This window comes from Lentzea fradiae, from assembly GCF_900100955.1.
In the GTDB taxonomy this organism is placed as follows: Bacteria; Actinomycetota; Actinomycetes; order Mycobacteriales; family Pseudonocardiaceae; genus Lentzea; species Lentzea fradiae.
On record NZ_FNCC01000001.1, the window covers coordinates 621,277 to 851,962 of the forward strand.

Annotated in this window: 181 protein-coding genes and 2 pseudogenes (2 of these 183 running past the window's edge); 100 read left to right on the plus strand and 83 right to left on the minus strand. The window is 71.2% G+C overall.

Features of this window, described 5'->3' with window-relative positions; all coding sequences use genetic code 11:
- Positions 1 to 959, minus strand: partial view of an ATP-binding protein gene (locus BLT23_RS39820; RefSeq protein ID WP_143035792.1) — the 5' end (the start) only. The gene continues 973 nt to the left of window position 1, outside the view; the window shows 959 of its 1,932 coding nt (coding positions 1–959); the start codon lies at positions 957 to 959; the stop codon falls past the left edge of the window.
- Positions 960 to 1,060: 101 nt separating this feature from the next.
- Here BLT23_RS39820 and BLT23_RS02895 point away from each other — a divergent pair, with 101 nt between their 5' ends.
- From BLT23_RS02895 to BLT23_RS40500, 4 genes are all read left to right on the plus strand, one after another.
- The gene (locus BLT23_RS02895; protein ID WP_176946561.1) at positions 1,061 to 3,829 is read left to right on the plus strand and encodes a helix-turn-helix transcriptional regulator; all 2,769 of its coding nucleotides are present in this window, start codon (positions 1,061 to 1,063) and stop codon (positions 3,827 to 3,829) included.
- A gap of 49 nt (positions 3,830 to 3,878) precedes the next feature.
- Entirely contained in the window at positions 3,879 to 4,178 is a 300-nt protein-coding gene (locus BLT23_RS02900; RefSeq protein ID WP_090045228.1) for a hypothetical protein, read from the plus strand.
- Positions 4,179 to 4,195: 17 nt separating this feature from the next.
- Positions 4,196 to 5,572, plus strand: coding sequence for an aminotransferase-like domain-containing protein (locus tag BLT23_RS02905; protein ID WP_218133607.1), 1,377 nt, complete (start codon positions 4,196 to 4,198; stop codon positions 5,570 to 5,572).
- A 73-nt stretch (positions 5,573 to 5,645) separates the two neighbouring features.
- Positions 5,646 to 5,813 carry a hypothetical protein gene (locus BLT23_RS40500; protein ID WP_176946562.1) on the plus strand — a complete coding sequence of 56 codons (168 nt, stop codon included), beginning with the start codon at positions 5,646 to 5,648 and terminating at the stop codon, positions 5,811 to 5,813.
- 161 nt (positions 5,814 to 5,974) lie between these two features.
- Here the strand turns inward: BLT23_RS40500 and BLT23_RS02910 are convergent, their stop codons facing one another.
- Genes BLT23_RS02910 through BLT23_RS02920 form a run of 3 tightly spaced genes read right to left on the minus strand, consistent with a single transcriptional unit; the run spans position 5,975 to position 13,387 of the window.
- Positions 5,975 to 6,118, minus strand: coding sequence for a twin-arginine translocase TatA/TatE family subunit (locus BLT23_RS02910; protein ID WP_090045233.1), 144 nt, complete (start codon positions 6,116 to 6,118; stop codon positions 5,975 to 5,977).
- A gap of 10 nt (positions 6,119 to 6,128) precedes the next feature.
- Entirely contained in the window at positions 6,129 to 10,193 is a 4,065-nt protein-coding gene (locus BLT23_RS02915) for a hypothetical protein (protein ID WP_090045235.1), read from the minus strand.
- A 2-nt stretch (positions 10,194 to 10,195) separates the two neighbouring features.
- Positions 10,196 to 13,387, minus strand: coding sequence for a hypothetical protein (locus BLT23_RS02920; RefSeq protein WP_090045238.1), 3,192 nt, complete (start codon positions 13,385 to 13,387; stop codon positions 10,196 to 10,198).
- Positions 13,388 to 13,613: 226 nt separating this feature from the next.
- On the opposite strand from BLT23_RS02920, the gene BLT23_RS02925 reads away from it, so the two are divergent.
- The 7 genes from BLT23_RS02925 to BLT23_RS02955 all read left to right on the plus strand — a co-directional run bounded on the left by BLT23_RS02925 (position 13,614) and on the right by BLT23_RS02955 (position 20,179).
- Positions 13,614 to 13,976, plus strand: a complete 363-nt coding sequence (locus BLT23_RS02925; protein ID WP_143035793.1) for a hypothetical protein — start codon at positions 13,614 to 13,616, stop codon at positions 13,974 to 13,976.
- Positions 13,977 to 14,280: 304 nt separating this feature from the next.
- Positions 14,281 to 14,898 carry a DJ-1/PfpI family protein gene (locus tag BLT23_RS02930; RefSeq protein ID WP_090045244.1) on the plus strand — a complete coding sequence of 206 codons (618 nt, stop codon included), beginning with the start codon at positions 14,281 to 14,283 and terminating at the stop codon, positions 14,896 to 14,898.
- A complete protein-coding gene (locus tag BLT23_RS02935) occupies positions 14,895 to 15,875 on the plus strand; it encodes an ABC transporter substrate-binding protein (protein ID WP_090045250.1) in 981 nt (326 codons plus the stop codon). Before BLT23_RS02930 ends, BLT23_RS02935 begins: the two co-directional genes overlap by 4 nt.
- Position 15,876: 1 nt before the next feature.
- Complete coding sequence (locus BLT23_RS02940) at positions 15,877 to 16,962, plus strand: FecCD family ABC transporter permease (RefSeq protein ID WP_090045253.1); 1,086 nt, start codon at positions 15,877 to 15,879, stop codon at positions 16,960 to 16,962.
- On the plus strand, positions 16,959 to 17,789 hold the full coding sequence (locus tag BLT23_RS02945) for an ABC transporter ATP-binding protein (protein WP_090045255.1): 831 nt from the start codon (positions 16,959 to 16,961) through the stop codon (positions 17,787 to 17,789). Before BLT23_RS02940 ends, BLT23_RS02945 begins: the two co-directional genes overlap by 4 nt.
- The gene (locus BLT23_RS02950; RefSeq protein WP_090045258.1) at positions 17,779 to 18,747 is read left to right on the plus strand and encodes a GlxA family transcriptional regulator; all 969 of its coding nucleotides are present in this window, start codon (positions 17,779 to 17,781) and stop codon (positions 18,745 to 18,747) included. The genes BLT23_RS02945 and BLT23_RS02950 overlap by 11 nt, the downstream gene beginning before the upstream one ends.
- A 160-nt stretch (positions 18,748 to 18,907) precedes the next feature.
- Positions 18,908 to 20,179, plus strand: a complete 1,272-nt coding sequence (locus BLT23_RS02955) for a hypothetical protein (protein ID WP_090045261.1) — start codon at positions 18,908 to 18,910, stop codon at positions 20,177 to 20,179.
- Here the strand turns inward: BLT23_RS02955 and BLT23_RS02960 are convergent.
- Positions 20,142 to 21,353 (minus strand): fumarylacetoacetate hydrolase family protein, encoded by a 1,212-nt coding sequence (locus BLT23_RS02960; protein WP_090045264.1) that lies wholly within the window; start codon positions 21,351 to 21,353, stop codon positions 20,142 to 20,144. The genes BLT23_RS02955 and BLT23_RS02960 overlap by 38 nt on opposite strands.
- A gap of 169 nt (positions 21,354 to 21,522) precedes the next feature.
- Between BLT23_RS02960 and BLT23_RS02965 the strand changes: the two genes are divergently transcribed.
- On the plus strand, positions 21,523 to 22,116 hold the full coding sequence (locus BLT23_RS02965; RefSeq protein WP_143035794.1) for a hypothetical protein: 594 nt from the start codon (positions 21,523 to 21,525) through the stop codon (positions 22,114 to 22,116).
- A gap of 101 nt (positions 22,117 to 22,217) precedes the next feature.
- Here the strand turns inward: BLT23_RS02965 and BLT23_RS02970 are convergent, their stop codons facing one another.
- Positions 22,218 to 22,742: an EF-hand domain-containing protein gene (locus tag BLT23_RS02970; protein WP_176946590.1), complete on the minus strand. Its 525-nt coding sequence runs from the start codon at positions 22,740 to 22,742 to the stop codon at positions 22,218 to 22,220.
- Positions 22,743 to 23,194: 452 nt separating this feature from the next.
- Here BLT23_RS02970 and BLT23_RS02975 point away from each other — a divergent pair, with 452 nt between their 5' ends.
- Genes BLT23_RS02975 through BLT23_RS03000 form a run of 6 tightly spaced genes read left to right on the plus strand, consistent with a single transcriptional unit; the run spans position 23,195 to position 41,948 of the window.
- A complete protein-coding gene (locus tag BLT23_RS02975; RefSeq protein WP_090045274.1) occupies positions 23,195 to 31,393 on the plus strand; it encodes a non-ribosomal peptide synthetase in 8,199 nt (2,732 codons plus the stop codon).
- Complete coding sequence (locus tag BLT23_RS02980) at positions 31,390 to 36,840, plus strand: non-ribosomal peptide synthetase (RefSeq protein ID WP_090045276.1); 5,451 nt, start codon at positions 31,390 to 31,392, stop codon at positions 36,838 to 36,840. The genes BLT23_RS02975 and BLT23_RS02980 overlap by 4 nt, the downstream gene beginning before the upstream one ends.
- Positions 36,837 to 37,943 (plus strand): saccharopine dehydrogenase NADP-binding domain-containing protein, encoded by a 1,107-nt coding sequence (locus BLT23_RS02985; protein WP_143035795.1) that lies wholly within the window; start codon positions 36,837 to 36,839, stop codon positions 37,941 to 37,943. Before BLT23_RS02980 ends, BLT23_RS02985 begins: the two co-directional genes overlap by 4 nt.
- On the plus strand, positions 37,940 to 39,079 hold the full coding sequence (locus tag BLT23_RS02990) for a Gfo/Idh/MocA family oxidoreductase (RefSeq protein ID WP_090045282.1): 1,140 nt from the start codon (positions 37,940 to 37,942) through the stop codon (positions 39,077 to 39,079). The genes BLT23_RS02985 and BLT23_RS02990 overlap by 4 nt, the downstream gene beginning before the upstream one ends.
- Positions 39,076 to 40,353 carry a cytochrome P450 gene (locus BLT23_RS02995; RefSeq protein ID WP_090045284.1) on the plus strand — a complete coding sequence of 426 codons (1,278 nt, stop codon included), beginning with the start codon at positions 39,076 to 39,078 and terminating at the stop codon, positions 40,351 to 40,353. Before BLT23_RS02990 ends, BLT23_RS02995 begins: the two co-directional genes overlap by 4 nt.
- On the plus strand, positions 40,350 to 41,948 hold the full coding sequence (locus BLT23_RS03000; RefSeq protein WP_090045287.1) for a (2,3-dihydroxybenzoyl)adenylate synthase: 1,599 nt from the start codon (positions 40,350 to 40,352) through the stop codon (positions 41,946 to 41,948). The genes BLT23_RS02995 and BLT23_RS03000 overlap by 4 nt, the downstream gene beginning before the upstream one ends.
- A gap of 2 nt (positions 41,949 to 41,950) precedes the next feature.
- On the opposite strand, the gene BLT23_RS03005 is transcribed toward BLT23_RS03000, so the two are convergent.
- From BLT23_RS03005 to BLT23_RS03015, 3 genes are all read right to left on the minus strand, one after another.
- Positions 41,951 to 43,267: a salicylate synthase gene (locus BLT23_RS03005; RefSeq protein ID WP_090045290.1), complete on the minus strand. Its 1,317-nt coding sequence runs from the start codon at positions 43,265 to 43,267 to the stop codon at positions 41,951 to 41,953.
- A 36-nt stretch (positions 43,268 to 43,303) separates the two neighbouring features.
- On the minus strand, positions 43,304 to 44,092 hold the full coding sequence (locus BLT23_RS03010; protein WP_090045292.1) for a class I SAM-dependent DNA methyltransferase: 789 nt from the start codon (positions 44,090 to 44,092) through the stop codon (positions 43,304 to 43,306).
- A 647-nt stretch (positions 44,093 to 44,739) separates the two neighbouring features.
- Positions 44,740 to 45,510, minus strand: a complete 771-nt coding sequence (locus BLT23_RS03015) for an SDR family oxidoreductase (RefSeq protein ID WP_090045294.1) — start codon at positions 45,508 to 45,510, stop codon at positions 44,740 to 44,742.
- A 77-nt stretch (positions 45,511 to 45,587) separates the two neighbouring features.
- On the opposite strand from BLT23_RS03015, the gene BLT23_RS03020 reads away from it, so the two are divergent.
- Positions 45,588 to 46,175, plus strand: coding sequence for a TetR/AcrR family transcriptional regulator (locus tag BLT23_RS03020; protein WP_090045296.1), 588 nt, complete (start codon positions 45,588 to 45,590; stop codon positions 46,173 to 46,175).
- A gap of 47 nt (positions 46,176 to 46,222) precedes the next feature.
- Here the strand turns inward: BLT23_RS03020 and BLT23_RS03025 are convergent, their stop codons facing one another.
- Genes BLT23_RS03025 through BLT23_RS03035 form a run of 3 tightly spaced genes read right to left on the minus strand, consistent with a single transcriptional unit; the run spans position 46,223 to position 49,875 of the window.
- Positions 46,223 to 48,337, minus strand: a complete 2,115-nt coding sequence (locus BLT23_RS03025; protein WP_090045298.1) for a xanthine dehydrogenase family protein molybdopterin-binding subunit — start codon at positions 48,335 to 48,337, stop codon at positions 46,223 to 46,225.
- 15 nt (positions 48,338 to 48,352) lie between these two features.
- On the minus strand, positions 48,353 to 49,333 hold the full coding sequence (locus tag BLT23_RS03030) for an FAD binding domain-containing protein (protein ID WP_090045300.1): 981 nt from the start codon (positions 49,331 to 49,333) through the stop codon (positions 48,353 to 48,355).
- Complete coding sequence (locus BLT23_RS03035; RefSeq protein ID WP_090045303.1) at positions 49,330 to 49,875, minus strand: (2Fe-2S)-binding protein; 546 nt, start codon at positions 49,873 to 49,875, stop codon at positions 49,330 to 49,332. Before BLT23_RS03035 ends, BLT23_RS03030 begins: the two co-directional genes overlap by 4 nt.
- Before the next feature lie 309 nt (positions 49,876 to 50,184).
- Here BLT23_RS03035 and BLT23_RS03040 point away from each other — a divergent pair, with 309 nt between their 5' ends.
- Positions 50,185 to 51,327 (plus strand): cellulose-binding domain-containing protein, encoded by a 1,143-nt coding sequence (locus BLT23_RS03040; protein WP_245743499.1) that lies wholly within the window; start codon positions 50,185 to 50,187, stop codon positions 51,325 to 51,327.
- Between the two features lie 650 nt (positions 51,328 to 51,977).
- Here BLT23_RS03040 and BLT23_RS03045 read toward each other — a convergent pair.
- From BLT23_RS03045 to BLT23_RS03065, 5 genes are all read right to left on the minus strand, one after another.
- Positions 51,978 to 53,675, minus strand: coding sequence for an aminotransferase class V-fold PLP-dependent enzyme (locus BLT23_RS03045; RefSeq protein ID WP_090045309.1), 1,698 nt, complete (start codon positions 53,673 to 53,675; stop codon positions 51,978 to 51,980).
- Positions 53,676 to 53,873: 198 nt separating this feature from the next.
- The gene (locus BLT23_RS03050) at positions 53,874 to 55,124 is read right to left on the minus strand and encodes a multidrug effflux MFS transporter (protein ID WP_090045311.1); all 1,251 of its coding nucleotides are present in this window, start codon (positions 55,122 to 55,124) and stop codon (positions 53,874 to 53,876) included.
- Positions 55,125 to 55,242: 118 nt separating this feature from the next.
- The gene (locus BLT23_RS03055; RefSeq protein WP_218133608.1) at positions 55,243 to 56,763 is read right to left on the minus strand and encodes an aldehyde dehydrogenase family protein; all 1,521 of its coding nucleotides are present in this window, start codon (positions 56,761 to 56,763) and stop codon (positions 55,243 to 55,245) included.
- A 115-nt stretch (positions 56,764 to 56,878) separates the two neighbouring features.
- A complete protein-coding gene (locus BLT23_RS03060; RefSeq protein WP_090045314.1) occupies positions 56,879 to 57,433 on the minus strand; it encodes a TetR/AcrR family transcriptional regulator in 555 nt (184 codons plus the stop codon).
- A gap of 117 nt (positions 57,434 to 57,550) precedes the next feature.
- Positions 57,551 to 58,129, minus strand: a complete 579-nt coding sequence (locus tag BLT23_RS03065) for a TetR/AcrR family transcriptional regulator (RefSeq protein ID WP_090045317.1) — start codon at positions 58,127 to 58,129, stop codon at positions 57,551 to 57,553.
- 72 nt (positions 58,130 to 58,201) lie between these two features.
- Between BLT23_RS03065 and BLT23_RS03070 the strand changes: the two genes are divergently transcribed.
- From BLT23_RS03070 to BLT23_RS03120, 11 genes are all read left to right on the plus strand, one after another.
- Positions 58,202 to 59,233: a zinc-dependent alcohol dehydrogenase gene (locus BLT23_RS03070; RefSeq protein WP_143035796.1), complete on the plus strand. Its 1,032-nt coding sequence runs from the start codon at positions 58,202 to 58,204 to the stop codon at positions 59,231 to 59,233.
- A 92-nt stretch (positions 59,234 to 59,325) separates the two neighbouring features.
- Positions 59,326 to 61,539 carry a glycoside hydrolase domain-containing protein gene (locus tag BLT23_RS03075; RefSeq protein ID WP_281248816.1) on the plus strand — a complete coding sequence of 738 codons (2,214 nt, stop codon included), beginning with the start codon at positions 59,326 to 59,328 and terminating at the stop codon, positions 61,537 to 61,539.
- Positions 61,536 to 62,813, plus strand: coding sequence for a glycosyltransferase (locus BLT23_RS03080; protein WP_090045325.1), 1,278 nt, complete (start codon positions 61,536 to 61,538; stop codon positions 62,811 to 62,813). The genes BLT23_RS03075 and BLT23_RS03080 overlap by 4 nt, the downstream gene beginning before the upstream one ends.
- 117 nt (positions 62,814 to 62,930) lie before the next feature.
- Positions 62,931 to 63,452, plus strand: coding sequence for a YbaB/EbfC family nucleoid-associated protein (locus BLT23_RS03085; protein WP_090045328.1), 522 nt, complete (start codon positions 62,931 to 62,933; stop codon positions 63,450 to 63,452).
- An 18-nt stretch (positions 63,453 to 63,470) separates the two neighbouring features.
- Positions 63,471 to 63,782, plus strand: coding sequence for a type VII secretion target (locus BLT23_RS03090; RefSeq protein WP_090045332.1), 312 nt, complete (start codon positions 63,471 to 63,473; stop codon positions 63,780 to 63,782).
- Complete coding sequence (locus tag BLT23_RS03095) at positions 63,782 to 68,368, plus strand: RHS repeat-associated core domain-containing protein (RefSeq protein WP_090045334.1); 4,587 nt, start codon at positions 63,782 to 63,784, stop codon at positions 68,366 to 68,368. The genes BLT23_RS03090 and BLT23_RS03095 overlap by 1 nt, the downstream gene beginning before the upstream one ends.
- Positions 68,365 to 68,763, plus strand: a complete 399-nt coding sequence (locus tag BLT23_RS03100) for a hypothetical protein (protein WP_090045336.1) — start codon at positions 68,365 to 68,367, stop codon at positions 68,761 to 68,763. Before BLT23_RS03095 ends, BLT23_RS03100 begins: the two co-directional genes overlap by 4 nt.
- Positions 68,764 to 68,808: 45 nt before the next feature.
- A complete protein-coding gene (locus BLT23_RS03105; protein ID WP_090045342.1) occupies positions 68,809 to 69,303 on the plus strand; it encodes a MarR family winged helix-turn-helix transcriptional regulator in 495 nt (164 codons plus the stop codon).
- A gap of 55 nt (positions 69,304 to 69,358) precedes the next feature.
- Positions 69,359 to 70,690: a serine hydrolase domain-containing protein gene (locus BLT23_RS03110; protein WP_090045345.1), complete on the plus strand. Its 1,332-nt coding sequence runs from the start codon at positions 69,359 to 69,361 to the stop codon at positions 70,688 to 70,690.
- Positions 70,687 to 71,604: a sensor histidine kinase gene (locus BLT23_RS03115; RefSeq protein WP_090045348.1), complete on the plus strand. Its 918-nt coding sequence runs from the start codon at positions 70,687 to 70,689 to the stop codon at positions 71,602 to 71,604. The genes BLT23_RS03110 and BLT23_RS03115 overlap by 4 nt, the downstream gene beginning before the upstream one ends.
- Complete coding sequence (locus BLT23_RS03120; protein ID WP_090045351.1) at positions 71,601 to 72,239, plus strand: response regulator; 639 nt, start codon at positions 71,601 to 71,603, stop codon at positions 72,237 to 72,239. The genes BLT23_RS03115 and BLT23_RS03120 overlap by 4 nt, the downstream gene beginning before the upstream one ends.
- A gap of 10 nt (positions 72,240 to 72,249) precedes the next feature.
- Here BLT23_RS03120 and BLT23_RS03125 read toward each other — a convergent pair whose 3' ends face one another.
- The gene (locus BLT23_RS03125; protein WP_090045354.1) at positions 72,250 to 72,735 is read right to left on the minus strand and encodes a hypothetical protein; all 486 of its coding nucleotides are present in this window, start codon (positions 72,733 to 72,735) and stop codon (positions 72,250 to 72,252) included.
- A 200-nt stretch (positions 72,736 to 72,935) separates the two neighbouring features.
- Between BLT23_RS03125 and BLT23_RS03130 the strand changes: the two genes are divergently transcribed.
- A complete protein-coding gene (locus tag BLT23_RS03130) occupies positions 72,936 to 73,712 on the plus strand; it encodes a maleylpyruvate isomerase family mycothiol-dependent enzyme (protein WP_090045357.1) in 777 nt (258 codons plus the stop codon).
- Positions 73,713 to 74,094: 382 nt separating this feature from the next.
- Here the strand turns inward: BLT23_RS03130 and BLT23_RS03135 are convergent, their stop codons facing one another.
- The 7 genes from BLT23_RS03135 to BLT23_RS03165 all read right to left on the minus strand — a co-directional run bounded on the left by BLT23_RS03135 (position 74,095) and on the right by BLT23_RS03165 (position 88,150).
- Positions 74,095 to 74,481 (minus strand): Rossmann-fold NAD(P)-binding domain-containing protein, encoded by a 387-nt coding sequence (locus BLT23_RS03135; protein WP_143035797.1) that lies wholly within the window; start codon positions 74,479 to 74,481, stop codon positions 74,095 to 74,097.
- Positions 74,482 to 74,727: 246 nt separating this feature from the next.
- Positions 74,728 to 76,596 carry a DNA cytosine methyltransferase gene (locus tag BLT23_RS03140; protein WP_218133609.1) on the minus strand — a complete coding sequence of 623 codons (1,869 nt, stop codon included), beginning with the start codon at positions 76,594 to 76,596 and terminating at the stop codon, positions 74,728 to 74,730.
- A gap of 149 nt (positions 76,597 to 76,745) precedes the next feature.
- Positions 76,746 to 78,491 (minus strand): AIPR family protein, encoded by a 1,746-nt coding sequence (locus BLT23_RS03145; protein WP_218133610.1) that lies wholly within the window; start codon positions 78,489 to 78,491, stop codon positions 76,746 to 76,748.
- Positions 78,488 to 81,643, minus strand: coding sequence for a sigma-70 family RNA polymerase sigma factor (locus BLT23_RS03150; protein ID WP_090045363.1), 3,156 nt, complete (start codon positions 81,641 to 81,643; stop codon positions 78,488 to 78,490). The genes BLT23_RS03145 and BLT23_RS03150 overlap by 4 nt, the downstream gene beginning before the upstream one ends.
- Positions 81,640 to 83,427 (minus strand): DUF1998 domain-containing protein, encoded by a 1,788-nt coding sequence (drmB, locus tag BLT23_RS03155; RefSeq protein WP_090045365.1) that lies wholly within the window; start codon positions 83,425 to 83,427, stop codon positions 81,640 to 81,642. The genes BLT23_RS03150 and drmB overlap by 4 nt, the downstream gene beginning before the upstream one ends.
- Complete coding sequence (locus BLT23_RS03160) at positions 83,424 to 86,585, minus strand: helicase-related protein (protein WP_090045367.1); 3,162 nt, start codon at positions 86,583 to 86,585, stop codon at positions 83,424 to 83,426. Before BLT23_RS03160 ends, drmB begins: the two co-directional genes overlap by 4 nt.
- Positions 86,582 to 88,150 carry a nuclease-related domain-containing DEAD/DEAH box helicase gene (locus BLT23_RS03165; protein ID WP_090045370.1) on the minus strand — a complete coding sequence of 523 codons (1,569 nt, stop codon included), beginning with the start codon at positions 88,148 to 88,150 and terminating at the stop codon, positions 86,582 to 86,584. Before BLT23_RS03165 ends, BLT23_RS03160 begins: the two co-directional genes overlap by 4 nt.
- A gap of 1,578 nt (positions 88,151 to 89,728) precedes the next feature.
- On the opposite strand from BLT23_RS03165, the gene BLT23_RS03175 reads away from it, so the two are divergent.
- A complete protein-coding gene (locus tag BLT23_RS03175) occupies positions 89,729 to 90,085 on the plus strand; it encodes a hypothetical protein (protein ID WP_143035798.1) in 357 nt (118 codons plus the stop codon).
- A 277-nt stretch (positions 90,086 to 90,362) separates the two neighbouring features.
- Here the strand turns inward: BLT23_RS03175 and BLT23_RS03180 are convergent, their stop codons facing one another.
- The 6 genes from BLT23_RS03180 to BLT23_RS03205 all read right to left on the minus strand — a co-directional run bounded on the left by BLT23_RS03180 (position 90,363) and on the right by BLT23_RS03205 (position 97,261).
- Positions 90,363 to 91,343, minus strand: coding sequence for an NADPH:quinone reductase (locus BLT23_RS03180; RefSeq protein WP_090045375.1), 981 nt, complete (start codon positions 91,341 to 91,343; stop codon positions 90,363 to 90,365).
- A gap of 30 nt (positions 91,344 to 91,373) precedes the next feature.
- Complete coding sequence (locus tag BLT23_RS03185) at positions 91,374 to 92,210, minus strand: enoyl-CoA hydratase/isomerase family protein (RefSeq protein ID WP_143035799.1); 837 nt, start codon at positions 92,208 to 92,210, stop codon at positions 91,374 to 91,376.
- Between the two features lie 148 nt (positions 92,211 to 92,358).
- Positions 92,359 to 93,090, minus strand: a complete 732-nt coding sequence (locus BLT23_RS03190) for an SDR family NAD(P)-dependent oxidoreductase (protein WP_090045378.1) — start codon at positions 93,088 to 93,090, stop codon at positions 92,359 to 92,361.
- An 11-nt stretch (positions 93,091 to 93,101) separates the two neighbouring features.
- Positions 93,102 to 94,025 carry an LLM class flavin-dependent oxidoreductase gene (locus BLT23_RS03195; protein ID WP_090045380.1) on the minus strand — a complete coding sequence of 308 codons (924 nt, stop codon included), beginning with the start codon at positions 94,023 to 94,025 and terminating at the stop codon, positions 93,102 to 93,104.
- Positions 94,026 to 94,247: 222 nt separating this feature from the next.
- Positions 94,248 to 95,744: an alpha/beta hydrolase gene (locus BLT23_RS03200; RefSeq protein ID WP_090045382.1), complete on the minus strand. Its 1,497-nt coding sequence runs from the start codon at positions 95,742 to 95,744 to the stop codon at positions 94,248 to 94,250.
- Between the two features lie 35 nt (positions 95,745 to 95,779).
- Complete coding sequence (locus tag BLT23_RS03205) at positions 95,780 to 97,261, minus strand: alpha/beta hydrolase (RefSeq protein WP_090045384.1); 1,482 nt, start codon at positions 97,259 to 97,261, stop codon at positions 95,780 to 95,782.
- Positions 97,262 to 97,344: 83 nt separating this feature from the next.
- Here BLT23_RS03205 and BLT23_RS03210 point away from each other — a divergent pair, with 83 nt between their 5' ends.
- Both BLT23_RS03210 and BLT23_RS03215 read left to right on the plus strand, forming a co-directional pair.
- Positions 97,345 to 98,412, plus strand: a complete 1,068-nt coding sequence (locus BLT23_RS03210) for a sensor histidine kinase (protein WP_245743501.1) — start codon at positions 97,345 to 97,347, stop codon at positions 98,410 to 98,412.
- Positions 98,409 to 99,077, plus strand: a complete 669-nt coding sequence (locus tag BLT23_RS03215; protein WP_090045386.1) for a response regulator — start codon at positions 98,409 to 98,411, stop codon at positions 99,075 to 99,077. The genes BLT23_RS03210 and BLT23_RS03215 overlap by 4 nt, the downstream gene beginning before the upstream one ends.
- Here the strand turns inward: BLT23_RS03215 and BLT23_RS03220 are convergent.
- The gene (locus BLT23_RS03220; protein ID WP_090045388.1) at positions 99,044 to 99,907 is read right to left on the minus strand and encodes a CPBP family intramembrane glutamic endopeptidase; all 864 of its coding nucleotides are present in this window, start codon (positions 99,905 to 99,907) and stop codon (positions 99,044 to 99,046) included. The two genes, BLT23_RS03215 and BLT23_RS03220, sit on opposite strands and share 34 nt — an antisense overlap.
- 159 nt (positions 99,908 to 100,066) lie before the next feature.
- Entirely contained in the window at positions 100,067 to 100,918 is an 852-nt protein-coding gene (pdxY, locus tag BLT23_RS03225) for a pyridoxal kinase PdxY (protein WP_090045390.1), read from the minus strand.
- 121 nt (positions 100,919 to 101,039) lie between these two features.
- Between pdxY and BLT23_RS03230 the strand changes: the two genes are divergently transcribed.
- Together BLT23_RS03230 and BLT23_RS03235 are read left to right on the plus strand one after the other, a co-directional pair.
- Positions 101,040 to 101,891, plus strand: a complete 852-nt coding sequence (locus BLT23_RS03230; RefSeq protein ID WP_245743511.1) for a spermidine synthase — start codon at positions 101,040 to 101,042, stop codon at positions 101,889 to 101,891.
- 37 nt (positions 101,892 to 101,928) lie between these two features.
- Entirely contained in the window at positions 101,929 to 102,150 is a 222-nt protein-coding gene (locus tag BLT23_RS03235) for a hypothetical protein (RefSeq protein ID WP_090045392.1), read from the plus strand.
- Between the two features lie 21 nt (positions 102,151 to 102,171).
- On the opposite strand, the gene BLT23_RS03240 is transcribed toward BLT23_RS03235, so the two are convergent.
- The 4 genes from BLT23_RS03240 to BLT23_RS03255 form a co-directional block, all read right to left on the minus strand.
- Complete coding sequence (locus tag BLT23_RS03240; RefSeq protein WP_176946563.1) at positions 102,172 to 102,732, minus strand: EF-hand domain-containing protein; 561 nt, start codon at positions 102,730 to 102,732, stop codon at positions 102,172 to 102,174.
- A 118-nt stretch (positions 102,733 to 102,850) separates the two neighbouring features.
- Positions 102,851 to 103,009: a hypothetical protein gene (locus BLT23_RS03245; protein WP_176946564.1), complete on the minus strand. Its 159-nt coding sequence runs from the start codon at positions 103,007 to 103,009 to the stop codon at positions 102,851 to 102,853.
- 77 nt (positions 103,010 to 103,086) lie between these two features.
- Positions 103,087 to 103,941, minus strand: a complete 855-nt coding sequence (locus tag BLT23_RS03250) for an NmrA family NAD(P)-binding protein (RefSeq protein WP_090045394.1) — start codon at positions 103,939 to 103,941, stop codon at positions 103,087 to 103,089.
- Positions 103,938 to 104,120, minus strand: a complete 183-nt coding sequence (locus tag BLT23_RS03255; protein ID WP_090045396.1) for a hypothetical protein — start codon at positions 104,118 to 104,120, stop codon at positions 103,938 to 103,940. Before BLT23_RS03255 ends, BLT23_RS03250 begins: the two co-directional genes overlap by 4 nt.
- 219 nt (positions 104,121 to 104,339) lie before the next feature.
- Between BLT23_RS03255 and BLT23_RS03260 the strand changes: the two genes are divergently transcribed.
- Complete coding sequence (locus BLT23_RS03260) at positions 104,340 to 104,936, plus strand: TetR/AcrR family transcriptional regulator (protein WP_090045398.1); 597 nt, start codon at positions 104,340 to 104,342, stop codon at positions 104,934 to 104,936.
- Here BLT23_RS03260 and car read toward each other — a convergent pair.
- Positions 104,923 to 108,414, minus strand: coding sequence for a carboxylic acid reductase (gene car, locus BLT23_RS03265; RefSeq protein WP_245743512.1), 3,492 nt, complete (start codon positions 108,412 to 108,414; stop codon positions 104,923 to 104,925). The two genes, BLT23_RS03260 and car, sit on opposite strands and share 14 nt — an antisense overlap.
- 164 nt (positions 108,415 to 108,578) lie before the next feature.
- Positions 108,579 to 109,391, minus strand: a complete 813-nt coding sequence (locus BLT23_RS03270) for a hypothetical protein (RefSeq protein WP_090045400.1) — start codon at positions 109,389 to 109,391, stop codon at positions 108,579 to 108,581.
- Positions 109,392 to 110,219: 828 nt separating this feature from the next.
- On the opposite strand from BLT23_RS03270, the gene BLT23_RS03275 reads away from it, so the two are divergent.
- The 5 genes from BLT23_RS03275 (at position 110,220) to BLT23_RS03295 (ending at position 117,233) form a co-directional block, all read left to right on the plus strand.
- Positions 110,220 to 112,943 carry a helix-turn-helix transcriptional regulator gene (locus BLT23_RS03275; RefSeq protein WP_090045746.1) on the plus strand — a complete coding sequence of 908 codons (2,724 nt, stop codon included), beginning with the start codon at positions 110,220 to 110,222 and terminating at the stop codon, positions 112,941 to 112,943.
- Positions 112,944 to 112,976: 33 nt separating this feature from the next.
- The gene (locus BLT23_RS03280; RefSeq protein ID WP_090045402.1) at positions 112,977 to 114,203 is read left to right on the plus strand and encodes a class I SAM-dependent methyltransferase; all 1,227 of its coding nucleotides are present in this window, start codon (positions 112,977 to 112,979) and stop codon (positions 114,201 to 114,203) included.
- A 2-nt stretch (positions 114,204 to 114,205) separates the two neighbouring features.
- Positions 114,206 to 115,177 carry an NAD-dependent epimerase/dehydratase family protein gene (locus BLT23_RS03285; protein ID WP_245743513.1) on the plus strand — a complete coding sequence of 324 codons (972 nt, stop codon included), beginning with the start codon at positions 114,206 to 114,208 and terminating at the stop codon, positions 115,175 to 115,177.
- Positions 115,178 to 115,252: 75 nt separating this feature from the next.
- Entirely contained in the window at positions 115,253 to 115,819 is a 567-nt protein-coding gene (locus BLT23_RS03290) for a dTDP-4-dehydrorhamnose 3,5-epimerase family protein (protein ID WP_090045406.1), read from the plus strand.
- A gap of 19 nt (positions 115,820 to 115,838) precedes the next feature.
- Positions 115,839 to 117,233, plus strand: a complete 1,395-nt coding sequence (locus BLT23_RS03295; protein WP_342713633.1) for an NDP-hexose 2,3-dehydratase family protein — start codon at positions 115,839 to 115,841, stop codon at positions 117,231 to 117,233.
- A 37-nt stretch (positions 117,234 to 117,270) separates the two neighbouring features.
- Here the strand turns inward: BLT23_RS03295 and BLT23_RS03300 are convergent, their stop codons facing one another.
- Positions 117,271 to 118,380: a DegT/DnrJ/EryC1/StrS family aminotransferase gene (locus tag BLT23_RS03300; RefSeq protein ID WP_090045409.1), complete on the minus strand. Its 1,110-nt coding sequence runs from the start codon at positions 118,378 to 118,380 to the stop codon at positions 117,271 to 117,273.
- 246 nt (positions 118,381 to 118,626) lie between these two features.
- Here BLT23_RS03300 and BLT23_RS03305 point away from each other — a divergent pair, with 246 nt between their 5' ends.
- On the plus strand, positions 118,627 to 119,847 hold the full coding sequence (locus tag BLT23_RS03305; protein ID WP_090045411.1) for a macrolide family glycosyltransferase: 1,221 nt from the start codon (positions 118,627 to 118,629) through the stop codon (positions 119,845 to 119,847).
- 23 nt (positions 119,848 to 119,870) lie between these two features.
- Positions 119,871 to 121,319 (plus strand): AfsR/SARP family transcriptional regulator, encoded by a 1,449-nt coding sequence (locus BLT23_RS03310; protein ID WP_245743514.1) that lies wholly within the window; start codon positions 119,871 to 119,873, stop codon positions 121,317 to 121,319.
- Positions 121,320 to 121,367: 48 nt separating this feature from the next.
- Here BLT23_RS03310 and BLT23_RS03315 read toward each other — a convergent pair whose 3' ends face one another.
- The gene (locus BLT23_RS03315) at positions 121,368 to 122,978 is read right to left on the minus strand and encodes an FAD-dependent monooxygenase (protein WP_090045415.1); all 1,611 of its coding nucleotides are present in this window, start codon (positions 122,976 to 122,978) and stop codon (positions 121,368 to 121,370) included.
- Positions 122,979 to 123,121: 143 nt separating this feature from the next.
- Between BLT23_RS03315 and fabG the strand changes: the two genes are divergently transcribed.
- From fabG to BLT23_RS03420, 23 genes are all read left to right on the plus strand, one after another.
- The gene (gene fabG, locus BLT23_RS03320) at positions 123,122 to 123,868 is read left to right on the plus strand and encodes a 3-oxoacyl-ACP reductase FabG (protein ID WP_090045416.1); all 747 of its coding nucleotides are present in this window, start codon (positions 123,122 to 123,124) and stop codon (positions 123,866 to 123,868) included.
- Between the two features lie 46 nt (positions 123,869 to 123,914).
- Positions 123,915 to 124,220: an acyl carrier protein gene (locus BLT23_RS03325; RefSeq protein WP_090045418.1), complete on the plus strand. Its 306-nt coding sequence runs from the start codon at positions 123,915 to 123,917 to the stop codon at positions 124,218 to 124,220.
- Entirely contained in the window at positions 124,217 to 124,696 is a 480-nt protein-coding gene (fabZ, locus tag BLT23_RS03330; protein WP_090045420.1) for a 3-hydroxyacyl-ACP dehydratase FabZ, read from the plus strand. The genes BLT23_RS03325 and fabZ overlap by 4 nt, the downstream gene beginning before the upstream one ends.
- A gap of 7 nt (positions 124,697 to 124,703) precedes the next feature.
- Positions 124,704 to 125,777 (plus strand): aminomethyl transferase family protein, encoded by a 1,074-nt coding sequence (locus tag BLT23_RS03335; protein WP_090045422.1) that lies wholly within the window; start codon positions 124,704 to 124,706, stop codon positions 125,775 to 125,777.
- Positions 125,778 to 125,823: 46 nt separating this feature from the next.
- A complete protein-coding gene (locus BLT23_RS03340) occupies positions 125,824 to 128,082 on the plus strand; it encodes a beta-ketoacyl-[acyl-carrier-protein] synthase family protein (RefSeq protein ID WP_090045424.1) in 2,259 nt (752 codons plus the stop codon).
- Entirely contained in the window at positions 128,079 to 128,807 is a 729-nt protein-coding gene (locus tag BLT23_RS03345; RefSeq protein ID WP_090045426.1) for a nitroreductase family protein, read from the plus strand. Before BLT23_RS03340 ends, BLT23_RS03345 begins: the two co-directional genes overlap by 4 nt.
- The gene (locus tag BLT23_RS03350) at positions 128,804 to 130,054 is read left to right on the plus strand and encodes an FAD-dependent oxidoreductase (RefSeq protein ID WP_090045428.1); all 1,251 of its coding nucleotides are present in this window, start codon (positions 128,804 to 128,806) and stop codon (positions 130,052 to 130,054) included. Before BLT23_RS03345 ends, BLT23_RS03350 begins: the two co-directional genes overlap by 4 nt.
- Positions 130,051 to 130,932 (plus strand): alpha/beta fold hydrolase, encoded by an 882-nt coding sequence (locus tag BLT23_RS03355; protein WP_090045430.1) that lies wholly within the window; start codon positions 130,051 to 130,053, stop codon positions 130,930 to 130,932. The genes BLT23_RS03350 and BLT23_RS03355 overlap by 4 nt, the downstream gene beginning before the upstream one ends.
- 20 nt (positions 130,933 to 130,952) lie before the next feature.
- Positions 130,953 to 131,867, plus strand: coding sequence for an ACP S-malonyltransferase (locus BLT23_RS03360; RefSeq protein ID WP_090045432.1), 915 nt, complete (start codon positions 130,953 to 130,955; stop codon positions 131,865 to 131,867).
- Positions 131,864 to 132,307 carry a holo-ACP synthase gene (locus BLT23_RS03365; protein WP_090045434.1) on the plus strand — a complete coding sequence of 148 codons (444 nt, stop codon included), beginning with the start codon at positions 131,864 to 131,866 and terminating at the stop codon, positions 132,305 to 132,307. The genes BLT23_RS03360 and BLT23_RS03365 overlap by 4 nt, the downstream gene beginning before the upstream one ends.
- The gene (locus BLT23_RS41995) at positions 132,298 to 133,146 is read left to right on the plus strand and encodes an ester cyclase (protein WP_090045436.1); all 849 of its coding nucleotides are present in this window, start codon (positions 132,298 to 132,300) and stop codon (positions 133,144 to 133,146) included. Before BLT23_RS03365 ends, BLT23_RS41995 begins: the two co-directional genes overlap by 10 nt.
- A 33-nt stretch (positions 133,147 to 133,179) precedes the next feature.
- The gene (locus BLT23_RS03375) at positions 133,180 to 133,953 is read left to right on the plus strand and encodes an alpha/beta fold hydrolase (RefSeq protein ID WP_090045439.1); all 774 of its coding nucleotides are present in this window, start codon (positions 133,180 to 133,182) and stop codon (positions 133,951 to 133,953) included.
- Positions 133,950 to 134,465, plus strand: coding sequence for a holo-ACP synthase (locus BLT23_RS03380; RefSeq protein ID WP_245743516.1), 516 nt, complete (start codon positions 133,950 to 133,952; stop codon positions 134,463 to 134,465). Before BLT23_RS03375 ends, BLT23_RS03380 begins: the two co-directional genes overlap by 4 nt.
- Positions 134,456 to 135,484, plus strand: a complete 1,029-nt coding sequence (locus BLT23_RS03385) for a right-handed parallel beta-helix repeat-containing protein (protein ID WP_090045442.1) — start codon at positions 134,456 to 134,458, stop codon at positions 135,482 to 135,484. Before BLT23_RS03380 ends, BLT23_RS03385 begins: the two co-directional genes overlap by 10 nt.
- A 13-nt stretch (positions 135,485 to 135,497) precedes the next feature.
- Positions 135,498 to 136,436 (plus strand): ABC transporter ATP-binding protein, encoded by a 939-nt coding sequence (locus tag BLT23_RS03390; RefSeq protein WP_090045444.1) that lies wholly within the window; start codon positions 135,498 to 135,500, stop codon positions 136,434 to 136,436.
- Between the two features lie 11 nt (positions 136,437 to 136,447).
- On the plus strand, positions 136,448 to 137,653 hold the full coding sequence (locus BLT23_RS03395; protein WP_090045447.1) for an ABC transporter permease: 1,206 nt from the start codon (positions 136,448 to 136,450) through the stop codon (positions 137,651 to 137,653).
- Positions 137,650 to 138,798, plus strand: coding sequence for an ABC transporter permease (locus BLT23_RS03400; RefSeq protein WP_090045449.1), 1,149 nt, complete (start codon positions 137,650 to 137,652; stop codon positions 138,796 to 138,798). The genes BLT23_RS03395 and BLT23_RS03400 overlap by 4 nt, the downstream gene beginning before the upstream one ends.
- Positions 138,799 to 139,368: 570 nt before the next feature.
- Complete coding sequence (locus tag BLT23_RS03405) at positions 139,369 to 139,836, plus strand: DUF6292 family protein (protein ID WP_090045451.1); 468 nt, start codon at positions 139,369 to 139,371, stop codon at positions 139,834 to 139,836.
- A gap of 186 nt (positions 139,837 to 140,022) precedes the next feature.
- The gene (locus BLT23_RS03410) at positions 140,023 to 140,559 is read left to right on the plus strand and encodes a DUF5994 family protein (RefSeq protein WP_176946565.1); all 537 of its coding nucleotides are present in this window, start codon (positions 140,023 to 140,025) and stop codon (positions 140,557 to 140,559) included.
- Positions 140,556 to 140,711 (plus strand): DUF6307 family protein, encoded by a 156-nt coding sequence (locus BLT23_RS40510; RefSeq protein WP_176946566.1) that lies wholly within the window; start codon positions 140,556 to 140,558, stop codon positions 140,709 to 140,711. The genes BLT23_RS03410 and BLT23_RS40510 overlap by 4 nt, the downstream gene beginning before the upstream one ends.
- 227 nt (positions 140,712 to 140,938) lie before the next feature.
- Positions 140,939 to 141,577 carry a transglutaminase-like domain-containing protein gene (locus BLT23_RS03415; protein ID WP_218133611.1) on the plus strand — a complete coding sequence of 213 codons (639 nt, stop codon included), beginning with the start codon at positions 140,939 to 140,941 and terminating at the stop codon, positions 141,575 to 141,577.
- Between the two features lie 362 nt (positions 141,578 to 141,939).
- Positions 141,940 to 142,086 (plus strand): RGCVC family protein, encoded by a 147-nt coding sequence (locus tag BLT23_RS42225; RefSeq protein WP_218133612.1) that lies wholly within the window; start codon positions 141,940 to 141,942, stop codon positions 142,084 to 142,086.
- On the plus strand, positions 142,083 to 142,661 hold the full coding sequence (locus BLT23_RS03420) for a GNAT family N-acetyltransferase (protein WP_090045454.1): 579 nt from the start codon (positions 142,083 to 142,085) through the stop codon (positions 142,659 to 142,661). The genes BLT23_RS42225 and BLT23_RS03420 overlap by 4 nt, the downstream gene beginning before the upstream one ends.
- Before the next feature lie 198 nt (positions 142,662 to 142,859).
- On the opposite strand, the pseudogene BLT23_RS03425 reads toward BLT23_RS03420, so the two are convergent.
- The 5 genes and pseudogenes from BLT23_RS03425 to BLT23_RS03445 all read right to left on the minus strand — a co-directional run bounded on the left by BLT23_RS03425 (position 142,860) and on the right by BLT23_RS03445 (position 150,752).
- Positions 142,860 to 144,031: pseudogene (locus BLT23_RS03425) on the minus strand (AI-2E family transporter).
- A gap of 244 nt (positions 144,032 to 144,275) precedes the next feature.
- Positions 144,276 to 145,316: a fatty acid desaturase family protein gene (locus tag BLT23_RS03430; RefSeq protein WP_090045456.1), complete on the minus strand. Its 1,041-nt coding sequence runs from the start codon at positions 145,314 to 145,316 to the stop codon at positions 144,276 to 144,278.
- A gap of 803 nt (positions 145,317 to 146,119) precedes the next feature.
- Positions 146,120 to 147,481, minus strand: a complete 1,362-nt coding sequence (locus BLT23_RS03435) for a glycoside hydrolase family 43 protein (RefSeq protein WP_090045458.1) — start codon at positions 147,479 to 147,481, stop codon at positions 146,120 to 146,122.
- A gap of 74 nt (positions 147,482 to 147,555) precedes the next feature.
- Positions 147,556 to 148,896 carry a glycoside hydrolase family 10 protein gene (locus tag BLT23_RS03440; protein WP_090045460.1) on the minus strand — a complete coding sequence of 447 codons (1,341 nt, stop codon included), beginning with the start codon at positions 148,894 to 148,896 and terminating at the stop codon, positions 147,556 to 147,558.
- A gap of 389 nt (positions 148,897 to 149,285) precedes the next feature.
- Positions 149,286 to 150,752 carry an NAD(P)/FAD-dependent oxidoreductase gene (locus BLT23_RS03445; RefSeq protein ID WP_090045462.1) on the minus strand — a complete coding sequence of 489 codons (1,467 nt, stop codon included), beginning with the start codon at positions 150,750 to 150,752 and terminating at the stop codon, positions 149,286 to 149,288.
- A gap of 407 nt (positions 150,753 to 151,159) precedes the next feature.
- Between BLT23_RS03445 and BLT23_RS41520 the strand changes: the two genes are divergently transcribed.
- Positions 151,160 to 152,317: a lytic transglycosylase domain-containing protein gene (locus tag BLT23_RS41520; protein WP_245743519.1), complete on the plus strand. Its 1,158-nt coding sequence runs from the start codon at positions 151,160 to 151,162 to the stop codon at positions 152,315 to 152,317.
- A 66-nt stretch (positions 152,318 to 152,383) separates the two neighbouring features.
- Here the strand turns inward: BLT23_RS41520 and BLT23_RS41525 are convergent.
- From BLT23_RS41525 to BLT23_RS03465, 3 genes and pseudogenes are all read right to left on the minus strand, one after another.
- Positions 152,384 to 153,910, minus strand: a pseudogene (locus BLT23_RS41525) (PucR family transcriptional regulator); the annotation flags it as partial.
- 124 nt (positions 153,911 to 154,034) lie between these two features.
- The gene (locus tag BLT23_RS03460) at positions 154,035 to 154,658 is read right to left on the minus strand and encodes a response regulator transcription factor (protein WP_090045467.1); all 624 of its coding nucleotides are present in this window, start codon (positions 154,656 to 154,658) and stop codon (positions 154,035 to 154,037) included.
- 92 nt (positions 154,659 to 154,750) lie between these two features.
- Positions 154,751 to 156,001, minus strand: a complete 1,251-nt coding sequence (locus BLT23_RS03465) for a COG1470 family protein (RefSeq protein ID WP_090045469.1) — start codon at positions 155,999 to 156,001, stop codon at positions 154,751 to 154,753.
- A gap of 191 nt (positions 156,002 to 156,192) precedes the next feature.
- Between BLT23_RS03465 and BLT23_RS03470 the strand changes: the two genes are divergently transcribed.
- Positions 156,193 to 158,904: an AfsR/SARP family transcriptional regulator gene (locus tag BLT23_RS03470; RefSeq protein WP_143035800.1), complete on the plus strand. Its 2,712-nt coding sequence runs from the start codon at positions 156,193 to 156,195 to the stop codon at positions 158,902 to 158,904.
- Between the two features lie 10 nt (positions 158,905 to 158,914).
- Here BLT23_RS03470 and BLT23_RS40515 read toward each other — a convergent pair whose 3' ends face one another.
- From BLT23_RS40515 to BLT23_RS03535, 13 genes are read right to left on the minus strand one after another with little or no spacing between them, the layout of a single operon-like run.
- Positions 158,915 to 160,570, minus strand: a complete 1,656-nt coding sequence (locus BLT23_RS40515; protein WP_176946567.1) for an NADase-type glycan-binding domain-containing protein — start codon at positions 160,568 to 160,570, stop codon at positions 158,915 to 158,917.
- Positions 160,567 to 161,106 (minus strand): phage tail protein, encoded by a 540-nt coding sequence (locus BLT23_RS03480; RefSeq protein ID WP_090045473.1) that lies wholly within the window; start codon positions 161,104 to 161,106, stop codon positions 160,567 to 160,569. Before BLT23_RS03480 ends, BLT23_RS40515 begins: the two co-directional genes overlap by 4 nt.
- Positions 161,103 to 163,058, minus strand: coding sequence for a putative baseplate assembly protein (locus BLT23_RS03485; protein WP_090045475.1), 1,956 nt, complete (start codon positions 163,056 to 163,058; stop codon positions 161,103 to 161,105). The genes BLT23_RS03480 and BLT23_RS03485 overlap by 4 nt, the downstream gene beginning before the upstream one ends.
- Positions 163,058 to 163,465 carry a GPW/gp25 family protein gene (locus BLT23_RS03490; RefSeq protein ID WP_245743521.1) on the minus strand — a complete coding sequence of 136 codons (408 nt, stop codon included), beginning with the start codon at positions 163,463 to 163,465 and terminating at the stop codon, positions 163,058 to 163,060. The genes BLT23_RS03485 and BLT23_RS03490 overlap by 1 nt, the downstream gene beginning before the upstream one ends.
- Positions 163,466 to 163,476: 11 nt before the next feature.
- Positions 163,477 to 165,861 (minus strand): phage baseplate assembly protein V, encoded by a 2,385-nt coding sequence (locus tag BLT23_RS03495; RefSeq protein WP_090045477.1) that lies wholly within the window; start codon positions 165,859 to 165,861, stop codon positions 163,477 to 163,479.
- Positions 165,858 to 166,733 carry a LysM peptidoglycan-binding domain-containing protein gene (locus BLT23_RS03500; protein ID WP_090045479.1) on the minus strand — a complete coding sequence of 292 codons (876 nt, stop codon included), beginning with the start codon at positions 166,731 to 166,733 and terminating at the stop codon, positions 165,858 to 165,860. The genes BLT23_RS03495 and BLT23_RS03500 overlap by 4 nt, the downstream gene beginning before the upstream one ends.
- On the minus strand, positions 166,730 to 167,200 hold the full coding sequence (locus BLT23_RS03505; RefSeq protein WP_090045481.1) for a phage tail protein: 471 nt from the start codon (positions 167,198 to 167,200) through the stop codon (positions 166,730 to 166,732). Before BLT23_RS03505 ends, BLT23_RS03500 begins: the two co-directional genes overlap by 4 nt.
- A 16-nt stretch (positions 167,201 to 167,216) precedes the next feature.
- A complete protein-coding gene (locus BLT23_RS03510; protein ID WP_143035801.1) occupies positions 167,217 to 167,672 on the minus strand; it encodes a phage tail protein in 456 nt (151 codons plus the stop codon).
- Between the two features lie 15 nt (positions 167,673 to 167,687).
- Positions 167,688 to 171,419 (minus strand): eCIS core domain-containing protein, encoded by a 3,732-nt coding sequence (locus tag BLT23_RS03515; RefSeq protein WP_090045485.1) that lies wholly within the window; start codon positions 171,417 to 171,419, stop codon positions 167,688 to 167,690.
- Between the two features lie 22 nt (positions 171,420 to 171,441).
- The gene (locus BLT23_RS03520) at positions 171,442 to 171,621 is read right to left on the minus strand and encodes a DUF6760 family protein (RefSeq protein ID WP_143035802.1); all 180 of its coding nucleotides are present in this window, start codon (positions 171,619 to 171,621) and stop codon (positions 171,442 to 171,444) included.
- Entirely contained in the window at positions 171,618 to 172,007 is a 390-nt protein-coding gene (locus tag BLT23_RS03525; RefSeq protein ID WP_090045487.1) for a hypothetical protein, read from the minus strand. The genes BLT23_RS03520 and BLT23_RS03525 overlap by 4 nt, the downstream gene beginning before the upstream one ends.
- Positions 172,004 to 172,468 carry a phage tail protein gene (locus tag BLT23_RS03530; RefSeq protein ID WP_090045489.1) on the minus strand — a complete coding sequence of 155 codons (465 nt, stop codon included), beginning with the start codon at positions 172,466 to 172,468 and terminating at the stop codon, positions 172,004 to 172,006. Before BLT23_RS03530 ends, BLT23_RS03525 begins: the two co-directional genes overlap by 4 nt.
- A 34-nt stretch (positions 172,469 to 172,502) precedes the next feature.
- Positions 172,503 to 174,038, minus strand: a complete 1,536-nt coding sequence (locus tag BLT23_RS03535; protein WP_090045492.1) for a phage tail sheath family protein — start codon at positions 174,036 to 174,038, stop codon at positions 172,503 to 172,505.
- A gap of 184 nt (positions 174,039 to 174,222) precedes the next feature.
- Between BLT23_RS03535 and BLT23_RS03540 the strand changes: the two genes are divergently transcribed.
- Positions 174,223 to 174,873 (plus strand): Pvc16 family protein, encoded by a 651-nt coding sequence (locus tag BLT23_RS03540; protein ID WP_176946568.1) that lies wholly within the window; start codon positions 174,223 to 174,225, stop codon positions 174,871 to 174,873.
- 16 nt (positions 174,874 to 174,889) lie between these two features.
- Complete coding sequence (locus BLT23_RS03545; RefSeq protein WP_090045496.1) at positions 174,890 to 178,063, plus strand: COG1361 family protein; 3,174 nt, start codon at positions 174,890 to 174,892, stop codon at positions 178,061 to 178,063.
- A 96-nt stretch (positions 178,064 to 178,159) separates the two neighbouring features.
- Here BLT23_RS03545 and BLT23_RS40520 read toward each other — a convergent pair whose 3' ends face one another.
- Entirely contained in the window at positions 178,160 to 178,309 is a 150-nt protein-coding gene (locus tag BLT23_RS40520) for a hypothetical protein (RefSeq protein ID WP_176946569.1), read from the minus strand.
- Between the two features lie 151 nt (positions 178,310 to 178,460).
- Here BLT23_RS40520 and BLT23_RS39825 point away from each other — a divergent pair, with 151 nt between their 5' ends.
- A complete protein-coding gene (locus BLT23_RS39825; RefSeq protein WP_143035803.1) occupies positions 178,461 to 178,820 on the plus strand; it encodes a hypothetical protein in 360 nt (119 codons plus the stop codon).
- 54 nt (positions 178,821 to 178,874) lie between these two features.
- Here BLT23_RS39825 and BLT23_RS03555 read toward each other — a convergent pair whose 3' ends face one another.
- From BLT23_RS03555 to BLT23_RS03565, 3 genes are all read right to left on the minus strand, one after another.
- On the minus strand, positions 178,875 to 179,351 hold the full coding sequence (locus BLT23_RS03555) for a MarR family winged helix-turn-helix transcriptional regulator (RefSeq protein ID WP_245743523.1): 477 nt from the start codon (positions 179,349 to 179,351) through the stop codon (positions 178,875 to 178,877).
- A gap of 62 nt (positions 179,352 to 179,413) precedes the next feature.
- Positions 179,414 to 181,444: a xanthine dehydrogenase family protein molybdopterin-binding subunit gene (locus tag BLT23_RS03560; protein WP_090045500.1), complete on the minus strand. Its 2,031-nt coding sequence runs from the start codon at positions 181,442 to 181,444 to the stop codon at positions 179,414 to 179,416.
- Entirely contained in the window at positions 181,441 to 181,911 is a 471-nt protein-coding gene (locus tag BLT23_RS03565; protein WP_090045502.1) for a (2Fe-2S)-binding protein, read from the minus strand. The genes BLT23_RS03560 and BLT23_RS03565 overlap by 4 nt, the downstream gene beginning before the upstream one ends.
- Positions 181,912 to 182,002: 91 nt before the next feature.
- Between BLT23_RS03565 and BLT23_RS03570 the strand changes: the two genes are divergently transcribed.
- Positions 182,003 to 183,001 (plus strand): hypothetical protein, encoded by a 999-nt coding sequence (locus BLT23_RS03570; protein WP_090045504.1) that lies wholly within the window; start codon positions 182,003 to 182,005, stop codon positions 182,999 to 183,001.
- Between the two features lie 151 nt (positions 183,002 to 183,152).
- On the opposite strand, the gene BLT23_RS03575 is transcribed toward BLT23_RS03570, so the two are convergent.
- Together BLT23_RS03575 and BLT23_RS03580 are read right to left on the minus strand one after the other, a co-directional pair.
- Complete coding sequence (locus tag BLT23_RS03575; protein ID WP_090045506.1) at positions 183,153 to 185,369, minus strand: hypothetical protein; 2,217 nt, start codon at positions 185,367 to 185,369, stop codon at positions 183,153 to 183,155.
- Positions 185,370 to 185,381: 12 nt separating this feature from the next.
- Entirely contained in the window at positions 185,382 to 186,425 is a 1,044-nt protein-coding gene (locus BLT23_RS03580; protein WP_143035805.1) for a hypothetical protein, read from the minus strand.
- A gap of 475 nt (positions 186,426 to 186,900) precedes the next feature.
- Between BLT23_RS03580 and BLT23_RS03585 the strand changes: the two genes are divergently transcribed.
- A complete protein-coding gene (locus BLT23_RS03585) occupies positions 186,901 to 187,794 on the plus strand; it encodes a fibronectin type III domain-containing protein (protein ID WP_143035806.1) in 894 nt (297 codons plus the stop codon).
- A 269-nt stretch (positions 187,795 to 188,063) separates the two neighbouring features.
- Positions 188,064 to 188,696: a TetR/AcrR family transcriptional regulator gene (locus BLT23_RS03590; RefSeq protein WP_090045514.1), complete on the plus strand. Its 633-nt coding sequence runs from the start codon at positions 188,064 to 188,066 to the stop codon at positions 188,694 to 188,696.
- Here the strand turns inward: BLT23_RS03590 and BLT23_RS03595 are convergent.
- Entirely contained in the window at positions 188,689 to 192,303 is a 3,615-nt protein-coding gene (locus tag BLT23_RS03595; protein WP_143035807.1) for a type I polyketide synthase, read from the minus strand. The genes BLT23_RS03590 and BLT23_RS03595 overlap by 8 nt on opposite strands.
- A gap of 297 nt (positions 192,304 to 192,600) precedes the next feature.
- Between BLT23_RS03595 and BLT23_RS41260 the strand changes: the two genes are divergently transcribed.
- From BLT23_RS41260 to hemL, 11 genes are all read left to right on the plus strand, one after another.
- Positions 192,601 to 193,185, plus strand: coding sequence for a LuxR C-terminal-related transcriptional regulator (locus tag BLT23_RS41260; protein WP_245743525.1), 585 nt, complete (start codon positions 192,601 to 192,603; stop codon positions 193,183 to 193,185).
- A 15-nt stretch (positions 193,186 to 193,200) separates the two neighbouring features.
- Positions 193,201 to 194,112, plus strand: coding sequence for a TIGR03619 family F420-dependent LLM class oxidoreductase (locus BLT23_RS03605; RefSeq protein WP_090045520.1), 912 nt, complete (start codon positions 193,201 to 193,203; stop codon positions 194,110 to 194,112).
- A complete protein-coding gene (locus BLT23_RS03610) occupies positions 194,099 to 195,067 on the plus strand; it encodes a LysR family transcriptional regulator (protein WP_218133613.1) in 969 nt (322 codons plus the stop codon). Before BLT23_RS03605 ends, BLT23_RS03610 begins: the two co-directional genes overlap by 14 nt.
- A gap of 144 nt (positions 195,068 to 195,211) precedes the next feature.
- Positions 195,212 to 196,126: a DMT family transporter gene (locus tag BLT23_RS03615; protein WP_218133614.1), complete on the plus strand. Its 915-nt coding sequence runs from the start codon at positions 195,212 to 195,214 to the stop codon at positions 196,124 to 196,126.
- A 207-nt stretch (positions 196,127 to 196,333) separates the two neighbouring features.
- Entirely contained in the window at positions 196,334 to 197,044 is a 711-nt protein-coding gene (locus tag BLT23_RS40530) for a maleate cis-trans isomerase family protein (RefSeq protein ID WP_176946570.1), read from the plus strand.
- Complete coding sequence (locus BLT23_RS03620; RefSeq protein WP_176946571.1) at positions 197,041 to 198,210, plus strand: FAD-dependent oxidoreductase; 1,170 nt, start codon at positions 197,041 to 197,043, stop codon at positions 198,208 to 198,210. Before BLT23_RS40530 ends, BLT23_RS03620 begins: the two co-directional genes overlap by 4 nt.
- A complete protein-coding gene (locus BLT23_RS03625; RefSeq protein WP_090045526.1) occupies positions 198,207 to 199,007 on the plus strand; it encodes an aspartate/glutamate racemase family protein in 801 nt (266 codons plus the stop codon). Before BLT23_RS03620 ends, BLT23_RS03625 begins: the two co-directional genes overlap by 4 nt.
- Positions 199,007 to 199,999 (plus strand): porphobilinogen synthase, encoded by a 993-nt coding sequence (gene hemB, locus BLT23_RS03630; RefSeq protein ID WP_090045529.1) that lies wholly within the window; start codon positions 199,007 to 199,009, stop codon positions 199,997 to 199,999. The genes BLT23_RS03625 and hemB overlap by 1 nt, the downstream gene beginning before the upstream one ends.
- A gap of 2 nt (positions 200,000 to 200,001) precedes the next feature.
- On the plus strand, positions 200,002 to 201,288 hold the full coding sequence (gene hemA, locus BLT23_RS03635; protein ID WP_218133615.1) for a glutamyl-tRNA reductase: 1,287 nt from the start codon (positions 200,002 to 200,004) through the stop codon (positions 201,286 to 201,288).
- Positions 201,285 to 203,327 (plus strand): acetate--CoA ligase family protein, encoded by a 2,043-nt coding sequence (locus BLT23_RS03640; RefSeq protein WP_090045534.1) that lies wholly within the window; start codon positions 201,285 to 201,287, stop codon positions 203,325 to 203,327. The genes hemA and BLT23_RS03640 overlap by 4 nt, the downstream gene beginning before the upstream one ends.
- Before the next feature lie 2 nt (positions 203,328 to 203,329).
- Positions 203,330 to 204,661 carry a glutamate-1-semialdehyde 2,1-aminomutase gene (hemL, locus tag BLT23_RS03645; RefSeq protein WP_245743573.1) on the plus strand — a complete coding sequence of 444 codons (1,332 nt, stop codon included), beginning with the start codon at positions 203,330 to 203,332 and terminating at the stop codon, positions 204,659 to 204,661.
- Positions 204,662 to 204,713: 52 nt separating this feature from the next.
- Here hemL and BLT23_RS03650 read toward each other — a convergent pair whose 3' ends face one another.
- Positions 204,714 to 205,130 carry an organic hydroperoxide resistance protein gene (locus tag BLT23_RS03650; RefSeq protein WP_090045538.1) on the minus strand — a complete coding sequence of 139 codons (417 nt, stop codon included), beginning with the start codon at positions 205,128 to 205,130 and terminating at the stop codon, positions 204,714 to 204,716.
- Between the two features lie 144 nt (positions 205,131 to 205,274).
- On the opposite strand from BLT23_RS03650, the gene BLT23_RS03655 reads away from it, so the two are divergent.
- Positions 205,275 to 206,381 carry a CaiB/BaiF CoA transferase family protein gene (locus tag BLT23_RS03655; RefSeq protein ID WP_090045540.1) on the plus strand — a complete coding sequence of 369 codons (1,107 nt, stop codon included), beginning with the start codon at positions 205,275 to 205,277 and terminating at the stop codon, positions 206,379 to 206,381.
- A gap of 8 nt (positions 206,382 to 206,389) precedes the next feature.
- Entirely contained in the window at positions 206,390 to 207,502 is a 1,113-nt protein-coding gene (locus tag BLT23_RS03660) for an MFS transporter (protein ID WP_218133616.1), read from the plus strand.
- On the opposite strand, the gene BLT23_RS03665 is transcribed toward BLT23_RS03660, so the two are convergent.
- Together BLT23_RS03665 and BLT23_RS03670 are read right to left on the minus strand one after the other, a co-directional pair.
- Complete coding sequence (locus BLT23_RS03665) at positions 207,489 to 207,977, minus strand: hypothetical protein (RefSeq protein WP_090045544.1); 489 nt, start codon at positions 207,975 to 207,977, stop codon at positions 207,489 to 207,491. The genes BLT23_RS03660 and BLT23_RS03665 overlap by 14 nt on opposite strands.
- A gap of 36 nt (positions 207,978 to 208,013) precedes the next feature.
- Complete coding sequence (locus BLT23_RS03670) at positions 208,014 to 208,205, minus strand: VOC family protein (RefSeq protein WP_245743527.1); 192 nt, start codon at positions 208,203 to 208,205, stop codon at positions 208,014 to 208,016.
- A 220-nt stretch (positions 208,206 to 208,425) separates the two neighbouring features.
- Between BLT23_RS03670 and BLT23_RS03675 the strand changes: the two genes are divergently transcribed.
- From BLT23_RS03675 to BLT23_RS03690, 4 genes are read left to right on the plus strand one after another with little or no spacing between them, the layout of a single operon-like run.
- Positions 208,426 to 209,328: a transporter substrate-binding domain-containing protein gene (locus BLT23_RS03675; protein ID WP_090045546.1), complete on the plus strand. Its 903-nt coding sequence runs from the start codon at positions 208,426 to 208,428 to the stop codon at positions 209,326 to 209,328.
- Positions 209,325 to 210,215, plus strand: a complete 891-nt coding sequence (locus BLT23_RS03680; RefSeq protein ID WP_245743528.1) for an amino acid ABC transporter permease — start codon at positions 209,325 to 209,327, stop codon at positions 210,213 to 210,215. Before BLT23_RS03675 ends, BLT23_RS03680 begins: the two co-directional genes overlap by 4 nt.
- Positions 210,212 to 211,009, plus strand: coding sequence for an amino acid ABC transporter ATP-binding protein (locus tag BLT23_RS03685; RefSeq protein ID WP_090045548.1), 798 nt, complete (start codon positions 210,212 to 210,214; stop codon positions 211,007 to 211,009). Before BLT23_RS03680 ends, BLT23_RS03685 begins: the two co-directional genes overlap by 4 nt.
- The gene (locus BLT23_RS03690) at positions 211,002 to 212,159 is read left to right on the plus strand and encodes a CapA family protein (RefSeq protein ID WP_090045550.1); all 1,158 of its coding nucleotides are present in this window, start codon (positions 211,002 to 211,004) and stop codon (positions 212,157 to 212,159) included. The genes BLT23_RS03685 and BLT23_RS03690 overlap by 8 nt, the downstream gene beginning before the upstream one ends.
- Here BLT23_RS03690 and BLT23_RS03695 read toward each other — a convergent pair.
- Together BLT23_RS03695 and BLT23_RS03700 are read right to left on the minus strand one after the other, a co-directional pair.
- Positions 212,147 to 213,052: a PaaX family transcriptional regulator gene (locus BLT23_RS03695; RefSeq protein WP_218133617.1), complete on the minus strand. Its 906-nt coding sequence runs from the start codon at positions 213,050 to 213,052 to the stop codon at positions 212,147 to 212,149. The two genes, BLT23_RS03690 and BLT23_RS03695, sit on opposite strands and share 13 nt — an antisense overlap.
- Before the next feature lie 225 nt (positions 213,053 to 213,277).
- Positions 213,278 to 214,198: a PaaX family transcriptional regulator gene (locus tag BLT23_RS03700; protein ID WP_218133618.1), complete on the minus strand. Its 921-nt coding sequence runs from the start codon at positions 214,196 to 214,198 to the stop codon at positions 213,278 to 213,280.
- A 70-nt stretch (positions 214,199 to 214,268) separates the two neighbouring features.
- Between BLT23_RS03700 and BLT23_RS03705 the strand changes: the two genes are divergently transcribed.
- The 3 genes from BLT23_RS03705 to BLT23_RS03715 are packed head-to-tail and all read left to right on the plus strand — an operon-like array spanning position 214,269 to position 217,817.
- Positions 214,269 to 215,501, plus strand: coding sequence for a CaiB/BaiF CoA transferase family protein (locus BLT23_RS03705; protein ID WP_090045763.1), 1,233 nt, complete (start codon positions 214,269 to 214,271; stop codon positions 215,499 to 215,501).
- A 2-nt stretch (positions 215,502 to 215,503) separates the two neighbouring features.
- A complete protein-coding gene (locus BLT23_RS03710) occupies positions 215,504 to 216,568 on the plus strand; it encodes a 2-hydroxyacyl-CoA dehydratase family protein (RefSeq protein WP_090045552.1) in 1,065 nt (354 codons plus the stop codon).
- Positions 216,561 to 217,817, plus strand: coding sequence for a 2-hydroxyacyl-CoA dehydratase family protein (locus BLT23_RS03715; protein WP_090045554.1), 1,257 nt, complete (start codon positions 216,561 to 216,563; stop codon positions 217,815 to 217,817). Before BLT23_RS03710 ends, BLT23_RS03715 begins: the two co-directional genes overlap by 8 nt.
- 6 nt (positions 217,818 to 217,823) lie before the next feature.
- Here BLT23_RS03715 and BLT23_RS03720 read toward each other — a convergent pair whose 3' ends face one another.
- Both BLT23_RS03720 and BLT23_RS03725 read right to left on the minus strand, forming a co-directional pair.
- Positions 217,824 to 218,267: a hypothetical protein gene (locus tag BLT23_RS03720; protein ID WP_090045556.1), complete on the minus strand. Its 444-nt coding sequence runs from the start codon at positions 218,265 to 218,267 to the stop codon at positions 217,824 to 217,826.
- Between the two features lie 170 nt (positions 218,268 to 218,437).
- Positions 218,438 to 218,998 (minus strand): hypothetical protein, encoded by a 561-nt coding sequence (locus BLT23_RS03725; RefSeq protein ID WP_090045558.1) that lies wholly within the window; start codon positions 218,996 to 218,998, stop codon positions 218,438 to 218,440.
- A gap of 201 nt (positions 218,999 to 219,199) precedes the next feature.
- Between BLT23_RS03725 and BLT23_RS03730 the strand changes: the two genes are divergently transcribed.
- Positions 219,200 to 219,553 (plus strand): hypothetical protein, encoded by a 354-nt coding sequence (locus tag BLT23_RS03730; RefSeq protein ID WP_090045559.1) that lies wholly within the window; start codon positions 219,200 to 219,202, stop codon positions 219,551 to 219,553.
- Between the two features lie 127 nt (positions 219,554 to 219,680).
- On the opposite strand, the gene BLT23_RS03735 is transcribed toward BLT23_RS03730, so the two are convergent.
- The 4 genes from BLT23_RS03735 to BLT23_RS03750 are packed head-to-tail and all read right to left on the minus strand — an operon-like array spanning position 219,681 to position 222,505.
- Positions 219,681 to 220,847: an alpha/beta hydrolase gene (locus BLT23_RS03735; RefSeq protein WP_090045562.1), complete on the minus strand. Its 1,167-nt coding sequence runs from the start codon at positions 220,845 to 220,847 to the stop codon at positions 219,681 to 219,683.
- On the minus strand, positions 220,844 to 221,089 hold the full coding sequence (locus tag BLT23_RS03740; RefSeq protein WP_090045563.1) for a hypothetical protein: 246 nt from the start codon (positions 221,087 to 221,089) through the stop codon (positions 220,844 to 220,846). The genes BLT23_RS03735 and BLT23_RS03740 overlap by 4 nt, the downstream gene beginning before the upstream one ends.
- The gene (locus BLT23_RS03745; RefSeq protein WP_090045564.1) at positions 221,089 to 221,733 is read right to left on the minus strand and encodes a VOC family protein; all 645 of its coding nucleotides are present in this window, start codon (positions 221,731 to 221,733) and stop codon (positions 221,089 to 221,091) included. Before BLT23_RS03745 ends, BLT23_RS03740 begins: the two co-directional genes overlap by 1 nt.
- A gap of 28 nt (positions 221,734 to 221,761) precedes the next feature.
- A complete protein-coding gene (locus BLT23_RS03750; RefSeq protein ID WP_090045566.1) occupies positions 221,762 to 222,505 on the minus strand; it encodes a maleate cis-trans isomerase family protein in 744 nt (247 codons plus the stop codon).
- A gap of 122 nt (positions 222,506 to 222,627) precedes the next feature.
- Here BLT23_RS03750 and BLT23_RS03755 point away from each other — a divergent pair, with 122 nt between their 5' ends.
- Genes BLT23_RS03755 through BLT23_RS03765 form a run of 3 tightly spaced genes read left to right on the plus strand, consistent with a single transcriptional unit; the run spans position 222,628 to position 225,743 of the window.
- Positions 222,628 to 224,292, plus strand: a complete 1,665-nt coding sequence (locus tag BLT23_RS03755; RefSeq protein ID WP_176946573.1) for an AMP-binding protein — start codon at positions 222,628 to 222,630, stop codon at positions 224,290 to 224,292.
- A complete protein-coding gene (locus BLT23_RS03760; protein ID WP_143035808.1) occupies positions 224,285 to 224,779 on the plus strand; it encodes a MaoC/PaaZ C-terminal domain-containing protein in 495 nt (164 codons plus the stop codon). The genes BLT23_RS03755 and BLT23_RS03760 overlap by 8 nt, the downstream gene beginning before the upstream one ends.
- Positions 224,780 to 224,789: 10 nt before the next feature.
- The gene (locus tag BLT23_RS03765; RefSeq protein WP_176946574.1) at positions 224,790 to 225,743 is read left to right on the plus strand and encodes a TetR/AcrR family transcriptional regulator; all 954 of its coding nucleotides are present in this window, start codon (positions 224,790 to 224,792) and stop codon (positions 225,741 to 225,743) included.
- A gap of 37 nt (positions 225,744 to 225,780) precedes the next feature.
- On the opposite strand, the gene BLT23_RS03770 is transcribed toward BLT23_RS03765, so the two are convergent.
- The 3 genes in view from BLT23_RS03770 to BLT23_RS03780 are tightly spaced (at most 9 nt apart) and all read right to left on the minus strand, a layout consistent with a single transcriptional unit that may run on beyond the window.
- On the minus strand, positions 225,781 to 227,460 hold the full coding sequence (locus BLT23_RS03770) for a (2,3-dihydroxybenzoyl)adenylate synthase (RefSeq protein ID WP_090045572.1): 1,680 nt from the start codon (positions 227,458 to 227,460) through the stop codon (positions 225,781 to 225,783).
- Entirely contained in the window at positions 227,457 to 229,796 is a 2,340-nt protein-coding gene (locus tag BLT23_RS03775) for a hydantoinase B/oxoprolinase family protein (RefSeq protein ID WP_090045574.1), read from the minus strand. Before BLT23_RS03775 ends, BLT23_RS03770 begins: the two co-directional genes overlap by 4 nt.
- 9 nt (positions 229,797 to 229,805) lie before the next feature.
- On the minus strand, positions 229,806 to 230,686 hold the 3' portion of the coding sequence (locus BLT23_RS03780; protein ID WP_090045575.1) for a hydantoinase/oxoprolinase family protein. 1,213 nt of this gene lie beyond the right edge of the window; the window shows 881 of its 2,094 coding nt (coding positions 1,214–2,094); its start codon lies off the right edge, out of view; it ends in the stop codon at positions 229,806 to 229,808.

The window sequence follows — 230,686 nt, forward strand, 5'->3', positions numbered from 1 at the left end:
GTCTCCTGCGGTGACAGTCCGGCCAGTGCCGTGGCGGCCTGGACGCTGATGCGGGGGCCGGGGTGGAGCGACAGCAACCGGAACAGCCGCCGTTCCCCGGCCGCGAGCCTGGCGTGGGAGAGGTCGAACGCCGCACGGACGGCGAGGTCGTCGTAGCTCAGCTCGGCCAGTCGTGCCTCCCGCAGCAGCACGACGAGCTCCGTGAGCGGAAGCCCGGGATCGTCGGACAGCAGGGCGGCGACGATGCCGAGCGCGAGCGGCAACCGTCCGCACAGCTCGGCGACCTCGTGCGCGGGCTCCGGGGCGTCGGTGACGCGGGTGTCGGCGGGATCGGTGGCGCGCAACAGGTTCGCGAGCATCTCCACCGCGTCGTCGGCGGGCAGCACGTCGATCTCCACGCGCCGCGCGCCTTGCAGGTCTGCGAGCGTGTGCCTGCTCGTCACGAGCACGCGGTGCCGGTTTCCCGCGGGCAGCAGCGGCCGGACCTGGTCGGACGACGACGCGTTGTCCAGCACCAGCAGCATCGGTTCGCGCTTCGCGAGCCGCGACCGGTACAGGACTTCCCGTTCCTGCTGCGAGTCCGGCACCCGCGGCACTCCCAGCGCGCCGAGGAACGTGGCCAGCGCGGCCTGCGCGTCGACGCGGGAGCCGTAGCCCTGGAGGTCGACGAACAGCACACCGCCGGGAAACCGTCTGATGGCGTCGTGGGCGGCCTTGACCGCCAGCGTCGTCTTGCCGACACCGGCGAGCCCCGTGAGCACGGCGACCGGTTGCGGGCTTTCCAGCGCCGTGCCGACTGCGGCGAGGTCCGTGGAACGGCCGGTGAACTCGGCGGCGACAGGTGGCAGTCCGTCGAGGGCGAGCGGTTCCTGAGAGTGCAGGTACACGTCCCGCACCTGCACCACGGCGCCGTGGACGTCTCCGCTCACCTCGTTGTGCACCTGTTCGTTGTACCGCAAACCAGCGGATTCTCCGCGGCGTGGACTGCCGGGCCGATGGTGGAAATCCCGCGCGGAGCGCGTGGTCGCGCATTACCGTTCGGGCCGGGGGAAGGGGGAACGTGGCCGGTTCGCAACTGATCGGGCGTGAGCGTGAACTCGTTGCGGCGGCTGAGGTCCTCGCACGGGCGCAGGAGTGCACGGCCCGGTTGCTGTTGTCGGGTGAGGCGGGCATCGGCAAGAGCGTGCTGTGGGAACAGGTGCTGGACGACGCCGCCGCGCGCGGCTTCACGGTCCTGTCGTGCCGCCCGGTCGAGTCGGAGGCGCAGCTGGCCTTCGGCGGCCTGGTCGACCTGTTCGACCGCGTGCCCGACCGCGCCTTCGCGCTCCTGCCGGGACCGCAGCGCACAGCGCTGGAGGTGGCGTTGCTGCGCCGCCAGGCCGACGACGGCGCCGGAGACCCGCGTGCGGTGTGCCTGGCGACGCTCAACGTCGTCCGCTCGCTGGCCGCGGACGCGCCGCTCGTGCTCGCCGTGGACGACGCGCAGTGGCTGGACGAGTCCAGCGGCCGGGTGCTGGAGTACGTGGCGCGCAGGCTTTCCGGCGAACGGGTGGCGGTCGTGATGTCCGTCCGCGACGAGACCGGCGGCCACGTGCCGCCGGGGCTGTCCGGGCAGGACCACCTGGTGCACCTGCGCCTGACCGGGCTGAGCATCGGCGCCCTGCACCGGCTCGTGCGCTCGGCGGTCGGGTCACCGCTGCCGCGTCCCGCGCTGGTCCGGTTGCAGCGGGCCTGCGGTGGCAACCCGTTCTACGCGCTGGAGCTCGCCGGGGTGCTGGACCGCGACGGCGGCGCACCGGGGCTGCCACTGCCGGCCCCCCGCGCGTTGAGCGAGCTGCTCGCGAACCGGGTGGTCGCGCTTCCACCGCGCAGCCGGGACGTCCTGCTCCACGCCTCGGCGCTGGCGCAGCCCACCGTCGACGTGCTGGCCGCGGTGCTGGGCGACGCGGAGGAGGTCCACGAGGCGCTGGCCGACGCGGAGGACCACGGCGTGGTGGAGGTGCTGGCGGGAGCCGTGCGCTTCACCCACCCGTTGCTGCGTTCCGCGGTCTACTCGGCCGCGCCGAGCACGCGCCGCCTGCGGGTGCACCGGCGCCTGGCCGCCGTGCTGGACGATCCCGAGACCCGCGCGCTGCACCTGGCGTTCGGCGCGGGCGGCCCGGCCCCCGAGGTGGCCGTGGCGCTGGACGAGGCGGCGCACCTCGCCCGGCAGCGCGGTGCGCTGGAGAACGCCGCCCGGATGTGGGAGCTGGCGGCGGGCCACGTCACCGACCCGGTGCGCAGGGCGGCGCTGCTCGTCCCGGCCGCGCAGTGCCTGTTCTCGGCGGGGGACGCGCGGCGGGCCAGGGAGCTGTTCGAGACGGCGGTGGCCGGGGTGCCCGCCGGGCCGGAACGCGCGGAGGCGTTGCTGGAGCTGGCGATCGTCGTGTTCTTCGGGGGCGGCCCCGTCGAGGCCACCGCGCTCAGCGACGAGGCGCTGGCCTGCGCCGGTGCCGACCCGGTGCTGCGCGCCACGATCTACCTGCGCCGGTCGTTGTTCTGCCAGAACGACACGGCCGAGCGCTACCGCAACACGCGCCAGGCGCTCGACGAGATCACCGGTCACGAGAGCACGGCACCCGACGACATGGTGGCGTGCACCCTGGTCAGCAGCGCCTACTACCGGATGCTCGCCGGTGACGGCCTGCACGCCGACGACCTGCGGCGGGCCGGGGAACTGGTCTCGCCGAGCCGGCAGTCCCGCGACGCGCGGACGACCCGCAGCCTGCTGCGGGTGATGGCCAAGTACCTCGACCCGGTGCGCGGGCGGCAGGAGTTCACGCGCTCGCACCGCGCCGCGCTCGACCGCGGCGAGGAGGCCAACGCCGTGCACGAGCTGGTCCAGCTGGCGGAGCTGGACGTCTGGCTCGGCGACTGGGACCTGGCCGCCCGGGAGGCCGCGGAAGCCGTCGACGCCGCCGAGCAGACCGGGCAGCCGCCGTGGACCGCTTACGCCCTCTACACCCGCGCCCTCGTCGAAGCCCACCGCGGCGACCACGACGCGGCCTGGGAGACGGCGGTGGAGGGGCTGCGCATCGCCACCGGCCTGGACGACTCGTGGGTCACCGTGCACCTGAGGGGCGTGCTGGGCTTCACCGAGCTGTCCCGGCGCGAGCCCGCGGCGGCCAGGACGCACCTGACGGCCGCGCTGGAGGTCTGCGCGGCGGTGGGGATGGGCGACTTCCCCGGCAGCTCCCTCTACGGCGACCTGATCGAGGTGACCACCGAGCTGGGCCTGGTCGCCGAGGCCGAGGAGCTGCTGGCGGAGCTGGAGCTGCGCCGCGACCGCGCGCCGCGGCCCTGGATCACCGCCGTGGCCGCCCGGTCGGCCGCGCTGGTGCGGATGGCGCGCGGCGACCTGGCGGGCGCGCAGGCGGCCCTGGACCGCGCACCGGACCTGCCGATGCCCTTCGACCAGGCCCGCACCGGCCTGGTGCGGGGCCGGGTGCTGCGGCGGTGCAAGGAGAAGCTGGCCGCGCGGGAGGTGCTGCTGGCCGCCCGGCAGGAGTTCGACAGGCTGGGCGCGCCCCGCTGGGTGGAGGAGGCCGACACCGAGCTGGGCAGGCTCGGGTTGCGCCGCGACGACGAGCACGGCCTCACCGTGACCGAGCTGCACGTCGCCCGGCTGGTGGCGGGAGGGCTGAGCAACCGCGAGGTGGCCGCGGCGGCGTACGTGACGACGAAGACGGTCGAGGCGCACCTGAGCAGGATCTACCGCAAGACGGGCGTGCGGTCCCGCCGCGAGCTGAGCAGGCTCGAGTTCCTGAGGGAGCCGCGCGAGCAACTGTAGGGTCCCTCCCCGATTCGTCAGGGGGGTCCCCGGCCGCAGGCTTGGACCCATGACGACGCAGCCGGCGGGGCAGCTGTTCCTGGTGGAGTGCTACCTGCCCGGCGCCGCCGCGGACGAGATCGCCGCGGCGCTGTCGTCCGTGATGGCCGCGGACCGGGGGACCGCGGCGTTCGTCTGCTGCCTGGCCATCCCGGGCGACGACACCTATTTCTGCCTCTTCAGCGGTGGCACGCCGGACCGCCTGGAGCTGACCTTCCACAGGGCGGGGGTGCCCTTCGAACGGATCGTCGAGGCCAGGGAGGTCGGTGTGGACGCGGCTGGGGCGGCGTTCGCACTACAGGGGGAATGATGCGCGACTCGGAGAGCTTGACGGTCCCGATCGGACTGGACCGGGAAGCCCGGCGCCCGTTGCAGGACCAGCTGGCCGACCAGCTGGCGGCCGCGGTCGACCGGGGCCAGCTCGCACGCGGCCACCGGCTGCCGTCCACGCGAACGCTCTCCGAGCGGCTGGACGTGTCACGCGGCGTCGCACTCGCCGCCTACGAGATCCTCTACTCCCGCGGCTACCTGGAGAGCCGCCGGGGTTCCGGCACCTACGTGGCCGGCCGGACGGCGGCACGTCCCGCGACCCCGCCCGCGGCCGCACCACGCGGTGAGCCGATCGACTGCACACCCGGCCAGGCGACCCGCGACGGGTTCCCGCTGGCCGCGTGGCGGGCGGCGTGGCGGCACGCGAGCTTCCCGCCGCCGCCGGCGTGCGACCTGCCCGCCGGTGGCCTGCCGGAGCTGCGCGGGGCGATCGGGGAGCACCTGCGCCGCACCCGCGGCCTGGTGGCGCAGGAGCACGAGGTGCTGATCACCACCAGCGCGTCCAGGGGGATCGAGCACGTGCTCGACCTGCTGGGAGCCGGGGGACGGCGCGTCGCCGTGCAGGACCCGGCCCCGCCCGCGCTGAGCCGGGCCGTCGGGAACGCCGGGGCCACCGCCGTGGCGCTGCCCGCGACCAGGGACGGCCAGTGGACCGGCGTGGTGCCACCGTCCTGCACGGCCGTCGTGGTCTCACCCGACGGCCCGGCCCCCCGCGGCACGGTCCTGCCCGCGCTGCGACGGCGGCAGCTCGCGGACTGGGCCCGCCGCGAGAACGGCCACCTGGTGGCGGTGGCGCAGGACCACATCGTGCCCTCCGCCGCCCCACTGCCCAGGCTGCTGCACCTGGCCGGCCCGCGGGTCGTGGTGGTGGGCGACTTCCGCACCGTCTTCGCACCGTCGCTGCGCGTCGGCTACGTGCTGGTCCACCGCGGTTTGCTCGCCGACGCCCCGAGGGACGCGTGCCGAGGACACGACCAACCGTCCGCCGTGGCCCAGTCCGCGATGGCCCACCTGCTGGCAGAGGGACACGTGACGCGTCGCCTACGCCGCCTGGCGCGCCTGTTCGAGTGCAAGGACGCCCTGGTGCGAACCACCCTCGAACCCTTGGCGCGCCTCACACCGGGCACGCCGGGCTCCGTCGTGGTGCACCTGCCCGACGACGTCCGTGCCGAGCACGTGCACGCCGAACTGAGCCTGCGCGGCGTGGTGGTGCCCACGCTCGCGTCCTATCACCTGCCCGGCCGCCCGGCGGACAACGCGCTGGTGCTCGGGTACGGACATCTGCCGGACCGGGCGCTGCGCACGACACTGCACGAGCTGGCCGCCGTGCTGCGCAGCGACCACACCGTTGTCGGCCGGGCGTGCGGGCTTTAGCCCTCACCGGCCGCTTCAGGACTCCGCGCGACTTGCGCGGTGACACAGGGAAGACGAACAGGGGAGAGTTCTCGTGAAGATTCGTGAATCGGCGGTTGCGGTCGCGGCGGTCGTGGCCGCTCTCGCACTCGTGATCGGTACGGCTCAGGGGGCAGTCGGCCCGCAGGACTCGGGCAGCACGTCGGCCATGCCGGGCAAGCCCGGCACCGGCTCGGACGGTGAGGGCGGCGGCAGCGCGTGAACTGAGCCGGAAACCGAAAACCGGAGCCGTTCCCTTCCTCGGAAGGGGACGGCTCCGGCCGTTGCCGGCAACCCGCGACGGCGGGAACAGGTCTCGTCCTTCGGCCGAACCCGAAGGCGTCCGCGACCCGCGGGGCGAACCACCGCAGATCCCGGACACCTTCACTCCCCGTCCCGCTCGTCCCCGCGGCGCAGCTCCCGCCGCGCGTCCGAAAGGGACCGGGCGAGCTTCGGCAGTCGGCTGGCGCCGAACAGCAGCACCACCACCAGCAGGATCAGCAGGATCTCCGTAGTACCCAGTGGCACGGCACTCTCCTCAGCTCAGCGCGACGGTGTCGGTGTGGACGAGGCGGGTGGCGGCGGTGCCGCCGTTGCCGTCGCGGTGCACCTCGAACTCCTCCACGACCAGCCGCAGCGCGCCCGCACCGGTGGGCAGCGAGACGGTGCCCGACCAGGTGTGGACGCCGTTCTCGCTGGTGGGGGTGGTGATCGTGGTGGCGAAGCCGCCACCGGCCGGCTGCCAGCGCAGCACCGGGTCCGTCACGCCGTCGAGCTGCCGCTCCACCGTCACCCTGACCTCGTTCAGGCGGCCGGAGTCGGTGAGCAGCGGGCCGGGGCCGACCAGCTGGACGGTTCGCGTGGAGCCGCTGCCGGTGACGACCACCGTACGGTCGGGGGCGAGCTGGGTGAAGTCCGCGGTCGCCACGGCGGACAGGTAGCAGCCGTACAGCGAGTTGGGCTGGTAGCGGGCCAGTGCCAGGCGCACGAACGGGAAGTAGCCCGGCAACGGGTCGTCGCCCGACCTCGTGATGCGGATGTCGCAGTACCACAGGCCGCGCACCTCGTCGTAGGCCACGTCGTAGGCGGCGAACCGCAGGCCCGTGTCCGGGAACTCCGGCACCGTCATGCCCGAGCCGGAGCCGTAGACGGCGGCCTGCGGGAAGGAGCTCGGCGTGACGTCGTCGGGCAGGCCGGACGAGTGCATCGTGCCGTCGTTGCCCCACATCGTCACCACGCCCTGCATGTGCTCCGGCACGTCCGTGACCACGTCCGGCCACATCAGGACGGCGAGCTTCTCCCCGGCGCCGCTGGAGAACCACGGCCGTTCCAGGTACACCCGCAGCCCGCCGCCGTGCCGCACGCTCCGGCCGGGCGCCGGGTTCTCCCAGCGGAAGATCGGCACGATCTGACGGATCTTGGGTGCGGCGGGACGGGCCGTGCTGGGGATGTTCTGCTCGAAGACCGCGGGGGCGCTGCGGGTCTCCGGGCGGACGAACGACACCTGAAGCGTGCGCGGCGAGGTGAGCCTGCCGCCGTCCGTGCGGTTGAACGTGCCGTTGGCCGCGTTGGTGACCACGTAGTCGCCGGGTGCCTTGGCCGCGTCGCTTCCCACCGGGCCGGGCAGGTACTGCTGCCCGGTCTCCTCGTCGACGACGGCCAGGTGGGCGGGGTCGATCGGCACGCCGAGGGTGTGGCTCACGCCGTTGAACGCGACTTCCCGGTGTTCCCGGAAGAACTCGCTGAAGCGCGTCACCGCCCGCACCTCGTACCGGACGCGGCGGTGCTTGGTGTCGCCGAACTCGTGGCGTGCCTGGAACTCCAGCGTCTCCGTGTCCGGTGCGGGCCCGTGGGTCCTGTCGACCGTCACGGTGATCGGGGCTGCCCGGAAGTCCTGCACCTGCACCGGGTTCACGCCGTCGTCCACCGGCATCTGCCAGCGCCCGGCGAACTCCACGCCGCCGCTGCTCTTGCGGCTGATCCTCATGGACGGCCCGAGCACCGCGTGGGTGGAGCCGAGCTGTCCCTCCGCCGGTCTCCTGGCGGTGACCGAGCTGATGTCCGGCACGGCGAGCGGTGTGCGCACGGCGTGCGTCAGGGTGAGCGTCCTGGCGGGCGTGAACATCCAGTGCCGCCCACCGACGATCGAGTCCCGCAGAGCGGTGACGTTCACCTGGTCGGCCGGATGGGCGGCGTTCCAGGCGGTCGCGGCTTTCTCGACCAACGGCCACAGCGCCATCAGGTCGAGGTCGCCGCTGTCGAACTGGGTGGAGAGCTGGAGCTGGTAGCTGTCGCCCGGCATCAGCCGCACGGTCAGCACGCGGCTCGTCCCGTTCCACGACCAGCCGGGTGTGCCCTGCTGCAGGCGCAGGCGGAAACCCTTGACGTCGGGCCAGGCGGTGCCCGTGGGCTGGCCGATCGTGAACGTCGTGGTGCTGCCGGGGAGCCCGCGCACCAGGACGCGCCGGGCCAGCGGTTCCGGCAGGTAGGGAACGGGCAGCGTGTCGGTGTCGTAGTACCAGTGGTCGTCCGCCGGTGCGGGCAGGGTGTGCGCCGAGGAGTGCTGCTCCAGCACGGCGGCGTCGCGGGCGGCCAGGTCGGCGTACGCGACGGCGTCCATCGGCCTGCCGTCGACGGCCCGGTCGAGCATCCCGTGCTGTTCGGCGACCTGGACCGTGCTGCGGGGCGGCAGCACGTGGCGGTCGGCGGTGCCGACGTTCGTGTCGCTGCCCGTGTTGCCGCGCAACACCATCAGCTCCAGCGACTCGGCCTCGCCCGGCACCGAGCGCAGCAGCACCTCGGGGGCGGGCACCGGTTCGAACCGCCGGAACGTCTCGGCCGCGGTGGACAGCGCCGAGTCGGTCATCGCGTCGGCCTGCTCGGCGGTCACCGAGTTGCCGGCGATGTCCACGGCGCGCGCCCGCAGCCGGTACCGCCTGCCGAACCGAAGGCGCGGCAACGCACGGGCGCTGAACTTCGTGCGGAACGGGAAGTCCTTGTCCACCAACCCGTCGTTGTCCGCGAGCCCGTTGTCACCGGCGAGTCCCTTGCCGGGGCGGCCGACGGCCAGGCTCCAGCCCGCCCAGTGCATCAGCGACTCCTGGACGTACAGGTCCTGGTCGCCCTCGGCGCCGGAGGTCGTCGCGGCGGTCTGCGCCGCCGTCTCCTCCAGCACGGCGACCTCGTCGCCGGTGCGGTCGAACATGTAGGCGCCGTCACGCCACATCAGGGAGAACCACCTGCCGGTCGTCTCGTCGCGCACGTCCCACCGGTAGCCCCGCACCACGTCGTCGGCGCTGAGCGCGATGTCGTCGGTGATCTTCCAGCCGTCCTGCCGGAACGCGGCGTCGTTGTTCTTGCGGTTGCGGTCGATCGTCTCGGCCAGCCGGGCCGCCCGCGACAGCCTGCCGACCGAGAACCCGGCCGTGTGCAGCGAGGGGAGGGCTTGCCGGTCCGGGGTGGCCGAGCTGCGCTTGAGCACCTGCCCGCCCTGCTCGTAGCGGGCGCGGGTCACGGTGTCGGCGAACTGGCGCACGGCGAGCGCCGCGCTGTCCGGGTCGACCTGCACCACGGCGAACCGGTCGGTGTCGCCCACGAGCAGCATCCCGTCGCGCAGGTCGCTGCCGGAGTCCTGCGGGACCGCGGTGAACACGTGCCGGACGCCCTTGCCGACCTTGCACCGCATGGTGGGCCGCACGTGCACGTCGGCTTCCTTGCCCAGCACCGGTTTCAGGTCGGTGACCACGCGGACCGCCATCACCCGCTCGTTGCCGCGGACCAGGCTCAGCAGCGCGGGGTCGGCCGACTCGAAGTCGAGCACCAGGCCGAGCAGCCGCTGGAGGTGGTCGTACTCGCGGGTCATCGAGACGACCTGGTGGAAGTCGAGCTTCGGCTGGGTGAGCTTCGGCGGGTCCCCGGCGGGTGGCTGCTCCCGCCTGCGGTGGAACCGCTCGGCCTGAAGGAAGGACAACGCGATGCCGTCGGCGGTCGTGGCGTCGCCCGGCCGGAACGGCACCGCCCACCTGATCGGCTTCTGCGGCCCGCCGGGGCCGAGGTCGAACAGCTGCTCCAGCTCCTCGCGCAGCCGTTGCTTGCGCAGCAGCCCCGGCCCGGTCCTGTCGCTGTCGAACTCGAACCCGACGGGGCCGAACCCGTCGGCAGCGGCCAGCGCGTCGAGCGTGGGGTGCTCCTCGGCGTACCGCGCGCCGAACCGGCCGTAGCGCTCGTGCACGAAGTCGCGCACGTGCCGGGTGGGGTAGGACCGGAGCCGGCGTTCGGCGAGCTTCGGCAGGGCGTGCCCCGCGACGTGCGACGACAGGGCGAACAACGCCGTCCAGCGGGCGCTGACCGGCTTGGACACGCGGGTGGCGGAGACGCGCAGGGGGCTGCCGCCCTGGCCGGAGAGGTCGGTGAGCTCCAGCCCGAACGTCGCCGCGGACACCGTGGCCGGCCAGTCCTGCCAGTCGGGGAAGTCCCGCAGCGTGCCGGACGCGTTCGGCGCGGTGGTCAGCCGCGGTGCGACGTGCACCGAGAAGAAGACCTTGTCCAGGCCCGCGGCGATCCCGTTGGGCAGCACGGTCCAGGTGATGGTCTGACTGGTCATGATCAGGCTCCCACGGGGGCGAACGCGGCGCAGTAGCCCGCCCAGTCCTGCTGGGTGAAGGCGGCGCCGAACGGGTGAGCGGGGATCGCGGGCGCGGCGGCCAGTGCCCGGCGCTGCCCGGCGGCGGAGCGCTTCGCCGCGGGCGGCGGGCTCTTGGCGAACTCGCGCTGGGTGCGGAAGGTGTGCGTCTCGCTGATGAAGAAGCACTCGATGGAGACCGTCACGTACGCCTCGCCGAACAGCACCGAGCTGCCGTCGGTCTTCTGCAGGTAGGTGAGGCCCATGTAGAACTCGACCGACACGGTGCAGATGCCGAAGATCTTCAACGCCCCGCGGATCCGCAGGAACGCGGCGAGGCCGACCTGCTGGCGCACCACCTCCGCGCCGTTCTCGGTGACCTTGACCTTCTCCAGCAGGTAGGTGATGCCGCCTGCGACCTCGACGACACCGGAGCCGATGCCCACGTCCAGCGACATCCCCGCCCCGAAGACGAAGCCGATCTCCAGCCGTTCCATCCCGTCGGCGCCCAGCACCACGTCCACGTGGCCGCCGCCGTTGAACCCGAAGACGCGCAGCTGGAACGGCCGTTCGCGGCTGTTGAGCCCGAAGCTGAGCCGCACCGGCGTGCCGTCGAACGGCAGCTCCACGGCGGCGCGGAACGCGAGCTCGGTGATCGCCATCGGGCCCAGCGAGATCTCCGGCAGCTGGAACCGCAGCCCCGCCTTGACGCTCGCCGTCGACGCGGTGATCTCCAGCTTGCCGCCCAGGAACGAGAACTTCTCGGCGATGTCCTGCACCCACTGGAGGCTCTTCTGGAAGTTCACCCGCCGCACGTGGCAGTCCACCTGCGTCTTCGCGCCGCTGGCCGAGGCGTAGCGCAGGTAGTCGAACTCCAGGCTGACCCAGTGGTTCGGCTTGCCGAGCAGGTACAGCGTGAAGTCCCGCAGCTCGGCGTTGAGACGGACACCGGACTCCGCGCCGTCCCGGTAGGGGGTGCTGTAGACGGAGCTGAGGATCAGCGGGTGCGGCGTCGACTGCCCCGGCTCGAACCCCGGCGCCGCCTTCACCTTCGGCATCCAGTACATCGACCACTCGTCGACCCCGAGCTCCGGCACGCGGCGGTGACCCATCTTGGGCACCAGGTCCGAGTTGGCCAGTGAACCCTCCGGCGACGGCAGCAGGTCCTTGAGCGGCAGACCGCCGAGGAACTTGGCCTTGCCGCCGTCACCGAACAGCAGCGCCGGGTCGTACTGGTCCTTCGCCACGTCGATCGGCCAGGCGGTGCCGGGCCCGTACTTGGCCGAGATCGACTGGATGTCACCGGCGGGGGTCGCCAGGCCGCCGGTCGTGGCGGGGGAGACCGCGAGAGGCGTCGGCGGCGCGGACGAGTGCAGCGCCAGGAAGACGCCGCCGGCGTTCGCTCCGCTTCCCATGCCGCTGTCCAGGTAGGGCTGGGCGAACTCGAACGCCGTCGCGGGCAGCGCGGCGCCGGTCACCGCGGAGACCTCGGGCAGCCGCAGCACCGCCCGTTCCATGCGCGGCTGGAACGGGGCCCTGCCGGTCGCCGAGGACAGGACGCGGGAGTGCAGCACGATCCGGTCCACGGTGGCGGTGGTGCTGCCCGCCGGGTGCGTGCCGCGGTGCGCCAGGGCGATCTTGCGGCCCGCCGTGTCGATGGTGCGCAGGGCGACGGCGTCGGGGGACGTGCCGGTGTTGTGGGCGTTGCGGATGCCGTTGAGCAGGCTGGTGGAGGTGGTCGTGGAGCCCGGCACGAACACGACCGGCGCGGTGAAGTCGACCTCGCCGCCTTCGTGGTCGATGCCGCGCAGGTGGAACAGGAACGGCGTCGTCGGCGCGGTCGCGGCCTTCGGCACGAAGGAGGCGTACGTCCCGGTGGGTTTCGCCGGGTCGGCGAAGTCCTTGAAGGCGGCCAGCTCCGGCGTCCTGCGGGTGAGCACGCGGATCGCGGCGAACGGCAGCTCACGGCCGTCCTTCTCGAGCGCTTCGTCGTTCCAGTAGGTGACCGTGGGCTGCTGCACCACGACGTACTGGGTCTGGCGCAGGTAGGCGTACCACGGGCCGGGACTGCCGTCGGGGTTCGGTCGGCGGGCCACCCGGCGTTCGGCGACCTGGATCAGGGAGGCGCGGTGGCCGTAGGGCCACAGGTACCCCGCGTCCTCGGTGCGCACCTCGTGGTCGCGGCCCAGGGTGGCGCGGTGCCGCCAGCCCACGAGCTGCAGGTCGGCGGTGGGGCGGTAGTTCCACCGGCCCTCGGCCTCGAAGCTCGCGCCGAGGCTGCTCAGCGTCAGCCCGGACACCTCGACCGGCTTGGGCAGCGACGGGTCGACCCCGTTGCGCAGCGCCGGGTCGGCCGACAACCGGACGATGGAGAACCGCTGCTTCGGCGTCAGCACGTGCGTGATGTCCTCGGAGGAGGGCACGGAGGACGGGGAACGCACCCACGCCGCCATCTGCGGGTCGGCGAGCCAGATCGCCCGCATCTCGCGGGCCCGCGGGTCGTCGTCGACCACTGCCCCGTTCCTGGCACCGAGCCGGGTGTGCCACAGCTCGGTCCAGTCGTTGCGGGTCACCGGCGTGGTCGCGTGCTTCCAGCCCTCGGTCTCGTCCGGCGACAACAGCATCCGCCACGGCAGCTCCAGCGCGGTCTCCGTGTCGATGGGCGCCACCAGCGCGGACGCGGTCTGCGTGGTGGTGGCGGTCGGGGCCAGCCTGGGGACGAACGCCGTCCACGCCAGCAGCGCGTCGACCGTCAGCGCCATCGGCAGCGCCGAGGTGATGTCGAAGGCGAGGCGGCTCGGTCCCGAGACCCTGGTGGGCAACGGCAGGTCACCCAGGCCGAGCCGGTTCGTCAGCGTCCGCTCCAGCACCGCCTGCGGCGGGAAGTGCACCACCAGGTACGCGCCGCCCGAGCCGACCTTGCGCAGCTGCGCGCCGGACACGTCGGCGTTGAACAGGTCGATCCGCAGGTTGAGCGAGTCCTCCCGGCGCCGCAGGTGCAGCGTCCGGGTGGCGGTGGCGGTCAGCGCGTAGCCGGCGGTCGCGTCACCGGGCGCCGTGCCCCCGGACCTGGCGACCGCCAGCACCAGGCCACCCGCACCCGTCAGATACAGGAACCGGCGGCGGCTGACGGTCTTGCCCTGGTCGTCCCGCGCCGGCAGTTCGTTCTCACTCATCCGTCGTCCTCACCACGTCCGGGATGTACGCATCGCCCCAATGTCGTGCGGGCCCTCGCGAGGCGGCAGATCCACTACCCGGTGGCCTGCACAGGTCCACTGCCGCAGTGAGCACTGGCCCGGTGGGAAGCCCGCGTTTGCGGACCTGTCGTGGCCGGGTGGACGCCCACAGGATGACGACGCGCGGCGAAGGGCCGCGCATCCGAGGAACGAACGAGGGGGCTCGATGAAAAATCTCCTGCGCAAGGCGGGAAAGGCCGCGGTGGCGGGCGCGCTGGCGCTCGGCGTCGTGGCGGGCTCGGCGGTGGCGGCCACCGCGGCGCCACCCGGATCGGTGATCTTGTCCACGCCGAAGCGGAACCTGTACTGCACCCTGGGCACCAGCACGACGGCGGGCTTCACCCACGGTGCCGCGTCCTGCTACAACGGCCTGTGGCCCGCTGAGGCAGGCTGGTGGATCGTCGTGACGTGCGTCGGTGGGTCCACGGCGACCAGCGGCCTCGTGGCGTCCTCGCCCTACCAGTGGAACTCGGTGAGCGCGGGCTGGTGCTGGTACGGCGTCGCGGACATCTCCGTCCGGGAGCCGTGACCGGGCTCGGGCGGCTCTCGTGCCGGGTGTGCCGGGTTCGGCACACCCGGCACCCTTCTGCGTCCACATCGGACGGTTTTGCGAAGTCGCGGGTTCTCCCGCCGACCGTCCCGCTTGGACTTCCGTCGATGAGCCGGGAACCGATCGCGCTGTTTCCCCGACTACTGGTGCGTGACGAGCTGGAGTGCGCCCGTGGCCGTGGCCGGATCCGGGCGGATGTTGGCTTCGCGGCCACTTCTCGGCGTCGTGGCGGACGGTGACGATGGGGGTCGTCAACGGTCACCGGTCGTGAGGGAGGCTGGTCTTGCGGGTCCACATCGTCGTCTTCGACGGCATGGACGACCTGGACGTCGTCGGGCCGTTCGCGGTGCTGGGCATGGCCGGACGGGCCGGGCTGGGGGTGAGCGTGCGGCTGACCGCGCCCGGTGACCCGCCGCACGCGACCACCAGGGGCGGGTTGCCGCTGCACCCGGAACCGTGGGCGCCGCGGGACGCGGACGTGCTCCTCGTGCCGGGTGGCGGGTACGGGCAGGGGGACGGCGCCGGTGTGCGTGCCGAGATCGCCGAGGGACGGGTGCCGGCCGCGCTGGCCGACGCCGTCCGGCCGGACCTCGTGCTGGCATCGGTGTGCACGGGTGCGTTGCTGCTGGCGGCGGCCGGGGTGGTGACAGGACGCCCGTGCACCACGCACCACCGGGCGGTCGGCGACCTGGTCGAAGCCGGTGGGGTGCACGTCGACGCACGGGTGGTCGACGACGGTGACCTGGTGACGGCCGGTGGCGTCACGTCCGGGCTGGACCTGGCGCTGTGGCTGGTGGAGAGGTTCCGCGGGCCCGACGCGGCGGAACGGGTGCAAAGCGCCCTGGAGTACGAAAGGCGCGAACCGCTGTGGCTGCGTGCCGGGGAAGTGGCGGCGCGATGAAGCGAACGGTGCTGGTTCTGGCCGTGGTGCTGCCGCTGACGGCGTGCGGCACCGCCAATCCGTCGCCCACGTCCGTCGCGAGTGGACAGATCACGGTGAAGGACTGCGCGGGGAAGGACGTCACGTTCGACAAGGTGCCGGAGCGGGTGGTGACGCTCGACGGCTACGCGGCGCAGACCCTCGTGCGGCTCGGGGTCGCGGACAGGGTCGTGGGCACCGGGTTTCCCGCGCCGTTCGGCGCCGACAGCGCGCCGCACGCGGAACGGCTGGCGCGGATCCCGGTCCTCGCGGAACGGGTGCCGGTCAACGAGGTCGTGGCCGCGCAGCAGCCCGACCTCGTGCTGACGAGCTTCGAGTCGTTCGGTGGCCCGCCCGGCAGCCCGAAGGAGGCCGACCTCGTCACGATGGGGGCCAAGGGGCTCACGTCCTGCCTGAAGGGGTCGAGCGAAGGCCCGTTGACGGATCTCTCGCCCACCTACGAGTACGTGCGCAAGCTCGGCGCCGTGTTCGGGGTGCGGGACCGTGCGGAACAGCTCGTCGCGGAGCTGGAGGGCCGCGCGCAGGCCGTCGCGGCCAAGGTGACGGGGGACAGGCCGAAGGTGCTGGTGCTTCAGGACAACCCGGTGGCCGGGCAGCCGTTGCGGACCTCGGGCGCGGGCACGATCGCGCACGCCCTGATCAGCATGGCCGGTGGGCAGAGCGTCTTCTCCGACGTGTCGTCGATGCACGCGGAGATCTCGCCGGAAGAGGTCGTGCGCCGCGACCCGGAGGTCGTCTGGGTCATCACGGACTACACGTTCGCCAAGCTCAAGGGGCAGGAGCTGGTGGCGGCGGTGCGGACGAACCCGTTGCTGGCCGGCACCACCGCGGGCAGGCAGAGCAAGGTCGTCTCGACCTCGCAGTACCTGGTGTCGTTCCCCAGCCCGCTCAACCTCGACGGGCTGGAACAGCTCGCGAACGCGCTGCACGCCGGCTGACATGACCACGACCGTCGGCAAACCGTCCCCGGCGCCCGCCGCACGCGCGTGGCGGACCGGAGCCCTGTCCCACCCCGTCCTGCTCGTCCTGCTGGGTGCCGCGCTCGTCGTGTCGGCACTGATGGCCACCGGTGTGGGACCGGTCGGCGTGCCCGCCGGAGAGGTGGCGGGCATCCTGGTGCACCACCTGCGCGGCGGGGGAGACACCGGTGCCGCCGCCGACCTGATCGTGTGGCGCATCCGGTTCCCCCGCGTGCTGCTCGGCGCCGTCGTGGGGGCCGGTCTCGCCCTCGCGGGAGCCGTGGTGCAGGGCGTCGTGCGCAACCCGGTCGCCGACCCCTACCTGCTGGGCCTGTCCCACGGCGCGTCCGTGGGCGCGGTCCTGGTCCTGACGACCGGTGCCTCGGTGCTCGGCGCGCTGACCCTGCCGTTCGCGGCGTTCGCGGGCGCCACCGCCGCGATCGCGGTGGTGCTCGTGATGGCACGGCACCGGGGCCGGTTGCTGCCGATGCGGCTGATCCTCGTCGGCGTCGCGTTCGGGCACCTGTTCGCCGGGGTCACCTCGTTCATGCTCGCCCGCACGGACTCCTCCGCCGCCCAGCAGCAGATCATCTTCTGGATGCTCGGCGGCCTGTCCGGCGCGCGGTGGGCCACGCTCCCGGTCACCGCCTCGGTCGTCGTGGGCGTCGGCGCGCTGCTGCTGGTGCGGGCGCGAAGGCTGAACGCGCTCGTCCTCGGTGAGGAGGCCGGCGCGGCACTCGGCCTCAACGCCAGCCGGTTGCGCTGGTACCTGCTGGTCCTCACCACCCTGCTGACCGGCACCGTCGTGGCCGTGTCGGGCGGCATCGGGTTCGTCGGCCTGATCGTGCCGCACCTGGCGCGCATGCTCGTCGGCGCCGACCACCGGCGGATGCTGCCCGTCACCGCGCTGCTCGGCGCGTTGTTCCTGCTGTGGGCCGACGTGGCGGCGCGGATGCTCATCGCGCCGGCCGAGCTGCCGATCGGCATCCTCACCGCGTTCCTCGGGGTGCCGTTCTTCCTGCTCGTCATGCGCGCCCGCGGCCTGGCCACCGGGGAGAACGCGTGAGACTCGACCTCGACTCCGTCTCCGTCGCGCTGGGTGGGACCCCGGTGCTGGACCGGATCAGCCTGACCGTCCACTCCGGACAGTTCGTGGCGCTGGCCGGTCCCAACGGCAGCGGCAAGTCCACCCTGCTGCGCACCGTCTACCGGGCCCGGCGGCCCGACTCGGGCACGGTCCGCGCGGATGGCCGCGACCTGTGGTCGCTGCCCGCGGCGGAGACGGCCAGGGACATCGGCGTGCTGACGCAGGAACAGCACTCCGGCTTCGAGCTCACCGTCGCCGAGACCGTCGCGCTGGGCCGCACCCCGCATCTCGGCCTCTTCGACCGGCTGACCCGTGCCGACCACGCCGCGATCGGCGAGGCCGTCGAACGGACCGGGCTGACCGCGTTCACCGGCCGCCGCGTCGGGGAGCTGTCGGGCGGGGAACGGCAGCGGGTCCTCCTCGCGCGCGCCCTCGCCCAGCAGCCCCGGCTGCTCGTGCTCGACGAGCCCACGAACCACCTCGACCTGCGGCACCAGCTCGACCTCCTGGAGCTCGTCCGCGACCTCGGCGTCACCGTCGTCGCGGCACTGCACAGCCTCGACCTCGCCGCCACGTACGCGGACGCCGTGGCCGTTCTCAAGGACGGCGAGCTGTTCGGGTACGGGCGTCCGGCGGAAGTCCTGACACCGCAGGCCATCGGCGAGGTGTTCGGAGTGGACGCCACCGTGCACCACGACGACGGAGCCACCAGGTTCGTGCTGCGGCCGCGGTGCGTCTGCCCGGACGCCTGCCACTGGAGCTGCCGCACCCGCCGCCTGGCCAGGACGGGCGCCGATGCCGGCTGACCCGCACGTCGTCGCCGTGCTCGCCGTCGACGGCGTCGTGGGCTTCGACCTGGCGATCCCGTGCCAGGTCTTCGGCCTCGCCCGGCTGCCCGGCGGCGACTACCCGTACCAGGTGCGCGTCTGCGGCACGGCGCCGTCGGTCCCGGCCACGGCGGGCGGCGTCGGCTACTACCGGATCGAAGCCCCGCACGGCCTCGACGCGGCGGAGGACGCGGGCACCATCGTCGTGCCGGGGATGCCCGTCACCCGGCCGGTGCCCCCGGAGGTGGTCTCCCTGCTGCGCGCCGCCGCGCGTGGCGTCCGCACGATCTCGATCTGCACGGGTGCGTTCGCCCTCGCCGAGGCCGGTCTGCTCGCCGGTCGCCGCGCCACCACCCACTGGGCCGCCGCGGCCGAGCTCGCCCGGCGCCACCCGGACGTCGAGGTCGACGCCGGAGCCCTCCACGTCGACGAGGGCAAGGTCCTCACCTCCGCCGGGGTCGCCGCGGGCCTGGACCTGTGCCTGCACGTCGTGCGCCGTGACTTCGGCGCCGCCGTGGCCGCGGCGGTGGCCAGGGCCGTCGTCATGCCGCCCACCCGTGACGGCGACCAGGCCCAGTTCATCCCGCCACCCCCGGCGCCCACCGGCGGCGGGTCGCTCGCCACCACCCTGGTCTGGATGCGCGAACGGGCGTCGGAGCCGCTCAGCCTCGCCGACATCGCCCGGCACGCCAACCTCAGCGTCCGCACCCTGACGCGCCGGTTCCGCGAACAGACCGGCACGACCCCGCTGGAGTGGCTGTCCCGCCAGCGCCTCCAGCTCGCTCGCGAGCTGCTCGAGACCACGGACCTGCCCGTCCCGGTCGTCGCCGAACGCAGCGGCCACGGCTCGGCCACCGCGCTGCGCGCCCGGTTCGGCCGCGAGCTGCACGTCAGCCCGAACCGGTACCGCCGCTCGTTCCGGCAGAGCGAGCCGTGACGCGGGACGGATCTTCCTTCGATTTGAGCAGTGCTCACCAATTGAGTCGCACTATGTCGGCTGACGTGCTGCTATAGCTTTCCGGTGGTGCGCCTATCTGGAATACGCGACGCGGGGATAACGCTTTGTTCCGGAAATCGACCTCTTTCGTGCTGGGGTCGTGGAGAACAGGAGCGTGCTGACGGTGCAGATCGGTCGCGGTGGCTGGGAAAAGGCTTTTGACGACGACGAGGCGGACAAGGTGGCGCGGCTGCGCACCTTGCTCGAAACGGGGGACGAGGTGTGGGACGGGGCCGCGGGCAAGATGGTCCCCGAGTACGTGCTGACGACGAGCGAACTGGAGCTCGACGCCTTGGAGGAGGTGCTGTCGATCCTGGAAGGGCACGTCAAGCACCCCTTCCTGCCGCAGAGCGACCTGGACGCGCTGGCGAAGGAGATCGAGCAGCGCAAGGACCCGGTGTGGGTCGAGGAGCAGGAACGCAGACGCAAGCAGCGCTGGGACGACCAGGCCGCGACGGAGAGACGGGTGCTGGCGGAAGGGCTCGACGCGCTCGGCGGGTCCGGCGACACCTGGAAGGAGCGGCTGCCGCAGATCAAGCAGTGGTGGGAGCGCGTGAAAGCCGACGAGGCCAAGGAGACCTGGCACGGCGTCTACACCGCGAACCGGATGTCGGCCAGGCAGATCAGCGCCACCGGCCGCGGCGGCACGTTCTCGATCGTCAACCGCGCCGAACGCAAGAACGTCGCCAAGCGCCGTGACATCCTGCTCGACCGCACGGCAGGCGGAATCCTGAAGCGGACCGATCCCGCGAACTTCGTGGACCCGAAAACCGGCGCCAGCAAGAAGGACACCGAGGGTCTTTACGACCTCAGCGCCTCACTGCTCGACTCGCGCAAGCCCGTCATCGACAAACAGCTGAAGTTCTACAAGGACGCCGTCCTCGTCCTGATGCCCGTGCCGACCGAACGCGACGCGAAGATCTTCCACGCCATCTCCTCGCTCAAGGACCCCGACGACAACTTCCTGCGCGCCATCCGTTCCACGTTCACCCGGATCCGCCTGGCGCAGGGCAGCGACATGCACACCATCTACGTCGACGACACCGACGGCCCGGACCAGCCCAAGAAGGTCCGCTACGGCGTCACCGGCCGGGTGCACCTCACCGGCGGCGAGGTGGTGCGCGCCGACGACGCCCACATCGCCGTGCGGCGCACCGATGCCCTCGAACACAGCCGCATCCTCGGCGCGGGAGCCACCCAGCCGGTGAACGAGATCGTCATGGTCTACCGGCAGCACGCCTCGCCGGTGTTCCCGCTGTTCGCGAAGTGGGACGCGAGCGAGAAGCGGTTCGACGTCCTCGACCGCGAGTCGCTGGAACCCACCGGCGACCACATCACGAACAAGGGCGAGTGGGTGTCCGGGAAGTCGTGACGGAACCCAGCAGGCCGCGGGCGGCGAGGTTCTCCATCAGCGCGGTGATGCCGAACGTCCAGTCGTCCGCGGCCTCGGCGGTGTTCACGACGTTCGTCAACGCGCCCAGGCGGGGCGAGGAGATGCGGACGACGTCGCCGACCTTGTGGGTGAACCCCTCACCGGGCTGGTCGCGGTCCTCGGTCGGCGCGAACATCGTGCCGGTGAACAGCACGAACCCGTCCGGGTAGCGGTGGTGGGCGCCGTAGGCGTGGGACACGAGCTCGTCGAGCTCCCGGCTGATCTCGGACACCGGGTTGACGCCGTGCAGCTCGAACCCGTCGGGCCCGGTGATGTCCAGGGCGATCTCGGTGGCCTTGGCGTCCGCCGGCGTGAACCCGTCGTCGAACAGCCGCAGGAACGGCCCGATGGCGCAGGACGCGTTGTTGTCCTTCGCCTCGGTGAGCAGAAGCGCGCTCCGGCCCTCGAAGTCGCGCAGGTTGACGTCGTTGCCGAGCGTCGCGCCGACCGGCACCCCGCGCGAGCTCACCACGAGGACGAGCTCGGGTTCGGGGTTGTTCCAGGCCGAGCGGGCGAGCACGCCGATGTCGGCACCCGGTCCCACGGCCGACAGGACCGGGGCCTTGGTGAAGATCTCGGGGTCGGGGCCGATGCCGACCTCGAGGTACTGCGACCACAGGCCCTCGGCCTGGAGCACCCGCTTCACCTCCTCGGCCTCCGCCGACCCCGGCTTGAGGTGGGAGATGTGGCCCTGGACGATCGCGCCCACCTTCCGCCGCACCTCCTCGGCACGGGCGGGGTCACCGTCGGCCCGCTCCTCGATGACCCGTTCGAGCATGCTGCGCACGAAGGTCACCCCGGCCGCCTTGAGCACCTGAAGGTCGACCGGCGCGAGCAACCGGGGAACGTCACCGGACGGGTTCGCCGTGGCGGCCAGGACGTCCGCGAGCGGCCACGACGTGCCGCCCTGGGAACCCCTGACGACCTCCACCACGTCCGGCCGCTCCAGCAACGACGACACCGTGGGTGCCACCGCCGACAGGTCCACGACCTCGTCGCCGCGGATCGTCACGACCGACGGGCCGCCCACCGCCGGGTCGAAGACCCTCCCGACGAGAGTGGCGTCCGCCGCGTCGAGGGGGAGAACGTCGGCCGCGCTGAGTGAGATCCCCATGGAAGTCCTTCCTGCTCGCACCGCGAGATCAGCTCGAAGTCCCGACGAGCTTCCCCCACCAGGGCTTCGGGCGACAGCGCCGCACGGCGGTGCGAAGGGCCGCGAGCCCGGTAACGGGTATCTCCGGCCACGCGATTCACCGTGCACTATGGCGACGGGTCGGGCCGCGGTGCGCGTTCTTCTCACGGGCTTGGTGCTGTACCTCTATTGGAAGTTCAAAGAGGGAGCGCCGGCCCAGCTGGCCTTCATCGCCTACGTCGGCGCGTTGTTCGTGGAGCAGTGGGCGATGGCCCGTTTCCGGGAGAAACGCCCGCAGGCGGCGGAGACCTCGGTCGCCGACGGCCACGGACATCGGGGCGTCGACCGCCAGAGCCCTGGCGGCGCGCAGCGGGAGTCGTCCGGCGGCTACCTGTCGGCCTTCGTCGTGCTGATGGCCGTGCTGCTCATGAGCGACTCGTTCTTCTTCACCGACTGGCTCGTCTTCGGGGCGCCCGGCTCAGGGGAGGCGGGAGGCGTCGTGCTCGCGAAGGTCGTCGCCTCGCTGGTCGCGCTCGTGGCCGCCTTCGCGGGGCCGCTGGTCGCGGGGGTCGTCACCTACATCGACCTGGCCGAGTGGATCTCCCGCCGCCGCCAGGGGTCGTCGAGCTTCCTGTCGGGCTTCGGACCGGTGGTTCCCGCCGCCGTCGTGGCGATCGCCTGCTACGGACACTTCTACCTGGCCTACCTCGTCTACAGCGCGATGGGCGTGCTGAGGCCGGGCTGAGGGGTGACCCGGCACCCACGAGCCGAGGAGGCGTCGCCGAGTGTCCGGATCGGCGACGCCTCCTCGGAAGACGCCGGGCACAGCGGCCGCAGCGGGTCCCGTCAGAGACCGAGCAGCATGCTTCCCGCTGACCGCGGGTCCGAGCTCAGCAGCATCTCCCTCGTCGCCTGGTCCCACTCCGCCTTGGTGATGTGCCCGTCGCCGTCGGTGTCGAGCCGCTGGAACGCGGCGCGCACGCCCTCGGGGTCGATCCCGTCCCGCAGCAGTGCCCTGGCGAGCTCCTGCTCGGTGACGAGGCCGTCGCCGTCCACGTCGATGATCCGGAAGAAGGAGGCGTTCATCGAGACGTAGATCCGTTCCACCACGCTCTCGTCGATCGCCTCGGCGTACTCCTCCTTGGTGATCACGCGGTCGCCGTCGCTGTCGGCGTGGCTCAGCAGCTGCCACAGCTCGGCGCCCGACCTGCGGATGTCCATGGCCTGGATCGAGTCCATCGGGACGTTGAAATCCCTGAGGAACCCCTCGATGTGCGCGAAGATGTCCGATTGGTCGATCGCGCCGTCGTTGTTCCTGTCCAGCTTCGAGAACAACAGTTCGCGTTTTTGCTCCTGCAAGCCCGAAGTCATCGCGTTTCTCCTTGCGCTGCTGGTTGGCGTCGAATTGTCGCGGTGGAACTCGTGTGACCTTCCGGTCGTGTATACCGTCCACCGCGCCTGACCGGCTCGTTCGTCACTCCGCAGGGGAGGGAATGGTGCCCGGAAAGCTGTACTTCGCCACGGGCTGTGCAGAGCGGGGCGCGATGTCGGACGCATTTACGCCTCGGTGTTTCCCGTGTCGCCGACAGCGCTCGTCCGGGTGTTCCCCGGCGATTCCGGACGCCGAATCGAAGTGCCGAGAGTGATCACCGTTCCCCGGTGAGTAGTGATCGCCTCGCACGATGGGGTTGTCGGCGGGACGGGGCAGCGCCGGGACCGGTTCCGCACTCCATCCTGCTGAAGGCAGTTCCGCCTGCCGGGTCTTCCGGCGCGGCGGAGCTCACCTGTCCTGTCCTGACGCGGCGCCCCGGAGTGACGACACGATGATCGACAGGATCACCTTCCCGCAGCCGGACGTCCCGCGGCGGGACGGAGGGCAGTGGCCGCGCGACGAGGCCGAGGTGCGTGAGCACATCTGCCGGTCCACCGGGCTGCGTCACGACCAGGTGACCGAGGACGCCGACCTCGTCGCCCTCGGCGTCGACTCGATCTTCGTGCTGCGGACGGCGGCCCTGCTGCGCCGCAACGGCGTGCGGGTCGGGTCCAGCGAGCTGGCGGCACGCCCGACCCCGGCGGCCTGGTGGGAGCTCGTCCTCCGCAACCGGCGCGAGGACCGGGCGCGGGAGAGCGCGCCGGTCGTGGTGGACGAGTCGGCGCCGTTCCCGCTCGCCACGATGCAGCACGCGTTCTGGCTCGGGCGGTCGCCCGGTCAGGAGCTGGGCGGGGTGGCCGCGCACTTCTGCACGGAGCTCGAGACCCGCCCCGGTGAGGGCGTCGACCCGGAGCGGCTCGGCAGGGCGCTGCGGGCGGTCGTCGAGAGGCACGGCATGTTGCGGGTCCTGGTCGGGCCGGACGGCACGCAGCGCATCGGGGAGAACGGCGGGTCCGGCCTCACCGTCCACGACCTGCGCGACCTCCCGGACGACGAGGTGCAGGCACGGCTGGCGCGCATCCGCGAGCGGCTGGCGAATCGGGCAGGGGACCTCGCGGCGGGCGAGGTGTTCGAGATCGAGCTGTCCTCCCTGCCCTCCGGGGCCAGCCGGCTGCACCTGAACCTGGAGATGGTCGCGGCGGACGCGCTGAGCCTGCGCACCGTCCTCGCGGACCTCGCCCACCTGTACCGGACGCCGGACGACCCGTTGCCGCCACTGCGTTTCAGCTATCCGCGCTATCTCGCCGAACGGGCCGCGTCCCGCCGAGACGCGAGGGAGCGGGCACGGGCGTGGTGGGCTGACCGCCTTCCCGGACTGCCCGGCCCGCCCGCTCTCCCCGTGGGCACCGAGGACACGGGTGGGTTCACCCGGCGGCACCACTGGTTCTCCGGCGACGACGTCCTGCGGCTGCGGGAACGGGCCGCGGCGCACAGCCTCACACCGGCCGCCGTTCTCGCGGCGGTGTTCGCGGAGACCATCGCGGCGTGGAGCTCGACGGACAGGTTCCTGCTGAACCTGCCCGTGTTCTACCGGGAGCCGCTGCACGAGGACGTGGACGGGCTCGTCGGCGACTTCTCCAGCTCCGTCCTGCTGGACGTGGACATGTCCGCGCCGCTGTCGTTCGCGCAGCGGGCGCACGACCTCCAGTCCCGGCTGCGGGAGACGCTCGGCCACGCCGAGTACACGGGCGTCGAGGTGCTGCGCGACCTGAGCAGGCTCAACGGGGGCGAGCGCGTGCTGGCCCCGGTGGTCCACACGAGCGCGCTGGGGCTCGGCGAGCTGTTCGGCCGCGAGGTGCGGCGGTGCTTCGGTGAGCCGTGCTGGGTCGGTTCGCAGGCGCCGCAGGTGTGGCTGGACGCCCAGGTCACGGAGTTCGACGGCGGAATCCTCGCGAACTGGGACGCACGGGAGGGACTCTTCCCGCCCGGGGTCCTCGACGCGATGTTCGACGCCTACACCGGTCTGGTTCGCGGTCTGCTCGACGGCGGCACGCCGTGGGACGAAGCGGTCCCTTCGCTGTTGCCGCCGCGGCAGCGCGAAGTACGCGAGAAGGTCAACGACACGGCGGGCCCGCCGCCCGGTGCCCCGCTGCACGAACGGTTCTTCGCCCACGCTCTGTCCACTCCGGATAGTCCGGCGCTGCTGTGGGGTGAGGACGGCTCGCTGAGCTACGGGGAGCTGGCCACCAGGGCGCTGCGCGTGGCGGCACTGCTGCGGGCGCGCGGGGTGGGGGCGGGCGACAGCGTCGGCATCACCGTGCCCAAGGGCGTGGACCAGGTGGTGGCGGTGCTCGGCGTGCTGGCGGCGGGGGCGGCCTACGTTCCGTCCGGTGTGGACGTTCCTCCTGCCCGGCGTGCGGCGGTCCACCGCGCGGCGGGAGTGCGGTACGTGCTCTGCGACCGGGAGACGGCCGCGGTCCCGGCCGGCCCGGAAGCGTTGGTGCTCGACGACTCCGCCGCGTTCACGCCGCTGTCCGCGCCGGTGGCGGTCGAGCGGGAGGCCGTGATGTACGTGATCTTCACGTCCGGCTCGACGGGGGTGCCGAAGGGGGTGGAGGTGCCGCACCGGGCGGTGGCGAACACCGTCGACGCGGTCGGCGACCTGTTCGGCGTGGGGCAGGAGGACCGCACGATCGCCCTGTCGGCACTGGACTTCGACCTGTCGGCCTACGACCTGTTCGCGTTCCTCGGGTCCGGCGGCAGCGTGGTGGTCCCGGACGAGGGGCTGCGGCGCGACGCCGCCGCGTGGGCCGAGCTGATCCGCCACTGGCGCGTCACGGTGGTCAGCGCCGTGCCCGCGCTGCTGGACATGCTGCTCGTGGCGGCGGACGGACCCGGTCTCGGCGACTCGCTCCGGCTGGTCATGCTCGGCGGCGACCGCGTCACGCCGGACCTGCCGCACCGGCTGCGGGAGCTGGTGCCCGGCTGCCGGTTCGCGGGCCTGGGCGGGATGACGGAGGCCGCCGTCCACGCCACCGCGTGCGAGGTGGGCGAGGCCGACCCGCGGTGGCGGGCGGTTCCCTACGGCACGCCCCTGCGCAACGTCACCTGCCGGGTCGTGGACAGCAGGGGCCGGGACTGCCCCGACTGGGTCGCCGGAGAGCTGTGGGTGAGCGGCGCGGGACTCGCGCACGGCTACCGCGGCGATCCCGTGCGCACGGCGGAGAAGTTCGTCGAGCACGACGGCCGGCGCTGGTACCGCACCGGCGACCTGACCCGCTACCTGCCCGACGGCACCGTGGAGTTCCTCGGCCGCACCGACCACCAGGTCAAGATCCGCGGCCACCGGATCGAGCTGGGCGAGGTCGAGGCCGTGCTGACCGGGCACCCGCTGGTGGACGCGGCGGTGGCGACCGTCGTGCTGACCGCCTCCCGGCAGCTGGCCGCCGCGGTGGTCGCCCCGGAGTCGCTGGAGCCCGCGGCGCTGCGGACGTGGCTGGCCGGCCGCGTGCCGGGCTACCTCGTGCCGGAACACCTCAGCGTCGTGGAGGCCCTCCCGCTCACCCCGAACGGCAAGATCGACCGCAAGGCGGTCCACCGGGCGCTGCAAGCCGGGGCGGGCAGGCGTGGAAGTCCCGTCAGCCCGGCGCCGCTCAGCCCGGTCGAACGTGCGGTCGCCGAGGTGTGGCGCGACCTGCTCGACGTCGAGGAGGTGGGGCCCGGCGACGACTTCTTCGCCCTGGGCGGGGACAGCCTGCTGGCGACGAGCCTGATGAGCGGCCTCGGCCGCCTCGGCCTGCGCGGCGCGGAGCTGGCGGACCTCTTCACCACACCGGTCCTGCGCGACTTCGCCGCCCGGCTCGTCGCGGGCGACGCGCGGCCCGAGTCCGTGGTGCGACCGGACCCCGGGCACCGGTACGAGCCCTTCCCGCTCACCGACGTGCAACGGGCGTTCTGGATCGGGCGCGACGGCAGCCTGCCGCTCGGCGGCGTCGGCTCGCACTTCTACGTCGAGTTCGAAGGGGCCGACGTCGACCTGTCCCGGGTCGAGGAGGCGTGGAACCGGCTCGTCGCCCGGCACGAGATGCTGCGCGCCGTCATCGCCGCCGACGGCACCCAGCGCATCCTGCCCGAGGTTCCGCGCTACCGGATCCGCGCGACCGACGCGGGCCACCGGCCGGAGGCCACCCTGCACCGGCTGCGCACCTCGTTGTCCCACCAGCTCTTCGACACCTCGACGTGGCCGCTGTTCGACATCCGCGCCGTGCACCACGTCAGCGGCGGGCGGCGGTGCACGCGGCTGCACGTCGGCTTGGACAGCATCGTGATGGACGGCCGCAGCATCATGGTGCTGCTGGCGGAATGGGCCAGGCTGAGCGCCGACCCGGACGCCGTGCTGCCGCCGCTCGGCCTGTCGTACCGCGACTACGTGCTCCAGGTCCGGCCGGACCCGGAGCGGCTGGGGCAGGCGCGGGAGTACTGGCGCGGACGCGTCCGCGAGCTGCCGCCGCCACCGGCGCTGCCCCTGGCCGGGGACCCTGCCGCGTCCGGCAGGCCGACGTTCCACCGCCGGCACCACGACATCGGCGCCCGCACGTGGGCCTCGATCACGGCCCGTGCCCGCGAGCACGGCCTCACACCCAGCGCCGTCCTGCTCGCCTGCTACGCCGAGGTTCTGGGCGCGTGGAGCGACCAGCGCGACCTGACGGTCACCCTGACCCTCTTCGACCGCAACGACGTGCACCCGGACGTGCACCACGTCGTCGGAGACTTCGCGTCGCTGCTGCTGGTGAGCCACCACCGGGACGACGGTGAGGCGTTCGCCGAGAACGTCCGCGCGTTGCAGGAACAACAGGGCCGCGGCCTCTCGCACCGGGAGGCGTCGGGCATCTGGGCGCTGCGCGAGCTGGCCCGGCGCCGCGGGACGGCGTCCGCGTCGGTCCCCGTCGTGTTCACCAGCGTGCTCGGCGTCGACGTCCCGTCCGAGCTGTCCGGCCCGTTCGCGGAGCAGGTCTACGGCGTCACGCAGACGCCCCAGGTGTGGCTGGACAACAAGGTGGCGAGGTCCGGCGGCGGGATCACCGTCGACTGGGACGCCGTCGAGGACCTGTTCCCGGACGGCGTCGTGGACGCGATGTTCGACGGCTACGTGCGGCTGGTCGAGAGCCTGGCCGAGGCCGACTGGTCCGCACCGCTCCCGCTGTCGCTCACGCCGGACGACGTCACTCTGAGGAACACCGCCCTGGAAGCGAGGGTGGCCGACCGGCAGGAGGTGGCCCGGCCGGGGCCCTCGGCCACCGCGGTCGAGGAGGCGGTCGCGAGGGTGTGGGCCGAGGTCCTCGGGGTGCGGGAGGTCCGGCGCTCCGACGGTTTCTTCGAGCTCGGCGGCGACAGCATCCTGGCCACTCGCCTGATGGTCCGGCTCGGCGCCGAGGGCCTGGCGGGCGCGGAGCTGGCCCGCCTGTTCACCCACCCGGTGCTGCACGAGTTCGCGGCGACGATCACGCACGGTGCGGCGACGGCTCCCGCGGTGCTCGCCGCGGACGAGGAGCACCGCCACGACCCGTTCCCGCTGACCGACGTCCAGGCGGCCTACTGGGTGGGCCGCTCGCCGGACTTCCGGCTCGGTGGGATCGGCGCCCAGCTGTACGTCGAGTACGAGCACGCGGAACTGGACGTGCCGCGGCTGGAACGGGCGTGGAACCGGCTCGTCGCCCGGCACGAGATGCTGCGGGCGGTCGTGACGCCGGACGGGATGCAGCGCGTCCTGCCCGAGGTACCGGACTACGCCATCACGGTCGTCGACGGTGGTGAGTCACCGGAGCACGTGCAGGAGCAGGTGCGGGAGCTCATGTGCCACGGCGCTGTCGACGTGGAGAGCTGGCCGTTGTTCGACATCCGCGTGATGACCCGTGCGAACGGCACGGCCCGGCTGTGCGTGGCGTTCGACAACATCGCCGTGGACGGGCTGAGCATCCTCACGCTGCTGGCCGAGTGGGACGCGCTCTACCGCGACCCGCAGGCGGCGCTCCCGCCCATCGGGGTGTCCTTCCGCGACTACGTGCTGGGCACCGTCCCGGAACCGGAGGTGCTCGCCGAGGCGCTGGAGTACTGGCGTGGACGCATGACGGGCTTGCCGCCGGGACCGGAGCTGCCGTTGCGGGCGAGGCCCGCCGAGATCGTCCGTCCCCGGTTCGAACGCCGTGAACGCGGCCTGGGCACCGCGAGGTGGCGTGCCGTCACGGAGCGGGCGAAGGCGTTCAACGTGACGCCCAGCGTCGTGCTGTTCTCCTGCTACACGCTCGTTCTCGGCGCGTGGAGCGCGAGCCGCGACCTGACGGTGAACATGACCCTGTTCGACCGGCGGGACGTGCACCCGGACATCGGCCGCGTCGTCGGCGACTTCACCTCGCTGCTGCTCGTCGCGGACCGGCCGGAACCGGGGGAGAGCTGGCTCGGCCGGGTGCGGCGGCTCCAGGAGCAGGTGTGGCGCGACCTCGGCCACCAGCAGGTGTCCGGTGTTCGGGTGCTGCGGGAGCTGGCCAGGGAGAACGCCCGCCTGGCCGAGCCCGTCCCGGTCGTCTTCACCAGCATGCTGGGCGTCGACGACGCGCTGGCCGCGGCGGTGCGCTGGCCGGACCGCACTCGGTCGCAGACGCCGCAGGTGTGGCTCGACCACCAGGTGATCGAGCTGCCGGACGGCCTGCTGCTGAGCTGGGACTCGGTGGACGAGCTGTTTCCCGAGGGCGTGGTGGACGCCATGTTCGACGCCTACTGCGACCTCGTGTCGTGGCTCGCCGAGGGCGACTGGACCGCCGAGCCGCCCGACCTGCTGCCAGCCGCCCAGCGGTCGGTGCGCGAGAAGGTCAACGCGACGACGGGCCCGGAACCGGAGAGCACCCTCGGCGGGGGACTGCTGCACGGCGCGTTCTTCGAGCAGGCCGCGGCGCACCCGGACCGCGTCGCCGTGGTGGAGAGCCGGGGCGGGCGCCTGACGTACGGCGAGCTCGCGCACCGGGCCCGGCACGTGGCGGGGATGCTCGCCGATCACGGTGTCCGCCCGGGAGATCCGGTCGCGGTGACTCTGCCCAAGGGCGGCGACCAGGTGGCCGCGCTGCTCGGCGTGCTGGCCGTGGGCGCGGCCTACGTACCGGTCTCCGCCGACCAGCCGCCGGTGCGCGCCGCCCGCATGCTCGACCGGGCGGGTGCCGCGTTTCTGCTGGGCGACGGGACGCCGCGGGACGGCGTGCGGTCGTTGTCCATTCGCGACGCGGAACGGTTCGCGCCGCTGGAGGCGATCGGTGGCGCTCCGGACGGGCTGGCGTACGTGCTGTTCACCTCGGGGTCGACCGGGGAACCGAAGGGTGTCGAGATCCGGCACCGCAGCGCGGTGAACACCGTCGCCGACGTGTGCGACCGCTACGGCGTCGGACCGGACGACCGCGTGCTGGCGCTGTCCGCCGCCGACTTCGACCTGTCCGTGTTCGACCTGTTCGGGCTGCTCGGCTCGGGCGGGACGGTCGTCCTCGTCGCGGAGGACGAGCGCCGCGACCCGCAACGCTGGCTGGCGCTGGCCCGCGAGCACCGGGTGACGGTGTGGAACTCCGTGCCCGCCGTGTTCGACATGCTGCTGACCGCGGCCGAGACCGGTGCGGGGCTGCCGGACTCGCTGCGCCTGGTCCTGCTGTCGGGCGACTGGGTCGGACTCGACCTGCCTGCCCGGCTCGCGCGGCAGACCCGGTGCGCCCTGGTCGCGCTCGGCGGGGCGACCGAGGCGTCGATCTGGTCCAACGCCTGCGACGCCGGGGTGGCCGACCCGGGCTGGGCGTCCGTCCCGTACGGCTTCCCGTTGCGCAACCAGAGGTTCCGGGTGGTCGACGAGGAGGGCCGCGACCGGCCGGACTGGGTGCCGGGTGAGCTGTGGATCGGCGGGACCGGGGTGGCCCGCGGCTACCGCGGCGACCCGGAGCTCACCGCGGCCAGGTTCCTCGACCACGACGGCACGTCCTGGTACCGGACCGGGGACGTGGGCCGCTACTGGCCGGACGGCACGCTGGAGTTCCTGGGCAGGCGCGACGACCAGGTGAAGATCCGGGGCCACCGGGTGGAGATGGGCGAGGTCGAGGCCGCCGTGTCGGCGTTCCCCGGTGTCCGCCACGCCGTCGCCGCCGCAGTGGCGGGCAGGGACGGCAAGCGGCTCGTGGCGTTCGTGCGGGCGGAGGAGGACGCCCCGCTGGGCGACCTGCCGGGGTTCCTCGCCGAACGCCTGCCCGGCCACGCGATCCCCGGCGTCGTCCGGGTGGACGGGTTCCCCCTGACCGCCAACGGCAAGGTCGACCGCACCGCGCTGGCCGGGCGGCTGGTGCCCGCCGGGGAGCCGGTCGCGCGGGAGTCGTTGTCCGGCAGGGAACGCGTGCTCGCGGACCTCTGGGGCGAGCTGCTCGACCGGGCGCCGGGGACCGGGCACGACAACTTCTTCGCCCTCGGCGGCGACTCCCTCAGCGCGACGAGGCTGGTCCAGCTGGTACGCGGCAGGTTCGGGGTCACCGTGTCGCTGCGCGACTTCTTCGCCGACCCGACCGTCGCGCATCTCGCCGCCGCCGTCGGCCACGCGATCGGCAGTCAGGACGAGGAGGAAGGCAGTCTGTGACGATCACCGACCTGCTCACGGAGCTGAGGCACCTCGGCGTCAGCCTGTGGGCCGACGAGGGCGACCTGCGCTTCCGGGCACCGCGCGGCGTGCTGACCGACGAACGGCGGACCGCGTTGCGCGCCAACAAGACCGAGGTGCTGCGGCTGCTGGAACGCGAGTCGGAGCTGCCGCCGGCGGAACCGGACCCCGCCGGGCGCCACGACCCGTTCCCGCTCACCCCCGTCCAGTCCGCGTACCTCCTGGGCCGCCACCCCGCCTACCCGTACGGCGGTGCGGCCTGCACGAGCTACCTGGAGGTCGAGCTTCCCGGCGCCGAGCCCGGACGGGTCGAGGACGCCTGGAACGAGCTCGTCGCCCGGCACGACATGCTGCGCGCCGTCGTCCACGCGGACGGCTACCAGCGCGTGCTGCCGGAGGTCGACCGGTACCGGGTGCCGGTCGCAGACCTGCGCGACGCCCCGCCCGACCGGGTTCAGGCGCACCTGGACGCCTGCCGCGACGAGCTGACGGGCCGGCTGGGCGACACCGGGCGGTGGCCGCTGTTCGCGGTGCGCGTCACCCGGACCCGCGAGGCGACGATCGTGCACCTGGCGGTGGAACTGCTGACGGTGGACGCGTCGAGCCTGCAAGCACTGCTCGGTGAGCTGGGCGAGCTCGTCAGCGGCGGCACCGGGCTTCCCTCCCCGCCGGAGATCACCTTCCGCGACTACGTCCTGGCCGAGCGGAAGCTGCGCGACACGCCGCGCTACCAGCGCGACCGGAAGTACTGGCTGGACAGGATCGACGACCTCCCGCCCGCTCCGCTGCTGCCACTGTCCGAACAGGACGCACCGGCCGGTCCGGTGCGGTTCGACCGGGTGCACCACTGGCTCACCGACGTCGAGCTGACCGGCCTGCGGGACCGGGCGCGTGCGCACGGGGTGACGGTGTCCGCGACGGTGCTGGCCGCCTACGCCGAGGTCATCGGCCGGTGGAGCCGTCACCGCCGGTTCACCCTCACCCTCCCGGTCGCCGGTCGCCTGCCGGTGCACGAGCGGGTGGACGACCTGGTCGGCGACTTCTCGTCGGTCGGCCTGCTCGCCGTGGACCTGGACGAGGCCGCCGCGTTCGCCGGCCGGGTCAGGGCGGTCGCGGCCCGGTTGTTCGAGGACCTGGACCACCGGTCGTTCACGGGAGTGGACGTGCTGGCCGAGCTGACGCGCCGCGCGGGCAGCCCGGTGCTGATGCCCGTCGTGTTCACCAGCACCGCGGGCCTCGGCCGTCCGGCACGGCCACCGGTGCGGATCCGCCGCGGCCTCACGCAGACGCCCCAGGTGTGGATCGACTGCCAGCTCACCGAGTACGACGGCAGCCTCATGCTCGCGTGGGACGTGCGGCGCGGCGTGCTGGCCGACGGTGTGGCCGCCGACGCGTTCGAGGCGTTCCGCGACCTGGTCCACGCGCTGGCGACGGACGACGACGCGTGGACCGCCCGCCAGCCGGTGCGGCTGCCGGAGGATCAGCGGCGGCGCCGTGAGTCGGTCAACGACACCGCCGCCGACCGTCGCGCCCGGTTGCTGCACGAACCGGTGTTCGCCCGGGCCGCCGCGCGCCCGGACGCGGTCGCGGTGGTGTCCGGCGGCACGGCGATGACGTTCGGCGAGCTCGCGGCCCGTGCGTCCGACCTGGCGGCGGCGTTGCGCGAGAACGGTTGTGCGCCCGGTGAACGGGTGGCGGTCGTGATGGACAAGAGCGCCGAGCAGGTCGTGGCCGTGCTGGGCGTGCTCGCCGCGGGCGCGGTGTACCTGCCGATCGACGCGGGCCAGCCCGTCGCCAGGAGGGACCGGGTCCTGCGCGACGCGGGAGTCCGGTTCGCGGTGGTGCGGACCGGGGACGAGGTGGCGAGGGACCTTCCCGCGCACCCGGTCGTCGTCGATCTCGCCGTGGAACCCGCCGGGGACGTCGCGCCCGCCGGGCGTGCGGCGCCGGCAGACCCGGCGTACGTCATCTACACCTCGGGATCGACCGGCGACCCGAAGGGCGTGGTGGTGAGCCACCGGGCGGCGGCGAACACCCTCGACGACCTGGAACGCCGTTTCGGCCTCGGACCCGCCGACCGGGTGCTCGGGGTCGCGAACCTCGGGTTCGACCTGTCCGTGTGGGACGTCTTCGGCGTGCTCGGCGCCGGTGGCGGGCTCGTGCTCCCCGACGCCGCCAGGGCGGCCGACGCGTCGCACTGGGCGGAGCTGATCGCCCGGCACGGCGTGACGTTGTGGAACACGGTGCCCGCCCAGTTGCGGATGCTCCAGGCGTACGTCGACTCGGAGCCGGAGGCGGACATCTCCGGGCTGCGGCTGGCTTTGCTGTCCGGCGACTGGATCCCGGTGGACCTGCCCGGCCGCGTGCGCGCGAAGCACCCGAGCCTGGAGCTGGTGAGCCTCGGCGGTGCGACGGAGGCCGCGATCTGGTCCATCTGGCACCCGATCGGCGACGTGCCGCCGCACTGGCGGAGCATCCCCTACGGCACGCCGTTGGAGAACCAGTCGTTCCACGTCCTGAACGACGTCCTGGAGGACTGCCCCGACCACGTGACCGGTGAGCTGCACATCGGTGGCGCGGGCCTGGCGGAGGGCTACCTCGGCGACCCCGGACGCACCGCCGAGCGGTTCGTCGTCCACCCGCGCACCGGCGAACGCCTCTACCGCACCGGCGACCTCGGGCGGTACCTGCCGGACGGTGCCATCGAGTTCCTCGGCCGGGAGGACGGCCAGGTGAAGGTGCGCGGGCACCGGGTGGAGCTCGGCGAGGTCGAGGCGGCGCTGCGGGCACACCCGGCCGTCGCGGACGCGGTGGTGGTCGCCACGGGGGAGCGGGACGCCCGCAGGCTCGCCGGCTTCGCGGAACCCGCCCCCGCCGCCGTGCCACCGGCACCGTCGTTCGTGCACGTGGCGGACGTCGCCACGGCCACGGCCGGGGAGCTGGAGGCGAAGCACGGCGGCGAGGACTTCGCCGCCCTCGTGCGTGCCGTGGACGAGGTCGCGATCCTCTCGATCGCGGCCAGGCTGCGGGCCGACGGCCTGTTCGCCACCGCCGCCGACCGGTGCGACCTCGCCGCCATCGCCGCGGCGACGGGCGTCTCCGCACGGCAGGACCGGTTGCCGCGCCGGTGGATGGACGCCCTGGTGCACGCCGGGGCGGTCGGGTTCGACCCCGCCTCCGGCACCTACGGCGACCTGGTCGCCGCGTCGGAGGAGGACATCCGGGCGCTGTGGCGGCGGATCGAGGACCTGAACGAGCGGGTCGGCTACGGCGCCTCGACCCTGGAGTACATCCGGACGTGCAGCAGCCGCCTGGACGAGCTGCTCGACGGACGGCTGGACGTGCGCGAGCTGCTGTTCCCCCACGGCGAGGTCGGCGCGGCACACGCCGTCTACCGGGAGAACCTGGTCGGCCACAGCATGCACCAGATCATGATCTCGGCGATCCGGGCGGTCGCGGCGGCTCACCCGCGCGGGGGGATGCGGCTGCTGGAGGTCGGCGGCGGGGTGGCGGGCACCAGCACCGACCTGATCCCGGCGCTGGCCGAGTTCGAGCCGGACTACCTGTTCACCGACATCTCCGAGTTCTTCCTGGGCGAGGCGCGGGAGAAGTTCGCGGACCACCCGTGGGTCCGCTGCGGCCGGTTCGACATCAACGCCGACGCCCGCGCGCAGGGCATCCCGCCCAACAGCGCGGACGTGGTGCTGTGCGCGAACGTGCTGCACAACTCGCGCGACGCCGGTGAGGTGCTGGCGAGGCTGCGCGAGGTCCTGGCACCGGGCGGGTGGCTGGTCTTCCTCGAACCGACGCGGCGGCACAACTACCCGTTGCTGGTGTCGATGGAGTTCGAGTTCTTCAGCGAGCTGGCCGAGTTCACCGACCTGCGCGCCGGCACCGGGCAGGCGTTCCTCACCAGGAGCCAGTGGATCTCGCTGCTCGGCGAGGCGGGCGCGGACGAGTCGCTGTGCCTCCCGCCGGTCGGCCACACGCTGGCCGCGCCGGGGCAGGGCGTGTTCCTGGCCAGGTTCGGCACGGACCGCGCCCGCGTGACCGGCGACGAGCTGCGCCGCCATCTGGAGAGCCGGCTGCCCGCGCACATGGTGCCGGCGCGGCTGGAGCTGCTGGACGCCGTCCCGAGGACCCCCAACGGCAAGGTAGACCGGGCCGTGCTGACCGCGTGGGCGGACGGGCAGCAGGACGACCACCGCGGCGGGCGAGTGGTCGAGGAGCCCGCCGACGACCTGGAACGCCGGATCGCCGCGCTGTGGGCCGAGATGCTCGGCCTCGACCGTGTCTCCCGCGGCGAGGACTTCTACTCGCTGGGCGGCGACTCGTTGCTGCTGTCGCGGATGGTCGGCAGGCTGCGGGAGCGCGAACCGGAGGCCGCCGCGCTGGAGTGGCAGGAGCTGCTGCGGCAGATGCTGCGCGACGCCACTGTGCGCGGGCTGGCGGCGTTCATCCGGTCGTCGGGGGAGGCGGCACCGGAGCGGACGCCGGCGCGTTCCTCCCTGATGCGGCTGGGCGGGTCGGCCGGAGCCGTCACCACGGTCCTCGTGCACGCGGGTTCGGGCACTCTCCAGCCGTACCGGCCGCTGCTCGCACACCTGCGGGCGGCCGGGACCGGGCAGCTGGTCGGCGTGCAGGTCGAGGACTACGACCGGTACCTCGCGCTGCCACCGGAGACGGTCGTGGCCCGGCTCGCGGCCGACTACGCGCGCGAGCTGCTCGGCGCCGGCGACCGGTTCCGGCTCGTCGGCTACTGCGTGGGCGGCCTGCTGGCCACCGAGATCGCCCGCGACCTGACCGAGTCGGGGGCGACGGTGGACGAGCTGACCGTCATCAGCTCCTACCGGCCGCCCGCGGTGCACGACGAGCTGATGGCCGAGTACGTGTTCGCGCTGGCGACGGGCACGGACCTGGCCGCCGCCGGGTGGCCCGCCGACCCGGACGTCTTCAACGCCGCGGTCCGGTCGATCCTGGACCGGACCCCCGGCCAGGTCCCCGACGGCGCGCTCGCCGGGCTGACCGGCCGCTTCGCCGACCTGGGTGCCCGCTTCCGCGAAGTCGGGGCGCTGCCGGGACAGGAGCGACTGCGGGCGCTGCACCGCGCCTCCCGTTCCGGCGGTGCCTACGACCCCGGCGACTGCTCCTTCGCCGACTACACCCGTCTCCACGCGGTGTTCCGGCAGAGCATGTCCGCCGTGTCACGGCACGAGCCGGAGCCGTACCTGGGCCCGATCACGGTGCTGCGCAACAGCGACTCGTCGACGCTGCTGCCCGGCACGCGCACCGACGTGGGCGAGTTCTGGCGGGAGATCTGCCTCGGCGAGCTGACCGTGCGGGACATCCCCGGCGACCACTTCGGCTGCGTGTCGGCCGCGCACGCCGCCGGGCTCGGCGCCCTGCTGACGGGTGGGCGCGGGTGAGCGGACCGGTGGCGGTGCTCGGCGCCGCCGGGACGGTGGGCCGTTCTGCGGTCGGCCTCCTGCACGACCTCGGCATCGACGACGTGGTGGCCGGTGACCGGGACACCACCGGCGGCGCCGTCCACGTCGACGCCGAAGATCCCGTGCCCCTGCGGCGGTTCTGCGCCGGAGCCGAGGTGGTGCTGAACTGCGCGGGACCGTCGTACGCGCTGCTGGACCGCGTCGCCAGGGCCGCACTCGCCGCGGGCGCCCACTACGTCGACATCTCCGGCGACCGGCCGGTGCACCACCTGCTGACGGCCTCCGGCGCGGTCCGCGGCCGGGCCAGGGCCGTGCTCTCGGCGGGGATGACGCCAGGACTGGCCAACCTGGTCCCACGCGTCCTGGCCGCGGACGGGCTCGCGGGCGCCGACCTGGTGGTGCACGCCGGGGGCGTCGAGCGGTTCAGCCCCGCTGCGGCGGGCGACCTCGTGCTGACCGTCGACGGCGTGGAGGAGGCGGGGCAGGGCGCCTACTGGTACGGCGAGGCCCTCGCCGCCTGGCGGGACGGCCGGGTGGTCTCCGGCGCGCTGGTGACCGCCGAGGACGTCGAGCTGCCGTACTTCCCCGGCCGGGTCACCCTGGTCCCGTTCCTCACCGCCGACGCCGCCCGCCTGGCCAGGCAGGCGGGGCTCGCCTCGCTCGACTGGTTCACCGTGTTCACCGGCAGCCGGCTGCGCCCCGCCCTGTCCCGGTTGCGGGGACGGGTGCCGCGCGAGCCGGCCGCGCTCGCCGCCGCGGCCGCCGAGCTGATCGAGGCCGGGGAGCTGGACCGGGCGGGACAGGACCCGTACCACCTCATGACGTTCACCCTCCACAGTGGACAACGGTCGCGGACGGCCGTGCTGCGCACGACGAGCAGCTTCCGGTTGAGCGCCGCCACCGCCGCGCTCACGGTCCGCGCGGTGCTCGACGGCTCGGTGCCGCCCGGCCTGCACCACGCCGACGAGGTGCTCGACGCCGAGGCGACGCTGCGCGGGGTGGTGGAGCTGGGCGTGCTGTCCGCGTTCGACGTGCACGACCACGACCGGTGGTCCAAACCGATCGAGGAAGGGATGCTGTGACGACTCCCGGGACGACCCCCACCTCCCGCCGGCCCCGCGTCGTGGTGTGCGGCACGTCGTTCGGCCGCGTCTACCTGCGTGCGGTGCACGAGGACCCGACAGTCGAGCTGGCGGGCGTGCTGTCCAAGGGCAGCCCGCGGTCGCAGCACTACGCCGACGCCTACGGCGTGCCCAGCTACCACGACCCCAAAGAGGTGCCGGACGACGTCGACATCGCCTGCGTCGTCGTGCGCGCGGGAGTGGCCGGTGGAGCGGGGGCCGAACTGGCGCAAAGCCTGCTGTCCCAGCGAATCCACGTGCTGCAAGAGCACCTGCTGCACCCGATGGAGCTGGCCGAGTGCCTGCACGTCGCACGGCGGCACGGGGTCCGGTACCGGGTGAACGCCTTCTACCCGCACGTCGAAGCCGTCCGGCGCTTCCTGCGGGCGGCACGGGCCATGCGACGTGAACAGCCGCCCCTGTTCGTGGACGCGATGGCGGGCGTCCAGGTCCTGCACCCGTTGCTCGACGTGATCGCCCGCGCGGTCGGCGGACTGCGGCCGTGGCGGTTCGCCGACGCGTCCCCGTTCCCGGCGGAGCTGCACGACCTGGCCCGCCATCCAGGCCCGTACACCCACCTGCACGGCGTCGTGGGCGGCACGCCGGTGTCGTTGCGGGTGCAGAACCACGTCCACCCGGCCGACCCGGACAACCACGCGCTGCTGCTGCACCGGATCTCGCTGGTCTTCGAGTCCGGCGTGCTTTCGCTCGCGGACACTCACGGGCCGGTGCTGTGGAGCCCGCGCCTGCACAGCGAACGCGACGGGACCGGCCGCCTGATCATGGAGGGAACGGGCACCGAACGGCTCCAGGTCCCGGCCACCGAACCGCTGGGACCGGACTCCGCCCCGACGTTCCGCGACGTGTTCGACCGGGTGTGGCCCGACGCCGTGCGGGTGGCGCTGAAGGAGCTGCGCGCGGACATCGCCGACGAACGCCGCTCGACGGTGGCCGGTCAGTGGGCGCTGTCCGTCGCGGGGATGTGGCAGGACGTCACCCGGCGGCTCGGCGAGCCGCGGTTCATCCACCCGGACGCACCGGACCGCGTCGACCTGCCGGAGCTGGTGGCCGCCGAGTCCAAGGCGGTGCCGCGGTGAGCGCGGGACCGCTCCGGACGGCGTTGGGCGCGGTCAGGGAGCTGAAGGAGTTCTCGGTCGACCCGTACGGTGCGATGGACCGCCTCCACGACCGGAACGGCCCGGTCTCCTGGCTCGGCGCCGGTCCTGTGCGCTTCGCCCTGCTGCTCGGCCAGGAGAGCACCGCGTTCGTCCTGGCCCGCACCGGGGCGTTCAGCTGGCAGCGCGCCTTCGGCAGCCTCACACCGCTGGCGGGCGCCAACGCGTTGCTGGTCAACGACGGCGAGCGGCACCGGAGGCTCCGCAGGCTCGTGCACCCGGCGTTCACCGCGCACCGGGCCGCCGGTCACGCCGGGACGGTGCGGCGGCACGTCGACCGGGTCGTCGGCACGTGGCGTGCGGGTGAGGTGGTCGAGGTCCAGCGGCAGTTCCGGTTCGCCCTGCGTGACGCCCTGACCGAGATCCTGTTCGGACCTGACTCCCTCACTCGTGCGGCCGGGCTGCGGGGCCACCTGGAGACCATCCACCGGGCGGTCGACGCCGGTCCGTTGCGGCGCCGGGTGCAGGTGCTCGGCCTGCCCTCGTGGAAGCGCGCCGTCGCCGCCCGCGAGACCGTCCGGCGCTGGGTGGCCGCGGAGAGTGCCCGGCGGCGGTCCGGGCGGACACCCGCGGGGGAGGACGTGCTGTCCACGTTGCTGGCCGCCGCGGCGCAGGGCGTTCCGCCGCTGACCGACGACGAGCTGTGCGACCAGCTGGTCAGCTTCTGGGAGGCGGCGGCGGAGACGACGTCGTCGACCTTCGCCTGGTCGCTGCACGCCTCGCTGTCCGACCGCGCGGTGTGGGAGTCCATCACCGCCGATCGGTCCTCCGTGGACAGAATCGTGCGGGAGACGCTGCGGCTGTACCCGGCGACCGGGGTGGTCGCGCGGGCGGTGGCGACCGAGCTCTCCTTCGCGGGTCACCGGTTCCCGGTGGGGACCAAGCTGCTCATCAGTCCGTTCCACACCCATCGGCTGGCGAGTGTGTGGGAGGACCCGCTGCGGTTCGACCCCGGCAGGTGGGACAGCACCCGGCCGGGCTTCCGCGCCCGGCCTCCCCACGAGTACCTGCCGTTCGGCGGCGGACCGCACCGGTGCGTCGGCGCCGTCCTGGCGACCACGATCGTGCGGGCCGCGCTCACCGGGGTGGCCGAGCGGGCGGACCTGCGTCTGGTGTCCGAAGTGGACCCGAAACCCACCGGCCTGATCGGGATGCGGCCCCGCGACGGCGTGACCGTCCGGGTGGTGCGGCGGTGACCACCGACTTCGTCCCGTGGCCGGAGGAGGACGCCGCCCGGTACCGCGCCGCCGGGTACTGGCGCGGCGAAACGTCCTCCCGGTTCCTGGAGCGGGTGACCGGGTTGTCCGGCGAACGGACGGCCCTGGTCGACGACCGGGTCCGGCTGACGTACCGCGACCTCTTCGAGCAGTCCCGGCGCGTCGCCGGTGGCCTGCGCGCGCTCGGGGTCGGGGCGGGGGACAAGGTGCTCGTGCAGCTGCCCAACCGCGCCGAGTTCGTCGTGCTGTGGTTCGCGTTGCAGCACCTCGGTGCCGTGCCGGTGCACACCCAGCCCGGCCACCGGCACGCCGAGATGATTCACCTCGCGCGGCTGACCGAGGCCGTCGCGTACGTCGTCCCGGACGTCCGTTCGAGGTTCGACCACCGGGAGCTGGCGTCACTCGTGCGCGCGAACGTCCCGTCGTTGCGGCACGTCATCGTCGTCGGCGATCCCGGCGGTCACATCGCCTTCGAGGACCTCCTGGCACCGGCACCGGTGCCGGTGGAGGACCTCGCCCGGCCGGGGGACGTCGCCCTGCTCCTGCTCTCCGGCGGCACCACCGGAGCGCCCAAGCTGATCCCGCGCACGCACGACGACTACCTCTGCAACGCCAGGCTGGCGGCCGAGGCGTGCCGCCTGGGCGACGACGCGGTGTACCTGGCGGTCCTGACCATCGGGTTCAACTTCACGTTCGGTTGTCCCGGTCTGCTCGGGGTGCTCGGCGTCGGCGGCACCGTCGTGCTCGCGGACAACCCCGACCCGTCGTACTGCTTCGGTCTCCTCGAGCGGGAGCGCGTGACGATCACGGCGATCAACCCGCTGCTCACCCCGCTGTGGCTGGACGAGGCGCTGGCGACCGACGCGGACCTGTCGAGCCTGCGGGTCCTCCAGATCGGCGGCGCGCGGCTGCCCGGCGACCTCGCCCGCCAGGTCGCCGCGACGTTCGGAGGCACCCTCCAGCAGGTGTTCGGCATGGCCGAGGGCCTGCTGTGCACGACCGGACTGGACGAGGCTCCCGAGGTGATCGCGACGACGCAGGGCAGACCGGTCGCGGAGGCCGACGAGGTGCGCGTCGTCGACGAGCACGGCGCCGAGGTGCCCGGCGGCGCCGTGGGCGAACTGCTGACCAAGGGCCCGTACACGCTGCGCGGCTACTACCGTGCCGACGAGCACAACGCCACGGCGTTCACGGACGGCTTCTACCGCACAGGAGACCTGGTCCGGCGGCTGCCGTCAGGGCACCTCGTCGTGGTGGGCCGCCGGAAGGAGCAGATCAACCGGGGCGGCGAGAAGTTCGCGGCCCCCGAGGTCGAAGGCCACCTGGAGGCCCACCCGCTGGTCCGCGCGGCGGCGCTGCTCCCGGCCCCGCACCCGTACCTCGGCGAACGGTCGGTCGCCTTCATCGTGCCGGCCGGGACGGGCGCGCCCACCCGGGAGGACCTGCTGACGCACCTGGCCGCGCGCGGGCTGGCCGCCTACAAGACGGTCGACGAGGTCCGGCTGCTGGAGGAGATGCCGAGCACACCCGTCGGCAAGGCCGACAAGAAGGCGCTGGCGCGGCTGCTGGTCTGACGTCAGTGCTCCCCGCGGCCGGCCGGGACGAGGAAACGCGCCACGCTGTCGAGCTTCTCGCACGTCTCCTCGAACTCACGGTCCGGTGTGGACTGTGCGACGATGCCCGCGCCCGCCCGCAGCCAGGTGCGGCCGTGCTGCCGGTACACCGACCTGAGCACCAGCGCGGCGTCGAGCGCGCCGGACTGGTCCACCGTCAGCACCGCACCGCCGTAAAGCCCTCGCGGTTCGGTCTCGTGGCGCCGGATCGCCTGGTAGGCCGCCTCCTTCGGCACCCCGGACGCCGTCACCGCGGGGAAGATCGCCGCGAACGCGTCCCAGGCGTCGCACCCGTCCGCGAGCCGCCCGGCCACCTCGGAGGCGAGGTGCTGCACGCTGCCGCGTCGTTTCACCGACATCAGGTCCCGCACGTGCACGGAACCCGGTTCGCAGAACGACAGGAACTCGTCGTTGCCGACCTTCACCGAGATCGCGTGCTCGTAGATCTCCTTGGCATCGGCGAGCAGGTCCGCGCGATAGCGCTCGTTCAGGGCTTCGTCGTCGCAGAGCGCCCTCGTCCCGGCCAGCGGATGGCTCACCACCGCGCCGTCGCTGCTCACCGACGCGACGATCTCCGGACTGAAGCCCGCCGCCTCGACACCGTCGAGGCACAACAGGAAGGACCGCTCCGGCAGGTTCGCCCGCCGTCCGGCCGCGTAGGTCGCGGGGAGGTCGATGGCCTGGGACAGCTCGACCACCCTGGAGAGGATGACCTTCTGCAACAGCTTCGCCTTGATCTCACCGACCGCGTCCGCCACCGCCGAGCGGTAGGCGCGGCTGCCGCTCGTCCGCACGTCCACGGGTTCGGGAGACCGCGTGACGAGCGGGCGGAAGCCGGTGAGCACCTCAGCCACCGCGTCGGCCTCGACCGGGTCCACTGACCTGATCAGAGCCACGCCGTCGGAGACACGGACTTCGCAGCGCGGCACCACGAGGTGCAGAAGCCGTTGGCTGCCAAGCAGATCCCGCTCACCGCTCCTGGCGTAGGAGAGCTCGAAGGCGGCCCACCCGTAGGCCCGCCAGCCGTCCACACGCAGCTCCGACAGCAACGACCTGACGATGCTCAGCGGATCGTCGTTCCAGGCCGGCACCGTGTCGCCGGACCTGGCCCCGTCGCGGTCGAGCGTCACCTGCGCGAGAACCCCACCGGCATAGGAGAACTCGCCGTTGTTCTCGTAGACGACGTACTCCTCGTGGAGCCCGGCCTCGACCAGCCGCACCACGGCGTCGAGCGGTTCCCCGCACACCGCGACCTTCGTCTCCGAGTACTGCGCGGTCATGGTGCCTTCCTCGTCCGCCGGAAGGGGCCCGCCTCGTCAGCGGACGAGCACCCATGTCTCGTACAGCGTGTCGTCCGCGGCGGGTCTGGTCGTGTAGTTGTCGTAGACGTCGGCCTGACGGAACCCTGCGTCCAAGGCCGCGCGCCGGACCACCTCGCGCTTGAACGCGTGCAGCCGGTGGGTCGTCCGGTCCACCCGGTGCAGTCCCAGGGCGCCGGTCTGGGTGAACTGCGAGAAGTGGTAGTCGCAGTAGTCGGTGCCGGGCTCGCTGTCGAACCACCAGATGGCGGCCAGGTCACCCAGGTCGACCGCGAGGTCGTTGTCGCTGAACGCTTCCTTGAGCATGTGCCACGACATCAGGTCGAACGTGAACGTGCGGCCGCGCGGCAGCACCCTGGCCACCGCGGCGAACGCCCGTCCGAGAAGGTCCTGTCCCGCCAAGTGGTTCAACGCGCTGCCGGGACACACCACCGCGTCGGCCCGCTGCCGCACCGGCAACTCCGGCAGCTCACCCTGGACGAGCTCCACCTCGTCACCCAGGGCCGCCCGCGCGTGCGCGAGCATCGAGGGCGAGCCGTCGACCCCGGTGACCGAGTAGCCCCGCTCCCTCAGCAAACGCAGGTTCCGCCCCGACCCGCAGCACAGCTCCAGCACGCGCCGCACCGGAGCCGCCTGGTTCCTCCACACCGACTCGAAGAAGTCGACGATCGTGGCCGGTGCGCTCTCGCCGGTCTTGCCGAGGGCCCACTCGGCCAGCCGCAGCGCGCCTTCGTCGTAACCGGCGTAGAGGTCGGCGTGCTCCGCCGGAAGCGGTTGTGCCTGCATCCTGACCGCACTCTCCCGAGGGTTCCGGGCATCCGAACTGACGAGCCAGTGGAGCACGGCGCGACTTCCGCCTGCCACCGGTCATCGGAGCTGTCACCTGATAGGTCGGCTTTTTTCGCGGATCGGGCGTTGACCGGTGACTTGGGGAGATCTCGGCGTACCTGCCCGCGGTCAGCACGACCGAGAACCGCGTGGTCGTCCGGGAACGGTCGTGACTCAGGCAGAACAAGACCACGGCGGTGCCGGAGGCCCCGCACGTTCGACGCGGAACCGGCCACCGTCTCGCCTCAGTCCTGCCGAAGCCGGCGCCGTACTCGGCCGACCCGGTCGACTGGGGCGTCTGCCACCCGATGTACTGCACCACTTACGGGCCTACGCGGGCGGTCCGCGGCTGGACATGCGGCGCGACAACGGAACGACCGGCGGCCGCACGAGCGGGGTTCACCCCTATCCGTAACGCCCCACCCCGCTCGCGACTCTCTTTCGTGTTTCCCGTGTAGTACGCGGGGGCCCTACGTCCCATGTACGGAAACGTAGGGCCCCCGCGTTCCCAAGCCACGTCACGCAGCGCAGGCGGGACCGCCTGGGTGGGTGACGCGCGGGCGGGTGTGTGGCGGGAGAAGGGGACAGAACCTCTGGCGGAGTGCTCAGATCAGGGGGACTTCGCCGCCGTCGAGGACCAGCGTCGCTCCGGTGATCCACTGCGCTCGGTCGGAGGCCAGGTAGGCGACGGTCTCGGCGACGTCGCGCGGGTCGCCGGGACGTCCCAGCGGGATGCCGGACCTGATGTCGTCGAGCGAGATCCCCACCGCGTCGGCCAGGTCCTGGCGGATCGCTTCGCCGCCGGGGGTGACCACGTTGCCGGGCAGGATCGTGGTGACGCGGATCCCGGCAGGGGCGAGCTCGGCGGCGAGCGCCTTGCCGTAGGCGTTGAGGGCGGCCTTGGCGGCGCTGTAGTGGGCCAGCTGCGGCGTGGGGAGGCGCGCCGCGACCGAGGAGATGTTGACGATCGCTCCGCCCTCACGCAGAGCCGGGAGCAGCGCGTTGGTGACCCGGACGGCGGAGAGGTAGTTGAGGTTGACGGAGTCGAGCCACTCCTCGTCGGGGATGGACGACGTGCCGCCGAGGTGAGCGCGGGCCGCACCCGCGTTGTTGACCAGGATGTCGACGCCACCGAGCACGCCGAGCGCCGCCTCGGCGAACGCCCGCACGCCCGTGAGCGTGCTGAGGTCACCTGCGATGAACGTGGCGGCCTTCGGCATCTCGTCGGTGGCCTTGCGTGCCGTGGTCACGACGGTCGCGCCACCGTCGAGCAGCCGCTGCGCGGTGGCCGCGCCGATCCCACGACTGCCTCCCGTCACGACCGCCCGCTTGCCGGCGAACTCGGTGGGATCGGGTGGAGCAAGAGTTTTGAACATACGGTCCAATATAGGCGCGTTCTGGAACGAACGTCCAGTACTGTCGGGACGGACGTCCCGCGGCGTACCGTTGGGGCATGGGCCGACCACGGAAGTTCGACGAGCGCGAGGTGCTGGCGACCGCGCGCCGGGTGTTCAACGAAACCGGCTTCCACGGCACCTCGGTCGACGACCTCTCCCGCGCCACGGGCCTCAGCAAGGGCAGCCTCTACGGCGCCTTCGGCGACAAGGACGCCCTGTTCCAGCGGATCTTCGACGACTACTGCACATCGGCGGGCCAGGACGCCGCTGCCCGCGTCGAAGGCCCGGACGACGAGGCGCTCAACCGCCTCCACGCGTGGCTCCGGGTGCCGGACGGCCACCGGGGAAGCCTCGGCTGCCTGCTCGCCAAGGCCACGGCGGAGCTGGCCTGGGAGAACGAGGCCATCGCCGCCCGCTCCCGCACCACGTACGAGATCCTGCTCGACAGCTGCCGCCGTCTCGTCGAACAGGCGCAGCGCGCCGGGCACGTGGACCCGGCCGCCGACGCCGAGGCGCTGGGCGGGCTGGTCGTCACCACGCATCGCGGCATCGAGGCGCTCGCCAAGGCGGGAGTCGACCCGGCGACGTTGAACCGCATCGCCGACGCCGCGATCGACAGCATCGCGCTCAGGGTGCGCGTGTAGCTCGCTGTGTGCCGCGCCGAGGACGATGCCCCGACGCGGCACGGCGGTCAGTCCTCGATGACGCGGTCCAGCCGGATCGGCAGCTCCCGCTGGCGTTTCCCGGTGGCGTGCCAGACCGCGTTCGCGATGGCCGCGGCGACGGCCACCGTGCCGATCTCGCCCGGCCCCTTCAACCCCAGCGGGTCGTCGGGTTCGTGGTCGTCGACGAAGTCGGCGTCGATGAACGGCACGTCCGCGTTCGCCGCGAAGTGGTAGTCGGCGAAGTCGGCGTTCACGTGCCTGCCGCTGGCCTCGTCGTGCACGATCTCCTCCTGCAGCGCGATGGACAGGCCCATCACCATGCCGCCGGTGAGCTGGCTGCGGACCATCAGCGGGTTCACCACGCGCCCCACCGCGAACCGGCCGACCAGCCTGCGCACCCGCACCTCACCGGTGGCCGGGTCGACGGTGACCTCGGCGAACACGGCGCTGTAGGAGTGCCGTTCGCGATGTGGCCGCGACATGATCTCCTCCGTGGTGTCGGAGGTGACCGACACCGGCAACGCGGGCCCGGACTCGAGCCGCGCGAGCAGGTCCCGTGCGGCCGCGACGATCGCCCAGCCCCACGACGTCGTGCCGAGCGACCCGCCGGACTGCCAGGCCGGGCCGATGGCGCTGTCGCCGATCTTCAGGTGGACGCTGTCCCAGCCGACGCCCAGCGCGTCCGCGGCGATGGCCCGCAACGCCGTTCGCGCGCCCGTACCGATGTCGATCGCGGCGATGGCCACGGTGAACGTGCCGTCCGGCTCGGCCGTGATCGTCGCGGACGACGGGAACGCGGTGGTCAGGAACGACGTGCCGGCCATGCCGGTGCCGACCAGCAGGCGGCCCTGCCTGGTGCGGCGGGGCCGGTGGTCGCGGCCCGCCCAGCCGAACCGCCGCGCGCCCTCGGTCAGGCAGAGCTGGAACCGGCGGCTGGTGAACGGCAGACCGGACACCGGCCCGGTCTCCGGTTCGTTGCGCCGCCGCAGCTCCAGCGGGTCCATCTCCAGCCGCTCCGCCAGCTCGTCCATCGCGGACTCCAGCGCGAAGGACCCCGGCGCGGTGCCCGGCGCGCGCACCGAGGCCACCGGCAGGATGTCGAGCGGCACCACCGAAAGCCTGGTGCGGATCGCGTCGGCGGCGTAGAGGGTCTTGGCGATCTCCACGCAGTTCTCGATGAACTCGGCCTTGCCGGAGATCTCGAACGTGGCCTCGTGGCCGATCGCACGCAGCCTGCCGCCGGCGTCGGCGCCCAGCCGCACACGTTGGTCGGTGCGCGGGCGCGCTGACGTCGTCAGGAAGACCTCTTCCCTGGTCAGGGCAACGCGAACCGGCCGATCCAGCAGCACGGCCGCCATCGTCGCCAGGATCAGCTGCGGCCCGACTCCCGTCTTCGACCCGAACCCCCCACCCACCTGCTCGCACTGGACGCGAACCTCCGGCAGCGGCTTGCCGAACAGCGTCGCGAGCGTGGCCGCGACTCCGTACGGGGCCTGGTTCGAGTCGATCGCGCGCAGGACAACACCTTCCTGCCAGACCGTTGCCGTGTGCGGCTCCATCGCACAGGCGTGCTGTGCGGGCGTCATGTACCTTTCGTCCACCACCACGGCCGACGCAGCCAGTTCCGCCTCCAGATCGCCCTTGTCCGCGTCCGGACCGAACGCCGTCAGCGCAGGTCGGACGGCCTGGTGGTTCGGTCCGAACGCGATGTCGTGCGGCTCCTCCACACAGGACACCCGCAGCAGTTCGGCCCCGGCGCGGGCCTGCTCGGGAGTCTCCGCCACCACGAGCGCGACGGGCTGGCCGCCGTGGCTGACCCGGTCGTCCTGCAACAGCTGCAACTGGCCGTCCGGCCCGAAGAACGGCGAGCCCGTCTCCTTGTTCAGACGCAAGGCGTTGCGGTGGTCGATCACACCGATCACACCGGGCGACGCGAGGGTGGCTCGGTCGTCGATCCCGCTGATGCGGCCCCGTGCGACCGTCGCGGTCACGACCGCGCCGTGGGCGAGCCGCTCGACCTGGACGTCCCCGGCGTAGCGGGCTTTCCCGCTCACCTTGTCCTCGCCCTCGACCCTGGTCCTCGGCGAGCCGATCGACGGGGTGGCGCCCAGGCCGTCGATCACCTGTGGGTGCGTGGTCATCTCGGTCCTCCCCGGTCAGCCGGCGATCTCGGTCAGCACGGACTGGATGAGGTTGCGAGCCAGCGTCACCTTGTAACCGTTGTGCGGCAACGCCCGCGCTGCGGCGAGCTCGGCCTCGGCGGCGGCACGGAACCGTTCGGGGACAGCGGGCCCGCCACGAAGTTCCTCCTCGGCGATCCGCGCCCGCCAGGGATGCGAGGCGACGCCACCCAGTGCGATGCGCACTTCGTGCACCCGGCCCGCCCGCACTTCCAGATCCGCCGCGACGGACACGGTGGCGAAGGCGTAGGACGCACGTTCGCGCACCTTGCGATATCGCGACCGTTCTCCCGCGGTTGCACGGGGAAGCCGCACAGAAGTGATCAGCGCACCGGCTGGAAGCGCCGTCTCGACGTGCGGCGTGTCGCCCACAGGCCGGTAGAACCGCGAAAGCGGGATCTCACCTTCACCGTCCAACGTCTCGTAGTGCACGACCGCGTCGAACAACATGAGCGATACCGCCATGTCCGACGGATTCGTGGCGACGCAGGAAGGTGAGGTGCCGAGAATCGCGTGGTTGTGGTGCACGCCCGCGAGCGCGGCGCAGCCGCTGCCGGGCACCCGCTTGTTGCACGCGGTGGAAAGATCGGCGAAAAAGGCACATCTGGTGCGCTGCAACAGGTTCCCCGCCACCGTGGCCACGTTGCGCAACTGCCCGGAAGCCCCGGCCAGCACCGCCTGGCTCAGCGCCGGATAGCGGCGGCGCACCTCCGGATGGGCGGCGGCGTCGCTGTTCGTCGTCGTCGCCCCGATCACCACGTCGCCGTCGTCGTCTTCACGCACCCCCGCGAGCGGCAGAGAACGCACGTCCACCAACAGGTCCGGTGCCTCCACACCGCGTTTCATCAGATCGACGAGATTCGTGCCGCCGCCCAGAAATCGGCCGTTCTCCTGCTCCGCCACCATGACCAGGGCCTCGCGAACCCCGTTCGCCCTGCTGTACGCGAACTCCTTCACCTCGCCACCTCCGCACGTTCGTCGGCGGCGTCGAGAACAGCACGCACGATCGACGGGTAAGCACCGCAGCGGCACAGGTTCCCGCTCATCCGCTCGCGCACCTCGTCGGCGTCAAGCGGCGGGTGCGGACAGTCGGGGGAGACGTCAGCCGTGACGGCGCTCGGCCACCCCGCCGCGTGCTCAGCCAGCACACCCACCGCCGAGCACAACTGCCCCGGCGTGCAGAACCCGCATTGCAGCCCGTCGAGGCGCACGAACGCTTCCTGCACCGGACGCAGTTCGTCCTTTTCCGCGAGCCCCTCGACTGTCGTGATCTCCGAACCCTGCGCGGCGACGGCGAGCGTCAGGCAGGACACCACACGCCTTCCGTCCACCAGGATCGTGCAGGCGCCGCACTGACCGAAGTCACATCCCTTCTTGGGCCCGGTGTGCCCCGTGTCCTCCCGCAGCGCGTCGAGCAGCGTCCTGCGGTTGTCGACATCGATTCGATGCTCGGCCCCGTTGACTTGTAAAGAAATCGCACCCCGAGTGGCGTCGGTCATCGCCCTCCCTTTCGACTTCCGTGATCGAAGCAGCGGGAAAGGACAGGGGCATGACGGATGCTCCCGAGTTCTTGCCTGATCGTGCTCGGCGCGCGTTCGCCGGAGTCCGGACGGTTTGACCGATTTGACGTTGAGTGACCACGCGGAGACCCCCGGATGGACCCTTGCTTTAGCGTTCAAGAGAGGCGAACCCTGTGTCTGCGCCAGCTGCCTCCGCCGAAAGCGTCGCGACGACCGAAGCCCCATGCGATGTTGATCACGACAGGAGAGCAGATGCGCCGGAGAACGAGCGGTGTCTTGGTCATGGCCATGTCGGCAGTTGCCGCGGTGACGGCCGTGATCGTCGCGAGCCCCGCGTCCGTGCACGCGGTCGACGCGCCGGTGTGCGAGGTCGGCTACCAGGTCGACCAGTGGAACAACGGCTTCGTCGCGCAGGTCAAGCTGACCAACAACGGCGCCCCCGTCAGCAGCTGGGCGCTGACCTGGACGTTCCCCGGTGACCAGCGCGTGACGTCCGGCTGGAGCGCCGACGTGACGCAGTCCGGCAAGGTCGTGACCGCGAAGAACCAGTCGTACAACGGCAACCTGGCCACCGGAGCGTCCGTCCAGTTCGGATTCCAGGGCGCCTACCAGGGCACCAACGAAGCACCGGTGGACTTCGCCCTCAACGGTGTGCGGTGCAACGACACCAACCCGACGACGTCGACTACCACCACCACAACGACGACCACGACGACCACAACGACGACGACGTCACAGCAGCCGCCGCCGAACTGCCCGACTGGCGCGTTCTGCGACGGTTTCGAAAACCAGACGGGCACGACACCGGCAGGGGACTGGTCGTTGACGTTCCCGAACTGCCAAGGGGCGGGCACCGCGACCGTCGACAGTTCGACGGCGTACAGCGGAAGCAAGTCCATCCGGATCGATGGCCGCGCCGGCTACTGCAACCACGTGTTCCTCGGAACCACCAAGGGAATGAACGGCTCGGGCACGTACGCGCGGTTCTACGTGCGACACACCACCGCGCTGCCGGAAGCGCACGTGACGTTCGCGGCGATGAAGGACTCCGCCGACAACGGCAAGGACTTGCGGATGGGCGGCCAGAACCGCGCCCTGCAGTGGAACCGCGAGTCCGACGACGCCACGCTGCCCGAGCAGAGCCCCAACGGGGTCGCCCAGAGCACCCCGCTGGCGCTGAACCAGTGGACCTGCGTGGAGTTCGGCGTCACCGGCTCGGAGCTGCGGACCTGGGTCAACGGCACCGAGGTGCCGGGCTTGGTGGCCGACGGCGTGTCCACGCCCGACGTCGACTCGCAGTGGCTGCGCCGGAGCGGATGGCGGCCCGCGCTGACCGACTTCCGGCTCGGCTGGGAGAGCTACGGCAGCGGTGACGACACGCTGTGGTTCGACGACGTGGTGATCTCGCCTTCGCGGGTCGGTTGCGCCTGATACCTGCTTCGCGCGGCAGGAGCCGGGGCCCGGGGTGCTCAGCGCACTCCGGGCCCCCGCCTGAAAAAGGTCACCGGCGGTTGCGGAAGTGATAGCCGCTGTCACCCCACTGCTCGCCGTGGTTTACTTCTTGTCCAAACGAGCGGTGTTCGAACTATTCGACGTGGTGCGGGGCAAGCATGAACTTCCAGCTGGCGTAGTAGGCTGTCGTGATCCAGGACGGCGCACTTCTGATGGTTCGCAAAAGTACGGAAGATTCCCACAACCCCAACCGGTGGGAGCTTCCCTGATCTCGCTGAGGCAGCCGGGGCTCTTGCTCGTCCGCACGGTGGACAGGGAGCCCACGAGCAACCTGCGGCGCACGGTTTCGATGACGAGTCGCAGGTCTTCGTCGGTCGTGCTCGCGCGGTGCGCCGCTCAGTGCTGGTAACCGCCCACCAGCGGCGAGTGCCGGCTGGTGACTGGCTCGGCCTAGCGCAGCCGCACCTTCCGGCCGACCCACTTCGGAGACGAGATCGACGAGGCGCTGAGATGCGTCGCATCAGGCGTGATCATCGGGTCCGACGATACTGGAGCCGCCTCACCGCGCCGTGGACGCCACCACGATCGCGAACCCGGTCCCGGGGGTGACGGCGAACCTGGCCGAACGATCAGGCGGCGGGCTCCAAACAGGCCGGGGGAAGAATGAACCAGCGCAGTTCCTCGAAATCCCGCGGAAGTCCGGTGGGCCCGTCGGCGATCACGTCGACGTGAGCCGTGAGCTGGCGCCGGGCGTCCTCCAGTTGGCCCGCGAGGACCGTGTCGTCGTCGTGTGAGGACGGCGCGGGCTCAGGGGTGGTCACCGCGGAGCGCAGATCGGGCAGCAGTGAGGGGAGGGACGCTGTGCCGCGGTGCCGCCACAGTCCGGCTCGCGGGTCGAAGGTGTAGTCGGTCAGCAGCCGGTGGCCGTGCCGGGCGACCAGCCGCACGGCCTCGACCAGGTAGTCGCGGACGGCGTCGGAGATGAAGTAGCTGAAGCTGACCCGCACCCAGCCCGGCTTGATGCCGTGACAGCCCGCGGCGGCGTTGCGGTCGTAGGCGCCGGACCGCTCGGGGCCGATGTCGAGCAGGCGATGTCCGTAGGGGCCCGCGCACGAACATCCCCCGCGGGCCTGGATGCCGAACAGGTCGTTGAGCACGGCGACGACGAACTCGTGGTGCAGGAACCGTCGCCCGTGACGGATGCGGAACGACACGATCGACAACCGGGCGGCACGAAGGTCGCCGAGGATCTCGATGCCGGGTTCCTCCTGCCAGGAGGCGAGCGCGTGCTGCCACAGCCGGTCCTCGCGCTCCTGGATCACCTCGGTCCCGACGGCGTTCTTGAGCGCGAACACCAGACCCGCGCGAATGGACTCCACGATCGCGGGAGTGCCGCCTTCCTCCCGCGCCACCGGGTCGTCGAGGTAGCGGTGGCCCTTCGGGTGGACGAAGCTCACGGTGCCACCGCCCGGCGCCGTGGGCACGCTGTTGGTGACCAGCTCGCGGCGCACCACCAGCACGCCGGGCGTCTGCGGGCCACCGACGAACTTGTGCGGTGACAGGAAAACGGCGTCCTTGTGGTCACCGCGTCCCGGCGCGCTCTCCTGCACCCGGATCGGTACGTGCGGTCCGGCGGCAGCATAGTCCCAAAAGGACAGTGCGCCGTGTTCGTGCAGCAGCGCGGCGATGCTGTCGGTGTCGGTCAGGACGCCGGTGACGTTGGACGCGGCGGAGAAGCTGCCGATCAGCGGGCGGCCGGCGTGGCGGACGAGCTGCCCGCGCAGCTCGGTGATGTCGATCTGCCCGCGGTCGTCCTCTCCGATGGCCACGACATCCGCGACGGACTCGCGCCACGGCAATTCGTTGGAATGGTGTTCGTAGGGCCCGACGAACACGACCGGTCGTTCGTCTCGCGGAATTCGATCTTCCAGCGAGTGCTTGTCGTTCAGGCCCGCGGGAACCCTGATCTCCAGAATTCCGATCAGCTTGCTCACCGCGGCGGTCGCGCCGGAGCCGCAGAAGATCACGAGGTCGTCCTCGGTGCCACCGACCGAGTCGCGGATGAGCTGCCTGGACTGTTCCCGCAGCCGCGTGGTGTACCGGCCGGTGCCCGAGCTTTCGCTGTGGGTGTTGGCGTAGCGGGGCAGTACCCGCGCACGGACGAAGTCCTCGATGAAGTCGAGCGCCCGGCCCGACGCGGTGTAGTCGGCGTAGACGATCTTCCGCCGCCCGTACGGGCCGTCGAGCACCTCGTCGTCGCCGATGAGCCCGCGGCGGATGCGGTCCAGCAGCGGCACGTCGAGCGGGGCGGTGGTCTCACCTTCCATTTTCCCAGTATGTGTCCGGAATAGTGGTGCGGTGACGGCCGATCGGCGTAGCCCTCCATTTGAGACGGAAACTATTCTTCTTGGTGTGGAACGAAAAAGTGGATGTTGCCGATGATTGCGGCGAATTGAGCGGAGATGGCCGTGGTGCGGGGGACAGCCACCCGTGGCAGGCCGTCATCGGCTGGTGGCCGTCCAGGCTCAGCCGCGCGCCTGAGCCGGCAGCGGAGCCAGCTGGTTCTCCTCCTGCCGCGTGGCGGATGACCGGCGCGGCCTGAGACTCAGGGTGAACAGCAGGGCGGCCGCGGCACTGCCGGTCATGACCACCGCGGTGGCGGTGCTGTCGTTGCCGAGCACACCCACCACGGGGGCGATGGCGGAACCCAGCCCGAACCGGATCGCTCCGAGCACCGATGCCGCGGTGCCGGCGGCCTGGCCGTGCTGCGAGAGCGCCAGCGCTGTGGCGTTCGGCGTGACGAGCGCGATGCTGCCGATCACGATGGCCAGCGGGACGAGGAAACCGGTCAACGACGTCGATGTCGTCGTGGCGAAGACCAGCACACCGGCGGTGGTGGTCGCGATGGCGGTCGCGGCGACCATGACCTGGAGAGGTGTGAAACGGCGCAGCAGCAGGGGATTGAGCTGCGTACCGCCGACGAGTGCGACGGCACCGAGGCCGAACATCAGACCGAACTCGCTCTCGTCCAGGCCGTACTGGTGCTGCAGCACGAACGGCGCGCCGGAGATGTAAGCGAAGACCGACCCGAAGGCGAGCCCGGACACCAGCGTCAGCACGACGAACTCACGGTCCCGCAGAACGGTCAGAAACCCTTGCAGCGCAGGGCGAAGCGCGTGGGCGGCGCGACGCCGCGGAGGCAACGTCTCCGGCACCGCGAACACCGCTACCGCCACCAGTGCCGCTCCGATGAGTGCCAACGCGCCGAACACCCAGCGCCAGGACCCGGCGAGCAGCACCGCGCTGCCGAGCGACGGGGCGAGGATGGGCGCGACACCCGTCACCAGCATCAGGTGGGAGATCATCGTCGCCGCCCTGCGTCCGTCGTGCAGGTCGCGAACCACCGCCATCGCCACCACCGTCGTCGCCGCGGCGCCGATGCCTTGCAGCACACGGAGAACCGTGAGCGTCGTGATGTCGCTGGTGAACGCGCACAGCACGGACGTGAGCACGTGCAGGAGGGTGCCCAGGACCAGCGGCAGCCGCCTGCCGACGGCGTCGGAGTACGGGCCCACGAGCAGCTGCCCGAGCCCGAGGCCCAGCAGGCTGCCGGTCAGCGTCAGCTGGACCGACGGTGCCGTGGTGCCGAGGTCCGTGACGATCGAGGGCAGTGCCGGCAGGTACATGTCGATCGTGAGCGGCCCCAGGCCGACCATCGCACCGAGGGCGATGACCAACCGCGTGCTGGAGCGCTGGTCCGGTCGCGTGATGGTCATCGTTCGTCCTTTCGTGACGGCGGCGGACACCGGGTCCGCCGCCGTGCGATGGGCATGCCGAAGACACCCGTGAATTGGTGGGTGTTCCAGAAAATGGGGAGGGGAAAGCGTTTCCGCGTTACAGGGCGACGACGACGGCCTTCGACTGGGTGTAGGCGTCGAGGACCTCCAGACCGCCTTCACGGCCGAGACCGGACTGCTTGTAGCCGCCGAAGGGGAGGCTGCCGGTGCTCATCTCGCCCCACGTGTTCACCCAGACCGTGCCCGCCTGGACCGCCGCCGCCACGCGGTGCGCGGTGCTGAGGTCGGTCGTCCAGATCGAGGCGGCCAGGCCGTACTCGGTGTCGTTGGCCTTGGCGATCGCGTCGTCGACGTCGGTGAAGGTCATCAACGCGCCGACCGGCCCGAAGATCTCCTCCCGCACGACGCGCATGTCCGGGTGCACGTCGTCGAGCAGCGTCGGCGCGATGAAGTAGCCGTGGTCGCCGTAGCGGGTACCGCCGGTGACGACGTTCGCGCCCTCCCGGACGGCGAGCTCCAGGTACGAGCTGACCCGGTCGAACTGGGCCTTGGTCGACAGCGGGCCCACGACCGTGCCGGACGACAGCGAGTCCGCCGGGGTGAACACGGTGGTCATCGCCTTCTTCAGCAGCGCGGTGAACTCCTCGCGGACGCTCTCCTGCACGAGGATGCGCGTCGTCGACACGCAGGCTTGCCCCGCGTTGCCGAGGAACCCGGCGGCGACGCCGCGGGCGGCCTGTTCGAGGTTCGCGTCGGCGAACACGACCGACGGCGACTTGCCGCCCAGTTCGAGGGTCACGTGCTTGAGCGTCTCGGTGGCCGTCCTCTGCACGTGCTTGCCGGTGGCGGTGGAACCGGTGAACGCGATCTTGGTGACGTCCGGGTGCGCCACCAGCGCCTGGCCCGCCTCGTCACCTCGTCCGGTCACCACGTTGACCACACCCTCCGGCAGGTCGGTGTAGGAGAGCAGCTCGGCCAGGCGCAGCGTGCTCAGCGACGCCGTCTCCGCCGGCTTGAGCACGACGGTGTTGCCCGCGGCGAGCGCCGGGGCGAGCTTGCCGGGCAGCTGGCCCATCGGGCCGTTCCAGCCCCAGATGATCCCGACGACGCCCAGCGGCTCCCTGCGGGTGTAGGCGAGCCGGTTGTCGCGGGTGGGGACCTGCGTGCCGAAGAGCTTGGTGGGCCAGCCCGCGTAGTAGCGGAAGATCTCGCTCGCCTCGGCCAGCATGTTCCGGGTGATCATGCGCGGCGCGCCCATGTTCACCGAGTCGATCGTCGCGAGCTCCTCGGCGTGCTGCTCGATGACGTCGGCGATCTGGTGGAGGACGCGGCCCCTGCGGTCCGGCGTCATCGCGGCCCAGGCCGGGTCGGCGAACGCCTTCTTCGCCGCCCGCACCGCCGCGTCGACGTCGGCGGCGTCGCCGCGGGGAACGGTCGCGAGGGGCTCCTCGGTGACCGGGTCGGTGTTGGACAGGGTCAGGCCGGACGACGCGGCCACCCACGTGCCGCCGATCCACATCCGCCGGTCGCCGGAGAGCACGAACCCGGGCACGTCACGACGGGCCTCCTCGGCGATCGGCGGGGTGGTGGCGACTGCGTCCAGCGGCTGAACACTCATGTCTCGTCTTCTCTCGTTCTCGGGGGTGTGGCCACTGCCCGAAGCAAACGGACAGCCTCTCCACAAAGTAGTGGAGAGGCTGTCCGTTTGCAAGAAGACTCGCGTATGTCCGCCTCTACCTGCGAAGACCGTCGAACAGCACCTGGACCATCGAGGTCTTGGAGGACGGGTCCTCCCGCACCCGCTCCAGGGCGACGACGGCGTCGAGAACCTGGCCGAGGGACACGTCGTCCCGCACCTGGCCGCTCTTCGCGGCGGCGTCGAAGAGGGGCTGCGCCGCGGCGACCACACGTGCCCGGCTTTCGTTGAGCACGGCGCTGTCGCCGCCGGAGTCCTCCAGGAGCAACATCGCGAGCGGCCCCTTGCGCGCCCCGGCGGCGTGGAAGCGTCCGAGCCACGAGAACAGCGCCTCACCGGCCGTGTCGCCACCGGCCGCCGTCGCCGAGGCGCAGATGTCGTCGACCTGCGAGCGGTACAGCTCCTCGACCAGCTCCGGCCTGCCGGGGAAGTTGCGGTAGAGGGTGGCCATGCCGACCCCGGCGCGCCGGGAGATCTCCGCCATCGACGGGAGGTCACCGGTCTCCGCGAGCGCCTCGCGGGCGACGTCGAGGATCTTGGCGCGGTTCCGCCTGGCGTCGACCCGCTTGCCGGTCGCGAGCTCTTCGGTCATGTGCGCGCCCTCTTCCGGTCGACCTGCGGTGCGGGCTCCCAGCTTACCGGACAGGGTGTTCGTTTAATGGGCGGCCTGGGTCTGGCCATGGCTTCAGTGTTGATCGAAGTGAGCACTTCACGGCGTGAGCTGCGACCGGATCAGGTGTTCCACGATGCCGTCGAGACTGGCCGGGATCTCCCGTCCGGCACTGAGATACCGGCGTACCGCGGCATAGGGCAGGTCGACCGCGACGAGAAGAATCTCGGCGGTGCTGCGCCCGGTCACCCGCTTGAGGCCGGTCACCAGCCCGCGGACGTGCTCGTCCCAGCGCGCCTGCTCGGCCTCTCGCCGGGTTCGGCTCTCCTCGGGCCAGGACGCGGGTTCGAAGGAGCCGAGACCGGCCAGCAGCACCCGTGCGTTCTCCGGCTGGGCGCGGCACCAGGACACCGTCCGGCTGCCGAGGGTGGCCGCGGCGGCCACGGGTTCGCCGGAGAAGAGGTCGTACAGCTCGGCGTGGAAGCTCTCGGCCGCCCGGTTCCAGACCGCGGCGAGCAGTGCCGCTCGGGTGGGGAACCGGTGGTAGACGGAGCCGCTGGACACGCCCGCCTCCCGGATCACGCCCGCGACGGTGATCCCGTCGGCGCTTCCGGTGGCGGCGAGCAGCCGGACCGCCGCGTCGAGCATCGCTGACGTGTCGTGGACGAGGCGCGGCATGGGTTGAAAGATACGGCAGCCGCTCTCTAGAGTGCGTTCTCTAGAGAGCAGCGTCTAATAGTGGGGGATACCGTGCGAAGCCTCATCCTCAACGGTCCGGGGGACCTCGGCTGGCAGGACCGGCCGGAGCCCCGGCTGTCCGCCCCGACGGACGCCCTCGTGCGGCCGATCGCGTCCGCCGCCTGCGACCTCGACCGCAGGCTGGTCAGCTCGCCCGCTCCGTTCGAGACGCCGTTCGCCCTCGGCCACGAGGCGGTCGGCGTCATCGTCGACCCCGGCGACGACTCGCCGTTCCAGGTGGGTCAGCGGGTGGTCGTGCCGTGGCACATCAGTTGTGGCACCTGCGAGAACTGCCGGCGCGACCTGCCGGGCTCGTGCGCGTCGGTGCCGCCTCTGGCCTCCTTCGGCACGAGCATCGGGGGCCACTGGGGCGGGTTGTTCGACGAACTGGTCCGCGTTCCCTGGGCCCGGTACAACCTCACGCCCCTACCGGAAGGCGTCGATCCGTTCCTGGCCGCGTCGGCCGCCGACAACCTCACCGACGCCTTCCAGGCCGTCCGGCCGACGCTCGCCGCCCAGCCGGACGCCGAGGTCCTCGTGGTCGGGGGAACGGCAAGCCTCGGCCTGCTCGCGGTGCTGAGCGCCATCGCGCTGGGCGCGCCGAAGGTCACCTACCTCGACGTCGACGAAGGGCGACGGGCCAAGGCCGCTGCGGCGGGCGCGAACGTCGTCGCCGCGGACACCTATCCCGACCGGCTCGACGGCCGGTTCGACCTCGTCGTGGACGCCTCCGCCGCGACCGCGGGCTTCCGGTGCGCCGTGCTCTCCACCCGGCCGGGCGGCACGTGCGTCGTCCGGTCCGTCTACTTCGGCGAACCGCGGCTTCCGTACTTCTCCTTGTACGCGACGGGCATCAACCTCGTCATGGGGCCACCGCACGCCGGTCCGCACGTTTCCGCTGTGCTGCGGCACATCGGGAACGGGACGCTGGACCCGTCTCCGGTCCTGGCCGGTCCGTTCGACCACGACGACGCCGTCGAGGTGCTGCTGGACCCACCGGCGGTCAAACCGGTCTTCGTCCGGAGCGAGCGCGGCGGTTCCTGATGTGATGCGGACACGCTTGTTCATGTCGTGGAAACCAACGCGACGGCGGTGCGACCTACTGTCTGGACATCTTCGACGAGATTGATCCATTCATCGGCACGGCTGCCACCTCACTGCCAGCGGCGCAGGGGCTGGCGGCCACCTGGTGGTGGCCGAAAGCGCAGGTCGGCAACACGCACCCCGGCGCGACGTCCCCGCTGGGCATGGTGTCCGCCTGCGCCTACTCCGGTGCCTACCCGACCGGGTACGGCCTCTACATGAAGAACACCGAGGGGCAGCCCGAGGAGTTGTTCGACCGGATGCAGGCGTCCGGTTTCACGCACTTCCAGCAGTCCGGCACGGGTGCGATCCGCAAGTACTACAACTACGTGCGGGTGACCCCGATGGTGCAGCCGCTGGACGTCCTGGGCCAGGCGTGGCCGCTGCACGACGAGACGGCGGAGGCGGGCTACTACGCGGCCACCCTCGACACCGGCATCCGTTGTGAGGTCACCGTCGGCGCCAAGGTCGCCGTCCACCGGTACGTCTTCCCCGAGCACCGCAGTGCCCGGCTCGTCGTAGACCTGTCGTGCGGCGGGCTCGCCATCGACCTCGGCCGCACGGTGCCGTTGCGGGCGCACGTGGAAAGTCTCGGCAACGGCCGGGCCCAGGGCACGGTGGTGGTCGAAGGCGTGCCGCTGTCGGTGTACATCAGGGTCGACAGCCCCGGCTGGCGGCAGATGCTGTGGCACGACCGGCGGTTGATCGAGGGCGGCACGCGGCTCGACTTCGACCGCATCAGGCAGACCACGTTGCGCCCCTTCGGGATGCTCTACATGGGGCCCACGACGGCGGGGCAGAGCGTCGAGATCCAGATCGGGTTCTCACTGCGCGGTTGTGAGCAGGCCAAGGAGAACCTCTACCGCGAATGCGGCGACGAGGCGCAGTCGTTCGACGTGGTGCGGGCGCGGACCGGGGACCGGTGGCGCGACCACGTGGGGCGGGTGGAGGTCGAGGGCGGGTCACCGGCCAGGCGGCAGGTGTTCGCGACGGCCCTGTACCACTCGCTGGTCAAGCCGTGCTTCGCCGACGACGAGAGCCCGTTCTGGCCGTCCTCCGGGCCTTTCGTGTTCGACATCTGCACGATGTGGGACATCTACAAGACCCAGCTGCCGCTGCTCATGGCGCTCTGCCCGGACCGGGCGGTCGACCTGCTGGAGTCGCTGATCCGGGTCTGCGAGGAGGAGGGCAACTTCCCGATCGGCTACCGGATGGCCCGCGGCGCGGACAGGTTCTTCCGGCAGGCCAGCGCGTTGGTCCACACCGCGCTGGCCGACGTGCACGCCCTCGGGCTCGGCGACCTGGACTGGGCCTGGGCGCTGGTGCACATGTACGACGACCTGCGCCGGATGTACGGCGAGGACTTCTACGAGCACGGCGTCGTGCACCCGATCTCGCACACCCTCGACCTCGCTTACGCCTGTCACTGCACCGCCGGTGTGGCCAGGGCGCTGAACGACGTCCAGCTCGCCGACGACCTCGACGCGCGCAGCCACCTGTGGTCCAACGCGTTCGACCCGGACACCGGTCTGCTCGTCGACTCGTCGTTCTACGAGGGCGGCAAGTGGAACTACTCGTTCCGGCTGCTGCACGACATGGCCGCGCGGATCGCGATGGTCGGCGGGAACGAGGCTTTCGTCGGCACGCTCGACGCGTTCTTCGGCTACGGCGCCCCACCCGTGACGCAGCCGGGGAAGCGGCCGAGCGCCGCGGAGATGGCGGCCGGCTACCTGCTGAACCGGTTCGAGGGGCTGAACAACGAGCCGGACATGGAAGCGCCGTGGTCCTACCACTACGCGGGCAGGCCCGACCGCACGGCCGAGGTCGTGCACGCGGCGCTGACGTGGCAGTTCGGCACCGGCCGCGGCGGCCTGCCGGGCAACGACGACTCGGGCGGGCTGAGCTCGTGGTACGTGTGGGCCTCGCTCGGTCTCTTCCCGGTCGCCGGGCAGAACCTGTTCCTCGTCAACGCGCCCGCCTTCAGCCGCGCCACGCTGCACCTCGGTGACCGCGACTTCGTCATCGAGACGCGGGGACACCGCGAGACGTCCATCAGCTCCGACGGGCTGGACGCGGACCCGCCACCGCAGTACGTGCGGTCGGCCCGGCTGAACGGCACACCGCTGGAGGCGGCGCACCTGCGCGCGACCGACCTCCACGCGGGCGGGCAGCTGCTGCTCGAGCTCGGCCCGCGTCCCTCGGACTGGGGCCAGAAGATCCTTCCGCCGTCGGTGTCCGACCCGTTCCGAAAGGGGGCTCGCCCATGAGCAGGCCACACCGCCGTCTGGTCATCGTGGTCAGGGCCGACCCGGTCATCTGCGGTCACTCGGGAGAAGCCCGCAACCTGGCGGAGGTCGCGCTCACCCGCGGCTTCGACGACGTCCGGCTGCTGACGTGGCCGATCCCCGTGCTGCAGGCGGCGGGACTGCCGCTCAAGCCGCTGGACCGCATCCTGCCCTACAGCGCGGGCATCACCGTGGAACGGCCGGAGCCGGTCGGCGACTACCGCGTGCCCGACGGCCGTCACCTGGCCGGGCTGACCGGACGCCTGGTCGAGCTGCTCGCCGAACCGGTCCCGACCACGTGCGTGTCGATGTACCTCGCGCCGCACGATGCCGTGGTGCGTGACGCCGTCGACGCGGCACGCGCGGCCGGCTACGCGCCCGACGTCCACACCATCGCGAAGGCGGTCGGTTCGGACGTCACCAACGTGATCCGCTCGTGCCTGCGAGACGGACGGTTCGGTGCCGCGGTGGTCCTGTTCACCCGGTTCCTCGCCAACGACCAGGTGATCGCGGTGTCGGAGTACACCAAGCAGGAGATCATCGCCTGCGCGGAGGCCGTCGACGCGCACTGCGGCACCCGGTTCGCCCGCCAGTGCGTGCGCCGGATCTCGGTCAGCTACCCGCCGATCGACACCTCGGCCTACCTCGACCTCGACCCGGCGGCCGTGGACGCCGCACTGGCGCGACGCGGCCTGGAACGCGACGGGTACGTGCTGTTCCTGTCCCGGGTGACACGGGCCAAGGGCATCTACGACCTCGTGGAGGCGTTCGCCCGGTGTCAGGCGCGGTCACGGGTGAAGCTCGTGATCGCGGGCAACGGGCCCGAGCTGGAGCACCTCCGTGCGATCACCCGCGACGACGACCGGGTCCTCTTCCTCACCGACGTGGAGGACGAGGAGAAGCCGTTGCTGATGAACGGCTGTGCCGTCTACGCGCTGCCGACCAAGCCCGAACCGGAGTTCGTCGAGACCTTCGGCATCGCGCTGACCGAGAAGATGCTCGCGGGCGGCGGGCCGGTGATCACGACCACCACCGGGGGCGTCGGCGAGGCGGTGGGGGACACGGCCATCCTCGTGGAAGCCGGGAACGCCACCCACATCGCCGCCGCGATCGACCGCGTGGTGCTCGCCATGCCGGCGGGGGAGCGGCGGCTCATGGCGGACCGGGCACGCGAGCACGCGCTGGCCTTCGACCGGGTCCAGGTGTTCGACAGCCTCTTCTCCCCACCCGTTCCCCCCGTGGCCCTGACCGGATGACGCCGGGACCGGCCTGAGGGTCTCGAAACGCCTGCGGGGTGCGGTCCTCGCCTTGTACGGTCGGGCGGTCAGTCGCGGAGCTGGGCGGTTCCACCACGGGGGCGTGCGGAGCGGGCTATGAGCGATCCTTTGTCGGACACCCGGAACATGATCGACGACTGGGAGCGGAACGCCGTCGAGAAGGCGGCGAGGTTCCAGGCGATGGCCGAGCGCGTGGCCGAGGTCAGGATCACCGCGTCCGCGGCGGACGGCGCGGTGAGCGTGACCGTGGGGAACAACGGCCTGCCGACGGACGTCGCGATGACCGACCGGGTCAAGAGCATGTCCCCGGCCGAGATCGCCGCGAGCGTCATGGCCGCGATGCGCAAGGCGCAGTCGAAGTACCCGCGGGCGCTGGCCGAGATCGTGGCGCAGACCGTGGGCGACGACCCGGCCGGCCGGCACGTCGTCGCCACAGCGGAGGCGAACTTCCCCGCGCCGGTCGACGAGGAACCGCCCCCGGCGGGAACCACGAGGCGGATCGGGGACATCGAGGAGGACGAGCGGCAGGCCCCGCCGCCGCCTCGTCCGCCACGCCGGTCGCCGCGGCCGGACGACGGCGACGACGGGGACTTCGGTGGCGAGTCGATCCTCAGATGACGCACGGGGGAGTGTCCGATGAGCGGGTACGAGGTGCTGAGCGGGGAGCTCGTCTCCCACGCCGGCAAGGTGGAGGCGCTGGCCGGCCGGTTGCGGACGGCTGCTGACGCGGCCAACGCGGTGGCCATGGACAACAGCGCCTACGGCGTGGTGTGCCAGTCGTTCGCGATGATGTTGCAGCCCTTCGAGGAACTGGGCGTGCGCGCCCTGCGGCAGGCCGCGGAGGCGGTCTCCGAGACCGCCGTGAAGGTCCGTGACACCGCCGAGCAGTACGAGTCCGCCGATGCCGCGACGGCCGCGTCGATGACGGGCATCGAAAGGACGATGTGATGGCGGAGGGGAACCCGCTCATCGCGCAGCCGCAGGACACCACGACCGCGGTCACCGGGATCGGCATCGCGGAGTCCGCCCAGGGGCTCGCGCACGGGCTGAGCAACGGGGACTGGGTCGAGGCGGGGCTGTCCGCGGCGGGCGTCGGGCTCGAAGTGCTGTCGATGGTGATCGACCCGCTCGGCACGCTCGCCTCCTACGGCGTCTCCTGGCTGATCGAGCACGTCCGGCCGCTGAAGGACGCGCTGGACTGGTTCGCGGGCAACCCGCCGGTGATCCAGTCGTTCTCCGAGACCTGGGCGAACGTGGCCAAGGAGGTCAACGCGGTCGCCGCGGAGCTGGGCAACAACGCCAAGGCCGACACCGCGGGCTGGACCGGTGCCGCGGCCGACGCCTACCGCGGTCACGCCGCAGAGACCGCGGACGCGGTCGCCGGGGCGGCCGTGCTGGCGGACGGGATCTCGGCCGGTGTGATGATCATGGGCGAGGTCGTGTCGTTCGTCCGCGAGTTCATCCGCGACATGGTCGGGGAACTGGTCGGCAAGCTGATCTCGTGGGCGCTCGAGCTGGCGGCGACGCTCGGCCTCGCGACCCCGGTCGTCGTCGCGCAGGCCACCTCCGCCATCGCCAGGGTGGTCAGCAAGGTCTCCGACCTGGTGCGCAAGCTGGTCAGGACGATCGGCAACGTCGCCCCGCGCATCCGCGCCGTCATCAGCAAGCTCGACGAGATCATCGCCAAGCTCGCCAAGCTGATGCGCAAGTCGGACGGCAGCACCACCCCGAGTTCGGCGACCACCCCGAGCTCGGCCACGACGCCCAGCTCGACCACCACGCCCAGCTCGACGACCACGCCCAGCTCCACCACGACGCCGGACTCGACGAGCCCGAGCTCGACCACGAACCCCAGCTCCACCACCACGCCCAGCTCCACCACAACGCCCAGCTCGGCCACGACCCCATCGTCCACACCGGACACGACCGCACCGTCGCCGGCGAACCCGCCGGGCACCACCACACCGTCCGGCACGACCACACCGTCGAGCACCACCACCGGCAAGCCCGGACCGATCCGGGAGCAGACCGGTGACGCGCGCACCACCGCGCAGCAGGCCGACCGGCGCACCGGCTGCGGCGACCCGGTGGACGTGGTGAGCGGGCACATGTTCGTCACCCACACCGACGTGCTGCTGCCGGGCGTGCTCCCGCTCGTCCTGCGCCGCACGCACATCTCCTCGTACCGCTCCGGCCGCCTGTTCGGACGGTCGTGGGCGTCCACCGTGGACCAGCGGCTGGAGGTCGACCGGGACGGCGTGTGCTTCGCGGGGGCGGACGGCGTCCTCCTGGTCTACCCGCCGGTGTCGCCGGGCGTTGCGGTGCTGCCGCTGGAGGGACCGCGGTGGCCGCTGAACACCGGACCCGACGGCACGCTGACGATCACCCAGGACACCGGGGAGACGCTGCACTTCGCGGGTGACCACGGGCAGCTGCCGTTGAGCGCCATCACCGACCGCAACGGCAACCGCGTCGACTTCCTGGCCGACGAAGCCGGTCTGCCGGTGGAGATCCGGCACTCCGGTGGGTACCGCGTCGCCGTGGAGCACAACGGCAGCAGGATCATCGCGCTGTGGCTGCTGAACCCCGAACCGGGCGGCGACGACGTCGTGCTGATGCGCTACCGCTACGACGAGGCGGGCGACCTCAGCGAGGTGGTCAACGCCTCCGGCCTGCCGCAGCGGTTCACCTACGACGCGGACGGCCGCATCACCGCCTGGCGGGACCGCAACGACACGCGCTACCGCTACGTCTTCGACACCGCGGGACGGGTCGTCCGCACCGAGGGCACCGCGGGCATCCTCAACGCCACGTTCCACTACGGCCAGCGGGTCACGGTCGTGGAGGACTCCCTGGGCCACCGCTCGGAGTTCCACTTCAACCACCTGGGCCAGATCGTGCGGACCGTCGACCCGCTCGGCGCGACGTCGCGGTTCGACTGGGACCGCTACGACCGGCTGCTGTCCAGCGAGGACCCGCTCGGCCGCACCACCCGGTGCCACTACGACGCCGAGGGACGGCGCACCGAGGTCGTCCGCGCCGACGGTTCCGTGCTGCGCGCCGAGTACAACGCCCTCGGCCTGCCGAGCAGGGTCGCCGACGCGGCGGGCGTCGCCAACACCTACGAGTACGACGAGCGCGGCAACCTGGTCGTGATCACCGACCGGGCGGGCGCGGTCACCAGGGCCGAGTACGACGGACGGGGACACCTCGTCGGGATCACGGACCCGTCCGGGGCGCGGACGCGGATCGTCACCAACGGCGCGGGCCTGCCGATGGTCGTCGTCGACCCGCTGGGCAACGCGCACCAGTACGTCCGCGACCTGTTCGGGCGGCCGTCCTCGGTGATCGACCCGCTGGGCGCCAGGACCGTTTACGGCTGGACCGTGGAAGGCCAGCTCGCCTCCCGCGTCGACCCGGACGGCGCCACCCGCACGTGGCGCTACGACGGCGAGGGCAACCTGGTCGCGCGGACCGACGCCGACGGCGGCCGGACCGTGATCGAGGTGGGCGACTTCGGCCTGCCCCGCGCCGTGATCACGCCGGACGGCGTGCGCTCGACCACCTTCACCTACGACACCGAGCAGCGCGTCACCGCCGTGACGAACGCCGTCGGCGCCACCTGGACCTACACCTACGACCCGGCCGGGAACCTGGTCGCGGAACGCGACTTCAGCGGACGCACCACCAGCTACACCTACGACGCCGCCGGGCAGCTGACGTCGCGCACCAACGGTGCCGGCCAGACCGTCTCGTTCCAGTACGACCAGCTCGGCAAGGTCGTGCTGCGGCACGCCGACGACGGCGACACCACCTACGCCTACAACCCGCAGGACCTGCTCGTCTCGGCGGTCAACCAGGCGGGCACGCTGACCGTCGACAGGGACACGGCGGGCACCGTCCTCGCCGAGTCGTTCAACGGCCGCGCCCTGCGGTTCGGCTACGACCCCGGCGGTCGCCGGGTCCGCCGGATCACGCCCTCCGGCGCGGTCGAGGACCTGTCCTACGACCCGGCGGGACGGCTCGCCGTCCTGCGCACCGCGGGCCGCACCGTCGCGTTCGACCGCGACCAGCTCGGCAGGGAGACCGCCCGCAGGCTCGACGCGGGCGTGACCCTGGCGCAGCGCTGGGACCCGATGGGCCGGCTCGCCGAGCAGAACCTGCTGGTGCCGAACGCACCGGCGGCGCTGCAGCGGCGTTTCCACTGGCGGCAGAACGGGTCCCTCGCTGCCGAGGACGACGCGCAGCGCGGCGGGCGCAGGTTCGAGCACGACGTCCTCGGCCGGCTCACCGCCGTCCTCGGCCCGGCGGGCGCCGAGCGCTACAGCTACGACCCGGCCGGCAACCTGACCCACGCCGACGGACTGCCGGACAACGACGCCAGGGGCCCTCGGACGTTCCAGCAGGGCCTCGTCCGCAGCGCAGGCCGCACCACCTACGCCCACGACGCGCAGGGCCGCGTCGTCGAGATGCGCCGCCGCACCCTCTCCGGCCGGGTCCGGACCTGGCGCTACACGTGGAACGCCGACGACCAGCTGGTCGAGGTCGGCACCCCGGACGGCGACCTGTGGCGCTACCACTACGACCCGCTGGGCCGCCGCTGCGCGAAGGTCCGCCACGCGCCGGACCGGACCACCGAGATCCTGCGCGTCGAGTTCACCTGGGACGGCGTCCAGCTCGCCGAGCAGCACGCCGCGGGCGTCGTCACCACCTGGAGCGTCGAACCCGCCACGGCCCGGCCCGTGGTCCAGGTCGAACGGACGGCGCAGGACGGCCCCCGGTTCCACCACGTCGTCACCGACCACCTCGGCAGCGTGCGCGAGCTCGTCGACCCCGGCGGCCGCGTCGCCTGGCGGTCCACGACCACCGCGTTCGGCGTGCCGGCCGACGAGCACCAGGCGTGGTGCCCGCTGCGGTTCCCCGGCCAGTACCACGACCAGGAAACCGGCCTGCACCACAACATGTTCCGGTACTACAACCCGGACACCGGCCAGTACCTCACCCCGGACCCGCTGGGACTGGGCCCGTCCCCGAACCCGTACGCCTACACCACGAACCCGCTGAGGTTCATCGACCCGCTCGGTCTCACGATGTGCGAGCGGTTCAACAACTTCCAGCGGCAGGTCACGCCGGGGGAGCTGCACGGCGCACCACCCCCGTACCCCGGTGGACGTCCCGGCCACGCGGCGTCGAAGCACGGCGTCAGCCCGCAGGTGCAGGCGCAGCTGCTGAACAACCCCGACCGCGTCTTCAGCGGCCACTACCAGGGCACCAACCACCACACCGGCCAGCCGTACACGCGCGAGGTCGACGTCTACTACAGCAACGGCTCCGTCGTGATCACCGAGGCGGGCAACAAGAACTCGGTCATCACCGCCTATGGTCTGGTCGACACGAGGACCTCGAACCCGAGAGCGGTGGACCCGGAGCAGTGGGCGGGGAACCCGAGCTTCGTCGAGGTCAGGACGGGCAACGGCGTGAACGAAGTGGTGTACCCCAACCGGGAGCGCTGGGAGAGGAACGACTGGCCGTGACGGTCGAGAACAGCCCCGCGGGCCGCTGGAGGCCCGCGATCGACGCCCTGACCGTCGGCCTCGCCGCCCACCTCGGCGACCGGGCGACGGTGGTGAACGCGACCGAGATGGAGGAGGCGTTCTCCTGCCTCGTGCGCGGACCGGAGCCGTCCGGGCCCTTGCAGGTGGGGTGGGAGGCGGTGCTCGGCATGGAGCACTACGACGGAAAACCCCACGTGAGCGCGACGCTGTTCCTCTACAGCAGGGGCCGCCGGCTGCGGCTGGACGACCAGCGCGGCAGCTACCTGGAGATCGTCTACGACGGGCCGCTCGACGGCTCGGGGACGTGGCGGGACCTCGGCTGGCTGCAGGACGACTTCGGCGAGTTCGACGCGCACGACCGCTTCGGCGGCTGAGAGGCGCGGCCAGGGCGTTCTCCCCGGTCGTCGTAGGATCGGGGAGTGGATGGCCGGGACGAACCGCGGTGGCTGACGCCGGAAGAGCACGACGCCTGGATGTCGCTGGCCTGGTTGATGATCAGGCTGCCGGGTGAGATCGACGCCCAGCTGCAGCGTGACAGCGGCATCTCGTTCTTCGAGTACCTGGTGCTGGGCGCGTTGTCGATGTCGCCCGGCCGTCGTCTGCGGATGAGCGAGCTGGCGCAGCACGTGAACTGTTCCAGCACGCGGCTGTCCAATGTGGCCAAGCGCCTGGAGAGCCGTGGCTGGATCACGCGGGCGCCGTCCGCCGAGAACGGCCGCTACATCGAGGCCACGCTGACCGACGAGGGCATGACGCTGGTCGAGCAGGCGGCTCCCGGCCACGTCGAGACGGTCCGGCGGTACGTCTTCGACACGCTCAGCTCCGCTCAGGTGACGGCGTTGCGCGACATCGGCCGCCAGGTCGCCGACCGGGTCGACGGCGAGCGCGGCACCCCTGACCATCGTCGGGGATGACCGTGGTCGATCGGCGGATCCGGCGCCACCCCGCTGATCCCTAGCGTTGCGGTCCATGAGGACACTCGCGGCCGGCTTGGTGCTGGCCCTCTTCCCGGCTCCGGCGACGATCGACACCTACCTCGACCGGGCCCTCGACGCGACGGGACTGCCCGGCGTCGCGGTCGTGGTCACCCACGGCGACAAGGTCGTGCACGCCACCGGCGCAGGCCACGACGCGCACGGCAACGCCGTCACCGAGAACACCCCGATGCGGGTCGCCTCGGTCAGCAAGTCGTTCACCGCCGCCGCCGTGATGACGCTCGTGGAGGACGGGCGCGTCGAGCTGGACGACGAGGTGCACGACCACCTCCCGCAACTGCCGCCGCGCATCACCGTGCGCCACCTGCTGAACCAGACCTCCGGCATCTCCGACAACTCCGTCGACATCGCGAAGCTGACCGAGGCGCGGACGCTCGCCGACTACGTGGGGCTCCTGCCACCCGTCAACGCCGCCGAGCCGGGCACGCGGTTCGCCTACAGCAACGTCAACTACAACGTCGCCGCGCGACTGGTCGAGGTGCTCTCCGGCGAGTCCTACGAGGACTACCTGCGCCGGCACGTGTTCGAACCGCTCGGCATGCACGACAGCCTGGCGGGCGGCGACGCGCCGAACGGGTTCAACTCGCTCTACGGCGTCTGGTTCGACCGCCCCGAGCTCGGCGACGGCCCGGCGGTCGGCGGATCGGGCACGGTGGTCACGACCGCGCACGACATGGGCCGCTGGCTCGTCGCGCAGAACGGCCACGGCCCGTTCTCCGCCGAGTCGCTCGCCACCATGCACGAACCGTCCGACGTGGACGACTACGGCATGGGCTGGCAGCCCGACGGCAACGGCCTGCTCGTGCACAGCGGAAACCTGTGGACCTACAACGCGATCCAGGCCATCGACCCCGAGACCGGCTACGGCTACGCCGTGATGACCAACGGCGCCGCGCTCGTCGACGACACCAGCACGATCCTGGCCGGGCTGATCGCGTTGAGCCGCGGTGAGGCACCCGCGGAGCCCGACAACACACGCCAGCTCGTGGACTGGATGCTCGCCGCTTTCGGGCTGCTGTCCGTCGCGCTCGGCGTGCTCGGCGTGGTGAGGGCAAGGCGCTGGGCAGAACGCAGGCGTGGACGCCGCTCGTGGCTCACCGCCGCGCGCCTGGTGGCCGTGGCGCTGCCCGCACTGCTGTTCGTGTCGTACCCGCAGGCCGTGTCGTTCATCAGCTCGGGCCGGACGGTGCTGTGGTCGCAGCTCTGGTACTTCGCGCTGCCGCTGACGATCACGCTCGCCGTCGCCGCCCTGGCCGGGATCGCGGTGATCACGGCACGCGTCGTGCGGCTAGTGTCGGTCCGGTGAGACTCGGGCTCCTCGCCGTCCTCGGGCTGGTCGGCGGACTGAACACGGAGGGCGGCCTGCCGGTGTGGCAGGTGTGCGGCTGGATGGTGCTGGCGGTGCTCGCGTACCTGCACGGCAGACACGTCGACGCCCGCTTCGGCTGGCAGGTCCTCACCGGAGTCACGGTCGCCGGCACGGCGGCCGTGGCGATCCTGGACTTCACCGAGGTGTCGTCGGTCTTGCTGGTCCTGGCGATCACGGTCGTGCTGCCCTGGCTCGCCGGCCGCTACCGGCGGCAGCAGGCGCTCTTGGTGCTGGCCGAACAGGAACGTGTGCGGCAACTGGAACGCGAGCAGGAACACGTCGCCGAACGAGCACGGCTGCAGGAACGGGGCAGGCTGGCGGCGGAGCTGCACGACTCGCTCGGCCACGACCTCGCGCTGATCGCCCTGCGAGCAGGCGCACTCGAACTGTCACCGGCGCTGAACCCCGAGGACGCCCGCGCGGCAGGCGCGGTGCGGGCGTCGGCGGTGGAGGCGACGGACCGCCTGCGCCAGTCGATCGCCGTGCTGCGGGAACGGGACGACGTGCCACCGGTCGAGGTTTTGGTGGCGAACGCCCGTGACGCGGGCATGTCCGTGAAGCTCACCGGCCTCACCGACCTGCCCGACGCGCCTGGCCAGGCCCTGCGCCGGGTGGCCCGCGAGGCCCTGACGAACGCGGCCCGCCACGCGCAGGGGGAGCCGGTGACGATGACGATGACGGTCGCGGAGCGGCTGGTGACGCTGGAGGTGCGGAATCCGTTGACGGGTCAGGTGGGCAGGGGCAGCGGCCTCGCGGGACTGGAGGAGCGCCTGCGGCTGCTGGGCGGCGAGCTGGAGGTCACGGCGGAGGACGGGCAGTTCACGCTGATCGCACGGGTGCCGCTGACGTGATCAGGGTGCTGCTGGCCGACGACGAGGCCATGATCAGGGCAGGACTCGCGGCCGTGCTGGCGACAGATCCCGAGATCGTCGTGGTGGCGCAGGCAGGCGACGGCCGTGCCGCGGTGGAACTGACGCACGCACACCAGCCGGACGTGGTGCTGATGGACATCCGCATGCCCCACCTCGACGGCCTCGCAGCGGCCCGCGAGCTCCGCGACGTCGCCCCCGTGGTGATGCTGACGACGTTCGACGAGGACGACTACGTGGCACGGGCTTTGGAAGACGGCGCGAGCGGCTTCCTGCTCAAAGCAGCCGACCCGCGAGAACTGCTGATCGCGGTAAGAGCAGTGGCCGAAGGCGCCGCCTACCTGTCACCCCGAGTCGCCCGCCGCGTCCTCACCGGCCTCCGTTCGGGCCTGACCCGGCCGGCAGCCGCCAAACGCAAGGTGGAGGCACTCACCCCGCGCGAGCGGGACGTGCTGACCCTCGTCGGACAGGGCCTGTCGAACCAGGAGATCGCGGCGCGCCTGCACCTCGCGGAAGGCACGGTGAAGGCGCACCTGTCCGCGATCCTGCGCGGACTCGACGTGCAGAACCGCGTGCAGGCGGCCATCACCGCCTACGAAGCCGGCATCACCGAGTGACCGCACAGGATCAGGCGTTCTTGACCTTGTCGGAACTCCGCAGGTCCTCGATGATCCGCTGCACCGCTGCCTTGATCTCGTCGTCGACGGGCACCTCGTACACGTGCACCCGGACGTTCCACCGCCCGGCGACGGCGTGGACCGACAGCTCCTTGGAATCGGGCTGACCGGCCTCACAGGACCTGGTCTCGGGATCCAGGGTCCCGCTGGCGCAGAGCATCGGCGTGAGGCGCTCCGACTCCTCCTGGCTCGGGTAGGCGACGAGCCCCAGGCTGAGCACCATCTGCCCGGTGGAGACGAAGACCCGGCAGCCGTCGGGTCCCGCGGACTCCACCTGCGAGACCGTGAGACCCTTCGTGATGACCGCCAGCGGTTCCGCCTTCAGCAGCCCGGGACAGGCCGACTCCACCTTGTCGGCCAGTCCCGCCGGCACGTCCGGCCCGCATGCGGCTACGAACGCGAGTCCCGCGAGCACGGCAGCGACCTTCGTTCTCACTCGTTCCCCCAAGTCCGGCGCCTTTCGTCCGGCGCAGCGTGCATGTTCGCACCTCGTGGTTGCCGCGGGCCATCTCTTTGCCGTTCGGAACTGCGCTGACAGCAACACGAACGGACACCGACGGATGAATTTCGCGACAGCGTGCCCACATCGCCTTCGATCGGTGGAACACCTGCGAGGCCCTGAGAGTTGGGAGCGGTATGAGTCAACTCGTCGACCGCACGATCACCGTCCTCCGCGCCGAGCACGACGCGCTCGCTGCTCTCGTCCGCACCTTCACCGACGACCAGCTGGCCTCCGCCAGCGGCGCCGCGGAGTGGACCGTCGCCCAGGTCCTCTCCCACCTCGGCAGCGGCGCGGAGATCGGCCGCGCACCGATCGCCCGCGCCGCGGGGGAACCCGTGGAGGCCGAGGACAACCAGACGATCTGGGCCCGCTGGGACGCGTCCGCGCCGCGAGCACAGGCCGAGGGCTTCCTGGAGCACAACAGCCGCTGGCTCGACCTGGTCGAGGCGCTCACGCCCGAGCAGCGCTCGTCGCTGACCGTGGACCTCGGCTTCCTGCCGGAGCCGGTCCCGCTGGTGACCGCCCTGGGCATGCGCCTCAACGAGGTGGCCAACCACTCGTGGGACGTGCGCGTGGCCTTCGACCCGAACGCCGGCGTGGACACCGACTCGGCCGAGGTGCTCGTCGACCTCCTGGCCGGACCCCTGAGCTTCATGCTGGGCTTCTTCGCGAAGCCGGCCGAGCTCGCGGCCCCCGTGTCCGTCGCGATCCCCGGCGCCGGTCTGGTGGTCGACGGCGACGCGGTCACCGTCGTGGACAGCCTCGACTCACCTTCCGCGACGTTCAACGGGCCCCGGGAAGCGTTCGTCCGCCTGATCAACGGCCGTCTCAAGGCGCCTCACGACAACGGTGTCAGCGTCGAGGGCAACGTGACGCTCGAGGAGCTGCGTCGCGTCTTCCCCGGCTTCTGAGGTGGTTTCACGGTCAGGACGTCGCAGTCCAGGGTGATGTCACCTGGGTTGCAACAAGATTTGACGGCTGAACGAGGAGATCCAAAGCTCGTTGACGAGCGAGCCACCCGTGGTGATGGCATTGATCGCCGCGTCGTTCCGGTCAGCCAAGGACGAGCACGACCAGTGGCAGCTCTGTGAGGACCGCTACGCGCGGTTCGGTGTCGTGCTCGTTCCTTGGTCAATATAAGCGAATGTCTCGCGTGGCCTTGTAGAAAAGGAGCGCCCGATGTCGGCCCATTCCCTTTCCGGAGGACCGGCAATGCCGGTCGAGAAACTCCCTGTTCGCCTGAATCGAAAGTTTCGTCCATGGCGGTACGTCAACAGTCACTCTGAACTCAGACTACGAAGTGCTGACCTTGATTCGGTTCCCCACCTCGATCGGCGCTGCACCGAACCTGTCGAACTCGGCGGCGTTCTCCAAGAGGCTGCCCACGGCTCGGTCCAGGGCTTGGCGCTGGCCTCGGACCCTGGTCCGGTCGGCGGTGTTGATCTCGTGATCGGTGTGGCGCTGGATGCTCGCGGCCACGCCGTGGACGATGTCGACAAGGTGTGAGAGTTCGCGGATATCGCCCTCATCACCTCGTACAGCGGGAAGTCCTGGGTGGCGATCCGGATCCCGCACCGTGGCCGTGACATCGTGTCCGTCGCCGAGCAACACGACCGTGTCGCTACTGCCGACACGGCAGCCCGCTCCCAGGACGGCGACGTGGTGCTGGTCGTGGGACAAGCGCGGAACCGTAGGCGAGAAGCCCTTCTCCACGGCAACGTCCGGCCGATCAGCGCCGAGATCCTCGAGGAGACGCTGGCCGCGATGGAGCGGATGGGCTGGTGTGGCGCCGCCCCGTTCTCGGTGCCGAGGTGGCGGGGCGAGTACGGACTCATGCCGTTGGGGCGGAGCCTTGTCGAGGTGGTCGAGCACGCGCGGGCGTGGGCACGTGACCACCTCGTGGAGTGGGTCACGTGCCCGCGCAACCTAGAAGAGCCGGTCCGAAGGTTGGTTGTCCCGCGCGGTCGCGCAGGCACGAGCCAGGGGACAGCGCTCGCACAGGGGTGCCTGTTTGTGGCAGTGGAGCTGGCCGATCAGACGTAACGCGGCCATGCGCAACGGTGCTTTGGCGTCACCACCCACCAGACGGGAGAGGTCGACGCGGCCGTCGGTCAAGCTGTTGGCCCGTTCCGAGGCGGTGTTGAGCACTCTGGACGACACGCGGATGACCGGCTGGCTGGTCAGCAGGACGTCGTCGCCTGCCAGGAGCTTCAGAAGAGCGGTCTTCCCGGGAGGCAGATCCAATATTTCCGGAATGTCCTCCGCCCGCAGCCAGATCTTCCGGTCGTCCTGCAACTGCCGAAGCCGCGTCACCGTGGCGGCGGACGCACGGGTGGTGGCGCCCCGTTCGATGAGGTCCACCGCCCGTTTGGTGATTCGCCCCTTCGTCGCGACCTCGCCGAGACCGTCGTTGTACGCGGCCAGCTCGGCGGGCGACGGATCCAGCATTGCCACCACGGCGGCGACAGGTGGAGTCAGACGTTCCCCTGGCAGCACGGACCAGTAGGTCCCGGCGCGACGCCGTTCTGCCCACGAGGCCAGCTGCCTGGATAGCACGCGCCACTCGTTCCGCGCGGGTATTTCGCTGTCTGGTACTGGAAGCAGCGCTGTGGCAGCCGCTTCACCGAGCATCGGTGGCACGGCGTTGCCGATCTGCTGGAACGCGTGGCTGCGTGTACCGGCGAAGCGGAAGTCGTCGGGGAACGTCTGGATGCGCGCGGCCTCGCGGACGGTGAGAGTGCGGTTCTCCGACGGGTGGATGTACCAGTAGCCGTCCTTGGCGATGTGCGCCGTGATCGAGCGGCTCAGCTCGTTCCAGTCGAGGCGCTTGTACTTGTCGTCGAAGGTGTCCGCCTTGTACCTGCGCAGGGCGGGATCGATGTTCGCGTAGAGGGTCTTGGACGTCATCAAGGAGAAGATCTTGCGATCATCGTCGCGGACAGGTCGGGTCATGTGGTCCCACACCCTGCCGTCGGTGACATGCCGCCGCATCCGCGCGGCGAATTCCGAGACCTGGCCGTCGGGTGCGTAGGGAAGGTCACGCCCGCCGGTGCCCAAGTCGAGCCCGGGTAAGTCCGCGATCGCCTCGTGGACGGTCACCGGTTTCACCGGTTCCGGCCAAGGGAAGGCCGCGCTGTCCGACCGGGCCAGCAGGATCAGGCGCTTGCGGTGCTGGGGGACACCGTACTGCCAGGCGTCGACCAGCCGGAGGTTGGTCCGGTAACCCGCGCGTTCCAGCATGTCCACGATCCGTCGCACAACGTGGAAGTCGTCGCCCAGCGCCATGTCGGGGACGTTCTCCATGAGGACCGCACGCGGCTTGACCTTCAGCACGACGTCGACGTAGGCCTGCCACAGTTCCTTCCGCTCGTCGAACTCGTCGCGCACGCCGGCGTCGACCAGGCTGCGGATCTTGCTGCGTCCGGCCCGGCTGAACGGCTGGCAGGGAGGGCCGCCGGCGATCAGGTCGATGTCGGCGAGCTTGAGCATTTTGATGAGTGCGGCGCGCTTCTGCCGGTCGCCCAGGTCCACGTCCAAAGCGAGCCCGGGGAAGTTCGCGCGGTGGGTCTGCAGCGCGAACTTGTTGTGGTCGACCGAAGCCGCGACGGTCCATCCGGCGTTGGTGAGCCCCAGGCTCAGCCCGCCACCCCCGGAGAACAGGTCGACCGCGAGCCGCGCACCCCCCGCCACCCGCTCGGCGCACCACTGCTGGAACGTCTCCTCGGTGCAGGCGTCCGGGTGCACCGGCAGCTGGAGCACGTCACTGCGTTCGAGTTTCACCGCGTAGACCGCCACATCGCCTCCTGTCCTTCGAACAGGGACCCGCGCGGGACCTTCACCACCGACGATCTGGTTCTGATCAACTTCAGCCATGCCACTTCCCGGGCCGGTCTGTTCGGCCGCCCCGACGTACGGACGAGAGACGAGAGACGAGGGCGAGAGGACTACCCCGCGAGGACGTCGGACGGGGGAGCCCAGCCCACCGCGCGGACGCGCTCCCAGCAGGCGCTCTTCTTGGCCCACTCGGTGACGTTCCCGCCGCTGGGAGGCGAGGTGAGCACTCGGCGCACCGCCAGCGCGACCTCGGGGACCGCGGCGGCGATCGGCCCGGGAAGCGTCTGCTCCTTCCAGAGCCGGTCCAGGTCGAGCCCGCCGAGCGTGTGCACGATCAGCGAGACGGCGTGCGCCGCCGTCTGCCCGAGATAGCCGCCGTAGTTCTGTTTCTGGATGATCGTCCGCACCTGGCGGAACACGATCCCCTTGGCGACCAGATGGCGGAAGTACACGTCGTCAGGGGCCTCGCGTTCGGCCAAGCCCTCTTCGGACGTCCACGTCCGGAAGCACTTCTCGGCGCCCTGGCACACGACGTCCGGCCGGAGCGCGTATGCGTACTCGTACTTCGCCGCGTCCGTCTTTCCGAACCGCTGCCGCACGGGGTTCTCACGATCGAACTTGCGCCGCGCGGCGGCGGTCGTGAACTTGTTCTTCTCGACGTCGTACTGCCCGCGTACGCGCTCGTAGTACCACCGGGTCTGCTCGACGTCGACACCGGACGGAGTGACCCAGATGGTGCGGGACCACCGCTCCAGCCCCACATGGAACCGGCTGTTGCCCTCGAAGTCGGCGGGCGTGACCGCGTTCTGGGAGTTCGCGTAGCGCGAGATCTCGGGAACCATGCTGTCCAGCCGGTCGTCCGGGATCAAAGTGATCTTCGCGGGGACGGTGACCTCTGACAGGTCGATCCCCTTGCGGGCGGCGTGGTGCAGCGAGGCCGTGGTCTGCCCGCCGTTGACGATCTGCAGCTCGGTCAGCGTCCGGAGCACAGGTCCGCTCGGGGTCTGTTCGAGCTCCGCCGCGCGAGCGGTCGCGGACACACCGTTGTTGTAGGCCAGGAACCGTCCGGGCTGCTCCTTGATCGTCTCGGCGATCCCCTTGTTGACCTTTCCCCTGGCCTGGAGGTAGGCGCGCACGTTGCGCTGGAGCAGGCGGCTATGGTGCTCGTCGTACAGGTCAGCGAGCAACTTGCCCGGCAGCATCGCCATCAGGCAGCGGTACCCGTCTGCCTGCACCACCGACTCCAGGCACCGCACCTCGTAGCCCATCGTCGCGACGTCGATGAGGATGTCCTCCTGCTGGGCGCCCGAGCTGATCAGCTTCTGGAGCCGGTTGACGTCCCACACGTTCACCAGGGTCGGGAGGCCGGCGACGGTGGCCTCCTCCGCGCGGCGCAACCCGGTCTTCCCGTCGGTGAAGACGAAGATCTTGATCATCTGCAGCTGCGACCACGCGCCGTGGATGCGCTCGACCATGTCGTAGGCCGGGCTCGACCGCTCCAGCTGCTCGTGCAGGCCGTTCCGGCAGAACTCCGCGAACGCGCCCACTCGGCGCACCAGCTGGGTCAGCCGCTCGCGCTTCAGCGGCTCAGCGTCCAAGCCGTAGTCGGCGGTGACGAGGTGCAGAATCGTGCCGTCGTTGGTGATGTCGTACCCAGCCACCTCGACGCGACGGCTCTGCCACGGCACGAACAGGTAGCAGGTCTCCAGGTCGTCCAGCGCCCCGTCGTCGATCAGGTGCTCGCCCACCAGGGTCACGAAGGCGTCCCGGGCCATCAGCTCCGGTTCAGCCTGGATCCGGTCCTCGACCCTGCTCCGCAGCTCCGCTGCGAACGCGGCGAGTTCGCCGTCCGTCACGTCGTCCCCTCGGTTCGGTGTTGTTCGATCACGAGCTCTGACTTGCCGCGCGCTATGCGTGCGAGAGCGGCCAGCCTCGGGCGCAGCGGTTCCGGAGGCACGACCGCGGCCCCGGCGTGGTCTTCTCCCCACGCGGAGCGCTGGCCGCTCGGAATCTCGACGTGGACTCTGGCGAGCGCGGTCGTCTCCGCCATGTCCAGTCCGTCGAGCCCGAGCCAGCCGCCGCACGAGAGGTACCGGCCGTCGCACCGCACGTAGAAGCCCTGCGTGGCAGGCCAGTCGGCGGGGTCGCCGACGACGTCCGTGTCGCCGGCGCGCAGGTGGTCCGGGTGGGGAAGCACGCGCGGACTGGCCACCACCGAGAACCCGGCCGCGGTCACTCGCTCCTCCCCGAGGTGCTGTCCGGCGGGATTGCTCCACAGGAACGGGTCCTTCGCGGTCACGGCGCTGCCGTTGACCTCGATGCCGATCTTGCGCTCCAGCAGTTCGCCGAACACCACACCGAGTTCGCGGACGCACCGGTCGAGGATCGTCTCGAAGCGCGCACGCGCGACCTGGGGACGTGGCGCGCGGAGGAGCACCACCGACCAGCGACCTGGCTCCTCCTCGGCCACCAGCCCCGCGGGAAGCCTTCGTGAGGTGTGGTGCAACCACCAAGTGTCGGTACCGGCGGCAGAGGTGAGCATCAGGCAGCCAGGGGACTCGTGGGACTCCCAGGCGGTGATCTCGTCGTAGAGGGACGCGGCGACACCGAGCGCCACCGATCCGCGCGACACCTCTTTCCCCTCGTAGAGGGTCGAGAGCAACGTGTACCCGGCGAAGGTCGCGCCGTCGTGCACGATCGCGAGTCTGGAGTTCGTGCCGTAGCCCGCGCTCCTGACGCGGATACGACGAGCACCGGCTTGCAATGCGCGGTCGACCAAGGCGGTCAGCATGTGCCCGATGGCACTGTCCTCGCCGGTGGCACCAAGCCGTTTCACGAGTCCGGTGCCCGTGGTGATCTCCGTGCCGGTCGGCCGCTTCTCGCGGACCGGTGTGCGCACCACGGCCAACCGGCGGGCAGGCCGCTTCGGCTGAGGAGCGGGAACGGGGTCCGCGTCACCGGCGACGAGCCCCACCTCCGCGAGTTTCGCGATCAGGTTGCTCTTGGCCTTGCCCTCGATCTGGCGGGCTCGCTCGCGGGTGAAGGAGAAGTGCTCACCAACCTTCTCCAGGGTGCGCTCCTCGCCGGTGTCGAAGCCGAACCGCAGCCGGAGGACCTCGGCTTCGCGCTCCTTGAGGCGAGACACGGCTTCGCGCACGAGCTCGGCGCCGAGCGCGCGGTCCACCACGTGGTCAGGGTTCGAGTCGTGCTCGAACGGGATGGGTACGAGGTCGGCCAGCGAGATGTCACCGTCCGCGCTCAGCGGGGCGTCCAGGCTGAGCACGCCCCCGGCCAGGCGCAGGCAGTCCAGCACGTTCTCCCGGGAGAAACCCGTGACCCTGGCGATGTCCGCGACGGAGACCTCGTCCTGGTCGAGCCTGAGCCTGTCCCGCACGCTGCGGACCTTGCGGACCTGTTCGTACTTGTGCACCGGCAGCCGGATCAACGTGCCGTCGTCGGGAACGGCGCGGCCCATGGCCTGGTTGATCCAGTTCACCGCGTAGGTGGAGAACTTCAGCCCGCGGGAACCGTCCCACTTCTCGATCGCCCGGATCAGGCCGATCACACCGTGCTGGTACAGGTCGTCGTAGTCGAGCCCGGCTCCTGCGTACCGCGGGATGCAAGACCTCACGAGTCCGGTGTTGTGCAACACCATGACGTCGAACGCCTTCGCTCGCTCGTCGTCGCCGCGCAGCGCCGCGCGGAAACCCTTCGGCAGCTCTTCCGCGAGATCGCCTCCATCGGGGCGCATCAACTGCGCCAACCCGACTTCCTCCTCAGCCGTCAGCAGGCGTCTGGCGCGCATCTCGTCCCGCAACGGTGCCTGGAGCACCGCGCGGGCACTGCTGATCGCCGTGCGCGCGGGAGGAAGTGGCTGCTGCTCGGGCGTGGCGGCGGGAACGGGGGACACAGGGGTGGGAACCACCTCCACCCACCCGGCGCCGTCCGTCTTGCGGGTGCGGTCGTCCAACAACGACATCGGCAGATCCGCCAGTGCCGTGGGACGTCCCGCCCCGGAGTAGGAGAGGACCAACCCCGAGCGGGTCGTCGGGCCGAGCACCCGCAACGCGGTCTCGAGGCGGAAGCTGTCGGTCACCTGGTCCAGGCCCGCGAGCACCACGTGGTCGAACCGCATCCCGACAGCGCTGGCCCACGTCAGCACTTTGACGCCGGGGTCGGACGTCGTGATCGCCGCGTGCTCCGGGACTCTGGCGCCCGACAGGTACCACTGAGTGCGGCCGTCGAAGAGATCTCCGATGCCGTCCTTGAAGACCTGCACCAGTTCACGGGTCGGGAGCAGCACGCCGACCTGCTCGTCGCGGTGCGCCTCCGCCTGCTCCACGACGAACCGGATCTCCTCGTCGACGTCGTCGTGGTCGACGAGAATGGGCCGCGGACCGTCGTGGCTCGCGATGTCCGAGCGGGGACGTCTCCCACTGAGGTGCTCCAAGAGCTCGTGCACCCGCGGGATGCCGCCGTCGACGTCGACCGATGTGGGGCGTGCGACGCCCAGGAGGGCTTCGAGGTCCTCGAGCGTCGTACCGGAGTCGTCGACCATCTGAACGGGATCGACGAACACCGTCGCCTCGACGTGCAGAAGCCGTAACACCCGATAGAAGTCGGCGGGAAGCTGCTGGCCGTGGACCACGACGACGTGCCGTCGGTTCAGCGGCCGGATGTGACGGGCCCGCAGGCGTTGCTCGAACTCCCAGAAGTCGATGTCGTAGTCGTCGGACTGCGGTGCCTTGGTCCGCAGCACTGCACGCCACATGTCGGCGAAGTACGCGTGGTAGGTCATCACCGTGTCGCCGCGGCTTTCGAACGGCATCAGCGTGCGGATCCGGTTCTTCAGCACACTGGCCCTGGTGATGACGTGGAGCTCCTTGCCCCGCCCGCGCAAACGGCGGTAGGCCTTGACCGCTCCGGCCGCTTGGTCCACGCCAGGGACGGCCACCACCACCTCGTACCCGGAGGCCTCGTGGACGGGGGTGTGCAGCGCGACGCTCACAGCACGGTCCCCGGGACACCGCCGATGGCCGCCGCCAAGTCCTTGAAGAACCCGAACTCCGGGTCGACCAGCAGGCGCCGGTCCAGCAACCTGTTCGTCGCCTCGCAGCTGGTCTCCGGGGTCAACGTGCACGCGTGGCACGCGGCCAGCGACAGGCCGTCAGGGCCTTGTCCCGGGTGGTCCGAGCACACGGGGTCGAACGAGCACCACAGGGCCGCGGTGACCGACATGTCGAGGAGCCTGCCCAGCCGCGGGAACTCGCCCATCCTGACCAGCCCGCCCAGGGTGCCCTCGTGGTCACCGGCCGCGGTGTAGATGAGCACTCCGGCCATGGCGGGGCCTCTGCCGTTCGTCACGTACAGACGCTCGCGCAACGCCGAAGTGGAGTAGCCCGCTTCGAAGGCGGTGTTGCGGAGGAGGAGGTGGGCGAAGGTGTGCAGCAGCACGTAACGCGGCGTGGGCTCGGAGAGCCACTTCAAGCCCTTGGTGCGATGCCTCTCCAACAACTTTCGGCACCGCTCGACCACAAGACCGGAGCGTTCCCAGGAGGACAGGGCATCCTCATCGAACCTGAGGAAGAACCCCTCGCCGAACACTTCGACGGCGGGCAGGAAGTCCGCGTCGGCGCTGAGGTTCGACGGCACCACCTGACCCATGGTGTGGCGTTCGAAGTGGGTCAGCACGCGCACCTCACGGAGACGGTCGACCAGCACGACGTCCGGGATCAGGGCCTGCCAGCCGATGGCGCCGCCTCCCGTGCCGCCCCAAGGGTGATCCGCCCGGCGCGAGATGAAGCGGTCCTTGGGGTCGTGGTTCCCCTGCGGGTTGATCAGCGCCGCCCACTCGTCCGGGCGGATGTTCTCCGGCCCGCCCTCGGTAGGGGTGCGCGAGTCCGTGAGCTCCTGCGCCAGCGCGGCCTCGATCTCGGTGGGAGACAGACCGTGCTTGCCCGCGGCGATGCCGATCATCGCCTTGGCCAGCTCGTGGTTCGGCTCGCTCAGGAGGAACTTGAACTCGGCGCTCTTCCGGAGAGAGGCCAGTGGAGTGCTGAAGGTGCTCCACGCCGAGTCGGGCGGGATGTCGATCGCGCTCACCACAGTGGGGAAGTACACGCTCGAGGCGCCGCGTTGCATCGCCACCACCTGCTCGGAGCAGGGCACCGCGTCCCGCTGGTCCTGCCACGGTTGCCTGCCGGTGCACTTGCTGCCGATCTGAGCGAGACCGATCCGCGTCGTCAGGCCGTCCAGCGACCTCTCCCCGCGGCACGTCGCACAGCGCACGACGAGCGAGTTCAGGCCACCACCGACCTTGGCCTTGCTCAGGAACTCCAGAACCGGCCGCTGGCACTGGTTCTGGTTGCGGTCACGTCGGATCGACGAGTGCGCCCACCCGATCCAGTCCACATCGGACAGGTGTCCACCGGCGCACACCGCCACGAAGCGCATCGGGACGAGTTGTTTGCGGCCAGGGCAGTTCTCGCAGGACGGCGCGGTGTTGGCCACCTCTTTCGTGTACGACCAGCGGCTCATCCGCCGGCAGCCGGTGCAGAACAACCACTGGGGAAACCGGTAGTAGGGGATGGGCCAGCGCGGGGACGGAGACGGTGCCGCGAGCGAGTCCACCCCCAGGTAGGAGGCCAGCCGGGGGAACTCGACGGGCACGCGCGGGCCGCGCCACCTGCCCGCATCCTCCACCACGAACGACTCGCCGACGAGGTCGATGATCGCGCCGGGACCGAACGGACTGATGATCTGCGAACGTCTGACCTTGCGCACCGTCGTCATTTCCGCGTCCCCCTCACCTGAACCTGAATCTCCACGTCGACGCTGCGCATCGAGTCGAGCGTCGCCCAGCCGTCACCTCGGTCGGTGAACCGCTTGAGCAGCTTGGGCCGTTCGCGCCCGCCCTGGCTGTAGCGCAGTCCGCCTGCGGGTTCCGCGTCGACGATCCGCTTCATCCACGTCTCGATGAGGTCGTCCAGATGGGCTTGGACCCGTTCGAGCTCGGTTTCGTCGGCCCGCTCCACTCGATCGAGGAATGCTTGGAGGAGCCGGGTGAACCGCTCGTCGTCGCGGTCGAACAACGCGGCGTCCCCGTCGCCCGACAGACCGAGCGCGTGGCGCACCAGCACCACCAGATCCGCGTGCAGAGCGCGAAGCCGGGCCGGTACCGAGAACGGCGTCACGGAGCTCGGCTCCACCCAGCGGTACAGGCTCGAGTGGTACGGGGCGAACGACTCGTAGTGCGACCGGTCGCGTGGTTTGGATGGTGAGTACACCGTCACCACGAGACCGGGGCGGTCGGCGTTGCGGCCGACGCGGCTGGTCGCCTGGATGTACTCGGCCGTCGTCTTCGGCTGACCGACGACGGTCATGACGCCGAGCCTGCCGACGTCGACACCCACGGAGATCATGTTGGTGCTCGCGAGGAAGGCGACCCCGCCCGGGGCGTCGTGCGGCTTCTTGAGCCGGTCCAGGCGCTGCGGGATCTGAGCGGACCCCACGTTGCTGGTCAGCTCGACGACGTTGTCGTCGTTGAGCTGCCGGACGTGGTCCTCCGCCTGTGCGATGACCTTCAGCCTCGACGGGATGTCGTCCGACGCGAGGTTGATTGTCTTGCCCAGTTCGCGGAGGCTGTTGTGGTACACGACGAGCGTCGAGTAGGAGTCGTGCACCGCGGGCGTCAGCTCGACCTCGAGGGGAGCCTGCAACTGCGCCGCCGCGACGTGGATCAGCGCGGTGAGAGGCGTATGCCCCTGCGGCATCACGCCCAGATAGGCCCTGCCGGGCCGCTCGTCGTCGGTGCGCACGAAGTACGAGTCGCTCGCGTCGATGCCCGCAGGCGGGAACAGCGCGACGGGCCGTCCGAAGACGCCCTTGGTCTGCTCGTCCGCCCGCCGAATCGTCGCGGTGGCGGCGACGATCTTGGGCTTGTTCCCCAGCTGCTCCATCAGCACGTCGAAGGCCGCTTCGTAGAGCCCCACGATCGTGCCGAGCGGACCGGAGATGAGGTGGAACTCGTCTTGGATGATCAGTGACGGCCCGGGGTCGTCACCCGTGCCGAAGAACACCCCCGCCTTCTCGTTCCACACGGTGCGGGCGAACTTGTCGACGGTTCCGACCAGCATCGTGGGCGGGTTGTCGTAGAGGTGTTCGTCCACAGAGGACATCGGAAGCTCGTTGTGGAACGGGCACTTGACGTTCATGCAGCGCACGCGGAAGGAGCTGTTGGTCGCCGAGATGCCCCAGCGCTGCTCGTCGTCGGGGCCGCTGGGCACGATGCGGGTCCCGCACCACGGGCAGGACTCGATCTGGAACCCTTGGTCGGTCGCGATACCGGCCCGCGCCTTGGTGAGCCATCGCCGGGCTTCCGCATAGCTGTTAGGGCTGTTCTCCCCACCGACCCACAGGCCGATCGAGATGGGACGGCTGCCGAGCTCCTCCTCGGAACCGCGGCGCACCAGTTCGCAGGCGGCGATCATGGTCGCGGCGCGCTGGAACTGCTGGCTGGTGAGCAACCGCAGGGTGTACCTGGTGACGACCGCCGTGCCCGCGCCGGCTTCGCCCAGCGTCAGCCGCCGGTGGAGGATGGTGAACGCGGCGAGTCCGAGGTACGCCTCGGTCTTGCCACCGCCGGTGGGGAACCAGATCAGGTCGACGAGGTCCCGGTCCTCACCCTCCTCGACCACACCTTTCACGGTCATCAGCAGGAAGCCGAGCTGGAACGGACGCCACGCGAGGTCGAGCGCACGGTGATCGACCTCCGGGTCCGGCGCTTCGGAGATGGCGTGCGGCGAGCCGGCGAGGCCCGGCCCGCTGTGCGCCATTTGCATGGCCATCACCTCGTTGGCCAGCGCGAACGCCTTGAGCGCCATCCGGTCGCCACGCAGGAAGCCGAGACCTGCGAGCATGCGGTCTCTGGCCAGGGACGCGCGGTCCCGTAAGCGGTCTGCCGCGGGACGAAGCCGCGGGAGGAGGCCGTCCGCAGCCGAGTCCCACGTCTTCTCGATCCAGTCCGTGTAGCGGTCGACGAACCGGGTCAGAGTGGCGAACACGGGGTCCGGGTCGATGTCGATGCGGGCGAGGGTCTTCAGGCGGACGGCGTCCGCCACGCCGGGCAGTTCGGAGGTGACGCCGGGCACGACGTGCACCGGGAGGAACGACGTGCCGACCCAGGCCGGGTTGTCGCCCGTGGTGTCCCACGCCGCCGCGGTTCCGTGACCGACGGCGTACACCGGTACGTCGCGGTACTGGAGCTCGAGCTCTTCGGCTTCCTCGTCGCTGTGGGCGCGAAGCTGCGCCGGATAGCCGATGATGGTGGCCCCCGCGACCGAACAGCGCAGCCCGACCTGGAAGAGGCAGTCCTCCGGGTTCACGGTCCGGCGCTCTTCCTGCACCGCGCGGTTGACGAGAACGACGGTGACGATGACGCCGTCGGGGTGTGGCCGCCAGGTGACCTCGACGCTCGCCTTCCCGTCCCAGAGAGCTCTCCGCTGCGTCGGTCCGGACGCCGGAGGTTCGAACAGCAGTGCTTCACTCGTCACGAGGTCGAGCGGTTCGCGCTGCCACTCGTCCTCCGCCAGAGCGCGGTACCGCGCCGCGCGGACCTCCACGGTGACCGCGGACCGGGACGTGGTCATGAAGCTGACGCCGGCAGAGCTCGGCCGACTCTGTCCCGCCAGCGTGATCGGGTCCTCGTCGTCGTCCTGCGGGACGGCTCCCGCCTGCTCGTCGAGTTCCTCGGCCTCGTCGGCGGGGCCGTTCGCGCCGGTGGCGTGCGGGGTGAGGGACAGCGGGAACAGCACGGCGGTGAGGTACCGGTGCTGAGGTTCCTTCTCGTACAGGATCTCGTCCTCGCCGTCCACCGGGCCCACCAGCTGGTCGTGGAGATAGGCAAGCACCCGGTCCCGGTCGGAGAAACCCGTGTCGTACCGCCCCGTCACCGGTCGTCCCCCGTCCCGCTCGGCTTGATCACCCACAGCGCGGCCTTGGCCCGGGTCATGCCCACGTACAGCTGTGCGCGCGCAGCTCGCTCATCCACTGCGTCGTCCACCTCGAGGAAGACGTACCGGCTCTCCAGCCCTTTGAAGTCGGCGATCCGCGCGAACCCGACGCGTCCCCTGCCCGGCCGGCGCATCCGCATCAGGTCCAGCACGTCGACTCGCTCAAACCATTCGGAGGGCAACCTGCCGAAGACCGACGAGGTCAGGTCGCGCGGCGACAGCAGCACGACCTGTTCGAGCGGAACGCCGTGCTCCTCCAGTTCTGCCAAAGCGGCCGAAACCACGGACACCACCTCGTCGCCGTCTTCCTCGGCCACCACGACCTCGCGGCCGTGGCCGGCCGTCGTCACCCCGAGGTCCGCTCCCGTCCGCTCCTGGGTGGCGCGGACGATCTCGATGGTGTTCCGGCAGTTGTCCATCAGGTCGACGAAGGTCGGGCGGTGCGAATCCAGTCGGACCTTCGCCTCGTCCTCGTAGCGGCCGACCAGCCCTCGCTGGTTGTTGGAGTCCAGGAAGAACGCCCAGCGGCCATCGGCCAGACCGTCCGCCAGAACGGCGTCCAGCACGTCGAGGTCGTGCGCGTTGATGACGTCTTGCGCCTCGTCCACCACGACCACGTCGAAGGTCTTCGCGCCGAGGGCGGCCACCTCGTCGAACGGAACCACCGTGATGCCTTCGAGGTCCTGCTGCGACCGGATGAAGGCCGCCAGTACGTGGCTGCGGCAGGTCAGCAGGATGCGCCTGCCCGAGGCGCGGATGCGCCTGCACATTTCGACGGCCAGCATGGTCTTGCCCGTGCCGGCGCCGCCCTCGAACACCAGCCGCGGGTTCCTGCTGTGCTGGTCGAGCGCCTTGTACTGGCTCTTGGTGAGGGCAACGAGCTCCTGCTCCACCATGTCGTCGAGCCGGCGCAAGGAGAGCACGCGGTCGAAGTCCGGACGCAGGACGTTGAGGTAGCGCTCGATGTCCTCTGCCGAGAGCGAACCCCAACCCCCGGGCTTGCCCTCCCAGAACTTCCCCAACCGGTCGAGGCAGTCCCCCCACCCCTCAGAGGCGAGACGGACCGAGTTGATCACCATCTCGGGCGTCCACTCGACACTGACCGCGTCGAACTCGCTCTCCGGGAAGACGACCCCGTAGCCGAACACCGTGCGGTCGACCAGTTCGGGGTCGGTCGTGCGGCGAAGAACCTTGGCGAGCGCGAACATGCTGGTCCGCGCCTGGTCGAGCGGGCTCTCCTTGAGCCGGTGCCGCTTGCCCTTGAGGTCCCGCGTGTGCCAGACGTCCTTCTTCAGGAGGATGTCGCCGCCCTTGACCTCCAGCACCAAGAAGCCGCGGGTGCCCAGCAGCAGGAAGTCGATCTCGCAGACCCGCTTGCGGTCGTGTTCGGGCAAGTTGGTGCTGTGCAGGGCGTACTCCCAACCGTCCATCTCGAGAACGGCGAGCTGGGAGAAGATCTCCTGCTCCGCGCGGCTGGCGCCGGGATGCACCGAATCCGGGATCATGCGCACGATGACCTGCCAGCTTTCCGGTAAACGGGGGAGAGGGTCGAAAGTGTGTTCGAGTGGTACAGCGGAGTCTCCCTCTTGAATCGCCGAGCGGCCGTGTGCGATCGATCCATCGTTCGTTCGCGTGGAATGGTTACACGGTCAATGCAGGCTCTTGTCAATGCGTGCCTGCTTGCGGCTCGGTGTAGTGCTCAGTGGTGCGGCTGCATCCTTGCAGGTCTTGCCTGGGTCTTGTCGGCGGTGTCATTCATTTGTCAGAAAAGTGAGCCTCTCGGTCTTGTCGGTGTCCAGTTCGGTGTTGCACCGGCCACGTCCGCCTGGCGCTTCTCGTTGCATGTATGCAGGTCAGAGCGGATGTCGAGTGGAGATGGAGTTGCGGTGATCCGATGTCCACTCTTATGCTTATGCCACTTGATGGGGAATTTCGGTCCGAGTGCCGCGTGGTGCGCGGGCATCCGTCCGGATCGCTGCTCTCAATGGAGTAATATTCGACATCGCAACGAATTGTCGTCAGGCGCGGCTGGGCGTTGCCGATGACAAGATGGATGTGCTGCGTGGAAGCTGTCATGGATCGTTGGTGTCAGCTTGCTGGGTGCGCCGCGCCATCAAATCCTATGTGGACGGATATGTGGTGAGCGTGTTTGATGATGGAACCGCGTGCCATTGAGGCGTGGTGTGTCTGCGGAGGTGGTCGTGGACTTGTCGCTCACGTTGCCGGGTTGGGAGGGCATGCCAGTCGATACGGACGGTTGCGTCCAAGAGGTCATGCCCAACCAGGATGGTGTCGGCATCATCGACGCGATCGGGCCCGGCGTCATGGAGTTCGCGGTGGGGGGATCGGGTCTGGACGATCCTCGCTGTCGCGTAAAGCCCAAGGCTGGTACCACGCAGTAGTACACGGTTCTGCGGGTCGAGAAGCTCGTCCGGCTGCCTGAAGACGAATGTGCGGGTTTCGGCATTCCCGGCACCACGACGCATCGCGCGCTCACGGTTGTCGAGGACGGGCCGTCCTGCCCCGTGTCCAGCGCGTTGGCGGGCACGGTCGTGCTGGACAGGGTGAAGCCGCCGTGGTGGGCGACGCCGCGGTTCAGTTCGCGCGTGTGTCGGTGCTGTGGCGATCACGATGGTCGGCAGTGACGCCAAGGCCGCGCTTGCCGAAGCTGTGCGAATGCATCACACACTGCGGTTCCCGGATTCGGGGCTTGGCTGGCGCATTCGTGAGATTGCTGCCGGAGGGAGTGCGCTGGTTGATGGACGTCCAGGACATCCGAAACTGGTTCGTCGACAAATGATGAAGCCCATGAGGGCTGCCGGTGGTTGGCTATCTCTCGGGTAGCCTCTATTGCGGCGCTCGGATCTGGTGGGGCTGCGAAGCTGAGCAGTAAAGCCGCGACAGCGAGCTCGACCCCGGAGAGCCTCTGGGGCAAAACGGTGCAGCCGTAGATGTCAAGCAGGACAAGATGATGTTGGGCAAAGCTGCTATGAGTGTGTTTCCGGATGTGACATCGTGTATTTACTGGAGATCAACACTTACGTCGGTCTGTCATTCCAGCCTGCAGCCTCGAAAAATCAGCTTTGAAGGCGGTTGATGTGGTCAGAGAGCACCTCCGGATTAACCGACTCGGGTTTGCTGAATACGAAGACATGATTGAGCTCGCCAATAGAGTGGATGTGTCAAGGGTTGCAGGAGTGCTGAATTCGATTGTGGAGCTGTTTCTCGCAGGAGAAGGCGACATGATCGACTCGCTGTCGGACGGTGCGCAGGCGGATTTTGTGGTCCCCCTGGGAATGTGTGGGAGAATGCTTGCGGGTGGTGACTATTCGGCGCTGGAGTTAGTCGCTGCGGCCTGCACCGTGAGATATGCGGCCGAACCTCACGTGTCTGAGTTCTCGGGCAGCCTCGTGCAGATGCTGGCTCAGCTGCCACGCTGAGCGATGTCAGTGATCGCAAACGAGCGCCGCCGAGTGGATTTCGGCGGCGCTCGTTATCCGTTTGCAGGCGGGGAAATGGGTCCACGTGTGGATAGGCGAGTCGGTGGCGAAGCCGGCCTTGGGTCGACTCGGGCGTTGCGCCAGCGGATGTAGGCCGCGATCGTGGCGTTCTGCTCGTCGCGGCTGCGGTGAGCCTAACTCTGCATCCGGAGAGTCTTATCGAATTTAGAGCGCCATGACACGGAGACGAAGCTGATCTGTGAAGAAGGCCCTGCAGTCAGCGGAGGTCCAGTACGACCTTGCCGGTGACACCGCTCTCCACCGCTTCATGTGCAGCCGCCACGTCGTCCAGCCCGAAGGAATGCACGGGAAGGGGCGAAAGCAGGCCACGCTCCAACGCCGAAGTGATGTCGGCAGCTGCCCGAAGCAGCGCGTCCCGAGGTTCGGTGAGGAACAAGGCGAACCGCAGCACGAGGTTCGGCCACATCAGCCGGAACACCGGCAGCGTCGGGTCCACCGGCTGTGCCGCGTAGGTCACGATCGTCGCGCCCGGAGCGGCGACGGCCAGGTCCAGTTCGAGGTTGTCGGTCAGTGCGACCTCGATGATCCGGTTGACGGGTCCGGTTCCGTCGAGGATCTGTTGCACGGCGTCGGCATCGCGGTAGTTCACGACGAGGTCCGCGCCGGCGGCGCGGGCCAGAGTGGCTTTTTCCGGGCTGCTGACGGTTGTCACGATTCGCGCACCGGCGATTTTGCCCAGTTCGATCGCGAAGTGGCCTACGGCGCCTGCTCCGGCTGCGACCAGCACCGTGCTGTCTTTCGGTGAGCCGTCGGCGTGCAGGCACCAATGTGCTGTCATGGCTGGGATGCCCAGGCCGGCACCGAGTTCGTCGGAGGCTCCGTCCGGCAACCGGACCGCCTGTTCGGACGGCACCACGGTCCACTCGGCGGCGGTTCCCCACGGTGAGCCGGCCATCCAGATCCAGACGCGTTCGCCGATCCTGTTGGTGTCCACGCCTGCGCCGACGGCGTCGATCACGCCCGTGCCGTCTTGGTGGGGGATGCGGCCGCGGAGTTCGCCTACCGGGCCGAAGTCCTCTGGGGACGAGTTCGCGCGCATCCACATGTCTCCGGGGTTGATCGCGGAGAGGGTTACGCGGACCCGCACCTCGCCCGGGCCGGGTTCTGGCCGGGCGACGTCGAGCACCTGCAGCACGGTTTTCGCGGGGCCGTTGGTGGTGAAGAAAGCTGCCTTCATCGTTCGTGTTCTCCGACGTGGTTGATGTGGCTAGAGGGCGGCCATGATGCGGCGCATGACGGACTCCAGGTCGCGTTCGCCTTCTGGTGTCTGCACGCCGTGTTCCAGGGCGTGTGTCATGAGCTGCGGGGGCAGAGGGCCGCTCACCAGTTCGGCCCACGCGTTGTGCTCCGCCTTCAGGCCATCCGTCAGGTCGGTCGGCGGGACCAGGCTCTTTGCCGCGGCGATGAGTTCCGGTGACAGGGCGGCGATTTTCTTCGCGATCTGGTCGACGAACGCGTCCAGTTCGGCGGCGGGGACAGCGCGGTTGATCCAGCCGTAGGCGGCGGCTGTGTCCGCGTCCACGAGGTCGGCGGTCAGCAGCAGTTCCAGGGCGCGGTTACGGCCGACCCGGTCGCGCAGGTACTGCGTTCCGCCGCCGCCGGGGACGATGCCCATCAGCACCTCGGTCTGGCCGAGGCCCGCCGTCTCCCGCGCGGCGAAGGTCAGGTCGGCCGCCGCGACGAACTCGGCGCCGCCGGCACGGGCCTTGCCGGCGAGCTTGACGATCGTGACCTGCGGCTGGTGGCGGAGCAGCTCGCCGACCCCTTGGAACAGGTTGGCGTCCGGGTTGCGGTCGGCGATGTCCTGCAACCCGTCCAGCTCGCCGAGGATGTGGATGTCCACATGTGCCAGGAAGAACTCCGGGCTGGCACTGGAGAACACGATGACGCGGACCGAGTCGTCCTCGCGCAACGCACCGAGCACCTCGTGAAGTTCACGGATCAAGGTGCCGCTGAGGACGTTCACGGGAGGGTTGTCGAGCGATATCCGCGCCACCCCCTCGTCGATGTCGACGGTGAGCGTTGCGCAGGTGTCCAGCTTCACGGGTGCCTCAAGTAGTCGATAGGCCAGTAGGTTTGCGATGCATACCTACCTTGACCACCGTGCAGCCAATGATCAATAACGCACTTTCGGATCACCAAGGATGCTCAAGGACACCACGCCCGCCGACCGCCATCGCGGTTGATGGGTGTCAGACCTGGTTGCGGCCACCGTCGATGAACAGCTCGCTGCCTGTGATGTAACTGCTGTCGCCGGATGCGAGGAAGAGGACCGCGGTGGCGACCTCGTCGGGTTGTCCGACTCGGCGCAGAGGAATGCCGGCGGCATTTTCTTCTTGGTAGGCCACGGTTTCGGCGTTTTCGGGATGGGTGTTGATGTAGCCGGGGCTCACGACGTTGACGCGGATCTGCCGGTCTCCCAGTTCGACGGCCAGGTTTCGGGCGAGCGACCGGATGCCGGCTTTGCCTGCGCCGTAGACCGACAGGCCGGGTGCGCCCGCCGAGCCGGCCGCGGAGGACATCAGGATCACCGAGGCGCCCGGGTTCAGCAGGGGCAGCAAGACCTGCACGGTGAAGTAGGTGGAGCGGAGCGTGCTGGCGATGTCTTCGTCGAAGGTCTCCGGTGTGGTGGTGTGGAACGGGGCGAACCGGCCCGAGCCGGCGTTGGCGAACAGCACGTCCACGCCCCGGCCGTGAGACTCGGCGGCGGCGCGCAGGCGGTTCAGGTCGTCGGTGTCGGTGACGTCGCCCAGCACTCCGGTGGCGGCTGGACCCAGCTCGCTCACGGCCGCGTCCAGGGGTGCGGCCCGCCGGGCGGTGAGGAGCACCTGTGCCCCTTCGCTGACGAAGCGCCGCGCGGTGGCGAGTCCGAGTCCCGCCGAGCCGCCGGTGATGACTGCCAGTTTGCCGTCCAGTTTTCCCATGACTCCGAGTCCTATGCCGCTGTCGTCGCGGGAACGAGCGTGCGCAGCTCTTCGAGCATCTCGATCTGCGTCTCGATGTCGTCGGACGGCGGGGACGCGAACAGGACCCCGTCGATCTGCTGTTCCCGCAGCCGGTCGATGTCCTCGGCGAGCTGGTGCGGGGAGCCGGCGAGGAACGGGCGGTCGCCGCTGATCGGCTTGGGCTGCATGGGGTTGTTGGTCTGCGCTGTCACGGTGAGCGCGGCCGGGTTTCGTCCCGACTTCTCGGCGGTCGTGCGGAAGCGGGTCGCGAAGGCGGCCGTCCCGTCCAGGGTCCAGGCGATCGGCGTGATGCCGTCGGCGATCCGCGCCGCGCGGTCGATGCCGCCGTCGCTGTTCGCGCCCACGACGATCGGGATGTCGCCGCGGACCGGCTTCGGGTTCACCTCGGAGGCTTCGATGGCGTAGAAGCGGCCGTCGTGCTCGACGGGGTCGGGGCCCCAGCAGGCGCGGATCGCCGCGATGACGTCGTCGAAACCGGCGCCGCGGCGCTTCATCGGGACGCCGGCAGCGGCGAACTCCTGGGCTATCCAGCCCTGTCCGAACCCGGCGATGACCCGGCCGTCGCTGAACTGGTCGAGCGTGGCGTACCTGCGCGCGAGCACGACCGGTGGGTGGAACAGCGGGTTGACGATGTTGGTGCCCAACGAGATGCGGCTGGTGAGCGCGGCCACGTGGCTCAGGGTCTGCAGCGGCTCGAAGGTGACGCGGTAGACGTCCGGGATGCGTTCCAGCTCGCCGTCGGGGCCGGGCATCAACGGCGCCATCGGGCGCAGCAGGCGTTCGTAGGTCCACAGCGAGTCGTAGCCGAGCCGTTCGGCGGCCAGCGCGATGGTCGTGATGTTCGCCGGCGACGCGTGAACGCCGGACACGGGCAGCATGATGCCGAGCTTCACCAGGTACTCCTGCGGCTGAGGGTGGTGAACTCGATGCTAGGCACTGTTCAAAGATGAAGTCAAGCTTGAACTGAGCTTCTGGTCGGCGAGGAACTCGCGCACGATCGCCGTGAACTCGGCCGTTCGATTCGACTCGGACCCGGTGCACATCGGGCTGGCCCTGGAGGCGTACCACTGGCTGGGCCCCGCCGCGCGGCCGGTGGCTCACGCGGCGGGGTGACCTCATGCGCCCGCGGGCACCGGAAGTGGTGGCGGCGCACAGGTGGTGTCCGGACGGTCGCCTTGCAGCCGGGCCGGGAGCGCGCCCGACAAGAGGTAGTCGGCGATCTTCGAGTCCACGCAGGTGTTGCCGCTCAACGTGGTGGCGTGACTGGTGCCGCCGGGCAGAGCGACCAGGGACGCGCCGGGAAAGCGCTTCCTGACCTCGATGCTGCCGGGGAACGGCTCCGCGCCGTCCTCCGTCTCGACGACCAGCAGCGCGCTCGGCACACCCGTGCCGTCGATGTTCACCGGCGTGCCCGCCTGCACCGGCCAGTCGAGACAGGGCGCGTTGTACCAGGTGTTCAACCACGTGAAGTCCGGTGCCTGCCGGTAGGTGCGCCAGGCGTCGGCACGCCACTGCTCCCACTTCGCCGGCCACCGCACGTCGGTGCACTGGGTCGCGAGGTACACCGCGTACCCGTTGTCGTTGCCCGGTCCCTGGACGGCCTCGAACAGCTCCTTGACCGGGTTCCAGTCGCCCGCGACGAGACTGGCGAACGCCTCGGCCACCGTCGTCCAGCTCGCCTGGGAGTACTCGGCGGGGATGAAGGCGTCGGCCATCTCGCTCGGGCCGACCAGCCCACCGGCGGGGGCGGCGGCCAGTTTTTTGAGCTGGGCCTCGTAGGTCTGCCGCACCCAGGAGGGCGTGGCGCCGAGGTGGTAGACCGAGTCGTACCGGGCGACCCAGTCCATCCAGGCCCTGAGGTTGCGGTTCATCGCGATGTTCTGGTTCAGGTTGATCCGGTAGAAGACGTCCCTCGGGTCGACGCTGCTGTCCATCACCAGCCGCCGGACGCGGGACGGGAAAAGGGCGCTGTACACCTGCGCCACATAGGTGCCGTACGAGACGGCGTAAAGACTGACCTGCCGCACGCCGAGGGCCGCTCGGATCAAATCGATGTCACGGGCGTTGTCGGTGGTCTTGATGTTCGCCAGCAGCGCGGGGTCGTTCTTCGCACCGCAGTCCTTCGCGTACTTCCTGGTTCGCGCGAGCCATGCCGCCTCGTCGGCCTGGTTCCGAGGAACATAGTGCGGCCGGTTGTGGGTCATGTAGCCCGGATCGCACGACAGCGCGGGCTTGCTGGCACCGACGCCACGGGGGTCGAACGAGACCCAGTCGTAGGCTTCGGCCGCACGGCCGGGCACTTGCGAGCCGAGAGTGGTGAACGGCAGCCCGCTGCCGCCGGGGCCTCCGGACACGGTGACCAGCACGCCCTGGTACTGCGAGCTGGGAACCTTGTGCTTCACCCGGCTGACGGCGATCTGCACCTGCCTGCCGGTGGGATCGTCGTGGTCCAGGGGGACGGACAAATGACCGCACTCCGCCCCGGCCTCGACGAACGACTGGTCTGTGCACGCACCCCAGTCGATTCCGCGTGTTGCCGTCGCCGTACCGGGTACGACGAGTGCCGGGATGAAGACGAGGGCGGTTGCGGCGAGTGCCGCGAGAGTCCTCATGGGGTCAACGCTCCTTGAGTTGTGGAGATGGGTGTTCAGCGGCAACGCAAATCCTTCGCGGGCAGAGCGCCGCGGGTGAGGAACGCGTCGGTGGCCCGGTCGGCACAAGCGTTTCCCGTGCCGTAGACGTAGTGGCCGCCGTTGTCGGCGCCCACGAAGACCGCCCGGCCGCCGAGTGCCCGGCGCATGCCGAGTCCGGTCTCCCACGGGGTGGCGTGGTCGCGGCGGTTCTGCAGCACCAGGGCGTTGCGCGGGCCTTGGGAGGTGACCTTCACGCGAGGCCCGGCCGGCTGGGGCCAGAAGGCGCACGGCCAGATGTTGGCCGGCATACCGGCGGTGAGCGGGAACCGGCCGCGGTCGGCCTGCGCGGCCCTGGCGTACCCGGCCACGTCACGCGACCAGGAGGCGTCACCGCACATCAGCGCCAGCGTCATCGTGATCATGTTGTCAGCGGGCACTCCCGGCTCTTCCCGGCTGTCCGCGAAGACCTGCCGGAGCACGGCCAGGTCCGTCTCAGCCGGTGCGCCGCCTGAGGACAGAGTGGCCGCCGTCCTCCAGAAGCGGGTGAGCAACGGCAGGGTGTCGTTGCGCATCAACAACTGGTAGGTGACGCCGCGCAGCACCACACCGTCGAGAGGGACCGGGCTGCCGGGGACCGCGGCGGGAGTCCGGTCCAGCCGGTCGGCCAGGGCGAGGTAGGTCCGGGTGACCTCCTCGGGCGTCCGCCCGAGACCGAGCCCGGCTTCGGCGGCGACCTTCGCGGCGTCCGGGAACCGGTCGGCCATGCCCTGGCTCCACGCCTGCTGCTGGCCCTGCCACACGAGGTTCGGGTCCACGTTGCCTTCGAGGACGATCCGGTCGGTGTGCCGGGGGAACAACGAGGCGTAGACGGCGCCGAGGTACGTGCCGTAGGACTGGCCCCAGTACGAGATCTTCGGTGCGCCCAGCGCCTGCCGCACCAGGTCGAGGTCGCGGGCGGTGTTCGCCGTGGTGAAGTGCCGCAGGTCAGGACCGGCGGCCGCGCACTCGGCGGCGGTGCGGCGGGCGGCGCCGACGTTGTGCTCGATCGACCCGTCGGCGCCGGGGTAGGGGAAGGCGGCGGCGTAGTTCACACTCGACAGCCCGCAGCTCTGCGGGGTGCTGTGCCCGACGCCCCGGGGGTCGAAGCCGATGAGGTCGTAGGTGTCCAGCACCTCCTTCGGCAGCTGTGCCGCCATCTGGCTGGGCATGGTCAGGCCGCCCAACGCGGGACCGCCGGGGTTCAGCAGCAGGAAACCGCGACGGTGACCGGGTTTGGCGGTGGCCAGCTTGGACACCGCGATGGTGATCGTCCGGCCTCGGGGGTGCCGGTGGTCCAGAGGCACCGTCACGGTGCCGCACGTCTCCTGGGAGGATTGGCTCGGGCACGCGCCCCAGGCGATGGCCGGGCCGGCGCCCGCCTCGGCCATCGGCAGGCAGGCGACGCAGGCCGCGACGGCGGCCACCGCGAGCGAGCCGGCCAGGATGGTTTTTCTCATGAGCGGAACGCTAGGAGTCGGTGGGGGTGCTGCGATTCGTGCTCGGGAGGACATTCCGTGTAGGTCGTGAGAGGGACACGGACTTGACGGTCACGCGCCGGTTCCTTGGCGATCTTCTGGTCGCGGGGCTGTTCACGGCACTGGCGTTCGTGCCGTGGATGGGCGCGATGAGCTCGCAGTTCGGTGATCTGCCCGCCCGGCCGTCCGACGCGTTCTCGGTGGTTCTCGTTCTGGCGCAGACGCTCCCGATCGCCGTGCGCCGTCGCTGGCCGGTGGCGTCCCTTGTCGTCATCGGCGTTTCCTGGGCCCTGTACCAAGTTCTCGCGTATCCACCGCAGTTCGGCACCGTGACCCTGTATCTCGCGCTCTACACGGCGGGGGCGTACCAGCGGCGCTTCCGGACGGTCACGGCGATCACCACCGTGACCGCGTACGTGGTGGTGTCGCTGCTCGTCCACCGGCTCGGTTCGCCTTACGGCGTGGCCGACTTCCTGGTCTTCCTGGTGCTGGTGTCGCAGTGCTGGGTGATCGGGGCGTACGTCCGGCGGTACCGGGCCGACGAGGTGACGCGCCGCCATCTGGCGGAAGCCGCTGCGGCAGCGGAGGAACGCACCCGCATCGCCCGGGAGCTGCACGATGTGGTGACCCATCACGTGACCGCGATGGTGGTGCAGGCCGACGTCGCGCAGCTCGTTCCGCAGCGGGACGACGCACCACCGGCGTTGCAGGTCATCGGCGACACCGGGCGTCGGGCACTGTCCGACCTGCGCGCGCTGCTGGAGGTGCTGGAGGAGCCGCGCAGCGTCCGGGAACTGGTGGAGCACAACACGCCGCCCGCGACCCTCACCGAGGAGCTCGACCCGCGGACGTTGCCACCGGCCCTCCAGCTGGTCGTCTACCGCGTCGTCCAGGAAGGACTGACCAACGCCGCCAAGTACGCGGCGGGACAGCCCACCGCGGTCAGGATCGCGCGGGACGGCGACACCGTCGAGGTCGAGGTGACCAACGTGGCGGGCACGCCGGTCGAAGGGCTCTCCGGTGGCCGCGGGCTCTCCGGCCTGCGGGAACGGGTCGCCGCGCTCGGCGGCACGGTCACCCCGGAAGTCCTGCCCGACGGCGGCTTCCGGCTGTGCGCGAGGATTCCCGCATGACGATCCGGGTGGTGGTCTGCGAGGACCAGGAACTGGTGCGGACGGGGTACGTCGCGGCGTTCGGCTCCCAGCCGGACATGCGGGTGGTCGGCGAGGCCGCCGACGGGCCCGCCGCGGTCGAGGCCGTCACCCGGCTCCGGCCGGACGTCGTCGTCATGGACATCCACCTGCCGTTGCTGGACGGCATCGAGGCCACCCGGCGCGTCGCGGGGCCGGGGGTGCCGGACCCGCCGAAGGTGCTGGTGGTGACGACCTTCAACATCGACGAGTACGTCTACCGCGCCCTGCGCGCCGGTGCCAGCGGGTTCCTGCTGAAGGACACGCCGCTGGCCGAGCTGATCCAGGGCGTCCGGACCGTCACCCGCGGCGACTCCCTGCTGTCACCGGCGGTGACGAAGACGCTGATCGGCCGGTTCGCCGGACGTATCCGGCCAGGGGAGACGGGGGACGCGCGCCCGCTCGACGTGCTGGCCCCGCGTGAGCTGGAGGTCCTGCGGCTGATGGCCGGTGGCCTGGCCAACGCCGAGATCGCCGAGCGGATGACGATCACCGTGCAGACCGTGAAGACGTACGTCTCGCGCATCTTCGCCAAGCTCGACCTGCGCGACCGGGTGCAGGCGGTCGTGCTGGCCTACCGCAGCGGCCTGATGGACGGCGAGGTCTGACCGGCGCGCCGCGGGACGAACCTGCCCCGGTTGCGGGCCGCGACGAGCATCGCGCAGCCCGCCGCGCCACCGATGACGACGGCGAAGACGCTGGCCTCCGGCCCGAACTCGCCGCCGCTGAGAAGCAGCGGCCCCGACGTCGTTCCGCGCAGCAGCCCTCCGGCCGTGCCGTCGGAGCCGGACACGGTGGTGCCGAAGATGCCGGACTGCGCGAAGTTCCAGCCGAGGTGGAAGCCGATCGGCAGCCACAGCCGGCGGGTCAGCGCGAAGCAGGCGGCGGTCAGCACCCCCATCTCGATCGCGAGCGCGACGGCACCCCACACCGTGGCCGAGGGGTTGACCAGGTGCGTCCCGCCGAAGACCGCGCTCGACACGACGACCGCCGCCACGGTGCCGGTCCGTTCCTCGACGAGGCGGAACAGCACCCCGCGGAACAGCAGTTCCTCGCAGGTGGCGATGCCGGTCATCAACCCCAGCGTGGCCACCACGCCGGTCGCGGAGCCCCATTCGGCCTGGTAGCCGCCGAACACGAAGATCAGCAGGAGCGCGAGGGAGAAGAGGGCGACGCCGAGCGCGACCCCCCGAGCCGTCTGCGGCACGAGGTCCCGCAGCGCGATCTCCGACGTCTTGCGTCGTTCCAACCGGCCGACGACCTGCGCGTACACCAGCAACGCGCACGCTGCGGTGGCGACGCCGGCGACCAGCCCGGTGACCGGGTGCGCGGCGGCCCGCACGTTCAGCCAGGCGAAGCCCACGTCGACCACCACGAACAACGCCAGCAGGACTCCGAACCGGGTCCGATACGACCTGGGCCCGCTCTCGACAGCCATCGTGTTCTCCTCCGGATCAGCACTGACGTGCGATGACCCGAAGGAAGCTATTCAGGATCCGGCCACCGGAAATCACACCGTGGCGGACAGGCTTTGTCCCTCTCGGGGATGACAACGGACAGCTCACGCGGCCGGGTCGCCCGGCCGCGTGCGAGACCCTCAGCGGACCTGCTCGGCCTTGAACTGCATCCGCGGCGACGCGTAGTGCTCCTGGGCCTGCACCAGCCGCAGCTCGCGCTCACCGGAGCGGTAGGTCAGGTCGATCAGGTCGAAGACGCTCGACGCGGTGCGCTCCAGCGCCAGCGCCGCGTCCTTCGTCTGCACGTAGTGCGCGGTGAACAGCGCGGCGGTGACGTCGCCGGACCCGTTCGCCTTGAACGGCAGGTGCGGGGTGTTCACGAGCCACGCCCCGGAGGTGTCCACGACGAGCATCTCGATCGTGCCCTCCTCCCGGTCGGGCCGCTCGACGCTCGTGACCAGCACGGTCGACGGTCCCATCGCGCGGGCCAGGTCGGCGGAGGCGAGCGTCTCCTCGACGGTGGCGGGCTCGGTGCCGGTGAGGAAGCCCAGCTCGAACTGGTTCGGGGTGATGATGTCGGCCACCGGCACGACCCGGTCGCGCAGCAGCACGGGGATCTCGGGCGCCACGAAGCACCCGGACTTGGCGTTGCCCATCACCGGGTCGCACGCGTAGAGCGCGGCCGGGTTCGCGGCCTTCACCCTGCGCACCGCGTCGATGATCACGTCGGCGATGCCCGTGCCGCCCTGGTACCCGGACAACACGGCGTCGACCTGCGGGAACACCCCGCGTTCCTCCACGCCGAGCAGGATCTCGGCCACGTCCGACGGCGGCAGGAGCGGGCCGCGCCACGCGCCGTAGCCGGTGTGGTTGGAGAAGTTCACCGTGGGGATCGGGACGACCTCGACCCCGAGGCGCTGCAGCGGGAACACGGCGGCGGAGTTGCCGACGTGGCCGTGGGCGACGACCGACTGGATGGACAAAACCTTCATCCGTCCACCCTAGAACCCCCACACGACCGCTGCCGAGACGATGCGCCTGGCAGACGCGGCTTGGCGCGCGAGATATTGGTCTCGTTCGCGCCGCGGGTACGATTTCGCCGGTGATGTGCAGGTGAGCGGAAGTTCTGTCGTGGTGAGCCCGATGCCCGGTGAGTACCCGGTCGGCTTCGGTGTGGCGGAGCTGCTCGCCGACGCCGACCGTTCCGGCGGCTGGCTGCTGACCGTGGGCGGCGTCGCGCAGTCCTATGTGGACCTCGACGACCCGGCCCATCTGGAGTTCGACTACGTGCGGCGCATGGGCGACGTCGTCGACGCGCTCGCCGGTGGGCCGTTGGACGTGGTGCACCTCGGGGGTGCCGGGTGCACGTTGCCGCGTTTCGTCGGCGCGACCCGGCCCGGATCGCGCCAGCTCGTGTTCGACCTCGACGGTCCGCTCATCGACCTCGTCCGCGCCCAGCTCGCCTTGGACCGGGTGCCGGGCCTGGAGGTCCGGATCGCCGACGGACGGGCCGGTCTCGCCACCCGCGGCGACGCCTCCGCCGACCTGGTGATCGCCGACGTGTTCAAGCAGATCAGCATGCCCAGCGGCATCGCCACCGCCGAGTTCGTCCGTGACGTCGCCCGCGTTCTGCGAACCGGTGGGACCTACCTGCTCAACGTCACAGACGGACCGGGTCTGCTGTTCTCCCGCAGCGTCGCGGCGACGATCGCTGACGTCTTCGAGCACGTCGTGATGCTCATCGATCCGGGCGTGCTCGGGGGCGAGCTGCACTACGGCAACATCGTGTTCGCGGCATCGCACGCCGGACTGCCCGTCGAGACCATCGCCCACCGCGTCGCCTCCGCCGCCGTGCCGGCGCAGTGCGTGACCGGCGAGGAGCTGAAAGCGTTCTGTGGCACCGTGAACCCCCTCACCGACGAAAACCCGATGATCCCGCCCGAACCGCCGCCGTCGGCGTGGTGACGCGCGGGACCACCGCGACCGTGAAAGGGGGTGCGGCGTGGAGAAGCTCAACCGGGAGCAGATGATCGCCTTGGTCGAGCGTCTGATGCGGCCGGGCTTCCCGGAGGGAGAGGACGCGGCGGCGGAGGACGCCCTGGTCCGGTCCACGGGCAATCCGCACGTCCTCGATCTGATCTTCCACCCGGAAGAGGGGAAGGAGGATCTGACGGCGGAGGAGATCGTCGACGAGGCGCTGACCTACCGCCCCTTCGCGCTCTGAGGCGCCACGGGGCTTCCGGTGTCAGGCGATGTGGTGGCCGGTCCACCAGTTCCCCGGCGCTTCGGGGTCCGTGCTCGACCAGAAGTCCACGCACGCCTGGATGAACTCCTCCGCGGTCAGCACGCCGTCGCCGTCGAGGTCGAGGTGCTTGAACGCCGTCGCCGACTCCTGCTCGGTGAGGCCGGGGAAGTGGCCCTGGTGGAACTTCCAGAACTCGGCGGGGCTGACCTTGCCGTCCTCGTCGGTGTCGGCGATGGTCAGGAACGTCTCCGCGAGCGCTCCCACGGTCCTGCGAGCGGCCTCGGGGTCGTCGGCGAGGCTGCCGGTGGAGGCGACGAACTGCTCGCGGCTGATGGAGCTCCCGCCGCCGGGGATGTGGGGCTCGTGCAGGTTCCGCCAGATGCCCAGGTACGCGTCGACGATGCGCCGCTCCTCGGGCGACCCGGAGGCGTGCCCCAGGGTCGCGGCGGCACGGCGGCCCATCAGCACGTGGTCGTGTTCGGTCAGCAGGCCGTCGCCGTCGACGTCGAGGTGGTCGAAACCGAAGTTGATCTTGGACTTGAGCAGGTCGGTGACGGGCACTGGATCCTCCTGGCCGGCGGGGCGGGTACCCGACCTGCCTACAACATCCGGGGGAGGGGACACGATCCTCTGACCACGATCGGGTCAGCGCATCATGCCGTCAGGTGACGACCGGCCGTCAGAGCTCGATCGGGTCGAAGTGGGTGTTCGCGACGACGAACCGCCTGCCCGTCGAACGGTCCGCGAACCGCACCCACGTGACCATGCGGGTCACGTTGTCGCCGCACGACTTCGAGTCCGCCACGTCCGGCGTGGCGGACAGCCGGAAGACCGACAATCGCCTGGGCTGGACACCTCCTGCGACAGGAAGTCCAGATCGGCACGGGAGAGGAGGTCGCTCGCGGTGGGCACGGTTCACCTCTCCGGCGGGTGATGCCGGACGAACTCGGTGAACGAGGTGGCGTCCCTGCCGGTGATCCGCGGGACCTCCCTGGTCACGCGGTCCTCGGCGTCGTTCGCGGTGAGGACGTCCGACCAGACGAGCGCGTCGACGAACGGGCGCGGGAACCCGGCACCGGTGAGCTGCGCGGCGCGTTCGGTGGCGGTGACGGGCCGGTAGCGGACGGGAAGACCCCACTCGGCGGCGATGGTGGCCGCGATGTCGTCGTAGGACAGCGCCTGCGGCCCGGTGATCACGTGTTCCCGGCTGTCGTGGCCGTCGCGGACCAGCAGTTCGGCCGCGACCGCCGCCACGTCCGCCGCGTCCACCCAGCCGATCCGGCCGTCACCCGCGGCGGTGACGATCTCGTGGCGCTCGCGGACGGCGACGGCGGTGGGGTGCGCGCCCAGGAAGTTCTGCATGAAGCCCGAAGCCAGCAGGACCGACCACTCCGGCATCTGCTGGACGGTCAGACGTACGGCGTGCAGGCCACGCGCCGTCATGGGGAAGGAGCAGGAGTTCAGCAGCACCGCCCGCCTGACCCCGGCCGCCAGGGCCGCGCCCAGGAACTTCTCGACGACGCCCACCGGATCGACGTCCAGCGGCGGCGGCAGGAGGTAGACGCTGTCGACACCGCGCAGCGCCTCGTCGTACGTGCCGGGGTCGGCCCAGTCGAACGGGACGTGCCGCGCCCCGGAGGGAAGTTCTTCCTTCGGAACGCTCCGGCTGGCGACGACCACCCGCACACCGCGCCCGGACAGGACGTCGGTCACGACACGACCGGTCTGCCCCGTTCCTCCCGTGAGGAGGACCGTCCTGATCTCGGTCATCGTGCGTCCTCCTGACCCGCGAGGCCGGTCGCCGCCGTGGTCCGGGCCGGGTTCCGGTCCAGCCGGCTGGGTCTGCCGGGCGGCGCGTACGGGAACTCGATCACGGCGTCCTCGGTGAAGAGCGACCGCCGCAGGACCGCGTGCGCGGGACTTTCGGCCGAAGTCTCTTGTGGTGTCATCTCAGTCCTTTCCGGTGGGATGCGGGGTCGCCCGGACGCGCCCACGACCCAGGCCCGTGGTCGAGCGCCCGGCGCAAGGCGAGTTGCTCCGCGGCCGCCGCCTTGACGTCGTCGGCGAAACCGGCGTCGTGCCTCGCAGGCTCACGCCGGTGAGTGGAAATCACGTCGCAACGGTACCGTTCCGTCCTCACGTGCGCAACGCACGACTAAGCTGCTCGCATGACTCGACGCGCGCTGTACGGAGCGGCCGTTCTCCAGCCCGAAGTCACCGCCGCGATCGTCTCGGCCGTGCTCGCCGAGCTCGTCGAACGCGGCTACGCCCGGCTGTCGATGGAAGGGGTCGCCAAGCGGGCGGCCACGAGCAAGAACGCCCTGTACCGCCGCTGGCCCACCAAGCAGGACATGGTGCTCGCCGTCCTCGCGGACATCGGCGTTCCCATGTCCGACGTCGCCGAGACCGGCGACCTGCGCCGGGACCTGCGCGCCGCCGCGGAGTCGATGGCGGCCTGGCTCGCGGCGGAGCCCTACTCCAAGATCATCCCCGACCTGATCGCCGAGGCGCAGCGGACACCCGCCCTCGCCGAGGCCATCTCCACGACGATCGCGGCGCCGCGGCGCGCCCACCTGCGCTCGCTTGTGGCAGGAGCCATCAGCAGGGGAGACCTGCCGACGGACACGGACGTGGAGATGGCCCAGGACATCGTGGCCGCGCTCATCTACTGGCGCATGGTCGTGCGGCAGGCGCCGACCGAGCCCGACTTCATCGACCGCGTCACCGACACCGCCCTGCGCGCCCTGGGCGCTACAACAACCTGAGCTGCCGCAGGTCGCTCACGTACTTGAGGACCAGCTCCCGGGTGATCCCGGGGATCTCTCCCGACTCGCCCAGCTTCTCCTGCCGCACGGCCTCCCGGAACTGCCGGGGGCGTGCCGCGTCGTCGCCCTCGGGCTCGGCCGGCGTGCGGTAGGAGTGCAGGAGCGGCAGCAGCGAGTGCTGGCGGAGCGACTCCGGCAGCTCCCGCAGCGCGGACTCGAAGCGGCGGAACCACTCGTCGTAGTCCTCGATCCGCGTGATGGGGTGGCCCGCCTCGACCAGCCAGTCGACGAAGGTGTCCAGGGAGATGCCGTCGTCGTGCGGGTTGAACACGTGATAGGTGCGGTGGCCCTCGACCTCGCGGGTGCCCAGCACGTTCACGGCCTCGGCGATGAAGTCCACGGGCAGGCCGTCGTAGTGGGCCCTGGGCGGGGTGCCGTCCGCGCTGCGGTAGAACGTCTTCGGGGCGAGGCCGGTGGTCACCAGGCTGAGCACCAGCCGGGTGAACATGTCCGGCACGTTCAGCTGACCGGTGAAGTGGCTGTGGGTGAGGATCATGTCCGAGCGGAGCACCGTCACCGGCAGGCCGCACTGCTCGTGCGCCTCCCGCAGCAGCACCTCGCCGGCCCACTTGCTCAGCGAGTACCCGTTGGCGTAGTCGCCGTTGCGGTGACGCACGGCGCCCATCGTGCGGACGTCGGCGGTCTCCGTGAACTCGCCGGGAGGAACCTGGCTGCCCACGCCCACGGTCGAGATGTTGGTGAACGGCTTGATCCGTCCCGTGATCGCGAGCCGGATCAGTTCGGCGGTCCCCACCACGTTCGGCCCGAAGAGGTGTTCGTAGGGCAGCACGTGGTTCACCAGCGCGCCGGGGTGCACGATGGCGTCGACCTCGGCGGCGAGCCGCTGCCAGGTCCGTTCGTCGAGCCCGAGGGACGGCTCCGCCAGGTCGCCCGCCAGAACTTCGAGGTGCTCCTCGGCCAGGTCGTGGTAGAGCGCGAGCAAGGTGGCGTCGCCCGTGTCGAACGTGGCGTCGAGCCGCTCGCGGGCCGCCTTGTCATCGGCACCGCGCACCACGCACACGAGCTTCCCGCCGGTGCGGGAGAGGCGTTCGAGCCAGTCGAGGCACAGGAACCGGCCCAGGTATCCCGTGGCGCCGGTGAGCAGCACCACCCGGGGAGGCCCGCTCGGGTGGGGCAGGGTGGAGGCCGCCGCGACCACTTCCCGGTCGAGGAACCGGTCCAGGGTCAGGTCGGCGGCCCTGACCTCGGTCGCCCCCACGCCGTGAACCGATGCGAACGTGGGCCTGACGTCTCCGGATTCCCGTTGCGCCGCAACGTAAGCCGCGATCGCCCGCAGGGTGCTGGACGGACCGAGCAGCACACCCACCGGAACCTCGATCCGGTAGATCTCGCTGAGCAGCGAGGCGAACGAGACCGCGGACAGGGAGTCGCCTCCCAGCTCGGTGAAGCGCGCCTCGCTCTCCAGCTCCGAAGGGCTGCAACCGAGCATCGCCCGTGCCGCTCGCGCCACCGTCTCCTCGACCGGCTGGTCCGGTCCGCCCTGCCGCAACGCGCGCAGCTCGTCGGTCTCGCCGCGGGCCAGCTCCGCGTAGAGCGCCTCCAGCCTCTCGCCGTAGCGCTCGCGCAGCCGCGGCAGCAGCAGCTTGCGCACGTCCGACAGCAGGCCGTTCTCCGCGCTGAACGGCTCGGTCTCGATGAGGAAGCCGCGGGGGATCTCGTACGGCTCGAACCCGGCCCGCGCCGCCGTCCGCCGCAACGCCTCGACGAGTCGCGGCCGCAGCGCCTCCGCGTCACCCGCTTCCCGCAGCGCGGCCTCGGAGGGCACGATCACCGCCAGCAGGTGCGCCCGCTCACTGCTGCCGTAGACGTAGATCTGCCGGATCAGCGGATCGGTGGTGTACTCGGCTTCGAGCTTGGACAGTGCGACGAACTCGCCCTGCGACAGCTTCTGCACGTTGTTGCGGCGGGAGACGTAGGCGAACTGGTCAGGGCCGGTCAGCGCCATGATGTCGCCGGTCCGGTAGAAGCCGTCCTCGTCGAAGACCGACGCGGTCAGCTCCGGCCGCAGGTAGTAGCCGGGGAACATCGACTCGGCCTTGAGCAGCAGCTCACCGCGCGGGTGAGGCCGGTCCGTGTGGAAGTAGCCGAGCTCGGGGACGTCGACCAGCCGGTAGTCGATCACCGGTGGGCGCATCAGCTTGCCGTTGCGCAGCACCGTCCCGAACTCCGTGGAACCGTAGCCCTCGGTCAGGGGCCCGCCGAGGCACTCCTCGGCGAACCGCTTCATCTCCGCGGAGATCGGAGCGCTGCCGACCAGCGCCTCCACGATCCGCCCGCCGAGAACGCGGGTGCGCAGGTCCTCCTTGACCGCGGCGTCCAGGTCGGGTTCGCCGGCCCGCAGCCCCAGCAACCGCTGGTACTCCTGGAAGAGCATGTCGAAGATCCGCGGCACCGCCATGAGCTGCGTCGGCCTGGCCAGACTGATGTCCTCGAAGAGCGTGGAGAGGTCGCTGCGGGCGGAGAAGTGGACAGTTCCCCCGCGCCCGAACGTGCCACTGATGATCGTCCGGCCGAACGCGTGGCTCATCGGCATGTAGCTCATCGTCAGCACCGGGAACGCGGCCCCGCCGGGCTTGCCGCCGAGCCACAGCCGGCGCACCCCCTGCTGCGTGTAGATCGCTCCCTTGGGGCTGCCCGTGCTGCCCGAGGTGTAGATCAACGTCGCCATCGGGTCCTCGCCGGCCTCCGGCACGTGCACCGGCGGAGCCGGACGCGTGCGGCCCTGGTCGAGCACCTGCGCGAACGTGGTCACCTCGATCCCGGTCCCGGCCAGCGCTTCCTCGAACTCGGCGCAGGCGTCCTGTTCGTCACTGACGTCGGCGCGCACGTCGAAGACCAACGCGAACCGCGCCCCGTCGGCCTTCCGAAGCAGCTCAGCCGCCTTGGGGAGGTACTCGAGGCTCGTGGCGAGGATCAGGGGACGGCTTTCGGCCAGGATCTCGTGCAGCTGGGCCACCGGCGCGTTCGGCTGCAACGGCACCGTCACCGCACCCAGCCTGACCGCCGCCAGGTCCACCGTCTGGTACTCGCTGCTCGTGAAACCGATCGTCGCCACGAAGTCACCGGCGCGAACACCCCGCGCCGCCCACTCCGCCGCGACCGCACCCGCGTCAGCCCACAGCTCGCCGTAGCTCCGCGTGACGAAACCCGGCAACAGCCGCCGAGTCCGGCGCCCGGTCGCCGGATCGGTCACCGTCTCGACCTCCCGCACGGCCACGGCGGGCCGGTCGGCGTAACCGGTCATCAGCCGTTCGACCGTCGTGCCCAGCGCGAGGCCCGGCTCCCGGACCGCCTCCGTGATCACCGGATCGGGGACGAGCGCACGCAGCCCCGGTTCGTTCGCGAACAACGCCTCCACGAGGTCCGTCTCTCGCGTGCCCGCGGGATCCACGCTCACTGTCGTCACCACGTCCGTTCGGTAGTCACTGGCGCACTTCTTCACGGCGTCGAACCGGGAGTGAGGCCGTGCAGCGGTCTGGTGGGTAGACGATCACCGCACCGAGACCGTGTCAAGATCGAGTCGGAGCAACTCGCGTTGCGGTGGTACTGGCCCCGGCGGCGTCAGGGGAGGTGGTGACGGAACACGCCGTCGTCGAACGTCAGCCACACACCGCCGCCGGTCGCGATCACGCCGTACGGATCGTCGGTGCGCGGGTCGAACGTGCCCCGCTCCGCGCCCGTCCGCACGTCGATCAAGTGGTGCCGGGCCCATTCCTCGTCGTCCTTCTCCCCGGCGGCGACGACGAACGCGGTGTCGGCGTCGAGGTACCCGCCCGTCCACTCGAACGACACGTCCTCGTCGTACTCGAGGTCTGCCACGGTGATCCGGTGGACCACGTCGCCATCCGGGTAGGTGTGGAACGCGACGTCCTCCCGTCCGTGGTCGACAGACATGAACTGCCGGCCGTCCACGGCGAACGCCACGAACACGCGGTCCTTCCACGGATACGGCGCCACTTCGAGAGCGCTGCCGTCGAACCTCCCGCGGAACACGAGCGACCCGTCCTGTCCCTCGCCCACGCCGACCAGCACGTCGGTGCCGCCGGGATGGAGGTAGTGCTCACCGCCGTGGCCGACGGTCCCCAGTTCGGCGCTGGCGAGCACCTCCCCGGTGGCCGCGTCCAGGACGTGCCAGGTGTCCTGGCTGTCGTTCCACCGGCCCATCGCGTCCGGCCGGAAGAGCCACACGGTCGTCCCGTCGAGGGAGAAGGCGCAACCGGCCCTGGCGCTGAGGACCTCCTCCTGGACCGCGCCCAACGCGTGCCGCCACAACACCTCGCCGGCCGGGTCGACGCACACCAGTTCGTTGTCCGTCGTGTAGACCGCTTTCGTGAGGTCCGGCGCGACCGCTTGGTCCTTCACGGTGTCGGTCACGGGGAAGGTGACGTCTCCTGGGACGTGGATAGCACCGTCGCTGTACCTGGCCGGGATGATCACGCCCGTACGGTAGCCCGGATCCCGATGACGCCGTCCGCGTGCGGGCTGAGCTGCCCGGTGGTTCGCCGAGGCGTCCAGGGCGACCGCGTGCTCGCCGTCAGCGGGAGCTGACCTGACCGGGCGATCGACGATTGTCGGAAAACCGCTGTGGGCGCAGCGCGATCACGCGATCACGGAGCACGTCGTGGAGCGTGCGGAAATGGACGGTGGGAACGTCCACGCCGGACTCGACGTCATAGGTGTTATGTCCGTTTCCCGGGAAAGATTCACCGGCCTCGCGTTGTATCGGTTATCCATGTCATTTGTCCTGCATCGCCCGGAAGGGGCATGCCGGCCGTTGTGGAAAACAGTTGTGGATCTTGGTCGGGGCCCGGACGTTCCGGGGCGTCGCCGGGGTGGGGCCGGCGGGGTGGCGCTTCGGTGTCCCGTAGTTGCCGCCGGGGGTGGCTACGGTTGCGACACGGATTCGATCAACGCGACCTCCGCGGTCCCGGCTGTGCTACGGAACGGCGCGCCAGGTGTCCGGGAGTCCGCGATTCGGTCGTACCGGTTGGGCCGTTCGCCGCCATTTGAGACGCAATCAAGCAAATTCGGATTCGTGGTTCCTATGGTTCCGATGCGCGCCGGGAACGCGTTTGCCTGTTGTTCTCGGAGGTGTTGTCAAAGGCTCTGGACGAGTCGGGAAGCCGTGCTATAAAGCGTCCTCGTGGGTGCGCTGTAGCGGAAAGACCATCGGTGGCTGCGCTGGAGGGAACTGAACGGTTGGTGCCGACGGACCATGGTGATGCGCTCTCTGAACTGGTCGGCCTGCTCGCCGAGTGCTCGGCGGGGACGGGCAGGCTCGCGCTGGTCAGCGGCGGTCTGGCCAGTGGGAAGACCGAACTGCTGCAACGGTTCCAGCGGCACGCCGCCGCCTCGGGGGCGTTGCTGCTGACCGCGACCGGCGCGCCTGCGGAGCGTCCCCTGCAGGCGGGTGTCATCGACCAGTTGTTCCACGGCGCCGGGTTGCCGCCGGAAATAGCGGACCGCGTTTCCCACCTCATCACGCCGATCGCCGCGACCGTTCAGGACTCGGGAGCGGACGTGCGGAGAATTCATCATTCTTACGTGCGGCCCGTTCATGAATTGTGTCAAATACTGCTCGAAATGTCGCGGGAACGCCCGGTCGTGGTGTGCGTGGACGACGTGCAATTCGCCGACAGCTCGTCGTTGCAATTCATCCTCTACCTGCGGCGGCGGATGAGAGCCGGACGGGTGGTCGTCGTGCTCGCCGAGTGGCAGCAGCCGCAGCCGACGCTGCCGCAGTTCCACGCCGAGCTGACCCGGCGGCCGCACCACCGCATCCGGCTCGCGCCCCTGTCGGTGTGCGGGATCGCCGAGCTGCTGCGCGACCGGGTGCCCGATGCCGGTGCGGTCGCGCCTGCCTGGCACGCCCTCAGCGGTGGCAACCCGATGCTGGTCCGCGCCCTGGTCGAGGACTTCGAGGCCGGCCACGAGATCGGGCCCGACCAGGTCGGGCCCGCGTTCAAGCGCGCGGTGCTGGAGTGCCTGCACCGCTGGGAGGCGGGGCTGCTGGAGGTCGCCCGTGCCATCGCCGTGCTCGGCAAAGAGCGCACCCCGGTCCTGCTCGGCCGGTTGGCAGGCACCACGCCCGAGGCGGTCGAGCAGGCGGTGGACGTGCTCACCGCCGCCGGTTTGCTGTTGGACGGGTGCTTCCGGCACCCCGGAGCGGGGGCGGCGGTCCTCGACAGCACGCCGGGTGCCGAACGGGTGCGGCTGCGCGCCCGTGCCGCCGAGCTGCTCTACCAGCGCGGCGCGGCGGCGGCGGTGGTGGCCGACCACCTCGTGGCCGCAGACCGGGTCGCGTCGGGCTGGCCGGTCGCCGTGCTGCGCGTCGCCGCCGAGCAGGCGCTCATGGGTGACGACGTGGCCGCGGCCGTGCGGTACCTGGAACCCGCGCTGCCCGTGGTCGAGCCGGACGAGCGGCTGGGCATCACCAGCGTCCTGGTCCGGGCGCTGTGGCGGGTCAACCCCGCCGCCGCTGTCGTCCACATGAAACCGTTGCACGAGGCGATGTGGGCGGGAGAGCTGCGCGGCCGGGACGCCGTGACGGTCGTGCACCACGCGTTGTGGATCGGCGACGAGGCCACGGCCGTGCGGGCGCTCGCCGTCCTGGAGCGGAACCCCGGGATGCTGGACGCGCAGAGCGCCGCCGAGCTGCGGATCGTCTGCCAGTGGTTCCACGGCCTGGACCAGGCGACCGCCGTGGCCACCGACGTGGTGGCCGACGCGGACCCGTGGGTGGCCGCGGCACAGGCCATCGGGACCTTCTGGACCGCGGAGTTCCACCCCGACGCCATCGCCAGCGCCGAGCACATCCTGCGGAGCTGCCGCCTCGGCGACATGGCCCTGGAGGTCGTGCTCACCGCGCTGCTGATCCTCGTGCACACCGGCCACCCCGACCGGGCCGAGCGGTGGTGCGACCGGCTCACCGCCGAAGCCGTCCGCGGCGGCGCGGTGACCTGGCAGGCGATCCTGGAGGTCGTCCGCGCCGACGTCGACCTGCGGCGCGGGGAGGTCGCGGTCGCCGCCGCACGCGCCGAGACCGCGCTCGCCCTGCTGCCGCACCAGGGCTGGGGCCTGGCCATCGGCTACCCGCTGGCGGTGCTGCTGGAGGCCAGCACCGCGCTGGACCGGCACCGCGCGATCGCCGACGCGATGCGGGTCCGCGTGCCCGACGCCATGTTCGCCACCGCCGCCGGCCTGCGCTACCTCTACGCCCGCGGCAACGGCAACCTCGCCGTCGGGCGGGTGCTCGCCGCCATCAGCGACTTCCAGAACTGCGGCACGCGGATGCGCGAGTGGCGCGTCGACCTGCCGGTGCTCGCGCCGTGGCGCTGCGGTCTCGCCCAGGCCAACCTCACCCTCGGTCGGCCGGAGGCGGCCCGCGAGCTGATCGGCGAGCAGATGCGGCTGCCCGCCGGTGACCGCCGCACCCGCGGCGCGGCGCTGCGGGTCCTCGCGGCCGCGGGCGAGCCCGCCGAGCGGCCGGCGCTCCTGCGCGAGGCCGTGCGGCACCTGCGGCAAGCGGGTGACCGGGTCGAGCTGGCCCGCGCCCTGTCCGACCTCGGTGAGGCGCTCGACGCCCTGGGCAAGCACGCGGAGGCCCGCGAGCTGTCCCGCAGCGCGGTGGCCGAGACCAAGGCGTCGTACTCCGGAGCCGTGCCCATCCAGGTCGACTGGGAGGACGGCGACTCCGGTGACGGGCGGTCGGTGCTGAGCGACTCCGAGCTGCGGGTGGCCGAGCTCGCCGCGAAGGGCCACACGAACCGCGAGATCAGCGCCATCCTCTACATCACCGTCAGCACCGTCGAGCAACACCTCACCAGGGTCTACCGCAAGCTGGGCATGCGCAGCCGGGCGGACCTGCCGCACCGCCTGTCCCAGCGGACCGGCACCGACCCACGGGCGTTCGAGGCCCGGGGATGACCCGTTCAGCACCCGAGTAGAAGGAACCCGCCAATGCCTGACCAGTCCACCTGCCGCGTCTGCGCCGGGACGGTGACCGAGTTCCTCGACCTCGGTGACCAGCCGCTGTCCGACGCGTTCCGGCTGCCCGACGACACCTCCCCCGAGTTCAGCTACCGCCTCGCCGTGGGCGCGTGCGACGGCTGCGCGATGGTGCAGCTGATGGAGGAGGTGCCCAGGGAGAAGATGTTCCACCAGGACTACCCCTACCTGTCGCAGGGGTCCGCGGTGATGCGCGAGCACTTCCGCGCCCTGGCGGAGCGGTTCCTGAGCACCGAGCTGGCGGGCGACGACCCGTTCGTGGTCGAGCTGGGCTGCAACGACGGCACCATGCTGCGCACCGTCGCGGACGCGGGCGTGCGGCACCTGGGCGTGGAGCCGTCCGGCGCGGTCGCCGACCTGGCCGCCGAGGCGGGCGTGCGGGTCCGCAAGGACTTCTTCGAGGAGTCCACCGCGCTGTCCATCCGCGACCAGGACGGCCCGGCCGACCTCGTGTACGCCGCGAACACGTTCTGCCACATCCCTTACGTGGACTCGATCCTGCGCGGTGTCGTGGCGCTGCTCAAGCCCGGCGGGGCGTTCGTGTTCGAGGACCCCTACCTCGGCGACATCGTCGAGCAGACGTCGTTCGACCAGATCTACGACGAGCACTTCTTCTTGTTCAGCGCCACTTCCGTGGACGCCATGGCCCGCGGGCACGGGCTGGAGCTGGTCGACGTCGAACGCCTGCCGGTGCACGGCGGCGAGGTCCGCTACACCCTGGCGCTGCCCGGTGCGCGCACGCCTTCCGCGGCCGTCGCCGCCCTGCTCGCCGAGGAGAAGGCACGCGGCCTGCACGACCGCGCCGTCCTCGACGCCTTCGGCGACAAGGTCCGCCAGATCCGCACCGACCTCCTGGCGCTGCTGACCGACCTGAAGGCCAAGGGGGAGCGGGTGGTCGGCTACGGCGCGACCGCCAAGAGCGCCACCGTCACGAACCTCTGCGGCATCGGACCGGACCTGGTCGAGTTCATCAGCGACACCACGCCCGCCAAGCAGCACCGGCTGGCGCCCGGCTCCGGCATCCCGGTGCGCCCGCCCGCCGCGTTCGCCGATCCCTACCCCGGCTACGCGCTGCTGTTCGCCTGGAACCACGCCGCGGAGATCATGGCCAAGGAGGAGGCGTTCCGCGAGGCGGGCGGCAAGTGGATCCTGTACGTCCCCGACGTCCACGTGGTGTGAGCGTGCCGGGAGAGCTGGACGGCGCGCTCGTCGCGGTGCTCGGCGGGTCGGGGTTCGTGGGTTCCGCTGTGTCCGCACGGCTTGCCGCGCGAGGAGCGCGGGTGCGGGTGGTGGCACGCGACCCCGGCGTGCCGCCGTTCCCGGCCGAGGTGGTCGCGGCCGACCTCACCGAGCCCGGCGCGGTGGCCGCCGCGGTCGCGGGCGCGGACGTGGTGCTGCCGTTGGTGTTGTTCACCGGCGGCGGCACCTGGCGGGTGGACGACGGCGGCGCGGCCGACGCCGCCAGGGTCAACGTGGGCATCGTCGCCGAGGCGGTCGAAGCGGCTCGGGGGACCGTGGTGTTCGCCGGCTCCACCTCGCAGGTGGGGCCGGGCGCGCCGGAGCGGATCGACGGCACCGAGACCGACCACCCCGAGTCGGAGTACGACAGGCAGAAGTGCGCCGCCGAACGGCTCGTGCTCGACTCGGGCGGCTGCTCCTTGCGGCTGCCCACGGTGTTCGGTCCCTCCACCGGTTCTCCTGACCGGGGCGTGGTGACCGCGATGGCACGGCGTGCGCTCGCGGGTGAGCCGCTGACCGTGTGGGGAGCCGGGGACGTGGAACGCGACCTGGTGTTCGTCGAGGACGTCGCCGAGGCGTTCGCGGCGGCCGTGGTACACGCCGGCCGCTTGGCCGGACGGGCGTGGCTCGTCGGCTCGGGCGCCGGGGTCGCGGTGCGCGCGCTGTTCGAGCTCGTCGCCGCCACCGTCGCGGAGCACACCGGCCGCCCGGCCGTGCCGGTGCTGTCGGTGCCGCCACCGCCGTACGCCACCGCGTCGGACTCCCGCAGCCTCGTCGCGGACCCGGCCGGTCTCACCCTGGCCACCGGGTGGCGGGCGCGGGTCCCGCTGGCCGAGGCGGTGTCGAGGACCGTCGCCGGCCTCGTCCAGTCCTCAGTGGACGATGTGTCTCCGGGTACCCCTAACCCCGGATAGGGGTTCCCCTAAGCTGGTTGACCGCGCGGTTCGGGCCGCTGCACGCTGATCAACGTCCTGAGACGGAGGTCGCCGATGAAAGCCCGCGCACTCTCTGTCGGCGGGGCGTGGACGTTCGAGCCAGAGGTGTTCCCGGACGACCGCGGCTTGTTCGTCTCCCCGTTCCAGCACGAGGTGTTCGCCGAAGCGGTCGGTGCGCCGCTGTTCGCCGTGGCCCAAGCCAGCGCCAGCGTGTCACGCCGCGGGGTCGCCCGCGGCGTGCACTACGCCCGCACCGCACCGGGTTGCGCCAAGTACGTGACCTGTTCGCGCGGGCGGGTGCTGGACGTCGTGGTGGACCTGCGGGTCGGCTCGCCGACGTTCGGCGAGTGGGACTCCGTCGAGCTGTCGGGTGACGGCTTCCACGCCGTCTACCTCCCGCCCGGCCTGGGCCACGCCTTCATCGCACTCGAGGACCACTCGACCGTGCACTACCTGCTGTCCCGCGCGTACGACCCAGCGGACGAGCTGGCGGTGTCCATCGTGGACCCGGACCTCGCGCTGCCCGTGCCGGCCGGTGCCGTGCTGTCCGAACGCGACCGCGCCGCACCCGGCCTGGCCCTCGCACGGGACACCGGGCTGCTGCCGGTCCACGCCGTCTGAGCAGAGGAGAGCACACCAGGTGACCGCGCCCACCCGCCGCCCGACCCAGCTGCGCCTGGCCGAGTCGATGCTCGCCGCCCGTGACGCCGACGCCGTGCACGCCTGGCTCGCCCGCACCGCCGAACACAGCTGGATGACCGTCGAACGCGCGCCGCTGGACGGCCTCGCGGGCTGGCTCACCGAACCGGGCACCGGCACCCTGCGCCACCACAGCGGCCGGTTCTTCAGCGTCGAGTCGCTCGCCGTCGACCTGCCGGGCGCGTCCGTGCCGCACTGGTCGCAGCCGATCATCAACCAGCCGGAGATCGGCATCCTCGGCATCCTCGTGCGGGAGTTCGACGGCGTGCTGCACTGCCTGATGCAGGCCAAGCACGAACCGGGCAACGCCAACGGACTGCAGCTCTCGCCGACCGTGCAGGCCACCCGCAGCAACTACACCCGCGTGCACCAGGGCAAGCCCATCCCGTACCTGGAGCACTTCCGCGACACCTCCGGCCACCACGTCCTGGTGGACATCCGGCAGTCCGAGCAGGGCGCGTGGTTCTACCGCAAGCGCAACCGCAACATGGTCGTCGAGGTCGACGGCGAGGTCGAGGTGCGCGAGGGGTTCCGCTGGTTCACGCTCGGCGAGATCGCCGAGCTGATGACCGTGCCGGACCTGGTGAACATGGACGCCCGCACGGTGCTGGCCTGCCTGCCCGGCGGTGGCGCGGCACTGGCCGGGGCGGCGAACGACTCGTTCAGCGAAGCTCTGATCCGGTCCGGTGACCCCGCCACGCCCGGCGTGCACACCACCGGCGAGGTGCTGAGCTGGATCACCGAGGTCCGCACGCGCACCGATCTCCGGGTCACTCTCGGACCGCTGGCCGAGCTGCCGGACTGGACCCGCGAGAACGGTGTCATCGCACATCGCCGTGGCGGGTTCTTCACCGTCGTGGGCGTGGACGTGCGGGCAGGAGGACGTGAGGTCGGCAGCTGGTCCCAGCCGATGATCGAACCCGTCGGCACGGGCGTGATCGCGTTCCTGGTCAAGGAGATCGACGGCGTGCTGCACGTGCTCACCCACGCGCGCACCGAGGCCGGCTACACCGACGTGACCGAGCTGGCGCCCACCGTGCAGTGCGTGCCGGAGACCCACGAGCACCTGCCGGTGCGGCCCCGGTTCCTCGACGAGGTGCTCGGGTCGGCCAAGATCCGCTTCGACGCCGTGCTGTCGGAGGAGGGCGGCCGGTTCCTCGGCGCCCGCAACCGGTACCTGGTCGTGGAGACCGACGCCGAGGTCGCACGGGACGACCCCGAGTACCGGTGGCTGACCCTGCACCAGTACGAAGAGCTGCTGCGGCACAGCTTCTACGTCAACATCCAGGCCCGCAGCCTGCTCCTGTGCCTGCGCAGCCTCATCCCGCGCGGGTGAGGCGGGCGACGTTCCGACCGTGCCCGCCACAGCCCGGTCAGAGCGTCGCCAGCACCTGCTTGAGCGCGTCGACCACCTGTTCCTGCGTCTCCTGGGGCAGCGACGGGTACATCGGCAGCGAGAAGATCTCACCGGCCACCCGTTCGGTCACCGGCAGGCTGCCCTCGGCGTAGCCCAGGTGCGCGAAACCGGTCATGGTGTGCACCGGCCACGGGTAGCTGATGTTCAGGTGGATGTCGTGCGCCTTCAAGCGTTCCAGGATGTCGTCACGCCGCGGGTGGCGCACCACGTGGACGTAGTACGAGTGCGTGTTGCCCGGCGCGGTCGTGGGCAGCACCAGGTCGGTGTCCGCCAACGCTTCCACGTACCGCGCGGCCACCGCCTGCCTCGCCGCGACGTAGTCGTCCAGGCGGACGAGCTTGCGGCGCAGGATCTCCGCCTGCACCTCGTCGAGCCGGCAGTTGTGGCCGGGCGTCTCCACGACGTAGTAGGTCTTCTCCATGCCGTAGTACCGGTGGCGGCGCAGGTTCGCGTCCACCTCCGGGTTGTTCGTGATCGTCGCGCCACCGTCGCCGTACGCGCCGAGAACCTTGGTGGGGTAGAAGGAGAACGCGGCGGCGTCGCCCATCGACCCGGCCACCCGGCCGTGGTGGCGCGCGCCGTGCGCCTGGGCGCAGTCCTCCAGCACCAGCAGGCCGTGCCGCTGTGCCAGCTCCCGCAACGGTTTCATGTCCACGCACTGGCCGTACAGGTGCACCGGGAGCAAAGCCTTGGTGCGCGGTGTGATCACCGAAGCCACCTGGGCGACGTCCATCAGGTAGGTCTCCGGGTCCACGTCGACGAACACCGGTGTGGCGCCGACGGCGTCGATCGCCAGCACGGTCGGCGCGGCGGTGTTCGACACCGTGACCACCTCGTCGCCGCGGCCGATGCCGAGTGCCTGCAACGCCAGGCGGATGGCGTTCGTGCCGTTGTCCACGCCGACGCAGTGGGCGACGCCGTGGTAGGCCGCGAACTCCGCCTCGAAGGACGACACGCTCGGCCCGAGGACGAGTCGGCCGGAGGAGAACACGGTCTCGACCGCGTCGAGTATGTCCTTGCGCTCCAATTCGTATTCGCGTGAGTAGTCCCAGACGAGCGTGGCCATCGGCAGCCCTTTCGCTGTGGTCGGCTTCCCGGCCAGCCTAGGTCTGGCCCCCGGCTAGGGGGTAACCCCTAATCTGCAGGTCAGGGCGGCCGGGGTAGGGCGCGAACGAGTGAACGGACGCTCGCCGCCGCGCCGTGGGGGACAGGGGTAATAGGGGTGTCCAGGCCACTTCCGGGCGCTTTACGGTGACCACGCTCCCGGCAGGGTCGCCGGATTCCAGCACAACAATCGGCGCGAGGACGACAAATGTCGCGACATTTCCTGTTCATGTGCCACCCGGATCACGGGCACGTCATCCCGAACCTCGCGGTGGTCACCGAGCTGGCCGCGCGCGGGCACCGGGTCACCTACCTGACCGCTCCGAGCATGGCGGAGATCGTCACCGAGGCGGGCGCCGCGGTCGTGACCTACCCGTCGCGGTACCGCGACGCCGACTTCGCCCTCGTGGCCAACGATCCCGGCTACCTGATGGGCGTGCTGCTCGACGAGAGCGAGGCCATGCTCGCCACCGCGACGGCCGAGCTCGGCGACGACCGGCCGGACTGCCTGGTCTACGACACCTCGGTGCTCTACGCGGCACGGGTGCTCGCCCGGCGCTGGGACATCCCCGCCACGCAGGTGATCCCGGTGTTCGCCTCCAACGAGCACTTCTCCTTCCTCAACGCCATGTACAACCCCGAGTCCGACGCCGCCGAGCGACCGGCCGCGGAACGGCCGAAGGAGATGCCCGAGTGGGTCGGCGCCACGATGGGGCGCATCGGCGCGCTGTGCGCCCGCTACGAGGTGACCGCCGCTCCGCACGAGGTGTGGTTCGAGGTGCCGCCGCTGAGCCTGGTCACCGTGCCGCGGGAGTTCCAGTACGCGGGCGAGACCTTCGACGAGCGGTTCGCGTTCGTCGGGCCGTGTGTCGGCGACCGCAGCTTCCTCGGGGAGTGGACGCCGCCCGCCGGTGACCTGCCCGTGGTGCTGGTGTCGCTCGGCGCGGTGTTCAACGAGGACGAGAGCTTCTTCCGCACGTGCGTCGAAGCGTTCCGCGGACGGCCGTGGCACGCGGTGATGACCACCGGCGGCGGTGTGGACCGCGCGTCGCTCGGTGAGCTGCCGCCCAACGTCGAGGTGCACGACTTCGTGCCGCACGTGGCGGTGCTGGAGCACGCTTCGCTGTGCGTCACCCACGCGGGCATGGGCACCGTGATGGAGGCACTGCGATCGGGCACGCCGATGGTGTGCGTGCCGGGTTCCGCGCTCGACCGGCCCACCGGGTGGCGGGTGCGCGAGCTGGGTCTGGGCACCGTGCTCGACCCCGCCGACCTGACGCCCGCGACGCTGGTCGACGCCGTCACGTCGGTGCTCGGCGACCAGGAGATCACGGCCCGGTCCGACCTCATGCGCAAGGCCGTCGCGGAAGCGGGCGGTGCGGCGCGTGCCGCCGACGAGGTCGAGAAGCACCTGGCGCGGTCGCGTTGACCCCCGCCCCGGCAGAGTTCGGCGTGCTGGGCCCGATCCGGTTCCTGCGCGGCGGTGTGGAAGAGCGCGTGGGCGGTCCCCGCGAGCGCGCGGTGCTGGCACGGCTGCTGTTCGACGCCAACCGCGTGGTCAGCGTGGACCGGCTCATCGAGGCGGTGTGGCACGGCGACCCGCCGGCCAGCGCGCGCGGTCAGATCGCGATCTGCGTGTCCCGGCTGCGGCGGTCGCTCGGCGAGGCGGGCAGGGCCGTCGACACCGCGAGCCCCGGCTACGTGGCGCGGCTCGACGAAGAGGCCGTGGACTGGTTGCGGTTCAACGGACTCGTCGGCCGGGCGCGGTCGTGCGCGGCGGGTGGTGACGTGGCGGGAGCCGTGGCGCTGTTCCGCGAGGCGCTGGGGTTGTGGCGCGGTGTGCCGTTCGAGGACCTGCCCGGTCTGCGCGCGGAGGCGGTGTCGTTGCAGTCCGCGCGGCTGGACGCGGTGGAGGCGTGCGCCGAGCTGGAGCTGCGGCTCGGGCTGCACCACCGGGTCGGCAAGGACCTGGCCGCGGTGGTGGCGGAACACCCGCTGCGCGAACGGGCGCGGGCCCAGCTGATGCTGGCCCAGTACCGGTCGGGACGGCGGGCCGACGCCCTGCGCACCTACCAGGACGCCCGCCGGGTGCTGATCGAGCAGATCGGTCTGGAACCCGGCCCGGAGCTGAGGGAGCTGCACGAGCAGGTGCTGCGGGACGCGCCCGGACTGCTCGCGCCGGTCAGGGCCGAGGTGCCGGTGGTGGCGCCGTCCCAGCTGCCGCGTCAGGTCCTGCCGTTCGCCGGCCGGTCGGCCGAGCTGGCCGAGCTCGACGCCGCCCTCGCGGCAGGTCCCGACGTGCCCGGTGTGGTCGTGCTGTCCGGGCCGGGTGAGGTGGGCAAGACCGCGCTGGCGTTGCGCTGGGCGCACCACCGCCTGGACCGGTTCCCGGACGGGCAGCTGCACTGCGACCTGCTGGACGACTTCGGCCGCCCGGTGCCGCATTCCGTGCTGCTGGACCGGTTCCTGCGGGCACTCGGCGTGCCTGTAACGTCCATTCCGGACGATCCGGGTGAGAAGGTCGCGCTGTACCGCAGCACGGTGTCGCACAAGCGCGTGCTGGTGGTGCTGGACGGTGCGGTGGACCACGCGCAGGTCCGGCCGTTGCTGCCCAGCGGCGCGCACACCAGGGCCATCGTCACGAGCAGACAGCCGATGGACGAGCTGGTCGCCCGTCAGGGCGCGCACCGGGCGTTCCTGGAACCGCTGACGGCGGACGAGTCGTGGCAGCTGCTGACCATGTTGCTGGGCAACGACTGGGTGGCGGAGGAACGCGGTGAGGCGAGCCGGATCGTCGGCTCGGCGGACGGCTTCCCGCTGCCGCTGCGCCGCGCCGCCGCGGGCATCCGGACGGCACCGCACCGCCAGGACCGCCGCTGGCTGACCGGGGTGCCCGCCTGACCGGTGCTGCCCGTCAAACCGCGCGGCGGGCAGCACCACTCCGGCCGGTCAACCACGCGCGAGCACCGCGTCGACCGCCGCCGACAGCGCGTCCGCCGACGCGGAAGCCGTGCTGCGCCAGGCCACGTGACCGTCCGGCCGCACCAGCACCGCGCCCGTCTCGCCCACGCCGTAGACCGAGGCCCAGTCCGGTGACACCAGGTCCGTCGAGCCGTCTGCCGACACCTCGGCCGCCGTGATCGCCACGCCGGTCCGGGAGCCGACCTCCTTCGCCGCCTGCGCCCACCCGCTGCCCGCCGGGGTGAGCAGCGTGAGCCCCGCGCCGAACAGGTCCAATGTGGACAGACTTTCCGCACCCCTGGTCAGTGGCACGTGCGGCGCGCGGTGACCTGGTCGCGCGGTCGCGACGTACGTCCGGTAGGGGTCCTCGACCGCGGGTGCCTCGGTGCCGTCCGGCACGACAGCGGCGGAGTCGTAGTGGAAGCCGAGGACCAGGCCCTCGCAGCTGCGCCGGCCTGCCTGCTGCGTGATGGCTTCCTTCATGGACAGCTGGCCCTCCATCATCTGGAACGTGATGAAGGCGTTCGCCAGGCTCTCGCCGACGGTGCGCTCGCCGATCGGGTGGCGCTCGGCGTCGTAGGTGTCGAGCAGGGCTTCACCCGCAGTGCCCGACAGCACCGCCGCCAGCTTCCACACCAGGTTGTGCGCGTCCTGGATGCCGCAGTTCATCCCGAACCCGCCCTGCGGCGTCGACACGTGCGCCGAGTCGCCCGCCAGGAACACCCGGCCCGAGCGGAAGCGCGTCGCGGTCACCGCCTGTTGCAGCCACGGCATCACGCCGACCAGCTCGACGTCCAGATCCGGCACACCGGCGGCCTCGCGCACCACCTGCACGCAGAACTCGGGCGTGAAGTCGGCCTCGCTGCCGCCCTCCGCGGGGTCGTAGCCGGTCTGGATGATCCAGCGCCGCTGGTTGTCCACCGCCTCCACCGCGCACGGGATCGCGCTGCGGATGAAGTACAGCGCGCACATCCGGTCCGTCAGCAGTGGCACCAGGTCCGCGTCGAACATGATGCTGATCATGTGCCCCAGCGGTGGCGGCCCCTCGACGCCGATACCGAGCCGGTCGCGCACGGTGCTGCGCCCGCCGTCGGCCGCGATGGCGTAGCGGGCACGAACGGTGGCGCGTCCGGACGCGGACTCGATCACACCGTCCACACCGGACTCGTCCTGCTCCAGGGAGGTGAGGGTGGTGGCGAACCTGACGTCCGAGCCGGGGGAGCGCTCGGCGAGACCCCGCAGCACCACCTCGAACTTGTCCTGCGCGCAGATGTAGGTGTACGTGGGACTTTGCGGCGCGTCCTCGGCGAGCGGCGCGACCTCGCGGTGGAAGTCGTCCGCGGTCAGCGAGGAGCCGACACCGACGGCCAGGCTGTCCTCGCGCGGCAGGCCGGCCAGCTCGACCTCCTCCGCCAGTCCCCACGCCCGCACCAGCTCCATCGTGCGCGTGGACACCAGCCGCGCCTTGGGGAAGATCGACGTCCCCTGGTGCCGCTCCACCAGCAGCGACGTCAAGCCGTGCCGGGAGCACTCGATGGACGCGGCGAGGCCGACGGGGCCACCACCCACGATCAGGACGTCGACCTCGAAGTCAGCCATGAGCAGGAGCCTGCGACACCGCCGCGAGACCGTCAAGAAGGCGGATATCGAAGTGATATAGCACTGAAGTCGCTGGTCAGTAGCGTTTGCGCCGAACGACGGCGTGCACAGCGGGCAAGCCTTGGACAACGTGGGGAGGCGCCATGTTCGCCGAAGGATCGGTCGCCGTGGTCACCGGCGGATCGCGCGGCATCGGGCGGGCCGTGGTGCTCGACCTGGCGGCCCACGGCGTGCACGTCGTGGTCAACTACTCGCGCTCGGAGGAGCACGCCAAGGAACTGGTCGCGCAGGTCGAGCAGAACGGCGGCAGCGCGAGCGCGGTGCGGGCCGACGTGACCGACGAGGACGCGGTGCGCGAGCTGTTCCGCTCCGTGCGCTCCGAGCACGGCAGGCTCGACGTGCTGGTCACCAGCGCGGGCGTGACGCGCGACCGGCACCTGGTCGCGATGAGCAGCGCCCTGTTCCGCGAGACCATGGACATCAACGTGCACGGGACGTTCCTGGCCTGCCGCGAGGCGATGCGCATCATGCAGCACCAGCGGCGCGGCGCGATCGTGACCCTCAGCTCCGCGAGCGGCCTGGACGGCGGTTTCCCCGGCCAGACGAACTACGTCGCCTCCAAGGGCGCGATCATCGCGTTCACCAAGGCGCTGTCCTACGAGGCCGCTCCGCACGGCGTGCGCGTCAACGTGGTGGCGCCGGGGTTCGTCGAGACCGACATGACCAAGGTCATCCCCGCGAAGCTGCGCGACGGCTACTCCTCGCGCATCCGGCTCGGCCGCATGGGCCGGCCGGAGGAGATCGCGAACCTGGTCACGTTCCTGGCTTCGGACAAGGCGTCCTACATCACCAGCGAGACGTTCGTCGTCAACGGCGGCGGGCTCGGCTGATCCCCCGGACAGCGAGCCGCAGAACCCAGCGGACGGAAGGACAAGCGTGACCCTCGACGAACTGCGCGCCACGGCGGCCGCCCGGCACGAGACGTGCACCCAGATCAAGAAGATGATCGTCTCGCGGCTCGACCTGCCGATCGAGCCCGCGTGGATCACCGACGACCAGCCGCTGTTCGGCCGCGGCCTGGAGCTCGACAGCCTCGACGTGCTGGAGCTGTACGTGGCGATCGAGGCCGAGTTCGGCGTCGCCCTCTACGACAGCGACATGTCGGTGTTCGGCTCGGTGTCGCGCCTGGCCGACCACGTGAACCCGGCACTGGCCGAGCAGGCGCAGACCGGGTCGGCATGACGGCGACCCGGGAGCCCGTGCAGACCGTGACGTCGCTGACCAACGACCAGCTCCGGGAGGTGCTGCCGCACCGGTGGCCCTTCCTGCTGATCGACCGGGTCGAGAAGGTCACCCCCGGTGCCGGTGCGGTCGGGATCAAGAACGTCGCGGCCACGGAGATGTGGTTCCAGGGCCACTTCCCTGGCACGGCCGTGCTTCCGGGCGTGATCGTCGTCGAGGCGATGGCCCAGCTGGCCGGCGTGGTGTTCGCCCTCGCCGGCGCGGGTCCGATCGGCTACCTGGCGGGTGTGCGGTCCATGCGGTTCCGCCGTCCCATCGTGCCGGGCGACCAGCTCGTCCTCACCGCCGACCGCACGGCGGGAGGCCGGGGCTTCAGCGAGTTCAAGGTGAGCGCCAGGGTCGACGGTCAGATCGCCGCCGAGGGCACCATCACCATCGCGGACCCGGCAGCCACCAGCCCTACCGGAAAGGTTTGACACGACAATGGAACCCCTGACGTCGCCGGTGAAGGCCGTGCACCCCGAGGGCGCCGTGTACGGCACCGTCCTGGACGCCGAGGTCGCGCTCCGGTTCAGCACGCTCGACGCCGAGTACGAGGCGATCCGGGAGCGGGCCGCGCTGCTCGACCTGTCCGGCGAGCGGATCGTCGAGCTGTCCGGCGGCGCCGCCGTCGACTTCGCGCAGAAGGTGCTGGCGCGCGACGTGGAGTACCTGACCGCCGAGCGCTGCATGACGAGCCTGGTGCTCGCCGAGGACGGCACCGTCGTGGACCAGGTCGTGGTGTGGGGCCGGGAGGACAGCCTGCTGCTGGAGTCCTCCACCGGCGCGGGCACCCGGCTGCTGGAGCACCTGCGCGCGCACGCCGAGCCCGGCGTGGAGATCACCGACCGCACCGCCGAGTACGCGCTCTTCGGCCTGGAGGGCCCGTACGCGTGGGGCGTGGTCGGCCGGCTGATCGACGGTGAGCTGGCCTCGCTGCCGTTCGAGTCCATCGTGGACAGCCAGTGGGACGGCGTGGACGTCCTCTTCGGACGCACCGGTGTGACGGGCGAGTACGGGTACAAGGTGCTGGTGCCGCGCGAGTCGGCCGAGCGGCTGTGGACCAAGGCGCTGGAGCACGCCGTGCCCGCCGGCCAGGACGCCGTCGAGCTGGCGATGCTGGAGGTGCGGCAGCCGGTCGTGCGCCACGAGGCGGGCGAGGGCGTGGACGTGCTGGAGATGGGCGCGGGCTGGCTCGTGGACATCACCAAGGACGAGTTCGTCGGACGTGACGCCGTGGTCGCCGCCTTCGAGGGCACGGCCGAGCGCCGCACCGTCGGCTTCTCCGGTGGCGCCGAGGTGCCCGCGCCGGGCACGCCGGTCACCGTGGGCGGGGAGAAGATCGGCGAGGTCGTCCACGCCGTGCACAGCATCGGGCTGAAGTCCTCCCTCGGCCTGCTGCGGCTGCCGCCGGACCTGGCCGCCGCCGGGCTCACGGTCACCGTCGGCGACACCGAGGTCGTCACGCTGACCAGCCCGTACGTCACGCCCAAGAGCTGGAGCACCCCGATCATCTGATCTGGTCACCCGGGCCGTCGCCCGTGGTTCGCGAGGAGGAGCAAGCATGGCGCTGCGGCCAGTGGTCATCACCGGTGTCGGGGTGATCTGCGCGGTGGGCAGGGACCCGGAGGAGTTCTGGGCGCGGCTCACCGCGGGCGCGGGCGGCATCACCGCCGTGGAGGACGAACGGTTCGCCGCGTTCGAGGCCAGGTTCGCGGGCCAGGTGCCCGACGAGTGGGTCGACGCGCAGCTGCCGGCCGAGGACACCGGGCTGGACCGCACGGCCCGGCTCGCCCTCGTCGCCGCCCGGCAGGCGGTCGCCCACGCCGGGCTGACGGACGTACCGGGCGAGCGGTTCGGGCTGGTCCTCGGCAAGTGCCAGGCCACCCCGACCGCGTCCGGCGGCTACCAGCCCATGCACGCCACCGGTGACGTCGTCGCCGGGAAGCTGGGCATGACCGGTCCGCGCATCCTGGTCTCGACCGCGTGCGCGGCGGGCGGCAACGCGGTCGGCCTGGCCAAGGACAAGATCCTCACCGGGGAAGCGGACGTGGTGCTCGCCGGTGGCGTCGACCCGCTGCTGTTCGGCACCTACGCGGGGTTCGCGGGCCTGCAGGCCCTCAGCGCCCGCCCGTGCGGCCCCTACAGCCGCTCGGACGGCCTGAACCTGGGTGAGGGCGCGGCCTTCCTGGTCGTGGAGGCGCTGGACCACGCGCTGGCCAGGGGTGCGGAGCCGCTGGCGGAGGTCGCGGGCTACGGCCTGTCCGCCGACGCCTACCACGCCACCGCGCCGGACCCGACCGGCCGCGGCGGCACCACGGCCATGCGCCGGGCGCTGGCCGACGCCGGTCTGGAACCCGACGCCGTGGACTACGTCAACGGGCACGGCACCGGCACGCCCGCCAACGACGCCATGGAGAAGAAGGTCATGCGCGCCGTGTTCGGCGAGCGGGCGTCGAAGGTGCCGACCAGCAGCATCAAGAGCTTCATCGGGCACACGCTGGGCGCGGCGGGCGCGGTCGAGGCGGTGGCCAGCGTGCTGGCGCTGCGCACCGCGACCGCGCCGCCCACCATCGGGTTCAGCGACGAGGCCATCGCGACGTCCACTTTGGACTTCGTGCCGAACGTCGCGCGTCCGCTGCCCATGGACGTGGTGGTGTCCAACAACTACGCGTTCGGCGGCAACAACGCCTCGCTCGTGCTGCGCCGCCCCGGCGGCCCGCGCGAGTACGACGAGCTGCCCGCCGCCGAGGTCGTCGTCACCGGCCTCGGCCCGGTCACCGGCCTGGGCACCGGCATCGCCGAGGTCGCGGAGGCGGTCGCCAACGGCCGCACCGCGGTCGGCGCGGAACCGTCCCTGGAGGGCCGCACGTTCGCGCCGCGCTCGTTGTGGCGGCACATGAACAACCTGTCCCGCATGGCGATCGCCGCCTCCCGGCTGGCCTGGGAGGACGCCGGGCTGAAGCTGCCCCGCGCCGCGCTGGACAACGTGGGCGTCATCTTCGCCACCGCGGCCGGCTCGGTGGAGAGCACCGACGGGTTCGACGAGAGCGTGCTGGCGAACCCGAACAAGCCCGCCGTGCTGAGCTTCTCCAACGTGGTGCTCAACGCCACCGGCGGCGCGGTCTGCCAGACCCTGGGCCTGCGCGGCCCGACCACGACCATCTGCAACGGCAACGCGTCGGCGTCCATCGCGCTGGACTGCGCGGTGGAGACCATCCGGTCCGGCAAGGCGGACGTGGTGATCGTGGTCGCCGCCGACGAGGCGCCGAGCTCCGCCGACAGCACGCGGGTGGACCCCTACGACCGCAACTCGGGTGAGGCGCCCGCGTCCGCCTCGGTGGCCCTGGTCGTCGAGTCCGCCGCGCACGCCGCCGCCAGGGGAGCGACCCCGTACGCGCGAGTGCTGGGCAGCGCCCACGCGAGCGGGGGAGCGGACGACGAGCGGTCCCTGGTGGAGCGCGCCCTCGCCGGGCTGCCCACCGAGGGCGTGGACCTGGTGGTCGGTGCGGCCACCGGCGGCGCGACCGACGAGGCGGAGGCGGGCGCGGTGCTCGACACCGTCCCGTCCGCCCGGCTCACCGCCACCGCGGGCCTGACCGGTGACGCGGGCGCGGCGACCGGCGCGCTGAACCTGGCGCTCGCCGCGCTGGCGTTGCGCGACGGCGTCGCACCGGCCATCACCGGGCTGGACAGCCCCCGTGCGGGCACGGTCGAGTCCTACGTCACCAAGCCCGAGCTGCCGGCCACGCCCGCCAAGGCCCTCGTGCTCAGCGCCGCGCCCGGCTCGGTGCGCGGAGGAACCCTGCTGGGGGCGGTATGACCGGCCCGCCCTTCGACGTGCTGGAGACCGACCGGCTGCTCACCACCACCCGGTCGGTGCGCCGCCGGCTCGACCTCGACCGGCCGGTGCCGCGCGCGGTCATCGAGGAGGCGCTGGAGATCGCCGTCCAGGCGCCGACCGCGAACGACCAGCAGAACTGGCGCTGGGTCGTGATCACCGAGCAGGCGGTGAAGGACCAGCTGGCCGGGCTGTTCGACATCTCCTGGCAGTTCCACCAGAAAGAGGTGTGGACCCGGTCGGGACGTCGCCGCAACAGCCCGCAGGCCAGGAAGAACAACGCCTCCGCCGCCGCGCTGGCCGAGACCATCGCCAAGGTGCCCGCGCTGGTGATCCCGTGCGTGCTCGGCCGGCCGCCGGACATCAGCGCGATCGACGCCGAGTGGCTCGGCTCGACCGGCACCCGCAACCTCGGCACCTGGCAGGAGGGCGTGCGGATCGGGGCGATGCGGGCCAGCAACTTCTACGGCTCGATCTTCCCCGCGGTCTGGTCGTTCCAGCTGGCCCTGCGCAGCCGGGGGCTCGGCAGCACGATCACGTGCATGCACCTGCCCTTCGAGCGGCAGGTGGGCGAGCTGCTCGGCATTCCCGCCGGTGTCACCCAGGTCTGCCTGGTACCGGTCGCCTACACGATCGGCACGGATTTCCGCCCGGCCAAACGGGTTCCGGCCAAGGAGCGCACGTCCTGGGAGAGGTGGCAGGCATGACCGTCGAGCACACCGGAGTCGACGTCGTCGTGGTGGGCGGCGGTATCGCGGGCGCGTCCGCCGCGGCCAACCTCGCCTTCAACGGGCTGTCCGTGGTCCTGCTGGAGAAGCAGGAGACCTACCAGGACATCGTGCGCGGCGAGTGGATCGCGCCGTGGGGCCTGCGCGAGGCGCAGACGCTGGGCGTCGAGGAGGCGTTCGGTCTCGGCGGCGCCTGGGAGATCCGCGAGTGGACGCAGTGGGACGAGACGGTCGACCCGGCCGAGGCGGAGACCGTCGACATGACGCGGTTCGTGCCCGGTGTCGGCGGCCCCATGTCGTTCCCGCACCACGAGGTCTGCGCGCTGATGGCCGAACAGGCCGAGGACAACGGCGCGACCGTGGTCATGGGCGCGCAACGGGCCCACGTCACCGCCGGAACTCATCCGGAGGTCCGCTGGACCCACGCCGGACAGGAACACCTGGCCAGGCCGCGCCTCGTCATCGGCGCCACCGGCCGCGGCTGCACGGTCGGCCGTCAGGTCGGCGTGTCCATGGCGACCTCGGTGCACCACTGGGGTGGCGGGCTGCGGGTCACCGGCCTGGACGACTGGCCGATGGACGTGCAGGCGATGGGCACCGAGGACGAGAAGATGTTCATGGTGTTCCCGCAGGGCGACGGCAACGCCCGGCTCTACATCAACTTCCCGACCGCCAACCGGAAGCTGTACCAGGGCCCGGAGGGCGAGAAGCGGTTCATCGCGGACTTCGAGCTGGCGTCCCTGCCCGACCGCGGCAAGGCCGTCTATAGCGCCGCGAAGCCGATCGGGCCGCTCAAGCTGTGGCCGTCGGTGGCGATGTTCCCCGAGCAGCCGATCGTCATGGACGGCGTGGTGCTCGTCGGGGACGAGGCGGGCAACGCCGACACCGTGCTCGGCACCGGCCTGTCGTGCAGCCTGCGCGACACCCGCGCCGTGTGCGAGGTGCTGACCGGTGGCGACGACTGGTCGCCCGGCGCGTTCGAGGGCTACCTGGCCGAGCGGAAGTTCCGGATGGACCGGCTGCACTTCGGCGCGGACATCATCGCCAAGCTGTACTGCGAGTACGGGCCCGCCGCGGCCGAGCGGCGGCGCCGGGCGCGCGGGCTGATGGCCGAGAACTTCGCCGCGTCGGTGACCGGCCTGCTCAACATGGTCCCGCCGGAGGACGTACCGGATTTCGGGTTCAGCGAGTTCTTCGCCGAGAGGCTGTTCAGGGAGAGGGCATGAGCGTCAAGGACACCCTGCTGACCGGGTCGGCACACGTCAACGGCATCGACATCGCCTACGTGGACAAGGGGGAGGGCGACCCGGTCGTGCTGCTGCACGGCTTCCCCGACTCGCACTACCTGTGGCGGCACCAGATCGACCCCTTGGTGGAGGCGGGCTTCCGCGTCATCGCGCCCGACCTGCGCGGCTTCGGCGAGTCCGGCAAGCCGCAGGAGGTCGAGGCGTACGACATGCGCACGATCGTCAACGACGTCGTGGCGCTGACGCAGCACCTCGGCATCCCCAAGGCGCACATCGTGGGCCACGACTGGGGTGCCGCCATCGCGTGGATGTACGCGTTCCTGATGCCGCGCCGCGTCGACCACCTCGCCGTGCTGTCCGTCGGTCACCCCGGCGTGTTCAGCACGCCGTCGATCGAGCAGCGCAAGGCCAGCTGGTACATGCTCTTCTACCAGTTCCCCGGCGTGAGCGAGCAGCTGTTGCGGCGCAACGGGTGGCGGCTGTTCAAGGAGATCATGGGCGGCGAGGGCGACCACCAGCGCTACCCGCGCGAGCTGGCCAAGCCGGGCGCGCTCACCGCGGCGCTGAACTGGTACCGCGCCAACCGCTCGCCCGAGTCGGAGCTCCGCGTGGAGGCCAACTTCCCGCCCGTGCTCGCGCCCACCCTCGGCATCTGGTCCACCGGGGACAAGGCGCTGCTCGAAGAGGGCATGACGGGCTCGGTGAAGTTCGTGAAGGGCTCGTGGCGCTACGAGCGCGTCGAGGACGCCAGCCACTGGATCCCGCTGGACCAGCCGGAGATCGTCACCAAGCTGCTGCTGGGCTTCCTGGGCACCGAGAAGGCCGCGGCGGTGCCGACCCGGCGGCGCCGGCTCTGACGAGGACTGGAGGTGCGCAGGTGATCGGCTTCGTGTTCCCCGGCCAGGGAACGGTCCGGATCGGCATGGGCGGCTGGCTGCGCCGCGACCCGGTGGGCGCGGCGGTGGTCGCGCGCGCCGACGAGCTGCTGCCCGAACCGGTGTCGGAGCTGTGCGCCCGCGGGCCGCTGGACAAGCTCGTCGACACTCTGCACGCGCAGCCCGCCGTGACGGCGTGCAACCTCGCCGCGCTGGCGGTCCTGCGGGACCGCGGCGTGGAACCGGACGTCGTCGCCGGGCACAGCGTCGGTGAGATCAGCGCGCTGTGCGCGGCGGGCGTGTTCGACGCCGACACCGCGTTGCGGCTGGTCGCCGTCCGCGCCCGGCTGATGGCGGGCCTGCCCGACACCGGTGGCATGACGGCCGTGCTGGGGCTGCCGCCGCAGCGGGTGGAGGAGCTGGCGGCCGAGGCGGCCCGTCCGGGTGAGCCGCTGGTGGTCGGCCTGGAGAACGCGCCGGACCACACCGTGGTCTCCGGCGCGACCGCCGCCGTCGCACGGCTCGTCGAGCTGGCCGGAGCCGCCGGTGCCCGCAAGGTGGTGCCGCTCAAGGTGAGCAACGCGTTCCACTCGCCGCTGATGGCGGGCGCGCTCGACGGCTGGGCCGAGGCGGTGCGCGCGACACCGATGCGCTCGCCGCGCGTCCCGGTGGTTCCCAACGTGACCGCCGAGCCCACCACGGACCTGCCGACCATCGTGGACGCGCTGATCACCCAGCTCACGGAGCGGGTGCGGTGGACGGCGACGATGCGCGTGCTCGCCGAGGCCGAGACCCTGGTCGAGGCCGGTGACAGCAAGACGCTCGCCGGGCTGTTCCGCGGCGTCGGCACGAGCTGCCTCAGCATGGCCGACCCCGCCGCCCTGCGCAGGCTGCGCCGCCCGGAGCCCGCGGCATGACCCGGTGGGGCAGCGCCGCGGTCGCCTTCGGCGAGCTGACCGCGCCGTGGCAGCTGGTCGAGCCGATGCCGCTGGAGGTCGTGTTCTCCCGCCAGGAACGGCTGCGTTCCGGCGCGGGCCGCACCCTTCAGCACTGGGCGGGCAGGCTCGCGGCCAAGTACGCCGTGCTGCGCCTGCTGGACGAGCCCGTGACCGCCGAGCACCTGGGGGCGGTGGAGGTGCTGCCCCTGCCCGCGCCTCTCTGCGGCCGCACGGCGGCCTGCCTGCACGGCCACCCGCCGGGGGTGCGCCTGACCGGCCCGCTGGACGGCAGGGAGGAGCCGGGCACCCGAGTCCGGGTCTCCGTCAGCCACACCGCCGACCTCGCGTTCGCGGTGGCGCTGACCGCGGCCCGGCTGGCCGAGGACCACGACCTGGAAGCGGTGACCGCATGGACCTGATCGAGACCGCCGCGCGGTGGGCCGCGGCCTGGCGCGAGCGCGACGCCACCGCCATCGCGGACTTGGTGGCGGACTTCGCCGACCCGGACACCCCGGAGCCGGTGGCGGGCGCGGACCTCGTCGCGCACGTCGAGGCCGTGCTGACCCGGTTCCCGGACCTGGTGCTGGACTTCGCGCCGGCCGTGGGCGCGGACGGCACCGCTGTGCTCACCTGGACCCTGACGGGCACGCATCGCGCCCCCTACCTCGGGATTCCGGGCACGGGCGGGGTGGCGAGGGCCGACGGCGTGGACGTGTTGTCCGTTGTGGACGGTGGGGTGCGCGTGCGCCGCCACTTCGACCGGGTCGCGCTGGCCTCGTCGCTCGACCACACGGCGAGGTTCCTCCTGAGCCACGACGAGGTGCAGGAGTACGGCATCAGCGCGCGCACCTCGGCGGGCAGGACCGACTACCCGCGCGTGCTGACGTTCACCTACCTGGACTTCCGCGACGACGTGGAGGGCGCGGAGGTCGACCTGCTCAGCACCGAGGTGGTCAAGTCGCTGCGCGCCTCGAAGGGGTTCCTCGGCGTGGGCACGTTCGAGATCGGCTCGCGCAAGTACACGATCAGCGCCTTCGACCGCCCCGAGTCGGTCCGCGCCGTGCACGCCCGGCCGCACCAGCGGTCCCTGCGGAAGTTCTTCCGCGGCGGCCTGTGCACCGGCGCGTACACCAGCGTGTGGGTGCTGGAGCGGGAGAGCTTCCACCTGCGCTGCCCCGACTGCGAGGAGATGGTCGACGCGGGCGTGGGCAAGACCTGCGCGTGCGGCACCACCCCGACCCCCGACCCCCTGTTCTGAACTCTCCGTTCCGACGATGCCAGGAGCTGCCCGATGACGGTCTTCACCGCCGACCACCGGCCCGCGGCGGGCGGGCGACCGCTGGTGGCCTTCATGTCCGCCCTGTTCGCGGGCGGCTGGATCTGGGACCACCCGTTCGCCGCCCTCGCCGACGCCGGGTGGCCGGTGCTGCGCACCGAGGAGCCCATCTGCGGGGTGGACGCGAAGATCGCGGGTTCCATCGAACGCCTCGGCGACGCTCTGATGGAGGCCGTGGACGCGGCCGGTGCGGAGGAGGTCGTGGTCTGCGCGAACTCCCTGGGAGGTCTGGTCGCCATCGACCTCGCGGGCCGCTTCCCCGACCGGGTGAGGGCGATCGCGGTCAGCGGCGCCCCCGGCCTGAGCGCCGATCCCGACGTGGGCCTGAACATGGACCGGCGCGGCGACGTGCGGTTGCAGGGCGAGCAGTTCCGCGACCGCATGCTGGCCGCCCTCTTCCACGGTGAGCCGCTGTTCACCGACGAGCAGGTGGAGTCGACCGCGCAGCTGCTGCGCCAGGGCTCCGCGATGGTCGCGATGGCCCGCAGCATCCGTGCCACCAGGACCTTCCAGGTCGCCCCCGCGATGGACAAGGTCACGTGCCCGTCGCTGTACGTCTGGGGCCGCCACGACCGCATGACGCCCATCGAGCCGTGGCTGGAACTGGTGCCGCAGCACCAGAACACCGAGTTCGTCACCGTCGAGGACTGCGGGCACATCCCGATGATCGAGCGAGGCGAGGTCTACACCGCCGAGCTGCTGCGGTTCCTCGACAGGGTCACCGGGTGACCGCGCCGCCCCTGCTGTTCGGGGTGGACCTGGTCGACGTCGCCAGGGTCACCCGCGCCATGTCCTACAGCGGGCCCGCCTACACCCGGCACGTCACCTCGCCCGGTGAGCGGGACCTGCACGCCGACCCCGGCCTCGCCACCGCGGCCACGGTCGCGGTGAAGGAGTGCCTCGTGAAGGCCGTCGGCGGCAGGCCGCCCGGGTTCTCCTGGCACGACTTCGAAGCGTGCGGCGAGGCGTCGCCGCACGGCGCGGAGTGGGCGGAACCGCTGCTGGACGCCGCCGTGCCCGAGGTCGAGGCGGCCACCCGGGTCGCCATGACCGAGCGTTGTGCCTACACGGTTTTCGGCGCCAGCGGTTCGGCCGCACTGGCGCGGCTCGCCGAACGTTCCGCGGACCCCGGTGACGACGTGGCCGTCGTGGGCCTGGCCCGCTGGGGTTTCCGCGGTGACCTGATCGTCGCCCTTGCCATACTGATCACCATGCCGAGAGGAGCGCTGCGATGTCCGTGACCGAGGTCACGACCGAAGTCCGCGTTCAACCAGGGGATTCCGTCCAGGAAGCGCTCGACGCCTGCGCGCCGGGCGCGGTGCTGCGCCTCGCCGAAGGGACGTACGAGGGCAACCTGGTGATCGGCCGCCCGGACGTCGCGCTCGTCGGCGCGGGCGCCGGCCGCACGGTGATCGTGCCCGGCCCCGTCGCGCCCAGCGCGGTGCCGGCGCTGCACGACGCGCCCGCCGACGTGATCAGCGGCATCACCGTCCACGACGTGTCCGGTGTGACCGTCGAAGGCTTGACCGTGCGGGGTTTCTCCGGTGCGGGCGTCTACGCGCACACCGCCACCGATCTGCGGCTCGTCGACGTCGAGTCGGTCGGCAACGCGGTGTGGGGCCTGTACGTGCGCGAGTCCTCCGTGGTGGAAGTCCTGCGCTGCCGCGCGGAAGGCAGCCAGTACGGCGGCATCGCGCTCGCGTTCTGCTCGGCCGCCGACGCGCTGATCGCCGACAGCGAGAGCACCGCCAACGCGTTCGGCGTGTTCATCGACAACTCCAGCCGCGCGCGGGTGGTGCGCAACCGCTGCCACGGCAACGCGGCGGGAGTGCTTCTGCTGCACCAGACCTACGAAGGTGAGCTGCCCGGCGGCGTCACCGACGTGCTCGTCGCGGACAACGACATCACCGCCAACACCCTGGCGTCCGGCGGCGACGAGCCCGGTGTGCTGGGCTTCGCCGGACCGCCGATGTCCGGCGTCGGCATCGCCGCCATCGGCGTCCAGCGCGTCGCCGTCGTCGGGAACCGGGTGCACGGCAACGAACCCACCGGTCCGTCGGTCATGGGCGCCGCGCTGGTGCTGGCCTCGTCGGCGGACTGGGGCGGTTCCGACTCGGTCGACAACTCCTTCGAGTGGAACACCATCACCGGCAACAGCCCGTTCGACGTGCAGCTCGGCACCGACCCCGGCAACCAGCGCTTCCGCAACAACGCGGTGGGCGCCTCCCAGCCGGAGCGGATCGACGGGTGCGAATATTGATCGAGAGGACGACATGACGCCTGCGCTGGTGTGCGAGCGCCTGGTCAAGCGCTACGGCGACAAGACCGTGGTGGACCGGGTCGGCTTCCACATCGACGAGGGGGAGGCGTACGGGTTGCTCGGCCCCAACGGGGCCGGCAAGACCACGACCATCTCCATGCTCGTCGGCCTGCTGCGCCCGGACGAGGGTTCGGTGCGGGTCGGCGGCATCGACGTCGACGAGGACCCGGTGGCGGCCAAGCGGCTCATCGGGTACGTGCCGCAGGAGATCGCGCTGTACCCGGAGCTGACCGCCAGGGAGAACCTGCGCTACTTCGGCAGGCTGCACGGCCTGCCGCGGCGCGAGCTGGCCTCGCGCATCGGCGAGGTGCTCGACCTGGTCGGCCTGTCCGGCCGCGGCGACGACAAGGTGGGCACCTACTCCGGCGGCATGAAACGGCGCACCAACATCGCCGTGGCCCTGCTGCACCGGCCCCGGCTGCTCATCCTCGACGAGCCGACGGTCGGCGTGGACCCGCAGAGCCGCGTCGCGATCCTGGACCGCGTCGAGGCGCTGGTCGGCGAGGGCATGAGCCTGCTCTACACCTCCCACTACATGGAGGAGGTGGAGCGGGTGTGCACGCGCGTCGGCATCATCGACCAGGGCCGCGTGGTCGCCGACGGGAGCAAGCGCGAGCTGGTCGCCGAGCTGGGCGGCACGGACCGCGTCGAGCTGACGCTGGACGGCGACGTCACCGCGGCGGCCGAGAAGCTGCGCACCGTGGAAGGCGTGTCCGAGGCGGTGGTCACCGGGTCGTCGTCGATCCGGCTGCTCGTCGCCGGTGGGCGGCACCTGCTGCCCGCGCTGCTGTCCGCCGTCGGCGACACGGGCGCGGTGACCGGTGTCGAGGTCGTCGAGCCCGACCTGGAGGCGGCGTTCCTCCACCTCACCGGTAGCACCCTGCGGGACTGACGAGCTAGGGGATGGCGAAGACCTTGGGGAAGAGCACTCTGAGCGCCCTGCTGGTCGTGGGCGGCCACGAGCTGCGGTCGCGGCTGCGGGACGGCACCGCGCCGCTGATCGCGCTCGTCGCGCCGATCCTGCTCGCGACCATGTTCGGGCTGGCGCTGGGCGGTGACGACGACCCGCCGTTCAAGGCGACCATCGGCGTGGTCGACCTCGACGGCGGCGAGTTCCCGGCCAGCGTGCAGCGCGAAGCGCTCAACACCGACGAGCTCAAGGGCGTGCTGACCTTCCGCCAGTACCCGGACGAGGCCGCGGCGCGCGGCGCGGTCGACGGCGGCGAGTCCGGCGCGGCCCTCGTGTTCCCCGCCGGGTTCAGCGAGAGCGTCGGCGCGGGCCGCGGCGGGCAGGTGTCCGTCCTGGAGTCGCCGGAGTCGCCACTGGCGGGTGTGGTGGCGCGCAGCATGGTCGACCGGATCTCGGCACTGGTCGAGGCCAGAACCCTGGCCGTGCGCGCCTCGCTGGAGGCGGGCGTGCCCGCGGACCGGGTGCAGCTGTTCGTCGAGGAGAACGGTGCGGCCGGACCGGCGCTGTCACTGGTCGGCGACCCGGTCTCGGGCGGCAAGGTCGACCTGGCCGTCCACTACGGCGCGGGCATGGCGGTGATGTTCGCGTTCTTCGTCGTCGGCACCACAGCCCGCAGCCTGCTCGTGGAGCGGCAGAACGGCACGCTCGACCGGATGCGCGCCGCGCCGCTGCCGCTGTGGACGGCGCTGATGGGCAAGAGCGCGGTCGGGTTCGGGCTGGCGCTGGTGAGCATGTGCGCGACCTGGCTGTCGTCCGTGCTGATCTTCGGCGCGAGCTGGGGCGACCCGCTCGGCGTGTTCTTGCTGCTGCTGGCGCACGTGTTCGCGGCGACCGCGATCGTGATGCTGGTGGCCAGCCGCGCCAAGACCGACGCGCAGGCCGACGGCTACACGCTCGGCGTCGCGTTCGTGTTCGCGTTCCTGGGCGGCAGCATCGTGCCCGTCTACAACCTGCCGGAGTGGCTGCGCAGCGTCTCGCTGATCACGCCCAACGGGTGGGTGTCGGCGGGCCTGTCGGAACTGGCGGGCACCGGTGCGGGCCCGTCCGCCGTGCTCGTGCCGATCGCCGTGGTCACCGGCATCGGCGTCGTCGCGGGCACGTTGGCGTTGCTCGGCTTCCGCAAGGGCAGGTTCGCATGAGGCCCCGTCCCGTCACCGCGCTGGTGCTCGCCAACCTGAAGCGCCAGCTGCGCGACAAGGTCGGCATGTTCTTCATCGTCGTCATGCCGTTCGTGACGATCGTGTTCGTCGGCATGGCCCTGGGCGGCGACGCGGCCGACGCGAAGCTGCCGGTGGCCGTCGTCGCCGACACCTCCGACCCGGTGTCCGCGGCCGTCGTCGCCGAGCTGGAGTCCGACAAGGCTTTGGACGTCCGCCGCGCGCAGTCCGCGGAGGAGGTCCGCGACGACGTCCGCCAGGGCGACCTGGCCGCGGGGCTGATCGTCACGCCGGGCGACACCAGCCTCGAACTGGTCATGACCCAGACCAGCGGCAGCGGCATGGCCGCCCGCAGCGCCGTCGACGTGGCCGTCGGCAGGGTCGCGGCGGTCCTGGAGGCGACCCGCGCGGCACGGGCGGCAGGCGCGTCACCGCAGCAGGCCGACAGCTATGTGAGCAAAGCGAAAGAGGAGTCGGTGGCCGTCACCGTCGCCTCCTCCGGCGGCGACGAGCCCAGCAGGCCGACCGGCTTCGCCTACACCGCCCCCGCGAACCTGCTGCTGTTCACGTTCGTCAACTCGATGGCCGTCGCCGCGGCACTGGTCGAAAGCCGCCGCATCGGCATGGTCCGCCGCTCCCTGGCCGCACCGGTGCGGCGCGGCCAGGTGCTGCTGGGCGAGGCGCTGAGCCGGTTCGCCGTGGCGCTGGCGCAGTCCCTGCTGATCATCGTGGCGAGCCGGGTGCTGTTCGACGTGCGCTGGGGCGACCCGCTGGGCGTCGGGGTGGTCGTCGCCCTGTTCTGCCTGATCGCCACCGGCGCCGCGATGCTGGTGGGCGCCTTGGTCCGCTCCCCGCAGCAGGCCCCCGCCATCGGACCTCCCGTCGGCATCGTGCTGGGCATGCTCGGCGGCTGCCTGTGGCCGCGCGAGGTGGCCGGGGAGACGCTGAGCACGATCGGCTACCTGTTCCCGCACTCGTGGGCGATGGACGCGCTCCTCACGCTGTCCCGTCCGTCCACGGGGCTGGGGTCGGTCCTGGTCGAGGCGGGAGTGCTGGCGGGCATGGCGGTGGTGGTGCTCGGCGTCGCGCTGGTGGTGTTCCAGCGGCGAGCGCTGGTGGCGGTCTGAGCGATCGCGACTGCGACTCGCGCGAGTCGACCTCGCCGGGAACGTGAATGCCTCGTCGTGCGGGATTCGGTGACCACACCTGAATCCACCACGACGAGGCATTCACGACGTTCGTCGCGGTGCGGGTCCTGACCGACACGCGCTTTGGCAGGTGTGACGACATGAAAGCAGCCGAAACCTGAATCGCTACAAGGGAATCTGGTTATTTCCGTCTCGGGACGAAGATCAGTGGCGGGGTTCGGTTTCCGTCTTTGGCGGAACGTCGTGGAACATCACGGCCGTTTCGTCGCTGCGCTCGGGCAGGGCTGATCAGAGCCCGGTTTCGCTCTTTTCGGGGCGCTGGGCCGTCCGCTCACCGACGTCATCCGGACAACGGTGTCGTCGGTGCGGTGGCCTGAGGAGTGGGTGGACGATGCCGGCGGGGGCTATGGAGATCAACCGGAATCCGCGGTTCCGCTACAGTGGGGGTCCGAAGTCGTTGATCGGCTCGTTCCTGTCGCTTCGTCACCTCCGCGGTCTGTGAGCCCGCCCGCCGTGGCTCCGCAGCGATCCGAAGAAGACGGAGTCCGCGTGACCACGACCACCTCTCCCTCCGATGATCGGAGTGCACTCGGTCGGCGGGCAGCGCCGGAGAAGACCTCGGAGGGCACGCACCTGCTGACCTCCGCCCTCGACCGGTACGTGCGGCAGGTGGCCGGGGTGCTCGGTGTGCCGGTCGAGGGTGTCAGCTTCGAGGTCACCGACACCGCGACCGCGTACATCGCTCTCGGTGACCGCGCGGCGGCTTTCCCCGGCCGGGACGTCATGCTCGTGTGGAGCGCCACGCAGGGGTGGGCTGTGTCGATCGAGACCGAACCGGGCGAGCCCCTGATCGCGCTCGGCCGGCTGTCCGGGGATGTCGTGCAGGCGCCGGAACGGGTGGTGAGCTTCGTGGCCGAGTCGCTGGCGCGGTGCGAGGCGCAGCCGTCGCCGGTGGTTCGTCCTCCGTCGATGGGATGGTCGGACCTCGCCGAGTGCATGGACCACTACACGTCCTGATGCCGCACATTTTCGAGATCGCAGCAAATGGCGGATCATCGAAAAAACTCCCTGATGCGGATAATCAGGCGGAAGATGGTGTAGTGTCATTCTGGTCGAGAGCATCTCGCATGTGGGCAGTCAAGCTCGCGTCGCACTCGGCGAACCTGAACCGGTCCGTTTCGGGCCGGAGACGGGAGTCCCGGCATGACGTCGGCTCCTCACCATTCCAACTCCTCTCCGGCCGTCACGGCCGACGAGCAGCCTCGGCACTCGCTGCGATTGCGGTTGCGGCCGAAGGCGCTCACCGCGGGGTATGTCGACGGTGCCTGGTGGCCACGTTCCCGGGACCTCGCCGCCGAACTGCCGGCGCTGCTCGCGGTGCTGGCAGTTCGGCTGGGCGACATCTCCCGGGTGAGCTACAGCCTGGGGGAGTGGGACACCGCGCCGCGCCAGATCGCCGTCGGCGAGGGCAGGGCCCGCCTCAACGGGTTCCGGTCCGGGCCCGCGCACACCGTCGACGTCATCGCGGCAGACCGGCGCCGCCTGACACTGCTCCTCGTCCCGCCGGACACCGAACCCACCGCCGCCCACGAAGCCATGATGCACGCCGCTGAGCGCGAGAACATCGACACCGTCGAGGTCCTGCTCGCCGTCATCGCCGGTGCACGCGGGTCCACTGTGGACCCGATGGCGGCCGGTAGCACCTGTATACCCGAACAGACTTTGCGAGGAGCTCGATGACCACGACGAAGTACACATCCGCGTACGAGCGCAGGCTCAAGATCGTGCGGGACGTGCTGGCCGACCGCACCGAACTCAGTGGCGAAGCCGCGGGAGATCTGGCCGTGCGCGTGCTGAGCGCGCTCGACCACATCCCCGAGCGGGTGCGGTGAACTCACGCCACGACGACTTTGGCGCGGCACAGCTGACGTGGGGCACTCGACTGCTCCGCGTCGGTTGTGCGTTCACGTATCGCGCCGAGGTACCGACGTCCGCGGTGTTCCTCGTGCGACCGCTGTGGAACTCGGACCTCCGGTTGAGCCATGAACACCTGGACGTGAACCCGGACGTCCCGATGCGGCACCACCTCGACCTGTAGGGCAACCACAACACCCGGGTCTTGCTGCCGGCCGGTCTGTCCACAGTGCGCTACAGCGCGTGGGTGGACGTGCCGGACAGGACGGAGGACGTCGACGAGAACGCGCCCGAGACCCCGCCGGACGAACTCCCGGACGACGTGCTGCTGTACACGTTGCCCAGCCGGTACTGCGTGTCGGACGTGCTGGGTGACGAGGCGTGGTCGCGGTTCGGCGCCCAGCCACCCGGCTACACCAGGGTGCGGGAGACCTGCCGGCAGGTCAACGAGTCCCTGGAGTTCGGCTACGGCACCTCCACCGCGTTGTCCACCGCCGCCGACGTCGACGCGGCGGGACTCGGCGTGTGCCGCGACTTCGCGCACCTGGCGATCTCGTTCTGCCGCGCTCTCAACATCCCCGCCCGGTACGTCTTCGGCTACCTGCCGGACCTGGACGTGGCTCCCGCCGGCGCGGCGATGGACTTCGCGGCGTGGATGGAGGTCTGGCTGGGCGACCGGTGGTGGACCTTCGGCCCGCGCGACAGCGAGCCACGCAAGGGACGCGTGGTCATCGGCCGGGGCCGGGACGCCGCCGACGTCGCCATGGTCACCACCTTCGGGGGCCCGGTGCTGGAGTCGATGGTCGTGCAGGCGGAGGAAGACCTGGCTCCGTCCTGGCGCTGAGCGGAACGCGCCAGGACAGGAGTAGACTGAGGTCACCGAGGGTACGTCGTGCAGCAGCGTTCGAGCTGCTGCCGCCTTGGGCGCGTCAGGAAGCCCGGCCGTGTTCGGCTGGAGGCGGGAGCGCCGAGATGAACTCGGATCAGCTCTGCACCACTACGTCTTTCTTCACCGGTTTCCCCCCGACGGGATCCTTTCCCTCGTCACGCGGCGAAAGACTGACGCACAACCCCTGCTTCGCCGGAAGCTGGCGGCCGTTGTCGACCGATCCGGCTGTCATCCCGCCCGTGCTTGGATCTCCGGGCCGGCGCAAGAACTGACAGCCCCGTCCCACCATTCCGGCGCAGATCGATCGGAGTACCCGCATGCCAGAACCACGAGTCACCGACTCCGACAGCCAAGCGAGCTGCGCGGTGTGTCCTCACGCACGGCACGAGCACGACCGGCTCGGCGCGAGGTACTGCGCGGCGACCACCGCGTCGGCCCTCGCACGAGGCTGCATCTGCCAATGACCGCGGTGACGAACGAGCTGACGACCAGCAGGTTGACGCTGCGAGGCTGGCGCGTCGAGGACGCACCGGCCGCACTGGAGGTCTACGGCCGTGCCGAGGTCACGCGCTGGCTCAGCCCCGAGATGGATCGGGTGCCGGACGTACGGGCGATGAAGTTGCTGCTGCAGCAGTGGATCGCCGAAAGCGCCCGTCTCCCGGCACCGTCCGGCCGATGGGCCGTCGTGCGCGACGCGGACGGCTTGCTGGTCGGTGGCGCCCACCTGCTGCCACTGCCACCCGGTCAGGAGGACTTGGAGGTCGGCTGGCAGCTCCGGCCCGACACGTGGGGTTATGGCTACGCCACCGAGACGATGCACGTGCTGGCCGGGTGGGCGTTCGGGCACGACATGGACGAGGTGTTCGCCGTCGTCCGTCCAGGTAACGCACGCGCTTCGTCCACCGTGCGGAAGAACGGAATGCACTGGGTCGGCGAGAGCGGGAAGTACTTCGGCCTCGACCTGCAGGTGTTCCGCTTGCGGATGGCGGACCTCGACGCGGCGGCGCCCACGTCGCCCGGACCGCCCGGCGTCGACTGAGCGAGAGTCCACCGCGTCGTGCCGGCAGTGGCAGACCTGCCGCACACCCCCCGGGATTCCAGGACGTGTCCGCCCGCTACCTCGTGACGGAGCAGGAACCTCCGCTGTGGACGGTCACTCCGCCTTGGCGGTGGCACGACCGAGCACGGTCACGTTGGTTGTTGCGTCGTTGCACGTCCGTCCGGCCATCTTCTCGCATCAGGTGACCGTGCGGTGGTCACGATCGCACGGCACGATCGCCGGTCCGGGTTCAGCCGGCGTTCCTCCCCGATCCGTGTCGAGGCGGGGTTCGTCCGGACCGGATTCCTCCGGTTCGCTGGTGCGCACGTCCGAGGGCAGCACGTGCTCGTCCGCGTCGCTGAGCAGTGAACGGGTGACCGAGTTGAGCACCGCGAGCAACGGCACCACGAGCAACGCGCCCGCGAGTCCCGCGACGAGCAGTCCCGCGGCGAGGGCCAGGACGACGGCGAGCGGGTGCAGCTTCACCGCGCGTCCGAGCAACAGTGGTTGCAGGACGTGGCTCTCCAGCTGGTTCACCGCGATCACCACGGCGAGCACGATGAGCGCGGTGAGGGGGGCCGTTCGCGACGAGCGCGATGAGCACGGCGACACCGCCCGCCACCACTGCGCCGAAGATCGGGATGAACGCGCCGATGAACACCAGCGCGGCCAGCGGCACGCGCAGCACCGCCAGCCCGATGCCGATGCCGATGCCGAGCGCGTCGACCACGGCGACCGCGCCCGTCGCGCGGACGTAACTGACCAATGCCGCGAGACCGCGCCTGCCAGCCACGTCGACCCGCCTGCGCGACGTGCCGGGTACGACGCGGATGAGGAAGTGCCACATGCGCGGGCCGTCGTAGAGGAAGAACGCGAGGGTGAAGAGCACCAGCAGCAGCTCGGTGAGAACCTCGCCGATCGTCGCGGCGGTCGTGAAGGCCGTCGAGGTGATGCCGGACTGGTGGTCCTGGAGAGTCTTCACGAGCCTGTCGCTGAACTCCCTGAGCTGGTCCTCGCTCAGCCCCAGCGGACCGCTCACGGGCCACCCGGACGCGGCGTCCACGCTGCGGGCCAGCTGTGCCGTCAGGTCGGGAAGACCGTTGACGAACGTCATCACGACGAACGTCACCATGCCGCCCAGCGCCGCCAACCCGGCCACCAGCACCAGCGCCGCGGCGAGCCCCCGTGGAACTCTCCGCGCCATCAGGAACCCCACCGCGGGAGCGAGGAGGGCGGCGAGCAGCAACGCGATCGCGAGCGGCACCGACGGCGGTCAGCCGCCCCACTACGACGCCCACAACGTAGAGCGCGGCCACCACGAGTAGAAAACGCCAGCTGACCTCGGCGACGATCCGCAGCACGGAAGGCACCGCGGCCCGTTCCTCTCCGGCACCGGTCGCCGGTGGCGCGGCCCGCGAAGAACTCCGTCTCCTGGCCTGTACGTCGGTCCGGTGCGGAGGTGATGCGGCCACTGCTGCTCCAGTCGAGAAACTCGATGTCGGTGTCCGACGCCGGCTTCGTGGCCATCGGTGCGGTGCTGCGTCAGCGCCACGTCGCGGAGGTTCCCGCCCGTGGCGGTGCCGAACCGGGAGAAGGCCGGTCAGTCCTCCGCGGTTACCTCGCGGAAGTGCGCAAAGGTGCTCCCGCGTCGTGCAGGTGACGCAGGACCTCGCCGTATGAGTGCCTCAGAGTGGTCTTGCTGTAGGGGATGCCGTGCCGCAGGCAGAAGTCCTCGACGACGGGCTGCGCGCGGCGCAGGTTGGGACGCGGCATGTGCGGGTAGAGGTGGTGCTCGACCTGGTGGTTGAGGCCACCGAGCAACGCGTCCACCCACCGGCCCCCGGTGACGTTGCGCGAGGTGAGCACCTGCTTGTGGAGGTGGTCCAGCCGCTCGCCGTCGCCGATGATTGGCATTCCCTTGTGGTTCGGGGCGAACGAACAGCCCAGGTAGACGCCCATCAGGCTTTGGTGCACGACGACGAACACGATCGCCTTCACCGGCGACAGGACGACGAACACCGCGGCGAGGTAGGCCACCAGCGGAACGACCTGCAGGGCCATCTCCCGCCACGGAGCGCGCAGTTCCCTGCGTGCCAGCGCGACGAGGCCGGAGATGCGCAGCACGACCGCTTCTGCCGTGAGCAGCGGGAAGAACAGGTACGCCTGGTGCTTGGTGATCCAGGCGTACACACCGCGCTTGTCCGCTGCCTGTGCGCGGCTGAACGCGAGCGCGTGGATCTCGATGTCGGGATCGTGGTCCTCGTGGTTGGGATTCGCGTGGTGCCGGTTGTGCTTGGCGACCCACCACTGGTAGCTGATGCCCGTGAGGCTGCCGTGCAGCCTGCCGACGACGTCGTTGTGACGGTGGCTGCGGAAGATCTGGCGGTGCCCGGCGTCGTGCCCGATGAACGCGAGCTGTGTCGAAGCCACGGCGAGGACGGCCGCGGTGACGAGCTGCCACCAGGAGTCACCGAGTGCCACGAACGTCACCGCGATCGCGCCGAGCATCAGTGCGTTCAAGCTCATCCGCACCAGGTAGTAGCCGTGCCGGCGGTCGAGCAGACCGGCTGCCTTGAGCTCTCTGGTGAGCTGGGCGAAGTCACTGCCGCGGGGAGCGGCCGTCGGGTCGGTCGAACTGTCTCGTGTGGCGGTCATGCACCAGCTCCAACAAGGCGGGCGGCTGCGGGAGCCGCTGGGGAGGCCGTGGCCGAGTCCGTGACAACGCCGGGCAGAGCACGATGTCGGCGGTGAGTCGGCCTCGAACCGTTCGAGGACGTGGGTGCGGGCGAATCCGCCGACACTGCGAGGAACTCGGGATGACCGGAATTCCGGCCCGTTGGGGGGCGTCGGGTCCGGCTGGGGTCAACGCGACCGTTCTGGGGGGACTCTCACGATGCCCGTACCTCTGGCGCCGGTCTCCGACGCCGGGTCATCGGTGGGGAACGGCGGGCGACACCCTGCCGGTTCAGAGGATTCCCGACCCAGCCTACCCGCAAACAGGAGAACCGCCACGGGTTCTTGCCGAGGTAGGGAGCAGGGGCCTGTCCGAGCGCCGCGATCTGCGCGTCCACGGACAGCAGCGTTTCTGTGAGGCACGGCTTCTGCGTGAACCCAAGAGCCGAAAATCGCTGAGCGCGAAAATGAGACCGCAGGAGTCCGGCGCGGTTCCGTTCAAGTCCATCGTGGCGGCCCACTGTCCGTGGTCGAGTGGACATGGAGATGACCTGAGGTTGCGAACTGAAAGGAACTCGTTCGCCCGAGACGGCCAGCTGTGACCGGCCTGCCGATGATGTCGTCCCAGCGGGATACGACGTCGGTGTGGATGCGCCGCCGTACCTGGCCGGGATGATCATGCGGTCGGTGCACCACGTCGTTCGACGCAGCCCGCGCGGACGCCGGGATCGCGGTCGTGCAGATCCCGGCGTCCGCGGACGAGCTGCTCTGTCGAACGTGGAGGATCAGGCGCTGAACTGCCACCAGTTCACGTTGAGCAGGTAACTGCCGCCGCCGGTGAACCTGAGGTAGAGGTCGCGCGTCCCGGTCAGCCCGTTCACCGCACAGGAGACGGTGGTCCACGTCTGCCAGTTGCCGGTGTTCGGCACCGAGCAGGTCCCGGCGAGCGCACCGGTCGGGCCGCCGGAGCGGACCTCGATGGAGCTTCCCGCGACGGTCGACGCGACGCGGGCGGTGAAGGTCCTGGCGCCGTTGCCGAAGGCGACGTTCTTCAGCTTGACGTAGTCGCCGTTGTTGAGGTGGCTGAGGTTCATGCCGCCCTCACTCGACGGTTCGGTCTCGACGCCGCTGCCCCACGCGATGGTCTCGCCCTCCTGGCGGACGTAGGGGTTGAGGGTGTCCGCGGGGGGAGGTCCGGTGGTGGACATGTTCATGGTCGGGATGGTGCCGTCGGCGTTGTAGCTGAACTTCTCGACGGCGACGGAGCGCGTGAATCCGCCACCGCCGGGCAGGGCGCCGTTGTGGTAGAAGAAGTACGAGCCGCCCTTGAAGTCCACGATGCCGGGGTGGTTGGTGAAGCTGTTCCCCTGCGTGGGCATCACGGTGCCGCGGTAGGTCCACGGGCCGGTGGGGCCGGGCGCGGTGGAGTAGGCGATGAACTCCGAGCAGCACTTCGCGGCGAAGACGTTATAGTACAGGCCGTTGCGCTTGTAGACCCAGGGGGCTTCCTCGTAGAGGGTCGGCCGGTTCGGGTCACCGGTGCGCGTGCCGAAGCCCGCGGTGGTGAGCGGGATCCGGTTGATGCCACCGGAGTAGGAGATCATGTCGGCGTTGAGGCGGACGTAGGACAGGTTCGGGTTGCCCCAGTACAGGTATGCCTGCCCGTCGTCGTCGATCATGACGGACGGGTCGATCTCGCCGTTCTCGACGAGCGGCCTGCCGAGCGCGTCGCGGAAGGGGCCGGTGGGGCTGTCGGAGACACCGACGCCGATGGCGGGGCGGCCGGTCGCCTTCGTGACGACGGGGACGTACCAGTAGAACTTGCCGTTGCGCTCGACCGCCTGTCCGGCCCAGGCGTCCTGCTTGGCCCAGCTGAAGGTGGCGAGGCTCATCGGCGAGCCGTGGTCGGTCCAGTTGACCATGTCGGCGGAGGACCAGACCCGCCACTCCCTCATGGTGAACCAGGTCGAGCCGTCCTCGTCGTGTCCTGTGTAGAGGTACACGCGTCCGTTGTGGACCAACGGCGCGGGGTCGGCGGTGTAGATGTGCTGCACGATCGGGTTGTCCGCTTTCGCGGGGGTGATCACGGTCAGGACCAGGCCCACCACTGCGGCGGCGGTCGTCCAGAACCTTCTTCTCGTGGCCATCGTCGTCTCCCGAGGGCGGGGAGGCTCCGCGGCACCGGCCGCGGAGTCTCCTCCGGTTGTGGGCTGCGGAACGGTCAGGTGGCGGTGCAGGAGGGGTTGAGACCGGCTCCGCTGCCGGTGCCCTGGAAGCCGAACTCGGTGGACCCTCCCGCGGGCACGGAGCCGTTGTAGTCCACGTTCGTGAAGGTCACGGCGCCGCTGTTGCCGCTGCGGTTCGAGCTCCAGGAGGAGGTCACCGTGCCGTTCGAGAGGGTGGCCGTGACCCGCCAGCCGCGCAGGGCGCTGGAGCCCGCGGTCACCTTGACCGAGGCCACGAACCCGTCGTTCCACTGGTTCAGCGACACCGACGCGGTGCAGCCACCGGGGCCGGGGTTGTTCGACGTCGTCGTGGTCGTCGTGGTGGGACCGGGGCCTCCGGCGTTCAGCGCGTCGAGCACCGCGTTGTACGCGGGCTTCTTGGCGCCGGAACCGGTGAACAGCAAGGGGTTCTCGCCGGTGCGCCACGAGTCGGTGTCGCGGATGCCCCAGACGGTGATGCCGGTGCAGGCCCGGATCGCCATGCACGCGTTCGTCACGTCCCGGTAGGCGTTCGCCTGGTTGCTCCCGGCGATGTCGAGCTCGGTGATCTGCACCTCGACGCCCAGGTCGGCGAAGCGCTGGAGGTTCGCCCGGTAGTCCGACGGCGCGTTGTTGGTGAGGTGGGACTGGAAGCCCACGCAGTCGATCGGCACGCCGCGGGCCTTGAAGTCGCGCACCATGTTGTAGATGCCGGTGGACTTCGGGTTGATGCCGTCGGTGTTGTAGTCGTTGTAGCAGAGCTTCGCCGCGGGGTCGGCCGCACGGGCCGCGCGGAACGCCGCCTCGATCCAGTCGTTGCCGGTGCGCTGGAGGTTGGAGTCGCGCCGGCCACCGCTGCCGCCGTCGGCGAACGCCTCGTTGACGACGTCCCAGGCGTAGATCTTGCCCCGGTAGTGGGTGGCGACCTGGGTGACGTGGTTGATCATGGCCTGGCGCAGGGAGGATCCCTCCATGCTCCGCGCCCAGCCCGGTTCCTGCTGGTGCCACAGCAGGGCGTGCCCGCGCACGCGGCTGCCGTTGCCCACGGCCTGGTTGAGGATGCGGTCACCACCGGAGTAGTTGAACTGGCCGCGGTTGGGCTCGGTCGCGTCCCACTTCATCTCGTTCTCGGCCGTGACCATGTTGAACTCGGTGTTGAGGATGTTCACGTACGTCTGGTCGCTGAGCCTGCCGGCCGCGACCGCGGTGCCGAAGTAGCGGCCGGACTGCGCGGCGGCAGCGCCGAGGGTGGTCGCCGCGTTGGCCGGAGCGGACACGACGAGCACGGCGCCGAGGGCCGCCGCCAGTGCTGTTGCCATGATCGGGACGAGTGAGACCGACCTCGATGTCAGCTTCATCTTCCACACTTTCACCGGACGTGCCCGGAATGCGGGCGTGATGGATGGTGCGCGCCGGCGGGAGCTCCGGTGCGGCGGTACCGGAGCCCTCGTGCGCGCGGAATCGCTGTGGTGGTGCGTCTCCGTCACCCGCGGTGCGGAGGGTGGTGAGCTGCTTGACCTACGACTGCGAGTGCGGCGTGCAGGAGTGTTGCAGCTCGATGTTTACGTTCACAAGAAGGTGACCGCGACTGACCATGAGAAATGGGCCGAACGGCCGAAGAGGGCGCCGGATAAGGGTAAAACCGCACGTCGAACGACGTCGAATGTTTCGAAACAGTCGAACGGTGCAGGTCGCGGCCGAAGTGAGCGTTAACACTCGGCGCGTTGTTCGTGAGCGGAAGGGCAGGTCAGCGTTCCTGTCGGGCCAGCCCCAGCCGCGGCTCGGTGACCACGTACAGCTCGGAGGACCGCACGTCCTCCGGCGTGAAGAAGCCCATCTTCCCGGAGTTGAACAGCTTGAACCTGGCCTGCGTCAGCTCGTCCTGACCGACCTGCATGGTGACCGGCCGACCGCCGGCCGGGCGCTTCCGCCGCACCGACACCATGTGCGAGTGGGCCCTGGTGACCGCCTCCAGCGCGACCTCCAGCGTCATCCTGGCGTCGCGCAGGTCCTCGATCCCGGAGACGATCTCGGTGAACGCCTGCTTCATGTCCGCGTCGGTGCAGTCCCGGCGGGTGAGGCGCTGCGCCTCCCAGAAGTACGACTCCTTGCCCCGGTACTGCTGGTACAGGTTCGAGATGACCACCAGGTAGCGGAGGTAGGCGTTGCGGTAGGTCTCCTCGTAGTGGTCCGACGCGACCTGCTCGCTGAACTCACCCCGCACGGTGCTGGCCAGGCAGGCCGCTGCGAGCGTCGCGCTGTACATCGCCAGGTGCACGCCGGTGGAGAGCAGGGGGTCGAGGAAGCACGCGGAGTCGCCGCAGAGGTAGTAGCCGGGACCGCAGAACCGGTCGGCGGTGTAGGAGTAGTCCTGTTCGACGCGCAACGGCGAGACCCGCTCGGCCGACGACAGCAGATCGCCGACCAGCGGGCACTCCTCGAGACCGATGCGGTAGATCTGCTCGACGTCGAGCCCGCTGTCGCGCTTGGCCTTGAAGTCCGTCTGGTGCGTCACCAGTCCGACGCTGAGGCGGTCGTCGTGCAGCGGAATTCCCCACAGCCACCCGTGGGGGACGGAAGAGACCGCGATCGCGCCCTTGGGACCGATCGGCAACTCTTTCGCGCCGGACCAGTAGCCCCAGACGGCGACGTTTTTGAAAGTCTCGTGGAAACGACGTGAGCGCAGGTGCCGGTTCACCATCAGGCCCGCCCGGCCCGAAGCGTCGATGAGATGGTCGAACGCCATTTCCCGCTCGCCGGCACTGCCGTCGGCCGGACGCCACACGGCCGCGCGCGGACGGTCGCCGTCGAACTCGATTCGTTTCACCTCCGCGCCCTCCACGACCTTCACGCCCTGGCTCTTCGCGTGTTCCAGCAGGAGGTGGTCGAAATCGGCGCGGGTGACCTGGTACGAATAGTCGGCCTCCCATCCGGGGAGGTCGCCGAAGGTGAGGTCCCACGCCTCGTTGCCCCACGAGAAATGGCCTCCGCCCTTGAACTGGAAGCCGAACGCCTCGACCTTCTCGCGCGCGCCGATCAGGTCCAGGACGGGCAGCAGGGCGGGAAGGAGCGACTCGCCGATGTGATAGCGCGGGAAGACCTCCTTCTCCAGCAGCGTCACGTCGAGCCCTTCACGGGCGAGCAAGGTGGCGGCGGTGGACCCCGCCGGACCGCCGCCGACCACCAGAACGCGAACCGCGCCGAACGTCGTCATTCGAGTTGTCCCCACGATAGGCGGTCGAAGGCGTATTCCGGGCGGTGCCCGTTCATGGCTTTTCCGCGGACCGGCTCAAGCCGCTCCGTCGCCATTTATAGCCCGGCCGGCCAAGGCGAACAACGCCGATCGCCTGATCGGGGAAACCGCGGCACCGTCAAGGTGAACGTCAATGGCGAAACGGCAACCGGACCTCGCCCGATTTCCACTGAACCGGTCATTGCGGCGGCACGTTCGTGGTCTGGTGAACACTCCGGCCGGAGAGGCTCTCCCGAACGGCCGGGAGTCCCCGTTTTTCACCGACGGGCAAAGGTGAGGTCAGGGCCGGGACCGCATGTGCTGCCCTGGTGTGCACCATCGGCTCCATGCCGTTTTCCCCGTGGTGCGCCGGTGCTCTACTCGCCGTCATGAACGATGACATCGCACGCCGGCCGCGTCACGTGCCCTGGATGGCGGTGGCGATGGCGCTCTCGGTCACCGCGGCCGTGCTCGGTCCCGCGCAGCCCTCGAAGGGCGGCACCGAGCCGCCGGTGGAGCGGGAGGAACCGGCCGACGTGCTGGACCTGCCCGCACCGGCGGGGGAGCAGGGTGAGGTCCGGCGGCTGCCCGACGCCGGTGTCGCTCCCGCCGGCATCGCTCCCGTCGGCAGGGTGGAACCGGCCGTCAACGGTCCGGTGGCGGGAATTCCCGCCACTCTCCACACCGCCTACCAGAAAGCCGCGCTGCGGCTCGCTCAGTCACAGCCGGAGTGCCGCCTTCCCGCCACGCTGCTGGCCGCGATCGGGAAGGTCGAGTCCGACCACGCGCGCGGCGGCCGGGTCGACGCCACGGGCAGGACGCTGAGCCCGATCATCGGCCTGCGGCTCGACGGCAGTCCCGGGCTGGCGGCGATCCGCGACACGGACGGCGGCGCGTACGACGGTGACGTGACGTGGGACCGCGCTGTGGGGCCCATGCAGTTCATCCCCGGCACTTGGCGCCGGTGGGCGTCCGACGGAAACGGTGACGGCAAAAGCGATCCGCACAACGTCCATGACGCCACCGTCGCGGCCGGACGGTATCTCTGCGCGAACGGCAGGGACCTCTCCACCGCCGCCGGGTTGCGGTCAGGAGTGTTGAGCTACAACCATTCCGAGCACTACCTGAACACCGTCCGGCAGTGGATGGAGCTGTACCGCAAGGGTGTCTCGGCGATGCCGGACACGACGGCGGCGGCGGAGGAGGTCGTCGCGGCGCCCGAGCCGGTCAAGCCCGCGCCGGACGTCATCGCCTTGCCCACCCCCGTTCCCCCGCCTCCTGTCACGCTTCCTCCCGCGCCGCAGCTCCCCGCCGATCCGCCTCCTGCCGCGGAAGTGCCCGCACCGGGGCCGGCCACGCCCGTCCGGTCACCCGACGCTGCGCTTGCGCAACTGGTCGAGGGCACTCTGGGCACGACGGTGTGCGTGGTCAACGGGGTGGTCGTGCACGTGACCGAGCAGGCGACCGGGCTTCTGGGCGGGCTGCTGGGACTTCCGCTGCTCCCCGCCGGTCCGGCCGACCGCGAGCAGTGCCTGCCTCCCCGCTGACGGTCTCCCGGTGCCAGGCAGGGCGGCCGGTGCCGGGTGGGACTGCCTCAGCAACAGGCGCACGGCGAGGTGCAGGCCGAGCCGCTCGTCCGGGTCGGTCAGGTCGACCGGGACCAGCGAACGGATGCGGTCCAGGCGTTGCAGCACGGTGTTGCGGTGGATTCCCAGGTCCACCGCGGTACCGGTCGCGGACGACTGCCTGTCCAAATAGGACGCCAGCGTGCGCAGCAGCTGTCCTGACGGGTCCGCGGTGAGCAGAGGGCCGAGCAGCTGCCGCGCGAAGCCGAGCTGGGCGTCGGTGACGTAGTGGTGGATCAGCAACCGGGTGGCGCTGGAGCTGCCGACCCGTTCCACCGCACCGGGTTCCTCCCGCGTGCGGGCCACGGCGCAGGCGAGCCGGGCGTCGACCAGGGAGTCGCGGATTCCCGCTGTGCCTTCGCCCGGAGCCCCGATCCCGGCGCGCATCCGCACACCCTCACAGGACCGTTCCACCTCCAGCAGCGCGGTGCGCAGAGCCGTCAGGGTTCTGGCCTCCTGCTCGTCGTCGAGATCTGTCAGCCAGAACGACCACCCGTCCCCGTCCGGCAGCGGGGTCGACGTCCGGTCGATCGACACGAGCGCCTCGCCGAGCCGGTAGGAGAGGAACGACGGCGTCACGTCGCCCCCGTCCGCGCGCACGTGCACCCCGGTGTGCACGCCGTCGAGCCGCCAGCCGGCGGCGGTGGCGCGTTCCAGCACGTACGCGGCCGGTGCCTCCGCCTCGTCGAGAAGCCTGGTGAGCAGCGCGGCGCGTTTGCCGCCTTCCCGTTCCAGGGTCAGCGAGACCGTCGCGAGGTAGGCGACGAACGCCCAGGCCGCCACGACCAGAGCCTGGCTCACCGTCCTGGCGAGGGCGGGCACCGCCGGGACCACGGCGGCGATCCTGAGGTTCACCGGGCTCGCGGGGGCGAGCCGGATCGGCTGGACGACCAGCAGGGAGTCCTCGTCGACCGCGTGCACCTGCTGCCGCGCCGACCTGCCGCGCAGGCCGCGGGGCAGGTCGCGCAACGCTTGTGCGGGAAGGTTTCCCGCCACCACGCGGAGCTGGGTGTCGACCACGCCGACCGGCAGGCGCAGCACCGTCGTCAGCACGCGGATCATGCCCTCGGCGTCGGTGAGGTTCTGGTGCAGCCTGCGGGTCACCATGCCGATCACCGCGGCGTCGGCGGAGGTGGTGGCGGGCAGGAGGAGGTTCATGATCGCGACGATCCGCTCGGGACTGTCCCCGGCGTCCGTCAGCACGACCGCGACGTCCAGGTGGTTCGCCAGCGCGAGCACGGCGGGAGGCACCGACTCCGGGCGGCCGGGCACGAGCAGACCGGCCGCCCGCCGTTCGGCGGCGAGCCGCAGCGCCGTGACGAAACCGGGTTCGTCGGCGGCCAGCGACGGGTCGTCGGAGCACACGAGCGTGCCCGGTCCGACCTCACCGATCTCCTCGATGCCCGCCACCGCGGCGGCCGTGGCGATCGGACGGTCCGACAAGCGTTCCGCCGTCACCGCGACGTGGTCGCCGCCACAACCGAAAGCGAGCAGGTCTCGCAACGTCAACGGCATGTCGCCTCCCGGCAGCGTAGGACAACCCGGCCACCCTGGTGACCGGGTGCGCTCGGAAGCCGTTACTTCCACTGGGGAAACGACAAATCGGTCGTCCGGTTACGGCGGATCCCGGCGTCACCGCTCAGATCAGCCCTTCCTTCAAGGCGAACGCGACCGCGTGGGTGCGGTTGCGGAGCTGGAAGCGGTTGACCACGTCGTGCAGCGCGTTCTTGATCGTGCGTTCGGAGTAGGAGAGTTGGGCCGCGATCTCCTTGACCTCCATGCCCTGCGCGATCATCCGCAGCACGGACGCCTCCCGTTCGGACAACCCGGTGAACTTCAGGCCCTTCGGCGCGAGCACCTGGTTCTGCAGCCTGCTCACCTGGGCCAGCAGCCTGCCGACGAGCTTCGGCGAGAGCACGCCGCTCATCTCGGTGGCCTGGGTGACCGCCGACACCAGCCGTTCGGGAGTCGCCTCCGCCCGCGCGACGACGCCGCGCGCACCGGCCTCGATCGCGGACAGCAGGGCGCCGTCGTCGATGACGGACAGCACGAGGATCACCTGGCCGCCCGAGCGCGCTCTCACCTCGCGCACGAGGCGCAGGACGTTGTCGTCGGCGATGTCGTTGACCACGACGGACACCACCTGCGGACCGAGGTCGTCTCCCGCCACCAGCTCGATCTCCTGACGTGACCTCAGCTGGGCGGTGACCCCGGTCTTCAGGATGGGGTCGGTGGACGTCACGTGAACGGGAATCCGGCGCATGTCTCCTCCTGGGCTCCACGAGATCGCTTGCCGCGTCACCACTGTGGCGGGCGCGCTCAACGCGGGCTCAACACCGGAGTCGCCGGCCGGTCTCAGCGGACGAGCGCCACCGTGAACTCCCCGGACGGAGTGCAGGGATCACGCTGGTTGGTGCAGGAGACGGCGAGGGTGACGCGGTCGCCGGGCGCGAGGAGGGGAGGGTCGTCGGGAACGAACACGGCGGGGGCGTTGCCGTCCCTGTTGACGACGGCGAGGTCGACGACGCCGATCACCGCGGACTCGTGCATGATCCGCAGGACACCGGTGTCCGCGCGGGGGTTGCGCAGCTTCACCGACATCACCCGCCGCCGCGGTCCGTCCGGCACGACGTAGGAGAACCGCTGCGGCCCGCCGCCCACGTTGGGGAACACCTGGGTGTCGATCACGAACGTGGAGGTGACCGGTGCGGGCGCGGAGCTCGTCACCGCGGGCGCGGCGGGCACGACCGGCGCGCGGGTGGTCGTGGCCGCCGCCGTCGAGGACGGGACCGGGGACGACGTGGTGGAGCTGGGGGCGGAGCTCGCCGTCGTCGTCCTGGTCGGCGCGGGACCCGCGATCGTCGCGGGACGCTGGCGCAGGATCATCGTGACGATGATCACCAGCACCATCAGCAGGCCGAACAGGATGGAGACCAGCCAGAACACCCGCTGGGGGACCAGCGCGCGCTGGTCGTAGGCCGCCTCGATCTCGATCGGCGGCGAGTCGGGGACCAGCACGCGGATGGTGAAGGGCAGGTGTTTGTCCTCGCCCTTCCAGAAGTACTTGTGCGGCCGTGCGCGGATGCGGGCGAACGACGTCGTCCCCGGCGCGAGCTCGGGGTAGGAGGGGGAGACCCGGAAGGACAACAGCGCGTCTGCGTCCACACAGGACACTTCTACGCGGAACGGGTGATTGCCCAGGTTGTCCAGCGCCACGGTGTGCTTGCCGGACCTACGCCCAGTGGACGTGACCGGCACGACGGCCGCCTCCACCTCCACGAACGGCTCAACGGTGACCGTTCCTTCCTGGACGATCGAGCCGCCGGGGTCCTCGCGGGACGTGACCTGGAGCGCGAAGGGGTGCTCACCGGAGCGGACCTCGTGCGACCGGGGCGGCAGGAACGTCAGCTCGACGCTGACCTCCTGCTGCGGCAACAGGTTGACCACGGACGGCCGGACCTGCGTCCAGTCCGCCGCCGTGCCCCTGACCGAGAAGGCGAACTGGTCGACGACCGCCGAGTTGTTGCGCACCACCACGTGGCATCGTCCGGCACCGCCCGGTGCCACCACGACCTCGGGCGTGCGGAGAGTGGCGCTGACTGCCATGCCGACAGCGTGACGCAACTCCGTGCGGCGGTCAGGGCCGCGACGGCCTGACACCGGGACACCGGAGCCGTTCACCCCGGGGCAGCGAAGTGTGCCCGAGTGGACTCGATGTGCGACCTGCCCCGTCCGGTGGGAGCGGTATGGGCACTTTGCCGCGTGAGGTCGCGGGCGATCGGCGGGATCGTTCAGCCATGCGCCCGAGACACGTCAGCCTGGCCAGCCCGATCCCGAGATCGAGACTCAGCGGCACCCTTCCCCGGCGGGAGGCGCTGAGGACGTTGCGGAGCGCGGAGACGGCACGGCTGAGGCTCGTCACCGGACCCGCGGGCGCCGGGAAGTCCGTGCTGGTGCGGCACCTGCTGGCGGACGCGGAGCGGCCCCGCGTGGCGGTCGACTGCCCGGCCACGGAGCCGGGGGAGCTGGCCCGCGTGCTCGGCCGCCTCGCCGGGACAGAGGCCGCCGGCGCGGACGCGCTCCTGAGGGCGCTGGAACGGTTCGAGGAACCGCTGACCGTGGTGTTCGACGGCGTGCACGCGCTGACCCACACCGCCGACCGCGACCTCGTCGACCGCCTCGTCACCGAGGCACCTGAGGACGTCCGCTTCGTCGTGACCGCCCGGCACGTGCGCGACCTGCGGCTGACGGACGTGCCGGGACCGGTCCACCGGACGGGGTTCGACGACCTCAGGTTCGGCGCGGACGAGGTGGTGCGGCTGTTCGAGTCGGCGGGGGTGCGCGTGCCCGCCGACCCGGAGTCGTTGTGCCATCGCGTCGACGGGCTCGCCGCCGCGCTGGTCTTCCTGCGGATGGACATCTCGCTGCTCGGCGCCGACCAGGCCGAGGCGGTGTTCGCCGACCCGGTGGGCGGCTCCGAACGCCTGCGGGAGTTCCTGACGCGCGAGGTGGTCGACCCGCTGCCCGCCGGGCTGCGGGACCTGCTGGTCGACGTCAGCCCGCTCGGCGTGCTGGAGGGGCCGATGTGCGACGTCCTGCTGGGCAGGGACGACTCGGCGGAGCTGCTCGCCGAGCTGGCCGCGCGGGAGCCGATGGTGTTCCGGCTCGGCGACGGCGCGTACCGCCTGCACACCTCCCTGCGGGAGCTGCTGGAGCGGCGCCTCGCCGAGCGGTACGGCACCCGGCTGACGAGCCAGGCGTATCTCACCGCCGCGGTGGTCCTGAGCGAGGCGGGCCGGTGGGACGACGCCCACCGCTGCTCCGCACGCGCGGGTGACTGGGTGACCGCCGCACGGATCGCCCACGAGTACGGGGTACCGGCGCCCCGGCACGGCGACCCGTGGGGCACGCTCGCCGAGGCGCGCAGGCTCCGCGCGGCGGGCCGGTTCGCGCAGGCGCACGAGCTCTACACCGAGGCGGCCTCGCGCCTGCCGGACGGGGCGTTGCGCCGCGAGTGCGACGAGGAACGGGCGTACCTCTCGCACTGGCTGGGCGACATCCCCGTCACCGCCCCGGCGTCACCGGTCGCGACGGACGTCCTGGCGAGCCTGGTGCTCGCGCTGCGGACCCGGCCGTCGACCCTGGTGGGCCGCACGGTGCCCACGGCGACACCGGTGTGGACCCTCGCCAGGGCGGTCGCGGCGATGGTCGACGGCCGCACGGAGATGGCGGTCGAGCTCGCCCGGCCGCTCGCGGGCGCGCGCGACCCCTTCACTTCGCTGGGCGCGCGCATCCTCGTCACGACGATCGAGACGGCGTTGCACGGCAAGGGAACGGTGGCCCAGTTCCACGCCCTCGCCGCTGAGGCGGAGGCCGAGGGCTGGTTGTGGCTCGCCCGGTTCGCCCGCGCCGCCACGGCCGTGCTCGACGCGGCGGCCTGCGCGGACGCGCGGGCGGTCCTCGCGGAGTGCGAGGAAGCCGGCGACACGTGGAGCTGGGCGTTCGCGGTCTGGCTGCTGCTCATCGGCGAGATCCGCGCGAACCTCCCCCACGACAGGGGCATCGTGCGGACGGCACTCGTGCGGCTGCGGCGGATGGACGCGCCGTTGCTGGAGATGTGGCTGCGCGCCCTGGTGGGCGATCTCGTCGAGCTGATCGAGGCGGACGAGCCGGACCTCCGCAGGAACGCCCCCGGCTGGGCGTGGGACCAGGCGATGGCGCGGCACAACTGCCGGTCGATCGTCGAACGGCTCAGGACCCCGCACAGCCCGGCACATCTGCGGCCGGTGCCCGCGGCGGCACCGGTGGCGGACCGTCCCGTGGCCATCCGGTGCTTCGGCGGGTTCGAGCTGACCGCCCGCGGCGTTCCCGTGGACCTCGGCGGGCTGCGCGCCCAGGCCCGGCGGGTGCTGCGCGTCCTCGCCGCCCACGCCGGGCAGCCGCTGCACGAGGAACGGCTGGTGGCTGTCCTCTGGCCGGACACGCCGCTGAAGTCGGCCAAACGACGCCTCCAGGTCGCCATCTCCAGCCTGCGCACCCACCTGAAGGACCGGGTGCCGGACGCGGAGATCGCCCGGCAGGGCTGCTCCTACCTGCTGAGGCTGCCGCGGGAGGCCGTCGTCGACGTGGTCGAGTTCGGCGACGCCATGCGGCGCTGGAGGAGCAGGCCGCCGCACACCGACCTGGCCCGTGCCCGGCAGATCGCGGAGACGCTGCTCGACCTGCACCGCGGCGAGTACCTCGCGGAGGAGGGCAACGCCGAGTGGGTGCTCGCCCGGCGCGAGACCCTGCGCGGGGAGACGGCGGGCGTCGCCGCCGCGCTGGCGCGCCTGGAGCTCGACCGGGGCAACGCCGCGGCGGCGATCGACCTGTGCGAGCGCGCTCTCGCGGTGGACCAGCTCGACCACCGGCTGTGGTCGCTGCTCTCGGAGTCGCGCCGCCGGGCCGGACACCCCGACGGCGCGCTCCGCGCCTGGCGTGCCTACCAGGACCTGGTCGCGGAGTGCTGAGACGGCACCGTCACTTCAGCGCGAAGAACTCCATCTCGCTGATGGCGACGGTCTGCCGCTCGGTCCCGCTGTAGACGTCGACCACCTCGATGGTGACCGACGTGACAAGCGTGGCGTTCTTCAGCTCCAGCGTCTGCGCGCCCCTGGTGTCGACCGGCAGCACGTTCTCCGACTTGCCCGTGTTGTACGTCAGGCGCAGGATCGACGGCCTGCCGTCCTCGCTGAACGTCTCGGCGGCGCCGGAGTGCAGGATGATCGCCCGCAGCAGGTAGCTCTCGTCGAACCGCACGGTGATCTTCGGCTTGCCGCCTCCCAGCTCGGTCATCCAGTAGGTGTTGTTGTAGGTGTCGACCAGCAGCTTCGGGTCGTGCTCCGGCAAGGCGGTCAGCGACGACACGGTGGACGGCCGCACGGGGTCCAGGGTGGGGACCACCTTGCGGTACAGCGCCCGCGTGTTGTCGATGACCGTTGCGCGGAAAGGCGGGTAGAGCGCGTACACGAGCGTCAGCAGGAGACCGACGAGCACCAGGACCGCCCGGATGCGGCGGAAGGTCATCTTCACGACCCACGTCCGGTGGCTGCGGGTGCCCTTGGCGCCGGGACGGGTGCCCAGCTGGTAGCGCTTGGTGCGGCGCCGGAACAACCGCCGCCACCACACCAGCTTCACGACGCCCGCGTCCGCGAGCGACTCGCCGCAGCGGCTGCAGAAGTTGCGGCTCGGGGCGTTGCCCTCGCCGCACGCCGCGCACACCAGGTCGTCGGGTTCGAGCCGGCGGCTCGGTTTCGTGCGCACGATGGCCCGTGTCTTGCGGATCGCGGGCGCGGGCTTCAGCTCCGGCGTCTCGTCCCGTGCCTCCGCCCGCCCGGTCACCGGCTGCGCCAGCGCGGCGACGAGGTCGGGGTCCGGAGGGTCCTCGACGTCACCGGGAGGCGGGGCTGGCGCGGTGGATCCTGGTGGTTTCGCGGCTCCTGGGGGTGTGGCCGCACCGGGAGGTGCGGGCGGTGTAGACGTGCCCGGTGGTGGGCTCGGTGGCTTCGCCGCACCGGGTGGCGGCGGTGGGCCGGGCGGTTTCGCAGCACCGGGAACTGGTGGAGCCGGTGGTTTCGCGGCACCGGGCGGAGCGGGCGGTTTCGCCGCACCAGGCGGAGCGGGTGGACCGGGTGGCTTCGCGGCACCGGGAGGTGGCGGCGGGCCAGGGGGTTTCGCCGCTCCGGGTGGTGGCGGGCCGGGTGGCTTCGCCGCGCCAGGGGGCGGTGGGGGACCGGGTGGCTTCGCCGCACCGGGAGGTGGTGGTGGGCCAGGGGGTTTCGCGGCACCGGGTGGCGGTGGCGGGCCGGGAGGGGGCGGTGGCGCGCCCGGAGGGGGAGCCGCGGGAGCGGGCGGCGGCGGGGGTTCGGCCTCCGAGGTCCAGGTGGCCACGGCCGCCGCGGCCTTGCGGCGCGGCTCGACCCGCACCCGTTCCGGCAGCCAGGCGGCCACCTTGCGGCGCACGCGCTGCCACCACGTGAGCTTCTCCTCCACGGGCGGAGGCGGTTCCTCGACCACCACGACCACCTCGGGCGGCGGCGCGACCTTGTCGCCGTTCCACTCCAGGAAACGCCCGCAGTCCCCGCAGAACGCGTGCGCGTCGTCGTTGTGGTTCCCGCACATCCTGCAGACGATCACGAGATCACCTCCAGGGTGTGCGCGACGTGAACGGGTTTGGCCGCACGGATCACCGCTGCGACGGCCTCTTCCGAGAGGACGCGCGGATCACGCGGCCGGACCACGACGCGCACCCAGTGCTCCACGTCCGTCGGCGGCTCGGGACGCGGACGCACCGACCACGACGTGCCGCCGCTCTCGTGGATCTCCACCTCGCCGTCGACGACGACGGACAGGTGCCTGCGCAGGCCCGCCATCGTGCCGCGCATCCGGAACAGGTCCACTGCCTCCGCCACCACCGCCCGCTGCGCGGTCAGGGGCCAGCTCTCGTCCAGCAGCACCCCGAACCAGCTCGACAGCCAGCGCACGAACTCCTCGGGGGCGAGCATCGGGTCGAGGTAGGCGTCGACGCAGTCGATGGTGCTGATCAGCGGCGCGAGCACGTCGTCGAACCCGGTGGTCCAGCGCACGGTGAAGTCGCTCTCCGCGAAGACCGCCGGCAGGAAACCGATCAGCGGGTACGGGGTGGGCAGCAGGTCCGCGCCGGGCGGCGTCATCTCGACTCCTCCACCCGCACCTGGTGGTCGTAGGAGAACACGAGCCCGCCCGGTCCCACCGGCAGCAGCATCGTCTCCGCACCACGTTCGCCCGTCACGGGGTTCGCGCCGAACAGGCGGACGTCCTCGACGATGTCGACACCGCGGACCCCTTGCAGGGTCGCGAAAACCTCGCCGTGGGTCACCCGCCGCCCGAACGGCCAGCCGGTGCCGTCCGGTCCGCCGACGAGCGGGTTGAGGTACCTGTGCAGCGCCTCCAGCGCGCGGGCGCGGACCTCCTCGGTGTCGAGGCGGGGCCGGGCCACCAGCCGGGCGACCACGGTGACACCGCGGTAGCGCGGCGGTTCCACGAGCACCCGCGTGCCGACGAGCCGCACCTCGTCGAGCCGGTTCGCGATCCGTTCCAGCGTCGCCGGGCCGGGCACCAGGTCCGCGAAGAGCAGTTCGCCGGACCGCTGCGCCGCCGCCGGCACCACCAGCACCTTCACCGCCCCGTGCGGGACGTCGTCTTCCCCGGCGGTGACGCAGTGGATCCTGGCCGCCTCCGGCGCGGCTTCCCGCGAGATCGCCTCGTAGTCCTCCGCGGTGACCGCCCGGCTGCGGGTGCGCAGCATGATCGGTCCGCGCGCCTTGGCCTCGGCGAGCGTCTCCCCGTCCACCCCGCCCGACGCCGGGTGCAGGTTGGTCACGCCGGAGACGAACGGGATCGACGCCTTGAGCGTGTCGATCGCGAACCGGGCGACGTTCCCCCGCCCGCCACCGCCGTGGTAGTAGCTGCGCGCCCTGATCCGGGCGCCCTGGGGTGGCACGGCACCGCAGCGCCGCAGGGAACCGTCCTGGAGCCGGATCGCGGGACCGAACGAGATCTCGCCGGAGACCCAGTCGATCACGAAGTGGCGGTCGTCCGCGCCGCTGGCGGAGAAGTCGTCGACCGCGGTCCACTCCTGCCAGCCCTCGTCGTCGGACACCTCCACCACGGCGGAGTGGACTCCCGCGAGGACCGGGGCCTTGGCGAGCGAGAGCCGTTGTCCGGGAACACCTTCCGACTCGCCCAGCTCCTCGAACTCGACGATCTCGCCGTGCACCGCGCGGGCCGTCGCGCCGACCGTGCCGGCGTGCAGCGAGCGGACCACGGGGGTGGAGCTGTAGGAGGGCTGGCCCGGCAGCGGCTCGACCACCTTGATCCGCAGCCAGCCCGCGCGCTGGTCGTCGATGACGCTCGCCTCGTGCCCCTCGGGCAGGTGCACCACGACCCGGCCCGGCCGGTTCAGGCCCGCTGTCTCGTCGGTGGTCAGCTCGCACTCGGCCCAGCCGTCGCCCGTCCACGCCTCCCAGACGATCGGCGGGTGCAGCGGGTTCACGCCGACACCGGAGACGGCGCCGTCGAAGTCGATCCGCACCGCGCAGGCGGGCGCGGGGTCGAGCAGGCCGATCAGGAGCGTGTCGCCCAGCTCCGGAGGGTCGCTGAACGCCTCGAACTCCTGCCCGATCTCGACGGCGGTGGTCTGGTTCTCGCTGCCGACACCGGACTGCCGCACCCGCCGCACGGCGGTGATCGAGGTCGGCGTGACGGCCAGGTCGGCGGCGGTGGAGAAGACGATCGCCTCCTCGCTCTCGGTGCGCGTCGTGGACACGGTGGTGCCGCGCCGGATCACCAGCGGCGAGCGCGCGGGCGTGGACAGCCAGAAGGTGACGGGGACCTCCGCCGGGGTGGGCGGGAACATCCGCAGGCCGAGCAGCTCGAGGAACTTCACGTACAGCCGGTCCGGCACCCGGTTGAGCCGATAGCACAGCTGCTCCGTCATGAACGCGAACGCCTCGATCAGCGTCACGCCGGGATCGGACACGTTGTGGTCCGTCCACTCGGGACACCGCCGCATCACGAAGCGCTTGGCGTCGTCGACGAGCTCCTGGAACCGCCGGTCGTCCAGGGTGGGCGCGGGAAGCACCATCAGTAGTCGCCCTCCTCGGGAATCGTGTAGAAGGGGTGGACGAGGTTGCGCTCGTCGTTCTCGCCCTTCACCACGTAGGTGATGTCGATCAGGAGCAGGCTGGGCTGGTCGGGGTCGGCGCGCACGAGCACGTCCGAGACGGAGACGCGGGGTTCCCAGAGGTCGAGCGACGTCCGCACCTCCCGTTCCACCGCCGCGAGCACGTCCACCGACGCGCCCTCGAAGGTGAAGTCGCGCAACCGGGAGCCGAACGCGGGCCGGAACGGCCGTTCGCCCGGGTAGGTGCGCAGGACGAGCGCCATCGCCTGCTCCAGCTTCCGCGCGCCACCGAGGGTGGCGATGGTGCCGTTGGCCGTCACGTCGAGCGGGAACGCCCAGCCCCGCCCGACGAACTCGTCGTCGATCACCAGAACCTCCGTCAGAGCGGGATGGGGACGCCGTTGACCGTCAGCAGACCGACGACGTTCACGTTCTCGGCGGTGAGCGTGATGGTGCCCTGGGCGACGATGCCCATGGCGGTGCCGGCGTTGATCACGGCCGCGCCGCTCTGCCCCGCGCCGAGGTAGACGAGGCCGTTCTCGGCGGTGATCGACACGCTCGGCATCGGGCACACCGACACCCCCGGCACCAGCGAGGCGTTCAGGCTCACGCCCGCGTTCACCTGGTCGACGGTCAGGCCGATCTCGCCGTTCTGGCTGCCGAGCCTGGCCGCGGACGCGAGCGCGCCCGCACCGGGTCCCGCCGCGCCGCCCTGGCCACCGCCCGCCCCGCCGAGCCCGCCCGCGAGCGACCCGGCCGCGTCGAGCCCGGCCGTGCCGCCCATCGGACCGCCCGAGGAGGAGGCCGCGCTCAGGCCCGCGTCGAGCCCCGCACCGGCGAGCCCACCGGCGGCGGGCGAGCCGGCCCCTCCCGCACCGCCACCGAGCGGCATGGGGATGTCGTAGAACAGCAAGGAGTTCCCGGTGCTCGACACGAAACCGCGGTGGTGGATCTCGCTCACCAGGCCGGGGGTGACGACGGAACCGGCCTGGGACGGGAGGTCCATGCCCTGCAGGCCCTGCGCCGAGGAGAGGTCCGGCATGTCCGGCAGGCCCGCGGCGCTCGCGAGGTCGCCCATGCCCTGCATGTCCGGCATTCCCGGCATGGGCGAACCGGTGCCGCCGAGACCGCCGCCCACGGGACCGAGGAAGCTGCTGAGGTCGCCCGACTGCACGCCCGCGGCGGCCGTCACCGCGAACGGCCCGCCCGCGAACACCGGCCCGGACGCCGCGACGTTCCACGTGGTCAGGTCGTTGATCATCCCGCCGAGGACGTAGGGGCGCCGCACGTCCCCGAACTCGAACGCCACCAGCACCTCGTCGCCCACCTCCGGCAGGAAGCTCGCGCCCGTGCGCTGCCCGGACGTGAACTGCACGTTGGGCGCCCAGTCGGTCTCGAACTCGGGGGAGAGCCAGGGGAGCGTGACCTTCACCCTGCCCTTGCCCAGCGGGTCGGCGCAGTCGGCGACGACCCCGCACACCACGCTGCCGAGCAGCGTCCGTTCCCCGGCGGACGCCTTCGAGGCGAGCCCCACCACCGAGCGGTCCTGCCTGCCGTGCGCGGAGAAGACGACGCGGTAGCCGTGCTCGGACTCGTCGAACACGTGCCTGGCCCGCGACACCCGCCACGCACCGGAGAACACCTCCTGCACACCGGAGATCTCCACCCAGGCGCCGGGCTGCACGGCGGCGTTGCCCTTCACCTCGCCCTCCGCCTCGGCGAACGTGCTGGCGGCGTCCGTGCCGAACGCGCCGGCGACGACCGGTCCGGTGACCGGCATGGTGGTGACCGACGCGAAGGGGCTGCCCACCCGGACGTTCGCGGTGGGGCTCGGCGCGGGCCCGAGATCGCCCACCGGCGACCCGAGCATCCCTCCCGCCGACGACAGCGCCCCGGAGAGCCCGCTCGCCGCCCCGGAGAGGTCGCCGGACAGCGCCGCCCCCACCGCGCCGCGCACCGCCCCGCCGAGCCCGCCCCCGCTGAACTTGCCCGCCAGCGCGCCCGGCGAGTGCTCGCCGCCGTCCGGACTGGTCACGACCTGGGCGGCGGCCTTGCGCGCCATCGGATCCCACGTGCGCACCTCGACGTCCGGCGTGAGGTTGCCCGCCGTGATCCGCGGCCGGAAGCTGATCAGCTTGTCCGGGTAGGACACCGCGACCGGGCGCGGCGCGGTCGCCGTGCCGCCGGTGACGGGGCGGAAGTGGAACCCCTCCGCCGTCACGCCGAACTCGTAGCCGATCTCCCGCGCCCTGCCGTCGAGGAAGTCCCAGTCCGTCTGGTTCACCTGCGCGAGGTAGGCGTGCGTGACGGTGCTCGGGACGATCGTCCCCACCACCAGCCCCGCCTGCGTCGCGATCTGCTGTGCGACATCGGAGTCGGTGACGTTGACGAAGCTGCGGCTGCGCTTCACCCGCTGCAGCCGGTGTTCCCGGGTGTAGCCGCGCACGACGGTGCGCATCGTCATCCCGGTCAGCAGCCCTTCCACGGACGTGACCTCCCCGGCCAGCAGCACCAGGGACTCACCCGCCGGACCGGCACCGCCGATCTCGACCGCTGTGCCGATCGCGAGGCCCGCCTTGCGGAGCGTGGAGCCGTCGAGGTCGAGGAAGGTCAGCTCGAACATGCCCGGCAGGTGCGAGTCGTTGTCCACGACGGTGCGCAGCAGGCGGGCCGACACCTCGTCGCGCAGCGGTGACCCGGCGACCGTCACGCTCGGACGTCCCGTCGCCTCACCGTTCGCGACGGTCTCCACCGGCTCGCTCATCGTCGCTGTCCTTCCGGGTTCTCGTTCGCGGGTGGCAGCGCCAGCGACCGGCCGGGCCGCACGCGCAACGGGTCGTCCAGACCGTTCTCCTCGGCGATCCGGCGCCAGGCGTGCGGGCTGCCGTAGGCGCGGTTGGCGATCTGCACCACGTTCTCGCCCTGGCAGACCACGTGCCGGGTGCGTCCCGGCACACCGCCCGACGTGGGGTTGGTGAACGGCTTCGGAGCCGTGTACTCGACCAGGGTCAGGTCGAACGAGGCCCACACCGGCACCCCGAACTCGTCGAAGCGCTTGTACTTGACCTTGACGCTCTCCAGGGCCACCTTGGCGTTGCGTCCCATCGGACCGGCGATGCCCCAGCTGAACAGCAGCACCGGCAGCCGGTAGAAGACCGGGCCCGCCCCCATCTCCTTGACGGGGTTCTTGGTCGCGACCTCCGCCGTCCCGCCGGTCCCCGCCGTCCGCCCCCTCGCCCGGTCCGCCCGCGCGACCATGTCGCCGGCCAGCTTCTCGGCGGCGGTGTAGGAACCGAGCTCGAGCGCGGCGGCGGTGCTGATCCGCACCGGCGTCGCCCAGGCGATCAGCTGGTCCACCGCCTTCTGCGTCGTCACCGCCCCGAGGACCTGGGCGCCGGAGAGCTCCAGCCGGATGTTGCTGGTGCCCTTGAGGGCGTCCTGGAAGCTGTGGGTGACGACCGCGCGGTTGCCCTCGGTGCTGTTCTTCTTCTTGAGGCTCACCTCGGACGGGTTGACGGAGAACACCACCGGCCAGCCGGCGCCGGACTCGGCGACGAGCGTCGCCTTGGCGTTGCCGGTGACCAGACCGAGGACGTTCGTGACGTCGGAGACGACCTTGCCAGGAAGCCCGATCACAGGAACCCCTCGTGTGCGAGCTCCAGCGTCTCCTTCGCGACCCCGGCCTTGTCGGCGTCGAGGTCCGGACCGGTCCACGACACCGGGTAGACGTTGCGCAGCTCCCAGGACGTGACCACCCGCCACTCGGAGTCGAGCAGCTGGATCGTCGCGTCGTCACCGAGGAACCCGCTGACGGCCGGGTGGAGCGCCCCCGGCTGCCCGTAGGGAGACCACTTGCCGCGCAACCAGCTCAGCACCTGCGCCGACGACGAGTCGATCGCGCGCTTGAGCTTGATCGCCTGGTAGTCCACGTCCGCGAACATGATCCGCTGGTACCCGTACTGGCCGGGGTCGTGCGCCTTGTGCAGCTTCGCCATGACCTTCAGCCCCGCGCAGGAGGCCCAGTCGCCCAGGCTCACCCCGCCGACCGTCACGTTGAACCGCATGGACATGCCCATCACCGGGCGCGCTCCGAGATCGCTCATGCCGTGCTCCGTGCCCTCACCGTGTGGCCTTCTGACCGGGACCGAGAAATCCACCGTGGACGATCGTCAGAGTCTCGACCGCCACCTTGCTCGACGACGCGTCGAACTCGCTGATCTGCCAGCCGACCGGGAACATCTCCCGCAGGTGCCACACCGCGACCGGCACGCCGCCGGACGTCGTCATCTCGACGGCGCCCTCCTCCGGCACCCCGCCGCGGGCCTGCACGTCGGCGAGCCACGTCTGCACCGCCGCCGTCCCGGCCGCGTCCGCCGCCCGGCTGAGCTTGACCTGCTCGTAGCGCGGAATCGCCGCGAACCGGACCACCTGGTCGGAGCTGCCCCGCCGGTACTCGGCGACGTCCCACTTCACCGACAGGCCACCCACCTTCGACCACGACCCGAGGTCGTGCGCCCCCGCGGTGACCGCGAACCGGTGGGCCATGCCGTGCGCCAGTGACATCCTGTCCGTCAAGGCGACACCTCACTTTCAGCTGAAGTCCATCAGTCGGCCGGACCGTTCGCGTTCGACGAGCATGTCGAACCGCAGCCGGGCCGACAGGTGGCTGTAGATCCGGGCCGACAGCTCCTCGAACTCGTCGGCGTCGTCGAGGTCGAACCACCGCCGCGGCGGCTCCTCCGCGAAGATCTCCGCGAGCCGCTCGGCCAGTTCCTCCGCGTCCGCTTCGGACGGTTCCGGCTTCTTCTTCGTGTTCCCGGAACCTTGCTCTGGCGGATCTTCATCGTCTTCTTCCGCGTCCTCGTGGACGTCGTACTGCGCGTCCGTCAACATCTGTTCGTACACAGCGCGAAGCGACTGGAAGTTCGACCTGTCGTCCTGGAAGTCCTGTGCGGTGAGCATTTCGCCGCCGACTTCCTGCCACGAGACCCTGAGCATCTCGCGCGCGTCCAGCACAGGCATCGACTCCCCGGCACCGAACACCCCGGACCGGGCCGTGGGCTGCGGCCGTTCTGGCGGCGGGGAGGTGACGGGGTGCAGCAGAGCTGGAGGCGGCCCGGTCGCCCCGCCGGCAACCCAGTCCTCGACCCGTATGGCGTCCTCTTCGAGCTCTTGTCCTTGTGCCGACAGCCGATCCGGCAGTGCGGCACCGAAACGGCGCTGCTGGAGTGCGTGGGTGAGCTCGTGCGCTACCAACGGTGCCGCCTCCGTGCTGTCCAACGCCCCCAGTTCGTGCGGCACGTGCACGACGCCACCTTCGGTGAAGCCCCGCACACCCAGCACCCTCGCCGTCCGGGAGGTTTCCTCGCCGCGCAGCACCGGGATGTCGTCCACCTCCACTCCCAGCGCGAGCGCCACCGGTCCCGAGACCGACCTCGGCACTGCCTCGGTCTCGGGGCCGGTGCGGTCGTTGGAGAGCGGGGACGGCGTTGTGCCGCGGAGTGGAGCGAACTGTGCTGTGGCTGGTGTGTGGATTGCTTGTGTGGGCGGCGTCTTTGGGGTGGCACGGGTGTGCGTCGGCTTCTGAGACTGGGGGATCTGCGGCTCTTTCGACGTGGTGCGGTGAGGTAGCGGAGCTGACCGCGTCGGTTTGGGCTGGGTTTCCTCTTCGGGGGAAGGAATTGCGGGGGTCATGCGATCCGCAAGTCCGAGGGTGACGTCTCGCGTGTCCGCGGGTGGCTCGGGATCACCGGCCTTGCCGTCTTCGGCGAGTGGCAACGCCGGGATGGTGGTCGCGGCGGGAACCGGAGCCACGCCGGGTTCGGCCTCGGCGTGCACCAGCGGCACCACCGGGGCTTCGGGATCAGTCCGTGGTGTCGCGGCCTCCGGAACCGCGCTGGGAAAAGGGGTGCGACCACCCAGCCCTCGACGCCGCGCCTCGGCCAGCGTCGCACGGCGCACCGGACGCGTGACGTCCTGCGGCACGGATGGCATGGCGTCGCCGGGCGTGCTCCGCGTGTCCGCGCCGTAGCCCGGCGTCTTGCCGACCAGCGGACCGGTCGGAGCAGGCGTCGGATGGGCCTGTGCCGGGAGAGGTGGTGTCGGTGCGAGGGTGGCTGACGCCGGGGTGGGTGGTGCCGGGTTGGTTGGCGCTGGGCGAGCCTGTGCCGGGTGGGCCTGTTCCGGAAGAGGTGGTGCCGGGGTGAGTGATACGGGGGTGGTTGACGCCGGAGTCGGTCGTGCCGGGGTGGTTGGCGCCGAGGTGCTTGGCGCTGGGCGGGCCTGTTCCGGAAGAGGAGGTGCCGAGGTGAGTGGTGCGGGGCTGGCAGACACGAGGGAGGGTGGTGCCGGGGCGGCAGACGCCAGAGTGGGTGGTGCCGGGTTGGTTGATGTCAGGTTCGGCTGTGCCGAGCTGGGTTGTGTCGGGCCAGGCGTTGCCGGGCTGGCGGGCGTCGGGCTGGGCGGTGTCGGGCTGGATGGCACTGGGTGGTTCGGCTGTGCCGAGTGGGTGGCGGCCCTCTCCGGAACAGGTGCGGCGGCCGGACCGGGGCTGGTGTCCTGGGGGACCGGCGTGCCACGGTCCTGGACCGCGGATCGTTCGGGGTGGGTCAGGGGCGCGCGGTCGTCGGTCGCGACTGTGCGGACGACCGGTGCCGGGCGCGACTCGCCGTTGGTCTCGCGGTAGAGGTTGTCCAGCACGCGGTCCTTCTTCTGGTACGCGCGGTGCATGAACTCGGAGGGCGTCCACGGAGTCGCCGGGACGACGCCTGCCTCCAGTGCGTCCGGCGGCGACTCGGTCAGCGAACCTGCTCGCAACGTCCCCTGCCTGGTGGCGAGCGAACGCGGACGGCGCGGCACGAGAGGCGCGTGCCCGGGCCGTTCCGCGTCGGCCGCGTGAGTGCCGCTGGTCGCGAAGGGTTCGGGGACGACTGCGGGTTCGGGGACGACTGCGGGGCCGGGGGAGGACACCGGCGGCGCACTCGGGCGGCCCGCGGTGCTGACACCGGCCTGGACGGAGCTTGCCGAGGACAGTTCGTCCACCGCCGTGGTCACCACATCCCTGATGCGCACCGCTTTCGAGGCGCCCGTGCCGGCCACGGCATCCGCGGGTTCCTCCACGGACGCGACCTCCGCCACGACAGCGCGCTCCCCGTCGACCTCGCCGACAGGACCGGTCCAACTCACCTTCTTCGGATGGACCATGCCGCCCTTTCCCGAACCGGCCGCCACGGCACCAGCCGCGTCCGCCGCACCGACCACGGGAACCGCCGCCCTGTCCCGAGCCCTCACGGCTCCACCGGCCGAGACGGCTTCCGCCAGGCCCTGGGAGGTCACCGGGTGCGCGGCACCGGCACCCCGCTTGGCCACCGGCACCCTCTCGGCGTCCACACCGCCCGGAGCCTCCCGGCCGGGGACGAGCTCGCCCGTCGGAACCCACCCCGAGTCACCGGCCGGGCCGCCCCAGCCGACCTCGGCCGGGCGGACCTCCGCCGAGCCAGCCTCAGCCAGGCCCTCCGCCGAGCCGACCTCTGTCGAGCGGGCGTTGGCCGAGCTGACCTTGGCCGAGCCGGTCTTGGCCGAGCCGGTCTTGGCCGAGCCGACCTTGGCCGCGCCGTCCGCAGCCGAAGCGCCCGCAGCCACGCCGTCCGCAACCGAGCTGTCCGCAACCGAGCTGTCCGCAACCGACTCGTCCACAACCGACCTGTCCGCAGCTCGTCCGTCCACAACCGGCCTGCCTGCGACCGGCTCGTCAGCGGCAAAGCCGTGAGCATCCCGTCCGTGGACACCCCGGTCATCGACACTCTCGCCGTCGACACCCCAGTCATCGGCATCCCAGCCATCGACACTCTGGTCATCGACACCCTGGCCGTCGACACTCCACTCACCAACACCCTGGTCATCGACGAGGTCGTCCGCGTCCCAGTAGCCCTCGCCCGCGTCCTCCCACAGCCCAGGCCCTTCGCCCGCCCGCATCCCGCGGCCCAGCCGCCGGAACCGGAGCCGCCCCCGCCCACGGGAAACCCGAGGACCGCTCCCGGGAATCGCCGTGACGATCCCCGCCACCCGCCCGGCCTGTCCGCCCCGCCCGAAGAGCAGTTCCGACGCACGCCGGGGCGAGAGCCGGTCCAGCACCCCCAGCGGTTCGGCCGACAGCGTCACGGGTGCGTCGCCGATGACCCCGGACATGCGGGGGACGTCCCGCCAGGACGGGCGGTGCCGGGGACGTTCGGCGGGGGCGAAGCCCGCCGGCTCGGCGACCTCGCCGGGAACGACCAAGTCCACAGTGGACTCAGCACGTTTCTTCCACGGCCAGCGGAACATCCGATCCTCCTCTCCGGTGCGGTCAGTACTCCTGGGGCGGCTGGTCGACGCGGGTGTTGATCGCGCCGATCTCGTGGATCACCCTCGCCCTGGTCCGGTGGTCGAGCTCGAGGATCGACTCGAAGGACCAGTGCAGGTAGTAGGCGATGTAGACGATCTCCTCCCACAGCCGGTCCCGGTCCTCGACGGTGATCGGCTTCACGGGCCGACCTCACCGGCCACGTCCACGAGGAACTGGTGGCCGCACTCGGGACACGCCACCTCGCCCTCCGTGTGGCCGAGCTGGTTGACCCGGCGGTAGAGGTCCTGCAGGAAGGTGAGGTCGGAGGCGAACATGTGCTCGACGACGAACCTGTCCACCGCGGGCAGGGTGCCGAGGCGCGTCAGGGTGCGCATGATCAGGTAGATCGTCAGGTAGGACGGGTTCTGCCGCACCAGCGGCTCCGCCTGCGCGGTGAGCTCGTCCTTCGCGGTCGCGAGGCGGAGCGCGCCCTCCCGGTGGAGGCGGCCGTCCTCGTCCACGTAGCCTCGCGGCAGCGTGAACGGGAACTCGGTGCGCAGTCCCGGTTGCACGGCCGCGGCGGTCATTGCTTGATGTCGATCTGCTCGCAGGTGAGCGTGACCGTCGCGATGGCGGCCTCGCTGCCGCCCGCCTTCATGCCGGCGATCTCCAGTTTGGACGGCCACGCGTTGAGCAGGTCGTAGGTCTGCTTGATCACGCCCGCCATGTCGAGCAGCAGCAGCGAGCAGCTCCTGCGCGCGGTGGGCTGGCCCGCCAGGACCTCCTGGTGCCACGTCCACAGCGCCATGTCCTGGTCGACGCCGCGCTTGAGCACGACGGTGGCGGGCTTGGTGCGGCCGAACTGCTTGGACAGCGAGACGCCGAGCCGGTTGCTCGACATGTACTCGCTCACCTCGACCTCCGAGGTGATGCCGGACAGCTCCGAGAACGAGATCTCGCTCATCCGGTCTGCGGTGATGACGAAGCGCGCGGCGCTGACGAGCGTGCTGGTGTTGGTGCTGGCGGTCGAAACGCGGGGGAAGCTCATGGCACGGTCTCCAAACGGGCGTCAGGTGGGGTGGTCACTCGTCGAGGGCGGGGCCGTGCGGCATCTGCGCGATGCGGAACACGACGAACTCCGCGGGTTTCACCGGTGCCACGCCGATCTCGATGATCAGGTTTCCGGCGTCGCGGGACTCGGGAGGGTTGTTCTCCTCGTCGCACTTGACGTAATAGGCTTCCGCGGCGGTGCGGCCCATCAGCGCGCCGTTGCGCCAGATCCGTTGCAGGAAGGCGCCGACGACCCTGCGGACCGAGGACCACAGGTACTCGTCGTTGGGTTCGAAGACCACCCAGTTCGTGCCGTTGAGGATCGACTCCTCGATGAAGTTGAACAGCCTGCGGACGTTGATGTAGCGCCACTCGGGGTCGGACGAGAGGGTCCTCGCTCCCCAGAGGCGGATGCCCTGGCCGGGGAACGCCCTGATGCAGTTGATCCCCACCGGGTTGAGCAGCTCCTGCTCGACGCGGCTGATCGCGGTCTGGAGGGAGACGACGCCGCGCACGACCTCGTTGGCCGGCGCCTTGTGCACGCCCCTGGTCTCGTCGTTGCGGCCCCAGATCCCCGCGACGTGCCCGCTCGGCGGCACCGCGACCGGCGTGCCGGTGTTCGGGTCGAGGGTGGTGATCCACGGCCAGTACAGGGTGCCGAACTTGGTGTCGTACCCGGCGGTCTCGGAGCGCCAGTGCCGGATCTGCTGCGAGTTGAGGCCCGGCGGCGGGTCGAGGATCGCGACGCGGTCCGACATCAGCTCGCAGTGGGCGATCATCGCCTGCTGGACGGCGCGCACGCCGTCGGCGTCGATCAGGCCCTGCTGGTGGGCGGACATCAGGTCGGGCACCAGGACCATCGTGATCTCGTCGATGGCCTCGAAGCCGCCGATGCCGGTCCGCTCCACCGGGTCGCCGACGTACGTCGCCGCGTTGAGCACGACGGGTTCCGGCGCGGCGCCGCCGAGCGCGACGACGGAGTCCTTGCGCGGCAACGCGAGCGCGCCGGACTTGTGCTGCTCCAGGCTCACGAGCTTGGACTGCTTCGACACCACCGTGGCGACGTTCTGGGGTCCGCGCTTGGCGGTGACGTTGTCGAACGACTCGACCACCTTGCCCGCGCGCAGCACGTCCAGCCGGAAGGTGTCCTCGCCCGGCTCGCCCGGTTCGGCGATGGACACCGAGTACTCGCCCGCCTGGGCCGCGTCGAGGGCCTGCACGGTGAACGCGGGCTTGTCGTCGCCGGCGGCGGACGGCACGCCGATCCGCTCCGCCGTTCCCTTGACCGCCTGACCGTCCGGTTCCGGCTTCGCGATCCGGATGACGTAGGCGGCGCCACCCCCGTTGAGGAAGTAGCCGTAGACGGAGTGCGGGAGGTACGCGCCCTCCACGAAGCCGCCGAACACCCGCGTGTAGTGGGTCCAGTTGGCGATCAGGACCGGTTCCGACAAGGGGCCCTTCTCGGCGAACCCGACGAAGCCTGCCACGGCGGTTCCGACGCCCTCGATGGGCTTCGAACCCGACGACACCTCTTCGACGTAGACGCCTGGGGCCAGGTAGTTGGGCATCGACTCTCCCCGTTCGACCGAGAAACCACTCCGGGGAAGGGTGTCACCGCGAGGCGTCCGCGAGACGGTGTCCGTGCGCAGCGCGACGGCTATCGCGCATTGCCTTCGAGGGCAACGAGAACTGGTCACGCCGGTGTCTTCCGCCGTCTCCCGCGCGCCGGGTGCCCGTCCGACACTGGCGCGTGTGCTGGCAGATCTGACGTCATCGATCCACAAGTGGCTCGCGGCCGAACTGGTGCCGGGAACGGAGATCGGCTCCGACCCTCCCGCGCTGCTGAACGGCATCCAGCGCAGACCGAGGCGGGCGGGCCTGCTCAACCTGTTCCTGTTCGCCGTCACCGAGGACCTCGACGGGCTGCCCGCGGCCCCGGTGCGGGTGCGCGACGGCAACGGCAGGGTCATCGGCTCGTCCGCCCCCACCCGCAGCTACCACCTGTCGTACCTGGTGACCGCGTGGGCGGCCGACACGACGGAGGAGCTCGACCTGCTGGGTTCGGTGATCGCGGCGCACGCGGAGCAGGACTGCCTCACCGGCGAGCACCTCCAGGGTGCGTTGCGGCCACTGGAGTCGGCGCTGCCGGTGCGGCTCGGCTGGATGCCGAACGCGGGCAACGCCGACCTGTGGGGTGCGCTCGGGCTGCCGATGCGGACCGCTCTCGTCCTCACCGTGACCGCGCCGGCCCTGCCGCGGCGGCTGCGCCAGGCCGCACCGCCGGTCCGCAGCCTCGAACTCGAGGTGCACGACCTGTCACCGGGCCCGGCCGCCGAGGACGCCCCGGACTCCGCGCCTGTCTCGCGCAGGCGCTGGGAACGCACCACGATCACCGAGCACTGACCCAGGAGGCCCTGCCGTGTCCCGACTTCAGGCCGCGATCGCGATCACGCTGGTCGTGGTGCTCTCCCTGCTCGCAGCGGGCGGCGACGCCGTGCGGCCGGGGCCGTTGACCGAGAACGTGGCCAGACCCGGCCTGCTGCCGCCACCCCCGCCCGAACGGCTGGAACCGTCCTACCGGGAGGCCGTGTACGGGGACTTCGTCCTCGCGGGCAACAGTGTGCTCCGCTGCCCGGTCGAGGGCGAGGAACCGGGCTCCCACAGCCCGGAGCAGTGCCGTGCCGCGACCGCGGGGAACGCGGGCTCCGGCGGTGCCTTCGAGGACGGCAGCGCCAACAACAGCGGCTACTACCTGCACCACGCGGACGTGGACGGCGTCGCGGACACCTTCAACTCCAGCCGCGCGACGGTGACCATCCCGGCGGGCGCGAAGGTGCGGCACGCGCGCCTCAACTGGGGCGGCCACACCGGCCGGTTCATCGGCTTCTCCGGCGTGAACTGCGTGCAACCCCTCGCCCTGCAAGGAGAGCGTCCACCACAGCCGGCCGCCGCCGAGCCGCGCGACCAGGCCGTCCGCCTCGCAGTCGGGCAGGGCAGGCCGGCGGTGGTACCGCTCGACCCCGCGCACTTCCGCACCACCGACGGCCTCACCGAACCGACTCAGATCTACACGAACTGGGCCGACGTCACGGACTTCTTCGGCGGGGTGGCGGGCGGCACGCCGGTCAGCGTCACGGTCGGCAACGTGTGGGTGCCCACCGGTCCCGGTTGCGCGGGCGGGTGGTCGCTAACGGTCGTCTTCGGCCACGACGGGCCGACCCCCGCCCACCCCCGCCCGAGGGTCGTCGACATCTACAGCGAGGACCTGCCGCGAGGCGGGGCGTTGCTGCCGGGGTTGCTGGAGCCGCTGCTGCCGGGCGTCCCGCCGATCCTCGACGGCCTGCTGCCGGGCCTGGTGCCAGGGCTCACCGGCACGGACGTGGTGCTGCCGGGCGTCACGCGGAACAAGGCGGGTGCGGACGTCACGATCGGCGTGACGGCGTTCGACGGCGACTGGAGACAGGGCGGCGAGAGCCTGACGGTCGACGGCGCCGCGGTGGTCGAACCCTGTTCCTCCGACGGCACCGCGGACTTCTTCCGGTCGTGCGCCCTCGGGGCGGAGGACCCGCTCGGGCCGGGGCCGAGTCCGGTCAACAACCTCAGCGTGGACGCCAAGGTGTTCGCCCCGCCGTTGTCCGACGGCGACTCCGGTGACGTCGAGGTGGGCATGAACTCGGTCGGCGACTTCGTGGTGGTGCACAGCCTCGTGATGTCCGCCGCCGTCGAACCGTCCGTGTCGATCACGCTGACCGGCCCGTCCGAGCCGGTCAAGGAGGGTTCGCTGGTGAGCTTCACCGCCGAGATCACCAACGACGGGTCGCTGCCGCTGACGGAGGTGGCGCTCACCCTCGACGGCGGGGCCAGGTGCACCCCCGGCCGGTTCCCCGCTCTGGCGCCGGGTCAGGCGGTGGCGGCCACGTGCGTGCGGACCACGCCCGGCTCGGCGGCCTTCACCACGAAGGCGACGGTGACCGCCTCCTACCTCACCGGCACGTCCGGGAAGGTCACCGCGAGCGCCGAGGTCACGACCGACGTGGTCGCGTCCGCGTACGTGGTGGAACGACTGCCCGACCGGTTCGTGGTGCGGCAGGGCGCGACCGTCGAGTTCGCGGTGCGCCTCGCCAACAACAGCGACGAGGACCTCACCGAGGTCGTCTACCAGGACGACCTCGTCGCCGGGTGCGCCGCTCCCGCGGCGGTGCTGCCCGCACGGTCGGAGGCCGAGTTCACCTGCGTCGCCACCGCTCCCGAGGCCACCTTCCAGAGCGGCGGCGTGATGACGGCCGTGACGGCGTCCGGGCAGCGGCTCACCGTGTCCTCGGACCGCGTCACGGTCTCCGTGATCGCCCCGGCCGTCGCGGTGGCGGTTTCCTTGCGGGACGACGTGGTCTACCGCGGGACGGAGGTGGAGCTCACCTTCTCCGTGACCAACACCGGCACCGGCGACGAGGAGGCGCTGACCGACGTCGCCGTCACCGCGGAGGGCCTGTGCTCGCCGGAGCCGATCGCGCAGCTCCTGCCGGGCGAGACGGCCGAGGCCGGGTGCGTGGCCGACGCCGTGCGGTCGCAGGACGTCGTGGCGAAGGCGCTGGCCACGGACGTGAGCGGCGAGGAGGTGGCGGGGGAGTCGCCACCGGTCCCGCTGACCGTGCTGGAGCCCCTGATCACGCTGACCCAGGTGAGCGACCGGCCCGTCGTGCGCAACGGCGCGGAGGTCGGGATCACGTTCACCGTCGAGCACACCGGCACCGCCGAGGACGGGCCGGTGACCGACGTGCGCATCGCCAGCCCGACGCTGCCGGCCGACTGCCTGCCCGAGGTCGTCCCCTCGCTCGACCCCGGGGACACCGCCGAGGCGTCCTGCCGCGCCACACCCGACCGCAGCTTCGACAACCAGGCGTTCGCGGGCGCCACCGACGCCACGGGCAGGGCGATGACGGTCGGCACGACGCCCCTGCGGGTGGTCGTGATCAACCCGGCGCTGACGATCAGCACCTCCGTGACCCCGGAGACGGCCAAGCGCGGTGCGCGCGTGGACTTCTCGGTCGTCGTGCGCAACATCGGCGACGTCCCGATGACGGTGCGGGTCCGCAACGACAACGCGGCCGACTGCGACTTCGGCCTCACCGGCTCCGGTCTGCCGGCCGGAGCGGCGCACGGCGTCCGCTGCACCGTGACCCTGCCCGACGGGGACACGGGGGACGAGCTGACGAACACCGCGTCCTTCGAGGCCGCTCCGCTGCCCGAGGTCGGCGACTCCGGCGAGCCCCTGACGGGAGCCGACGACGCGACCGTGACCCTGGAGGCCGGGCAGGCACCGGCGCCGCCCCCGCCGGGGACCGATCCGGGTGAGGCTCCTCCGCCGGGAGGGGTCGGCAACGGGACGATCGGCGCGCCGGGCAACACCGGCACCGGGCGGTCGTCCGGAACCTCGCGCGACGGCCTCGCCTCGACGGGTGCCTCGATCTGGCTGCCGATCGCCCTCGGCGTGGGCCTGCTGCTGGCCGGTGGCGCGGCGCTGCTCGTGACCTCCCGGCGGCGCCACGAGCCCGGGACCGTGCTCTACCGGTGGTGGCCCGAGTCGCGGCGCTGACCAGGACGGGCACGGGGAGGGCCGCGGGAGAGAACTTCGCCGGCGGCCTTCTCCGCGTCTGGAATGGTGTCACTGTAGTTTCAGTGTTGACCAAAATCAGACCTGGCTGCGGCGATCAGTCGGGCGCCACGTGCGCCACAAGCCCAGGCTTTCGACCAGGCCGCTGCCGCGCCGCGCGGCGATGCTGAACCGGGCCGCTGTCGGGAACCGGCAGTCGGCGGGCTCCGCGTTGTGCGAAACGGACAAGCGGCAGGACGTCGTCCCGGGCATCCTGAGGTCAGAGCAGCGCCGCGACGTCCCGGGCTCGCCGTCCCGCTCGTTCACCGATGGGCCGAAGCGGGATCCGCTGTTTTCTCACGGCCCGATCCGCCACGGCAACCGAGGAGGCATCATCCCAGTGACCACGTCGCCGGCCGAAGTCCAGACCTCACCACAGGGCGTTTATCGACTGCGCCTGGCTCCGCGGGAGGTCCGGGAGCTGCGGAAGTACCTGTCGGTGATCGTGGCCAGGGTGCGGGCGGCGATGATCGGCGGCTCCCGCACTCCCGGGAAGCTCGTCGTCGACCTGGACGGCGCCACGGACGTTCCTGTCGTGCAGCTGGTCATGCTCGTCAAACTGCTGCGCCGCAACCTCGGTGGCGGTGTCCACATCGAACTGTCGGGTGTTCGGCCCGCCGTCGTCGGGTCGCTCGTCGCGTTCGGGATTCCGCAGGACGTGTCCGTGACCGACTCACGCGGCCGGGCGTGGACCGGCTGACGTGCCGTACCCGCGCCCGGTGGCTGCGAGAGCCCGGCCCCAGCGCGGTGCCGGTCAGTCGTCCGGTGCCGAGGTGACCGCCACGATCAGGGCCATCAGCTGGCGACGGAAGTGGTCGTAGTCCTCCACCGCGCCCAGCAGGACGTCGGACTCGCGTTCCTCGCGGCGCACCGTCGCGAGGGCCCGGCGGCCGGCTGGGGTGATCTTCACCGATGTCCGCCTGCGGTCGTGCCGGTCCTGGCTGCGGGCGACGTGCCCGCCGCGTTCGAGGTGCTCGATGGTGCGGCTCATCGTCTGGTCCGTCACCCGGCACAGCACGGCCAGCTCGCGCTGGGAACGCGGGCCGTCGGCGAGGTGGTGCAGCGTGATCATGCCGGCGTGGGTCAGGCCGCAGCCCGCCAGGAAGTCCTCGAACCGCTTCTCCACCACGCGAGCCGCGACCGACAACAGCCTGCCGGTCGGCCAGGAGGCGACGTCCGCGCTCACCTGGCCGGAGCGGTTCGCCACCGCCAGTTCGTCCTCGTCGGCCACTGTCTCATCATCCCAGACCGGCCCATCATCCCAGACCGGCCCGTCAACCCGGACAGGTGCGGTCAGCCCACCTCGGCACCGAACGGCATACCGGTGACGGGTGCACCGCCCGCCAGCGCGGCGGCCACGGCCGCCGCGGCCGGGGGATAGGCGAGCTCGCCCAGGCCGCCGATCGGGGCGTCCGACGCCACGACGGTGACGTCGATCTCCGGGGCCTGGCCGATCCGGGACCAGCGGTAGTCGCCGAACGTCGACTCCACGACGCTGCCTCCGCGCACGGTGATCTGCGCTCCGAGCACTGTGGACACCGCGTCCACCACGCACCCCTCGACCTGCGCCCGCACTCCCGAAGGGTGCAGGGCCACGCCGACGTCCACCGCCGCGTGCACGCGCAGCACCCGCCGCGAGCCCGGCTCGGCCACCGCGACCACGGCGATGGCGGAGCCGTAGTCCTCGTGACAGGCGACTCCGCGAGCGGTTCCGCGCCTGGCCGGTTTCCTCCACTCCGAACGGTCGGCGACGGCGTCGAGCACGCGGTGCAACCGCGAGTCCGCCGGGAGCAGCCCGCGCCGCAGCGCGATCTGGTCGATGGCCGACCGGGTTCCCAGCTCCGACAGGAAGCACTCCTCCGCGTAGAGGAACTGGCCCGCGTAGACGGCTCGCCAGAACCCGGTGCGCAGCGGGGCCGGGCGGACGGTGACCGAGACGTCACCCGGGACGGTGTAGGGGAAGTGGTCGCCGCTGGCGCGGATGAGGGCGGGGTTGCCGAAGGCGGGAAGCACGGTCAGCGGCCAGGTGACGACCTCGTGCGCGCGGCGGACCGGCAGGCCCGCCCCGTCGACCTCCGCGGTGAGGCGGTGCACCGACATCGGGCGGTAGGAGTCGTGGCGCATGTCGTCCACACGGGTCCACAGCACGGAGACCGGAGCCCCTGCGCGCCGAGAGCAGGCCACCGCCTCCAGCACCGGGTCGGGCTCCACGCGCCGGCCGAACGACCCTCCGGAGGCCGTGACCTCGACCCGCACCGACGCCGCGGGCAGACCGAGCTGACGGCTGAGCAAGGTCCGCAACCCGCCGGGGTCTTGAGTCGGAGCCCAGACGCGCACGCCGTCCGCGGTGACGTGTGCGGTCGCGTTCATCGGTTCCATGGGCGCGTGCGCGAGCAACGGCATCCGGAACACCCGTTGCACACCGGCGACCGGAGCCTGCGCGGGCAGCGCGGCTTCCAGATCGGCCAGCCACGCCCGGCTGTCGGCCTCCGGGGTCCCGCCCTGCCACGTGACGCGCAGGGCGTCACGGCCGCGCAGCGCCTGGTGGGTCTTCCTGGCGATCACGGCGACACCGCCCTGACCGTCGGCGGGGGCGTTGAGGGTCACGACGTCGACGACACCGGGCAGCGCGCGGGTCGCGGCGTCGTCGACGGTCGCGGGCACGGCTCCGAGCCACGGCGGGCGTGCGACGACCGCCACCAGTCCGCCGGGTGGGCGGGCGTCGATGCCGTAGCGCGTGCGGCCGGTGACGACGTCCCGTGCGTCCACCCGTCCGTCACGGGTCTTGCCGAGCAACCGCCACCGCTGCGGCGGGGTGAGCTCGACGGGCACGGTGGCCGGGTCGAGGGCGGCGGCCGCTGGGACGAGCGCGCGGTAGGGCAGCCTGCCTCGGCGGGGGTGGTGCACCGCGCCGTCGCGCGCGGCGCATTCGGCCGCCGCAACCCGCCAGCGTTGCGCCGCCGCGGTGACCAGGAGGCACCGTGCTGTCGCCGCCGCCGTGCGGATGGGGACGGACATCTGGCGCACGGAGGTCGAGTTCGCCACCGTCTGCGGGCCGTACTTCTCCGTGTCTCCCGGGGCTTGCTCCAGCGCGACGTCCTCGGCGCCGACGGCGAGCTCCTCCGCCACCATGAGTGCCATCACGGTGCGCACGCCTTGGCCCGTGTCGGGTCGCGGCACCGTCGCGGTGATCCGTCCGGCGGCGTCCAGGCGCACGAAGACGTTCGGGGTGAGACCACCGGCGGCTGCCAGTGCCGGCACGGGAACCGCCACGACCAGGGCGGCGACACCGCTGCCGCGCAGGAAGGTCCGCCGGTCGATCATCGCGCCTCCCGCATGATCCGGCTCGCCCTGCGGACCGCGGCGCGGATGCGCGGGTAGGTGCCGCAGCGGCACACGTTGTCGCGCAACGCTTCTTCGATCGCCGCGTCGTCCGGGTCGGGGTCGCGGGCGAGCAGCGCCGCCGCGGCCATCACCTGTCCCGGCTGGCAGTAGCCGCACTGCGCGACGTCGAGCTCGCGCCACGCCCGCTGCACGGGGTGGTCGCCGTCGCGGGACAGGCCCTCGATCGTCGTGATCTTCGCCTTGGTGGAGTCCTCGACCGTGCGGGAGCACACGCGGGCCGCTTGACCGTCCACATGGGACGTGCAGGCGCCGCACAGGCCGACTCCGCAGCCGTACTTGACCCCGGTCAGGCCCAGCTCCTCGCGGAGGGCCCAGAGCAACGGGGTGTCGCCCTCCACCTCGACCTCGTGTCGTTCACCGTTGACGCGCAACAGGTATCGGGCCACCTCAGGTCCTCCTGATTTGCTCAGTCCGCTGAACATAGCGACGCTCGCGCGGACCGGCAAGGAATTGTTCAGCACGCTGAACATCCGCATAATGCTCAGCGTGCTGAACAACGTGCGGCCGTCCACTCGCCGTGTCCTGCTCTGGGGAGCGGTGGCGAGCGCGCTGCTCACCGCCGGGGTGTGGCTGCTCGGCCAACGGCTGCACGGGGTCACGTTGCTGCCGGACCAGGGCGCGTCCTGGTACTACTGGAAGCTGTCCGATCCGACCTTCTGGACCAGGGCGTCCGCCTGGTTGGGCTACGCGGCGCACCAACTGGTGTCGTGGGGGCTGATCTACCACGCCCAGACCCGCGTGCGCCGGTACACGAGCGGCCTGCACCGCCTCAACGTCGCCGCGCTCGCGCTCAACGCCGGTTTCATCGCGCTGCACGCCTTGCAGACGCAGTTGTTCTACGACAGTCTCGCGCAGGACGTGTCCATCTTCAGCTCGCAGGGCTCGGTGGTGCTGCTGCTCGTCGTGGTCCTGCTGATGGAGAACCGCCGCCGCGGCCTGCTGCTCACCTGGAGGGCGCCCATCTCGGCGGAGGTCGTCGGGTTCGCCCGGCGCTACCACGGCTACCTGTTCAGCTGGGCGGCGATCTACACGTTCTGGTACCACCCGATGGAGTCGTCCAGCGGGCACCTCATCGGCTTCTTCTACATGTTCCTGCTTCTGGTGCAGAGCAGCCTGATGTTCACCGCGGCCCACACCAACAGGTGGTGGACGCTGACGCTGGAAGTGCTCGTCGCCGTGCACGGCACGCTGGTCGCGGTGATGAACTCCGGTCCCGGCGGCGCCTGGCCGATGTTCCTGTTCGGCTTCGTGGCGGTGTTCGTGCTCACCCAGATGCACGGCGTCGGGCTGAGCACGGCGGCACGGTGGTGGATCGGCGGGGTGGTCGTGGTCGCGGTGCTCGGGGTCTACTCGTGGCGGGGGTTCGGCAGGATCGACGAGGTCGCGCGCATCCCGGTGATCGAGTACCTGCTCGTCGCGGTTCTCGCCCTGCTGCTCTGGGCCGGTGTCCGGCTGGCCGGTCTCGTCAGGCGGTGAGTCCGGCCCGCAGCGGCCTCCGTCGCACCACGGCCGTGCCCGGTGCCTCGATCAGCCTGCTGCCCGTCTGCCGCGTGGCCGGGCGAACGGGCTCGGCCGGGGAGTTCCAGCCGAGCCCGTCGATCGTGCGGCAGATCTCCGAAGCGTGCTTTCAGTTGTAGCGGCTCCAGTGCGGGGGCTTGCTGCCGGCCGGGACGGCGGTCTCCAGGTGGGCGCGGAGGCCGAACTCGCCGCCGTTGCCGCGCGGGCCGCCCGCCGTCGGGTTCGTCGCCGAGACCCACTCGCCCCACAGCTCGTCACCGGACGCGCCGTCGGCGACGAACAGGAACGTCGAGGTGAACGGGTGGTACCACTTGCCGGGCACGTGCGTCCCGTTCTCGGTGTACCCGGCGGCGTCGACCGTGCGGGCGGACCACTTCTTCTGCGAGGCGGGGCCGTCCTCCGGCCCGATCCTCGCCGGCCTGTCCGGCGTGAACCGGTACTGCTCGTCGCCGTCGTCGCCGTACGCGGTGAGCTTGCCCCACAGGTTGTCGACGCGGACCTCCATCTTGTCGATCCCGCCGTCGACGTTCTTGAACTGGTGGATGGGGATGCCCTTGTCGGTGCGGGTGGGCAGGCCCGCCAGGTTGCCGGGGGGAGTGGTGTCCTCGAACTCCCAGTCCGGCAGGAAGATCCGGCCCTCCAGCTCCTCCCGGTTGCCCGTGTCGAGCCCGGTGGTGTAGACGCGGGCCCACAGGAACCGGCGGCCCGCCTCCTCCTCCGGCTCGGAGGTGAGCAGCGAGATGACCGAGTGGCCCTCCTTGGTCCGCGTCGGGACCTCGTACTCGGCGGTGGTGGCACCACCGGGCGCCAGCGGCGTCGCGTCGTGGCCCGCGAGGTACACGGCCTGGATCTCCGCCGCCAGGTCGGCGCCGGAGTAGACCTCCGCGGCGGGCGTCAGCGGGAGCATCACGAAGATCTTCCGGACGATCGCGGTGATCACGGGCGTCAGGAAGTCCGTGACGCTCAGCGCCTTGTTGGTGAAGTCGAGCGTTCCCTCGACGATGCTCAGCGGGTCCCGCACCGTCGCCTGGATCGCGTCCAGGGTCTGCTCGGGGATGGCGGCGAGCCTGGCGGGGACCTTCCTCAGCTCGGCCTGGATGCTGCCCAGACCGGAGGTGAACCTGGCGACGACCTGGTCGACCCACCCGTCGACGTCGTTTCCGCCGGGGTACATGGCCGCGTTGAGCGCGTCCAGGAGGTCACCGGCCTTGTTGGCCTCCTCGGTGGCGAGCCACTTCTTCGCCAGCTCGATCCTCGCGTCGAAGAAGCCGTCGACGACGGAGAGGATGCCCGGCTTGATCAGCAGGCTCCAGCCGGGCACCTCGCCCAGCCCGATTCCGGCGGTGTTCACGATCGCCGCCACGAGCGCCTTCTGGTCGCCCGCGAGCTTCTTGGCGAGGTCCAGCGGCTGGAGCTTGGCGAAGACCGCCGCCTTGCCGTGCTCCGACTTGAACATCTCGACCATCACCCGGCGGTAGAGCGACCGGCCCGCCATGACGGCCCACGGCTTCACCCCGGAGACCGCCGTGATGGCGATCTTGGTGTACGGCTCCGGCACCTCGCCGCCGAGGGTCAGCGCCAGCTCGGTGAGGCTGTCCGCGATGCCCAGCAACCTTTCCAGGACGTTCGGGTCGGCGTTGACGTTGATCGCCTTGATCGCGATGTCCACACTGGAGCTCGTGACCGAGTGCGCGATCTTGGTGACGGACGTCGACGTCGAGGTGACCTCGTCCATGAACTTGGCCTGGACGCTCTTGTGCTCGTCGAGGACGGCGCGCAGCTTCGTCTCGTCGTGCGTGGACAACACCTTGGTGGTCCACTCCTCGTACTTCTTGATCTGGCTTTCGAGACTGCTCTTCTTGACGTAGAGCGAAAGCGCGTCCTTCTTCGCCGACACCAGTTCCTTGGAGTACGTGATGTGCTCGTGGTCCTGGAGCTTGTCGACGGCCGTCCTCAGCGCGGACAGCAGCTCCTTCTGCGTGGCCAGCACGGCGAGGTTCATGTTGACGACTTGCAGAACCTCTTCGCGTTCCTTTCTGATGGCGGCGGACAACCCTCCCCGCGCTCCGCCGGGGCCCTGGGACGGGACCTGGGCGAGGGCGTTGGCGACGTGCCCCTCGACCTGGGGGCTCACCGCGACGGCGGCCATCATCTGGTTGACCAGGCCGGGGACGTTCGCGGGCTGGGGGGCACCTGCCTCCGCGAGCGCGACCGCGGCCTGGGCCTCGACGGCCTGGCCGATCTGCTCCCTGTTGCGGTGCAGGAAACTGGCGAGGCTCTGGCGCAGCGACTGCTTGGCGCCGGACTTGTCCTTGTTCTCAGGCATGGTGGTTCCTCCCTAGGCCGAGGCGTCGTCGGCGGTGAACTGCTCTTCCAGAACCTCCACGAGGATCTGCTGGATCTCCTCGGCGGTGAGCTCGGCCGCGCCGGGCACCTCCGCGATGGCCTCGGCGAGACCGGGCACGATCGTCTCCTCCAACAGGGTCTGGACGATCGTCTCGGTCGCCCCGGTTTCGGTCAGCGTCTGGATCACCTGGGCGTGGTCGTCCGCACCGCCCCCGGCGGCGGTGACGATGCCGTAGGCGGCGAGGAACTCGGTGCGGGCGGGGATGTCCTGGCTTTCGGCGTGGGAGAGGAGCTCTTCGACGCGGCGGGTGAGCTCGGTGGCTCCCGCGGGTTCTTCGCTTGCCCAGTAGCGCATTCCCTGGGCGAAGTCGGCCCAGGTGGGTTCGGTGCCGTCCCAGCCGCCCGCCCACTTCGTGAGGTAGGCGCCCCAGAGGGACTCGTCGAACGGCTCCTCCGCGGCGGCGGTGACGATGCCGTAGGCGGCGAGAAATTCGGTGCGGGCGGGGATGTCCTGGCTTTCGGCGTGGGAGAGGAGCTCTTCGACGCGGCGGGTGAGCTCGGTGGCTCCCGCGGGTTCTTCGCCTGCCCAGTAGCGCATTCCCTGGGCGAAGTCGGCCCAGGTGGGTTCGGTGCCGTCCCAGCCGCCCGCCCACTTCGTGAGGTAGGCGCCCCACATCGCCTCGTCGAACGGCTCCTCCGCCGCCTGGGCCACCGGCTGGTTCTCGCGGTACTTCGTCAGCACCGCCGAGACCACCGCGCCGCGGGAGTCACCCGCGAGGTCGACGACGACCTCCATGGGCGTCATCACCGACCTCATGTACGCCTCGAACGCGTCGCGCTCGGCGCTGGTGAGGTCGGTGGCCTTGCCCGACAACGAGCTCCAGTAGCCGCTCCAGTCCGGCGGTGACCCCCCGTTGTCGTCGACCGCGTCGTGGTAGCACTCGCTGATCAGCCGGAACCAGTTCTCCGCCCGGCCCTCCTCGGCGATTCCCGGCGCGATGATCGCGCCCACGGTCACTGCGTCGTCAAGGGACATCGTGTTTCCTCTCGGCTCACTCCGGGGGCGGACGGCCTCCCACGGGTGGCGGGGTCGTGCCCCGTCACCTGCCCTGCGGACGCGATACCGGCGTCCGCAGCCGAAAATAGGGCGAACGGGACGGTGCCGGGAGGCAGCGGCGGACACATCCGCAGCCGGTCGGAAGTGCCCGTGGGGAAAGGGGAAAGCGCATTCGAGGGCAACCACCCCGTCCCTGGGACTGTCCGCCGTTCGGCTGCGACGCCTCGCCCGGCCGGACGGCGGAAGCCGCCGCACGCTCCCATCCGGGTCCACTGAGGACGGTGTCGATGCGTTCGACAGTCCGGAGTTTCCACTGGCCGAGGGCGACGGTGCGTTCGTATGGTGGGCTCGTACGTCGAGAAATCAACCGTGCTGCCGCTGAATGGGCGACACGAGCCGATGTTGACGTGCGGGACACTTTCCGTGTTCGAACAAACACGGAGAGGACACGAAGTTGCGAAGAATAGGTACACCACCCCGCATCGCCGCCCTGACGCTGGCATCCGCTCTCCTGGCCGCCGGGGCGCTGGCGGGGGCCGCGACCCCGGCGTCGGCGCAGACGACGGCGGTGCGGATGGACTACACCTGCACGACCTCCGCCGGACCGGCCGTCCAGCTGACCGTGTGGGTGGTCGGCGGTCTGCCGGACGACGGCGCGGGCCCGAACTCCGTCGCCCGCCACGAACCCGCTTTCATCGACGTGGACCTGGACCTGCGCGAGCTGCGCCCGGTCCTCACGATCCCCGGCGGGGTGCGCCTGGACACCGACAGCACCGCGGTGCTCGACGCGCACATCACCGGACCGGACGGGACGCGGACCACCCAGGCTCCGTTCACCATCTCGCCCACGTGGCTGACGACCACCCAGGGGACCGCGGTGCGGGCGGCGGGCGCGTTCCCGGTGCAGTACTTCAGCACGCCGGGTGAGTACAGCCTGCACGTGGACGACCTGGCGCTGACGCTGCGCCCCAAGCGCGCCGACGGCACCTCGCTCGGCACGGTCACCGCGTCCTGCTCGCACGACCCGGCACAGACCGACCTGCTGGGCACCGTGACGTCGCAGGGCGCCATCTTCGAGCGGCCGCCGCGCCCGGACGGGCTGCGGGTGGTCTCGACGACCCCGACGTCCGTGACGCTGGCCTGGGAGGGCTACTCCTGGTGGTTCCCGGTCTACGGCTACGACGTGTACCTGGACAGCGGGCACGCCGGTCTGGTCACCGAGAAGCAGGTCACGCTGACCGGGCTGACGCCTGACAAGCAGCACCGGGCGAAGGTCGTCAGCAGGGACACCATTGGCGTCCGCTCGGCCACGAGCCAAGGTCTGATCTTCACCCTTCCGCCGGCCTGAGGCCGCACGTCCGTCCGTCCTGTGCCGGGCGACCGGGAACCCTCGCGGGGGCAGCGACGCATCCACGCCGAACGGATGCCGCTGCCCCCGTGCCGTGTGAGGCCACGGACATCCCGCTCCCGCGCCGGACTACCGTTGCCCGTGGTGCGTGACAGGACACGGGCTGGACAAACTGGTGAAATGCCGGATTCTGCACCTTCGGACGGTATTTTCGGACGCGTTGCACCGCTAGCCTGTACTCCGGTACACACTTAGACGGGAGTTCACGTATGGCGGGGACGCGGCGCGCGGCCGAGCCCGCGGAGCCGGTTCGGGCTGTCGGGCGGCGCGAGCGGCACAAGCGGGCCATGTACGAACGGCTGTACTCGGCGTCGATCGACCTGTTCACCGGACAGGGCTATGAGGAGACCTCGATCGAGGAGATCACCGAGCGGGCCGATGTCGCACGAGGCACCTTCTTCAACTACTTCGAGAAGAAGGAGGAGGTCATCGCGGCGTGGGGCGCGCGGCGGCGGGACACGCTGCGGGCGGAGCTCGGGGCGATCGCGGGTGGCGGCCTGGACGTGCTGACGTGTCTGGAGAACTGCATGCGGGCGCTGGCGAAGATCAACAAGTCGGAGTGGCGCACCACGCAGGTCATGCTCACGGCGTGGGTGAAGTGCGGCCACCCCATCTTCGAGGAGCCGTACGCGACGTCGTTGTTCGCGGAGATCGTCGCCGCCGGGAAGCAGGACGGCGAGATCGCCGCCCACGTCGACCCGACACTGGTCGGCAACATCCTGCGGGACGTCTACCTGGGCACGCTCTACCGGTACGTGGGTCGCGGCAAGCAGCCGACGACGCTCGCGACCGAGCTGGTCACGACCCTGCGGCTGGTGATGAACGGCGTGCTGGTCAGGTGAGGCCGTCGGCGAGCGCGCCCACGTCCTCCGGCCCCAGCAGCTGGGTCGCCGGAACCGTTCTGCCGAGGGACTTCTTCAGCCGGGCGGTGAGCTGCGCGGCCATCAGGGAGTCGAGTCCCAGGTCGCGCAACGCCCGCCGGGTGTCGAGGCGGTCCGGCGTCGTGCCGAGTACGGCGGCGACGTGGCCCAGCACCACCTCGCGGACGGGCTCGCCGGCGACCACGGGCTCCTCGCGCGGAGCGGGAGCCGGCACGGACGGCGGTGGTGCGGGCGTCCTGGCGGACCTGAGCAGGTTCGTGACGCCGTTGAGCAGCTCGGTGATGCCACCGAGGAGCGCCGAGGCGTCGGTCCGCACGGTGATGCCGGTCAGCTCGGCGAAGCAGTCGTACCGGTCGTCGTAGAGACGGACGTCGACGACAGGCTTGCCACGCCGCCGCCGTGCCACGGCCCAGAACTCGCCGGTGGCGCGGCCGGTGATCCGCACGCGGTCCACGCCCAGCGGGATCGCCGAGGAGCCCAGCGCGAGCATCAGGGCCTGCAACCCGGTCTCCACCACGACCGGTGCGGGTCCCGCCACGCCGAACCGCGCGACGGCCATGTCCTGGCCGCGCCACGCCTGGCGCAACGAGCGGAACGGGCCCTCGATCTCGTAACCGTGCCGGGTGGCCAGCTCGTGGAAGTCGCTGTCGCGCACGTACTCCCGGCAGCGTTCGAGCGCCCAGTCCAGCTCGACCGTGCTGATCGACCCGCCGCGTTCGAGCTCACCGCTCGTCAGCAGCGTGCCTTCGCCGGTGTGCACGGTGAACGCCCGCGTCCCGCCGCGTTCCGGCCGCAGCGTGACCGTCAAGCTGGGCAACGACTCCGGGTCAACGGCGCACAGCTCGTGGAACCGGACGTTCTTCAGCGCGTGCGCCGTGGACGAGCCCGTGCCGCGGGCGACCGAGAGCACGGCCTCGAACAGCGCCGCGCACGGAAGTGGCGTGAGACCGCGGAAACGCAGTCCTTTCACCGCTTCCGCGATGCCGAGCGCAGCGGCGTCGACCGCGCGGACGAGCTCGGTGTCCTCGGTGAACGACTCGAACCAGTACTCCTGGTGCTGCCACGGGTAAGCCGGCAGGGGTACGCACTGGCCGCCACCGAACCAGCTTTCCCAGTCGACCGGCACACCCGCGACGTGCAGGTGTCCGAGGGCTTCGGTGATCGTACGCAGCTCGGGTTCCCCGCGCCGCAACGACGGCACGGTGACGGCCTCGCCGATCTCGCGGACCGCGGCCAGCAGCACCGGGTGCGGGCTGATCTCCAGCACCACGGTGGGACGGGAGCCGGTGAGAACGCGGCGCACGGTGTCGGTGAACCGCACGGTGTGCCGGACGTTGTCCGCCCAGTAGCGGGCATCCAGCTCGCGCCGACCGTCATCGACGGTGGAACGGAAGTCGATCCGCGGTTCCTGCGGACGCAGCGCGTCGAGCTGTTCGCGCAACGCCACGGCGACCTTGTCCATCAACGGCGAGTGCGACGCCACGTCGACGTCCTTGATCGGGCGGTACGCGATACCGCGTGACCCGAGGTCCTCCGCGACGGTCGTCATCAGCTCCACCGGACCGGCCAGGACGCACGTGCCGGGGGAGTTGTCGGCGGCCACGCACACTTCACCGCGATACCGCTGTAGGAGCTTCTCGGCGTGCTCGGCGGACAGCTCGGCCCACAACATCGCACCGCTGCCCGCGGTCTCCTGCATCAACGCGCTGCGGCGGCAGATCACCGCGGCCGCGTCCCGGGCGGACAACGCACCGGCGATCTGCGCGGCGGCGACCTCACCCATGCTGTGCCCGACCACGACGTCGGGGTGCACGCCCCACGACTGCCAGTGGCTGGCCAGCGCGACCTGCACCGCCCAGAGCACCGGCTGGATCACCTGGATGGTCTCCGGCCACGGCGTAGCGCCGGTCAGCACGTCCACAACGGACCATCCGGCTTCGTCGCGCACCGCGGCGTCGCACTCGTCCAGCGCGGCGCGGAACGCCGGTGACACCTCGTACAGCTCGCGGCCCATGCCGCGCCACTGCGAGCCCTGGCCGGGGAACTGGAACACGACCTGCGGCCGTTCGGACGCACGATCCGGTGAGGTCTCGCCTGCGAGGAACGCCCGCAAACCCGACTGCAACTCGGCGATGTTCGTGCCGGTGACGGCGAGCCGGTGCTCGTGGTGGTCGCGACGCGCTGCGGCGGTGTAGCAGATGTCATGCACCGCAACGGCATCGTCCAGGCGACTGACGTACGCGGTGGCGGCTTCCCGCAGTGCGGCGGCCGACTTGGCGGACAGCGTGAGCACACGCGGCCGTCCGTTGTCCTCGGTGGGAACGGCATCTGGCGGCGAGGTGAGCACGACGTGCACGTTGGTGCCGGAGATGCCGAACGAGCTGACGCCGATGACCGGTTGTCCGGCGGTCAGCGGCTGGTTGCGGGTGACGAGCCGCAACGGCCCGTCCGTCAGGCCCTCGGCGGGCACCTGGCCGTGCAGCGAAGCCGGAACCGTGCGGTGTTCGGCGATCAGCACGGCTTTGATGAGTCCGGCGACGCCCGCGGCGGCCTCGGTGTGGCCGATGTTGCTCTTCACCGAGCCGAGCAGCAGCGGCGTGGCACGTCCCTCGCCGGCGACCTCGCGCAGGGCGGCCAGCTCGACCCGGTCGCCGACGCTCGTGCCGGTGCCGTGCGCCTCGATGTAGTCCACAGTGGAGGGATCGAGGCCCGCGTCCCGGTAGGCGGCCACGAGCATCTCGGCCTGGCCGCGCACGGCGGGCTGCAACAGCAGACCGCTGCCGCGCCCGTCGTTGCTCACCGCGCTGCCGAGCAGGACGGCGTGCACGCGGTCGCCGTGCTCGACCGCGTCGTCCAGGCGTTCCAGCACCACCGCGCCGATGCCTTCGCTGCGCACGAACCCGTCCGCCCGCGCGGAGCCGAACTTGCAGCGGCCGTCGGGAGCGAGCATCGACGCCTGCGAGTAGGCGATCGCGTCGTCGGGCAGCAGGATCACGTTGACTCCCGCGGCGATCGCGACGTCGCATTCGCCCGTCAGCAGTGACTGCCGGGCGTTGTGCACGGCGACGAGCGACGACGAGCACGCGGTGTCGACGACGATCGACGGCCCGCGCAGGTCCAGCGCGTAGGAGAGCCGGCCGGAGGTGACGGCGCGGAGCTCCCCGCCCGCCGCGTGCCGCACGTCGTGGTTGCCCGCGTCGCGGCTCGCCTTGCCGTACTCCGCGGTGGCCTGGCCGACGAACACGCCGACGCGCCGCCCGGCGAGCTCGGACGGCCGGATCCCCGCGTCCTCCAAGGCTTCCCACGCCACCTCCAGCAGCAGCCGCTGCTGCGGGTCCATCGCGCGGGCCTCGCGCGGGGAGATGCCGAAGAACTCCGCGTCGAAGCCGCGGACGTCGGCGAGGAACCCGCCGTGCCGCGAGATCGTCCTACCGGGTGAGGGTTTCGTCGAATACCACTCGTCGACGTCGAATCGATCGCGCGGGATCTCGCTGATGGCGTCGGTGTTGCGGGTCAGCAGGTCCCAGAACGCGGCCACGGACCCGGCGCCGGGGAAGCGACAGGACATGCCCGCCACGGCGACCTCCCCGCGGGAGACGGATCTGCTGGAGGCATGGCGGCGTGTCACGGTTCCCCCGGTGGGTTCAAAGTGGTTCCAAGTACAACTATGTACCCGAAGCCAACTTTAGTCAGTACGGTGATCCGTTGGAAGCCAAACTACGCAATTGCCGGTTCGACGGAGAGCCCGGTGATGACGGTCTCGCAGGGTGGAACACGACGCCCTACACTCAAATTCGGTCTTGCGTTCAAGTTTGTACTGGCGTACTCACTACAGCGGTCAACGGTCCGGCAGGGGGAGATCCACATGGCCAGGTTTGTGGTCGAGATGGTGTTCGAGACAGCGGACGAGCGGTTAGCCGAGGTCAGGCCCTCCCATCGCAGGTACTGGGAGGACCTGGCCGCACGCGGCGTGCTGCTGGGTGGTGGTCTGTACGCCGACGAGTCGGGCGGGCTGATGCTGTGCGAGGCCGCGGACGAGGCCGCGATGCGCCGTTTGGTCGACGGAGATCCTTACGTGCGGGTGAAACTGGTGCGCAGCGTCAAGATCCGCGAGTGGCACGTGCTCGTCGGCGGACTGACGTTGCCCTCCGACCGCGATCCTGAGCCGCGACAATTGGGATTCACTATGGTTTCCGGTGACAACTCGGGTTCACTGGTCGCCCGGATCGAGAGCGGCCCGCGCATCACCCGCGCCGCGGTGGCCGCCGGTCCCGCTCTCACCGCGCACGAGCAGCGCATCGCCGCACTGATCGTGGGCGGCAAGACCAACCGCGAGATCGCCGACCAGTTCCGGGTCTCGGTCCGCGCGGTCGAGCTGCACATCACCAGCATCTACCGCAAGCTCGGCATCAACCGCAGGGCGCAGCTCGCCTCCGCGCTGGCCGCCTGACTCCGGGAGCACCTGATGAGGTTCGGCGTCAACATCCCCAACTACGGCGACCGCGCGGAGCCCGCCGAGATCCTGCGCTGGGTCCGGCACGCCGAACAGCTCGGCTACCACCTCGCGATGGTCTCCGACCACGTCGCGCTCACCGCCGACGTCGAGCGCCTGTTCCCCGCGCCGTTCTACGACCCGTTCGCCACGCTGTCGTGGCTCGCGGGCCAGACCAGCAGCATTGAGCTCGGCACGACCGTGATCGTGCTGCCGTACCGGCATCCACTGCTGATGGCGAGGATGGCCGCGGCGATCGACCAGTTCAGCGGCGGACGGCTGGTGCTGGGCGTGGCCGCGGGCTGGGCGCCGGGCGAGTTCGCCGCGGTCGGCGCCGACTACCGGTCCCGCGGCCGGATCTCGGACGAGTCGCTGCGCGCCATGAAAGCGTTGTGGAACAACGACATAGCGAAGTTCGATGGCTCTTTTGTCCGGTTCGGACCGGTTGCGACGGGTCCGCGGCCCGCGCGGTCCATCCCGATCTGGGTCGGTGGGCACAGCACGGGTGCGGTGCGACGGGCGGTGCTGCACGGCGACGCGTGGCACCCGACGTCGGTGCCGCCGGGCTACCTGGAGCAGATCGGGATGCCGCAGCTGCGCCGCGTCGCCGAGCAGAAGGGACGGCCGGTGCCGGCCCTGGTGCCGCGCATCAAGCTGAGGACCACCACGCGGCCGTTGCCCGATCGCGACCGCATCCTGGGGGAGGGCACGCTCGACCAGCTCCGCGGGGACCTGGCCGCGCTCGCCGGGCTGGGAGCCACCCACGTGGTGCTGGACACGACGTATCCGGGGGAGACCGTGCGCAAGCCCGCCGAGCACTATCTGGGGTTGCTCGAACTGGTCGCTTCCGAGATCGTGGACCTCAAGACCGGTGAGCTGCGGTGAACCGGACGTGCACGCCGTGCGCCGAGGGGGCGTGATGGGGGACCTGGACGTCCGCAAGCTGCGGATGCTGCGCGAGCTCGACGAACGCGGCACCGTCGCCGCCGTCGCGCAGGCTCTGCACCTCACGCCGTCCGCGGTGTCGCAGCAACTCGTGGCGCTGTCGAAGGAAGCGGGCGTCCGCCTGATCGAGCCGGTCGGCCGCCGGGTCCGTCTCACCGAGGCCGCCCGCGTGCTGTTGCGGCGTGCCAACGACATCTTCGCCGAGCTGGAACGCGTGCAGGCCGATCTCCTCGCCTACTCGGAAGGCTCGGTGGCCGAGGTGCGTGTCGCGGGGTTCGCCGCCACGCTGTCCGGCCTGGTGCTGCCCGCCGTGCGCGAGCTGCGCGACAGCCATCCCGGTGTCGCGGTGCGGCTGGTCGAGGCGGACCCGCCGCACTCGTTCGACCAGCTGGTGCGTGGCGACGTGGACGTGGTGCTGAGCCTGGAGTCCAAGGACAGCCCCGCGGCCACCGACCGCCGCTTCCACCGGGTCGCGCTGCTGGCCGAACGCTTCGACGTGGCGTTGCCGGTCCACCACCCGCTCGCGCACGCACCGGCCGTGCGGCTGGCGGACCTGGCGAACGAGGCGTGGATCTTCTCCAACACGGGGACGTGCCGCGACATCTCGTTCGCCGCGTGCATCGCGGCCGGCTTCACCCCCGAGATCGTGCACCACATCGGTGACTGGGAGGCGACCCTGGGCGCCGTCGCGCTCGGACTGGGCCTGGCGCTGGTGCCGAGGCTCATCAACGCGGGACCGCGCGACGACGTGGTGATCAGGGTGCTCGACGCGGAGCAGCCCACCCGGCACGTGTTCGCGGCCGTGCGCAGCGGAAGTGAGGAGGCGCCGCACCTGGCCGCGGTGCTGGGCGCCTTGGCGGAGGCGGCCGAGGTGAAGGCCGCCCAGCGCGGCTGACCGTTCAGTTCTGCTGCACGGTCGAGAGCGAAAATTCTCGCTGGAACTTCACGCAGGCGCGTGTGAAGCTCGTCCCAGAACCACTTCAGTCTGGATTCCCCACATGAGGAACAGGGATTTTCGATGTCTGCTGCCGTGTCCAGGATGAGCCTGGTGAGGCTGATCGCGCTCGGCCTCATCTGGGGCTCGGTCTTCCTCTTCATCAAAATCGCCGGATACTCCTTCTCCCCGGTGCAGATGGTGTTCGCCCGGCTGGTGCTCGGGGCGGTCGTGCTGCTGCCGTTCGTCTACAGCCGGGGCGGGAGGCTGCCCAAGGGAAAGGCCATCTGGGGCCACCTCACCGTCGCCGCGCTGCTGGGCAACGCCATTCCCTGGGTGCTCTTCGCCTGGGGTGAGCAGCACGGCTCGTCGAGCGTCGCGGGCGTGGTCAACTCGACGACGCCGCTGTGGACCATCGTCGGCGCCTACGTGCTCGGCCAGGACCGCAAGCTGACCGCCACCAAGATCGGCGGTGTGCTGCTCGGCATGATCGGCACGATCATCATCGCGGCGCCGTGGAACGCGGCGTCGACGGGGAGCACGAGCAGCGTCGTCGCGTTCGTCGTCGGCACGGTCAGCCTCGGCGCGAGCTTCGCCTACATGGGCAGGTTCCTCGCGGGGCGCGGCATCCCGCCGCTCACGCTGGCCGCGTCCCAGCTCACGGCCGCGAGTGCGTTGCTGCTGGTCGCGATGCCGTTCGCGGGCCTGCAGCCGGTGCACCTGCGGACCGACGCGCTGATCGCGATCGTCGTGCTCGGGCCGATCTGCACGGGTATCGCCTACGTCCTGAACTTCCAGCTGATCACCAAGGACGGCCCGACCGTCGCGTCGACCGTCACCTACCTGTTCCCGATCGTCTCGGTCGCGCTCGGCGCGCTGGTGCTCAGCGAGCCCGCCGGCTGGCCGCTGTACGTCGGCGCGGTCGCGTCCGTCGCCGGGGTGGTGCTCGTGCGCCGCAAGCCCAAGGCCGCCGCGCAGGCATCCTCTCCCGCCCCGGCACCCGCGGCGGCGAAGGGCTGACCCCCACACCCCTCCCGCCCGGCGAAGGGCCTCCCGGAATGCGACCCGGGAGGCCCTTTTTCGTGACGGGAATCGCTTCGGCTTCCCGAAGCCCTTTATTCACCGGGCAATTCTGCGGACTCCCGTAGTGAACTTCTCCCGCCCCGTCAATAACGTCTGCGGCAACGCCAACAGCGCCGCATCGGGACGCGAGGAGGACATGGGGGAATGGTCAACCCAACCGCTCCACGACTGGGTGTCGTGGTGCCGTCAGGAAATGCGGCGGTCGAACCGGAGATCTCCGCTCTGCTGTCCGGTCACGTGCACGTCCACGCCACGCGTTTCCCGTTGTTCACCGAGTTCGAGCAGCGGGAGCGGATCGCCAGGTACAACGAGGCGCTGGCACCGGCGATCGCCTCGTTCGGCCGCCTCGGCGCACGGGCGGTCGTGGCCGAGTGCAGCGGCTCGCACTACCTGCAAGGGCCGGCGCGTGAACAGGAGTTCTGCGACGACCTGAGCGCGCGGTTCGGCGTCGAGGTCACGACCGTGACGCGGACCGTGCTGGCGGCCTTGGCGAGCATCGACGCCACCGAGGTCACGCTCGTGTCGCCGTACGCGCAGTGGCTCACCGACCTCTCGCAGGGGTACTGGGAAGCAGCGGGCATCAAGGTCCGCGACATCGTGAAGGTGCGGTCCAGCAAGGGTTTCTCGCCGTACGACGTCTCCACCGACGAGCTGGTCGAGCAGGTCCGCGCGGCCGACCGCCCGAAGGACGAGGTGCTGCTGATGACCGGCACCGGCATGTTCACCCTCGCCGCGCTCGAAGAGCTCAAGGCGGGCGTCGAGCGCACGATCATCACGTCGAACCTGGCCACCGCCTGGTGGTCGCTGAGCAGGCTCGCGCCGGACGCCGTCGTGAACTGGCGGCTGGCGCCGTGATCGCGGTGGTCGGAGCGGGCCCGGTCGGACTCACCGCGGCGCTCGTGCTGGCGCACAACGGAGTTCCGGTGACGCTGCTGGAACAGGGACCTGCCCTCGGCACGGCCTCGCGCGCCTCGACGTTCCACCCGGCCACGCTCGACCTGCTGGCAGGGCTCGGCGTCGCGGACGAGTTCATCGCACAGGGCCGCAAGGTCCACGACCTGCAATGGCGCGACCGTTCCGGTGCGCTGCTGACGCGGATGAGCTACCACGCCATCGCCGACCGGACGGCGCACCCGTTCCGCCTGCACGCCGAGCAGACGGTGCTGACCCCGTTGTTGCTCAAGCGACTCACGGCCGAGGTCCGCTGGAACACGGCGGTCACCGCGGTGCACCAGGACGACGACGGCGTCGAGCTGGTCACCGGCAACGGCACGCTCCGCGCCGACTACGTGATCGCGGCAGACGGGGCGCACAGCGCGGTCCGCACCGCGCTGGGCCTGGACTTCCCCGGCAAGGAGTACCCGACCTACGCGCTGCGCGTCATCACGACCACCGAGCTGGACCGGTTGCTGCCGGGCCTTTCGCCGATGACGTACTTCCGCGATCCCGTGCAGTCGTGCAGCGTCCTCGGCCTGCCCGACCACTGGCGGGTCATCCTGCGCCTTCCGCACACCGCCGACCCGGCGGACGTGGCGGTGGAAGAGCTGCTGCACAAGGCTTTGCCGACGTTGGCCGACCGGGTCGAGGTGCGTGAGGCGCACACCTACCGCACCTCGCGCCGCGTGATCGACGACTACCGGGCGGGACGCGTCCTGTTCGCGGGCGACGCGGCCCACCTCACCTCCACCGCCGGTGGCATGAACATGAACTGCGGCATCCACGACGCGGTCGACATCGCCACGGCACTGTCCCACGTGGTCAACGGCGACCACGGAAGCGCACTGCTCGACGAAGCCGCGCGGCGCCGCCGGAACGTGGTCGTCGACCACGTCATCCCGGCGAGCGAAGCACGAGTGTCCGGGGTGGACGGACAAGCGGGCTCAGTCGACGCCGCGGTGCGGGAAATCGCTGTCACAGCGAGCAGTCCGATCGAAGAGGCGCGGTACCTCGTGCGAGCGTCGATGCTCGACACGGCCCCCGGGTACCCGGCGCCCACACTCGAAGGGTCCGTCGCATCGTGAGAATCTGGTTCCACAAGCACACCGTCGAAGGCCGCCTGCCACTGCTCGACGAGTGGTACCGCAAGCACCTGGCCGAAGTCACGTCGCCCGGCACCGAGATCGTCATCAAGACGCTGCCGGAAGGCACCTACGACACCGAGACCCCGTTCGACCTCGTCAAGTTCGGCGCACTGCAGATCCACTTCAACGCGTACTTCGCCCGTGGCGCGGTCGAGGCCGAACGTCAGGGCTTCGACGCCTGGGTGATCGCCGCGGGCCAGGACCCCGGCCTGCACGACGGCAGGGCCCAGACGTCGATCCCGACGCTCGGCTACGGCGAGACGAGCTTCTTCTACTCGGCCATGCTGGGCTACCGCTTCGGCGTGCTGGGTTTCATGCCGGCGTTGCGCGAGATCATCACCGAGAACATCGAGCGGTACGGCCTCACCAGCAGGCTCGCGGCCTACGAGCTGGTCGACGACGGCCACGAGGCCGTGCGCCAAGCGCTCGACGGCGACTTCGACCGCTTCATCGAGGTGTTCGACGTGGCCGCGAAGAAGGCCGTCGCTGCGGGCGCCCAGGTGCTGATCCCCGGCGAGGGCATCCCGGCGGAGATCTTCTGGCACCTCGGCACCAAGGAGCTGCACGGCGTCCCGGTGATCGACCCCGCCGGGCTGCTCGTGCGGCAGGCGGAGCTCGCGGTGCACCTCAAGAACCTCGGCGTTGTCACGCGTTCCACGGCGGGCTACTGGTTCCGCCGCCCCGACGGCGCGCTCACCGAGCACGTCGAGAACGTCTTCCTCGGAAAGGCCGTCTGATGTCCTCCTCCTCGGCACAGTTCCCCGCCGCCCGCCCGCGCAGGCTCCGCCGCACACCCGCGTTGCGCAGGCTCGCCACCGAGACGCGGCTGCACCCTGGCAACCTGGTCCAGCCGTTGTTCCTGCGCGAGGGCCTCGACCAGCCTCGTGAGATCAGCTCCATGCCCGGCGTGTACCAGCACACCCGCGAGTCGCTGCGCAAGGCCGCCGCGGAGGCCGTGAGCGCCGGTGTCGGCGGCCTGCTGCTGTTCGGCATCCCGGTGGAGAAGGACCCGCTGGGCCTCGGGGCGACCGACCCGGACGGCATCCTCCAGGTGGCGCTGCGCGACGTCGTGGAGGAGGTCGGTGACTCGACCGTCGTCATCGGCGACGTGAACCTCGACGAGTACACCGACCACGGCCACACCGGCGTGCTCGGCCCTGACGGCGACGTGGACAACGACGCCAGCATCGAGCGCCTCGCGGACATGGCCGTCGTGCAGGCGCAGGCCGGTGCGCACGTGATCGCGCCCAGCGCCATGATGGACGGCCAGGTCGGCAGGATCCGCGAGAAGCTCGACGAGGCCGGCTTCCCGAACGTGCCGATCATGGGCTACTCGGCCAAGTACGCCTCGGCGTTCTACGGCCCGTTCCGCGACGCCGTCGAGTCGTCGCTGACCGGCAACCGCCGCGCCTACCAGCAGGTGCCGGGCAACATCCGCGAGTCGCTGCGCGAGGTCGACCTCGACCTGGCCGAGGGCGCGGACTTCGTGATGGTCAAGCCCGCGGGGGCCTACCTGGACATCGTGCGGCTCGTCGCCGACCACGTGGACGTACCGGTCGCGGCGTACCAGGTCTCCGGCGAGTACTCGATGATCGAGGCCGCCGCCGCCAAGGGCTGGCTGGACCGGGATCTGGTCGTGCTGGAGAGCCTCCACTCCATCCGGCGCGCCGGCGCGTCGATCATCATCAGCTACTGGGCGACCGAGTTCGCCACACGTCTGGAGCGGTGACCGTGGGAGACGTCAAGCTGACCCTGCTGGGCATCAGCCACTCGTCGGCGCCGGTGGACGTGCTGGAGCGCGTGGTCATCTCCGGCGAGGAGCTGGACGAGGTCCTCAGCGAGATCAACTCCGCCGAGGAGTTCGGGGCCGTCTACGCGCTGTCGACGTGCAACCGCATGGAGTTCTACGTCGAGAAGCGGGCGGACGAGGCCGCGTCCCTGTTGCGCGCCAGGCTGGTCGAACGGCTCGGTCTGTCCGAAGAGGACGCGTCGCGGTTCCTGTACCAGCGTGAGGGCACGGACGCGGTGCGGCACCTGTACTCGGTGTCGAGCGGCCTGGAGTCGATCGTCATCGGCGAGGACCAGATCCTCGGCCAGGTCAAGGACGCGCTGGACCGGTCGCGCCGCCTCGGCACGGCCGGGCCGCTGGTCAACCAGCTGGTGCAGTCCGCGATCCGCCTCGGCAAGCGGGTGCGGACCGAGACCGACATCAACCGGGCGGGCCGCTCGCTCGCCACGGTCGGCCTCTCCGCCCTGGAGCACGTGGTGGGCGCGATGTCCGGCCGCTCGGCGCTGGTCGTCGGCGCGGGCGCGATGGCGGGCGTGGTCGTGGCGGCGTTGCGCGGCAGCGGGCTGGCCCGCATCGACGTGGCGAACCGGACGCCGGAGAAGGCCGCCCGGCTCGCGGAGACCACCGGCGGCAGCGGTTTCGGGCTCGACGAGCTGCCGAGGCTGCTCGCGGACGTGGACCTCGTCGTGACGTGCATCAGCGGCACCGGGGCGTTGATCACCGCCGCGGACGCGGAGGAAGCCGTGCGCCACCGCGACGGTTCGCCGTTGTTCCTGCTCGACCTCGCCCTGCCGCGCAACATCGCGGGCGACGTGGCCAAGGTCGACGGCGTGTCGCTGGTCGACCTGGAAACGCTGGCGGGCGCCGGTCCCGACGAGGCGGCACTGTCCAGTGTGGCCTCGGTGCGGGCCCTGATCGACGGCGAGGTCGAGACGTTCCTCGCCGCGCAGCGGGCGGCGAAGGTGGCGCCGGCGCTGGTGAAGCTGCGGACGGTCGCGTCGACGACGGCGGAGGCCGAGCTGGGCAGGTTGTTCCGGAAGGTGCCGACGTTCGACGAGCAGCACCGCTCGGAGATCACGCTGTCGGTGCACCGGATCGTGGAGAAGGTGCTGCACGGGCCGACCGTGCGGGCACGGGAGCTGGCGGGTGCCCCGGACGGCTCCAGGTACGTGGAAGTGCTGGGGAAGTTGTTCGACGTCCCCGGCGAACGGGATGAGGTCGTCGCATGAGTGAGCTGTCGCTGTTGTGGAACGCCGAGTCGGTCGCCGTCATCGGCGCGACCGAACGCGAGGGCGCGCTGGGCCGCAAGCCCGTCGCGTACCTGCAGCGGTACGGCTATCCCGGCCGGATCCTGCCGATCAACCCCAAGGGCGGCACGATCCTCGGCTACCAGGCGTACCCGTCGGTCCTCGACGCGCCCGGCCCGATCGACCTCGCCTTCATCGTCGTGTCGGCGGACCGCGTGCCCGCCGCCGTCGACGACTGCGTGGCCGCCGGGATCAAGGTCGCGATCATCGCGTCCTCCGGGTTCGCCGAGACCGGTGACGAGGGCGCGGCGCTGCAGGCCGAGACCGTGGCGCGGGCACGGGCGGGCGGGCTGCGCCTCGTCGGCCCGAACTGCATCGGCGCCGTCGGTTTCGGCAACAAGGTGATGGCCACGTTCAGCCCGCTGTTCTCGGCGGAGGCCGTGGTGTCGCTGGAGCCGGGCGGGCTCGGCATCGTCAGCCAGAGCGGCGCGCTGGGCTTCGGCGCGGCGTCGCTGGGCATCGAGCGCGGGATGCGGCCGGGCTGGGTGATCACCACCGGCAACGACGCCGACGTGTCCGCGCTGGAGGTCCTCGCCGAGCTGGCCCAGGAGCCGTCCTGCACCGGGTTGCTCGGCTACCTGGAGAACGTGCCGGACGTCGACGCCCTGCGGTCGCTCGCGAGCTCGGGCAAGCCGGTGGCGCTGCTGAAGTCCGGCCGCAGCGAGGAGGGCGGCCGTGCTGCGGCCTCGCACACCGGCGCGCTGGCCACCGACGACAGGGTGCTCGACGCTGCTTTGCGCCAGTTCGGCATCGTGCGCGCCGGGGACATCGACGAGCTGCTCGACGCCGGTGACGCGTTCACCTCGCCGCGCAGGCCGAAGGGTCCGCGGGTGGCGGTCGTGACGACCTCGGGCGGTTCGGGCATCCTCGCCGCGGACGACGTGGTGGCGCAGGGTCTCGAGCTCACGCCGCTGAAGGACGAGACGCGGGCGGCGCTGGCGGAGATCATCCCGAGCTTCGGCTCGGCGGACAACCCGGTCGACATCACCGCCGCCGTCCTGAGCGACCCGTCGCTGTTCGACAGGTCGCTGGACGTCATCGCGGCCGACGACACCGTCGACATGATCATCGGCTGCTTCTGCGTGATGACCGACGGCGACGTGGACAAGGCCGTGCGGGCGCTGGCGAAGGTGGCGGAGAAGTCCGGCAAGCCGGTGCTGGTCTCCCGCACCGGAGCGGACTTCCTCGCCCCGAACGCCAGGGCGACGCTGCGGGAGGCCGGCCTGCCGGACTACCCGTCGCCCGCGCGTGCCGTCCGTGCCGCGGCGGCCCTGTGGCAGGTGAGCCGGCCGCGTGCGACGGACTCGCTGGCGGGCTTGGGAATCGCGACTCCCGCCGCCGAGCTGACCGAGCCGGAGCTCAAGGCGTTGCTGGCGGACGCCGGTCTGGCCGTTCCGGTCGGGAGGGTCGTGGCGTCGGCCTCCGAGGCCAAGGCCGTGACGGACGAGGTCGGCGGGACGGCCGTGTTCAAGGCGGTCGTGCCGGGCCTCGTGCACAAGACCGACGTCGGAGCGGTGAAGGTCGGCGTGGCCTCGGCCGATGCCGCGGACGCGTTCGACGAGCTGTCCGCGTTCGGCGGTGCCGTGCTGGTCGAGGAACTGGTCGGCGAGGGCGTCGAGCTGATCATCGGTGTGCGCACGTCCGACCTCGGTCCGGTGCTGACGCTCGGACTCGGCGGCATCTTCACCGAGGCGCTCGACGACGCGACCTCGCGGCTGCTGCCGCTCGCCCCCGGTGATGCCGAGGCGATGGTCGGCGAGCTGCGCGGCAAGGCGCTGCTCGACGGTGCGCGGGGCCGTGCCGCCGCGGACGTGCCGTCGCTCGTCCGCACGCTGGAGACCGTCGCGGCACTGGTCTCGGACTGGGAGGGCGGTTTCGAGCTCGACCTGAACCCCGTGCGGGTCCTGGAGTCGGGCACGAAGGTGCTCGACGCCGCGCACGTGATCGCGAAGGAGGCGTGACGGTGACTCTGTCCATTGTGGATGCCGATCGCATCGGCGAACCGGCGGAGGCTCCCGCCTCGGACGCGCTGTTCCACCGGGCGCAGAAGATCGTGCCCGGAGGCGTGAACTCGCCGGTGCGGGCGTTCCGCGCGGTCGGTGGCACGCCGCGGTTCATGAAGAGCGGCAAGGGCGCGTACATCACCGACGCCGACGGCCGCGAGTACGTCGACCTCATCTGCTCCTGGGGTCCGATGATCCTCGGGCACGCGCACCCCGCCGTCCAGGAGGCCGTGTACGAGGCGATCGGGCAGGGCACGTCGTTCGGCACGCCCACGCTGAACGAGGTCCTGCTGGCGGAGGAGATCGTGGCCCGCGTGGACCCGGTCGAGTCGGTGCGGCTGGTCAGCTCGGGCACCGAAGCCACGATGTCCGCGATCCGGCTGGCGCGCGGCTTCACCGGCCGCACCAAGGTCATCAAGTTCGCGGGCTGCTACCACGGTCACGTGGACGCGCTGCTGGCCGCCGCGGGCTCCGGTGTCGCCACGTTCGCACTGCCGGACACCCCGGGTGTCACGGGTGCGCAGGCGAGCGACACCATCGTGTTGCCGTACAACGACCTCGACGCGGTGCGGGCGGCCTTCGAGGCCAACCCCGACACGATCGCGTGCGTGATCACCGAGGCGTCGCCGGGCAACATGGGCGTCATCCCGCCCGCACCCGGCTTCACCGCGGGGCTGCGCGAGCTGACGTCCGCGCACGGCGCCCTGCTGATCTCGGACGAGGTCATGACCGGGTTCCGCCTCTCCCGCGCCGGCTGGTACGGGCGAGAGGGCGTGGCCGCGGACCTCTTCACGTTCGGCAAGGTCATGGGCGGCGGCTTCCCGGCGGCGGCGTTCGGCGGGCGCGCGGACGTGATGGCGCACCTCGCCCCGGCCGGCCCGGTGTACCAGGCGGGCACGCTGTCCGGGAACCCCGTCGCCACGGCGGCGGGCCTGGCCACCCTGCGGCACTGCACGCCCGAGGTGTACACGCACCTCGACGCCGCGGCGGTGGTCGTCGGCGGCATGATCTCCGACGCGCTGGCCCGCGAAGGCGTGGCGCACCAGGTGCAGCACAGCGGGAACATGTTCTCGGTGTTCTTCGCCGAGGAGCCCGTCACGGACTTCGACTCGGCGAAGGCCAGTGAGACGTTCCGGTACAACGCGTTCTTCCACGCGATGCTGAACCAGGGCGTCTACCTGCCGCCGTCGGCGCTGGAGTCGTGGTTCCTGTCGGCCGCGCACGACGAGAGCGTGCTGGACCGGATCGCCTCGGCGCTGCCGCTGGCGGCGAAGGCCGCGGCTTCGGCCTGACGGAAGCGAAAAGGGGGATGCCGACCGGCATCCCCCTTTTTCCCTTCCGTGCTCACACCTTCGCGGTGACCTCGACGTCGATGTTGCCGCGGGTGGCCTTCGAGTAGGGGCACCGCTGGTGCGCCTGGCCGACCAGGTCGTCCGCCTGCTCCTGGCCGAGACCGGGCAGCACGGCGACGATCCGCGCGCCGAGGTGGTAGCCGTCGTCGCCCTTCACCAGGTCCACCGAGACCGTCACGGTGCTGTCGGTGAGGTCGGCCCCGGCGTTGCGGGCGACCAGCCGCAGCGCCGAGTGGAAGCACGCGCCCCAGCCCGCGGCGAAGAGCTGCTCGGGGTTCGTGCCCGCACCGCTGCCGCCCACCTCCTTCGGGCTCGCCAGTGCCAGGTCGAGCACGCCGTCGGCGGACCTCGCCGTGCCCTTCCGGCCGTCGCCGCTCGACGTCACGTCCGCCGTGTAGACCACAGACATCCTCGTAGCTCCTCAGAGGTTCGTGTTTGGGGCCGACGCTAGGAGCGGTTTCGGCGGCAGGTCACTACGGGACCTCGTAGGGACATCGCGCGCCCGCGCGGGAAAGGTGGGCGGCGTTGACGTTCTCGACCTGATGGAGGGGCCGTGCCTGGTCCGTTGGAAGGCGTGCGGGTGCTGGAGATCGGCGGGTCGGTCGCCGCGGCGTTCGCCGCGACCGTGCTCGCCGACCTCGGTGCCGACGTGCTGCGCATCGACCGCGCGGCGCAGGTGCCGGACGCTCCGGTGGAGCCGCTGCCGGACCCGCTGGCCCGTGGCCGCCGGTCCGTGGCCGTGGACCTGAAGCACGCGGACGGCCCCGCGGTCGTCCTGGACCTGGTGGCACGGGCCGACGTGCTGATCGAGGGCGGACGGCCGGGCAGCGCGGAGAAGCTCGGCATCGGCCCGGAGATCTGCCTGCAGCGCAACCCAGGACTCGTCTACGGCCGGGTCACCGGCTGGGGCCAGGACGGCCCGCTGGCCAGGCGGGCGGGCCACGACATCACGTTCCTCGGCGTCACGGGCGCGTTGTCGGTGCCCGGCCAGGCGCCCGCCACGCCGCCGCCGTACTACCTGTCGAGCTTCGCGGGTGGCGCGCTCCAGCTGGTGATCGGCGTCCAGGCGGCGTTGCTGGAACGGGCCAGGTCCGGTCAGGGCCAGGTGGTCGACGCGGCGATGGTCGAGGGCACGGCGCTGCTGTCGGTGCTGGTCGACCAGTGGCGCAAGACGCCCGGTCGCGTCACGGTCGTCGACGCGCCGTTCTACACGACCTACGAGTGCGCGGACGGCCGCTTCCTGTCGGTCGGCTCGGTCGAGCCGCACTTCTACCGCGAGCTGCTGGACAAGCTCGGCCTGGGCGATCTCGACCTGCCCGGCCAGTACGACGAGTCCGGCTGGCCGCTGCTGACCGAGAAGATCGGGGAGGCGTTCCGGTCCAGGGACAGCACCGAGTGGGAGAAGGTCTTCGCCGACTCCGACGCCTGCGTGGCACCGGTCCTGGCACCGGACGAGGTCGCGGGCCACCCGCACCTCCAGGCGCGTGAGTCCTTTGTGGACGTCGGTGGTCAGCACCAGCCCGCACCCGCGCCGCGCTTCTCCCGTTCGGAGCGCGTGACTCCGGCACCCGCCCCCTACGCGGGACAGCACACCGCGTCGGCGCTGGGGGACTGGGGAGTGGACGGCTGGACGGACAGCGGCGCGGTCCGAGGCGTCTGATGCCGCGGGTGCTTCCGCTCCTGCCCGGCATGGTGGCGCTGGGACTGGACGCGTACGTCGTGGCCGGCGTGCTGCCCCAGCTCAGCGCCTCCCTGAACCAGCCGGTGCCCGCGGTGGGCCAGCTCGTCACCGTCTTCACGCTGTCGTACGCGCTCCTGTCACCGATCGCCGCGACACTGCTGACCGGCAAACCGATGCGCGCGGTGCTCCTCACGGCCTTGGCCGTCTTCACCCTCGGCAACGCGCTGAGCGCCGTCGCGGGCACCTTGACGTTCCTGTTGCTGTCACGGGTGATCGCGGGCTTCGGCGCGGGCCTCTACTCGCCGATGTCCGCCGCCACCGCAGCCGCGCTCGTGCCGCCAGAACGCCGCGGCCGGGCCCTCGCGCTCATCACCATCGGCCTGAGCTCCGGCACGGTCGCGGGTGTCCCGCTCGGCCTGCTGCTCGCCGACCACGTCGGCTGGCGCGGCACCTTCTGGCTCGTCACCGCACTAGGGCTGGTGGCGATCGGCGGGGTGGCGGTGGTGCTGCCCGCCATCCCGCCCGCGGCACCACCGTCGCTCAAGGCGCGCCTGGGCGTGCTGGCCGACCGCAACGTCCTGTCGATCGTGCTGGTGACCGTGTTCTCGACGCTCACCAGCCTCGGCACCTACACCTACATCGCCCCGATCCTGGGTCGCGACGACGTGGTGGTGTACCTGGTGATCTGGGGCGTCGGCGGCTTGCTCGGCAACCTCCTGACCGGCGCGGTGATCGACCGGTGGCGGGACACGAGAACGCTGATGGGCGTGCTCCTCACCGTGATGGGCGTGAGCCTGGCCCTGCTCCCCGTCGGCCCACCCGCCCTGCTGGTCTTCCTGTGGGGCGCGAGCGCGTGGAGCTGCCCGGCCACCCAGCAGCACCGGGTGATGTCCGCGAGGCCCGCCGAGGGGCCGGTCGCCGTGTCGCTCAACGCCTCCGCGATCTACCTCGGCTCGTCGCTGGGCGCCGGTCTGGGCGGCATGGTGCTCGCGAGCGGGGGAGCGCCGGCCGTGCTCGCGTACGTGTTCGGCGGGCTGGCGGTGTTCGCGGCGGTGCTCAACCACCTGGTCACCGCCAAGCCGGTGCTCAGCGACGCCTGAGGTCGCGAGCCAGGTGGGAACGCGGCCAGCTGCCCGGCTTCAGGACCGTCGTCCACGGCCGACCGGCGGGTGAGATCTGGCGGTGGAAGTAGTTGACGTGCTCGACGGCGCCGAACACCGTGAGCACCAGCCCGGGATACACCCCGAGACCGGGCTCGACGGCGAGCTGCCAGGCGGACGCGACCAGGCCGCCCGCGATGAGCAGCACGCCCAGCACCCGCGCGACCCGGAAGATCGCCGCGCCCGGCAGCGCCGGTCCGGGAACGGCGAGCCGCCGCCACTTCAGCGCCCAGTAGGAGGCGCCGACGATCAGGGGAAAGGCGGTCGCCGCATATCCCAGCGCGTTGGCAGGCGTCGCGGGTGCGTCCAAGGCGGCGAACAGCACCACGAAGAACACGACGACACTCGCCAGCTCTCCGAGCGCCAGCTCCATGAGCTTGCGTCGCAGCGCCGTGCGCCCTGAACGAGGGTTCATGGCCAAGATCATGTCAGCCGCACGGGACCGCTCCGGTCAGCCGGTGAAGCCGGCGGCGTAGGCGGCCGACGGCTCGATCTCGATGATCACGTCGACGAGCACGCCCGCCGGGTCGGTCACGATGAGGTGCCGCTGACCGAACTCCTCGCTGCGCAGCGGCAGGACCACGGGAAGACCGGCCTCCTCGACCAGCCGCCGGTGCTCGACGCCACCGCCTCGACGCGGCACCTCGCCGAGGCGCTGACCCGGTTGGTCGAGTCCATGAAGGCGTGGTGACGGCCGGAGCCCCCGGTCGTCCGGTGTAGACGGCAGGTCGTTCGCGGGTGCCGGTCTCCCACGTCGGAGGATGTCGATACGGTCGTCGGCCTTGACACGACCAGGGGCCAACATAAGACACTAATCGTCACGGCCGTAATACAAGTGTGGTTCTATTGAGGGCGGAGCACCGATGCTCAAGTCTCGTAGATCTCTTCTCGCGGTACTGGCAGTGGTGCTCCTCGCCACGCCCGGTTGTGGCGGTGGGTCGCCGGACGGTGCGCTCAGCTCCGCCGGAAGCTCGGGCACCGGTCACCACGACGAGCTTCCCCAGCAGTTCAAGGACTCCGGCGTGATCCGCTTCGCCGGCGACTCCCACCCGCCGTACCGGGTCGTCAGTCCGGACGGGCGCACCGTCACCGGCCTCGACCGCGACCTCCAGGAGGCCCTCGGCAAGGTGCTGGGCGTGCGCACGGAGACCACGATCGTCCCCGGTCTGCCCGCCGCGCTGTCCGGCATGCTGTCAGGCCGCTACGACGCGTTCAACGGCCCGGTCAAGGACACCGCGGAGCGGGAGAAGCAGTTCGACGCCATCGTCTGGATGGTCACGCGGACCGCCTACCTCGTCCCGAAGTCCGGCGGTCAGGGCATCGGCAGCAGCGACGACCTGTGCGGCAAACGGGTCGCCGCCATCCAGGGCAGCATCATCCAGGACCAGGTCGTCCGGCTGACCGACTGGTGCGTGAAGGCCGGCAAACCGGCCGTGGAGTTCATCGGCCTCGCCGACACCAACGGCACGATCCTGGCCGCGAAGTCCGGCCGTGCCGACGCGGCCGGGATGACCGAGAGCGCCGCGATCGACGCGTTGCAGACGGCGAAGGACGACTTCACCTACGTCAAGCAGACCGACGAGCAGGGCGCGGGCGTCGACAAGCTGGCCCTGCTGGTGCCGAAGGCGAGCGGTCTCGGACCGGTGGTGCACAAGGCGTTCCAGGAGATCTTCGCCAACGGCCAGTACGCGGAGATCATGTCCCGGTACGGCCTCGACGACGTCAAGGTCGACCAGCCGGAGCTCAACACGGCGGCCGGCCGGTGACGGCGACCGCCGCTGCGGCGACCGGGGAGCTGCCGGACGTCGACGTCGCCACCGCGCGGCACCGGTTCAGGCCGTGGCGCTGGCTGTCCGGCGCGGTCATCGCCGTCCTGACGTTCCAGGTCGCGTGGTTCGTCACGCACAACGACCGGTTCGAGTGGCCGGTGGTCGCCGAGTACCTGTTCGACCCGAACGTGCTGGCGGGCCTGGGCATGTCGGTGCTCCTCACGGTGCTCGCCATGCTCGCCGGGTCGGCGCTCGGCGTGCTGCTCGCGCTCGGCAGGCTGGCGGACTTCGGTCCGGTGCGGTGGGCGTGCGGCCTCTACATCGGACTGTTCCGGGGCATCCCGCCGCTGGTGCAGCTGCTGTTCTGGTTCAACCTGGCCTACCTGCTGCCCAGGCTGTCGTTCGGCGTCCCGTTCGGACCGACGCTCGGATCGTGGTCCACCAACGACCTGATCACGCCACTGACGGCCGCGTTGATCGGGCTCACGCTGCACGAGGCCGCGTACATGGCGGAGATCGTCCGCGCGGGCATCCTCTCGGTCGACCCCGGCCAGCGCGACGCGGCGATGGCGATGGGCTTCACCGGCGGCCAGACGTTCTTCCGCGTGGTGCTGCCCCAGGCCATGCGGGTGATCATCCCGCCGACCGGCAGCCAGTTCATCTCGCTGCTCAAGGGGACGTCGCTGGTGAGCGTGATCGCCATGACCGACCTGCTGCACGCGGTGCAGACGGTCTACAACCAGACCTACCAGATCGTCCCGATGCTGATCGTGGCGTGCTTCTGGTACCTGGTCGTGGTCACCGCGTTGTCCTTCGCGCAGTCCCGCCTCGAACGCCGCTTCGGCCGGGGCCAGCGGTCGTCACGGGGGGAGTGGCTCGCATGACGGACGTCCCGGTGCTGAGCGTGCGGAACATCCGGCGCAGCTTCGGTGAGCACGCGGCGCTCGACGGGGTCAGCCTCGACGTGGCGCAGGGGGAGGTCGTCGCCGTCATCGGGCCGTCGGGCTCCGGCAAGTCCACGCTCGTGCGGTGCGTGCACCAGCTGGAGCCGATCGACAGCGGGGCCATGTACCTCGACGGCGAGCTGCTCGGCTTCGAGCACGCCGGGAACCGGCTGCGGCCGTTGCCGCCCAAGCGGGTCGCGCAGCAGCGACGCCGGATGGGCATGGTCTTCCAGCAGTTCCAGCTCTTCCCGCACTGGACGGTGGCGCGCAACATCACCGAGGCGCAGGTGCGGGTGCACGGCCGCAGCCGCGAGCAGGCCGGGGAACGGACCGCCGAGCTGCTCGGCAAGGTCGGGCTGACCGACAAGGCGGAGGCTCATCCGCGGCAGCTCTCCGGAGGGCAGCAGCAACGGGTGGCGATCGCCAGGGCCCTGGCGACCCGGCCGCGCGTCATGCTGCTCGACGAGCCGACCAGCGCGTTGGACCCAGAGCTGGTCGACGAGGTGCTGGCCGTGGTCAGGGACCTGGCCGCCGCCGGTCTGACCATGGTCATCGTGACGCACGAGATCTCCTTCGCGATGGAGGTCGCCGACCGGTTCGTGTTCATGGACCAGGGCAGGATCGTCGAACAGGGACCCGTCGCCGACGTGCTCGCGGACGGCCGGTCGGACCGGTTGCGCGCGTTCCTGTCCCGCTACGCCCAGACGCGTGACACCAGGAGCGCCCATGTCTGACGCGGTGACCGTGCTGTCGGTCGGCGACCTGGTGCTCGACGAACCCGACCCGGCGTCCTTCCTCGCCCCGGTCCGCTCCGCGCTGGCGCGAGGCGACCTGGTGATCGGTCACGTCGAGGTGCCGCACAGCACGGCCGACGTCCAGGTCAGCACGGACGTCCCCGCACCGCCCGCCGACCCGGCCGGGCTCGCGGCGCTGGCGGACGCCGGTTTCCACGTGGTGACCCTCGCGGGCAACCACGTGTACGACGCGGGCGAGGTCGGCGTGGCGGACACGATCGCCCACGCGCGTGCCGCCGGGCTCGTGACAGCGGGCGCGGGACCGGACCTGAGCGCTGCCCGGCGCCCGGCCGTGGTGGAGCGCGGGGGCCTGCGGATCGGGGTGCTGAGCTACAACCTCGTCGGCCCCCGCGAGTCGTGGGCCACCTCTCGCAAGGCGGGCTGCGCCCACGTCCGGGTGCTCACGCACTACGAGCTGGACCACGCCACGCCCGGTGGGCCACCGAGCGTGTACACGTTCGCCGAACCGGCGAGCTTGGCGGCCATGACCGACGACATCCGGGCGCTGGCGTCCGAAGTGGACGTCGTCACCGTGTCCATGCACAAGGGCGTGGGACACACGCCCGCCGTTCTCGCCATGTACGAGCAACCGGTCGCGCGGGCCGCCATCGACGCGGGGGCGCACGCCGTGTTCGGCCACCACGCCCACATCATGCGCGGTGTCGAGGTCTACCGAGGCCGTCCGATCTTCCACGGTCTCGGCAACTTCGTGACCGTCACCCGCGCGCTCACGCCGACGGGCAACGACAACGCGGAACGGGCCGAGTGGGCCAGAAGACGCGTCGAGCTCTACGGTTTCGCGCCGGACCCGGACATGCCGTTCTACCCGTTCCACCCGGAGAGCAGGAACACGGTCATCGCCGTCTGCCGCTTCGACCGCGCCGGCATCACCTCGGCGGGGTTCGTGCCCTGCCGGATCGACGAACGGGGCAGGCCGGTGCCGGTGCCGCGATCGGACGGCGGGGAGGCCGTCGCCGAGTACGTCCGGCGGATCGGGGAGAAGGCGGGCCTGACGGCGGAGTTCGACTGGGACGGTGACGAGGTCGTGCTGCCGCGCGTGGGCCGCGGGCTCCGCGCTCAGCCCGCGTAGTCGCTGCCGTGTCCGCGCACCAGAGCGGCCACATCCCTGTCGTAACGGCCGATCACCTGCTTCACGCGCTGTTCGGCCAGCAGTGCGAGGGCGTCGTAGAGCTCGGTGAACAGCTCCCTGGCCCGTGCTCTCGGCCACGGCTGCGGCAGCAGGACGGACGGCAGGCCGGGGTCGAGGCCGGGGAACCGGTTCCAGGCGTCCATGAGCGCGGTGCGCACCACGAGAGCCTCGGCCGTGCCGATCGACCCCTCCGCCAGCCGCGTCCGCACGGGCGAGTACTCGTCGATCAGCGCGTCGTACCGTGCGCGCAGGGCGTCGAGGTCCCAGGCGGTGAGGGGGTCGCCGCCGAGAGGGCTGCCCTCCGCCACCTCCGCGCGCAGGACCGTGGCGGAGTCGATGCCCAGCTCGGACAGCACCCCGGTGATCTCGGCGACCCGCTCGTGCGGGCAGACCCACACGCCGTCGAACAGGGACGCGAACCCGAGCCAGCTCAGCCGGGTGCGCAGGGCGTGGCGCAGGTCCCGCTGCTCCTCCGGCACCGAGAACACCGCGACCGTCCAGCTGCCCGACCACGGCTGTTCCGTCGCGCCGAACGCCACGATGTGGCGCAGCCCGTCCTCCAGGACCCGCGCCGCACGCCCGCTCAGCGCGTAGTAGGTGTTCCGGCCCACCCGCGACAGCGTCAGCAGTCCCCGGCGGGAGAGCCTGCTCAGCGTCGCCCGCGCGCTGATCTCGGTGATGCCGAACTCGCCCAGCAACGCCACGAGCGCGGCGGAGGGCAGGGGCGCGGGCTGGCCGTACCAGTAGTCGCCGAGCAGGGTGAGGAGCAGGTGCTGAGGGCTGCCGCCGGACTGCGACCTCGGCAGCGCGGGAACCTCGGGAGCGGCGGCCACGAAAATCATCCTACATTTTTCCTGTCGATCGACATAGAAACCGGCCCGTGGTTTCACGCTTTCGTTGCTGTGTGGTGGATGTCAGCGACGGCTCCGCAGACAATCCGAACGGGACCAATCGAGATAGTTGACACTTTGGCTCGCGAATGGTGCGCTGGGTGTCTAGCAAGTTGCGACCACGTTCAGGGGGCGGCGCGCATGCGGCGGATCTCTCGGCGCCGGACGTCAGGGCATCCGGCCGGTCGTGTGGTGGCGCACCAAGTCGGCGTCGTCGGGGTCCGACTCGAGCACGATCTGCCGGACGCGGTGCTCCGCCAGCGGTCCGAGCCCGTCGTAGACCTCGGCGAACAGGGCGCGCGCGGTGTCGCGGGGCCAGTCGTGCGGCAGCAGCGCGGGCGGGAGACCAGGGTCCTTCCAGCGGAACGTGCGCCACTCGTCCATCACCCGCGTGCGGGCCACGAGGGCCTCGGCGGACGTGACCGCACCCGCACGGACCCGTTCCGCGAGCGGGGACGTGGCGGCGATGAACTCCTCGTAGAGACCGCGCACCTCGTCCAGGTCCCACGCCTCGGTCAGCGGACGTCCCCCGGCCGAACCGTCGGTGCGCAGCACCACCGCGCTGGTCACGCCGAGGACGTCCAGCTCGTGGACGGCGTCGCCCGCGGAGGCGGTGGGCGAGATCCAGAATCCGTCGAAGAGGGGCGCGAACCCCAGCCAGCGCAGCCGCGTGCGCAGCTGGTGGCGGACCTCGCGCTGCTCCTCGGGAACGGAGAACGCCACGGTCGTCCACGTGCCGTCCCACAGCTCGGTCGTCACGCCGAACGACAGGACCTTGCGGACCGAGTCGGCGAGCGTCGCCGCGGCGGCACCCTCGACGCCGTAGAAGGTGCGGCGGCCGTTGCGGTGCACATTCATCATGCCGCGGCGGGACAACCGGCTCAGCGCGGCCCGTCCGCTGGTCCCGGTGATGCCGAACTCGGCCAGCAGGCGGACCAGCGCGGCCGACGACGCCCAGCCCGCGCTGGAGAGCCAGTAGTCCGCGTAGAGGGTCATGAGCAGGTGCTGCGGCGCGCCACCGTGCTGCTGCCGGGGCAGCAGGTCGGAGCGCGGGCCGCGCGGGGCGGCGGATCGCGGCGAGGCCGTCACGATCGTCAAGTGTATAGGTGGGACATCGACCGTCACCGAATGTGCCGGTCGTGACCGAGGAGGTGTGCTGGTGGCAGAGCAACCGCTCGCCGGGCGGACGGTCGTCGACCTCACGACGGCGCTGGCCGGACCGTACGCCACCCTGGTGCTCGGGGGCTTGGGCGCACGGGTGATCAAGGTGGAGAACCCGCGCACCGGCGGCGACTCGTCGCGAGGCAACTCCCCGTACCTCGGCAAGGACGGCCTCGGGCTGAGGCGGGTCCACCCCGACGACATGTCGGTGTCGATGCTGTTGCGGGGCCGCAACAAGGAGAGCGTCACGCTCGACCTCAAGCACCCGGAGGGGCGCGGCGTCCTGGCCGACCTGGTGCGGCACGCCGACGTGCTGGTCGAGAACTACAGCGCGGGCGTGACGGACCGGCTCGGCATCGGTCCCGCGGCGATGCTGGCGGTGAACCCCCGGCTGGTCTACACGTCGATCAGTGGGTTCGGGGCGCAGGGCGGCCCCGCCAAGGCGATGGACACGATCGTCCAGGCGCTGTCCGGGATCATGGCCACCGCCGGGGAGGAGGGCGACGACCCGGTCCGCAACGGCCTGCCGGTCGGCGACCTGGTCGCGCCGCTGTTCGCGGTGATCGGCACGCTGGCCGCCCTCGTGCAGGCCGACCGCACGGGTGCGGGACAACACGTGGACGTCTCGATGCTGGGCGCGCTGACGTCTTTGGTCGCGTGTGAGCCGTTCGACGCCTACGCGGCGGTGGGCCTGGCGCAGCGCACCGGGTCGTTCGTGCCGAGGCTCGCGCCGTTCGGGCTGTTCGAGGCGGCGGACGGCTGGCTCGCCCTGTGCGGGCCGACCGACCGGTTCGCCGAGGGCGTGTTCCGGGCGATGGGGGAGCCCGCGCTGGCGACGGACCCCCGTTTCGCCACCAGGGACGCGCGGGTCGCGAACGCGGCCGTGCTGCACAAGCTCATCGGCGAGTGGGCGGCCGGTCGGCGGCGGGCCGAGGCGGTGGCGCTGCTCGTCGGCAACGGCGTGCCCGCGGCCGAGGTGCGCGAACCCGCCGAGGCCGTGCGGGACCCGCTGGTCCGCGCCCGCCACGAGGTGGTCGCGCTGACGCACCCCGCCCACGGCGCCACCGCGGACATCTCCGGCACCGGCGTGCCGATCGTCTTCTCCGGCGCCGAGGTCGGGTTCGACCGGCCCGCGCCGGCACTCGGCGAGCACAACGACGCGGTGTACGGGGACCTCCTCGGGTACAGCGGCGACCGGCTCGCCTCGCTGCGCGCGGACGGGGTCGTCTGACCATGAGATCTCCATTGCGCCGCCTCGTCGACCACTACGAACGGCGATATCCGGTCGACGTGGACGGCCCGGTGATCGGCTGCGTCGGCCAGGACGTCCCGGTCGAGCTCGTGACCGCCGCGGGCGCGCTCCCGGTGCGGCTGGCGGGCAGGCCCGGCCTGGACGTCGCGGAGGGGGAGAAGTACCTGGGCCGCGGCGTGGACCCCGCGACTCTCTCGGTGCTGACCCGGTTGCTGAACGGGGAGTACGGCCGGCTCGACCGGCTGCTGGTGTCGCGGGACTGCGAGGGCTCGCTGCGCCTGTTCTACGCGGTGCGGGAGCTGCGCAGGCTCGAACCGGGCCTGGGACTGCCCGAGACGCACCTCGTCGACGTGCTGCACCTGCCGCACTGGACGACCGCGCGGTACAACCAGGTCCGCTTCGCCGAACTGGTCGCGGTGCTGGAGCGGTGGACGGGAACCCGCCTCACGGCGCCGAAGATCGCCTCGGCGATCATGCTGCACGACGCGCGCCGCGACCTGTGGCGCGCGGTCTCCGCCCTGCGGCGCGACCTCCGGCTGACCGGTGCGCAGGCGCTGGCCGCGTTCGGCGCCGTCCTCCCCGTGGCGGAGCACAACCGCTTGCTGCGCGAGCTGCTCAAGTCCGATTTGGACGTCCATCGAGGACGGAGAGTCTTCTTCACGGGTAGCTCGCACGACAATCCGAACGTGTACTGGTTGCTGGAGGAGATGGGCAGCGTCGTGGTCGGTGAGGACCACGACTGGGGAGACCTCCTCGCCACCCGGCTCGTCGGCGAACCCACGCTCGCCGCGCTGGTCGAGCGCTACCAGTACAACGGCCCCACCGCCGCCCGCGCGTCCATCGCGGCACGCGCCGCCCACACGGCACAGGCAGCGGCCGAAAGCGGTGCCGAGCTGGTCGTGTCCTACGTCCGGCGCAACGACGACGCCCCGCCGTGGGACTTCCCGGCGCAACGAGAAGCCCTGCGCCCGCACGGGATTCCGGCCGTGCTGTTCGACCGCCAGGAATACGGCCTGATCGACCTGTCGGAGGTGTTCGTTGGCTGAGAAACTGCTCGCCTCGGCCACCGAGGCGACCCGCTACCAGCGCGAGTGGTTCCGCGACCTGCGGAAGTCCGCCGCCGCGGGAGGCCCGCTGGCCCTGGTGAACGCCGACGCCCCGCAGGAGATCTTCCGCGCGATGGGCATCCCGTACGTGGTCAACCAGTGGTGGGCGTCCGTGGTGGCCGCCAAGCAGCGCGCACCGCACCACCTGGACCTGTTGCGAGAGCAGGGTTATCCCGACCACACCGAGCAGTACAGCTCGATCTCGCTCGCGTCGCTGTTCGACCCCGATCCGCATCTGGCGCCGTGGGGCGGCCTGCCGCGGCCCACGATCGTGCTCGCCGAGACCGTGGGGGACGGCGGGCGCAAGATCTTCGACGTCTGGGGCAGCCAGCCCGGCATCACCTACTACGCCCTGGAGAGCGCCGCCGAGAACACGGTCCCGGTCAACTGGTGGGACCTGATGCCCCACGACTGGGAGAAGGCGGTCGGCAAGGCGAGGCTCGACCTCATGGAGGCCGAGCTGTGCAACCTGGTCCGGTTCCTGGAGACGACGACCGGCCAGGTGTTCAGCGAACGCGCGTTGCGCCGGGTCCTCGACCTGGTCAACGAGCAGGCGGAGTGGAACAGGCGCACCCGCGACCTCATCGCCCGCACCACCCCGAGCCCGCTGGCCGTCACCGACAGCATCCCGAGCGTCATGATCCCCCAGTGGCACCGGGGCACCGAATGGGCGCGTGACGCCGCGCAACGCTTCTACGAGGAGGTCGAGGCACGCGTCCGTTCGGGTGCGGCGGTGTGCGAGGGCGAGCGTGCCCGGCTCATGTGGATCGGCCGCGGCCTCTGGTACGACATGGACTTCTACCGCAGGTTCGAGGAGCGCCACGGAGCCGTCTTCGTGTGGTCGATGTACCTCGCCATCGCGGCCGACGGCTACCCGCGCTACGGCGACAATCCACTGAGGACGATCGCAGCCCGTTTCGCGGCCTTCAACGACCAGCTCTACACCCCGCCGTGGTCGAGCGAGTGGTACGTCAAGGAAGCAAGGCTGCACGGCGTGGACGGCGTGGTGCACCTGGTGTCCGACGACGCGAGGGGCAGCTACTTCACCAACCGCGCACTACGTGCCGCGGGCATCCCGGTCTACGAACTGCACGCTGACAACGTCGACACCCGGTCGTTGCGCGACTCGACCGAACGAGACGTGGAGGAGTGGCTGGAACGCGAGGTCCTCGCCCGCCGGGCTGGGTGACCGGGTTCAGGGTGGCGGCCCGCTGTCGGTCTGCTCGAGGTCGGAGATCCACAGGGCGAGCGCCGCCCGTGCGTCCCGCAGCGTGCGCGCCGGCTCGCCGAGCCCGCGCAACGCCAGCCGCCGCTGTTCGAGCCGAGGGGTCCGGAACCTCGGGAAGGCGAGCCGGATGCACGTGTCGACCATCTCGGAGTGGTAGTGCAGCAGCTGGGCCACCCGGCACTCCAGCGACCCGCGGTCGGCGTCGCCGATGATGTCCAGCGCCCACCCGTGCAGCCTGCTGTAGTCGGACGCGACCTTGCTGCCCCGGCGAGCCACCTGCGTCGGTACCTCGCCGGGCCGCGCGCAGTCGTCGATGACCTGCTCGGCGCTGGGCTGGAGCTCGACCGCGCGGTCGGCCACCTCCAGCAACGACCGCAACGCGAACAGCCGAGCGGCGGTGGAGTCCCGCACAGCCGCCACTTCCGCGCCTCGCCGTGGGCGTCGTCCCGGAATCCGCATGTGCTTCACCAACCTCGATGAGCCAGCCCGGAAACATCCAGTATGAACCGCCACCGGGCGCGCCGCGAGGTGCCGAAGAGTGGCCGGGCTTCCCGGTCGCGGGTCGCGCCGGCCGGTGCGGGTCAGCGGACGTCGGGGAACAGCGCTCGCCGGTCGAACGTGTCGACTTCGGTGCGATAGCCGCCGGTGCTCGTCTCCGGGTTGATCAGCAGCGTGAAGTCCGGCAGAGCAGTCGGAGCCGGCCGCCCGCCGACATCCTCCTGCCCGGGTTCGGCATCCCAGTCGATCAACGCGACGGTCACGCTCCACCGCCCCGGTGCCAGCGCGACGTCCAGACCGTCGTCCGGCTCCGCTCCGACGTGCTCGATGCCGCTGATCTTCGCGCCGCCCGCGGTGACGAACAGGTACGGTTCCGAAGCCACGAAGAGGTACCGGCGTTCTCGTTCTGTCAGGCCGGCCGTGGCCGACGCCGAGCCCACGCGGGCGAGCACCCGGAACGCTCCGTCGCTGTAGATGTTCACCGGGACGAACGCGCCGGCGGTGATGTGCCGCTTGATGTCGTCGTCTTCCAGCAACGCCGACTCCCACGTGTCGTAGTCGACGACGTCGCCGAACGATGCCGGGGACCACAGGCAGAACATCCCGGCGTCAGTGGCGATCACGCCGGTGGCTTCCATCGTCATGCCCCTTGCTTCGTGGTCCGGGATGACGCGGACCGTATCACCGCCACCGGGTGTGGTTCCCCGGGTTCGGCACGATGTCCCAGGTAGACGGCTCGTGAGCGTCTCATTTGACGCTAGTGTCAAATTTCTTATTGACACGTCAACCAGTCTCCGGGAGTCTGGCGGAGGAAGTGATCTTCCGACGTTTTCGAAGGGACAACGATGCGCTTCAACACCAAACGAGCCGCCCTCGGTCTCACCGCGGTCCTCGCCACCTCGATGGCCGCGGCCCTGTCGGCGTCGCCCGCAGTGGCCGGCGAGCCGTTCCAGAACCCGGACACTGGCTTGGTCTTCTACGCCTCCAACCCGCTCGAGGTGGTCGGCAGGCAGGCCGCGCCCGACGACGTGTGCCGCCCGATCCCGGCTCGTGCGACGTGGACGATCGACTGGAACAACGTGTTCCCGAAGGGCGTCGACGGGTACACCTCCCCTGACTGCAGTGGCGAGCCGCGCTACCTGATCGACACCTTCCACAGCTGGCCGGAGGGCTACCTGCTGTCCTACAAGTCCCGCTGACGACGGGAGCCGGTGGTCGCTCGCGGGTGACCACCGGCACCGCCGTGACGAGGAGGGTGTGCGGATCAGTCCGCACACCCTCCTTCTGTCTCCTCGGAAAGCTCTCGAACCGGTGGACGGGACCTCGTCAGACGCGGTCCGCGAGCCACTTGCGGATCTGCTCGGCCGCCAGCTCGATGCCCGTCGGAGCGCCGGGCTCGATCGCCTGGCCGAAGTGCTGCCCGGCCACCCGCACGTGCGTGCGGTCGGTTGCCGCCAACGCCGTGTGCATCGCCCGTGCGTCGGCGGGGAAGCACGCCTGGTCGCCGGTGAGCTCGATGAGCAGCGTCGGCGTCACCACCCCGGCGGCGTTGCGCACGAAGTTCGCGCGCGAGTGGTTGGCCGACCAGGTCGACAGCCAGGACGCCGGCGTGACGACCCTGGCGAAGCCCGGCAGCCGGTAGTTCCCGCGATGCGGGCGGCGGCCGAACAGGGAGCCGTACAGCCGGTCGTTCGGGTCGATCGAGAGGTCGACCGAGCGGAGGTCGGCGTCCGTGCGGTAGACCGGGATGACCGGGACGGTGTCGGCGGCGCGCCGGCTCCCCTGGTCGTCCCCCGCCGCCTGTTGGGCGTCCACGTGGGCCAGTGCCACCGCGTCGATGCGCCGGACTCGCGCTTGTTGTCCTTCGCGATAGCGCTCGACGAACTCCGGGGAGTAGCGCGCCTGTTCCGGTGGCTCCCGGAACCCGTTGGCGGGGTCGAACGGGTCCAGGGCGGGGTCGACCGACAGCGGGTCGCTCTCGTCGGTGACGGACGGGTCGATCAGACGCTCCAGCAGCACCCCCTGACCGGGATGAGGGGCCAGGAAGATGGTCAGGTCGGGGACCGGCATGGTGGCGCCGGGCAGGTCGACGGGCACGCCGGAGGGCGACGCGGCGTGCCGCTCCGCCGGTGGGGTCAGCGCCTGTTCCTGGTAGAAGGCGTACAGCGTTGCGCCGCCTGAGTGCCCGAGGGTGATCGTGGTTCCGAAGTCCCGCTTGGCGACGAAGGTCTGCCCGGCCGCGACGTCGAGCAGGGTCTGCTCGTGCACCAGCGCGATGTCGTTGTTCACCGAGCGGGATCCCTGCGTCCACACGGAGATGCCCGCCGCCAGCAACGCGGGGATCAACGGGTGGTGGGTCACGTCCTGTCGTGGATGCATGATCGAGACGACGGCGCCGCGGCCGTTGCCGACGGTGTGCAGAACTCCTGCGATCCGCGCGCCGTCCGACGTCTTCAGCTCGTGCGTCGTGGTCCGCACGTCCGGGGTGCTCATGCCGCCTCGATTCGCAGGGCGTTCTTGTCCCACTGCACGATGCGGCTCGCGGACAGGCCCGCGAGGCAGCTGTACCAGACCGCGTGGCGGCACCCGGTGGCGCGGCGGTCGATGACGATCGGCTCGCTGCTGGACAGCTCCACGTACGGGCCGACCGCCTGGACGGCGACGTGGCTGTGACGGGACGCGACCTCGACGATCGTCGTGTTCTCCGGGACGTCCAGGACGTAGATGGTCGGCATCAGCGGACTTCCTCGGGGATCGTCAGCTGCTCCCACTCCTCGGCGTGCGCGAGGATCAGCTCGGCCTTGCGCTGCAGCAGCGCGTCGAGGGTGAGGGTGCCGGCGTCGGCGATGTCGAGGAGCGCCTGGACGGAGATCGCGGCGTCCTGGTCCTCCTGCGGCGTCACCGGACGCAGCGCGCGGGTGATCTCCAGCATGTAGCCGTTCGGGTCGTGGGTGTAGATGGACTCGATCGTCTCGTGCTGGACGCGCATCTCCGTCGGCCAGTCGCTCTCGTCGAGCCTGCGCTGGTACTCGGTGAGGTGCTCCTCGGACTCCACGTGGATGGCCAGGTGGCGGGACGTGATGTAGAAGCCGGGCATCTCGTCGTTGAAGCGGGCGAACGCGTCGCCGCGCTCGGAGACCATCGGCGGCTCGAAGCCGAAGTAGTGGAAGAACGCGATCCGGTCGTTGTTGCCGATGTCGAAGAAGAAGTGCACGAAGTCGGGGTGTTTCTCCGGTCCCCACCCGGCGGCGCAGATGGAGTGGACGACCGGGAAGCCGAGCACGTCGCGGTAGAAGCGGATGGTTGCGGCCGGGTCGAGGGTCGGGAAGGCCGCGTGGTCCACGCCTCTGGCGAGGTGGGGCAGCGGTGTGGCGGACATGGTGGAGCTCCTTTCGTCGGTGCGACGGTCAGCGGTACGACCCCGACAGCAGGCTTCCGGCGCCGGGCACCCCGGTGCCGAGGCCGAGGCCGCGCAGGATGCTGAAGGCGCCTGCCGTCGCGGCGGAGAGAACGGGGACTCCCAGCTCCTGCTCGGCCGGGGCGATGAGGGAGAGCGAGGGCATCTGCACGCAGGCGGACAGCACGACCGCGTCCACCCCCGTCAGGTCGAGGTCACGGGCGGACTCCATGACCCGGTCACCGGGGATGCACCCGACCGCGTGGTTGTCGCCCACCTCGAGCGCCCGCCAGTCGGAGACCTCGAAGTCCTCGGCGGTCAGGTAGTCGACGACCTTCTGGGCCAGCGGACGCAGGTACGGCGTCACCAGTGCGATCCGGCGAGCTCCGAGCGCCCGTAGCGCCTCGACCAGCGCGCCGGCGCTCGACCGGACCTTGGCCGCCGACTCGCCGGTGGCGAGCTGCTCGGCGATCAGGCCCTCCGCGCGCCGGTGCTCTCCCGGCTCGCCGGCCATGAGGGCGACCAGGCACGCGTAGAGGATGACGTCCGGCGACGCGTCGGCGATCTCGATGACGCAGCGTTCGCGCTGGACGTTCATGGCCCGCAGCCCCGCGGGGGTCACCGCGGTCATCCGCATGCGGGACGAGTGGAACGTGAACTCGGCGTCCGCGGCGGCCCCGAGCAGGGCCGGCATCTCCGTTTCGACGGTGACGTTGGAGCTCGGAACGATCAGCCCGATCCTGTGCGACTTCATCCCGGTGCCGTTCCTCTCGGTTTGACGCTCGTGTCGATCATCCGACGTTGACTCTAACTCATTCGTCAAATAATCGTCGTTACGGTAGAATTCCAGGACGTCCGAACGAGGTGGAGGTAGCCGTGCCAGACCTGCTGGACCCACGCATCCCGATCCACGACCGCGAGCGAGCGGCGCGGTACCTGGCGAGTGGGTCGTGGTCGGACAGGACGACCGTCCAGCGCCTGCGCGAGGTGTGCGGCCTGCACGCGGAACGCGACGCGGTCGCCGGGCCGGACGGGACGTTCACCTACCGCGAGCTCGACGAACGCACCGACCGGATGGCCGCGGGACTGGTCGCGCTCGGCCTCCCGCGCGGCGCCCCCGTCGTGGTGCAGGCCGGCAACTCGGCGGAGTCGGTCCTCGCCTTCTACGCGCTGCTCAAGTGCGGGGCGGTGCCGGTGGCCGCGCTCCCGGCCCACCGCGCCAACGAGATCGGTCCGATCAGCAGCGCCGTGGGCGCGGTCGCGCACCTCGTCGACTCCGCCGTCTCGGACGGTGCCCTGGTCCGGCTCGCCCGCGACAACGCCGCGGACAAGCCCTTCCCGGTGCGCCTGCTCACGGTCGGCCCCGCACCCGAGGGCTTCACACGCGTCTCGGAGCTGGGCGGGGACGTGTCGCTCGAACGCGCGCGTGCCGAGGTCGACGCGGTCCAAGACCGGATCCACCACGAGGACGTGGCGGTCTTCCAGCTCTCCGGTGGCACCACGGGCACGCCCAAGCTCATCCCGCGCCTCCACGCCGAGTACTGGAACAACGCCGTGGCCAACTCGCGGGCATTGGGGCGAACCCCGGACTCCCGCATCGCGCACGTCCTGCCGCTCCTGCACAACGCCGGTGTCGTCAACGCCCTGTTCGGCGCACACGTCGTCGGCGGCTGCGTGGTGGCCGTGCCGTTCGGGAAAGCACCCGAGACGGTGCGGATGCTGGCCGAGCACCGGGTGAACGACATGATGATCGGCGGCTTCATGGCCTCATGGCTCGACGAGGACTCGTGGGGCGACCTGGCCGCCGGCCTGAAGGTGATCATCTTCTCCGGTTCGAAGCCGCCGGGGGCGCTCTTCGACGCGTGCACGGCGCAGGGCATCTGGATGGGCCAGACGTGGGGCATGGCCGAAGGCCCCTACACCTCCACGTACCGCGCCGCCCCGCCCGAGATCCGTTCGGCGACGGTCGGCAGCCCGGTCCACGGGGACGACGAGCTGGCGGTCGTCGACCCGGTGACACATGAGCCCTTGCCCGCCGGGGAGACGGGCGTGCTCGTCTACCGCGGCCCCAGCACCCTGGCGGGCTACTTCGACGCGCCGGCGCACGACAAGGCCGCGTTCACCGCGGACGGGATGCTGCTGACCGGCGACCTGGTCAGGCTGGTCGAGCGAGACGGCGTGCGACACCTCTCGATCGAGGGGCGGGTCAAGGACGTCGTCAGTCGCGGCGGCGAGAAGTTCAGCACCGAGGAGGTCGAGAAGCTGCTCCTCCAGCACCCCTCCATCCGCGAGGCGGCCGTCGTGGCCATGCCGGACGAACGGCTCGGCGAACGGGCGTGCGCCTACGTCGTCGCCGTGGGCTCCACGGCGCCCTCGCTCGGCGACGTGCGGCAGCACCTGGAAGGGCTCGGAGTCGCGAAGTACAAGTGGCCGGAGCGGCTGGAGCTGCTGCCCGCCCTGCCGCGGACCGCGACCTACAAGGTGGACAAGGTGCTGCTGCGCGCCCTCGCCGCCGGTGACGCGGAGGTTCGCGATGCCTGACCGTGAACCCGGACCGGACGGCGTCGTGTGGCCGGAGGACCTCGTCGCCGGGACCGTCATCGACCTGGGCGGCCACACCGTCACCAAGGAGGAGATCGTGCGGTTCGCCGCGGACTGGGACCCGCAGCCGATCCACCTCGACGACGACTACGCCGCCACACGCGAGTTCGGCGAGATCATCGCGAGCGGGGTGCACACGCTCGGCGTCTTCCAGCGGCTCGCGGTCCTCGGCGCCTACCGGCGGTGGCCGGTCATCGCGGGCCGGGCCATCCGCGACGTCCAGCTGACGCACGCGGTGCGGGCGGGTGCGACGTTGCGCGGGGAGATCGAGATCGCGGCCGTGCGCCTGACCGATGAGGCGCGGGCGTTGCTCACCACGCACGGGCGGCTCTTCGTCGGCGACCGGCAGGCGCTGCGGATCACCACCGACGCCTACCTGCGCAGGCGGCCTCCGGAAGCCGCTCCCGCCGTGCGCGGCGCGGAGTAAGATCCGTCCGATGTCAGCCCCGACGCCGCGTTCCCGCGCGAAGGCCAAGGCCACGACCGACCGAGAGGCTCCGGACTCGCGGGCGAGCACACGCCGACCGGCCGCCGCGAAGAAGACCACCGCGAAGAAGAACGCCGTGGAAAAGTCCACTGTGGAAAAGACCGCCGTGGAGAAGACCGGCCAGGAGAAGTCCACTGTGGAGAAGGCCGGCGCGACGAGGACGGGAGCGGAGAAGGCGGGCGAGGGGTCCGCTGCCGCCGCGACGCCACGCCGTCGTTCGAGCGGGGCCCGCAAGGAGCTGGTCGAGCGCCAGATCCTGGACAGGGCGACGGCGCTGTTCGCCGAGCGTGGCTTCGCAGGCACCAGCCTGCAGGACATCGCCGAGGCGTCCGGCCTCACCCGGCCCGCGCTGTACTACTACTTCTCCAGCAAGGAGGAGCTGCTCGTCCGCCTGGTGCGCGAGACGACCATGGACGTCGCCGAGCAGCTGGAGGCACTGGCGGCCGAGCACCCGGATCTCGCGCCGGACGCGCACCTGCGTGCGCTCGTGCGCACCTCGACGGCGTTCCAGGCCCGGCACCGCGACCAGTTCCGGCTGCTGCTGCGGTCCGAGGCCGAGCTGCCGGACGACGTCACGGAGCTCTACACCGACGGCCGCCGCCGGGTGCTCCGCGCCTACCAGGCGGTCATCGAGCGCGGGATCTCCGCCGGGCTCTTCCGCCCGGTGAACAGCCGGACGGCCACCCTCGGCCTGATCGGGATGGTCAACTGGATGACCTGGTGGAGCCAGCCGGACGACGACGTCTCCGCCATCGCCGACGAGTTCGCCGAGCTCGCCGTGGCCTCCGTACTGCTGCACTGCGGCCGTGACGAGGCTCCGGCCTCCGTCCACGCGGTCCTGGCGATGCTCAAGGACGACATCTCGCTGCTCGAACACCGCCTCGGCGAGATCGACCCCTCCTGAGCAGGCGCGGTCGTTCCGCGCCTGCCCAGGAGGCTCTTCAGCGGGACGACAGCGTGCCCGCAGACAGCTTGGCGCCGATGTCGTCGCGCAGCGCCCGCTTGTCGACCTTGCCCACCTGGGTGCGCGGCAGGCCGCCGACCACCTCGACCCGCTCCGGCCACTTGTACTTCGCGACCCCCAGCGACTCCAGATGCCGCCGCAGCGCCGGCACGTCGAGGGGCGCTCCGGTCGTCACGACGTAGGCGCACACCCGTTCGCCGAGCACGGGGTCCGGCATCGCCACCACGGCGGCCTCCAGCACGGCGTCGTGCCGGTGCAGGAGCTGTTCGAGCTCTTCGGCGTTGATCTTCTCGCCGCCCCGGTTGACGATGTCCTTGATGCGGCCCTCGATGGACAGGTAGCGGCTTCCGTCCGCGGTGACCGTCACCGCTGCGAGGTCACCGGTGCGGTAGAAGCCGTCGGACGTGAACGCGCGGGAGTTGTGTTCCGGGGCGTCGAAGTAGCCGGGGATGGTGTACCAGCCGCGGCACGCGAGCTCGCCGATCTCACCGTCGGGCAGCTCGCGTTCGCTGCCGGGGTCGAGGACGCGGAACTCGTCGTCGGCGGTGAGCGGGGGCCCGACCGTGGTGGCACGAAGCTCCCGTGGCGCGGTCAGCGGCGTCAGGGTGAACAGGCCCTCGCCCATGCCGAACGTCTGGGCGGCCCGCGCGCCGAAGCTCTCCACGCGCGCGAAGACCTCCGGGGGCACCTTCGCACCGGCGAGGACGACGGTGCGCAGGTGGGCGGCGGCGGCCTCGTACTCCTCGGACAGAATCCAGCCGAACATGCCGTGGCCGAAGAGCGTGTCGTCGACCTGGTGGGCCGCCATCAGCGCCAGCGCGACGTCCTTGACCGGTGGCGGCAGGACCAGGCAGCCACCCAGCGCGTGGGTGGCGTGCAGGCCGCACGAGACACCGGCGTTGTGGAGGAGCGGCGCGGCGTGCGCCGCCACCGTCGACTCGGTCCTGCCGAGCGCGAGTCCCCACGCCAGCCCGTTGTTCCAGTACTCGCCGTGCAGGCGCGGAATGATCTTCGGAGAACCGGTCGTGCCGCCGGAAAGCTGGAAGACGGCGATGTCACGTGGGTCGAGTCCGGCTTGGACGCCCTCGACGACCCGGCGTGCCGTCGCCGGGTCGATGCCGGTGCCGAGGTCCTCCAGGCGCCGGGTCGCGTCCCGTTCTGCTCCGTGCACCGTCCACAGGTACCGCAGCGAGGGTGTCAGCTCCGCCTGTTCCCTCGCGAACGCGACCAGGTCGAACTTCGCTCCCGGCGTGGCGTCGACCAGGTGGCCCACCGCGCCGACCTGCCGCGCGACGTGGCCGATCTCGTGACTCCGGTGGCCCGCGAGGGTGGCCACTGGCACGGCCCCAGCCTTGAGCACCGCGTACCACGCGACGACGGTGGCGATGCTGTTGCCGAGCTGGAACAGGACGGGGTCGCCGGGGGCCAGGCCGCCCTCGACGAGCGCGGCGGCCACCTGGTCGGTGCGGAGGTCCAGTTCCGCGTAGGTGATCGACCCGTGCTGGTCCACGACCGCCGTGCGGTCACCGTGGCGGACGGCGGCCTGGTGGAAGCGTTCGGCGGTGGGCACGTCGCTCCAGGCGCCGGACCGCAGGTACCGCTCCACCCTTTTCTCGTCGTACCGCACCACCCGCGGGTCGGCCGATCGTCCTGTCATGCCGAGGTCCTTCGCGTGGGGGAGTGCTCGGACCCACGGGTGGGGCCCAGCAGGTGCCCGAGGTCGGCGGCGTGGTCGGGGTGGCCCACCGGAACGATGCCGCTGTAGACAGCCGTCCAGCAGCCGGGGCAGCACAGCTGCCGGAACACCACCGGGGCGTCGACGTAGTCGCCGGGGTCCGAGAGGACCTGCGGACCGGCGGCGCTCGACGGTCCCTCGAAGCGGGCCAGCTCCAGTGCCTCGCTGCCGGCACCGGCCAGCCTCCGGCCGCAGTGCGCGCAGGCCACCTGCGTCTCGCCGCCGACGGTGACCTCGACCAGGTTGTCGTTGAGGCGGCGGGACCCGGTGAGGTCGAGGACCGGCGCGTCCGGCACCGCGGTGGAGCGCTCCCGCCGCTCCTCGCGCAGGCGCACGCGCAGCTCCTCGGTGCGGGTGAGGTCGACGGTCCCGGACGCGTCGACGACGACGCCGTAGTTCTCGGCGGCACCGTGCGGGGTCACCTTGTCCTCATGGACGTCGTGCGCCACCGCGTCGGCCGGACGGGTCAGAGGGTCGCCGTACCCGCCGCCTCCCTGCCACTGCAGGACGAAGACGTCGTTCACGCCCATCCCGGTGTCCGCGTAGCACTGCTGGAGGTCGAGGTTCGGCCCGAGATCGGCGAGCGAGGCGGGCACGGTCCCGGCGGCGAAGGCGCGTGCCACGTCCACGTCACGGGCGATGACCCCGCGTGCCGTGTTGCCCGGATAGCCGCCCGCCAGGCCGTTGTTCTGCGACACCGCCTTGCCCGAGGCGGCCAGCGTGACACCGAACGGCGACCCGCTCCCGTGCGGGACGATCGCGGTCGACCCGCTGACGCCGCCGCGGTGCCGTCCCGGGCCTCCGGTGTCGGGCTCCTCGCGGCGCCACAGCGCCAGGACGGGGTAGAGGAACTCGCTCATCTCCACGTCCGGAATCCGGCCCATCGGGATGCACGCCAGCCCGCCGGTGTCCATGCCGTCCGCGTCGGGCCTGCCGCCGTACCCGCCTGCCATGACCTCCATCAGCACGTTGATGAAGGGGGCAGGCCGCTCCCCTCGGGTGTCGAGCCCCGAGAGGAGGGCCGCGTCGTGGGTGCCGCAGCAGCCGGCCTGGACGTTGCCGCCCAGGGTGAGGGAGCGGTCGAGCATCTGGGCCAGGCACTCGGCGACCAGGGTGCCCGTCATCCAGGCCGGTCCGATGGGGCCGCGTGCCACGGCCGCCGGGAAGGTGGCGTTGTTCAGCGTCCCCGGCTCGGAGACGAGGTCGAAGCAGCGCATGAGCCCGCCCGCCGACCAGGGGATGTCGGCGGCCAGGATCGGGAGCAGCGCCAGCATGACGCCCCCGCGCATCCCGGCGTACGTGCAGTTGATGATGCCGGTCTGCGGGTCGGTCCCGGTGAAGTCGAAGGTGAGGTGGTCGCCGGACTTCGTCATGGCGACGGCCATCTTGTGCAGGCCGCGGTCACCGGCACCGGACTGGTCCTGGTAGCCGGTCGCGTTCCAGGTGCCGTCGGGCAGGTCGGCGAGCTTCGTGCGCAGGCGCGACTCCGCGTCGGTCATCATCCGCTTCATCACGGCCTTGACGGTGTCGGCGCCGTACTGCTCGATGACGGCCAGCAGCCGTTCGCGGCCCACCGTGCTGGCGCCGATCTTCGCGCGCAGGTCGAGGCCCACCAGCATGGGCAGGCGGGACCGGCGCACCCACAGGTCGGCGATGTCCTCCTGGAGCTCGAAGTCGCGCACGACCCGCACCGGAGGCGTCGGCACGGACTCGGAGAAGACGTCCTGGGCGTGCACGGAGAACGAACCGAGGCCCATGCCGCCGAGGTCGGGCTCGTGGCAGATGGCACTGGTCCAGCCGAAGAGCTTCCCGTCGTGGAAGATCGGCTGGAAGACGATCACGTCGTTCTGGTGCAGGCCGCCGCCGACCCACGGGTCGTTGCAGAGGAACATGTCGCCCTCGCGCACCTCCCGGTGCTGGAGCGTCCAGTAGATCGCCAGGTCGACCGCGCCCACCAGCATCGTGTTGTAGAGGCCGACCTGCACCTCCTGCCCCAGCTCGTCGCTGATGGCGAAGTCGAAGTCGTTGGCGTCGATGACGATCGGCGAGCCCGACATGCGTTTGAGGGCCTCACCCATCTCGTCGGTGACGGACCACAGCCGGTGGCGGACGACCTCGTAGGTCAGCGGGTCGAGGCCGTCGATCTGCTCCTGCGTCACGTCGTGCACCGCGAGCGAGGCCGGTAACCGGCGCCGCAGCTCGCCGGGGTCGATCGGGCGGCTCTCGAACATCTCCGAGCCGGGGACGGGAAGCGCCATGGCGGTCTCCTAGCCTGCGTTGATCGCGAGGTTGCCGAGGGCGTCGATCCGGCCGGTGCTGCCGGCGGGGATCACGGCGGTGGTCGTGGGCAGCTCGATGACGGCAGGGCCCGCGATGACGTGGCCCGACCTCAGGCCGCGGTAGTCGTGGACGGCGGTGTCGACGTAGCCGAGCCGTCCGTCCAGGCAGATCGGCCGGGTACCGGAGGGCACCGCGCCCGACTCGGCGGGCTCGACCTCGGGCAGCTTTGAGGAGAACGGCAGCACGCCGGTCGCGCGGACCCGGTAGGTGATGGCCTGGACACCGGCCGCGCTGAACCCGGAGCCCGGCCCGTACAGGTCGGCGTAGCGCTGCTCGAACGCCGTCACGACCTCGTCGAGCGCCTCCCGCGTGAGCGGGCCGCCGGGCACCGGGGTGGTCACCTCGGCCAGCTGCGCGGTGTAGCGCAGGTCCAGCTCTCGTTCCACGACCGTCGAGGCGTACGTCAGCCCCTGCCGTTCCAGCGCCCGCACGACCGTCCTTTCCAGACGCTCGAACCCGGCCGTCGCCCGGTCCGGGTCGAGCGGCACGGGGCCGGGGTCGGAGAGCTCGGCGGCGACGACGACGTCGGAGGTGGCCAGCCCGTACGCGGAGAACGCGGACGCGACCTGGCCCAGCGGGATCACCACCTCGCCCACCCCGACCTCGGCGGCGTACATCGCGGCGTGCGCGGGGCCCGCGCCGCCGAAGGCGTAGAGCACGAAGTCGCGCGGGTCGTGCCCGGTCTCCACGACGGTCTTGCGCAGCAGGTCACCGGTCTGGGAGTTCTGGACCGCGTAGATCGCGGCAGCGGCCTCCTCCACGGACAGGCCCAGGGGTTCGGCGATCTTGGTCCTGATCGCCTGGCGGG

Bases quoted from the DNA above. Each gene is read 5' to 3' on its own strand.
- BLT23_RS02900 (WP_090045228.1), top strand. From the start codon at position 3,879: ATGACGACGCAGCCGGCGGGGCAGCTGTTCCTGGTGGAGTGCTACCTG.
- BLT23_RS02915 (WP_090045235.1), bottom strand. From the start codon at position 10,193: ATGACCAGTCAGACCATCACCTGGACCGTGCTGCCCAACGGGATCGCC.
- BLT23_RS02920 (WP_090045238.1), bottom strand. From the start codon at position 13,387: ATGAGTGAGAACGAACTGCCGGCGCGGGACGACCAGGGCAAGACCGTC.
- BLT23_RS02925 (WP_143035793.1), top strand. From the start codon at position 13,614: ATGAAAAATCTCCTGCGCAAGGCGGGAAAGGCCGCGGTGGCGGGCGCG.
- BLT23_RS02935 (WP_090045250.1), top strand. From the start codon at position 14,895: ATGAAGCGAACGGTGCTGGTTCTGGCCGTGGTGCTGCCGCTGACGGCG.
- BLT23_RS02940 (WP_090045253.1), top strand. From the start codon at position 15,877: ATGACCACGACCGTCGGCAAACCGTCCCCGGCGCCCGCCGCACGCGCG.
- BLT23_RS02950 (WP_090045258.1), top strand. From the start codon at position 17,779: ATGCCGGCTGACCCGCACGTCGTCGCCGTGCTCGCCGTCGACGGCGTC.
- BLT23_RS02960 (WP_090045264.1), bottom strand. From the start codon at position 21,353: ATGGGGATCTCACTCAGCGCGGCCGACGTTCTCCCCCTCGACGCGGCG.
- BLT23_RS02970 (WP_176946590.1), bottom strand. From the start codon at position 22,742: ATGACTTCGGGCTTGCAGGAGCAAAAACGCGAACTGTTGTTCTCGAAG.
- BLT23_RS02975 (WP_090045274.1), top strand. From the start codon at position 23,195: ATGATCGACAGGATCACCTTCCCGCAGCCGGACGTCCCGCGGCGGGAC.
- BLT23_RS03005 (WP_090045290.1), bottom strand. From the start codon at position 43,267: ATGACCGCGCAGTACTCGGAGACGAAGGTCGCGGTGTGCGGGGAACCG.
- BLT23_RS03010 (WP_090045292.1), bottom strand. From the start codon at position 44,092: ATGCAGGCACAACCGCTTCCGGCGGAGCACGCCGACCTCTACGCCGGT.
- BLT23_RS03015 (WP_090045294.1), bottom strand. From the start codon at position 45,510: ATGTTCAAAACTCTTGCTCCACCCGATCCCACCGAGTTCGCCGGCAAG.
- BLT23_RS03020 (WP_090045296.1), top strand. From the start codon at position 45,588: ATGGGCCGACCACGGAAGTTCGACGAGCGCGAGGTGCTGGCGACCGCG.
- BLT23_RS03025 (WP_090045298.1), bottom strand. From the start codon at position 48,337: ATGACCACGCACCCACAGGTGATCGACGGCCTGGGCGCCACCCCGTCG.
- BLT23_RS03035 (WP_090045303.1), bottom strand. From the start codon at position 49,875: ATGACCGACGCCACTCGGGGTGCGATTTCTTTACAAGTCAACGGGGCC.
- BLT23_RS03040 (WP_245743499.1), top strand. From the start codon at position 50,185: ATGTCGGCAGTTGCCGCGGTGACGGCCGTGATCGTCGCGAGCCCCGCG.
- BLT23_RS03045 (WP_090045309.1), bottom strand. From the start codon at position 53,675: ATGGAAGGTGAGACCACCGCCCCGCTCGACGTGCCGCTGCTGGACCGC.
- BLT23_RS03050 (WP_090045311.1), bottom strand. From the start codon at position 55,124: ATGACCATCACGCGACCGGACCAGCGCTCCAGCACGCGGTTGGTCATC.
- BLT23_RS03055 (WP_218133608.1), bottom strand. From the start codon at position 56,763: ATGAGTGTTCAGCCGCTGGACGCAGTCGCCACCACCCCGCCGATCGCC.
- BLT23_RS03060 (WP_090045314.1), bottom strand. From the start codon at position 57,433: ATGACCGAAGAGCTCGCGACCGGCAAGCGGGTCGACGCCAGGCGGAAC.
- BLT23_RS03065 (WP_090045317.1), bottom strand. From the start codon at position 58,129: ATGCCGCGCCTCGTCCACGACACGTCAGCGATGCTCGACGCGGCGGTC.
- BLT23_RS03080 (WP_090045325.1), top strand. From the start codon at position 61,536: ATGAGCAGGCCACACCGCCGTCTGGTCATCGTGGTCAGGGCCGACCCG.
- BLT23_RS03085 (WP_090045328.1), top strand. From the start codon at position 62,931: ATGAGCGATCCTTTGTCGGACACCCGGAACATGATCGACGACTGGGAG.
- BLT23_RS03090 (WP_090045332.1), top strand. From the start codon at position 63,471: ATGAGCGGGTACGAGGTGCTGAGCGGGGAGCTCGTCTCCCACGCCGGC.
- BLT23_RS03095 (WP_090045334.1), top strand. From the start codon at position 63,782: ATGGCGGAGGGGAACCCGCTCATCGCGCAGCCGCAGGACACCACGACC.
- BLT23_RS03110 (WP_090045345.1), top strand. From the start codon at position 69,359: ATGAGGACACTCGCGGCCGGCTTGGTGCTGGCCCTCTTCCCGGCTCCG.
- BLT23_RS03130 (WP_090045357.1), top strand. From the start codon at position 72,936: ATGAGTCAACTCGTCGACCGCACGATCACCGTCCTCCGCGCCGAGCAC.
- drmB (WP_090045365.1), bottom strand. From the start codon at position 83,427: ATGACGACGGTGCGCAAGGTCAGACGTTCGCAGATCATCAGTCCGTTC.
- BLT23_RS03165 (WP_090045370.1), bottom strand. From the start codon at position 88,150: ATGATCCCGGATTCGGTGCATCCCGGCGCCAGCCGCGCGGAGCAGGAG.
- BLT23_RS03180 (WP_090045375.1), bottom strand. From the start codon at position 91,343: ATGAAGGCAGCTTTCTTCACCACCAACGGCCCCGCGAAAACCGTGCTG.
- BLT23_RS03190 (WP_090045378.1), bottom strand. From the start codon at position 93,090: ATGGGAAAACTGGACGGCAAACTGGCAGTCATCACCGGCGGCTCGGCG.
- BLT23_RS03200 (WP_090045382.1), bottom strand. From the start codon at position 95,744: ATGAGGACTCTCGCGGCACTCGCCGCAACCGCCCTCGTCTTCATCCCG.
- BLT23_RS03205 (WP_090045384.1), bottom strand. From the start codon at position 97,261: ATGAGAAAAACCATCCTGGCCGGCTCGCTCGCGGTGGCCGCCGTCGCG.
- BLT23_RS03215 (WP_090045386.1), top strand. From the start codon at position 98,409: ATGACGATCCGGGTGGTGGTCTGCGAGGACCAGGAACTGGTGCGGACG.
- BLT23_RS03220 (WP_090045388.1), bottom strand. From the start codon at position 99,907: ATGGCTGTCGAGAGCGGGCCCAGGTCGTATCGGACCCGGTTCGGAGTC.
- pdxY (WP_090045390.1), bottom strand. From the start codon at position 100,918: ATGAAGGTTTTGTCCATCCAGTCGGTCGTCGCCCACGGCCACGTCGGC.
- BLT23_RS03250 (WP_090045394.1), bottom strand. From the start codon at position 103,941: ATGACCGAGATCAGGACGGTCCTCCTCACGGGAGGAACGGGGCAGACC.
- BLT23_RS03255 (WP_090045396.1), bottom strand. From the start codon at position 104,120: ATGACACCACAAGAGACTTCGGCCGAAAGTCCCGCGCACGCGGTCCTG.
- BLT23_RS03260 (WP_090045398.1), top strand. From the start codon at position 104,340: ATGACTCGACGCGCGCTGTACGGAGCGGCCGTTCTCCAGCCCGAAGTC.
- BLT23_RS03280 (WP_090045402.1), top strand. From the start codon at position 112,977: ATGCCTGACCAGTCCACCTGCCGCGTCTGCGCCGGGACGGTGACCGAG.
- BLT23_RS03290 (WP_090045406.1), top strand. From the start codon at position 115,253: ATGAAAGCCCGCGCACTCTCTGTCGGCGGGGCGTGGACGTTCGAGCCA.
- BLT23_RS03300 (WP_090045409.1), bottom strand. From the start codon at position 118,380: ATGGCCACGCTCGTCTGGGACTACTCACGCGAATACGAATTGGAGCGC.
- BLT23_RS03305 (WP_090045411.1), top strand. From the start codon at position 118,627: ATGTCGCGACATTTCCTGTTCATGTGCCACCCGGATCACGGGCACGTC.
- BLT23_RS03315 (WP_090045415.1), bottom strand. From the start codon at position 122,978: ATGGCTGACTTCGAGGTCGACGTCCTGATCGTGGGTGGTGGCCCCGTC.
- fabG (WP_090045416.1), top strand. From the start codon at position 123,122: ATGTTCGCCGAAGGATCGGTCGCCGTGGTCACCGGCGGATCGCGCGGC.
- fabZ (WP_090045420.1), top strand. From the start codon at position 124,217: ATGACGGCGACCCGGGAGCCCGTGCAGACCGTGACGTCGCTGACCAAC.
- BLT23_RS03335 (WP_090045422.1), top strand. From the start codon at position 124,704: ATGGAACCCCTGACGTCGCCGGTGAAGGCCGTGCACCCCGAGGGCGCC.
- BLT23_RS03340 (WP_090045424.1), top strand. From the start codon at position 125,824: ATGGCGCTGCGGCCAGTGGTCATCACCGGTGTCGGGGTGATCTGCGCG.
- BLT23_RS03345 (WP_090045426.1), top strand. From the start codon at position 128,079: ATGACCGGCCCGCCCTTCGACGTGCTGGAGACCGACCGGCTGCTCACC.
- BLT23_RS03350 (WP_090045428.1), top strand. From the start codon at position 128,804: ATGACCGTCGAGCACACCGGAGTCGACGTCGTCGTGGTGGGCGGCGGT.
- BLT23_RS03355 (WP_090045430.1), top strand. From the start codon at position 130,051: ATGAGCGTCAAGGACACCCTGCTGACCGGGTCGGCACACGTCAACGGC.
- BLT23_RS03365 (WP_090045434.1), top strand. From the start codon at position 131,864: ATGACCCGGTGGGGCAGCGCCGCGGTCGCCTTCGGCGAGCTGACCGCG.
- BLT23_RS41995 (WP_090045436.1), top strand. From the start codon at position 132,298: ATGGACCTGATCGAGACCGCCGCGCGGTGGGCCGCGGCCTGGCGCGAG.
- BLT23_RS03375 (WP_090045439.1), top strand. From the start codon at position 133,180: ATGACGGTCTTCACCGCCGACCACCGGCCCGCGGCGGGCGGGCGACCG.
- BLT23_RS03385 (WP_090045442.1), top strand. From the start codon at position 134,456: ATGTCCGTGACCGAGGTCACGACCGAAGTCCGCGTTCAACCAGGGGAT.
- BLT23_RS03390 (WP_090045444.1), top strand. From the start codon at position 135,498: ATGACGCCTGCGCTGGTGTGCGAGCGCCTGGTCAAGCGCTACGGCGAC.
- BLT23_RS03395 (WP_090045447.1), top strand. From the start codon at position 136,448: ATGGCGAAGACCTTGGGGAAGAGCACTCTGAGCGCCCTGCTGGTCGTG.
- BLT23_RS03400 (WP_090045449.1), top strand. From the start codon at position 137,650: ATGAGGCCCCGTCCCGTCACCGCGCTGGTGCTCGCCAACCTGAAGCGC.
- BLT23_RS03410 (WP_176946565.1), top strand. From the start codon at position 140,023: ATGACGTCGGCTCCTCACCATTCCAACTCCTCTCCGGCCGTCACGGCC.
- BLT23_RS40510 (WP_176946566.1), top strand. From the start codon at position 140,556: ATGACCACGACGAAGTACACATCCGCGTACGAGCGCAGGCTCAAGATC.
- BLT23_RS42225 (WP_218133612.1), top strand. From the start codon at position 141,940: ATGCCAGAACCACGAGTCACCGACTCCGACAGCCAAGCGAGCTGCGCG.
- BLT23_RS03420 (WP_090045454.1), top strand. From the start codon at position 142,083: ATGACCGCGGTGACGAACGAGCTGACGACCAGCAGGTTGACGCTGCGA.
- BLT23_RS03430 (WP_090045456.1), bottom strand. From the start codon at position 145,316: ATGACCGCCACACGAGACAGTTCGACCGACCCGACGGCCGCTCCCCGC.
- BLT23_RS03435 (WP_090045458.1), bottom strand. From the start codon at position 147,481: ATGGCCACGAGAAGAAGGTTCTGGACGACCGCCGCCGCAGTGGTGGGC.
- BLT23_RS03440 (WP_090045460.1), bottom strand. From the start codon at position 148,896: ATGAAGCTGACATCGAGGTCGGTCTCACTCGTCCCGATCATGGCAACA.
- BLT23_RS03445 (WP_090045462.1), bottom strand. From the start codon at position 150,752: ATGACGACGTTCGGCGCGGTTCGCGTTCTGGTGGTCGGCGGCGGTCCG.
- BLT23_RS41520 (WP_245743519.1), top strand. From the start codon at position 151,160: ATGAACGATGACATCGCACGCCGGCCGCGTCACGTGCCCTGGATGGCG.
- BLT23_RS03460 (WP_090045467.1), bottom strand. From the start codon at position 154,658: ATGCGCCGGATTCCCGTTCACGTGACGTCCACCGACCCCATCCTGAAG.
- BLT23_RS03465 (WP_090045469.1), bottom strand. From the start codon at position 156,001: ATGGCAGTCAGCGCCACTCTCCGCACGCCCGAGGTCGTGGTGGCACCG.
- BLT23_RS03470 (WP_143035800.1), top strand. From the start codon at position 156,193: ATGCGCCCGAGACACGTCAGCCTGGCCAGCCCGATCCCGAGATCGAGA.
- BLT23_RS03480 (WP_090045473.1), bottom strand. From the start codon at position 161,106: ATGACGCCGCCCGGCGCGGACCTGCTGCCCACCCCGTACCCGCTGATC.
- BLT23_RS03485 (WP_090045475.1), bottom strand. From the start codon at position 163,058: ATGGTGCTTCCCGCGCCCACCCTGGACGACCGGCGGTTCCAGGAGCTC.
- BLT23_RS03495 (WP_090045477.1), bottom strand. From the start codon at position 165,861: ATGAGCGAGCCGGTGGAGACCGTCGCGAACGGTGAGGCGACGGGACGT.
- BLT23_RS03505 (WP_090045481.1), bottom strand. From the start codon at position 167,200: ATGAGCGATCTCGGAGCGCGCCCGGTGATGGGCATGTCCATGCGGTTC.
- BLT23_RS03515 (WP_090045485.1), bottom strand. From the start codon at position 171,419: ATGTTCCGCTGGCCGTGGAAGAAACGTGCTGAGTCCACTGTGGACTTG.
- BLT23_RS03525 (WP_090045487.1), bottom strand. From the start codon at position 172,007: ATGACCGCCGCGGCCGTGCAACCGGGACTGCGCACCGAGTTCCCGTTC.
- BLT23_RS03530 (WP_090045489.1), bottom strand. From the start codon at position 172,468: ATGAGCTTCCCCCGCGTTTCGACCGCCAGCACCAACACCAGCACGCTC.
- BLT23_RS03535 (WP_090045492.1), bottom strand. From the start codon at position 174,038: ATGCCCAACTACCTGGCCCCAGGCGTCTACGTCGAAGAGGTGTCGTCG.
- BLT23_RS03560 (WP_090045500.1), bottom strand. From the start codon at position 181,444: ATGATCGACCGGCGGACCTTCCTGCGCGGCAGCGGTGTCGCCGCCCTG.
- BLT23_RS03570 (WP_090045504.1), top strand. From the start codon at position 182,003: ATGCTCAGCGTGCTGAACAACGTGCGGCCGTCCACTCGCCGTGTCCTG.
- BLT23_RS03575 (WP_090045506.1), bottom strand. From the start codon at position 185,369: ATGCCTGAGAACAAGGACAAGTCCGGCGCCAAGCAGTCGCTGCGCCAG.
- BLT23_RS03580 (WP_143035805.1), bottom strand. From the start codon at position 186,425: ATGTCCCTTGACGACGCAGTGACCGTGGGCGCGATCATCGCGCCGGGA.
- BLT23_RS03590 (WP_090045514.1), top strand. From the start codon at position 188,064: ATGGCGGGGACGCGGCGCGCGGCCGAGCCCGCGGAGCCGGTTCGGGCT.
- BLT23_RS03595 (WP_143035807.1), bottom strand. From the start codon at position 192,303: ATGTCCTGTCGCTTCCCCGGCGCCGGGTCCGTGGCCGCGTTCTGGGAC.
- BLT23_RS41260 (WP_245743525.1), top strand. From the start codon at position 192,601: ATGGCCAGGTTTGTGGTCGAGATGGTGTTCGAGACAGCGGACGAGCGG.
- BLT23_RS03605 (WP_090045520.1), top strand. From the start codon at position 193,201: ATGAGGTTCGGCGTCAACATCCCCAACTACGGCGACCGCGCGGAGCCC.
- BLT23_RS03615 (WP_218133614.1), top strand. From the start codon at position 195,212: ATGAGCCTGGTGAGGCTGATCGCGCTCGGCCTCATCTGGGGCTCGGTC.
- BLT23_RS40530 (WP_176946570.1), top strand. From the start codon at position 196,334: ATGGTCAACCCAACCGCTCCACGACTGGGTGTCGTGGTGCCGTCAGGA.
- hemB (WP_090045529.1), top strand. From the start codon at position 199,007: ATGTCCTCCTCCTCGGCACAGTTCCCCGCCGCCCGCCCGCGCAGGCTC.
- BLT23_RS03640 (WP_090045534.1), top strand. From the start codon at position 201,285: ATGAGTGAGCTGTCGCTGTTGTGGAACGCCGAGTCGGTCGCCGTCATC.
- BLT23_RS03650 (WP_090045538.1), bottom strand. From the start codon at position 205,130: ATGTCTGTGGTCTACACGGCGGACGTGACGTCGAGCGGCGACGGCCGG.
- BLT23_RS03665 (WP_090045544.1), bottom strand. From the start codon at position 207,977: ATGAACCCTCGTTCAGGGCGCACGGCGCTGCGACGCAAGCTCATGGAG.
- BLT23_RS03675 (WP_090045546.1), top strand. From the start codon at position 208,426: ATGCTCAAGTCTCGTAGATCTCTTCTCGCGGTACTGGCAGTGGTGCTC.
- BLT23_RS03685 (WP_090045548.1), top strand. From the start codon at position 210,212: ATGACGGACGTCCCGGTGCTGAGCGTGCGGAACATCCGGCGCAGCTTC.
- BLT23_RS03690 (WP_090045550.1), top strand. From the start codon at position 211,002: ATGTCTGACGCGGTGACCGTGCTGTCGGTCGGCGACCTGGTGCTCGAC.
- BLT23_RS03710 (WP_090045552.1), top strand. From the start codon at position 215,504: ATGAGATCTCCATTGCGCCGCCTCGTCGACCACTACGAACGGCGATAT.
- BLT23_RS03725 (WP_090045558.1), bottom strand. From the start codon at position 218,998: ATGACGATGGAAGCCACCGGCGTGATCGCCACTGACGCCGGGATGTTC.
- BLT23_RS03730 (WP_090045559.1), top strand. From the start codon at position 219,200: ATGCGCTTCAACACCAAACGAGCCGCCCTCGGTCTCACCGCGGTCCTC.
- BLT23_RS03735 (WP_090045562.1), bottom strand. From the start codon at position 220,847: ATGAGCACCCCGGACGTGCGGACCACGACGCACGAGCTGAAGACGTCG.
- BLT23_RS03740 (WP_090045563.1), bottom strand. From the start codon at position 221,089: ATGCCGACCATCTACGTCCTGGACGTCCCGGAGAACACGACGATCGTC.
- BLT23_RS03745 (WP_090045564.1), bottom strand. From the start codon at position 221,733: ATGTCCGCCACACCGCTGCCCCACCTCGCCAGAGGCGTGGACCACGCG.
- BLT23_RS03750 (WP_090045566.1), bottom strand. From the start codon at position 222,505: ATGAAGTCGCACAGGATCGGGCTGATCGTTCCGAGCTCCAACGTCACC.
- BLT23_RS03760 (WP_143035808.1), top strand. From the start codon at position 224,285: ATGCCTGACCGTGAACCCGGACCGGACGGCGTCGTGTGGCCGGAGGAC.
- BLT23_RS03765 (WP_176946574.1), top strand. From the start codon at position 224,790: ATGTCAGCCCCGACGCCGCGTTCCCGCGCGAAGGCCAAGGCCACGACC.
- BLT23_RS03770 (WP_090045572.1), bottom strand. From the start codon at position 227,460: ATGACAGGACGATCGGCCGACCCGCGGGTGGTGCGGTACGACGAGAAA.
- BLT23_RS03775 (WP_090045574.1), bottom strand. From the start codon at position 229,796: ATGGCGCTTCCCGTCCCCGGCTCGGAGATGTTCGAGAGCCGCCCGATC.